General features: G+C 71.8%; 210 protein-coding genes, 1 tRNA gene and 3 riboswitches (2 of these 214 only partly in view). Of the genes, 95 read left to right on the top strand and 116 right to left on the bottom strand.

The window, feature by feature from the left end:
* Positions 1-1,983, bottom strand: the 5' portion of a protein-coding gene (locus KV394_RS11255) for an ATP-dependent DNA helicase (protein WP_247981473.1). The gene continues 1,542 nt to the left of window position 1, outside the view; only the first 1,983 of its 3,525 coding nucleotides appear in the window; its start codon is at positions 1,981-1,983; the stop codon falls past the left edge of the window.
* Positions 1,947-5,159 (bottom strand): ATP-dependent helicase, encoded by a 3,213-nt coding sequence (locus tag KV394_RS11250; protein ID WP_247981472.1) that lies wholly within the window; start codon positions 5,157-5,159, stop codon positions 1,947-1,949. Before KV394_RS11250 ends, KV394_RS11255 begins: the two co-directional genes overlap by 37 nt.
* Positions 5,160-5,310: 151 nt before the next feature.
* Between KV394_RS11250 and KV394_RS11245 the strand changes: the two genes are divergently transcribed.
* Both KV394_RS11245 and KV394_RS11240 read left to right on the top strand, forming a co-directional pair.
* Positions 5,311-5,535: a DUF3107 domain-containing protein gene (locus tag KV394_RS11245; RefSeq protein ID WP_136029971.1), complete on the top strand. Its 225-nt coding sequence runs from the start codon at positions 5,311-5,313 to the stop codon at positions 5,533-5,535.
* 6 nt (positions 5,536-5,541) lie between these two features.
* Positions 5,542-5,829 carry a hypothetical protein gene (locus KV394_RS11240; RefSeq protein WP_136029973.1) on the top strand — a complete coding sequence of 96 codons (288 nt, stop codon included), beginning with the start codon at positions 5,542-5,544 and terminating at the stop codon, positions 5,827-5,829.
* Positions 5,830-5,847: 18 nt separating this feature from the next.
* On the opposite strand, the gene KV394_RS11235 is transcribed toward KV394_RS11240, so the two are convergent.
* Positions 5,848-6,561, bottom strand: coding sequence for a ferritin-like fold-containing protein (locus KV394_RS11235; protein WP_247981471.1), 714 nt, complete (start codon positions 6,559-6,561; stop codon positions 5,848-5,850).
* Positions 6,562-6,756: 195 nt separating this feature from the next.
* On the opposite strand from KV394_RS11235, the gene KV394_RS11230 reads away from it, so the two are divergent.
* Positions 6,757-8,280 (top strand): DEAD/DEAH box helicase, encoded by a 1,524-nt coding sequence (locus tag KV394_RS11230; protein ID WP_247981470.1) that lies wholly within the window; start codon positions 6,757-6,759, stop codon positions 8,278-8,280.
* Positions 8,281-8,385: 105 nt separating this feature from the next.
* On the opposite strand, the gene KV394_RS11225 is transcribed toward KV394_RS11230, so the two are convergent.
* Positions 8,386-9,258 (bottom strand): PHP domain-containing protein, encoded by an 873-nt coding sequence (locus KV394_RS11225; protein ID WP_247981469.1) that lies wholly within the window; start codon positions 9,256-9,258, stop codon positions 8,386-8,388.
* Positions 9,259-9,356: 98 nt separating this feature from the next.
* Here KV394_RS11225 and KV394_RS11220 point away from each other — a divergent pair, with 98 nt between their 5' ends.
* From KV394_RS11220 to KV394_RS11210, 3 genes are read left to right on the top strand one after another with little or no spacing between them, the layout of a single operon-like run.
* The gene (locus KV394_RS11220; protein WP_136029982.1) at positions 9,357-10,379 is read left to right on the top strand and encodes an endonuclease/exonuclease/phosphatase family protein; all 1,023 of its coding nucleotides are present in this window, start codon (positions 9,357-9,359) and stop codon (positions 10,377-10,379) included.
* A gap of 36 nt (positions 10,380-10,415) precedes the next feature.
* On the top strand, positions 10,416-11,837 hold the full coding sequence (locus tag KV394_RS11215; RefSeq protein ID WP_247981468.1) for an aminopeptidase P family protein: 1,422 nt from the start codon (positions 10,416-10,418) through the stop codon (positions 11,835-11,837).
* Positions 11,838-11,844: 7 nt separating this feature from the next.
* A complete protein-coding gene (locus KV394_RS11210; RefSeq protein ID WP_247981467.1) occupies positions 11,845-12,747 on the top strand; it encodes a phosphotransferase in 903 nt (300 codons plus the stop codon).
* 260 nt (positions 12,748-13,007) lie between these two features.
* On the opposite strand, the gene KV394_RS11205 is transcribed toward KV394_RS11210, so the two are convergent.
* A complete protein-coding gene (locus KV394_RS11205) occupies positions 13,008-13,667 on the bottom strand; it encodes an alpha/beta hydrolase family protein (RefSeq protein WP_247981466.1) in 660 nt (219 codons plus the stop codon).
* Between the two features lie 16 nt (positions 13,668-13,683).
* A complete protein-coding gene (locus tag KV394_RS11200) occupies positions 13,684-14,490 on the bottom strand; it encodes a general stress protein (protein ID WP_407665442.1) in 807 nt (268 codons plus the stop codon).
* A 91-nt stretch (positions 14,491-14,581) separates the two neighbouring features.
* Here KV394_RS11200 and KV394_RS11195 point away from each other — a divergent pair, with 91 nt between their 5' ends.
* From KV394_RS11195 to KV394_RS11180, 4 genes are read left to right on the top strand one after another with little or no spacing between them, the layout of a single operon-like run.
* The gene (locus KV394_RS11195) at positions 14,582-15,847 is read left to right on the top strand and encodes a magnesium transporter MgtE N-terminal domain-containing protein (RefSeq protein WP_247981464.1); all 1,266 of its coding nucleotides are present in this window, start codon (positions 14,582-14,584) and stop codon (positions 15,845-15,847) included.
* Positions 15,847-16,371, top strand: a complete 525-nt coding sequence (locus KV394_RS11190) for a DUF1003 domain-containing protein (protein WP_136033189.1) — start codon at positions 15,847-15,849, stop codon at positions 16,369-16,371. The genes KV394_RS11195 and KV394_RS11190 overlap by 1 nt, the downstream gene beginning before the upstream one ends.
* Positions 16,368-17,489 (top strand): Mrp/NBP35 family ATP-binding protein, encoded by a 1,122-nt coding sequence (locus KV394_RS11185; protein ID WP_247981463.1) that lies wholly within the window; start codon positions 16,368-16,370, stop codon positions 17,487-17,489. The genes KV394_RS11190 and KV394_RS11185 overlap by 4 nt, the downstream gene beginning before the upstream one ends.
* Before the next feature lie 18 nt (positions 17,490-17,507).
* Positions 17,508-18,002, top strand: coding sequence for a YcxB family protein (locus KV394_RS11180; RefSeq protein WP_247981462.1), 495 nt, complete (start codon positions 17,508-17,510; stop codon positions 18,000-18,002).
* 9 nt (positions 18,003-18,011) lie between these two features.
* Here KV394_RS11180 and KV394_RS11175 read toward each other — a convergent pair whose 3' ends face one another.
* Positions 18,012-18,386 (bottom strand): Sec-independent protein translocase family protein, encoded by a 375-nt coding sequence (locus KV394_RS11175; RefSeq protein ID WP_247981461.1) that lies wholly within the window; start codon positions 18,384-18,386, stop codon positions 18,012-18,014.
* A 90-nt stretch (positions 18,387-18,476) separates the two neighbouring features.
* Here KV394_RS11175 and KV394_RS11170 point away from each other — a divergent pair, with 90 nt between their 5' ends.
* Entirely contained in the window at positions 18,477-19,115 is a 639-nt protein-coding gene (locus KV394_RS11170; protein ID WP_136033197.1) for an O-methyltransferase, read from the top strand.
* Between the two features lie 89 nt (positions 19,116-19,204).
* On the opposite strand, the gene KV394_RS11165 is transcribed toward KV394_RS11170, so the two are convergent.
* From KV394_RS11165 to dapE, 3 genes are all read right to left on the bottom strand, one after another.
* Entirely contained in the window at positions 19,205-19,378 is a 174-nt protein-coding gene (locus KV394_RS11165; protein WP_136033199.1) for a DUF3117 domain-containing protein, read from the bottom strand.
* A gap of 94 nt (positions 19,379-19,472) precedes the next feature.
* The gene (locus KV394_RS11160; protein ID WP_136035379.1) at positions 19,473-20,690 is read right to left on the bottom strand and encodes a hypothetical protein; all 1,218 of its coding nucleotides are present in this window, start codon (positions 20,688-20,690) and stop codon (positions 19,473-19,475) included.
* Entirely contained in the window at positions 20,672-21,745 is a 1,074-nt protein-coding gene (dapE, locus tag KV394_RS11155) for a succinyl-diaminopimelate desuccinylase (protein ID WP_247981460.1), read from the bottom strand. Before dapE ends, KV394_RS11160 begins: the two co-directional genes overlap by 19 nt.
* Before the next feature lie 66 nt (positions 21,746-21,811).
* Here dapE and dapD point away from each other — a divergent pair, with 66 nt between their 5' ends.
* Both dapD and KV394_RS11145 read left to right on the top strand, forming a co-directional pair.
* Entirely contained in the window at positions 21,812-22,765 is a 954-nt protein-coding gene (gene dapD, locus KV394_RS11150) for a 2,3,4,5-tetrahydropyridine-2,6-dicarboxylate N-succinyltransferase (protein ID WP_136033204.1), read from the top strand.
* Between the two features lie 236 nt (positions 22,766-23,001).
* Positions 23,002-24,402, top strand: coding sequence for a DEAD/DEAH box helicase (locus tag KV394_RS11145; protein WP_247981459.1), 1,401 nt, complete (start codon positions 23,002-23,004; stop codon positions 24,400-24,402).
* A gap of 115 nt (positions 24,403-24,517) precedes the next feature.
* On the opposite strand, the gene KV394_RS11140 is transcribed toward KV394_RS11145, so the two are convergent.
* From KV394_RS11140 to KV394_RS11115, 6 genes are all read right to left on the bottom strand, one after another.
* On the bottom strand, positions 24,518-25,807 hold the full coding sequence (locus KV394_RS11140) for a citrate synthase (protein ID WP_136028647.1): 1,290 nt from the start codon (positions 25,805-25,807) through the stop codon (positions 24,518-24,520).
* A gap of 189 nt (positions 25,808-25,996) precedes the next feature.
* Positions 25,997-27,109, bottom strand: a complete 1,113-nt coding sequence (gene dapC, locus KV394_RS11135) for a succinyldiaminopimelate transaminase (RefSeq protein ID WP_247981458.1) — start codon at positions 27,107-27,109, stop codon at positions 25,997-25,999.
* A gap of 9 nt (positions 27,110-27,118) precedes the next feature.
* Positions 27,119-27,439, bottom strand: a complete 321-nt coding sequence (gene fdxA / locus KV394_RS11130) for a ferredoxin (protein ID WP_017203330.1) — start codon at positions 27,437-27,439, stop codon at positions 27,119-27,121.
* A gap of 9 nt (positions 27,440-27,448) precedes the next feature.
* Complete coding sequence (locus KV394_RS11125) at positions 27,449-27,853, bottom strand: histidinol dehydrogenase (protein WP_247981457.1); 405 nt, start codon at positions 27,851-27,853, stop codon at positions 27,449-27,451.
* Positions 27,854-27,899: 46 nt separating this feature from the next.
* Complete coding sequence (locus KV394_RS11120) at positions 27,900-28,214, bottom strand: AzlD domain-containing protein (RefSeq protein ID WP_247981456.1); 315 nt, start codon at positions 28,212-28,214, stop codon at positions 27,900-27,902.
* Positions 28,211-28,927: an AzlC family ABC transporter permease gene (locus tag KV394_RS11115; RefSeq protein ID WP_136045755.1), complete on the bottom strand. Its 717-nt coding sequence runs from the start codon at positions 28,925-28,927 to the stop codon at positions 28,211-28,213. The genes KV394_RS11120 and KV394_RS11115 overlap by 4 nt, the downstream gene beginning before the upstream one ends.
* Positions 28,928-29,029: 102 nt before the next feature.
* Between KV394_RS11115 and KV394_RS11110 the strand changes: the two genes are divergently transcribed.
* Positions 29,030-29,578 (top strand): helix-turn-helix domain-containing protein, encoded by a 549-nt coding sequence (locus tag KV394_RS11110; RefSeq protein ID WP_136036699.1) that lies wholly within the window; start codon positions 29,030-29,032, stop codon positions 29,576-29,578.
* Between the two features lie 8 nt (positions 29,579-29,586).
* Here the strand turns inward: KV394_RS11110 and KV394_RS11105 are convergent, their stop codons facing one another.
* The 4 genes from KV394_RS11105 to typA all read right to left on the bottom strand — a co-directional run bounded on the left by KV394_RS11105 (position 29,587) and on the right by typA (position 35,333).
* Positions 29,587-31,212: an MFS transporter gene (locus KV394_RS11105; protein WP_136045756.1), complete on the bottom strand. Its 1,626-nt coding sequence runs from the start codon at positions 31,210-31,212 to the stop codon at positions 29,587-29,589.
* Positions 31,209-32,255 (bottom strand): glutaminase A, encoded by a 1,047-nt coding sequence (glsA, locus tag KV394_RS11100; RefSeq protein WP_247981455.1) that lies wholly within the window; start codon positions 32,253-32,255, stop codon positions 31,209-31,211. The genes KV394_RS11105 and glsA overlap by 4 nt, the downstream gene beginning before the upstream one ends.
* 108 nt (positions 32,256-32,363) lie before the next feature.
* Positions 32,364-33,248 (bottom strand): aggregation-promoting factor C-terminal-like domain-containing protein, encoded by an 885-nt coding sequence (locus KV394_RS11095; protein ID WP_247981454.1) that lies wholly within the window; start codon positions 33,246-33,248, stop codon positions 32,364-32,366.
* Between the two features lie 171 nt (positions 33,249-33,419).
* Complete coding sequence (typA, locus tag KV394_RS11090; RefSeq protein ID WP_136028639.1) at positions 33,420-35,333, bottom strand: translational GTPase TypA; 1,914 nt, start codon at positions 35,331-35,333, stop codon at positions 33,420-33,422.
* Positions 35,334-35,453: 120 nt separating this feature from the next.
* On the opposite strand from typA, the gene KV394_RS11085 reads away from it, so the two are divergent.
* Entirely contained in the window at positions 35,454-36,227 is a 774-nt protein-coding gene (locus KV394_RS11085) for a CPBP family intramembrane glutamic endopeptidase (protein ID WP_247982865.1), read from the top strand.
* 18 nt (positions 36,228-36,245) lie between these two features.
* Here the strand turns inward: KV394_RS11085 and KV394_RS11080 are convergent, their stop codons facing one another.
* The 13 genes from KV394_RS11080 to KV394_RS11020 all read right to left on the bottom strand — a co-directional run bounded on the left by KV394_RS11080 (position 36,246) and on the right by KV394_RS11020 (position 52,431).
* The gene (locus KV394_RS11080) at positions 36,246-36,809 is read right to left on the bottom strand and encodes a PH domain-containing protein (protein ID WP_136028638.1); all 564 of its coding nucleotides are present in this window, start codon (positions 36,807-36,809) and stop codon (positions 36,246-36,248) included.
* 2 nt (positions 36,810-36,811) lie between these two features.
* Entirely contained in the window at positions 36,812-38,485 is a 1,674-nt protein-coding gene (locus KV394_RS11075; protein WP_136028637.1) for a dipeptide ABC transporter ATP-binding protein, read from the bottom strand.
* Positions 38,482-39,423, bottom strand: a complete 942-nt coding sequence (locus tag KV394_RS11070) for an ABC transporter permease (protein WP_136028636.1) — start codon at positions 39,421-39,423, stop codon at positions 38,482-38,484. The genes KV394_RS11075 and KV394_RS11070 overlap by 4 nt, the downstream gene beginning before the upstream one ends.
* The gene (locus tag KV394_RS11065) at positions 39,416-40,342 is read right to left on the bottom strand and encodes an ABC transporter permease (RefSeq protein ID WP_136028635.1); all 927 of its coding nucleotides are present in this window, start codon (positions 40,340-40,342) and stop codon (positions 39,416-39,418) included. The genes KV394_RS11070 and KV394_RS11065 overlap by 8 nt, the downstream gene beginning before the upstream one ends.
* 101 nt (positions 40,343-40,443) lie before the next feature.
* A complete protein-coding gene (locus tag KV394_RS11060) occupies positions 40,444-42,096 on the bottom strand; it encodes a peptide ABC transporter substrate-binding protein (protein WP_136028634.1) in 1,653 nt (550 codons plus the stop codon).
* A 215-nt stretch (positions 42,097-42,311) separates the two neighbouring features.
* Positions 42,312-45,152, bottom strand: coding sequence for an aminomethyl-transferring glycine dehydrogenase (gene gcvP / locus KV394_RS11055; RefSeq protein ID WP_247982864.1), 2,841 nt, complete (start codon positions 45,150-45,152; stop codon positions 42,312-42,314).
* Positions 45,153-45,213: 61 nt separating this feature from the next.
* Complete coding sequence (gene gcvH / locus KV394_RS11050; RefSeq protein WP_136028632.1) at positions 45,214-45,591, bottom strand: glycine cleavage system protein GcvH; 378 nt, start codon at positions 45,589-45,591, stop codon at positions 45,214-45,216.
* On the bottom strand, positions 45,588-46,703 hold the full coding sequence (gcvT, locus tag KV394_RS11045) for a glycine cleavage system aminomethyltransferase GcvT (RefSeq protein WP_247981453.1): 1,116 nt from the start codon (positions 46,701-46,703) through the stop codon (positions 45,588-45,590). Before gcvT ends, gcvH begins: the two co-directional genes overlap by 4 nt.
* 54 nt (positions 46,704-46,757) lie before the next feature.
* Positions 46,758-46,855: riboswitch (glycine riboswitch) on the bottom strand.
* 1 nt (position 46,856) lies between these two features.
* A riboswitch (glycine riboswitch) is annotated at positions 46,857-46,951 on the bottom strand.
* A 71-nt stretch (positions 46,952-47,022) separates the two neighbouring features.
* Positions 47,023-47,883, bottom strand: a complete 861-nt coding sequence (locus tag KV394_RS11040; protein ID WP_247981452.1) for an ABC transporter ATP-binding protein — start codon at positions 47,881-47,883, stop codon at positions 47,023-47,025.
* The gene (locus tag KV394_RS11035; protein WP_247981451.1) at positions 47,880-48,731 is read right to left on the bottom strand and encodes an ABC transporter ATP-binding protein; all 852 of its coding nucleotides are present in this window, start codon (positions 48,729-48,731) and stop codon (positions 47,880-47,882) included. Before KV394_RS11035 ends, KV394_RS11040 begins: the two co-directional genes overlap by 4 nt.
* Positions 48,728-49,708, bottom strand: coding sequence for an ABC transporter permease (locus tag KV394_RS11030; protein ID WP_136045779.1), 981 nt, complete (start codon positions 49,706-49,708; stop codon positions 48,728-48,730). Before KV394_RS11030 ends, KV394_RS11035 begins: the two co-directional genes overlap by 4 nt.
* Positions 49,701-50,696, bottom strand: coding sequence for an ABC transporter permease (locus tag KV394_RS11025; RefSeq protein ID WP_136028553.1), 996 nt, complete (start codon positions 50,694-50,696; stop codon positions 49,701-49,703). Before KV394_RS11025 ends, KV394_RS11030 begins: the two co-directional genes overlap by 8 nt.
* A 43-nt stretch (positions 50,697-50,739) precedes the next feature.
* Positions 50,740-52,431, bottom strand: a complete 1,692-nt coding sequence (locus KV394_RS11020; RefSeq protein WP_247981450.1) for an ABC transporter substrate-binding protein — start codon at positions 52,429-52,431, stop codon at positions 50,740-50,742.
* A 267-nt stretch (positions 52,432-52,698) separates the two neighbouring features.
* On the opposite strand from KV394_RS11020, the gene KV394_RS11015 reads away from it, so the two are divergent.
* The 7 genes from KV394_RS11015 to KV394_RS10985 are packed head-to-tail and all read left to right on the top strand — an operon-like array spanning position 52,699 to position 60,030.
* Complete coding sequence (locus KV394_RS11015) at positions 52,699-53,415, top strand: NUDIX hydrolase (RefSeq protein ID WP_247981449.1); 717 nt, start codon at positions 52,699-52,701, stop codon at positions 53,413-53,415.
* Positions 53,412-54,746, top strand: a complete 1,335-nt coding sequence (nadA, locus tag KV394_RS11010; protein ID WP_247981448.1) for a quinolinate synthase NadA — start codon at positions 53,412-53,414, stop codon at positions 54,744-54,746. The genes KV394_RS11015 and nadA overlap by 4 nt, the downstream gene beginning before the upstream one ends.
* A complete protein-coding gene (gene nadB, locus KV394_RS11005; protein WP_247981447.1) occupies positions 54,743-56,272 on the top strand; it encodes an L-aspartate oxidase in 1,530 nt (509 codons plus the stop codon). The genes nadA and nadB overlap by 4 nt, the downstream gene beginning before the upstream one ends.
* Positions 56,272-57,123, top strand: a complete 852-nt coding sequence (gene nadC, locus KV394_RS11000) for a carboxylating nicotinate-nucleotide diphosphorylase (RefSeq protein ID WP_136044274.1) — start codon at positions 56,272-56,274, stop codon at positions 57,121-57,123. Before nadB ends, nadC begins: the two co-directional genes overlap by 1 nt.
* A gap of 4 nt (positions 57,124-57,127) precedes the next feature.
* Complete coding sequence (locus tag KV394_RS10995) at positions 57,128-58,264, top strand: cysteine desulfurase family protein (protein ID WP_247981446.1); 1,137 nt, start codon at positions 57,128-57,130, stop codon at positions 58,262-58,264.
* A gap of 22 nt (positions 58,265-58,286) precedes the next feature.
* The gene (locus tag KV394_RS10990; RefSeq protein ID WP_407665441.1) at positions 58,287-59,231 is read left to right on the top strand and encodes a glycosyltransferase family 2 protein; all 945 of its coding nucleotides are present in this window, start codon (positions 58,287-58,289) and stop codon (positions 59,229-59,231) included.
* Between the two features lie 25 nt (positions 59,232-59,256).
* Positions 59,257-60,030: an SDR family NAD(P)-dependent oxidoreductase gene (locus KV394_RS10985; RefSeq protein ID WP_247638562.1), complete on the top strand. Its 774-nt coding sequence runs from the start codon at positions 59,257-59,259 to the stop codon at positions 60,028-60,030.
* A gap of 17 nt (positions 60,031-60,047) precedes the next feature.
* On the opposite strand, the gene KV394_RS10980 is transcribed toward KV394_RS10985, so the two are convergent.
* Positions 60,048-62,144, bottom strand: a complete 2,097-nt coding sequence (locus KV394_RS10980) for an ABC transporter ATP-binding protein (RefSeq protein ID WP_247982862.1) — start codon at positions 62,142-62,144, stop codon at positions 60,048-60,050.
* Positions 62,145-62,311: 167 nt separating this feature from the next.
* Here KV394_RS10980 and KV394_RS10975 point away from each other — a divergent pair, with 167 nt between their 5' ends.
* Entirely contained in the window at positions 62,312-63,787 is a 1,476-nt protein-coding gene (locus KV394_RS10975; protein ID WP_247981445.1) for an MDR family MFS transporter, read from the top strand.
* Between the two features lie 29 nt (positions 63,788-63,816).
* Here the strand turns inward: KV394_RS10975 and KV394_RS10970 are convergent, their stop codons facing one another.
* Positions 63,817-63,963 (bottom strand): hypothetical protein, encoded by a 147-nt coding sequence (locus tag KV394_RS10970; RefSeq protein ID WP_168387113.1) that lies wholly within the window; start codon positions 63,961-63,963, stop codon positions 63,817-63,819.
* Between the two features lie 125 nt (positions 63,964-64,088).
* Between KV394_RS10970 and KV394_RS10965 the strand changes: the two genes are divergently transcribed.
* The gene (locus KV394_RS10965) at positions 64,089-64,700 is read left to right on the top strand and encodes a carboxymuconolactone decarboxylase family protein (RefSeq protein WP_247981444.1); all 612 of its coding nucleotides are present in this window, start codon (positions 64,089-64,091) and stop codon (positions 64,698-64,700) included.
* A 22-nt stretch (positions 64,701-64,722) separates the two neighbouring features.
* Complete coding sequence (locus KV394_RS10960; protein ID WP_247981443.1) at positions 64,723-65,298, top strand: 1-acyl-sn-glycerol-3-phosphate acyltransferase; 576 nt, start codon at positions 64,723-64,725, stop codon at positions 65,296-65,298.
* Between the two features lie 22 nt (positions 65,299-65,320).
* On the opposite strand, the gene KV394_RS10955 is transcribed toward KV394_RS10960, so the two are convergent.
* Positions 65,321-65,524, bottom strand: a complete 204-nt coding sequence (locus KV394_RS10955; protein WP_136033511.1) for a hypothetical protein — start codon at positions 65,522-65,524, stop codon at positions 65,321-65,323.
* An 81-nt stretch (positions 65,525-65,605) separates the two neighbouring features.
* On the opposite strand from KV394_RS10955, the gene KV394_RS10950 reads away from it, so the two are divergent.
* Positions 65,606-66,130 (top strand): DUF6328 family protein, encoded by a 525-nt coding sequence (locus KV394_RS10950; RefSeq protein WP_206251533.1) that lies wholly within the window; start codon positions 65,606-65,608, stop codon positions 66,128-66,130.
* A gap of 58 nt (positions 66,131-66,188) precedes the next feature.
* Here KV394_RS10950 and KV394_RS10945 read toward each other — a convergent pair whose 3' ends face one another.
* On the bottom strand, positions 66,189-66,740 hold the full coding sequence (locus KV394_RS10945; protein WP_247981442.1) for a Dps family protein: 552 nt from the start codon (positions 66,738-66,740) through the stop codon (positions 66,189-66,191).
* 119 nt (positions 66,741-66,859) lie between these two features.
* Here KV394_RS10945 and KV394_RS10940 point away from each other — a divergent pair, with 119 nt between their 5' ends.
* Positions 66,860-67,348, top strand: a complete 489-nt coding sequence (locus tag KV394_RS10940; RefSeq protein ID WP_205812608.1) for a GNAT family N-acetyltransferase — start codon at positions 66,860-66,862, stop codon at positions 67,346-67,348.
* Between the two features lie 106 nt (positions 67,349-67,454).
* The gene (locus KV394_RS10935) at positions 67,455-67,754 is read left to right on the top strand and encodes a Fe-S cluster assembly protein HesB (protein ID WP_247981441.1); all 300 of its coding nucleotides are present in this window, start codon (positions 67,455-67,457) and stop codon (positions 67,752-67,754) included.
* A gap of 49 nt (positions 67,755-67,803) precedes the next feature.
* Here KV394_RS10935 and KV394_RS10930 read toward each other — a convergent pair whose 3' ends face one another.
* Together KV394_RS10930 and KV394_RS10925 are read right to left on the bottom strand one after the other, a co-directional pair.
* Entirely contained in the window at positions 67,804-68,373 is a 570-nt protein-coding gene (locus KV394_RS10930) for an alpha/beta fold hydrolase (protein WP_247981440.1), read from the bottom strand.
* Between the two features lie 146 nt (positions 68,374-68,519).
* Positions 68,520-69,917 carry a M20/M25/M40 family metallo-hydrolase gene (locus KV394_RS10925; RefSeq protein ID WP_247981439.1) on the bottom strand — a complete coding sequence of 466 codons (1,398 nt, stop codon included), beginning with the start codon at positions 69,915-69,917 and terminating at the stop codon, positions 68,520-68,522.
* A 277-nt stretch (positions 69,918-70,194) separates the two neighbouring features.
* On the opposite strand from KV394_RS10925, the gene KV394_RS10920 reads away from it, so the two are divergent.
* Entirely contained in the window at positions 70,195-72,552 is a 2,358-nt protein-coding gene (locus KV394_RS10920) for a glycoside hydrolase family 65 protein (protein WP_247981438.1), read from the top strand.
* A 21-nt stretch (positions 72,553-72,573) separates the two neighbouring features.
* Here KV394_RS10920 and KV394_RS10915 read toward each other — a convergent pair whose 3' ends face one another.
* The 3 genes from KV394_RS10915 to KV394_RS10905 are packed head-to-tail and all read right to left on the bottom strand — an operon-like array spanning position 72,574 to position 74,790.
* Positions 72,574-72,885, bottom strand: coding sequence for a DUF7882 family protein (locus KV394_RS10915; RefSeq protein WP_136044587.1), 312 nt, complete (start codon positions 72,883-72,885; stop codon positions 72,574-72,576).
* 47 nt (positions 72,886-72,932) lie between these two features.
* A complete protein-coding gene (gene ychF / locus KV394_RS10910; protein WP_247981437.1) occupies positions 72,933-74,006 on the bottom strand; it encodes a redox-regulated ATPase YchF in 1,074 nt (357 codons plus the stop codon).
* A 43-nt stretch (positions 74,007-74,049) separates the two neighbouring features.
* A complete protein-coding gene (locus KV394_RS10905; RefSeq protein ID WP_206251538.1) occupies positions 74,050-74,790 on the bottom strand; it encodes a class I SAM-dependent methyltransferase in 741 nt (246 codons plus the stop codon).
* A 59-nt stretch (positions 74,791-74,849) separates the two neighbouring features.
* Here KV394_RS10905 and KV394_RS10900 point away from each other — a divergent pair, with 59 nt between their 5' ends.
* Entirely contained in the window at positions 74,850-75,443 is a 594-nt protein-coding gene (locus tag KV394_RS10900; protein ID WP_206251539.1) for a 3'-5' exonuclease, read from the top strand.
* Between the two features lie 55 nt (positions 75,444-75,498).
* Positions 75,499-76,899, top strand: coding sequence for a DNA recombination protein RmuC (locus KV394_RS10895; protein WP_247981436.1), 1,401 nt, complete (start codon positions 75,499-75,501; stop codon positions 76,897-76,899).
* Between the two features lie 26 nt (positions 76,900-76,925).
* Here the strand turns inward: KV394_RS10895 and KV394_RS10890 are convergent, their stop codons facing one another.
* Together KV394_RS10890 and glpX are read right to left on the bottom strand one after the other, a co-directional pair.
* Positions 76,926-77,210, bottom strand: coding sequence for a hypothetical protein (locus KV394_RS10890; RefSeq protein WP_136033488.1), 285 nt, complete (start codon positions 77,208-77,210; stop codon positions 76,926-76,928).
* Between the two features lie 194 nt (positions 77,211-77,404).
* Positions 77,405-78,391: a class II fructose-bisphosphatase gene (gene glpX, locus KV394_RS10885; RefSeq protein ID WP_136033486.1), complete on the bottom strand. Its 987-nt coding sequence runs from the start codon at positions 78,389-78,391 to the stop codon at positions 77,405-77,407.
* Positions 78,392-78,576: 185 nt separating this feature from the next.
* Here glpX and fbaA point away from each other — a divergent pair, with 185 nt between their 5' ends.
* Positions 78,577-79,605: a class II fructose-bisphosphate aldolase gene (gene fbaA / locus KV394_RS10880; protein ID WP_136033484.1), complete on the top strand. Its 1,029-nt coding sequence runs from the start codon at positions 78,577-78,579 to the stop codon at positions 79,603-79,605.
* Positions 79,606-79,666: 61 nt separating this feature from the next.
* On the opposite strand, the gene KV394_RS10875 is transcribed toward fbaA, so the two are convergent.
* From KV394_RS10875 to KV394_RS10865, 3 genes are all read right to left on the bottom strand, one after another.
* Positions 79,667-80,206 carry a DUF6264 family protein gene (locus KV394_RS10875; protein ID WP_247981435.1) on the bottom strand — a complete coding sequence of 180 codons (540 nt, stop codon included), beginning with the start codon at positions 80,204-80,206 and terminating at the stop codon, positions 79,667-79,669.
* Between the two features lie 235 nt (positions 80,207-80,441).
* Positions 80,442-81,230, bottom strand: coding sequence for an IclR family transcriptional regulator (locus tag KV394_RS10870; protein ID WP_136033480.1), 789 nt, complete (start codon positions 81,228-81,230; stop codon positions 80,442-80,444).
* A gap of 2 nt (positions 81,231-81,232) precedes the next feature.
* The gene (locus KV394_RS10865) at positions 81,233-82,315 is read right to left on the bottom strand and encodes a 4-hydroxy-3-methylbut-2-enyl diphosphate reductase (protein ID WP_247981434.1); all 1,083 of its coding nucleotides are present in this window, start codon (positions 82,313-82,315) and stop codon (positions 81,233-81,235) included.
* A 64-nt stretch (positions 82,316-82,379) separates the two neighbouring features.
* Here KV394_RS10865 and xseA point away from each other — a divergent pair, with 64 nt between their 5' ends.
* From xseA to KV394_RS10840, 5 genes are read left to right on the top strand one after another with little or no spacing between them, the layout of a single operon-like run.
* Positions 82,380-83,657: an exodeoxyribonuclease VII large subunit gene (xseA, locus tag KV394_RS10860; RefSeq protein WP_247981433.1), complete on the top strand. Its 1,278-nt coding sequence runs from the start codon at positions 82,380-82,382 to the stop codon at positions 83,655-83,657.
* Positions 83,658-83,693: 36 nt separating this feature from the next.
* On the top strand, positions 83,694-83,933 hold the full coding sequence (locus KV394_RS10855; protein ID WP_136033474.1) for an exodeoxyribonuclease VII small subunit: 240 nt from the start codon (positions 83,694-83,696) through the stop codon (positions 83,931-83,933).
* Complete coding sequence (locus tag KV394_RS10850) at positions 83,930-84,574, top strand: DUF4245 family protein (protein ID WP_247981432.1); 645 nt, start codon at positions 83,930-83,932, stop codon at positions 84,572-84,574. The genes KV394_RS10855 and KV394_RS10850 overlap by 4 nt, the downstream gene beginning before the upstream one ends.
* Positions 84,571-85,245 carry a carbonic anhydrase gene (locus tag KV394_RS10845; RefSeq protein WP_136033470.1) on the top strand — a complete coding sequence of 225 codons (675 nt, stop codon included), beginning with the start codon at positions 84,571-84,573 and terminating at the stop codon, positions 85,243-85,245. Before KV394_RS10850 ends, KV394_RS10845 begins: the two co-directional genes overlap by 4 nt.
* Complete coding sequence (locus KV394_RS10840) at positions 85,242-86,663, top strand: class II fumarate hydratase (RefSeq protein WP_247981431.1); 1,422 nt, start codon at positions 85,242-85,244, stop codon at positions 86,661-86,663. Before KV394_RS10845 ends, KV394_RS10840 begins: the two co-directional genes overlap by 4 nt.
* Before the next feature lie 70 nt (positions 86,664-86,733).
* Here the strand turns inward: KV394_RS10840 and KV394_RS10835 are convergent, their stop codons facing one another.
* The 3 genes from KV394_RS10835 to KV394_RS10825 form a co-directional block, all read right to left on the bottom strand.
* Positions 86,734-88,116 carry a PhoH family protein gene (locus tag KV394_RS10835; RefSeq protein WP_136033466.1) on the bottom strand — a complete coding sequence of 461 codons (1,383 nt, stop codon included), beginning with the start codon at positions 88,114-88,116 and terminating at the stop codon, positions 86,734-86,736.
* Between the two features lie 158 nt (positions 88,117-88,274).
* Positions 88,275-89,405 (bottom strand): aminotransferase class V-fold PLP-dependent enzyme, encoded by a 1,131-nt coding sequence (locus KV394_RS10830; RefSeq protein WP_247981430.1) that lies wholly within the window; start codon positions 89,403-89,405, stop codon positions 88,275-88,277.
* Between the two features lie 33 nt (positions 89,406-89,438).
* Positions 89,439-90,218 (bottom strand): isoprenyl transferase, encoded by a 780-nt coding sequence (locus KV394_RS10825; RefSeq protein WP_136033529.1) that lies wholly within the window; start codon positions 90,216-90,218, stop codon positions 89,439-89,441.
* Between the two features lie 97 nt (positions 90,219-90,315).
* Here KV394_RS10825 and trhA point away from each other — a divergent pair, with 97 nt between their 5' ends.
* Positions 90,316-91,047 (top strand): PAQR family membrane homeostasis protein TrhA, encoded by a 732-nt coding sequence (gene trhA, locus KV394_RS10820; protein WP_136044597.1) that lies wholly within the window; start codon positions 90,316-90,318, stop codon positions 91,045-91,047.
* Positions 91,048-91,062: 15 nt separating this feature from the next.
* On the opposite strand, the gene KV394_RS10815 is transcribed toward trhA, so the two are convergent.
* A complete protein-coding gene (locus tag KV394_RS10815; RefSeq protein WP_308194352.1) occupies positions 91,063-91,332 on the bottom strand; it encodes a hypothetical protein in 270 nt (89 codons plus the stop codon).
* A gap of 92 nt (positions 91,333-91,424) precedes the next feature.
* Here KV394_RS10815 and KV394_RS10810 point away from each other — a divergent pair, with 92 nt between their 5' ends.
* Both KV394_RS10810 and greA read left to right on the top strand, forming a co-directional pair.
* The gene (locus KV394_RS10810) at positions 91,425-91,811 is read left to right on the top strand and encodes a DUF4307 domain-containing protein (RefSeq protein ID WP_247981429.1); all 387 of its coding nucleotides are present in this window, start codon (positions 91,425-91,427) and stop codon (positions 91,809-91,811) included.
* A 96-nt stretch (positions 91,812-91,907) separates the two neighbouring features.
* Positions 91,908-92,396, top strand: coding sequence for a transcription elongation factor GreA (greA, locus tag KV394_RS10805; RefSeq protein ID WP_136033456.1), 489 nt, complete (start codon positions 91,908-91,910; stop codon positions 92,394-92,396).
* 67 nt (positions 92,397-92,463) lie between these two features.
* On the opposite strand, the gene ilvA is transcribed toward greA, so the two are convergent.
* Both ilvA and KV394_RS10795 read right to left on the bottom strand, forming a co-directional pair.
* Positions 92,464-93,693, bottom strand: a complete 1,230-nt coding sequence (ilvA, locus tag KV394_RS10800) for a threonine ammonia-lyase (RefSeq protein ID WP_136036902.1) — start codon at positions 93,691-93,693, stop codon at positions 92,464-92,466.
* Positions 93,690-94,886 carry an AI-2E family transporter gene (locus KV394_RS10795; RefSeq protein WP_247981428.1) on the bottom strand — a complete coding sequence of 399 codons (1,197 nt, stop codon included), beginning with the start codon at positions 94,884-94,886 and terminating at the stop codon, positions 93,690-93,692. The genes ilvA and KV394_RS10795 overlap by 4 nt, the downstream gene beginning before the upstream one ends.
* 84 nt (positions 94,887-94,970) lie before the next feature.
* Between KV394_RS10795 and KV394_RS10790 the strand changes: the two genes are divergently transcribed.
* Both KV394_RS10790 and KV394_RS10785 read left to right on the top strand, forming a co-directional pair.
* On the top strand, positions 94,971-96,230 hold the full coding sequence (locus tag KV394_RS10790; protein WP_247981427.1) for a winged helix-turn-helix domain-containing protein: 1,260 nt from the start codon (positions 94,971-94,973) through the stop codon (positions 96,228-96,230).
* The gene (locus tag KV394_RS10785; RefSeq protein WP_136044600.1) at positions 96,227-97,126 is read left to right on the top strand and encodes a hypothetical protein; all 900 of its coding nucleotides are present in this window, start codon (positions 96,227-96,229) and stop codon (positions 97,124-97,126) included. The genes KV394_RS10790 and KV394_RS10785 overlap by 4 nt, the downstream gene beginning before the upstream one ends.
* 9 nt (positions 97,127-97,135) lie before the next feature.
* Here KV394_RS10785 and KV394_RS10780 read toward each other — a convergent pair whose 3' ends face one another.
* From KV394_RS10780 to KV394_RS10770, 3 genes are all read right to left on the bottom strand, one after another.
* Positions 97,136-97,702: a LemA family protein gene (locus KV394_RS10780; RefSeq protein ID WP_136033446.1), complete on the bottom strand. Its 567-nt coding sequence runs from the start codon at positions 97,700-97,702 to the stop codon at positions 97,136-97,138.
* A gap of 82 nt (positions 97,703-97,784) precedes the next feature.
* Positions 97,785-99,098: a D-arabinono-1,4-lactone oxidase gene (locus tag KV394_RS10775; RefSeq protein WP_136044601.1), complete on the bottom strand. Its 1,314-nt coding sequence runs from the start codon at positions 99,096-99,098 to the stop codon at positions 97,785-97,787.
* Positions 99,095-100,342 (bottom strand): alanine racemase, encoded by a 1,248-nt coding sequence (locus KV394_RS10770; RefSeq protein ID WP_247981426.1) that lies wholly within the window; start codon positions 100,340-100,342, stop codon positions 99,095-99,097. Before KV394_RS10770 ends, KV394_RS10775 begins: the two co-directional genes overlap by 4 nt.
* Positions 100,343-100,444: 102 nt before the next feature.
* Between KV394_RS10770 and KV394_RS10765 the strand changes: the two genes are divergently transcribed.
* Positions 100,445-100,517, top strand: a tRNA-Leu gene (locus KV394_RS10765).
* Positions 100,518-100,530: 13 nt separating this feature from the next.
* Here KV394_RS10765 and KV394_RS10760 read toward each other — a convergent pair.
* The 11 genes from KV394_RS10760 to KV394_RS10710 form a co-directional block, all read right to left on the bottom strand.
* Positions 100,531-101,424 (bottom strand): cation-transporting ATPase, encoded by an 894-nt coding sequence (locus tag KV394_RS10760; RefSeq protein WP_247981425.1) that lies wholly within the window; start codon positions 101,422-101,424, stop codon positions 100,531-100,533.
* A gap of 224 nt (positions 101,425-101,648) precedes the next feature.
* Complete coding sequence (locus KV394_RS10755; RefSeq protein WP_247981424.1) at positions 101,649-102,707, bottom strand: hypothetical protein; 1,059 nt, start codon at positions 102,705-102,707, stop codon at positions 101,649-101,651.
* Positions 102,708-102,914: 207 nt separating this feature from the next.
* Positions 102,915-104,408 (bottom strand): NAD(P)/FAD-dependent oxidoreductase, encoded by a 1,494-nt coding sequence (locus tag KV394_RS10750; protein WP_136045139.1) that lies wholly within the window; start codon positions 104,406-104,408, stop codon positions 102,915-102,917.
* A gap of 25 nt (positions 104,409-104,433) precedes the next feature.
* On the bottom strand, positions 104,434-105,750 hold the full coding sequence (locus KV394_RS10745; protein ID WP_247981423.1) for a S8 family serine peptidase: 1,317 nt from the start codon (positions 105,748-105,750) through the stop codon (positions 104,434-104,436).
* Positions 105,747-106,286, bottom strand: coding sequence for a DUF501 domain-containing protein (locus tag KV394_RS10740; protein ID WP_136033433.1), 540 nt, complete (start codon positions 106,284-106,286; stop codon positions 105,747-105,749). The genes KV394_RS10745 and KV394_RS10740 overlap by 4 nt, the downstream gene beginning before the upstream one ends.
* A gap of 47 nt (positions 106,287-106,333) precedes the next feature.
* Positions 106,334-106,900, bottom strand: coding sequence for an FtsB family cell division protein (locus KV394_RS10735; RefSeq protein ID WP_240753287.1), 567 nt, complete (start codon positions 106,898-106,900; stop codon positions 106,334-106,336).
* 75 nt (positions 106,901-106,975) lie between these two features.
* The gene (gene eno, locus KV394_RS10730) at positions 106,976-108,256 is read right to left on the bottom strand and encodes a phosphopyruvate hydratase (protein WP_136033431.1); all 1,281 of its coding nucleotides are present in this window, start codon (positions 108,254-108,256) and stop codon (positions 106,976-106,978) included.
* A gap of 126 nt (positions 108,257-108,382) precedes the next feature.
* On the bottom strand, positions 108,383-109,042 hold the full coding sequence (locus KV394_RS10725; RefSeq protein ID WP_136046233.1) for an O-methyltransferase: 660 nt from the start codon (positions 109,040-109,042) through the stop codon (positions 108,383-108,385).
* 4 nt (positions 109,043-109,046) lie between these two features.
* Positions 109,047-110,039 carry a CPBP family intramembrane glutamic endopeptidase gene (locus KV394_RS10720; RefSeq protein WP_247981422.1) on the bottom strand — a complete coding sequence of 331 codons (993 nt, stop codon included), beginning with the start codon at positions 110,037-110,039 and terminating at the stop codon, positions 109,047-109,049.
* The gene (locus KV394_RS10715; RefSeq protein WP_247981421.1) at positions 110,036-111,106 is read right to left on the bottom strand and encodes a DUF1648 domain-containing protein; all 1,071 of its coding nucleotides are present in this window, start codon (positions 111,104-111,106) and stop codon (positions 110,036-110,038) included. Before KV394_RS10715 ends, KV394_RS10720 begins: the two co-directional genes overlap by 4 nt.
* Entirely contained in the window at positions 111,103-111,558 is a 456-nt protein-coding gene (locus tag KV394_RS10710; RefSeq protein ID WP_407665440.1) for a GntR family transcriptional regulator, read from the bottom strand. The genes KV394_RS10715 and KV394_RS10710 overlap by 4 nt, the downstream gene beginning before the upstream one ends.
* A gap of 100 nt (positions 111,559-111,658) precedes the next feature.
* On the opposite strand from KV394_RS10710, the gene KV394_RS10705 reads away from it, so the two are divergent.
* Together KV394_RS10705 and KV394_RS10700 are read left to right on the top strand one after the other, a co-directional pair.
* Positions 111,659-112,129: a PaaI family thioesterase gene (locus tag KV394_RS10705; RefSeq protein WP_247981420.1), complete on the top strand. Its 471-nt coding sequence runs from the start codon at positions 111,659-111,661 to the stop codon at positions 112,127-112,129.
* A gap of 41 nt (positions 112,130-112,170) precedes the next feature.
* On the top strand, positions 112,171-113,427 hold the full coding sequence (locus KV394_RS10700) for an APC family permease (protein WP_282187125.1): 1,257 nt from the start codon (positions 112,171-112,173) through the stop codon (positions 113,425-113,427).
* Here the strand turns inward: KV394_RS10700 and KV394_RS10695 are convergent.
* Positions 113,403-114,182: an AraC family transcriptional regulator gene (locus tag KV394_RS10695; protein ID WP_247981419.1), complete on the bottom strand. Its 780-nt coding sequence runs from the start codon at positions 114,180-114,182 to the stop codon at positions 113,403-113,405. The genes KV394_RS10700 and KV394_RS10695 overlap by 25 nt on opposite strands.
* Positions 114,183-114,277: 95 nt before the next feature.
* Here KV394_RS10695 and KV394_RS10690 point away from each other — a divergent pair, with 95 nt between their 5' ends.
* Positions 114,278-114,814: a VOC family protein gene (locus KV394_RS10690; protein WP_136033413.1), complete on the top strand. Its 537-nt coding sequence runs from the start codon at positions 114,278-114,280 to the stop codon at positions 114,812-114,814.
* Here KV394_RS10690 and KV394_RS10685 read toward each other — a convergent pair.
* The 4 genes from KV394_RS10685 to nhaA form a co-directional block, all read right to left on the bottom strand.
* On the bottom strand, positions 114,786-115,589 hold the full coding sequence (locus KV394_RS10685) for an SGNH/GDSL hydrolase family protein (RefSeq protein ID WP_247981418.1): 804 nt from the start codon (positions 115,587-115,589) through the stop codon (positions 114,786-114,788). The genes KV394_RS10690 and KV394_RS10685 overlap by 29 nt on opposite strands.
* A gap of 55 nt (positions 115,590-115,644) precedes the next feature.
* Entirely contained in the window at positions 115,645-116,907 is a 1,263-nt protein-coding gene (gene hisS / locus KV394_RS10680; protein WP_240745298.1) for a histidine--tRNA ligase, read from the bottom strand.
* Between the two features lie 69 nt (positions 116,908-116,976).
* Entirely contained in the window at positions 116,977-117,642 is a 666-nt protein-coding gene (locus tag KV394_RS10675) for a MazG family protein (protein ID WP_247981417.1), read from the bottom strand.
* Positions 117,639-118,844 (bottom strand): Na+/H+ antiporter NhaA, encoded by a 1,206-nt coding sequence (gene nhaA / locus KV394_RS10670; protein WP_136044974.1) that lies wholly within the window; start codon positions 118,842-118,844, stop codon positions 117,639-117,641. The genes KV394_RS10675 and nhaA overlap by 4 nt, the downstream gene beginning before the upstream one ends.
* A 174-nt stretch (positions 118,845-119,018) precedes the next feature.
* Here nhaA and KV394_RS10665 point away from each other — a divergent pair, with 174 nt between their 5' ends.
* Together KV394_RS10665 and gdhA are read left to right on the top strand one after the other, a co-directional pair.
* Positions 119,019-121,619 (top strand): phosphoenolpyruvate carboxylase, encoded by a 2,601-nt coding sequence (locus KV394_RS10665; RefSeq protein WP_407665468.1) that lies wholly within the window; start codon positions 119,019-119,021, stop codon positions 121,617-121,619.
* Between the two features lie 131 nt (positions 121,620-121,750).
* Positions 121,751-123,121, top strand: coding sequence for an NADP-specific glutamate dehydrogenase (gene gdhA, locus KV394_RS10660; protein WP_136029109.1), 1,371 nt, complete (start codon positions 121,751-121,753; stop codon positions 123,119-123,121).
* A gap of 63 nt (positions 123,122-123,184) precedes the next feature.
* Here the strand turns inward: gdhA and KV394_RS10655 are convergent, their stop codons facing one another.
* Both KV394_RS10655 and mfd read right to left on the bottom strand, forming a co-directional pair.
* Positions 123,185-123,787 carry a gamma carbonic anhydrase family protein gene (locus KV394_RS10655; RefSeq protein WP_136036014.1) on the bottom strand — a complete coding sequence of 201 codons (603 nt, stop codon included), beginning with the start codon at positions 123,785-123,787 and terminating at the stop codon, positions 123,185-123,187.
* A 34-nt stretch (positions 123,788-123,821) separates the two neighbouring features.
* Positions 123,822-127,388 (bottom strand): transcription-repair coupling factor, encoded by a 3,567-nt coding sequence (gene mfd / locus KV394_RS10650; RefSeq protein WP_136029105.1) that lies wholly within the window; start codon positions 127,386-127,388, stop codon positions 123,822-123,824.
* A gap of 88 nt (positions 127,389-127,476) precedes the next feature.
* Between mfd and KV394_RS10645 the strand changes: the two genes are divergently transcribed.
* The 7 genes from KV394_RS10645 (at position 127,477) to KV394_RS10615 (ending at position 133,055) form a co-directional block, all read left to right on the top strand.
* Entirely contained in the window at positions 127,477-128,040 is a 564-nt protein-coding gene (locus KV394_RS10645; protein ID WP_247981415.1) for a GNAT family N-acetyltransferase, read from the top strand.
* Between the two features lie 51 nt (positions 128,041-128,091).
* Positions 128,092-128,955, top strand: coding sequence for an Fpg/Nei family DNA glycosylase (locus KV394_RS10640; RefSeq protein WP_136029100.1), 864 nt, complete (start codon positions 128,092-128,094; stop codon positions 128,953-128,955).
* A gap of 74 nt (positions 128,956-129,029) precedes the next feature.
* Positions 129,030-129,174, top strand: a riboswitch (FMN riboswitch).
* A 66-nt stretch (positions 129,175-129,240) separates the two neighbouring features.
* Entirely contained in the window at positions 129,241-130,284 is a 1,044-nt protein-coding gene (gene ribD / locus KV394_RS10635) for a bifunctional diaminohydroxyphosphoribosylaminopyrimidine deaminase/5-amino-6-(5-phosphoribosylamino)uracil reductase RibD (protein WP_247981414.1), read from the top strand.
* The gene (locus KV394_RS10630; protein ID WP_136029096.1) at positions 130,284-130,913 is read left to right on the top strand and encodes a riboflavin synthase; all 630 of its coding nucleotides are present in this window, start codon (positions 130,284-130,286) and stop codon (positions 130,911-130,913) included. The genes ribD and KV394_RS10630 overlap by 1 nt, the downstream gene beginning before the upstream one ends.
* Complete coding sequence (gene ribA / locus KV394_RS10625) at positions 130,910-132,178, top strand: GTP cyclohydrolase II (RefSeq protein ID WP_136029095.1); 1,269 nt, start codon at positions 130,910-130,912, stop codon at positions 132,176-132,178. Before KV394_RS10630 ends, ribA begins: the two co-directional genes overlap by 4 nt.
* Positions 132,175-132,648, top strand: coding sequence for a 6,7-dimethyl-8-ribityllumazine synthase (ribH, locus tag KV394_RS10620; RefSeq protein ID WP_136044544.1), 474 nt, complete (start codon positions 132,175-132,177; stop codon positions 132,646-132,648). Before ribA ends, ribH begins: the two co-directional genes overlap by 4 nt.
* Positions 132,649-132,701: 53 nt before the next feature.
* Entirely contained in the window at positions 132,702-133,055 is a 354-nt protein-coding gene (locus tag KV394_RS10615) for a Fe-S protein (protein WP_136029091.1), read from the top strand.
* Between the two features lie 68 nt (positions 133,056-133,123).
* Here KV394_RS10615 and KV394_RS10610 read toward each other — a convergent pair whose 3' ends face one another.
* Both KV394_RS10610 and KV394_RS10605 read right to left on the bottom strand, forming a co-directional pair.
* A complete protein-coding gene (locus KV394_RS10610) occupies positions 133,124-133,651 on the bottom strand; it encodes a GAF domain-containing protein (protein ID WP_247638531.1) in 528 nt (175 codons plus the stop codon).
* The gene (locus KV394_RS10605) at positions 133,648-134,145 is read right to left on the bottom strand and encodes a metallophosphoesterase family protein (protein WP_247981413.1); all 498 of its coding nucleotides are present in this window, start codon (positions 134,143-134,145) and stop codon (positions 133,648-133,650) included. The genes KV394_RS10610 and KV394_RS10605 overlap by 4 nt, the downstream gene beginning before the upstream one ends.
* 178 nt (positions 134,146-134,323) lie before the next feature.
* Between KV394_RS10605 and KV394_RS10600 the strand changes: the two genes are divergently transcribed.
* Positions 134,324-135,784, top strand: coding sequence for an MFS transporter (locus KV394_RS10600; protein WP_136029087.1), 1,461 nt, complete (start codon positions 134,324-134,326; stop codon positions 135,782-135,784).
* Positions 135,785-135,874: 90 nt separating this feature from the next.
* Here KV394_RS10600 and KV394_RS10595 read toward each other — a convergent pair whose 3' ends face one another.
* The gene (locus KV394_RS10595; RefSeq protein ID WP_247981412.1) at positions 135,875-136,072 is read right to left on the bottom strand and encodes a PIN domain-containing protein; all 198 of its coding nucleotides are present in this window, start codon (positions 136,070-136,072) and stop codon (positions 135,875-135,877) included.
* A gap of 101 nt (positions 136,073-136,173) precedes the next feature.
* Here KV394_RS10595 and KV394_RS10590 point away from each other — a divergent pair, with 101 nt between their 5' ends.
* Both KV394_RS10590 and KV394_RS10585 read left to right on the top strand, forming a co-directional pair.
* On the top strand, positions 136,174-136,377 hold the full coding sequence (locus KV394_RS10590) for an AsnC family protein (RefSeq protein ID WP_136044963.1): 204 nt from the start codon (positions 136,174-136,176) through the stop codon (positions 136,375-136,377).
* A 79-nt stretch (positions 136,378-136,456) separates the two neighbouring features.
* Positions 136,457-138,349 carry an ABC transporter ATP-binding protein gene (locus KV394_RS10585; RefSeq protein WP_247981411.1) on the top strand — a complete coding sequence of 631 codons (1,893 nt, stop codon included), beginning with the start codon at positions 136,457-136,459 and terminating at the stop codon, positions 138,347-138,349.
* A 142-nt stretch (positions 138,350-138,491) separates the two neighbouring features.
* On the opposite strand, the gene KV394_RS10580 is transcribed toward KV394_RS10585, so the two are convergent.
* Positions 138,492-140,357: a phosphoenolpyruvate carboxykinase (GTP) gene (locus KV394_RS10580; RefSeq protein WP_407665439.1), complete on the bottom strand. Its 1,866-nt coding sequence runs from the start codon at positions 140,355-140,357 to the stop codon at positions 138,492-138,494.
* A gap of 110 nt (positions 140,358-140,467) precedes the next feature.
* Between KV394_RS10580 and KV394_RS10575 the strand changes: the two genes are divergently transcribed.
* The 3 genes from KV394_RS10575 to KV394_RS10565 are packed head-to-tail and all read left to right on the top strand — an operon-like array spanning position 140,468 to position 144,814.
* Positions 140,468-141,910, top strand: a complete 1,443-nt coding sequence (locus KV394_RS10575; protein ID WP_136029081.1) for an XRE family transcriptional regulator — start codon at positions 140,468-140,470, stop codon at positions 141,908-141,910.
* 46 nt (positions 141,911-141,956) lie between these two features.
* Positions 141,957-143,423: a S10 family peptidase gene (locus tag KV394_RS10570; RefSeq protein WP_247981410.1), complete on the top strand. Its 1,467-nt coding sequence runs from the start codon at positions 141,957-141,959 to the stop codon at positions 143,421-143,423.
* A complete protein-coding gene (locus tag KV394_RS10565) occupies positions 143,423-144,814 on the top strand; it encodes a S10 family serine carboxypeptidase-like protein (protein WP_247981409.1) in 1,392 nt (463 codons plus the stop codon). Before KV394_RS10570 ends, KV394_RS10565 begins: the two co-directional genes overlap by 1 nt.
* 8 nt (positions 144,815-144,822) lie before the next feature.
* On the opposite strand, the gene KV394_RS10560 is transcribed toward KV394_RS10565, so the two are convergent.
* The 7 genes from KV394_RS10560 to KV394_RS10530 all read right to left on the bottom strand — a co-directional run bounded on the left by KV394_RS10560 (position 144,823) and on the right by KV394_RS10530 (position 154,579).
* A complete protein-coding gene (locus tag KV394_RS10560) occupies positions 144,823-146,028 on the bottom strand; it encodes a M20 metallopeptidase family protein (RefSeq protein ID WP_247981408.1) in 1,206 nt (401 codons plus the stop codon).
* Complete coding sequence (locus KV394_RS10555; RefSeq protein WP_247981407.1) at positions 146,028-146,831, bottom strand: ABC transporter ATP-binding protein; 804 nt, start codon at positions 146,829-146,831, stop codon at positions 146,028-146,030. Before KV394_RS10555 ends, KV394_RS10560 begins: the two co-directional genes overlap by 1 nt.
* Positions 146,831-148,777: a dipeptide/oligopeptide/nickel ABC transporter permease/ATP-binding protein gene (locus KV394_RS10550; protein WP_247981406.1), complete on the bottom strand. Its 1,947-nt coding sequence runs from the start codon at positions 148,775-148,777 to the stop codon at positions 146,831-146,833. Before KV394_RS10550 ends, KV394_RS10555 begins: the two co-directional genes overlap by 1 nt.
* Positions 148,777-149,790, bottom strand: coding sequence for an ABC transporter permease (locus tag KV394_RS10545; RefSeq protein WP_136044970.1), 1,014 nt, complete (start codon positions 149,788-149,790; stop codon positions 148,777-148,779). The genes KV394_RS10550 and KV394_RS10545 overlap by 1 nt, the downstream gene beginning before the upstream one ends.
* Positions 149,791-149,797: 7 nt before the next feature.
* A complete protein-coding gene (locus KV394_RS10540; protein WP_136029067.1) occupies positions 149,798-151,366 on the bottom strand; it encodes an ABC transporter substrate-binding protein in 1,569 nt (522 codons plus the stop codon).
* Positions 151,367-151,470: 104 nt separating this feature from the next.
* Positions 151,471-152,910 carry an aldehyde dehydrogenase family protein gene (locus KV394_RS10535; protein WP_247981405.1) on the bottom strand — a complete coding sequence of 480 codons (1,440 nt, stop codon included), beginning with the start codon at positions 152,908-152,910 and terminating at the stop codon, positions 151,471-151,473.
* 1 nt (position 152,911) lies between these two features.
* Entirely contained in the window at positions 152,912-154,579 is a 1,668-nt protein-coding gene (locus KV394_RS10530; RefSeq protein WP_247981404.1) for a thiamine pyrophosphate-dependent enzyme, read from the bottom strand.
* A gap of 159 nt (positions 154,580-154,738) precedes the next feature.
* Here KV394_RS10530 and KV394_RS10525 point away from each other — a divergent pair, with 159 nt between their 5' ends.
* On the top strand, positions 154,739-155,467 hold the full coding sequence (locus KV394_RS10525) for a FadR/GntR family transcriptional regulator (protein WP_136029061.1): 729 nt from the start codon (positions 154,739-154,741) through the stop codon (positions 155,465-155,467).
* Positions 155,468-155,531: 64 nt separating this feature from the next.
* Here the strand turns inward: KV394_RS10525 and KV394_RS10520 are convergent, their stop codons facing one another.
* From KV394_RS10520 to KV394_RS10500, 5 genes are read right to left on the bottom strand one after another with little or no spacing between them, the layout of a single operon-like run.
* Positions 155,532-156,722, bottom strand: a complete 1,191-nt coding sequence (locus KV394_RS10520) for a M20 metallopeptidase family protein (protein ID WP_247981403.1) — start codon at positions 156,720-156,722, stop codon at positions 155,532-155,534.
* Positions 156,719-157,912 carry an amidohydrolase gene (locus KV394_RS10515; protein WP_247981402.1) on the bottom strand — a complete coding sequence of 398 codons (1,194 nt, stop codon included), beginning with the start codon at positions 157,910-157,912 and terminating at the stop codon, positions 156,719-156,721. The genes KV394_RS10520 and KV394_RS10515 overlap by 4 nt, the downstream gene beginning before the upstream one ends.
* Positions 157,909-158,430, bottom strand: coding sequence for a hypothetical protein (locus tag KV394_RS10510; RefSeq protein ID WP_136035537.1), 522 nt, complete (start codon positions 158,428-158,430; stop codon positions 157,909-157,911). The genes KV394_RS10515 and KV394_RS10510 overlap by 4 nt, the downstream gene beginning before the upstream one ends.
* Before the next feature lies 1 nt (position 158,431).
* Positions 158,432-159,634 carry an aromatic ring-hydroxylating dioxygenase subunit alpha gene (locus KV394_RS10505; RefSeq protein ID WP_247981401.1) on the bottom strand — a complete coding sequence of 401 codons (1,203 nt, stop codon included), beginning with the start codon at positions 159,632-159,634 and terminating at the stop codon, positions 158,432-158,434.
* Between the two features lie 21 nt (positions 159,635-159,655).
* A complete protein-coding gene (locus tag KV394_RS10500) occupies positions 159,656-160,624 on the bottom strand; it encodes a PDR/VanB family oxidoreductase (protein ID WP_247981400.1) in 969 nt (322 codons plus the stop codon).
* Positions 160,625-160,768: 144 nt separating this feature from the next.
* On the opposite strand from KV394_RS10500, the gene hisC reads away from it, so the two are divergent.
* Positions 160,769-161,869, top strand: coding sequence for a histidinol-phosphate transaminase (gene hisC, locus KV394_RS10495; RefSeq protein ID WP_247981399.1), 1,101 nt, complete (start codon positions 160,769-160,771; stop codon positions 161,867-161,869).
* Between the two features lie 21 nt (positions 161,870-161,890).
* Here the strand turns inward: hisC and KV394_RS10490 are convergent, their stop codons facing one another.
* A complete protein-coding gene (locus KV394_RS10490) occupies positions 161,891-162,937 on the bottom strand; it encodes a winged helix DNA-binding domain-containing protein (RefSeq protein ID WP_247981398.1) in 1,047 nt (348 codons plus the stop codon).
* 36 nt (positions 162,938-162,973) lie between these two features.
* Entirely contained in the window at positions 162,974-164,422 is a 1,449-nt protein-coding gene (locus KV394_RS10485) for a glyceraldehyde-3-phosphate dehydrogenase (RefSeq protein ID WP_247638518.1), read from the bottom strand.
* A gap of 163 nt (positions 164,423-164,585) precedes the next feature.
* Here KV394_RS10485 and KV394_RS10480 point away from each other — a divergent pair, with 163 nt between their 5' ends.
* Positions 164,586-165,929, top strand: a complete 1,344-nt coding sequence (locus tag KV394_RS10480) for an amidohydrolase (protein ID WP_247981397.1) — start codon at positions 164,586-164,588, stop codon at positions 165,927-165,929.
* A 186-nt stretch (positions 165,930-166,115) separates the two neighbouring features.
* On the opposite strand, the gene KV394_RS10475 is transcribed toward KV394_RS10480, so the two are convergent.
* From KV394_RS10475 to KV394_RS10440, 8 genes are all read right to left on the bottom strand, one after another.
* On the bottom strand, positions 166,116-167,105 hold the full coding sequence (locus KV394_RS10475) for a methyltransferase family protein (RefSeq protein WP_247981396.1): 990 nt from the start codon (positions 167,103-167,105) through the stop codon (positions 166,116-166,118).
* A gap of 71 nt (positions 167,106-167,176) precedes the next feature.
* Positions 167,177-167,851, bottom strand: coding sequence for an alpha/beta fold hydrolase (locus tag KV394_RS10470; protein ID WP_247638516.1), 675 nt, complete (start codon positions 167,849-167,851; stop codon positions 167,177-167,179).
* Positions 167,852-167,885: 34 nt separating this feature from the next.
* A complete protein-coding gene (locus KV394_RS10465; RefSeq protein WP_136029039.1) occupies positions 167,886-168,473 on the bottom strand; it encodes a TetR/AcrR family transcriptional regulator in 588 nt (195 codons plus the stop codon).
* A gap of 47 nt (positions 168,474-168,520) precedes the next feature.
* Positions 168,521-169,378 carry an ATP-binding cassette domain-containing protein gene (locus KV394_RS10460; RefSeq protein WP_247981395.1) on the bottom strand — a complete coding sequence of 286 codons (858 nt, stop codon included), beginning with the start codon at positions 169,376-169,378 and terminating at the stop codon, positions 168,521-168,523.
* On the bottom strand, positions 169,375-171,162 hold the full coding sequence (locus KV394_RS10455; protein ID WP_247981394.1) for a dipeptide/oligopeptide/nickel ABC transporter permease/ATP-binding protein: 1,788 nt from the start codon (positions 171,160-171,162) through the stop codon (positions 169,375-169,377). Before KV394_RS10455 ends, KV394_RS10460 begins: the two co-directional genes overlap by 4 nt.
* Positions 171,159-172,100, bottom strand: coding sequence for an ABC transporter permease (locus KV394_RS10450; protein ID WP_136029033.1), 942 nt, complete (start codon positions 172,098-172,100; stop codon positions 171,159-171,161). Before KV394_RS10450 ends, KV394_RS10455 begins: the two co-directional genes overlap by 4 nt.
* A 79-nt stretch (positions 172,101-172,179) precedes the next feature.
* Entirely contained in the window at positions 172,180-173,709 is a 1,530-nt protein-coding gene (locus tag KV394_RS10445) for an ABC transporter substrate-binding protein (RefSeq protein WP_247981393.1), read from the bottom strand.
* Between the two features lie 211 nt (positions 173,710-173,920).
* Entirely contained in the window at positions 173,921-174,883 is a 963-nt protein-coding gene (locus KV394_RS10440) for an aldo/keto reductase (protein WP_247981392.1), read from the bottom strand.
* Between the two features lie 123 nt (positions 174,884-175,006).
* Between KV394_RS10440 and KV394_RS10435 the strand changes: the two genes are divergently transcribed.
* The 6 genes from KV394_RS10435 (at position 175,007) to KV394_RS10410 (ending at position 181,183) form a co-directional block, all read left to right on the top strand.
* Positions 175,007-175,741, top strand: a complete 735-nt coding sequence (locus KV394_RS10435) for an SDR family NAD(P)-dependent oxidoreductase (RefSeq protein ID WP_247981391.1) — start codon at positions 175,007-175,009, stop codon at positions 175,739-175,741.
* Between the two features lie 94 nt (positions 175,742-175,835).
* Positions 175,836-176,951, top strand: a complete 1,116-nt coding sequence (locus tag KV394_RS10430; RefSeq protein ID WP_247981390.1) for a zinc-binding dehydrogenase — start codon at positions 175,836-175,838, stop codon at positions 176,949-176,951.
* 8 nt (positions 176,952-176,959) lie between these two features.
* Complete coding sequence (locus tag KV394_RS10425) at positions 176,960-177,919, top strand: aldo/keto reductase (RefSeq protein WP_136029025.1); 960 nt, start codon at positions 176,960-176,962, stop codon at positions 177,917-177,919.
* A 77-nt stretch (positions 177,920-177,996) separates the two neighbouring features.
* A complete protein-coding gene (locus KV394_RS10420) occupies positions 177,997-178,995 on the top strand; it encodes an alpha/beta hydrolase (RefSeq protein WP_136035479.1) in 999 nt (332 codons plus the stop codon).
* The gene (locus KV394_RS10415) at positions 178,992-179,975 is read left to right on the top strand and encodes an alpha/beta hydrolase (protein WP_136029021.1); all 984 of its coding nucleotides are present in this window, start codon (positions 178,992-178,994) and stop codon (positions 179,973-179,975) included. Before KV394_RS10420 ends, KV394_RS10415 begins: the two co-directional genes overlap by 4 nt.
* Positions 179,972-181,183, top strand: coding sequence for a multidrug effflux MFS transporter (locus KV394_RS10410; protein ID WP_247981389.1), 1,212 nt, complete (start codon positions 179,972-179,974; stop codon positions 181,181-181,183). Before KV394_RS10415 ends, KV394_RS10410 begins: the two co-directional genes overlap by 4 nt.
* A gap of 40 nt (positions 181,184-181,223) precedes the next feature.
* Here KV394_RS10410 and KV394_RS10405 read toward each other — a convergent pair whose 3' ends face one another.
* The gene (locus KV394_RS10405; protein WP_247981388.1) at positions 181,224-181,763 is read right to left on the bottom strand and encodes a hypothetical protein; all 540 of its coding nucleotides are present in this window, start codon (positions 181,761-181,763) and stop codon (positions 181,224-181,226) included.
* 65 nt (positions 181,764-181,828) lie between these two features.
* On the opposite strand from KV394_RS10405, the gene KV394_RS10400 reads away from it, so the two are divergent.
* Both KV394_RS10400 and KV394_RS10395 read left to right on the top strand, forming a co-directional pair.
* Positions 181,829-182,413, top strand: coding sequence for a TetR/AcrR family transcriptional regulator (locus KV394_RS10400; RefSeq protein ID WP_247981387.1), 585 nt, complete (start codon positions 181,829-181,831; stop codon positions 182,411-182,413).
* 94 nt (positions 182,414-182,507) lie between these two features.
* Positions 182,508-184,496: a primary-amine oxidase gene (locus KV394_RS10395; protein WP_247981386.1), complete on the top strand. Its 1,989-nt coding sequence runs from the start codon at positions 182,508-182,510 to the stop codon at positions 184,494-184,496.
* A gap of 39 nt (positions 184,497-184,535) precedes the next feature.
* Here KV394_RS10395 and murQ read toward each other — a convergent pair whose 3' ends face one another.
* Complete coding sequence (gene murQ, locus KV394_RS10390; protein WP_247981385.1) at positions 184,536-185,471, bottom strand: N-acetylmuramic acid 6-phosphate etherase; 936 nt, start codon at positions 185,469-185,471, stop codon at positions 184,536-184,538.
* Positions 185,461-186,354: an N-acetylglucosamine kinase gene (locus tag KV394_RS10385; RefSeq protein WP_247981384.1), complete on the bottom strand. Its 894-nt coding sequence runs from the start codon at positions 186,352-186,354 to the stop codon at positions 185,461-185,463. Before KV394_RS10385 ends, murQ begins: the two co-directional genes overlap by 11 nt.
* Before the next feature lie 135 nt (positions 186,355-186,489).
* On the opposite strand from KV394_RS10385, the gene KV394_RS10380 reads away from it, so the two are divergent.
* Positions 186,490-187,347: a MurR/RpiR family transcriptional regulator gene (locus KV394_RS10380; protein WP_136034182.1), complete on the top strand. Its 858-nt coding sequence runs from the start codon at positions 186,490-186,492 to the stop codon at positions 187,345-187,347.
* Positions 187,348-187,362: 15 nt separating this feature from the next.
* Here KV394_RS10380 and KV394_RS10375 read toward each other — a convergent pair whose 3' ends face one another.
* Complete coding sequence (locus tag KV394_RS10375; RefSeq protein ID WP_206251579.1) at positions 187,363-188,460, bottom strand: DUF998 domain-containing protein; 1,098 nt, start codon at positions 188,458-188,460, stop codon at positions 187,363-187,365.
* A 107-nt stretch (positions 188,461-188,567) separates the two neighbouring features.
* Between KV394_RS10375 and KV394_RS10370 the strand changes: the two genes are divergently transcribed.
* The 8 genes from KV394_RS10370 (at position 188,568) to KV394_RS10335 (ending at position 196,443) form a co-directional block, all read left to right on the top strand.
* On the top strand, positions 188,568-189,524 hold the full coding sequence (locus tag KV394_RS10370) for an AraC-like ligand-binding domain-containing protein (protein WP_136034184.1): 957 nt from the start codon (positions 188,568-188,570) through the stop codon (positions 189,522-189,524).
* A gap of 436 nt (positions 189,525-189,960) precedes the next feature.
* Positions 189,961-190,749 (top strand): MoaF C-terminal domain-containing protein, encoded by a 789-nt coding sequence (locus KV394_RS10365; protein WP_136044488.1) that lies wholly within the window; start codon positions 189,961-189,963, stop codon positions 190,747-190,749.
* 15 nt (positions 190,750-190,764) lie between these two features.
* On the top strand, positions 190,765-191,154 hold the full coding sequence (locus KV394_RS10360) for a nuclear transport factor 2 family protein (RefSeq protein WP_136034188.1): 390 nt from the start codon (positions 190,765-190,767) through the stop codon (positions 191,152-191,154).
* A 50-nt stretch (positions 191,155-191,204) separates the two neighbouring features.
* A complete protein-coding gene (locus KV394_RS10355) occupies positions 191,205-192,374 on the top strand; it encodes an ABC transporter substrate-binding protein (protein ID WP_136034190.1) in 1,170 nt (389 codons plus the stop codon).
* An 81-nt stretch (positions 192,375-192,455) separates the two neighbouring features.
* Complete coding sequence (locus tag KV394_RS10350; protein ID WP_136034191.1) at positions 192,456-193,316, top strand: ABC transporter permease subunit; 861 nt, start codon at positions 192,456-192,458, stop codon at positions 193,314-193,316.
* A complete protein-coding gene (locus KV394_RS10345) occupies positions 193,303-195,075 on the top strand; it encodes a branched-chain amino acid ABC transporter ATP-binding protein/permease (protein WP_136034193.1) in 1,773 nt (590 codons plus the stop codon). Before KV394_RS10350 ends, KV394_RS10345 begins: the two co-directional genes overlap by 14 nt.
* The gene (locus tag KV394_RS10340; RefSeq protein WP_136037087.1) at positions 195,072-195,764 is read left to right on the top strand and encodes an ABC transporter ATP-binding protein; all 693 of its coding nucleotides are present in this window, start codon (positions 195,072-195,074) and stop codon (positions 195,762-195,764) included. Before KV394_RS10345 ends, KV394_RS10340 begins: the two co-directional genes overlap by 4 nt.
* Positions 195,765-195,792: 28 nt before the next feature.
* Positions 195,793-196,443: an HAD-IA family hydrolase gene (locus KV394_RS10335; RefSeq protein WP_136034197.1), complete on the top strand. Its 651-nt coding sequence runs from the start codon at positions 195,793-195,795 to the stop codon at positions 196,441-196,443.
* A 35-nt stretch (positions 196,444-196,478) separates the two neighbouring features.
* On the opposite strand, the gene KV394_RS10330 is transcribed toward KV394_RS10335, so the two are convergent.
* The gene (locus KV394_RS10330) at positions 196,479-197,294 is read right to left on the bottom strand and encodes an SDR family NAD(P)-dependent oxidoreductase (RefSeq protein ID WP_136034199.1); all 816 of its coding nucleotides are present in this window, start codon (positions 197,292-197,294) and stop codon (positions 196,479-196,481) included.
* A gap of 58 nt (positions 197,295-197,352) precedes the next feature.
* Entirely contained in the window at positions 197,353-198,180 is an 828-nt protein-coding gene (locus KV394_RS10325; protein ID WP_247981383.1) for an SDR family NAD(P)-dependent oxidoreductase, read from the bottom strand.
* 177 nt (positions 198,181-198,357) lie between these two features.
* Between KV394_RS10325 and KV394_RS10320 the strand changes: the two genes are divergently transcribed.
* The 5 genes from KV394_RS10320 to KV394_RS10300 are packed head-to-tail and all read left to right on the top strand — an operon-like array spanning position 198,358 to position 203,111.
* A complete protein-coding gene (locus tag KV394_RS10320) occupies positions 198,358-199,812 on the top strand; it encodes an APC family permease (RefSeq protein ID WP_136029148.1) in 1,455 nt (484 codons plus the stop codon).
* Positions 199,813-199,850: 38 nt separating this feature from the next.
* Entirely contained in the window at positions 199,851-200,693 is an 843-nt protein-coding gene (locus KV394_RS10315) for a molybdenum cofactor biosynthesis F family protein (protein WP_136036980.1), read from the top strand.
* Position 200,694: 1 nt separating this feature from the next.
* Entirely contained in the window at positions 200,695-202,338 is a 1,644-nt protein-coding gene (locus KV394_RS10310) for an amidohydrolase (protein WP_136044700.1), read from the top strand.
* A 28-nt stretch (positions 202,339-202,366) separates the two neighbouring features.
* A complete protein-coding gene (locus KV394_RS10305; RefSeq protein ID WP_136029142.1) occupies positions 202,367-202,723 on the top strand; it encodes a YidH family protein in 357 nt (118 codons plus the stop codon).
* A gap of 16 nt (positions 202,724-202,739) precedes the next feature.
* A complete protein-coding gene (locus tag KV394_RS10300) occupies positions 202,740-203,111 on the top strand; it encodes a DUF202 domain-containing protein (RefSeq protein ID WP_136029140.1) in 372 nt (123 codons plus the stop codon).
* A gap of 157 nt (positions 203,112-203,268) precedes the next feature.
* Here the strand turns inward: KV394_RS10300 and KV394_RS10295 are convergent, their stop codons facing one another.
* Genes KV394_RS10295 through KV394_RS10275 form a run of 5 tightly spaced genes read right to left on the bottom strand, consistent with a single transcriptional unit; the run spans position 203,269 to position 208,995 of the window.
* A complete protein-coding gene (locus KV394_RS10295; RefSeq protein ID WP_247981382.1) occupies positions 203,269-205,581 on the bottom strand; it encodes an arylsulfatase in 2,313 nt (770 codons plus the stop codon).
* Entirely contained in the window at positions 205,582-206,367 is a 786-nt protein-coding gene (locus KV394_RS10290; RefSeq protein ID WP_136029137.1) for an ABC transporter ATP-binding protein, read from the bottom strand.
* Positions 206,364-207,200: an ABC transporter permease gene (locus tag KV394_RS10285; protein WP_136029135.1), complete on the bottom strand. Its 837-nt coding sequence runs from the start codon at positions 207,198-207,200 to the stop codon at positions 206,364-206,366. The genes KV394_RS10290 and KV394_RS10285 overlap by 4 nt, the downstream gene beginning before the upstream one ends.
* On the bottom strand, positions 207,200-207,979 hold the full coding sequence (locus KV394_RS10280) for an ABC transporter permease (RefSeq protein WP_136029132.1): 780 nt from the start codon (positions 207,977-207,979) through the stop codon (positions 207,200-207,202). Before KV394_RS10280 ends, KV394_RS10285 begins: the two co-directional genes overlap by 1 nt.
* Positions 207,980-207,984: 5 nt before the next feature.
* Complete coding sequence (locus KV394_RS10275; RefSeq protein WP_136035329.1) at positions 207,985-208,995, bottom strand: ABC transporter substrate-binding protein; 1,011 nt, start codon at positions 208,993-208,995, stop codon at positions 207,985-207,987.
* 151 nt (positions 208,996-209,146) lie between these two features.
* Between KV394_RS10275 and KV394_RS10270 the strand changes: the two genes are divergently transcribed.
* Positions 209,147-209,758: a TetR/AcrR family transcriptional regulator gene (locus KV394_RS10270; RefSeq protein ID WP_136029129.1), complete on the top strand. Its 612-nt coding sequence runs from the start codon at positions 209,147-209,149 to the stop codon at positions 209,756-209,758.
* Positions 209,759-209,778: 20 nt separating this feature from the next.
* Here the strand turns inward: KV394_RS10270 and KV394_RS10265 are convergent, their stop codons facing one another.
* From KV394_RS10265 to KV394_RS10250, 4 genes are all read right to left on the bottom strand, one after another.
* Positions 209,779-211,245, bottom strand: a complete 1,467-nt coding sequence (locus KV394_RS10265) for a GMC family oxidoreductase (RefSeq protein ID WP_136029156.1) — start codon at positions 211,243-211,245, stop codon at positions 209,779-209,781.
* A 164-nt stretch (positions 211,246-211,409) separates the two neighbouring features.
* Positions 211,410-212,888, bottom strand: coding sequence for an aldehyde dehydrogenase family protein (locus KV394_RS10260; protein ID WP_247981381.1), 1,479 nt, complete (start codon positions 212,886-212,888; stop codon positions 211,410-211,412).
* A 47-nt stretch (positions 212,889-212,935) separates the two neighbouring features.
* Positions 212,936-214,567 (bottom strand): HNH endonuclease signature motif containing protein, encoded by a 1,632-nt coding sequence (locus KV394_RS10255; RefSeq protein WP_247981380.1) that lies wholly within the window; start codon positions 214,565-214,567, stop codon positions 212,936-212,938.
* Positions 214,568-214,771: 204 nt separating this feature from the next.
* Positions 214,772-215,209: an Lrp/AsnC family transcriptional regulator gene (locus tag KV394_RS10250; protein WP_205812604.1), complete on the bottom strand. Its 438-nt coding sequence runs from the start codon at positions 215,207-215,209 to the stop codon at positions 214,772-214,774.
* Between the two features lie 150 nt (positions 215,210-215,359).
* Between KV394_RS10250 and pdhA the strand changes: the two genes are divergently transcribed.
* The 8 genes from pdhA to paaZ all read left to right on the top strand — a co-directional run bounded on the left by pdhA (position 215,360) and on the right by paaZ (position 225,694).
* Positions 215,360-216,478 (top strand): pyruvate dehydrogenase (acetyl-transferring) E1 component subunit alpha, encoded by a 1,119-nt coding sequence (gene pdhA, locus KV394_RS10245; RefSeq protein WP_136029125.1) that lies wholly within the window; start codon positions 215,360-215,362, stop codon positions 216,476-216,478.
* Positions 216,479-216,624: 146 nt separating this feature from the next.
* Complete coding sequence (locus KV394_RS10240; RefSeq protein WP_247982859.1) at positions 216,625-217,596, top strand: alpha-ketoacid dehydrogenase subunit beta; 972 nt, start codon at positions 216,625-216,627, stop codon at positions 217,594-217,596.
* Positions 217,593-219,167, top strand: a complete 1,575-nt coding sequence (locus KV394_RS10235) for a dihydrolipoamide acetyltransferase family protein (RefSeq protein WP_247981379.1) — start codon at positions 217,593-217,595, stop codon at positions 219,165-219,167. The genes KV394_RS10240 and KV394_RS10235 overlap by 4 nt, the downstream gene beginning before the upstream one ends.
* Positions 219,168-219,301: 134 nt before the next feature.
* Positions 219,302-220,621 carry an MFS transporter gene (locus KV394_RS10230; RefSeq protein WP_206251595.1) on the top strand — a complete coding sequence of 440 codons (1,320 nt, stop codon included), beginning with the start codon at positions 219,302-219,304 and terminating at the stop codon, positions 220,619-220,621.
* Between the two features lie 123 nt (positions 220,622-220,744).
* Positions 220,745-221,938, top strand: coding sequence for a thiolase family protein (locus KV394_RS10225; RefSeq protein WP_136045811.1), 1,194 nt, complete (start codon positions 220,745-220,747; stop codon positions 221,936-221,938).
* Positions 221,935-222,702: an enoyl-CoA hydratase/isomerase family protein gene (locus tag KV394_RS10220; RefSeq protein WP_206251596.1), complete on the top strand. Its 768-nt coding sequence runs from the start codon at positions 221,935-221,937 to the stop codon at positions 222,700-222,702. The genes KV394_RS10225 and KV394_RS10220 overlap by 4 nt, the downstream gene beginning before the upstream one ends.
* Positions 222,699-223,598, top strand: coding sequence for a 3-hydroxyacyl-CoA dehydrogenase family protein (locus tag KV394_RS10215; RefSeq protein ID WP_247981378.1), 900 nt, complete (start codon positions 222,699-222,701; stop codon positions 223,596-223,598). Before KV394_RS10220 ends, KV394_RS10215 begins: the two co-directional genes overlap by 4 nt.
* A gap of 14 nt (positions 223,599-223,612) precedes the next feature.
* A complete protein-coding gene (gene paaZ / locus KV394_RS10210; RefSeq protein WP_136032117.1) occupies positions 223,613-225,694 on the top strand; it encodes a phenylacetic acid degradation bifunctional protein PaaZ in 2,082 nt (693 codons plus the stop codon).
* A gap of 36 nt (positions 225,695-225,730) precedes the next feature.
* Here paaZ and KV394_RS10205 read toward each other — a convergent pair whose 3' ends face one another.
* On the bottom strand, positions 225,731-226,272 hold the 3' portion of the coding sequence (locus KV394_RS10205) for a TetR/AcrR family transcriptional regulator (protein ID WP_136035420.1). It continues 73 nt past the right edge of the window; 542 of the gene's 615 nt are visible here — the last part of the coding sequence; its start codon lies off the right edge, out of view — the gene reads right to left on this strand; it ends in the stop codon at positions 225,731-225,733.

The following is a 226,272-nucleotide window of genomic DNA, read 5'->3' as shown; positions in this document are numbered from 1 at the left end:
GGTCTCGTTCGCGGCGAGCTCGATGTCGAGGCGGAGCTCCAGCTCGATCAGACGGATCAGCTCGGGGATCGGTTGCGACGACGCGCGGCGCAACCGCTCCAGCATCTCCCCCGCGGCGCGGATCCGCGCCCTGCCCTCCGGGGTGATGGCCTCGAGCAGGCGGTAGTCGTCTCGCACCGCGCGCACCACGTCGACCGCGTCCACGATCGACACGGCCTCGTCCGCTCCGCGCGACGAACGCAGCCGCACCCGTACCTCGTCCGGGAGCGGGAGCATCGTCGTGTCGCGCTCGGCCAGCGTGCGGCCGAGGTCGTACAGCGCCGCCATGTCGGCGACTCCCACCCCGAAACGCGGTCCGGTCAGCAGCCGGATGAGGGCCGAACCGGCGGTGGGATCGTGCACGACCCGCAGTGTGGACACCACGTCGACCACCTCCGGCGTGGCGAGCAGGCCGCCCAGCCCGAGAATGCGGTGCGGCACCCCTCGGGCCGCCAGCGCCGCCGCGAACGTCTGCATGTGACGCTTCGAGCGGAACAGGATCGCGCCCGTGTGCGGGGATCCGGCCCGCGCCCCCTCCCCCGCGTCGTGTACGGCGCGGCGCTGCACGAACCAGTCCGCCACCGCCGCCGCCTCCTCATCGACCGTGAGCGGGAAGCGCACCTCCACGCCGCCGTCGCCCGCCCCGGGACGCGCCTCCAGCGGCGGCACGTCCAGTCCGGGGCGCTGCAGCGGCTCCAGCACCCGGTTCGCGATGTCGAGGATGCCCCGGTCGTTGCGCCAGCTCGTCATCAGGCTGTACGTGCGCACCGCCCCCGCGCTCGCGAACGACCGGGAGAACGCGTAGAGGTTGTCGGCGCTGGCTCCGCGCCAGCCGTAGATCGACTGATGCGGGTCGCCCACCGCCATGACGGCCGTATCGCGGAACAGCTCGGCGAGGAAGCGGGTCTGGATGACCGAGGTGTCCTGGTACTCGTCGAGGAGCACGACGCGGTGCTGCTCGCGCAGTTCGGCCCGCACATCAGGGGCCGACTCCACGATGTCGTAGGCGCCGCCGACCTGATCCGCGAAGTCCAGCACCCCCCGGCGCTGCTTCTCCGCGATGTACTCGCGCACCAGGGCGGTGAGCGTGGGCAGGCTCAGCAGGTTGATCGCCGCCTTCTCGACGTCGGCGTTGCTCCGGTACGGCTCGAACGCGCGCGCCTGCTCCACCGCGATGCGCTCGGCCAGCGCGAGGTCGACCCGATGGTCCAGCGCGTCACCGGCCAGGCGCTGCACCGCGTCGATGACCGTGCCGAGCGCGTAGTCGATCTCCTCCAGCTGCGGAAGGTCGCTGCGGAGCACCACCTCCCGCGCCAGCATCCAGGACGCCGCCTGGCTGAGCATGGCGACATCGGGATCACGGCCGATCCGGGCCGCATGCTCGCGCACGATCCCGTCCGCGAACGCGTTGTACGTCGACACGCGCGGTCGGATCATCAGGTCTTCCGCCGTCCGCGGCGCTGCCGGGTCCCAACCCGTGTCGAACCGACGGGCGAGGTCGTCGAGGACCGTGGCGCGCACCAGGTCGCGCTGCCGTCCCGACGCCGCCTCCGCCACCCGGTCGAGGGCGTCGCTGCGGACGATCGCGGGCAGGTGCGGCAGCAGTCCCCGTCGGCCGTACTCGTCGACGACCGCGAGACGCGCACCGATCCGCTCCGCCAGCTCGCCGGCGGCCTTGCGGGTGAAGGTCAGCCCGAGGATCTCGTCGCGCCGCACGCGACCCGTCGCCACGAGCCACACCACGCGCGCCGACATCGTCTCGGTCTTGCCGCTGCCCGCCCCGGCCACCACGAGTGCCGGCTCGAGCGGGGCCTCGATCACCTCCTGCTGGGCGGGAGTCGGCGTGGGCAGGCCGAGCGCCGCGGCGATGTCGGTCGCCGAGAGCACCACCTCGGGCGCCGCCACGGTCACGAGCTCACCGCCGGGACCGTGTGGATGCGGCACGGGTGCACGCGGCGCTGCGTGTCGGCGCAGTGCGACTCGACCTGGGCCGTGAACCCCGCGGCCGACATGCCCCGCGCCACCTCCGCCACGCGCTGCAGGAACTGCCGCCGCGCGTCGCCGTCGAGCGCGTGCTGATGGGCGATGCGGTAGTCGCTCTTCGCCAGGGTCTTGGAGACGATCACGAGTCGCGCGCCGCCGAGCGACCTCGGGGTCGCACCCGGCACCAGCCCCTGTTGCACGGCGATCTGGTACGCCGCGAGCTGCGCATGCTCCCGCACCGCACCGTCGGTCTCCGGGTCGGTCTTGCCCGTCTTGAGGTCGACGACCACGGTCGTGCCCTCGGCGTCGCCGGTCATGCGCTCCCATCCCCGTCCTCGCGCGTGCGGGTGGTCACCCGCACCGGTGGGATACGACTCCACCCGATCGATGTACCCGTGCACGATCGCCCGGTGTGCCCGCTCCTCGTCGACCGGATGCACGGTCGGCTCTTCCGCGCCCTCCCGGGCATCGACCGCGAACCGGAACTCGACCTCGCTGCCGAGAACCCGGCCTCCGTCGCGCGCGACATCGCCGAGATACGTGTGCAGCCGGTCGACGAAGAGGTCGGCACGACGACGCTCCTTGCGTCCGATCCACTCGGTCTCGAAGTCGAGTTCCGGCCAGTGCTCGGCGACGATCGCCCGCATGCGCTCGAGGTCGCCATCGGGCACGCGCTCCATGGCCTCGTGCACGATCGTGCCGATTCCCGCCGTCGGGGGCATGACGGTGTCGCCGCCGAGGGCCGAGACCACCCAGTTCAGGCCGCACTCCTCGAACGACTCGACCGCCGACGGCGACACGCGGGCACCCGAGGTCGCGAGGTCGCGCAGCGGAGCCCGCGTGGATGCCGGCCGCACGCCGTACCACTCGGCCGGGTCGGCTCCCGGCACGCCCTCCCGCGCCAGCACCGCCAATTGCGCTGCGGCTTCGCGCCGCAGCGGCTCGGCCGTCACCGTGGTGAGCGTGCGCCGGTGGCGCGCGACCAGGCCCCGCAGGGTGAGCGGGTGCTCCGCGGACGCATGCCTTTCCGGGGGCTCCGGGGGCGGAAGGAAGCCGAAGAACGGGCTGGGGGTGAGGTCATCGTCGTCGACCGCCGTGATCAGCAGTCGGCCGCGGGCGCGCGAGATCGCCCGCACGAACAGACGGAGCTCGTCGTGCAGGGCCGCCCGTCGGCGGTCGAGCACACCGGGCGGCTCGTCGGGCACACCGGTGCGGGCGGCGGCGAGCGCCCCGGGCAGCCGCCACGTCTGCAGGAGCCCGCCGCGCAGCCGTACGTTGGGCCAGACGCCGTCCTGCACCCCGGCGACGACGACCGCGTCGAACTCCGTGCCCAATGCGGTCGCGGGGGTGAGCAGGGTGACCGTTCCGGGACGCTCCGGCGTCGACAGCGTGTCCTCCGGGACCTCGCTGTCGAGGATGTCGCGCACGAACACTTCGGGCTTCTCGTTCGGCGTGCGCTCCACGAACCGCTTGGCCGCGTCGAACAGGGCCACCAGCGCGTCGAGCGAGCGCGCGGTCTCCGCCCCGGTCGGCAGCAGCGAGATCTCCCGCCACGCCACCGACAGCCGGCGACCGTCCACCGCCCTGGCCTGCTCCCACACGCGCCACAGCAGATCGTGGATGGTCTCGCCCTCCGCGGCGGCCCTGGCGACCGCCTCGACCGTCTCCGCGAAGCGCTCCGCCGTGCGCGACTCGGGGGCGTCGATGAGGGTGAGGGTCGCGGGCTGCGACAGAGCCTGACGCAGCAGTTCGCGCGCGGGCGTCGATCCCCCGTCGGCGAGTTCGAGATGCCGCAGCCGCGCCCTGAGTCGGCGGAGGGCGATCGCATCCATGCCCCCGAACGGCGTCCGCAGTGCGTCCTCCCACGCCTGTACCGTCCGCTCCTCGTCGGGGGTCAGCGCGAGACGGACGATCCCGACGATGTCGCGCACGATCCCCTCGCTGCCGAGCGGTCGCTGCACCCCGGCGGCTCGCGTGGGGATCTCCCGCGCCGCCAGCTCGGTCTCCAGGGCGGTGACCTGACGGGTGTCGTGGGCGATCACCGCCATCCGATCCCACGGCACTCCGTCGCTCAGATGCCAGTCGCGCATCACCCCCGCGATGCGGTCGAACTCCTCGTAGGGCGACGGCGCGAGGAAGGTGGACACGACGGCGGCCTCGTCCTCCCCCGCGAGCGGCGCGGGCGCCCGCCGATGCTCCACGCGCCCCGACACCCCGATCGCCTGCGTCACGGTGCGGGTGAGCGCGGTGAGCGCGGCGTGCTGTCGGTGCGCCCCGTCGAGCACGTGCACGTCGCCGAGCGCCCCCGCCAGCTGCGAGAAGAGCTCGGGGCTCGCGCCACGGAACGCCCCGGACGAGATGTCGGGGTCGCCGAAGGCCAGCACCGCGACCCCGCGGTCGAGCAGGGCGCGGACGACCGCGATGCCCCCGCGCGTGAGCTCCTGCGCATCGTCGATCAGCACCGCGCGCACGGGCGCGAGCGGGCCGAGGGTGGCGGCATCGGCCGTGCGCAGGATCGCGCTCGCCTCGCTGAGCAGGTCGGCCGCGTCGCGGTGGGCCGACCGCAGGGCGTCGAGCACCGTGCGGTACTCCACCAGGAACTCCGCAGCGGCCGCCCACACCTCGTTGCCCGACGACCGCAGCTCCTCGGGGTGCACGCCCAGCTCGGTACACTCGGCCAGGAACGCGCGCAGCTCCGACCGGAATCCTCTCGACGCCCGCACGGAGGCACTGAGCGACTCGGGCCAGGCGATGCGGCCGTCCTCCGTGTCTCCCGCGACCAGCTCCGCGATGATGCGATCCTGGTCGGCGCCCGTCAGCAGCGCGGGCGGCTCGGCGCCCTCGCGCACCATCGCCCCGCGGACGAGCTGGAAGGCGAACGAACCGAGCGAGCGGGCGAGCGGGCCGGGGGTCGCCTGTCCCACGCGCACGCCGATGCGATCGCGCAGCGCCGTCGCGGCCTGTCGACTCGGGGTGAGCGCGAGCACCTCTTCCGGCCGCAGCCCCTCCTCGTCGATGAGCCGCACGATGCGGTCGACCAGCACCGTCGTCTTGCCGGTGCCCGGGGCACCGATGATGACGCCGGACGCGGTCGGCGGCGCCGTGATCACGGCACGTTGAGCGGCATCCGAAGTCATGTCCTCCACGCTAACGGGAGCGGCCGACATGGGCGTCGCCCGCCCCGCGCGGGCGCGCTGTGCGCTGCTGGCGAAACCGGCGGCGACAGCCGATCCGGCCCCGCTGCCGCGCGATAGAGTTGGCGAGTCCGACGAACTTCAAGGAGCACGCGTGGAAATCCGCATCGGCATCATCAACACCGGCCGCGAGCTGAGCTTCGACACCGCCGCCTCGGCGGACGAGGTCCGCACCCAGGTCTCCGCGGCGCTGGAGCAGAGCGCGAGCCACCTGAGCTTCGCCGATGTGAAGGGCAACTCCTACATCGTGCCGACCGCGAACCTCGCCTTCATCGAGCTGGGCACCGAGGAGTCGCGCCGCGTCGGTTTCGTCGCCTGACCGCCGATGTACATCCTCCTCGCCCTGATCGCGGCGTGCGCGCTCGGCATCGCCGTGCACTACGTCGTCGGCGGCCGTGAGCTCCGGGGCGTGGCCCTGGCTCCGGCCGTCGCCACCGCCACCGCGGCGCTCCTCTACACCGTGCTCCAGTGGGCGGGCGTCGGCGAGGACAGCCCGTGGCTCTGGCTCGCGAGCATCCTCGGCTCCGTGGTGGTCTCGGCCGCGGTCGCGGTCGGGGTCACCGCCCTGCGCCGGCGCTCGGACGCCGAGACGAAGGCCGCGCTCGGGATCTGACCCGGCGGGCCCGCCCGCTCAGGAGGCGAGGCCCATCGCGTCCATGCGTCGAGCATGCGCGCCCATGAGCTCGGTGTAGACCGGCTCGATGCGCTCCTCCTCGACGGCGAGCAGTTCCGGTCGCAGCGCGGCACGGCACACGAGGATCGTGTCGCCCACGAGGCGCCGCGCCCACATCGACAGCAGCGACCGCCACTCCTCGTCGCTCTCGATCGTCTCCTGGATGATCGCGACGATCTCGTGCCTGGCGTCGTCCTCGCTCAGGATCTCGGCGACGCGCCGCCCCGGCTCTCCGTAGCTGGACGCGAGGGCGAGATAGAAGTCGTCGAGCATACCCGCGGTGATGTACACGGCGAGGAGCGTCTCCCGGGGGCGCGCGCCGATGGTCTTGCGGCGGAACGCGTCGAGGTGCTCGCGGAAGGGGAGCATCAGCTGCGTGGGGTCGTCTCCGCGCTCGGCGATCAGGTCGACGATGCCGCGGTGCTTGGTGAGGGCGGCACCCGCCGCGCGCGACAGGGCCTCCTTCTCGGACAGCTCGGGTGTCGCGCGGATGAGTCGCGTCAGCGTCTCGAAGTAGCCGAGCTGCAGGTAGGCGGCCTGACCGAGGAAGCGCGGAAGCTCGGGCGCCAGCTCGGCGAAATCGACCCGGGTCGCATCGCCCTGCTCGCCGCGACTGCGCAGTGCGAGGGCGCGCCGCGGCGCACGGTCGCGCTGCCAGAACCACTTAACCACGAGGCCGTCCTCCCGAGTCCACCACGTCGTTCACAATACTCGGGCCCGCGCTTCTTCCTGGCGGAGAGAGGGGCTCCGGTAGGCTGTCCCTGTCCCCGCCGTCGGAGCGGGGCCCCGCGCCTGTGGCACAAGAGACGGCGTGGCTCCGTTTACGTGGCGATCCCCGCGGGTCGCCGGACAGGCAATCTGAAAACAGTGACAACTTTCGCCGATCTCGGCATCGATCAGGACATCGTCGACGCACTGGCCGCGAAGGGCATCGTGGATGCCTTCCCGATCCAGGAGCAGACCATCCCCCTCGGCCTGCCTGGCCAGGACATCATCGGCCAGGCCAAGACCGGTACCGGGAAGACCTTCGGCTTCGGCATCCCCGTCGTGCAGCGGCTCGGGAAGGACCCGGAGCACGGCGTCAAGGCGCTGATCGTCGTCCCCACCCGCGAGCTCGCGGTGCAGGTGTACGAAGACATCGACCTGCTCACCAGCAACCGCTCGACCAGCGTCGTCGCCATCTACGGCGGCAAGGCCTACGAGGGTCAGATCGACCAGCTCAAGGCGGGCGCGCAGATCGTCGTCGGCACCCCCGGCCGTCTGATCGACCTGGCCGGTCAGCGCCTGCTCGACCTGTCGAACGCGACCGAGGTCGTGCTCGACGAGGCCGACAAGATGCTCGACCTGGGCTTCCTCGCCGACATCGAGAAGATCTTCCAGAAGGTCCCGGCCGTGCGCCACACCCAGCTGTTCTCGGCGACCATGCCCGGACCGATCGTGGCACTGGCCCGCCGGTTCATGACCAACCCGATCCACATCCGCGCGAACGACCCCGACGAGGGTCTCACGCAGGCCAACATCAAGCACCTCGTCTACCGCGCGCACTCGCTCGACAAGGACGAGGTCATCGCCCGCATCCTGCAGGCCGAGGGCCGCGGCAAGACCGTCATCTTCACCCGCACCAAGCGGGCCGCTCAGCGTCTCGTCGACGAGCTGGGCGACCGCGGGTTCAACGTGGGCGGCGTGCACGGCGACATGGGTCAGGACCAGCGCGAGCGGTCGATGGCGGCGTTCAAGGCGGGCAAGAAGGACGTGCTGGTCGCGACCGACGTCGCCGCCCGCGGCATCGACGTGGACGACGTCACGCACGTGATCAACCACACGATCCCCGATGAGGAGAAGACGTACCTCCACCGCGCGGGTCGCACGGGCCGGGCGGGCAAGACGGGTATCGCGGTCACGTTCGTCGACTGGGAGGACCTGCACAAGTGGGCCCTCATCAACCGAGCGCTGGAGTTCGGCCAGCCGGAGCCGATCGAGACGTACTCGTCGAGCCCGCACCTGTACACCGACCTCGACATCCCCGAGGGCACCAAGGGCCGTCTGGTCTCCGCGCCGAAGAAGGAGCCGGTCAAGACCGAGCGCACCCGTCGTCCGGAGCGCGCCGCCGATGCCGCGGCCGAGGGCACGGGCGAGGCGGGCACGCGTCGTCGTCGCCGCCGCCGCACGGGCTCGAGCCAGGTCGGTTCGACGTTCGCCGAGGGTGCCGCCGACGGCACCGCGTCCGAAGGCTCCTCCGCTGCGTCCGCTGACCGCGGCGCCGAGGGCGCCGGCACGCACGACGGTGCGGGCAAGGAGCACCACGACGGCAAGTCGGCTCCCGCCCGCCGCCGCCGTCGTCGTCGCGGGGGCTCCGGTGCCGCCGGCGCCGCGCCCGTCGCCGGCGCCTGAGCCGGCCGCATCATCGTCCGAGGGGCGCCGCATGGTCATCCGTGCGGCGCCCCTCGTCGTTCCTCACGGGTCCCGCCGCCACCGCCACTCGACGGCAGCGCGACGTCAGGGGTAGCGCGGTGTGGAGCCCGACGCCCGCTCGATGAGGCGCTGCACCATGTCCTCGGCCGTCGTGTTCTCCCCCGGGCGGTTCGGCTTGCCGCTGCCGTGGTAGTCGCTCGACCCCGTGACGATGAGGTCGTGCCGTGCCGCGAGCTCGCGCAGCATCCTCTTGCCCTGCGCGGTGTTCTCGCGGTGGTCCACCTCGAAGCCGCCGAGCCCCGCGTCGATCAGCCGTTCGATGTACGCCACGGGCATCATGCGATCGCGGCCGGTCGTGACGGGATGGGCGATGACGGCCACCCCGCCCGCGGCGGTGATGAGCCGCACGGCGGTGAGCGGATCGGGGGCGTAGTGGGGTTCGTAGTAGCCCTCGCGCGGGTGCAGGATGCCGTCGAACGCTTCGGTGCGATCCCGCACGATGCCGCGCGCGACGAGGGCGTCGGCGATATGCGGTCGGCCGACCGTGGCGTCGAGAGTGGTCTGGGCGACGACGTCGTCCCACTGCAGGTCGTAGTCGCGACCGATGTTGCGCACGATGCGCTCGGCCCGTCCGATCCGGTCGTCGCGGATGCGGTTCGTCTCGGCGCGCAGCGCGGCGTCGTCCGGGTCGAAGAGGTAGCCCAGCACGTGCACGCTGCGCCACTCGTGCTTGGCGGAGAGCTCCATTCCGGGCAGGAACGTCATGCCGAGGGCGACCGCCGCGTCGCCCGCCTCGGTCCAGCCGGTGGTGCGGTCGTGATCGGTCAGTGCGGCCGTGCGGACACCGTGCGCGTACACCTGCCGCATCACCTCGGCGGGCGACTCCGTGCCGTCGGAGTGGTTGGAGTGCAGGTGCAGGTCGGCGGGACCGGCGAACCTGTGTGACGCGGCGGGCATCCTCCGAGCGTAGCGAGCGCCGGGACCCGCGGATCCGCAGCCGCGCTGATCGGCGTCGCGGCAGGGCTTTCACAGGCGTCGCTTCTAGGCTGGAGGGGATGTTTCGTCTCCTGGGGATCCTGTTCACCGTGCTGTTCGCGATCGCGACGGCCATCGTGGTGTGGCCGCAGTTCTTCCGCCTCGAGCAGACCTACCCGTTCGCGCAGCTGGTCGCCGCCCGCGGCCTGGTGCTCGGCGCGCTCCTCGTCGTCGCGGTGCTGGCGCTCCTGCTGCTGCTGGCCCGGCCACTCCGAGGGTTCGCGGCGTCGATCCTGATCGTGGCGCTGCTGGGTGCCGGGGCCACCGGGGTGATCGGCGCGACGCGCGGCTTCACCGGCGCCACCCTCCCCGCCGCGACCGACAGCAGCCTGCGGGTGCTGACCTGGAACACGGCGGGCGAGGCCGTTCCCGCGGAGGAGATCGCACGACGGATCCTGGAGCAGGGTGCCGACGTCGTCGCTCTGCCGGAGACCACCGAGGCGGTCGGCGAGCGCATCGCGTTGATGCTGCGGGAGCAGGGGCACCCGATGTGGGTGCACCACGTGCAGTTCCGGCCCGACGTGCCGAACGGCCCGCAGTCGTGGCAGACGACCGTGCTGGTCGCTCCCGAGCTGGGCGAGTACTCCGTGATCGAGTCCGCCAGGGACGGCAGCAGCAACACCGGGTCCGTGCCGAGCGTCGTGCTGATGCCGGTGGACGGCGACGGGCCGACGATCGTGGCCGTGCATGCGGTCGCTCCGCGCATGGAGGAGATGCAGCAGTGGCAGAGCGACCTGCAGTGGATCGCCGACCAGTGCCCGGCGGGCGACTTCATCCTCGCGGGTGACTTCAACGCCACGGTCGACCACATGGCGTCGCTCGGCGTGGAGGGGGGCGACATGGGCTATTGCCGCGACGTCGCCTCTCGCACGGGCAACGGTCTGTCCGGCACGTGGCCCAGCTCCCTGCCCGCGCTGGCCGGGGCCCCCATCGACCACGTGATGGCCTCTCCGAACTGGCGCCCGACGGGGTCCGTCGTCCTGGACGACGCCGGTGGCAGCGATCACCGCGCGCTCGTGGTGCAACTGGAACCGGCCGGCTGATCCTGCGCGTGCGCCCCGGGGTGAGAGACTGGAGCGATGAGCACCGGAGAACGCGACACGATCGCTGACGAGACCGTCGAAGCCCCCGTCGAGAACAGCTCGACCAATCGCAAGCAGCCTTTCCCGCAGGGCTTCCTCGACACCATCTCGACCGGATGGGCCGAGCGTCCGGAGACGGTTCCGGCTCCGCGCGCGCAGGCACCGTTCGCGGCGAAGCGCCGCGCCGCCGTGTCGGCCGCCTTCCCCGGGCAGCGCCTCGTGATCCCGGCGGGCTCTCTCAAGCAGCGCAGCAACGACACCGACTACGTGTTCCGCGCCCACTCGGCGTTCGCGCACCTCACGGGGTGGGCGTCGGACGCCGAACCCGACTCCGTCCTGGTGTTCGAGCCGACCGACGGCGGCCACGACGTCACCCTCTACTTCCGCGAGCGCGCGGACCGCACCACCACCGAGTTCTACGCCGACGCGACGATCGGCGAGTTCTGGATCGGCCCGCGCCCCTCGCTGGCCGGCGTCGCCGCCGACCTGCAGATCGCCACGGCACACCTGCACGAGTTCCGCCCGAGCGAGGGCGAGCTCGTCCTCGACGAGGACGAGACCCTCACCCGCGTCGTCTCCGAGCTGCGCCTCATCAAGGACGAGTTCGAGATCGCCGAGATGCGGCGTGCGGTGGAGATCACCGCGAACGGCTTCGACGACATCATCCGCGAGCTTCCCGCCGCGATCGCGCACGCCCGCGGCGAACGGGTGGTCGAGGGCGTGTTCCACCGCCGCGCGCGCGAGGACGGCAACGGCGAGGGCTACGACACGATCGCCGCGTCCGGCCCGCACGCCTGCTACCTGCACTGGACGCGCAACGACGGCGTGGTCGCTCCCGGAGACCTGATCCTGGTGGATGCAGGGGTGGAGGCGGACAGCCTGTACACGGCGGACATCACGCGCACCCTGCCGGTCTCGGGCGCCTTCACCGACGTGCAGCGGCGCGTGTACGAGACGGTCAGAGAGGCCGCCGACGCCGCGTTCGCGGCAGCCCGGGTGGGCGTGCGGTTCCGCGACGTGCACGCCGCCGCGATGGCCGTGATCGCCGAGCGCACCGCCGAGTGGGGTCTGCTGCCGGTCACGGCGGAGGAGGCGCTGGACGCCGACGCCGGCGGTCAGCACCGCCGCTACATGGTGCACGGCACCTCGCACCACCTGGGTATCGACGTGCACGACTGCGCTCAGGCCCGCCGCGAGATGTACTACGACGGCATCCTCGCCCCCGGCATGGTCTTCACGATCGAGCCCGGTCTGTACTTCCAGATCGACGACCTCACGGTGCCCGCCGAGCTGCGCGGCATCGGGGTCCGGATCGAGGACGACATCCTGATGACGGAGGACGGCCCCGTGAACCTGTCGGCCGACATCCCGCGCACGGCCGACGAGGTCGAGGCGTGGATGGCCCGGCTCCGCGGCTGACCCGGCGATGCACGACGGTGAGCTGACGGTTGACGACACCCTCGCCGACCGTCTGCTCGCCCGGGATGCACCCGACCTGCACGGTCGACCGCTGCGCAGGGTCCCCGCGGCGGGCACGGTCAACACCATCGTGCGGCTCGGCGACGACCTCGTGGCGCGCTTCCCGCTGTTGCCCACCACCGAGCAGCAGCTGCGGAGGGAGGCGGCCGCCCTGCACGAGTTCGCCGAGGCCACGCCGTTCGCCACCCCGGTCCCCGTGCGCGTCGTGCCGCCGTCGACCGACTACCCGTCGGCGTGGTCGGTGCAGACGTGGGTGCCCGGACGACCGGCCGACCCGCTGGCCCACGCCGATGCCGCGGACCTCGCGCGTGACCTCGTGGCGCTGATCCGTGCGCTGCGCGCGGTCGACGTCGCAGGGCGCGGGTTCGACGGTCGGGGCCGCGGCGGAGTGCTGGCCGACCACGACGAGTGGGTCGCGGAGTGCCTCGCGCGCAGCGGGTCGCTCTTCGATGTCGCCGCGGCCACCGCCCTGTGGTCGGAGCTGCGGTCGCTGCCGTCCGCCGAGGACGTGGTCATGAGCCACCGCGACCTCACCCCGTTCAACCTGCTGATCGCCGAGGACGGCGGCACCCGCCTGGTCGGTGTGCTCGACGGGGGCGACGTCGGTCCGGCCGACCCCGCCCTCGACCTGGTGTGCGCGTGGCACCTGTTCGACGCGCCGGTGCGCGAGGTGCTGCGGGACGCGGTCGACGTGGGCACGACGACCTGGTTGCGCGGCGCGGCCTGGGCCTTCCAGCAGGCCGCGGGCCTCGGCTGGTACTACGAGCGCTCGAATCCGGCGATGAGCGCGCTCGGCCGCACCACGATGCGCCGGCTGCTCGCCGACGCGGACCTGCGCCGCCTGATCTAGCCGCTGCCTCCGGTCTGGCGGAGTGAGGGGTGGTGGGCCGCCGTTCTCCCCAGATCGGCGGCCCGTCCCCCTGCATGGAAGCGGGCCGGGCCGGGAACTCCTCCCCCGAGGCTCCCGAGCCCACCCGACCGGCGCAGAACCCCCCGCACCGGCGCCCGAACTCTGCCCCCCGGAGGAGTTCGTGTGGCGTCTCCACCTGATGAGACGGGCTCGCACGCGATTCATTACGCGAATCGGAGAAAAAGTTCTGGGGAATCTCGTCAGCGGCGTCGGGCGACGATGAAGTCGCGGATCACCGGGGCGAGCGCGGCCCCGACATCGGCCGCGGGGCGCTTGTGTCCCGCGATCTCGAAGGAGTGACCGCCGCCCTCGATCCAGTGGACCCGGGCGTCCTGGCAGGCGGCGAACGCCTCCTCGAACTGCGACAGCGGCTGGATGAACGGGTCGTTCGTCCCCTCGATGAACAGCTGCGGCACGGCGATCGCCAGAAGGTGCTCGGTGCGCGGACGGTCCGGGCGCCCCGGCGGGTGCAGGGGGTAGCCGAGGTACACGAGCCCGTCGACGGCGAGCCCCTCGGCGACCGCGAGCGACGCCATGCGCCCGCCGTACGACTTGCCCGCGGCCCAGATGCGTCGACCGGGGTGGGCGGCCCGGGTGGCCTCGACGATCGCGCGCCAGGTGGCGACGGCGTGGGCCGCCGGACCCGGCATCTTCCGCCCCTGCTCGCTGTAGGGGAAGGAGAACCGTGCCGTCGCGAGACCGAGACCGTCGAGTGCCCCGGCGAGGCCGACGAGGAACGGGTGGTCCTTGCCCGCGCCGGCGCCGTGGGCGATCAGGACGATGTCGTCACTCTCGGCGTCCGTCCGATCGATCGACACCGTGACCGTGCCGTTGGGCAGCGCGACGTCGAGGGTGCTCATCGCTCGTCGTGCCGCGTCAGCGGATCGTGCCAGCGGCGCCGGGATCGGCCGGCCGGGGCGGCACCCCGGGCTCGGGGGCGGGAGCGGGCTCCGGGGCGGGAGCGGGCTCCGGGGCGGGAGCGGGTTCGGGGGCGGGAGCGGGTTCGGGGGCGGGCTCCGGGGCGGGAGCGGGCTCGGGGGCCGGAGCGGGGGCGGGGTCGGCGCCCGGCTCAGGTTCGGGGGCCGGCGCGGCCGGCGGAGCGGGCGCGGGAGCCGGGGCAGCCGGGGGTGCGGGAGCGGGAGCGGGGGTACCGGCGCCCGGGGTGATGCGCTCCCCGTAGCGCGGCGGCTCGTCCAGGTTCACGGGCGGGCGCACCGGAGCGACCCGCGTGGCACCGAGCACCTGGCGGGCCTTGGCCAGCGACGCCGCCTGCACCGTGACCTCGTAGTGATCGGCGGCGAACTGCGTGACGCTCGCGAAGTCGCGGCGCCGGCGGACGATCGCGTACGTCACGAGGCTCAGCAGCATGCCGACCGCGACACCGATGAAGACGAATCCCACGAACAGCTGGATGGGGACCTCGGGGTTGCCGAGCACCAGGATGGCCGACAGGAAGAGCCCGATCAGCACGCCGTTGATCGCGCCCGATCGGGCAGCGGCGGCATAGCCGAGGCGCCCCGTCACCCGCTCGACCGTGCGGACGCTCTGCCCGACGATCGCGATGTCCCGCGCCGGCACCTCTCCGGCGATCAGCTTCGACACCGTCTTCTGCGCGCTCTCGTAGTCGCGCATCGAGGCGACGATCTCGCCGGTGTCCGTGCCGTTCGCTGGGCGATTAAGCATGCTCATCAAGCCATTCTTCCATGCCGTGCTCACGGCCGCCGCGGATGGCGTGCGGCCGCCGCGGGCGAGACCCCCGGGATACGCTGGACGAGTGAGCACACAACGGGTCTTCGCCGCGCGCCTCGCAGGGTGCGCCGTCTTCGATCCCGTCGGCGACCGGCTCGGCAAAGTCCGGGATGTCGTCGTCGTGTATCGAAGTACCGCGGCCCCTCGTGTGATCGGCCTCGTGGTCGAGATCCCCGGCCGCCGCCACGTGTTCCTCTCGATCGGGCGGGTCACCTCGATCCGGTCGGGGCAGGTCATCACCACGGGCCTCATCAACGTGCGCCGCTTCTCACCGCGAGCCGGTGAGGTGCGGGTGCTCGCGGAGATGCTCGGGCGCCGCGTGAGCCTCATCGACGGCAGCGGCACCGCCGTCATCGAAGACGTGGCGATCGAGCCGAACCGTCTGGGCGAATGGGCCATCAGCCAGCTCTTCCTGCGGCGACCGAAGACCGGGGCCTCCCCCTTCGCCAAGGGGCCGACGACGTTCGCCGCCTGGAACGAGGTCGCCGAGGAGCGGGCGCCGGGCGAGGCGCAGTCCGCCGAGCAGCTCGTCGCGTCGTACTCCGAACTGCACGCCGCCGACCTCGCCAACACCCTCCTCGACCTGCCGCAGCAGCGCATGATCGAGGTCGCCGAAGAGCTCTCCGACGACCGTCTCGCCGACGCCCTGGAGGAGATGCCGGAGGACGAGCAGGTGCACATCCTCGACCGGCTCGGCGACGAGCGCGCCGCGGACATCCTCGACCAGATGGAACCGGACGACGCCGCCGACCTGCTCGCGCAGCTGCCGCCCAACCGCCTGGAGCAGCTGCTCGAGCTGATGGAGCCGGAGGAGGCAGAGGACGTCCGGATGCTGCTCCGCTACGGCCCGGACACGGCGGGCGGCCTGATGACGCCGGAGCCGATCATCCTCTCCGCCGACGCGACCGTGGCCGAGGCGCTGGCGCTCATTCGCCGTCACGAGCTGCACCCCGCCCTCGCCGCCGCGGTGTTCGTCACGCTGCCCCCGTTCGAGACCCCGACCGGACGCCTGCTGGGCCTCGTGCACTTCCAGCGGATGCTGCGCTACCCGCCGCACGAGCGCCTCGGCGCCATCCTCGACGACAGCCTCGAACCCGTGCCGGTCACGGCCTCCGCGGCCGAGGTCGCCCGCATGCTCGCCAGCTACGACCTGGTGTCGCTGCCCGTGATCGACGCCGCCCACCGCCTCGTCGGCGCCATCAGCATCGACGACGTGCTGGACTACCTGCTGCCCGACGACTGGCGCACGCACGACAGCGACGACGCCTCGCCCACGACGGGGGCGCGCTGATGGCGAGGATGAGCCGCTCGACGCCGCGCCTGGACGCACCGGGGCGGGGAACCACGCGCCCCCGCACCACCTCCCGCGACCGCTTCGGACGGTTCACGGAGTGGGTCGCCCGGGCCATGGGCACGCCCGCCTTCCTCGTGATCCTCAGCCTGTTCTGCATCCTCTGGATCGGGTGGAACACGCTCATGCCGCACCACCTGCGCTTCGACGATGCGGCCCTGGGGTTCACGGCGCTCACGCTCATGCTGTCGCTGCAGGCCTCGTACGCCGCCCCGCTGATCCTGCTCGCGCAGAACCGGCAGGACGACCGCGACCGCGTGCAGATCGAGCAGGACCGCCAGCGGGCCGAGCGCAACCTCGCCGACACGGAGTACCTGGCGCGGGAGATCGTGGCGCTGCGCATGGCGCTCGAGGAGCGCAATTCGCAGGCGGTCACCCGAGACGTGCTGCGCCAGGAGCTGAAGGCGCTGCTGGCCGAGCTGAACGACGCCGAGGACGAGCCGGCGGGCGGCGCGACCCCATGACCGCGGCCGACAGCGTCCGCAGCGCCGTCTCCGCCGTCACGGACCCGGAGCTGCGACGCCCCATCGGTGAGCTCGACATGGTGCGGGACATCGAGGTCGACGGCACCGTCGCGCACGTCGGGATCGCGTTGACCATCGTCGGGTGCCCCGCCGCCGACCGCATCGAGCGGGATGTCCGCGCCGCGGCCGCCGCGGTGCCCGGCATCGAGACCGTCGAGGTGGACGTGGGGGTCATGACCCCCGCCGAGCGGAAGGCGCTGACCGAGAAGCTGCGCGCCGGTCGCCCGCCGCGCCACATGCCGTTCGGACCCGAGTCGCTCACCCGCGTGATCCTCGTGTCCAGCGGGAAGGGCGGCGTCGGCAAGTCCACCGTCACCGCGAACCTCGCGGTCGCTCTCGCCCAGCGCGGGCTCGCGGTCGGCCTCGTCGACGCCGACGTGCACGGGTTCTCGATCCCCGGTCTGCTCGGCATCCCCGCCGGCACGCAGCCCACGCGCATCGACGACCTCATGCTGCCCCCGGTCGCGCACGGCGTGAAGGCGATCTCGATCGGGATGTTCCTGCGCGACGGCGAGTCGGTCGTCGCGTGGCGCGGGCCCATGCTGCATCGGACCGTGTCGCAGTTCCTCACCGACGTCTTCTTCGGCGACCTCGACGTGCTGCTGATCGACATGCCGCCCGGCACGGGAGACATCGCGATCTCGATCGGTCAGCTGCTCCCCCACGCGGAGGTCCTCGTGGTGACGACGCCGCAGGCGGCCGCATCGGAGGTGGCGATCCGCAGCGGACTGGTGGCGCGGCAGACCGGACAGCGGGTGATCGGCGTGGTCGAGAACATGGCGGCGTACACGCTCCCGGACGGCACCGTGGTCGACCTGTTCGGCGCGGGCGGCGGGGCGGCGGTCGCCGAGGCCCTGTCGGAACCCGGCTCCCCGGTGCCGCTGTTGGCATCGATCCCGCTCAGCCCCGCGCTGCGGCGGGGCGGCGACGTCGGCGACCCCGTCGTGATCGCCGAGCCGGACGACGCGGCGGCGACCGCGATCCGCACTCTTGCCGCACAGCTCGGACGACGGGGACGCGGCCTCGCCGGTCGACCGCTGCCGATGTCGATCTCCTGACCCGTGGAGGATGCCCGGATGCCGCACCGCTCCGTGACCGTGGACGAGAGACTGCTCCGTCACATGGCGAGGGACGCCGCGATCTACACCCTCACGCGCCCGGTCGCCATCGTCATGTGGCTGGCGCTGGCCGCCGCCCTGATCATCGGCGTGCTCAACCTCACCGCGACCGCGCGCGCCGGGCAGGAGACGTCCGCCATCGTGGCCTTCACTCCGGCGGTCGCGGTCGCCCTCGGCCTCTATGCGGTGCTGCTGTCGGTGTCCAGCGCGCGCCGTGCGGTGCGGGCCGCCATGCCCGTGGAGAGCGTGGTGTGGGTGGCGCTGGAGGACGACCGGCTGCAGCTGGGCAGCGACCGGCGGCGCTCCGAGATCCCCTACTCCACGTTCCAGCACGTCCGCGTCGGACGCGACGCCGTGCTGCTCAAGGTGCGCGATGCCGCGGTCGCGACCGCGATCCCCCGCGTGCTGCTGAGCGACGACGACATCGCACGCCTGCGATCCCGCGTCTCCTGAGCCGTCGGGTCAGGTGGCCTCGGAGTCGAACGGAGGACGGTTCTGCGCGTCGAACACCGGCGGCGCGGTGCGCGGGGCCACCGGTTCCGCGATGGTGGCGGCGACCGCGGCCGGGGTCGCCGGCTGGGGCTCCTCGAACAGGGCGTCGCGGATGATGCGCCGGGGGTCGTACTGCCGCGGGTCGAGCTTGCGCCAGTCGACGTCGTCGAGCTCCGGGCCCATCTCCTCCCGCATCCGCGACTTGGTGTCGCGCAGGTACTCGCCGGCCTTGCGGACGAGTCGCGCGAAGCTCTCGGCCGCACGGGGAAGACGTTCGGGTCCGATGATCAGCACCGCGATGAGGCCGATCAGCAGCAGCTTCTCGAAGGTCAGACCGAACGTCATGTGACCAGGCTACCGCCGCGCCTGCGGAGTCTGCGCGCAGACAGCCCATACCCTGGAGGCATCACCCACGCAGGCAGGGAGAGTCAGGCCATGAGCGAGCACGACGCCAACGCGCGCTTCCTTCGAGAATCCATCGTCGAACCGGATTCCCTCGCGAGGGCGCGCGCGCACGCGGTCGAGCTCGGTGCCGCCCCGGTGAGCGCCGCGGTCGGTTCGCAGATCGCCGTGCTCGCCGCCGCTGCGGGGGCGCGGTCGATCGTCGAGATCGGCACCGGTGCCGGCGTGTCCGGCCTCTGGCTGCTGCGCGGCGCCCCGCAGGCCGTTCTGACCACGATCGACAACGAGCCGGAGCATCTCGCCGCGGCACGCCAGGCGTTCGCCGACGCCCGCGTCCCGTCCACCCGAGCCCGCCTCATCACGGGTCGCGCGAGCGACGTGCTGCCGCGCATGAACGAGTCCTCGTACGACATCGTGCTGGTCGACGCCGACCCGGAGAACGTGATCGAGTACGTCGAGCACGGTTTGCGGCTCGCACGGGTCGGCGGGCTCGTGCTCGTGCCGCGCATCCTCGCCGGCGGTCGCGTGGCCGACCCCGTGCAGCGCGACGACGTGACCTCCGCCTACCGCTCGCTGGTGCAGGCGACCCAGGAGTCCTCCGCGGTGCTGGCCACGGTGTCGCCGGCCGGTGAGGGACTGCTGCAGCTGGTGCGCCTCGACGACCAGGACTGACCGCGGGCACGGGGCCGGAACAGCGAAAGAGGGCGATGGATCCGCGGATCCATCGCCCTCCTGGTTCCGCACGAGCGGACCCGGTTCGATCAGGCCGGCGTCACGACGGCACCCAGCACGTCGTGGAGCTCCTTCGCTTCGGCGTCGTTCACGGAGACGACCAGGCGGCCGCCGCCCTCGAGCGGAACGCGCACGATGATGAGTCGTCCTTCTTTCACGGCCTCCATCGGTCCGTCTCCGGTCCTCGGCTTCATCGCTGCCATCGTGGCTCCCTTTCCTCCGGTGGTATGGAACGAGTTTATCGGGTGACACCGCGCCGTGGACGTCACGCCGACACAATCCCGTTCTCCCGCGCGATCAGGGAACCTGCCAGAACGTGCTGCCGAGCGCATACACGTGGTAGATCCACACCCACTGACCGAGCAGGCACAGCACCAGCACGCCGAGACGCCAGGCGCGCGACCGGGGCACCGCGACCGCGCCCCACGCCGGGCTGAGCGGCAGCAGCAACCGGAACGTGCTCGACTGCGGGAAGAACACCGCCAGCAGGTACAGCAGGTAGCTCGCACTCCACAGGCGCAGGTCCGCACCCAGTGCCCGCACCGGGCGGGCGAACAGCAGCGCGAGGGCCGCGGCCACCACGAGCAGCACGAGCGCGACGGGTCCCCCCGCGGCGGGAAGCCCCCACAGCGAGAACCAGAACTGCGACGCCTGCACCCACCCCTCGAACGGCACGAAGCCGTCGACGCCGCCCACGATCCAGTGCCGACGCCAGGCGAGCTCGGTCGCGAGATACGCCCCGGGGTCGCCCGTGACGACGGCGGCGATCACCTGCCACGCGAAGCCGGTCGCGACCGCGAGCGCGCCGACCGCCACGATGTGCACCACCTCGCGCAGGGCGAGCGGATCGTCGCGGCGGTGGATCCAGCGGAGGATGCCGTGGAGGCCGAGGTACAGCGCGAACGCCAGAACCCCGGGTCGCGTGAAGCCCATCACCGGGATCAGCAGGTACAGCCACGCGTACTGCCGGCGGATCGTCGCGTCCAGGGCGAGGAACAGCAGCAGCAGGAACAGCGTCTCCGCATAGCCCACCTGGAACATCGCGGCCAGCGGCCCTGCGGCGAAGAACACGACCGCCCAGAGCGCGGCCCCGCTGCCGATGCGATCGCGCAGCAGGCGGTGCAGCGCCAGGCAGGCCAGGTAGCCGGCGACGAGGGCGAGCACGAACGCTCCCGCTCCCCACGAGCCGAGCACGAAACCGAGCGCCTTCGCGGCGTATGCGAACACCGGCATGAACGCCCACGCGTTCTCGGCGACCTCGCCGGCGTCGGTCAGCGGCAGCTCGCTCGGATACCCGTGGACGGCCACCTGCCAGTACCACTGGGCGTCCCAGCCGAGCACGAAATCGATCAGGCCCGCGTCACCGCCGAAGCGCGAGAAGACGGTGGACAGCGACGCCGCCGCGATCAGGAACCCCGTCGTCACGACGCGCGCGCCGAGATAGATCAGGCCGATGCGCAGCGGAAGGGGAAGCCGGGCCCAGCGACGTGCCGTGCTCAGTGCGAGGTGAGCCATGCCCGCAGGCCCTGCTCGACCGCCGCGATCTGCGCGAGCGGCACCCGCTCCTCGTCGTGGTGGGCGAGGTGCGGGTCACCGGGGCCGTAGTTCACGGCGGGGATGCCCAGCGCCGAGAAGCGCGCCACGTCGGTCCAGCCGTACTTCGGTCGCGGCTCGGCGCCGACCGCCGTCACGAAGTCTCGCGCGATGTCGGCGTCCAGCCCGGGGCGTGCCCCCTCGGCCGCATCCGTGATCTCCACGTCGAACCCCGCGAGCACCGCGCGCACGTGGGCCTCGGCGTCGGCGGCCGACTTGCTGGGCGCGAAGCGGTAGTTGACCTCGACCTCGCACGCGTCGGGGATGACGTTGCCCGCCACCCCGCCGGCGATGCGGACGGCGCTGAGGCTCTCGCGGTACAGCAGCCCCTCGACCGGGACCTCCCGAGCGCGGTACTCGGCCAGACGGGTGAGGATGGGCGCGGCGCGATGGATGGCGTTCTCGCCGATCCACGCCCGGGCACTGTGGGCGCGGACGCCCGAGGTACGCACGATCGCCCGCAGCGTGCCGTTGCAGCCGCCCTCGACCTCGCCGTTCGACGGTTCGCCCAGGATCGCGAAGTCCGCCTGGAGCAGATCGGGACGTGCCGCCGCCAGCAGCGCGAGCCCGTTCTTGGTCGCCTCGACCTCTTCGTTGTCGTACCACATCCACGTGATGTCGACCGCGGGGTCGGTCAGCTCGGCCGCGAGCTTCAGCTGCACCGCGGTGCCCGCCTTCATGTCGACCGTGCCGCGCCCCCACAGGTAGGGCTCGCCGTCGACCTCGATGTCGCGCGTGGGAAGGTTGCCGTTCACGGGCACGGTGTCGATGTGGCCGGCGATCGCCACGCGACGGTCTCGGCCGCGGTCGGTGCGGGCGACGATCGTGTTCCCGTGCCGGATGACCTCGAGGTGCGCGAGGGGGGCGACGGACTGCTCGATGGCGTCGGCGAGCGTCTTCTCGTCGCCCGAGACGCTCGGGATGTCGCAGATCGCGCGGGTGAGGGCAGCAGAGGACGCGGTCAGATCGAGCACCATGCCCTCAGCCTACCGACCGTCGTCATGCGGGCGGAGGCCCGGGTCGGCCCGCGATACCGTGGAGGTATGAGCGACGCGAGAACTGTGTGGGGCATCGGACTGACCACGACCGCCGGCGACGGCACCGTCCTGGACGCCTGGTTCCCCGAGGTGCGCACCGTCGCCCCCTCGACCGAGGACGCCGCGGCCGCGGTCGACGCCCTGGTCCCGCTCGCCGGGCCGGACGAGCGCCGCAACGTGACGGTCGAGGTCGTCCAGCTCCAGGTCGACCTCGACGCCGCCCCCGCCTCCACCGCGGACGCGTACCTGCGGCTGCACGCGCTGTCGCACCTGGTCGCACGCCCGAACGAGCTGAACCTGGACGGCATCTTCGCCCACCTGCCGAACGTGGCCTGGACGAACGCCGGACCTGTCCTGCCGTCCGACGCGGCCCGTCTGCGCCCGCAGCTCCAGCGGGCGGGTATCCAGGTGCAGGGGCTCGACAAGTTCCCGCGCCTGACCGACTACGTCCAGCCCGCCGGTGTCCGCATCGCCGACGCGTCCCGCGTGCGCCTCGGCGCCCACCTCTCCCCCGGCACCACCGTGATGCACGAGGGCTTCGTGAACTTCAACGCCGGTACGCTCGGCGCCTCCATGGTCGAGGGCCGCATCTCGCAGGGTGTCGTCGTGGGCGACGGCAGCGACATCGGTGGCGGCGCCTCCATCATGGGCACGCTCTCCGGCGGCGGCACGCACCGTGTCTCGATCGGGTCGCGCACGCTCCTGGGCGCCAACGCAGGGATCGGCATCTCGCTGGGTGACGACTGCGTGGTCGAGGCCGGGCTCTACGTCACGGCTGGCACCAAGATCGTGCTGGCCGACGGCCCGGTCACTCCGGACGGCGGCCGTCCGACAGTGAAGGGCGCGGAGCTGTCCGGCCGCGACGGCCTCCTGTTCCGCCGCAACTCCCTCACCGGTGCAGTCGAGGCGGTCCAGCGCGCCGGCGTCGGGGTCACGCTGAACGACGCGCTGCACGCCTGACACCGGGCATGCGGCCTCCGGCATGCCGCCACTGGTAGACTGACACCGCTGCTCGCGCCGCCGGCCGGTCAGCATCGTCGTCGTCTAGGGGTCTCCGAGGACCGAAGCGAGCGCCCGGCGCTCCCATCACTAGCCCGAACTGGCCATACGTACGGCGAACGGACGCGCGATCCGCCGCGTCCTCGCCCACCTCACCCCACTACCGCGCCCCTGTCGGGCGCTGACGGAGTTTCTGCATGCCTTCCTTCCTCGATCTCGGCGTTCCCGCCGAGCTCGCCGCCGTTCTCGCCGCCTCCGGCAAGACCGAGGCGTTCGCGATCCAGCGCGACACCCTTCCCGATTCGCTCGCCGGCCGTGACCTCCTCGGTCGCGGACGCACCGGCAGCGGCAAGACCATCGCCTTCGCCCTTCCGCTCGTGGCGCGGCTCGCGGCCTCGGGCACCAAGCGCCGCGCCGGGCTCCCCCGCGGCCTGGTGCTCGCGCCGACCCGAGAGCTCGCGACGCAGATCGCCGCCACCGTGGCCCCGCTCGCCGAGGCCGTGGGCCTCCGCGTCACCACCGTGTTCGGCGGTGTCAGCCAGCGACCGCAGGAGAAGGCGCTGCAGGGCGGCGTCGACATCGTGGTGGCCTGCCCCGGTCGCCTCGAAGACCTCATGAAGCAGCAGGTCGTGCGTCTGAGCGCGATCGAGGTCGCGGTGCTCGACGAGGCCGACCACATGGCCGACCTCGGCTTCCTCCCCGGCGTCACCCGCATCCTCGCGGCGACGCCCGCCGACGGACAGCGCCTGCTGTTCAGCGCGACCCTCGACCGCGGCATCGACACCCTCGCCCGCCGGTTCCTCTCGAACCCGGTCAGCCACGAGGTCGATGAGGCGAGCGTGCCCGTGGGCGAGATGACGCACCGCGTGCTGGTGGTCGACTCCACCGAGAACAAGACCGTGCTCGTGCGCGACCTGGCGTCCGGCACCGGCCGTCGCATCCTGTTCACGCGCACGAAGCACCAGGCGAAGAAGCTCGCCAAGCAGCTCACGGCCGCCGGCATCCCCGCGGTCGACCTGCACGGCAACCTCTCGCAGAACGCGCGCGAGCGCAACCTCGGCGCGTTCTCGACCGCTCCGGAGGACGGCGGGGTGCGCGTGCTCGTGGCCACGGATGTCGCGGCGCGCGGTGTGCACGTCGACAACGTCGACCTCGTGGTGCACGTCGACCCGCCCGTCGAGCACAAGGCCTATCTGCACCGCTCCGGCCGCACCGCGCGTGCCGGCGCCGCGGGCACGGTGGTCACGGTCGTGCTCCCCGAGCAGCGCCGCGACGTGAAGGACCTGCTGCGCAAGGCCGCGATCTCGGCCCCGCTCGAAGAGCTCACCCCGGCCGCGGTGACCGAGCTGGTGCCGGAGCGCGCGCCGCACGTGCGCCCCGCACCGGTGCAGCAGGCGCCGCAGCGCCCGGCCGCCAAGCAGCGGCCCGCCGGTGGCGAACGCAGCTCCGCGGCGACCCCGCCCGCGCGACGTCGCCGCCGCCGCTCCGGCGGTCAGGGCGGCGGCCAGGGCGGCAGCTACTCCACGCAGACCGGCGGCGCTTCGCGCCAGGGCGGCCAGTCCCGCCAGGGCGGTGGCCGCGGCTCGCAGGGCCGCTGACACCCCTGCCACCCGGAACGGTGCTCCTCTTCACGGGGGGCACCGTTCTGCGTTGCGCTGCCGGACGCCGAAACGCCCCCTCCGATGTGACGGAGGGGGCGTTTCGGGTGACGGCTCAGCGCGTCGGGAAGGACCGCTCGGGCGAACCCGTGTACAGCTGCTGCGGGCGGCCGATCTTGGTCTGCGGGTCGAGCTGCAGCTCACGCCACTGCGCGAGCCAGCCCGGGAGCCGTCCGATCGCGAACAGCACCGTGAACATGCGCGTCGGGAAGCCCATCGCCTTGTAGATCACGCCGGTGTAGAAATCGACGTTCGGGTAGAGGCGACGCTCGCGGAAGTAGTCGTCGGCGAGCGCGAGCTCCTCGAGCTCCTTCGCCAGGTCGAGCAGCGGGTCTGTCACGCCCAGCGAGGCGAGCACCTCGTCGGCCGCCTCCTTGACGAGCTTGGCGCGCGGGTCGTAGTTCTTGTAGACCCGGTGCCCGAAGCCCATCAGCTTCACGCCCTCTTCCTTGTTCTTCACCCGCTCCACGAAGCGCGCGACGCTCTGCCCCGAGTCGCGGATCTGGCCGAGCATCGTCAGCACGGCCTCGTTCGCACCGCCGTGCAGCGGGCCGGAGAGCGCCTGGATGCCGGCGGACACGGAGGCGAACTGGTTCGCGCCCGTCGAGCCGACGAGGCGGACGGTCGACGTGGAGGCGTTCTGCTCGTGGTCCTCGTGCAGGATCAGCAGCAGCTCGAGCGCCTTCGCCATGACCGGGTTGATCTCGTACGGCTCGGAGTTGACGCCGAAGTTGAGCTTGAGGAAGTTCTCCACGAACCCGAGGGAGTTGTCAGGGTACAGGAACGCCTGCCCGACGCTCTTCTTGTGCGCGTAGGCCGCGATCACCGGGAGCTTGGCGAGCATGCGGATCATGTTCAGCTCGACGTGCTCGGGGTTGTGCGGGTCGGTCTGGCCCTCGTAGTACGTCGACAGGGCGGCGACCGCCGAGGACAGCACGGACATGGGGTGCGCGGTGTGCGGCAGCGCGGAGAAGAAGCGCTTGAGGTCTTCGTGCAGCAGCGTGTGGCGGCGGATCTTCTCGTCGAACTCGGCGAGCTCGGATGCCGAGGGCAGCTCGCCGTAGATGAGCAGCCACGCCACCTCGAGGTAGCTGGTGCTCCCGGCGAGCTGTTCGATCGGGTAGCCGCGGTAGCGCAGGATGCCCTTGTCGCCGTCGATGAAGGTGATCTCGGACTTGGTCGAGGCGGTGTTCACGAAGCCGTAGTCGAGTCCGGTGTACCCGGTCTGCCTGGTCAACGTCGAGAAATCGATGCTGTCGTGGCCGGCCGTGCCGCGCACCACGGGGAATTCGGCGGTGGTGTCACCGATCGTCAGCTTCGCCGTCTGGTCTGCTGCAGCGCTCACGCGCCCTCCTCCTTTGTCTGACCGCCTGCGCGTCGCGGGGGTGTCAGCACGTTCGTGATCAAGCCGGAAGTGGCGATCTCTCGGCGCCGAGCGCCTGGTCGGGTGACGACCGAATCGCTTTTACAGCCTAGTAGTCCCACCGGCCTACTGTGACAACCGCCAAACAGATCGCCGCTGAGCTGAGGGAAGCTACAGAGCGCCGTCGTGCAGGCGCTCTGCCGCCGCGCTCACCCGCTCGGTCGGCGCGGTCAGCGCGAGCCGCACGTGCTGCGCCGCGTCGGCACCGTAGAAGAGGCCGGGACCCGCGAGGATGCCCAGGTCGGCGAGCCGCCCCAGCGACTCCCACGCGTCGCGTCCCTCCGTCGCCCACAGGTAGAGACCCGCCTCCGAGCCGTCGATGCGGAAGCCGGCGGCCTCCAGGGCCGGACGGAGCAGGTCGCGCCTGGCGCGGTACAGCTCCTTCTGCGCGGCCACGTGCGCGTCGTCGCCGAGCGCCACGGCCATCGCGTGCTGCACCGGAGCGGGCGGCATGAGGCCGAGGTGCTTGCGGGCGGTGAGCAGCTCCCCCACGATGCGGGCGCACCCGGCCACGAAGGCGGCGCGATACCCCGCGAGGTTCGACTGCTTGCTGAGCGAGTACACGCTGAGCAGGTTGGCGCGGCTGCCGTCGGTCACCCGCGGGTCCAGCACGGACGGGATCGGCTCCGTCGACCACGGGCCGTCCCACCCCAGCTCCGCGTAGCACTCGTCGCTCGCCAGGACCGCGCCCAGCTCGCGCGCGCGACGCACGGCGGCCGCGAGCTCCGCGACGCTCCAGGTGCGCCCGTCGGGGTTGCCCGGGGTGTTGATCCAGATGAGCTTCGTGCCCTCGGGCCACTCCGCCGGATCGTCGGCCGCGAGCGGTGTGGCTCCGGCGACGCGGGCGCCCACGTCGTACGTCGGATAGGCCACGCGCGGGTGCACCACGATGTCGCCCGGCCCGAGACCGAGCAGCGTGGGCAGGAGCCCGACGAGCTCCTTCGAGCCGATCGTCGGCAGCACGTTGTCGATGCGCAGATCCGGCACGCCGCGGCGGCGCGCATACCAGGCGACGATGGCCTCGCGCAGCGCGGGCGTGCCGACCGTCTGCGGATAGGCGTGGGCGTCTGTCGCCTCGGCGAGCGCCCGGCGGATGATGTCGGGCGTCGGGTCGACGGGCGAGCCGACCGAGAGGTCGACCAGACCGCCCGGGTGCTGCGCTGCGCGGTCACGGAACGGGACGACCGCGTCCCACGGGTAGTCGGCGAGGTCGCGGACGCTCACGGCCGGCGCCTACTCGCCCTGCGGCGGCAGCGCGGCGATGATCGGGTGGTCGAACGGGTAGACGCCGACCTTGGCGGCGCCTCCCGGCGAGCCGATCTCGTCGAAGAACTCGACGTTGGCCTTGTAGTAGTCCTGCCACTCGTCGGGCAGGTCGTCCTCGTAGTAGATGGCCTCGACGGGGCACACCGGCTCACAGGCACCGCAGTCGACGCATTCGTCCGGGTGGATGTACAACGACCGTTCGCCCTCGTAGATGCAGTCAACGGGGCACTCGTCGATGCAGGCGCGATCCTTGACATCGACGCACGGGAGGGCGATCACATACGTCACCGCTCCAGTCTACGTCGCGCTCGGCTCCCGATCCTCCGTCGGCGCGCTCGCGGGTCGTGCGGGCGGGCGCGAGAACGACGGCCACGCGACAACGAGCAGCACGATCCCCGCCGCCAGGTAGGTCCAGATGCGACCGGCGAGGGAGTCCTGCACCACGACGGAGCCGCCGGGGCCCACACCGGAGATCATGACCAGCATGCCGAGCATCCCGAGCCCTGCGGCGACGGCCGCCCAGCGGTCGTGGGTGAGCGCGCGGATCGCCACCAGGATGGCGGCGCAGGCGATCGCCGCGACGATCAGGCCGACCGGGATCGGGCCCCACATCACGCTGTGCGCGATGGTCCCGGCCACGCCGTAGACACCGCCGACCAGGGCCGCGGCGACCCACGACAGCACCCTCGAGATCCCGTTCACGCGCACCCCTCGATCCTATCCGCGCGGCGGTCGCGGCACCCGCCGATCAGCTCGCGAGCCCGAACAGGCGCAGCAGCGCCGCCACCAGCGCCGCCGCCACGACCACCACGAGGAACGACTGCCGCAGCCACAGCAGTCCGGCCGCCACCAGCAGCGCGGGCACGCGGGCGTCGACCGTGATGGCCTGACCGTCGCCGAGGGTCTGCACTGCGACGAGTGCCGCGAGCAGGGCCACCGTGAGCAGATCGGAGATGCGGGCGGGACGCGGCGCCTCGAGCACCTTCGGCGGCACGAGGTAGCCCGCGGCCTTGAGCGCGAGGCAGATCAGGGGGGCCAGCAGGACGGCGCTCCACAGGCTCATGCGCCGGCCTCCCGCGTCTCGAGCGGCTCGCGCCCCGCGTCGTCCCGCCCGAGCCAGTTGAACCACCCGACCGCGATCGCGACGACCGCGGCGATCAGCACCGGCAACCCCGGCATGAGGAACGGGGTCAACGCCGCCGCGACCACTGCCGCCGCCACGCCGACGGCCACCGCCTGGCGCTGACGGAGGCGCGGCCACAGCAGGGCGAGGAACGCTGCCGCGGCCGCCGCGTCCAAGCCCCAGGCCTTCGGGTCGCCGAGCACGTCGCCGACGAGGGCTCCGGTGAGGGTGGTCAGGTTCCAGCCGATGAAGATGCCCACGCCCGTGACCCAGAAGCCCACCCGGCGCAGGCGAGGGTCGTTCTGGGCGATCGCGACGGCGGTGGACTCGTCGATCGTGAAGTGCGCGGCGGCCGCACGGCGCCACGGTCCTCCTCCGACGAGGGGCGACATGCGCATGCCGTAGGCGACGTTGCGCACGCCGAGCAGCGCGGCCGAGGCGATCGCCGACGGGAGGGCGGCGAGGCCGCCCGAGGCGAAGACGCCGATGAACGCGAACTGCGACCCGCCCGTGAACATCAGCAGGCTCAGCACGCAGGTCTGCCACACGTCCAGCCCGGAGGCGACGGCGAGGGCACCGAACGAGATGCCGTAGGCGCTGGTGGCGAGCACGACGCCGAGCGCCTCGCGCCACACCTCGCGTTCCGCGGTCACCGGGACACCGCGCGCTCTGTTCGTTTGAGTGAACGCATGACCATCATTCTGAACAGCTGCTGGTGGATAGTCAAGCGAACGATCGTTTGACATGATGAACGCATGGAGGATCTCCGCACCCGCCTCGCCCGCACGCTCCGCCGCGAGCGAGAGGCCGCGAGCCTGTCCGTCTCGGAGCTCGCCCGCCGCGCCGGCGTCTCCAAGGCGACCGTCTCACAGCTCGAGAGCGGCGCGGGCAACCCCAGCGTCGAGACGCTGTGGGCCCTGGGCGTCGCCCTCGGGGTGCCCTTCGCGGTGCTGGTCGACCAGCAGGCCAACGCGCCCACGCTCATCCGCGCCGACGAGCTCGCGGGCGTGCCCTCGTCCGCCGCCGCCTACAGCGCGACCCTCCTCTCGGCCAGCCCGCCCGGCGCCCGGCGCGACGTGTACCTGATCCAGGCCGAGCCCGGAGACCCCCGCCGTTCCGACCCGCACCACCCGGGCACGATCGAGCACGTGATCCTGATCGCGGGCCAGGCCCGCATCGGCCCGCCCGACGAGCCCGTCGTGCTCGACCCCGGCGACTACCTCACGTACGCCGGAGACGTGTCGCACATCTTCGAGGCCACCAAGCCCGGGACGAGCGCGGTCCTCATCTCCGAGCTGCGCTGAGCGCCGCCTCAGTCCGAGCCGCTCGACGGCGACGGATCGGGGATCTCGTGCGGCCGGTACTGCGGCAGCCGCGACGCCGGGAGGATCGCCAGGGCGCTCACCGCCGCCAGCAGCAGCAGTCCGAGCTTGAGCGTGCTCAGACGCGCCTGCTCGTTCACGGCGACCGCCGCATCCACCTGCTCCTCCGTGGCGTCCGTCGACTCCAGCACCACGCGCAGGTCGTCGTTGCTGATGAAGTTCACGTCGTCCATCGGCACCTGCGCCACCAGCGACGGCGGCAGCTCCGGATGCTCGACCACCGCGCGACCGACGTTCAGGGCGAGCAGCGACACCAGCAGCGCGCCGGCGAGAGCCGTCCCCACCGCCGACGCGAGGTTCTGCGTCGTGCCGCGCAGGGAGCCCACGTCGCCCGCCAGCTCCGCGGGGGCCGCCGTGACCAGCACGTTGAACACCAGCGTGACCAGGGCGCCCTGTCCGATGCCGAACACGATCAGCCCCGCGATCGTCGGCACGGTCTCCCAGTTGTTCGTCACGACGACCGAGAGCCACACGAGCGCGGCGGTGGTGAGGGTGAAGCCGAACACCCCGATGGTGCGCGGGGGGTAGCGCTTGTAGAAGCGCACGACCAGTGTCGCGGTCAGGAAGACCGTGAGGTTGAACGGCATCATCGCCAACGACGTGTCGAACGGGGTCCTCCCCTGCACGATCTGGATGTACAGCGGGATCGTGAAGTTCACGCACGCCTCGAGCCCCACGACGATGAACATGGCGTAGACGGCGGCACGCTCGCGCGACGACCCCAGCACACTGAGGTCGATGAGCGGTACCTTGCCCTCCGCCATGCGCCGCCGCGTCCACAGGAAGAACGCCTGCCCCAGCACGAGGCCGAGCACGATGAACAGCGGTGCCGGCGACAGCCCCAGCACACTGAACGGGGCGGCCGGCGATGCGGCCAGCGCACCCCAGCCGTTGAGGTTGTTGAACCCGAGCGTCAGCAGCACGATCGCGCCGCCGATCAGGAGCGACGCCACGAGGTCGATGCGGATGGAGGCGTCGCCGCGGTCGCCGCGCAGCGTGAAGCTCAGGGCGAAGACGGCGACCGCGATCGCCAGCACGATGAAGAACAGCGGGCGCCAGCCGACGAGCGTGCCCAGTGTGCCGCCGATGAGGAAGGCGCTGACACCCGAGATGGCGCGGGCGGAGCCGATGGCCCCGATCGCGGTGGCCTGCTGGGATCCGCGGTAGTTCTCGGCGATCAGCGCCACGATGGACGGCACGATGATGGCCGCGGCCGCCCCGGCCACCGCCTGACCGGCGATCGCCCACCAGATGCCGGGGGCGGTGAGCATCATGATCGCGGAGCCGGCGAACAGGGCGACCACCACCCGGAAGATCAGCACCCAGCCGACGCGCTGCCCGAGCTTCGCGCCCGTCATCACGAGCGCCGCGACCGCCAGGCCGTACATCACGATGGTGGTGCTGGCGAGTGTCGGCGGCACGCCGAACTCACCGACCATGCCGCCCAGGGAGATGGGCAGCGCCGCCACATTGAACGACATCAGCACCTGCGCGAGGAACAGACTCACCATCGGCAGCCACGAGGTCTTCGCTGGCGCCTGCACCGTCTCCGTCATGATCGCTCCTTCCCCGCCGGTCGGGGACCGCTCCGCGAGTCGTCCGCCTGCGCGGGTGCGGAGGCGAACAGATTGAGCCCGAGCGAGCGCGACAGATGGCCGATCGCCATCTGCGACCGCACGGAGTTGCCCGCGTCGTCCAGCCGCGGCGAGAACCCGGCAGCCGCCCCTTTGCCCGGCGAGACCGCGACGATCCCTCCCGCGACACCGGACTTCGCCGGGAGACCGATCTCGAACAACCAGTCGCCGGAGTTCTCGTAGAGGCCGCTCGCTGCGACGACCGCGAGCGTGTCGCGGCACACGTCCGCCGTCACCACGCGCTCCCCCGTGATCGGGTTCACGCCGCCGTCGGCGAGCGTCGCCCCCATGACGGCCAGGTCGTGCGCCGTCACGCTCAGCGCGCACTGCCGCGTGTACACATCGACGATCTGGTCCGGGTCGCCCGCCAGGCGTCCGTAGCTCTTGAGCAGCCAGCCGAGGGCGCGGTTGCGGTCGTTCGACGCCGCCTCCGACGCGTACACCTCGCCGTCGAGGCTCAGCGGCCGTCCGGCGAACGCCGACAGCCCCTCCCGCACCCGTTCCCACTGTTCGACCGCGGTCGCGCCCGGCATCAGCGCCGTGGTCGCGATCGCGCCGGCGTTGACCATCGGGTTGCGCGGATGGCCCTCGTTCAGCTCCAGCGCGACGACCGAGTTGAACGCGAGCCCGGTGTTGTTGACGCCGACGATGTCGCGGACGCGCTCGTGCCCGTGCTCCTGGATCGCCAGGGCGTACACGAACATCTTCGAGATCGACTGGATCGAGAACGGGTGCAGCGCGTCTCCGGCGTCGTGCACCCCGCCGCCGACCTCGATGACGGCGAGACCGAACAGCTCGGGGTCCACCTCGGCCAGCACCGGGATGTAGTCGGCCACGCGCCCTCCGCGCTCACCGGCATAGCGGGCGTGGGCCTCCCGGACGATCTCGTCCACGCGCTCCCAGCCGGGCAGCGTGCCCGTCGAGACCTCCTGCGGGACATCGAGCCAGGCGACGGGATCGAGCACCACTCCTCCTCGGATTCGCGACGCTCCCCAGCCGTCACAGTCACCGTAGCGCTCGACCGCCTCTCAGGATAGGCCCGTCACGGTGCGTGACCTCCGGCCCGCTCGGGCTCAGTACCAGTTCATCGCCTGCGAGTGGCCCCAGGCGCTGCAGGGCGTGCCGTAGGCATCAGCGATGTACTTCAGGCCCCACGCGATCTGGGTGGCCGCGTTGGTCTGCCAGTCGGCGCCGGCCGAGGCCATCTTGCTGCCGGGAAGCGCCTGCGGGATCCCGGTGGCACCGCCATCGGCGTTGTACGCCCGGTAGTTCCAGCCCGACTCCTTGTTCCACAGCGAGTTCAGGCAGGAGAACTGATCGCCGCCCCAGCCGTAGCGGTCGGCCATCATCTGCTGCGCGGTCGCCTTCGCGCCGTCCACCGTGTTGGCCGCGGCGAGCGCGGCGGCGGCCGCAGCGGCCTGCTCGGCGGCGACGCGCGCCGCCTCCTCCGCGGCCTTCTGCTCCTGCGCCGCCGTGTACGCCTGCTGCAGCGCCGCGGTCTCCGCGACGACCTTCTCGGTCTCGACGGCGGCCTGCTCGGTCGCGACCGTCACGAGGAGCAAGGGCAGGGTCGCACGGTCGTCGAGGGTCTCCAGGTCATCCTCGAGCGGCGTCGTGTCCACCGGGGCCGCAGCGCTCACGTCGAGGCCGGACGCGGAGACCTCGGCGGTCAGGGCGTCCGCCGCTGCGACCGCATCCTTCCCCTTCGACACCGTCATCACGGCCTCGTCGGCGATGCGGGTGAGCGGTTCCGCACCGAAGGCCTGGCTCGTGATCGCGGCCGACGCGGCCGGCTGCGCGGTGCCGGTGGCGGGGGCGGCCGTCACCCCGACCGTGAGGGTGATCCCCACGAGGGCGGCGGCCGCGGTGCCCAGGACGAGCAGCGGGGTACGGGTGACGGCGGCGCGCGCGGCAGCCAGCTCGGAGGCGCGCCGAAGCGCACGGGTCTTCTGAAGCATTAGGTTCGACTTTCGGGTCGTCGTGCGCCCGATGCGGGACACTCATCGGGAGATTGCCCCGGACGCAAGTGAACGAGTCTGCGTCATCGACCTAGCCCCCACCTGGCATTTTCATGAGAAGAGGGCCCCACGCCGGAGCGTGGGGCCCTCTCGGAAGGGTGCGGGGATGCCTCAGGCGTTCGCGTCCTGACGCTTCAGGCGCGAGGCCTCGCGACCGCGGACGGTCTGGTCCAGGATCACCTTGCGGATGCGCACCTTCTCGGGCGTCACCTCGACGCATTCGTCGTCACGCGCGAACTCCAGGCTCTCCTCGAGCGTGAGCAGCCGCGGCGGCGTCATCGACTCGAAGTTGTCGGCCGTGGAGGAGCGCATGTTGGTGAGCTTCTTCTCCTTGGTGATGTTCACGTCCATGTCGTCGGCGCGCGAGTTCTCGCCGATGACCATGCCCTCGTAGACCTCTTCGGTCGGCTGCACGAAGAACGACATGCGCTCCTGCAGGGCGATCATCGCGAAGGGGGTCACCACGCCGGAGCGGTCGGCCACGATCGAGCCGTTCTGGCGCGTCGTGATCTGACCGGCCCACGGCTCGTACCCGTGCGAGATCGCGTTCGCGATGCCGGTGCCGCGGGTGGTCGTGAGGAACTCGCTGCGGAAGCCGATGAGACCGCGCGAGGGCACGACGAACTCCATGCGCACCCAGCCGGTGCCGTGGTTGGTCATGTTCTCCATGCGGCCCTTGCGGTTCGCGAGGAGCTGCGTGATCGCGCCGAGGTGCTCCTCCGGCGTGTCGATGGTCAGGTGCTCGAACGGCTCGTAGACCTTGCCGTCGATCTTCTTGGTGACCACCTGCGGCTTGCCGACCGTGAGCTCGAAGCCTTCCCGACGCATGTTCTCGACGAGGATGGCGAGCGCGAGCTCACCGCGACCCTGCACCTCCCACGCGTCGGGACGGCCGATGTCGACGACCTTGAGCGAGACGTTGCCGATGAGCTCGCGGTCCAGACGATCCTTCACCATGCGGGCGGTGAGCTTGTGCCCCTTGACCTTGCCCATGAGCGGCGACGTGTTCGTGCCGATCGTCATGGAGATCGCGGGGTCGTCGACCGTGATGGCCGGCAGCGGACGGATGTCCTCGGGGTCGGCGATGGTCTCGCCGATCGTGATGTCCTCGAAGCCGGCGATCGCGACGATGTCGCCGGGGCCCGCGGAATCGGCCGGGTAGCGCTCCAGGGCGCGGGTCTTCAGCAGCTCGGTGATCCGGGCGTTGCTGGTCGTGCCGTCGGAGCGGACCCAGGCGACCGTCTGGCCCTTCTTGAGCGTGCCGTTGAACACGCGCAGCAGGGCGAGTCGGCCGAGGAACGGGCTGGAGTCGAGGTTCGTGACCCAGGCCTGCAGCGGCGCCTCGTCGTCATAGGACGGCGCGGGCACGTGCTCGAGGATCGCCTCGAACAGCGGCTCCAGGTCGTCGTTGTCGGGCAGCGACCCGTCGGCGGGACGGTTCTGCGAGGCGGCGCCGGCACGGCCGGAGGCGTACACGACCGGAACGTCGAGCAGCGCGTCGACATCGAGGTCGGGCACGTCGTCGACCAGGTCGGACGCGAGACCCAGCAGCAGGTCGTGCGCCTCCTCCTCGACCTCGGCGATGCGGGCGTCGGGGCGGTCGGTCTTGTTGACCAGCAGGATCACCGGCAGCTTGGCCTCGAGGGCCTTGCGCAGCACGAAGCGGGTCTGCGGGAGCGGGCCCTCGCTCGCGTCGACGAGCAGCACGACACCGTCGACCATGGACAGGCCGCGCTCGACCTCGCCGCCGAAGTCGGCGTGGCCGGGCGTGTCGATCACGTTGATCGTGATCTCCTTGCCGTCGGCGTGCTTGCCCTTGTAGGTGATCGCCGTGTTCTTGGCGAGGATCGTGATGCCCTTCTCGCGCTCGAGGTCGTTCGAGTCCATCGCCCGCTCCTCGACGTGCGAGTGTTCGCCGAAGGAGCCCGTCTGGCGGAGCATCGCGTCGACGAGCGTGGTCTTGCCGTGGTCGACGTGGGCGACGATTGCGACGTTGCGGAGGTCAGAGCGGAGGGCGTGCGCCATACAAGGGTCCTCAAAGAGTGTGGGGTTGCGCCGGGAAGCCGACGTTCCAGGATAACGTACGCGCCGGATCGGATCTCCGAGGCACGTCGTAGCATCGACTCCGTGACCCCCGCTCCCCCGATGTCCTCGCGCCGCGAGGGCCGTGCGCGCCTGTGGTGGGAGATCGCGATCGTGCTGGCCCTGGGGCTCGGGCAGTCGGCGGTCTACGCGATCGTGCAGCTGGCCTACCGCCTGACCGACGACGTGCCCCTGGCCGACCAGACCGCGACGCTCAACCCGTCCCGCAGCGACCGCGAGGTGTTCGACCTCGTCTATCAGCTGCTCTCGATCGGCTTCTCGCTCGTGCCCGTGCTGCTGGTGTGCTTCCTGCTGTGGCAGCGCCGACGACCGCACCTCGGGCGGCTCGGGCTCGACGGCACCCGCATCGGCGTCGACGTGGCCCGCGGCGTGCTGCTCGTGGTGGCGATCGGCGTGCCGGGCCTCGCGCTCTACCTCGGCGGCCGGGCGGCCGGCCTGTTCGTGGCCGTGAACCCCGCGGGACTCGACGCCCACTGGTGGACCGTGCCGATCCTGCTGCTCGCGGCGGCCCGCGCCTCCCTGCAGGAGGAGTTCGTGGTGCTCGGCTACCTCTTCGCGCGGCTGCGGCAGCTCGGCTGGTCGCCGTGGACGATCATCGTCGCCACCTCCGTGCTCCGCGCGACCTACCACCTGTACCAGGGGCCGGGGGCGTTCGTCGGCAACCTCGCGATGGGGCTGCTGTTCGGGTGGATGTACCAGCGGACGGGACGACTGCTGCCGTTCCTGGTGGCGCACTTCCTCATCGACGCGACCGTGTTCGTCGGCTACCCGTGGGCGGCCGCCACCTGGCCCGAGCTGTTCGGGCTGCCCGGGTGAGTCCGGTGCGCCGGGTGCTCAGCCGAGGTTGACCACGACGAGCGCGGCGGCGGCCCACAGCACGATCACCGCGAGCGCGATCAGCGCGGGGCCGTCCCACGTGCGACGGATGGGCGCGTCGGCAGCCGCCGCCTCCGACCAGCGGTCGCGGATGTCGGTGAGGGCCCGCAACCCGGAGGGCACCCGCGGCTCCGCGTCCTCGTCACGACGCTGACGGGGCGGGCGGGCGCGGGCCGGGCCACCCCAGGAGGTGAGCGTGCGGCCGTCGTCGAGCGCGAACTCGAGCTGCCAGCGCAGGTCGATGTCGCGCACGTGCCCCCAGCCGAAGCTCGTCCGGCGCAGGAGGTTCTGCACGGTCGCCCCGTGCGCGTCCACCCGCACGTGCGACACGAAGCTGATCTCGTACACGATCCACAGGGCGAGGAGCATCCACGGAGCGATCAGCAGCGCCTGCACGATGCTGCCGTTGACGACCGTGTCCCCCAGCAGGAACAGCACCAGAAGCACGCTGAGCACGAGGATGACGGTGCCCGAGGACGCACGGTAGGTCCGTGCGTCCTCGGGCTGTGCCGGCGATGCCACGCTCAGTGGCCGCCGAGAGGGATCGACGCACCCGGGATCGCCTGCAGCAGGCGCTCCGTGTACTCCTCCTGCGGATTCGCGAAGATCTCGTCGACCGTGCCCTGCTCCACCACGCGGCCCTTCTCCATCACACACACCAGGTCGCTGGAGACCCGCACGACCGCGAGGTCGTGGGTGATGAACAGGTACGTCAGGTCGAGCTCGGACTGCAGGTCGGCAAGCAGCTTCAGGATCTGGTCCTGCACCAGCACGTCGAGCGCCGACACCGCCTCGTCGAGCACGATGATGTCGGGCTTGAGCGCGAGCGCACGGGCGATCGCCACGCGCTGCCGCTGACCGCCCGACAGCTCGTTCGGGTATCGCGTGGCGAGGGACTGGGGCAGGGCGACCTGCTCCAGCAGCTCCTCCACGCGCGCCCGCTGCGAGGCGCGGTCGCCGACGCCGTGGATCTGCAGCGGCTCGGCGATCGTGTTGCCGATGTTGCGCAGCGGGTCGAGCGAGCCGTAGGGGTCCTGGAACACCGGCTGCATCCGGCGACGGAGCCCGAACGCCTGCGCGTTCGAGAGCCCCGACACGTCCTGGCCGTCGATCTCGATCGTGCCGGCGGTCGGATCCTCGAGCTTGAGCACCATCTTCGCGACCGTGGACTTGCCCGATCCGGACTCCCCGACCAGTGCGAGCGTCTTGCCGCGCGGGATCTCGAACGACACGTCGTCCACCGCCCGGAAGGCCTCGCTGCGGAAGTTGCCCTGGCGGATCTTGTAGTCCTTCGTCAGACCGGCCACCCGGACGGTCGGCGGGATGTCCGCGAGGTCCTCGAGCGTCTCGATCCCCCGATCCTCCACGACCGCCTGGATGCGCTGCGACGCCACACTGGGCGCCGCGGCCACCAGCCGCTTGGTGTACGGGTGCTGCGGGTTCTCCAGGATCTGACGGCTCGGCCCCGCCTCGACGATGTTGCCGCCGTTCATCACGATGATCTTCTCCGCGCGCTCGGCCGCGAGACCGAGGTCGTGCGTGATCAGGAGCACCGAGGTGCCCTTGTCCCGCGTGAGAGAGGCCATGTGATCGAGGATGACCCGCTGCACCGTCACGTCGAGGGCCGAGGTCGGCTCGTCGGCGATCAGGAGCTTCGGGTCGGCCGCGAGACCGATGCCGATCAGCGCGCGCTGGCGCATCCCGCCGGAGAACTGGTGCGGATACTGGTGCAGCCGTCGCTCGGCATCGGCCAGACCCGCCTGCTGCAGCACCTCGATCGTGCGTGCCTTGACAGCGGCACGCCCCTGGGCGATGCCGTTGGCGCGCACGGCCTCCTTGACCTGGAAGCCGATGCTCCACACCGGGTTGAGGCTCGACATGGGGTCCTGCGGCACGAAGCCGATGTCGCGACCGCGCACCGCCTCGATGTCGCGTCGGCTCAGGCCCGTGAGCGGACGGCCCTCGAGCGTGATCGATCCACCGGTGACCTTTCCGGTCCCCGGGAGCAGGTCGACGATGGCCGTGGCCGTGGTGGACTTGCCCGAACCGGACTCCCCCACGATCGCGACGGTCTCGCCGGGGAACACGTCGAACGTGACACCGTGCAGGACCTCGCGCATCCCCTCCTGCGAACGGAACGCGACCTTGAGGTCGCGGACACTCAGCAGCGGGATCTGGGCGGCGTTGTGGTCGCTCATCGGCGGGCCCTCGCCTTCGGGTCGAGGGCGTCTCGGATGAGCTCGCCGAGGCCGACGAACGCGAGCACCGCGAGGGTGAGCGCGATCGATGGATAGATGAGCGACATCGGGGCGATGCGCAGAGCCGCCTGTGCCTGGCTGATGTCGTTACCCCACGACACCACCGTGCCGCCGAGTCCGACACCGAGGAACGACAGGGTCGCCTCCGCCACGATCGCCGCGGCGAGTCCCAGGGTCGACACGACCAGCAGCGGCGCGATGCCGTTGGGGATCACGTGGGTCAGCAGCGTCTTGAACCGGGACTGGCCCAGCGAGCGCGACGCCATGACGAAGTCCGCCTGCCGCACCCGGAGGATCTCGGCGCGCACGACGCGTGCCGTGGACGCCCAGGAGAAGCCACCGATCGCGAGCGCGAGCGTCCAGACCGAGCGGTAGTCCGAGAGCACCGTCATCACGACCAGGGCGGCCAGGATGTAGGGGATCGCGAAGAAGATGTCGCCGATGCGGGACAGGAGCGCGTCGATCCAGCCGCCGTAGAAACCGGCCAGCGCACCCATGATGAGGCCCAGCACCGCGGAGATCACGGTGGCGATGAGACCGACCGACAGCGACGTCTGGGCGCCCCAGACGACGCGGGCGTAGATGTCGCAGCCCTGGAAGTTGAACCCGAGCGGGTGGCCTGGCGTCGGGCCCTCGTTGCTGTTCATCAGGTCGCACACGCGCGGGTTGACCTGCGTGAACAGGGTCGGCCAGAACGACATGACGATGAACAGCGCGGCGAGCAGCACCGAGAACCAGAACATCGGGCGACGGCGCAGGTCGCGCCACGCGTCGCGCCACAGGTTGCTGGGCTTCTCGGCGACGCGCACCGCATCGATGGCGATCGACTCGGTCTCGACCGGGGCGACGTAGTGCTTCTGCGTGGTGGGGTCAGACATAGCGGATCCTCGGGTCGAGCAGACCGTAGAGCAGGTCGATGACAAGGTTCACCAGCACGTACAGGATCACGAACACCGTGACGAAGGAGACCACGGTGGGCCCCTCACCGCGGATCGCCGCCTGGTAGAGCGTGTTGCCGACACCGGGGATGTTGAAGATCCCCTCGGTCACGGTCGCGCCCACGAGGAGCACGCCGAAGTTCGTGGCGGAGTTGGTGATGACCGGGAGCAGGGAGTTGCGCAGCACGTGCACCGGGATCACGCGGGTGCGCGAGAGTCCCTTGCTGTACGCCGTGCGCACCCAGTCCTGGTTGAGGGTGTCGATCACCGAGCTGCGCATCAGGCGCATGCTGACGGCGAAGAGGCTGAACCCGAGCACGAGGGCGGGCAGCCAGAGGCCGCCCCAGTCGTTGTCGGAGCCGACGGTCGGGCTGAACCAGCCCCACTGGATCGCCAGGAAGTACTGGGCCAAGAAGCACAGCACGAAGATCGGGATCGCCAGGGCGACGAGCGCGACCAGTAGGGCGGTCGTGTCGAACAGCTTGCCCTTGCGCAGCGCCGAGATCGTGCCGATCGTGATCGCGAGCGTGAACTCGATCCCGATCGCCATGACGGCGAGCCGACCGGTGACCGGAAGCGTGTCGACGAGAACCGCGGAGACCGGGCGACCGGAGAAGGTCGTGCCGAGGTCACCCTGGAAGACACCGGTGATGTAGTACCAGTACTGGACCAGGAACGGCTCGTTGAGGTGGTACTCCTCGCGCAGGGCGTTGACGAGAGCCTCATTGGGCGTGCGATCGCCGAACAGAGCCAGGATCGGGTCGCCCGGCATGGCGAACACGAGGAAGTAGATGAGCAGGGTGGCCCCGAAGAACACGGGGATCACCTGGAGAAGACGTCTGATGATATAGCTGGGCATCCGCAGTCCCTTTCGGGAGGGCGCGAACAGACCGAACGGGAGCACCCGACGAGGCGGTGACGGAAACCGTCACCGCCTCGCGGGTGCGAGCTCCGTCAGGCCTATTCGGCAGCCTTCGTGATCTCGTAGTACAGCGGGACCGAGTTCCAGCCGAACGTGACGTTGTCGACCGTGTCGGCGTAGCCACCGGTCACGTTGGAGTACCACAGCGGGATCGCGGGGAGATCGTTGAACAGGATCTCCTGCGCCTTGGTGAACTCCTCGACCTGAGCCGCGGTGTCGGTGTTGCTGATGCCCTCGGCGATCAGCGCGTCGAACTCGGGGTTCGAGTAGTCACCGTCGTTGGAGCCGGCGTTGGTCGCGTAGAGCGGGCCGAGGAAGTTGTACAGACCGGGGTAGTCGGCCTGCCAACCCGAACGGGCAGCGGTCTTGATGCTGTTGTTGTTGATCTCCTCGCGGATGACCGAGAAGGTCGGGTACGGGTCGCCCGATGCCTCGATGCCCAGCGTGTTGGAGATCGCGTTGGTCACGGCGTCGACCCACTCCTGGTGGCCACCGTCGGTGTTGTAGGCGATCTTGAACTCGCCCTCCCACGGGGAGATGGCGTCGGCCTCGGCCCACAGCTCCTTGGCCTTCTCGGGGTCGTACTTCAGGACCTCGTTGCCCTTGATCGAGTCGGACCAGCCGTCGATGACCGGCGACGTGAAGTCGGAGGCCGTGGTGCGGGTGCCGAAGAAGATCTTGTCGGTGATCTGGTCGCGGTCGAACGCCATCGAGATGGCCTGACGACGGAGGATGCCCTCCTCGCCGGAGAAGTGCGGCAGGAACTGACCGATCGTGAACGACTGGAAGACGGCCGACGGCTGGTTCACCGCGCGGTCGCCCAGGTCGTCCTGGAAGGTCGGCAGCGACACGGACGGGATGACGTCGATGACGTCGACCTTGTTGCCCTGCAGGTCGGCGTATGCCGCGTCCTGCGTCGCGTAGAAGATGATCGACAGGCCGCCGTTCTTGGCCTTGCGACCGCCGTCGTAGTCGTCGTTGCGGACCAGGTCGATCTGCACGTCGTGCTGCCAGGCGCCCTCACCGTCGAGCTTGTACGGGCCGTTGCCGATCGGGTTCTCACCGAACGCGTCGATGTCCTCGAACGCGACGTCGGGCAGCGGGTAGTACGCCGAGTAGCCGAGGCGCAGCGCGAAGTCGGCGGCCGGCTTGTTCAGCGTGATCGTGAACGTGTAGTCGTCCACCTGCTGCAGACCGGACATGTCGCCCTGCGCGCCGTACACGTCGGGGGTGTTCTGGAAGCCCTCGATGTCCTCGAAGAAGTAGCTCGAGAGGTGGGCGTTCTCCGCCTGTGCGCCGTAGTTCCACGCCTTGATGAAGTTGTCCGCCGTGACCTCTTCGCCGTTGGAGAAGGTCTGGCCCTCCTTCAGCTTCACGGTGAGGTGCTGCGGGTCCTCGGTGGTGATCTCCTCGGCCATGTCGTTGACCGGCTTGCCCTCGGCGTCGTAGTAGACGAGCCCGGCGAAGATCTCGTCCAGGATCTTGCCGCCACCGACCTCGTTCGTGTTGGTCGGGATCAGCGGGTTCTCCGGCTCCGAGCCGTTCGTCGTGATGATGGCATCCGGGTCGGCCTTGGCCCCACCGTTGCCGCCGTCACCGGTGTTGCCGGATCCGCCCGCGCAGCCCGCGAGCGCCAGAGCGCCACCCGCGAACAGCGCGACGCCCGCCAGGGCGATCTTGTTGCGCTTCACTTTGTGTCCTCCTGTGGACGTGGGAATTCTGCGTGCGCATCGTCGAGCACGCAGGGATACCTGAGCGTAACCCGCGAGTCCGCCCGCCGACGCACTCGGCTAACGAACTGTTACTGAGTGGTGACCAATCGTCACACGCGCGAAACATGCGGAAACGCGGACGGCGCCGCGCCACCCGGAGGTGACCGCGACGCCGTCCGCGGATCAGCAGGGACTCAGGCGAACGCCTCCACCGGCGGGCACGCGCACACCAGGTTGCGGTCGCCGTACGCCTGGTCGATCCGGCGCACCGGCGGCCAGTACTTGGCTGCCACGAGCGAGCGCACCGGGTAGGCAGCCTCCTCGCGCGTGTAGGCGTGCGTCCACTCCCCCGCGATGAGCGACACCGCGGTGTGCGGTGCGTGCACGAGCGGGTTGTCGTCGGCCGGCCAGCGTCCGGCGGCCACCGCGTCGGCCTCGGCCTTGATCATGATCATGGCCTCGATGAACCGCTCGATCTCGTCGAGGTCCTCCGACTCGGTCGGCTCCACCATCAGGGTGCCGGCGACCGGGAACGACATCGTCGGCGCGTGGAACCCGTAGTCGATGAGGCGCTTGGCGACGTCGTCGACCGTGATGCCCGTTGCCTCCTTGAGCGGACGCAGGTCGAGGATGCACTCGTGCGCGACCCGGCCGTTCTCGCCCGTGTAGAGCACGGGGAAGTGCGAGCCGAGCCGCTCCGCGATGTAGTTCGCCGAGAGCACGGCCGCTGCGGTCGCCCGGCGCAGCCCGTCGGCTCCCATCATGCGCACGTAGGCCCACGAGATCGGCAGGATGCCCGCCGAGCCGTAGGGGGCCGCCGAGATGACCGCACCGTCGAACGTGTAGCCGCCGAAATGCTCGGCGCGCTGTGCCAGCGGGTGCGAGGGCAGGTACGGGGCCAGGTGCGCCTTCGCCGCGACCGGGCCGATGCCGGGGCCACCCCCGCCGTGCGGGATCGCGAACGTCTTGTGCAGGTTGAGGTGCGAGACGTCGCCGCCCAGGTCGCCGAAGCGCGCGTAGCCGAGAAGCGCGTTGAGGTTCGCGCCGTCGACGTACACCTGACCGCCGGCCTCGTGCACCGCCGTCGTGATCTCGACCACCTGCTCCTCGTACACCCCGTGCGTCGAGGGGTACGTGATCATCAGCGCAGCGAGCTCATCGGCGTGCTGCGCGATCTTGGCGCGGAGGTCGTCGAGGTCGACGTTACCGAGCGCATCGCTGGCCACGACCACGACCTTCATGCCCGCCAGCACGGCCGACGCGGCGTTCGTGCCGTGCGCCGACGACGGGATGAGGCACACCGTGCGGTGCGCGTCGCCGTTCGCGTGGTGGTAGCCGCGGATCGCGAGCAGGCCGGCGAGCTCGCCCTGCGACCCCGCGTTCGGCTGCAGCGACACCGCGTCGTAGCCGGTGATCTCGGCGAGCCAGCTCTCGAGCTGATCGATCAGTTCGAGATAGCCCTGCACGTCGTCCGCCGGGGCGAACGGGTGGATGCCGGCGAACTCGGGCCACGTGATCGCCGCCATCTCGGTCGCCGCGTTCAGCTTCATGGTGCACGAGCCGAGCGGGATCATGCCGCGATCGAGCGCGTAGTCGCGGTCGGACAGGCTCTTGAGGTAGCGCATCATCGCGGTCTCGCTGCGGTGCGCGTGGAACACCGGGTGCGTGAGGTACTCGTCCGCGCGGCGGAGAGCCTCCGGCAGCGCGACCGAGACACCCGCGACGAACGCGAACGCCCGCTCCGTCGGCCCGCCGAACACCAGCGCCACGCGGTGCAGGTCGGTGAACGTCGTCGTCTCGTCCACCGCGACACCGATCGTGTCGGCGTCGGCGACCCGCAGCAGGATGCCGTGCTCCTCGCGCGCGCGGGCGGCATGCTCCGCCGCGGCGCCAGGCACCCGCACCGTGAGCGTGTCGAAGAAGTGCTCGTGCACGACCTCGGCCCCCGCCTCGACCAGCCAGTCACGCAACAGGGTGGCCTTGCCGGCGACGCCCTGGGCGATCGAGCGCAGCCCGTCGGGGCCGTGGTACACCGCGTACATCGAAGCCATGACCGCGAGCAGCACCTGCGCCGTGCAGATGTTGGACGTGGCCTTCTCCCGGCGGATGTGCTGCTCGCGCGTCTGCAGCGAGAGCCGGTACGCGGGCTTGCCGTCGGCATCGACCGACACTCCGACCAGTCGCCCCGGCAGCTGGCGCTCGAGGCCGGAGCGCACCGCCATGTAGCCGGCGTGCGGTCCGCCGAAGCCCATCGGCACGCCGAAGCGCTGCGTGGTGCCGACCGCGACGTCGGCACCCATCGTCCCCGGGGCCGTGAGCAGTGTGAGTGCCAGCAGGTCGGCCGCGGCCACGGCGAGACCACCCGCGAGGTGCGCGGCCTCGAACACCGCCGTCGGGTCCCACACGCGACCGGACGCGCCGGGGTACTGCACGAACACGCCGAACAGCTCGTCCGGCAGCTCCTCGCCCGCCGCGAGGCCGACCGTCACGAGCTCGACACCGAGGGCGTCCGCGCGGGACGCGAGCATGGCCCTGGTCTGCGGCAGCGCGTCGGCGTCGACCACGAACACGTTCGACGAGGACTTCGAGGCCCGCCGCGCGAGCAGCATCCCCTCGACCACGGCCGTGGACTCGTCGAGCATCGACGCGTTCGCGGTGCTGAGGCCGGTGAGCTCGGCGACCATCGTCTGGAAGTTGATGAGCGCCTCCAGGCGCCCCTGCGAGATCTCGGGCTGGTACGGCGTGTAAGCCGTGTACCAGGAGGGGTTCTCCAGCACGTTGCGCTGGATCACCTGGGGCGTGATGGTGCCGTAGTACCCGAGGCCGATCATCGCGCGGCGGACCGTGTTGCGCGACGCGAGCGCCCGCAGCTCGGCCAGGGCCTCGGTCTCGCTCGCGGCGGCGGGGATGCGCGACTCCGCGACCGCGGCCTCCGGCCCCGTGTAGATCGAGGCGGGGACGGCCTGGCGCATGAGCGTCTCGACCGGGCTGGTGGGCCCGTCCTCCGCGCCGCCGAGCCCGAGCGCGTCGAGCATCGTGCGCTGTGCGGCCTCGGTGGGTCCGATGTGACGATCGGCGAAAGCAACCACGTGTGTCTCAGCCCTCCGTGAGTGCGACGTAGGCGTCGCGGTCGAGCAGTCCGTCCAGGGCGCCGGCGGCGACCGAGACCTTGAGCAGCCAGCCGCCCTCGAAGGGCTCGGCGTTCACCAGCGACGGGTCGTCGACCACGGCGTCGTTGATCTCGACGACCGTGCCGGCCACCGGGGCGTAGAGCTCGCCGACCGACTTGGTCGACTCGATCTCGCCCACCACGGAGCCGGCGGTGATCTCGGTGCCGACGGCGGGGAGCTCGACGAACACCACGTCGCCCAGCTTCTCGGCGGCGTAGTCGGTGATGCCGATGGTCACGGTGTCGCCGTCACCGGCGATCCACTCGTGCTCGTCGGTGTAGCGGAGTGCGCTGAGGTCGGTCATGAGTTCCTCCGGTAGAAAGGCAGGGCGGTCACGGTCGCGGGGATACGGGTCCCCCGCACATCAAGGAATACTGCGGTTCCCTCTTCCGCGGAAGAAGGGTCGACGTAGGCCATCGCGATCGGATGACCCAGCGTCGGGCTCAGGGCGCCGCTGGTGATCTCCCCCAGCGGGGCACCGTCGGCGTCGACCACCGCGTAGCCGGCGCGGCCCGCGCGGCGACCCTCGGCGGTCAGTCCGACCAGGACGCGCGCGTCGGCCGCCGGGGCGGGGGCGTCCTTGCCGACGAAGCGCTCCTTCGCGGCGACCACCACGCGACCGAGGCCCGCCTGCGCGGGCGACGTGTCCAGGCTCAGCTCATGGCCGTACAGGGGCATCCCGGCCTCGAGCCGGAGCGTGTCGCGCGCCGCGAGGCCCGCCGGTACCAGGCCCAGGGGCGTCCCGGCGGTGAGCACGGCATCCCACAGCGCGGCCGCGTGAGCCGCCGGCACCAGAAGCTCGAAGCCGTCCTCGCCCGTGTAGCCGGTGCGGGCGAGGAGCAGCGGCTGCCCCGCGAACGTCGCGGACGCCCAGGCGTAGTAGCGCTGCTCGGCCCACGGCACGCTCACCTCGCCGATACCGGCCGTCGCGGCGAGGATCTCCTCGGCGCGCGGACCCTGCACCGCGATGAGGGCGTAGTCGTCGGACACGTCGGCGACCTCGACCTGCTCGACCCCGGAGTGCGCGACCCGGTCCGCGAGCGCACCACGGACGGCGTCACGGTTGCCTGCGTTGGAGATGATCAGGTAGTCGTCGTCGGCGAGCCGGTACACGATCACGTCGTCGACGATGCCGCCCTCGGGCGTGAGCAGCAGCGAGTACTTCGCCTTGCCGACCGCGAGAGCCGACAGCCGTCCGGCCAGTGCGTAGTCGAGGAAGGCACCCGCGTCGCCTCCGCGCACGGTGAACTCGGCCATGTGCGAGATGTCGAAGATGCCCGCCGCCTGGCGCACGGCGTGGTGCTCGGCGAGGTCGGATGTGTAGCGCACCGGCATCTGCCAGCCGCCGAAGTCGGTGAAGGATGCGCCGAGGGCCTCGTGGCGCTCGCGCAGCGGGGTGAAGCGGGGGTCGGACATGGAGTTCTCCCGGGCTGGGTCGGGCGGAACGGCGGCATCGCCGTTCCAGGGAACTCCCCCTCTGTCATGGGCCTGAGAGCTTCGCCCGCACGAGCACGCGGGCTTTCACCGTCGGCGGATCCCCGACAGCTCGGGATCGCTTTTCAGAGCGGCCGGACCCCCGCGGTACGCGTACCTGAGAGATTGGCGGGGAGGCTTGCTCCTTCGGTGCCCGGCTGCGTGCGCCGGGGCTCTCCCGCGTGGGTCGTTCGGCCTGTCTTCGATTGTGGCTTCAGTCTAGCCCGACGCACGGGCCCCACCCATACGGCTCGGACCCGGATCACCGTCCCGCGAGCTCCGCACGCACCTCATCGCGAAGACGGCCGAGGTTCTCCGGCTCGGGGGCGGCACCGAGGAGGGTGCGGGTGTAGTCGTGCTGCGGGTGGAGGATGACCTGGTCGGCGGGTCCGCGTTCGACGACGTCGCCCTTGTAGAGCACCATGATCTCATCGGAGAAGTGGCGGGCTGTGGCGAGGTCGTGGGTGATGTACAGCACGCCCAGGTTCTCTTCCCGCTGCAGCTCGGCCAGCAGGTTCAGGACCCCGAGCCGGATCGACACGTCCAACATGCTCACCGGCTCGTCGGCCACGATGAACCGCGCCCCCGGGGCCAGCGCCCTCGCGATCGCGACGCGCTGCCGCTGCCCGCCGGACAGCTCGTGCGGGCGGCGCTCGGCGAAGCTCTCCCCCGGGGTCAGCCGGACCCGTTCGAGCAGCTCGATCGCCCGCGCCCGTACCGCCGTCCCGGACAGCTTCGGGTGGTGCAGGCGGATCGGACGCTCCAGGTGATGCACGATCGTGTGGAACGGGTTCAACGACGCGAACGGGTCCTGGAACACCATCTGCACATCCGACCGGTACCGCTCCAACCCCCGACCCCGGGTGCCGGTCTCCCTGCCGTCCAACAGGATGGACCCGGAGGTGGGCGTCTCCAGCTTCATCAGCATCCGCGCGATCGTCGACTTCCCCGACCCCGACTCCCCCACCAGCGCGACCGTCCTCCCCGCCTCCAGCGTGAACGACACATCCTTCACCGCATGCAACACACTCGTGCGGAACCCGGAGCGCAGGGTGAAGTCCTTCACCAGATTCCGCGCCTCCAGGGTGCCGGTCGCGGTGGTGGTGTCGGCGATGGCACTCATCGGATGCCCTCCTGGCTCATACCCGTGCGGACGAAATCGCCCCGCTCCCCGGTCAACGACGGGAAACTCGACAGCAGCCGTTTCGTGTACTCGTGCTGCGGGGTCCGGTAGATCTCCTCCGCCGTGCCCTGCTCCACGATCCGCCCCTGCAGCATCACTGCGATCCGATCACTGATCTCGATCAGCATCGGCAGGTCATGCGTGATGAAGATCACCGCGAACCCGAGCCTCTCCCGCAACCGCATGATCTCCCGGATGATGCCCCGCTGCACCACCACATCCAACGCCGTGGTGGGCTCATCCATGATCATCACCTGCGGATCGAGCGCCAACGCCATCGCGATCATCATCCGCTGCCGCATGCCGCCCGACAGCTCGTGCGGGAAACTCGTCAGGCGGTTCGGATCCACCCCCACCAGCGTCAGCAGCTCCTCCGCCCGCTCCCGCTTCGCCCTCTTACTCATCCCCGGACGGTGCGTGTCGAAGATGTCGAAGATCTGCGCCCTCACACTGATCACCGGGTTGAGCGAGTTCATCGCCCCCTGGAACACCATCGAGATCTTGTCCCACCGGAACGCCCGCAACCCCTCCCCATCCAGGCCCACCACATCGATGTCATGACCATCCCGGTCATGGAACACGATCTCGCCCTGGGTCATCAACGCCGGAGCCTTCAACAACCGATTCATCCCATACGCGAGCGTCGTCTTCCCACACCCCGACTCCCCCGCCAACCCCAGGATCTCCCCGCGATGCAGCGTCAGCGACACATCACGGACAGCCTTGACCGGCGGATCCACCTCATACTCGATCGACACATTCCTCGCCGACAGCACCGCCTCGTTCATGCGGAGATCCCCTTCGTCTTGGCGGCCCTGCGCACACGGCGGGCCGCATCGGGCGCGTTGCGCAGCTTCGGGTTGATGACCTCGTCGATCGCGAAGTTGATGAGGGCGAGTCCGGCGCCGAGCACCGCGATCATGAGGCCCGGGGGCACGAACCACCACCACGCGCCACGCCCGAGAGCCTGCCCCGACTGCGCATCGTTCAGGATCGACCCCCAGGTGATCGAAGAGTTCGGGCCGAGACCGAGGTAGGAGAGCCCCGCCTCGCCGAGGATCGCGAAGATGATCGCGAACAGGAACTGAGCTGTCAGCAGCGGCAGCAGGTTCGGCATGATCTCGACGAGGATCACGCGGAACGAGCGCTCCCCCGCCACCTTCGAGGCGTACACGTAGTCTCTCGTCCGCAGGGATCGCGTCTGCAGCCGGAGGACGTAGGCGGCACCTGCCCAGGCCGTGATGCCGAGCACGAAGGCGACCATCTGCCAGCTGCGCTGCGGGACGAACGAGGCGATCACCATCACGAGGGGAAGGCCCGGGATCACGATCATCACATTGGTGAGCAGCGCCAGCACATCCTCGCGCCAGCCGCCGAGGTACCCGGCCAGCACACCGAAGAAGAGGGAGAGCACGATCGCGATGCCGCCCGCAGTGACGCCCACCAGCAGCGACCCCTGCGCTCCGATCGCCAGCTGCGCGAACATGTCGTTGCCCAGCTTGGTCGTGCCGAGCCAGTGCTCCGGCGAGGGCGGCTGGAGCGCCGGGTTGTCGGTGCTGCGGGGGTTCTGCGAGAAGATCGGCGCGATGATCGCGAACAGCACGATCGCGAGCACCAGGACGGCGCCGACGGTGAACTTGGGCGATGTGCGGGGAAGGATGCGGCGCCGTGGGCGATCCTGCCGCTGGGTGGCCACGGCGAGCGTGCCCTCGGGGGCGACGGCGGGCGTCTCCTCGACGAGGAGCGGGTTCTTCGTGTCAGACATTCTGGCGAGCCCTCGGGTCGATGAATCCATAGACGAGGTCCATGAGGAAGTTGGCGGCGAGCACGGTCACGGTGATCACCAGGAACAGGCCCTGCATGAGCGCGTAGTCGTTGGCGGTGACCGCCTGGAACATGAGCTTGCCGATGCCCGGATAGGTGAAGACCTGCTCCATCACGATGGCACCGGCGACGACGAAGCCGAGCGTGATCGAGAACCCGGCGATCGACGGGATCGCGGCGTTCCGGGCGGCATAGGCGGTGAGGATCCTCCGTGGACGCAGCCCCTTCGCCTCCGCGGTCAGGACGTAGTCCTCGGCGAGGGTGGACACCATCATGTTGCGCATCCCGAACATCCACCCGCCGACCGAGCTGATCACGATCGTGAGGGCGGGGAGCACCGCATGCGACAGGGCGTCCGTGAAGAAGGCCCACGTCGGCTCGGGGCCGTAAGGGAAGTCGAAGACGTCGTAGCCTCCGAAGATGGGGAACCAGCCGAGCCCGACGGCGAACACCGCGACCAGGATTAGAGCCAGCCAGAAGTACGGGATCGACTGGAGGACCGTGGTGGCGGGGATGACGTGGTCGACCCAGGTGCCGCGCTTCCACCCCGCCCACGCACCGAGGATGATGCCGAGCACGAAGGAGATCAGGGTCGACAGGCCCACCAGGATGAGCGTCCACGGCAGCGCCTCGGCGATGAGCTCGACGACCGGCTTCGGGAAGTCGGTGACCGAGGTGCCGAGATCGCCAGTGAAGATGCGACCCCAATAGTCGAGGTACTGCTCCCAGAGTGAGGAGTCGTCGCCGCCGAGCAGCAGGCGGATGTTGCGGATCGTGGTCTCGGAGACCTCGCCGCCCGCCCGCTGCATCTTGGCGATCATGATGTCGGCCGGATTCCCCGGCATGAGCCGGGGAAGCAGGAAGTTGAGGGAGATCGCGGCCCACAGCGTGAATGCGTAGAACCCGATTCTTCGTGCATAGAACTTCATGTCACAGTGCTCCTGACTTCCCGCTTCCCCTGACTCCTCTCGCCTACTTCGCCGGCTTCAGCTGCGTCAGCACGTAGCCGGCCGCAATCGCACCCCAGGACGGCGGGAAGGCGTAGAGATCCTCCTCCGTCGGCCAGCCCGTGAAGTCCTTCGTGTTGTAGAAGGTCTGGGTGGCGTTGACGACCAGCGGGATGTACGGAAGGTCGCGGACGATCTCCGTCTGGATGGTGGCGTAGAGCGCCTTCCGCTCGGCCTCGTCGTTCGTTGCGATCGCCGTCTGCACGGCCTGGTCAACGACGGGGTTGTCGTAGCGGCTGAAGTTCCAGCGGGTGGGCGGGATCTCCGCGCCGACCGGTCCCGTGGAGCCGACCGCGGTACCACCGAACCAGTCACGGTAGATCTGGAACGGATCAGCGACCGAAGTGCCGATGACACCGCCGACGATGAGCTGGAATCCGCCGCCCTGACGCGCGTCGGAGAATTCCTGCCATTGCACGGTGGAGGGCGTGATCTTGATGCCTGCCTTCTCCGCCTGCTCCGCGATGAGCTTCGCGGCATCGTTATAATCGGTCCAGCCGTCGACCGAGATCAGGTTGAGCTCGATCGGCACGCCGCCCTTCTCGTAGATGCCCGAGGATCCCTTCGTGTAGCCGGCGGCCTCCAGGATCGAGCCGGCCTCGGCGGCGTCGGCCTCCTGCGGGCTGACCTCGTTCGCCGGGTCGGCGAGCCACTTCTCGTCGCGCGGCAGCAGCGTGTACGCGGGCGAGATGTCGCCGGTGAGCCCGACGAACGCCTTGTCCTTGATGGTGGCGCGGTCGATCGCGACGTTGAGCGCCTGGCGCACGGCGACGTCGGTCTGGGGACCGGTGCAGCCGAGCTCGGCGTTCGAGCACGTGTACAGCACCGTCGGGTCCTGCGGCGTGTTGATCCACTCGATCTTGCCGTTGCCGGTCACGTCGTCCGGGTTGGGGATGAACATGCCGGCCCAGTCGAGCTCGCCGGCGGCCAGCAGGTCCTGCGCGGTCTGGTTGTTGTCGACAGCGATGTACTGGACCTTCTTCACCCCGAGCTCGTCGGCGTCGCGGAAGTTCTCGTTGGCGACCAGCGTGTACGACTCGCTTGTCGTCTTGTCGACGACGTAGGCACCGGAGCCCACGGGGTCCTCGTTCGTGAAGTTCGCGAAGTCGTCGATCTCCGACCAGATGTGAGCGGGGAGCACGTAGGTCGAGCCCATGCGCTGGAACTCGGTGGTGTACTGCGGGATCGAGTAGGTGAGCACCACGGTCGTGTTGTCGGTGGCCTCGGCCGAGGTAAGGCCGTTGCCCTCGGGGTTGTTCGCCTCGTACATGAACGAGAAGACCACGTCCTCGGCAGTGAGCGGCTCACCGTCGCTCCACTTGAGGTCGGGCTTGATCTTGACCGTGATCTGCGTGCCGTCCTCGTTGTACTCGAACGAGTCACCGATCAGGCCGACGGGCTCGGAGTCCTTCGTCTTGTTGTAGAAGAAGAGCGGCTCGTAGATCGGGCCGAGCGCGCCGTGGAGCACGGTCGGGGCGAACGGGTTGTAGTTCGCGGTGATCGGCGTCTGGCTGCCGGCCCAGACGCGGAGGGCGCGGTCGCCGTCGGCGTTGCCGCCTTCGCCTCCCCCGCCACCGCAGGCGGTGAGTCCCAGCGCGAGGACCGAGGCCCCCGCGACCGCCGTGAGCGCGATACCGCGCTTTCCCTTACGGATCATTCTTCATTTCCTCTCGGTGCTGCACTGCAGGAGGGATTCTCCGGATGGAGCCGAACCCCGGTCGGGGTTCACGGGAAACCCGGGAGGAGGAGACGGACGTCACCTCGAAGGGGTTTGTTAGGACAGTAACCTAACAAACCCCATCAGGCCGGACAAGCCCTATTCCCTCCCGCAGATAACGTTTCGGACTCGCTGGACCCACGGCGTCATGGAGTCGCCCTAAGGGTCGCTATGACACTAAGATCGTTCACGGAGGTTAAGGTGACTATGACTCGAAGCCAGCCCATCCGCGTCGCCGTCTCGACCGTGATCCTGACGCTGCGGCGCACCGACGACGGCCGCGCCGTGCTCGCCCTCCCCCTCGTGCTCCGCACGCGCGCGCCGTTCGCGCAGCAGTGGGCGCTCCCCGGCGGCTGGCTCACCGCCGAGGAATCCCCGGTCGACGCCGCCGCCCGCACGCTCGCGGAGACCACGGGCCTCGCGCCCAGCTACCTCGAGCAGCTCTACGCGTTCGGCGCCGTCGACCGCTCCCCCACGCGCGTCGTCTCGATCGTGTACTGGGCTCTGCTGCGACAGGACGACGTCGAAGCCCAGATCGCCGCCCACCGCGCCAGCGGACGCGCGCCGGAGAACGTGCAGTGGTTCGAGGTCGACGAGCTCCCCGCACTGGCGTTCGACCACGCCAAGATCATCGAGTACGCCCTGTGGCGCCTGCGCAACAAGGTCGGCTACAGCCGCGTCGCACAGGGCTTCCTGCCCGAGGAGTTCACGCTCGCCGAGCTCCGCGAGGCGTACGAGTCGATCCTCGGCCGCCAGCTCGACCCCGCGAACTTCCGCCGTCAGGTGGAGGCCGCCGGCAACCTCCTGCCCACCGACCGGTTCCGCACCGGAAGCCACCGTCCCGCCCGTCTGTACCGCGACAACACCGATGTCGAGCTGGCCGACCGCGGCCCCCTCGGCCCCGAAGAAACGAGCACCCGATGAGCATCACCGCCGTCCCGACTCCCGCCGTCCTGCCCGTGGACGCCTCGGTCGACCACGCGATCCAGGCGATCGTCACCGGCGCGTCGACCGAGGCCACCTGCACCACCGACCTCGCGGCCGGCCCCTGGGACTTCGACATCCGCCCGGGCTACGGCCCGGGGTCGTCCATGGGCGATGTGATCCCCACCGGCGCTCCCCGCCAGGGCGAACTGCCCGCCGAATACCGCGAGGCACCGGAGGCCGAGCTCCACGACCGCATCCGTGCCGCCAAGGCGACCCTGGGCGACCGCGTGGTGATCCTCGGGCACTTCTACCAGCGCGAAGAGGTCGTCACGCACGCCGACTACGTGGGCGACTCCTTCCAGCTCGCCACGGCCGCCAAGGGCCGGACCGACGCGGAGGCGATCGTGTTCTGCGGCGTGCACTTCATGGCCGAGACCGCCGACCTCCTGTCGCGCCCCGAGCAGTCCGTCATCCTGCCGAACCTCGCCGCCGGATGCTCGATGGCGGACATGGCCGACATCGACCAGGTCGAGGAGTGCTGGGAGCAGCTCGCCGACGTGCTGGGCGACCTCGACACGCCGGACGCGGAGGGCCGCGTGCCCGTGATCCCCGTCACCTACATGAACTCGTCCGCCGCGATCAAGGGCTTCGTCGGGCGACACGGCGGCATCGTCTGCACCTCCTCCAACGCGCACACCGTGCTCGAATGGGCGTTCGCGCGCGGACAGCGCGTGCTGTTCTTCCCCGACCAGCACCTCGGCCGCAACACCGCCAAGGCCATGGGCGTGCCGCTGGAGCGCATGCCGCTGTGGAACCCGCGGCGAGCGCTGGGCGGCTCCACGCCCGACGAGCTCAGCGACGCGCGCGTCATCCTGTGGCACGGCTTCTGCTCCGTGCACCGCCGCTTCACGGTCGCGCAGATCGACCAGGCCCGCGCCGAGCACCCCGGCGCGCGCGTGATCGTCCACCCGGAGTGTCCGATGGAGGTGGTGGACGCCGCCGACGAGGCCGGATCGACCGAGTACATCCGCCGCGCGATCGACGAGGCCACCACGCCGACGACGTTCGCGATCGGCACCGAGATCAACCTCGTGCGCCGCCTCGCCGCGCAGTACCCGCAGCACCGGATCTTCTGCCTCGACCCCGTGGTGTGCCCCTGCTCGACCATGTACCGCATCCACCCCGGCTACCTCGCCTGGACGCTGGAGGAGCTGGTCGCGGGACGCACGCCCAACCGGATCACGGTGGCCCAGGACGTCGCGGAACCGGCCAGGGTCGCCCTCGAGCGCATGCTTGCCGCCAAGCCCCCGGCAGCCGGAACGCGATGAACGTCGTCGTCGTCGGAGCGGGCATCGCGGGCATGACCGCGGCCCTGCACGCGCACGAGGCGGGCCACACCGTGACGCTCGTGACGAAGGGCGAGGTCGGCGAGGGCTGCACACCGCTCGCGCAGGGCGGGATCGCGGGCGGCTACGGGCCGGACGACTCCCCGGCCGCGCACGCGGACGACACCCTCACCGCCGGAGCCGGACTCGGCGACCGCCCCGCCGTCGAGACGCTCGTGGCTGCGAGTTCCGCCCGCATCGCGGAGCTCATCGCCCGGGGCGTCGCGTTCGACCGCGCCGCCGACGGCAGCCTCCAGCGCGGGAGGGAGGCGGCGCACAGCCACGCGCGCATCCTCCACGCGGGCGGAGACGCCACGGGTGCCGCCATCGCGACCGCCCTCACCGCGGCCGTGCGCCGGGCGGGGATCGCCCCGGTCGAACGGGCGATGCTCACCGGGCTCACCGTGGCGGACGGCACCGTGCGCGGCGTGGAGCTGCTCCACGACGGCCACCCCACCGTGCGGACCGCCGACGCCGTGATCCTCGCGACCGGGGGCGACGGACAGCTGTACGACCACACCACCAACCCCGCCGGGGTCACGGGCGACGGGATCGCCGTGGCCCTGGCCGCGGGGGCCGCGGTCGCCGACCTGGAGTTCGTGCAGTTCCACCCCACCGTGCTCGCGAGCGGCCCGGCGTTCCTCATCTCGGAGGCCGTGCGCGGCGAAGGGGCGGTGCTGCTCGACGCCGACGGACGGCGGTTCGTCTTCGACAGCCACCCCGACGGCGAGCTGGCGCCGCGGGACGTGGTCGCGCGGGCGATCGCCGCACAGGCCGCGCGACAGGACGTGCCGGTGCGCCTCGACGCCACGATGCTCGGAGCTGCGACCCTCGCGCGCCGCTTCCCCACGATCGACCGTGTCACCCGCGAGCGGGGCTTCGACTGGTCTCGCGATCCGCTCCCGGTGACCCCGGCCGCGCACTACCTGATGGGCGGCGTCGTGACCGACCTCGACGGACGCACCACGATCCGTGGGCTCTACGCGGTGGGCGAGGTGGCCCGCACCGGGGTGCACGGCGCCAACCGCCTCGCGTCGAACTCCCTCCTGGAGGGTGCGGTGTTCGGCGCACGGGCGGCTGCGGCCCTCGCCGCTCCCTGGCCCACCGGCGTCCACCCCGGCCCCACGACGCCGCGGGCGACCGCGACGCCCGCCCCGGAGCCGGCGGCGACCACCGGCACCCCGCCGTTCGCGCGCCGCGCCCTGCAGCAGCTGATGTGGGACGAGGTCGGACTCCACCGCACAGCGCGGGGACTCGAGCGCGCCCTCGGCACCATCCGCGGCTGGATCATCGCGCAGCAGCCGCCGCAGAGCGCGCGCGACCACGAGGACGCCCACCTGCTGCACGTCGCGGAGGCCACGGCCGCCGCTGCCCTGGCGCGCCGCATCTCGGTCGGCGCCCACCACCGCGCGGACGCGGAGCCCGCCGCCCCCGCCACCGCCCGTCCCCCGATCCTGGAGACCGTCTGATGCTCACCCGTGCCACCCTCACCCGCGTGGTCGGCGCCGCCCTCGAGGAGGACGCCCCGTGGGGCGACCTGACCAGTGCGACGCTGCTGCCCGCCGACGCCACCGCGACCGCCGACCTCGTCGCCCGCGAGCCCGGGGTGTTCAGCGGCGGAGAGGTGTTCGCCGCCGCCTTCACCCTCACCGACCCGGAGGTCACCGTGGACCTGCACGTGGGCGAGGGCGACGCGTTCGCTGCGGGTGACGTGCTCGCGACCGTGACCGGAGCCGCCCGAAGCCTGCTGACCGCCGAGCGGGTGGCGCTGAACTTCACGCAGCGCATGTCGGGCATCGCGACCCTCACCGCCGCGTACGTCGCGGCGGTCGAGGGCACGCGCGCCCGCATCGCCGACACCAGGAAGACCACCCCGGGGCTCCGGGCGTTCGAGCGCCACGCCGTCGCCTGCGGGGGTGGCCGCAACCACCGCTTCTCCCTGTCCGACGCGGTCATGGCGAAGGACAACCACCTCGCGGTGCTGCAGCGCAGCGGTCTCGACCTGGCGTCGGCGCTGCGCGAGGCCGTGGCGCGACTGCCGCACACCGCGCACGTCGTGGTCGAGGTCGACCGGCTCGACCAGATCCCCGCGGTGCTCGACGGCGGCGCGCACACGGTGCTGCTGGACAACTTCACCCCGGACGAGCTGCGCGCCGGTGTCGCGCTGATCGACGGTCGCGCGACCGCGGAGGCTTCGGGCGGCGTCGACCTCGACACCGTGGCCGCGATCGCCCGCACGGGAGTGGACGTCATCTCCGTCGGGGCGCTCACCCACTCGGCCCGCGCGCTCGATCTCGGCCTGGATCTGCGGATCGACTGACGCCGTGCTGTACCTCGACCACGCCGCCACCTCACCCGTCCGCCCGGAGGTGCTGGCCGCGATGCAGCCGTACCTCACGACGGTGTACGGCAACCCCGCCAGCCACCACACCGCGGGAGAGGCGGCGGCGGAGGCCCTCGAGGACGCCAGGGCCAGGGTCGCGCACGTGCTCGGGATGCGCCGCGGCGACGTCGTGTTCACCAGCGGCGGCACCGAGGCGAACAACCTCGCGGTGAAGGGACTGGTGCTCGGCGCGCTGAGCTCGGGGCGCCGTCACGTCGTGGTGTCGCCGATCGAGCACGAGTCGATCCTGGAGTCGGCCGCGTTCCTCGCGCGGTTCCACGACGTGGAGGTGACGGCGCTCGACGTGGGGCCGGACGGCCGCGTCACCACCGAGGCCCTCGCCGCCGCGCTCCGCGATGACACGGCACTGGTCGCGCTGGGGCACGCGAACAACGAGATCGGCACGGTGCAGGACGTCGAGGCCCTTGCCGCGGTCGCCCGTGCGCGGGGAGTGCCGCTGCACCTCGACGCCGTGCAGTCGGCGGGCTGGCTGCCGCTGCGCGACCTCGGCGCCGACGCGGTGTCGATCGCCGGGCACAAGCTGGGCGCCCCCAAGGGCACGGGCGCGCTCGCGGTGCGTGGCCGCCTGCCCCTGGAGCCGTTGCTGCACGGCGGCGGACAGGAGCGCGGGCGCCGCTCGGGCACCGCCGACGTCGCGGGCGCCGTGGGCCTGGCGACCGCGCTCGACCTCGCCGAACGGGAACGCGAGGTCGCGGGGGCGCGGATCGGCGCCGCGACCGGACGCTTCATCGCCGAGGTGCTGCGGCGGGTGCCGGAGGCGGCGCTCACGGGCGACCCCGTGCGCCGTCTGCCCGCCACGGCCAGCTTCACGATCGCGGGGGTGAGCGGCGAGGCGGTGCTGCTGGAGCTGGAGCGGCGCGGCGTCATCTCGTCCAGCGGCTCCGCGTGCGCGGCGGGCAGCGACGAGCCGTCGCACGTGCTGCTCGCGTGCGGCGTCGACCCCGCGGTCGCCCAGACCTCGGTGCGCTTCACGTTCGGGCGCGCCCCCCTCCCGGACGACGCGCCGGAGCGCCTCGCCGCCCTCGTCGCCGCCTCGGTGGACGCCGTCCGCGGGTGAGCTGCGGCTCTAGACTCGGCTGGTGACCGACGCCCCGCTCGTGACCCTGGTCGTGCCAGGACGCGACATCGCCGCCTTCGCCCCCGCCGCGCTCGACTCGCTGCGCGCGCAGACCGAGCGACGCTGGCGTGCCATCCTCATCGACGACGGCTCGACCGACGACACGGGCGCGATCTTCGACGCCGCCGCGGCCGCGGATCCGCGGTTCACGTCGATGCGTCACGCCGCCTCCCGCGGCCTCGGTGCCGCGCGCAACGTGGGCCTCTCGCTCGTGGACACCCCGTACACCGGGTTCCTCGACGCCGACGACGAACTGCGCCCCACGGCGCTCGCCCGGCTGCTCGGCACGCTCGAGGAGACCGGGAGCGACCTCGCCGCCGGCGCGTACGTGCGGTCGCGGTGGCAGGGCGACCGCTACGTCGCGGGGCGCGTGCAGCCGTGGGTCGCCGCCGCCACCGCCCCCGAGCGACGCGCCACCACGCTTGCCGAGCACCCCGCGGCCGCGTCGAACATCGTCGCGTGGTCGAAGGTGAGCAGGACGCCGCTGTGGACCGACCTCCGCTTCCCCGAGGGCGTCGCCTACGAGGACCAGGTCGTCGCGCAGACCCTGTACACCCGCGCCGGGGCGTTCGACGTCATCCCCGACGTCGTCGTCGAGTGGCGGGTCAGGGCCGACGGCACGTCGATCACGCAGAGCAAGGCCCAGCTCCCCGTGCTCCGCGACTACCTCACGGCCCTCCGCGGCGGCATCGCGGTGCTGCACGCCGCCGGGGAGCACGCCGCCGTCACCGCCCGCCTCGACCTCATCCTGGCGATGGACGTCCCTCCCCTGCTCGACATCGCCCGTACGCACCCCGACCCGGCGTACGACGCCGAGGTGCAGGCCTTCCTGGCCGAGCTGCGGGCGCTGCCGGAGTTCGCCGACGCCGCTCCCGATCCCGCGCTCGCCGACGCCCTGGACTGGTGAGCCCGACCCCTGAAAGGCCGCCCGTATGAACGCCTACCTCGACTCGCTGTTCTCGCTCGACGGTCGCACGGCCGTGGTGACCGGCGGCAGCTCCGGCATCGGCCGCGGCATCGCCACCGCACTCGCCCGCGCGGGCGCCGCGACCGTGATCGTCGCCCGTGGCGAGGAGCGCATCCGCGAGACCGTCGAGGAGCTGCGCGGTCACGGCGCCCGCGCGGCCGGGGTCGTCGGCGACCTGGGCACGCGCGACGGCATCCACGCCGCAGCCGCCGCGGCCGCGGAGCCGTTCGGCGAGCCGGACATCCTGGTGAACTCGGCGGGCATCAACCTCCGGCCGCCCTACGCCGAGATCACGCAGGACGACTGGGACGCGACCATGACGGTCAACGCGCTGGCGCCGTTCCTGCTCGGCCAGCGGTACGCGAGGGGCATGGCGTCCCGCGGCTATGGACGGCTCATCCACATCAGCTCGCAGCAGGCACACCGGGCTTTCGTGGGCAGCGGCGTGTACGGCGCGTCGAAGGGCGCGGTCGAGTCGCTCATGCGCTCCGAAGCCGAGGCCTGGGGTGGCACCGGGGTCACGAGCAACACCCTGGTGCCCGGGTTCGTGCTCACCCCGCTGAACGCCCGGCTGCAGCAGGACCCCGACACCATCGCGGCCCTCGCCGCGCGCACCATGATCGGACGCAACGGACTACCGAGCGACTTCGCGGGCGCCGCGGTGTTCCTCGCCGGTGCGGGCTCGGCCTACGTCACCGGGCACTCGCTGTTCGTCGACGGCGGCCTGTCCGTGCACTGACGCCGCCGCCCTGGCGCTCAGGCCTCGGGGAGGGCGGACTCGTCGGGGTCGGGCGTCGTGACCCCGGTGGCCGCCGCCGGTGCGGACGGCGTGATCAGCGGAGCGGCGGTCGCGAGTGCGGTGACGGCGTCCGCCGCAGCCGCGTCGTCCGGTGCGCGGTCGGCACGGCGGGCGTCGAGCGCCGCCCGCACGCCCCCGGTCGCGGGCTCCCCCGCGTCGTCTTCCTCGATCTCCGCCTCGACGGTGAGCACGCGCGAGGCCGCCACCTGCTGCGCCGCGAGCTCGGCGTAGAGCCCGCCCTGCGCCAGCAGCTCGGCGTGCGTGCCGGACTCGACGATGCGGCCCGCATCGATCACGTGGATCACGTCGGCGCCCATGACGGTGGACAGCCGGTGCGCGATCGAGAGAGTCGTGCGTCCCTTCGCCGCCTCGTCCAGCGCCTCCTGCACGACGCGTTCCGACACGGTGTCGAGCGCCGAGGTCGCCTCGTCGAGCAGCAGCACCGGCGGGTCCTTGAGCAGGACGCGCGCGATCGCGATCCGCTGCTTCTCCCCGCCGGACAACCGGTAGCCGCGTTCGCCGACCACGGTGTCGTAGCCCTTCTCGAACCCGCTGATGATGTGGTGGATGTTGGCCGCGGTGCAGGCGGCGATCAGCTCCTGCTCGGTCGCGTCCGGCTTGGCGTACAGGAGGTTCTCGCGGATGGTCGCATGGAAGAGGTAGGTCTCCTGCGACACGATGCCCACGTCGTCGATGATCGACTCCTGCCGCAGCGTGCGCACGTCGGCGCCGGCGAACAGGACGGTGCCCTCCGTGGCTTCGTACAGGCGCGGTGCGAGGTAGATGATCGTGGTCTTGCCCGCCCCGGACGGCCCGACGAACGCCACGTGCTGCCCCGGCTCCGCCACGAACGACACGCCGTGCAGCGTGGGTCGGGCGTCGGGCGCGGCATCCGGGTAGCGGAACACCACGTCGGCGAACTCCACGCGACCGCGCGGCCCCGGCGCCCGGTCGACCGTGATCGCGTCGGGCGCGTCGGTGATCTCGGGCACCAGGTCGAGGTACTCGAAGATGCGCGCGAACAGCGCGGAGGACGTCTGCAGGTCGAGCGAGACGCGCATGAGCCCCATCAGCGGCATGAGCAGCCGGGCCTGCACGGTCGTGAACGCCACGATGGTGCCGGCGGTGATGGCACCGGTGCCGCCCGCGATGAAGAATCCGGACACGAGATAGATGACGGCGGGGACGCTGGCCATGATCACCTGCACGACCGCGAAGAAGCCCTGACCGCTCATCGCGCGGCGCACCTGGAGGACCACCTGGTTGCGGTTCTCCGCCTGGTAGCGCTCCGACTCGGTGCGCTGCCGGTTGAACGCCTTGGAGAGCAGCATGCCCGACACGCTCAGCGTCTCCTGCGTGATCGACGTGAGCTCCGACAGCGACTCCTGCGTCTCCCCCGCGATGCGCGCCCGCACCTGGCCGACGCGGCGCTGGACGAGCACGAGGAACGGCATCAGCACGACCGCGATCAGGGTGAGGCGCCAGTCGATCAGGATCATCGCGACGAGCGAGGCGATCACGGTGACGGCATTGCCGAGGATGCTCGTGACGGTGTTGGTGAGCACGCCGGACACCCCGCCGACGTCGTTCTGCAGGCGCGACTGGATGACCCCGGTCTTGGTACGGGTGAAGAACCCGAGCTCCATCGCCTGCAGGTGCTCGAAAAGGCGCACCCGCAGGTCGCCCGTGACGCTGTTGCCGACGGTCGCGGTGAGCCACGTCTGCACGACGCCGAGTCCGGCCGAGAGCAGGAACAGGGCGACCATCGCGCCCACGAGCCAGGCCAGCAGCTGCAGGTGAGGGCCGCCGCCGTCGACCGGGAAGAGTGCGTCGTCGAAGATGCGCTGCACCAGCAACGGCGGGATGACCGCGATGCCCGCTCCCACGACCACCAGCACGCCCGTCACGAGGATGCGCCACCGGTAGGCGCTGAACAGCGCGACCACGCGGCTGCCCAGGCCCTCGATGCGCGGAGCCTCGGCGTTCTGGCGGCGCTGGGCCTCCTCGTCGACCCCGCGGAACCCGGCCCGTGGCCCGCCGCCCATACCGCCCATGCTCATGGCGCAAGCGTACCCACGGGCGCCGACGTCGCCGCCCGCGGATCTCCGCCCTGAGCGGATATCGCAGGGATCGGAATGAAATGTCCGCGGCACCCGTTACGCTGAGTGACTCCTGCGAACTCTCGCGCCTTCCTTCCCCCTCGATGCCCTGGAGGCCGCCCATGTCTGCCGTCGATACCGGCTCCATCTCGACGCCTCCCGCACAGAGCGGTGAGATCCCCCGCCGCGACATGCGCGTGATCTGGCTCCTGCTCGTCGCGGCCTTCGTCGCCATCCTCAACGAGACCACGATGGGGATCGCGATCCCGCACCTCAACACCGACCTGGGCATCCCGCCCGAGCTCGGGCAGTGGCTCACGAGCGCCTTCATGCTCACTATGGCGGTCGTCATCCCGACGACCGGCTTCATCCTGCAGCGCTTCACGACCCGTCAGGTCTTCATCGCCGCGATGACGGCCTTCTCGCTGGGCACCCTGGTCGCGCTGGTCGCGCCCGGCTTCTCGGTGCTGCTGGTCGGCCGGGTGATCCAGGCCGCGGGCACCGGCATCATGATGCCGCTGCTGATGACGACGATCATGAACGTCGTGCCGCCGCAGTCGCGCGGCCGCATGATGGGCCGGGTCGGCCTCGTGATCTCGCTCGCCCCCGCCATCGGCCCGACGCTCGCCGGCGCCGTGCTCGATGCGTTCAACTGGCGGGCGCTGTTCGCGATCGTGCTGCCCATCGCCCTCGTGTCGCTCGGCATGGGCGTGAAGTGGATGACGAACCTGGGCGAGACCCGCAAGGCTCCGCTCGACGTGCTGTCGATCCCGCTCGCGGCGCTCGGCTTCGGCGGCATCGTGTTCGGACTCAGCCAGTTCGGCGGCGAGGGCGGCTCGGGCGGCACGGCGGGCGTGATCGCGCTGTCGGTCGGCGCCGTGTCGCTCGCGATGTTCGTGTGGCGTCAGCTGGTGCTGCAGCGCGTGGACGACGCCCTGCTCGACCTCCGGGTGTTCCGCGTCGGCAACTTCTCGCTCGCGGTGATCATCATGACCATCCTGGCGCTGTCGATGTTCGGCACGCTCACGCTGCTCCCGCAGTACCTGCAGAACGTGGCGGGTCTCACGGCGCTGGAGTCGGGGCTGATCCTGCTCCCGGGTTCCGTCCTGATGGGCCTGCTCGGTCCGGTGATGGGCCGCGTGTACGACGCGAAGGGCACGCGCCCGCTGCTCATCCCCGGCACGATCCTGGTCTCGGCGGCGCTGTTCTTCTACTCCACCGTGGGCGAGCACACCGTGTGGTGGCTGCTCATCATCGTGCAGGCGGCCATGTCGGTCGGACTCGCGATGTCGTTCACCCCGCTGTTCTCCTCGTCGCTGGGCTCGCTGCACCGGTCGCTGTACTCGCACGGCTCGGCCGTCCTCAACACGCTGCAGCAGGTGGGCGGTGCGGCCGGAGTCGCGCTGCTCACGGTCACGTACTCGGCGATCCTGCACGCGGGAGAAGACGAGGGTCTGTCGCGGGCGGTCGCGGGGGCACCCGGTGCACGCATGGCGTTCCTCATCGCGGCGATCATCTCGCTCGCGGCGGTGGCGCTCAGCCCGTTCGTTCGCAAGCCCGCCGACGATGCCGGTGAGGGCGGCCTCGGGGGCCACTGACACCGCTCGGGTGTGACGGCGTCTGTCGCCTACCGCGTCGACGGCGCGGGGAGGTGGCAGACGCCGTTGCTGCAGAAGCCGACGGCATCCCCGTCGAGCACCTCGAGCGCGGCGGGGAGCGGCTGCAGCACGGGCGCGGTCTCCTGCTCGGCGTTGCGCGGCGTCTTCTCGGTCATCCTTCGATGGTACGCCCGCCGGAGAGGGACGGCTCCGCGGCCCTACCCGCGGTGCGCGGTCGGGCGTATCCTTCCGGGTGATGCGGGTCAACGCCCCTCCGGCGGGCCCGGACGAGGGAGTCGACATGATCATCCGCACCCCGATGGCGGCCACCGCCGAAGGTCCCGTCGCCGCCATGTACGACAGCGACATCGCCGAGGACGGCTTCGTCTTCGCCCACACCCAGGCGATGGCCGTGAACCCGGAGGCCTACGCGGCCTTCGAGGCCCTCGTCCACGCGGTGGTGCCGTCGATCGGCGTCCGCGTGTACGAGGCGGCCACGCTCGGCGCCGCCCGCGCGATCGGGTCGGCGCACTGCCTCCTGGCGCACGGACGCCGCGCGGTGCGCATCGGCCAGGTCGACGAGGCCGGGCTCGCCGCGTTCGGCGAGGGCGACGACAGCGCCTTCGACCCGGCGGAGCAGGCGGTGATCCGGTACGCCGAGCGGCTCTCCCGCGAGCCGGAGGCCATGACCGACGCCGACTCGCAGCGCCTGCGCGACGCGGGGTTCTCCGACCGGCAGATCGTCGACATCACCCTCGCCGCGGCGGCGCGCAACTACTTCAGCCGGGCGCTGCAGGCCCTCGCTGTGCCGGTGGATCCGATGCCGGGGCTGAGCGTCGCGGTCACCGAGGCCCTGACCGGTGGCACCGCGGCGAGGCGGACCGATGGCTCTGCACCGCCAGCCGATCGATAGGCCGCTCCCCTAGCGTGGACGGATGCTCAGACGACTCCTCGCCCGCGTGTTCTGGGCGTTCAGCCGCTGGACGCTCGCCGGCGGCCGCGCGCCGGACCGCCCCACCGTGCTGATCGGCGCCCCGCACACCTCCAACTGGGACTTCGTCCTGATGCTCGCCATCGCCTGGCGGCTCGGCATCGACGTGCACTGGCTGGGCAAGAAGAGCCTGTTCCACCGCTGGCGCGGCACGATCATGCGACGCCTCGGCGGCATCCCCGTGGATCGCGCCGACCCAGCGAGGGTCGTGGGCGAGGTGGTCGCGCAGGTGCACGCCGGGACCGTGTTCGGCCTGGTGGTGACGCCCGACGGCACCCGCGGCGGGAACGCGTACTGGAAGTCGGGCTTCTACCGCATCGCACGGGAGACCGGCATGCCCGTGACCCTGGGTTTCGTGGACCGCGCGACCATGACGACCGGGCTCGGCCCCACGATGGAGCTGACCGGCGACGTCTCCGCCGACATGGACCGCATCCGCGCGTTCTACGCCGACAAGCACGGCGTCCGTCCCGAGCGGCGGACCGAGCCGCGGCTGCGCGAGGAGACCGGGAGCGCCTGACCGCCCCGGGTCTCCCGCTCGCTCACTCGTCGTCCGGCGCGTGCTTCCGCGCGTACGCGAGGTCGTCCTCGGACAGCGTCTCGATCATGCCGACCACGGCGCCCGTGATCTCCCGGATCTCCTCGCGCACATCCTCGTCCAGGTGCCGGGATCCGCTGCCGATGACCGCACGGCGCGCGTCGTCGGACAACTCCGGCCACCACTCGTCGATCGGGGGAAGCGTCATTTCGAGTCCTTTCGAAAGGGGGCGGCGAGCCGGGGCGCAACCTTCTGGACACGACCGGAGCCGCGCCACGAGACTGAGGCTATGAGAGCAGATGCACGCCGTGGCCCGGACGATCGGGATGACCGCGACGACGGCCGTGACGAGACCCCGAATGAGCGCGCCGACCGCAACTGGGATGAGCTGCTGCAGGAGCTGCGGGTGATGCAGACCGGCACGCAGATCCTCACCGGGTTCCTGCTCGCCGTGGCGTTCCAGCCGCGCTTCACCGACATGGACGAGCTGCAGCGCGATCTGTACGTGGTGCTGGTGGCCCTGGCCGCGATCGCGACCATCCTCGCCCTCGCTCCTGTCGGCATGCACCGGGCGCTGTTCGGCACCCGGCAGAAGCCGGAGCTCGTCCGTATCGCGGCGCGCATCGTTAAGGTGGACCTGGTGGTGATCGGTGCGCTCACGATCGGTGTCACGACGCTCATCGTCGACTTCACCGTGAACCGCACCGCTGGACTCGTCGCGCTGATCGCGGCGCTCGTGCTGGTCACGGGACTGTGGATGGCGCTGCCGGGATTCCTGCGGCGCGCGCGTGCGAGGGCTCGCGCCGACACCTGATCGCCGCCGCCGCGCGCGGGTGCGCGACGGCGACGGCGATGGCTCTCCACTCCGGTCCTCAGCGGCCGGCGGGCCTGCGGTTCTCGGCGCTCACCATCCAGGCGAACTGCTCCAGGCGCTCGATCACGGCGTGCAGCAGATCGGCCGAGGTGGGGTCCTCCTCGTCCACGTCATCGTGCACCCCGCGCAGCGTGGCCACCGTCGCCTCGAGCCGCTCGGTCACGAGGTCGGTCGTCTCGGTGGTCGAGACCTCGCCGGTGGGGAACTCGGGCAGCGTGGTGGTCTTCGCGATGGTGGCGCTGCGACCGTCCGGCACCGCGTGCAGCGCGCGCATCCGCTCTGCGATGGTGTCGCTGAACGTGCGCGCATCCTCGATGATCTCGTCGAGCTGGCGGTGCGTGTCGCGGAAGTTCCTCCCCACGACGTTCCAGTGTGCCTGCTTGCCCTGCAGCGAGAGCTCGATCAGGTCGACGAGCACCGCCTGCAGGTTCGCGGCGAGCGTGGGCGAAGCGGTGAACCCTTTCTCCGCGTTCTGCTGCCGGGTGGTCTTGGCCCGCGTGCTCGCGCCGCTCTTCGCGCCGCCGGTCTTCTTCGTCTTGGTGTCTGCCATGATGTGACCTCCTGCCGCGACCGTAGCCGCCCGCGCCTCGCCGGATCGAGGGGGTTGACACTCGCCGGGCTCACGGTCGAACGTGGCGGAGTCCCCCGGACGCAGAGAGAGGCGGAAGCGTGACCAGCACCGAACAGAACGAGGGCCCCGAGATCGTGATCTCGCCGATCAGCGACGCCGACGCGGGCGAGGTGCTGACCGTCCAGCGCGCGGCCTTCGTGTCGGAAGCGGCGATCTACGGCAGCGTGGACATGCCGCCGCTGACCCAGACGCTCGCGGAGCTGGAGGCCGAGCTGCGGTCCGAGTCCGGTTTCACGGCTCGCGTCGACGGACGGCTGGTCGGCGCGATCCGGTACGTCGAGAAGGACGACCTGCTGCTCATCGGGCGCATCGCCATCGCGCCCGACATGCAGGGCGAGGGCATCGGCCGGCGGTTGCTGGAGGCCGCGGAGCAGGCGTCGCGGGCACCGGTCGCCGAGCTGTTCACGGGAAGCCTCAGCGAGGCGAACATCCGGCTGTACGAGTCGTGCGGCTACGTCGAGCACGAGCGCGTGCCCGACGGGGACGGCACCGCGCAGGTGTTCCTGCGCAAGCGGCTGCGAGAGTAAACGCGAGGCTCGGATGACGCAAGGGGGTGGAGGCTCGCGGCGGTGACGGGGATCGTGGAAGCACGTGTCGCGACCGCGGCACGACCCGACCGGAAAGGAGAGCTTCGTGCTCACCCTCACCGACAACGCCACCGCCATCGTCTCGACCCTCGTGAGTCGACAGAACGACGCGCCGGACGCGGGTCTGCGGATCCACTCCGCCCCGGCTCAGGATGACGCAGGGGCGGCGCACCTCGCCGTCGCCGTGACGGCCGACCCGGAACCGGCGGATCAGGTCGTGGAGGTCCAGGGAACGCGCCTGTTCCTCGACGATGCGGCCGCGGCCGCTCTCGACGACAAGATCCTGGACGCGGGAGTCGACGACGAGGGCTCCGTCTCCTTCGCGGTGCTCCCGCAGGTCGCCTGACCCACGGACTCCGGATGCCGCGGCCGACTCGGTCGCGGCATCCGTGCGTTCAGTCCCAGTCGAGGTACTCCTCGAGCACCACGGCGGTCTCGATCGGGTGTGTCATGGGGAAGAGGTGGCCTCCGCCGTCGATCCGCTTGATGCTCGCGCGCTCGGGAGCGGCGGCCTGCAGGCGCTCGGCGTTCGTCTCCGGGGTGTCCGTGTCGTCGGTCCCCTGGATCAGCAGCACCGGGATCACCGGAGCCAGCGGAACCTCCACGTCCTCCACCCCCAGCAGCGCCAGCCCGTTCACCCGGTCGGGGTGCGCGACGGCGAAGGAGCGGGCGACCGTGCCTCCGAAGCCGTGTCCGCCGATCCAGGTGTCTTCGAGGCCCACGTGGTCGATCACGGCGAGCGCGTCCGCCACGCGGTCGTCGAGCGAGGCGTCGACGCCGTCCGCGCGGTGTCCGATGCGCAGCACGTGGAATCCGGCCTCCTCGGCGAGGTAGTGCCCCACGACACCGAGCACGTCGGCGGCCAGGTCGCGCTCCTGGATGAGCACCAGCTTGACGGGTCCGTCGCCCTCGTCCACGAAGGGGATGGCGCGGCCGTCTGGCTCGAAGATCTGGGTGTCGGTCATCGGCGTCGGTCTCCTCGTGCCGTCGGTGTCAGGGACGCAGGCGGTCGTCCACGCCGGGCTCCTGCGACCCGCGCCGCGGCCGAGACCGCCTGCGTCCAGCGTAGCCCGCCGGGGGCCGCGCCTCCTCCTCGCGACCCCCGGCGGAGTCATCGTGGGCGCCCCAGTTCGCGCCACAGGTGAGCGAGCGTCGCGGCACCGCCCACGAACATCCCCAGGTCGAGACTCTCGTCGCTCGCGTGCCAGTGGTCCTCGGGAAGACCCGTGCCGAGGAAGTGCACGGGAGCGTCGAGGTGTCGCGACAGCCAGTCGGCCGGGCCTCCCCCGGCGTTGCCCATGCGACCCTGCACCGGGATGCCGAATCCGCGGCCGAGGGCCCGTTCGAGCGCGTCGGCCACCTCGCCAGGGGGCGAGACGTACGGCTCCTGGGCGATGTCCTCGTCGACCTCGAGCGTGTAGGTCGCCCCGTCGGGCATCACGGCGGCCACGTGGGAGCGGAGCAGGTCCGCGATGTCCGGGATGCGCTGGTCGGGCACGGTCCGCACACTGAGCGATGCCGTGGCCTCGCGCGGGACGACCGATCGCTCGATGCCGTCCGGATCGCCGGCGAGCAGCGAGATGACCTCGATCGCCGGACGCGTCCACAGACGCTCCAGCGGCGTGAACCCGTCCTCGCCGACGATCGCCCGGGTCTCGGTGCGCGTGATCCAGTCCTGCTCGTCGAACGGCAGGGCGGCGAACTCCGCCCTGCGCTCGGCGGAGGTCTCGGCGACGCGGTCATGGAAGCCGGGGATCGCGATGCGCCCGTCCGGGTGATGCAGTCCGCCGAGCACGCGGGACAGCACGAGCGCCGGGTTGAGCGTGACCCCGGACGCGACACCGCTGTGCACGTCGCGCTCCGGTCCCCTGATCGTGAGCGTCGCCGTCAGCGTGCCGCGCATCGAGGTCACCGGGGCGGGGACATCCACCCGCCACTGGATCGTGTCGGAGAAGACGACGAGATCGCAGGCGAAGCGCTCCGGCTCCTCGTCGAGCAGACGGCGGAGGTTCGGCGATCCGATCTCCTCCTCCCCGTCGATCAGCAGCTTGAGGTTCACGCGCGGGAGCGCGCCGTCGACAGCCGCAACGGCGCGCAGCGCCCAGACGTGCGCGAGCACCTGTCCCTTCGCGTCCGACGCCCCGCGGCCGTACAGTCGTCCGTCGCGGCGCACGGGGGTGAACGGCGCGGTCTCGCTCCACTCCTCCGGTTTGGCGTGGCGTACGTCGTGGTGGCTGTAGACCAGCACGGTGGGAGCCCCAGGGACGGGCGCGCTCTCGCCGTACACCGTCACGGACTCGCCGACCGGAAGGAGGGTCGTGCGCAGTCCCACGTCGCGCAGCTCCCCCGCGATCCATCGGGCGGAGCGCTCCACGTCCTGCCGCCTGTCAGGGTCCGCCGACACCGAGGGAATCGCGACCCAGGCGGAGAGCCGGTCGACGATCTCATCGAGGTTCGCGCGCAGGAAGCCAGCGATCGGGTCCGTGTTCTCCTGAGAATCCTCCGCCATGCGACCACCCTGGTCTGCACCACGGGGCGGGGACCAGGGGTTGACGGCGGGGGCGAGCACCGGCTATCCGCTCGCCGTCGCCCGAGGCGCGAGCGCGGGGGGCCGTCGTCTACCCGACGCGCCGGGCTCGGCGCAACTCCCTCGTCCCCGTGAGGACCCCGCGCTAGCGTCGCAGTTCCCGGTCCTCGGCAGAAGGGAACGCCATGCTCCACGTCGCCCCCGCCCCGCACTTCCCCGAACGGCCCCGCCGTCCGCGCGACGTCCGGACCGCACGGGCATGACGGCGGCGTTCCGCGTCGAACCGTGGGCGGTGAGCATCGCCGGGGTGGATGTCGAGCATCTGGCGCAGGAGGAGTCGGTGTTCGGACTCTCCAACGGGCACATCGGCTGGCGCGGCAACCTCGACGAGGGCGACCCGCGCGGGGTCGCCGGCAGCTACCTCAACGGGGTCTTCGAAGACCATCCGATGCCGTACGCCGAGGACGGCTACGGCTATCCGGAGACCGGGCAGAGCGTGATCAACGTGCCCAACGGGCAGCTCATCCGTCTGCTCGTGGACGATGAGCCGTTCGACGTGGAGCACGGCACGCTGCACCGGCACGAGCGCCGCCTCGATCTGCGGGACGGGACGCTGCACCGCGAGCTGGAGTGGGAGTCGGCGGCGGGTCGGCGCGTGCAGGTCGCGTCCACCCGGCTCGTGTCGCTGCGGCACCGCTCGCTCGCCGCTGTACGGTATCGCGTGACGGCGCTGGAGCCCGTGGCGGTCACGGTCCTGTCGGAGGTGCTGGCGAACGAGCCGCTGCCCTCGCCGCACGCCGATCCCCGTGTGCAGGAGCTGCTCTCCCGTCCGCTTCAGACCGTGGACTCCGCGGTGCTGGGGTCGCGCACCACGCTGCTGCACCGCACCAGGCGCAGCGGCATCCACGTGGCGGTGAGCGCCGATCACACGGTTTCCTCGACCGCCGCTACCGTGCCCACGGTCACGGTGGAGGCCGACCGCGACCTGGCGCGCACCCGCATCCATGTGGCTCTGGCGGCGGGCGAGGAGCTCGAGGTCGTGAAGTTCGTGGGCCACGAGTGGTCGGACTCGCTGACGCCCCAGACGCTTCGCGACCGCGCGGACGAGGCCGTCGAGGAGGCCGTGCGCCTCGGGTGGGAGGCGGTCGCGACGGGACAGCGCGAGGCGCTCGATGCGTACTGGGAGTGCGGCGACGTGCGGGTCGAGGGCGACCCCCGTCTGCAGCAGGCCGTGCGGTACGCGCTCTTCCAGGTGTTCCAGGCGGCGGCGCGTGCCGAGGTGCGCTCCGTGCCGGGCAAGGGCCTCACGGGTTCCGGCTACGAGGGGCACACGTTCTGGGACTTCGAGGCGTTCGTGCTCCCCGTGCTCACCTCGACCGCGCCCGACGTGGCCCTGCAGGCGCTGCGCTGGCGGTACGCGACGCTCGATCACGCCCGCGAACGCGCGCGCACTCTGCACCTGGACGGGGCGACCTTCGCCTGGCGCACGATCGACGGCCGCGAGAGCTCCGGCTACTGGCCGGCCAGCACGGCGGCGTTCCACATCAACGCGGCGGTGGCCGGCGCCGTGATGCAGTACGTCAGGGCCACGGGAGACCGCGACTTCGAGCGCGACGCCGGCGCGGAGATCCTGATCGAGACCGCGCGGCTGTGGCTGTCGCTCGGCCGCTGGGACGATGACGGCGGCTTCCATCTCGACGGGGTCACCGGCCCCGACGAGTACTCCGCGATCGTGGACGACAACACCTACACGAACCTGGCCGCGCGGCGGAACCTGCGCGGCGCGGTGGCCGCGGCCCGACGCCACATCGAGGTCGCGGAGCGGCTCGGGGTCGACGACGCCGAGGTCTCGCGCTGGAACGACGCCGCTGACGCGATGACGGTGCCGTTCGACGAGCGGCGCCGCGTGCACGAGCAGTTCGCGGGGTCGACGCGGCATGCCGTGTGGGACTTCGACGCCACGCGACCCGAGCAGTACCCGCTGCACAGTCACTTCCCGTACTTCGACCTGTACCGGAAGCAGGTCGCGAAGCAGGCCGACCTGGTGCTCGCGCTGTACACGGAGCACGAGGAGTTCACGCGGGAGGAGAAGGCCAGGGCGTTCGCGTACTACGAGGCCCTCACGGTGCGCGACTCCTCACTCTCGGCCATGGCGCAGGCGGTGATCGCGGCGGAGCTCTGGCACCTCGACCTCGCCGCGGCGTACCTCGCGGAGCTCGCCGCGCTCGACCTCGACGACCTCCACGGCAACACCGCCGAGGGACTCCACATCGCGGCGCTCGCGGGCATCTGGACCGGTATCACCGCGGGCTACGGGGGCATGCGCGACAGCGACGCCGGCCTCTCGTTCCACCCCCGGCTCCCCCGCAACATCACGCGGCTCGGGTTCGGCGTGCGCCTGCACGGGTGCATCCTGCACGTCGACATCACGCCCGACGACACGACCTACCGCCTGAGCGCGGGCGACCCCGTCACGGTGCGGCACGCGGGCCGAGCGGTGCAGCTCACCGCGGGCGAGCCCGTGACCCTGCCCACGCCGCCACCGGAGTCCCCGCTCACCCCCGAGCCGTCGCAGCCGCGCTGGCGGGAGCCCGGAGAAGCGCGCGAGGACGGGTGAGCCCGCACGCACGACCTCGTGTCAGGCCGAGCGATCGTCGTCGCTGAGCTCGTCGAGCACGAGCTCGCCCCGGGCGTTCAGGCGCTCCATCATGCGCTCGAGCCGCGCCGGGTCGATCTTCGGCGGCGGCTCCTCGTCGAACTCCAGGACCAGCGGGATGCTCGGGTGCATCCACGCCGAGAGGCGCCCGGGATGCTTCTTCCCCGAGGGCCACGTCATCATGAAGCTCTCCTGTCGGCGGAGCTTCGTCGAGATCACGATCTTCAGATGCACCAGGACGTCGTCGTCGACCTCGATCGGCGGCCGCGAGCTGTTGTACTCCAGCTTTCCCATGATCGAACTCTAAGCGTTCCCAGGAACACCGGCGACCACTTCCCGCATCAGTTGTTGAAGCGGAATTCGACGACGTCGCCGTCCTGCATGACGTAGTCCTTGCCCTCCAGCCGGGCCTTGCCCTTCGCGCGGGCCTCCTGCACGGAGCCGGTGGCGACGAGGTCGTCGAACGACACGATCTCGGCCTTGATGAAGCCCTTCTCGAAGTCGGTGTGGATCACGCCGGCGGCCTGCGGGGCCTTCCATCCCTTGCCGATCGTCCACGCCCGCGCTTCCTTCGGTCCGGCGGTGAGGTACGTCTGGAGCCCGAGGGTGTCGAAGCCGATGCGCGCGAGCTGGTCGAGGCCGGACTCCTCCTGGCCCGTCGAGGCGAGCAGCTCGGCCGCGTCCTCCGGGTCCAGGTCCTTCAGTTCCGACTCGATCTTGGCGTCGAGGAAGATCGCCTGCGCGGGCGCGACCAGGGCCGCGAGCTCCGCCTTGCGCGCGTCGTCGGTGAGCACGGTTTCGTCGACGTTGAACACGAAGATGACCGGCTTGACGGTCAGCAGGCCGAGCTCGCGGATCGGCGCGAGGTCGAGGCCGCTCGTGGACAGCAGCACGCCGCGCTCCAGCGCGTCCTTCGCCGCCTGCGCCGCTTCGAGGACCGACGGGTCGATCTTCTTCCCGCGTACCTCCTTCTCGTACCGGGTGATCGCCTTCTCGACGGTCTGCAGATCGGCGAGCATGAGCTCGGCGTTGATGGTCTCCATGTCGGACGCCGGGTTCACCGCGCCGTCGACGTGCACCACGTCGTCGTCGGAGAAGCCGCGCACGACCTGGGCGATCGCGTCCGCCTCACGGATGTTCGCGAGGAACTGGTTGCCGAGCCCCTCTCCCTCGCTGGCTCCGCGCACGATGCCCGCGATGTCGACGAACGACACGGCGGCGGGGAGGATGCGCTCGCTGCCGAAGATCTCGGCGAGCTTCTCGAGCCGCGGGTCGGGCAGGTTCACCACGCCGACGTTCGGCTCGATCGTCGCGAACGGGTAGTTCGCCGCGAGCACGTCGTTCTTGGTGAGAGCGTTGAAGAGGGTGGACTTGCCGACGTTGGGCAGGCCGACGATACCGATAGTGAGAGCCACGGGGTACGAGTCTACCTGGGGGCAATGATGCTGCCGCGCGGGCTCAGTCGCGCACGGCGCGGAACGCCCTCGTCACGTACGGCAGCTCGATCGTGGCGTCGTCGTACAGCCCCAGCTCGTCGAACAGGGCGTCCATGTCGCGCCGGATACGCGCCTTCTCCGCGTCGTCGGCCGTGATGACGTAGCTGCGCGACGACGCCATGCGGTGCATCACCTCGCGCGTCACCGGACGCACCCACTCCCAGCGCTCCTGCTCCAGCCCGCCGAACGGCGCGGCCACCACGGGATCGCCCGCGGCGAGCATGATCTCGGCGTTGCTGCCGTGCATGATGTCGGTCAGGCGACGCACCCAGTCCACACGCTCATCGCGCAGGTTCCAGACCAGCCCGAGCACCCCGCCGGGGCGCACGACGCGGCCGATCTCCGCGGAGGCCGCGACCGGATCGACCCAGTGCCATGCCTGGCCCAGCACCACCGCGTCGACGCTCGCGTCGGGCAGCGGGAGGCGCTCGGCCGTGCCGACGAAAGTGGGCACTCCGGGCACCGCGTCGCGCAGGGCGGCGAGCATCGCGGGATCCGGATCCACCGCGACGACCTCCGCGCCCTCCCCCGCGACGAGGGCACGGGTGAGCTTGCCGGTGCCCGCGCCGACGTCGGCGATACGGCGGGCTCCTGCCGGCGCGCGGTCGAGCATCCACGTGACCGCCTCGAACGGGTACTCGGGGCGACCGACCTCGTAGCTGCCCGCCTGGCCGCCGAAGGAGGTCGCCTGCTCGTCGCTCATGTGGCCAGCCTACGGCGAGTCTGCGACCCGACGTCGGAGGCCCGGGAGAGAGTGAAGACGTGCCACTGGACTTCACTGCGATCGACTTCGAGACCGCGAACTCCAGCCCGGCCTCCGCCTGCGCCGTCGGACTCGTCCGCGTGCGCGGCGGCGAGGTCGTCGCCACCGCGGGCTGGCTCATCCAGCCGCCGCCCGGTCACGACGAGTTCATGGAGTGGAACGTCCGCATCCACGGCATCCGGCCGGAGCACGTCGCGACGGCCTCCTCCTGGGCGGATCAGTTCGACCGTCTGTGCGCCTTCGCCGGTGCCGACGTGCTCGTGGCGCACAACGCCGGATTCGACCTCAACGTGCTGCGCCGTGCGGCGGAGGCCACGGGTCAGATCTGCCCGCCCTACCGCTCACTCTGCAGCCTGCAGGTGGCCCGCAAGACCTACCAGCTCGACTCCTACCGGCTCCCGCTCGCCGCGGCCGCCGCCGGGTACGAGGAGTTCTCCCATCACGATGCCCTCGCCGACGCCCGCGCATGCGCGCACATCGTGGTCGATGCCGCTCGGCGCGCCGCGGCCGCCGACGTCTTCGCCCTCGCCGACGCCCTGAGCCTGCGGGTGACCGAGCCCGCCCTCCCCGCCCTGGAGCGCGCGGTCGCCTGAGACCGCTCAGCGGTGCCTCCCGGCGAATGTCCGACCCCGGGGGCACGATGGGCCCATGGATGCGCTGACGATCGTTCTGCTCCTCGTGGCCGTGGCCGCGGGCGTCGCCCTGGGCTGGTTCCTGCGCGCGAGTCGGGGCGCCGCCGAGCTCGCCCGTGCCGAGGCCGAACTCGCGGCCGCCCGTGACGACCGCGACCGGCAGTACGACCTGTATCGCGACGCGGTCGAGCACGGCCGCGCGGAGCAGCGCGCCGAGGCCCTGCGTGTGCAGCAGCAGAACGCCGTGCTGCAGGCGCTCGCCCCGGTGCGCGAGAGTCTGCAGCAGATGCAGTCCAAGGTCGCGGCCATCGAGCACGAGCGGCACGAGCAGTTCGGCACCCTCGCGGAACAGCTGCGGCGTGCGCAGGAGTCCGACGAGGCCCTGCGCGCGACCACGGAGTCGCTCGCCGGAGCGCTGAAGTCGACCGCGACGCGCGGGGTGTGGGGCGAAGCACAGCTGCGCCGGGTGGTGGAGGCCGCCGGGCTCACGCGCCACGTCGACTTCGATCTGCAGACCACGATCTCCTCGGACCGCGGGCAGGGGCGCCCCGACATGGTCGTGCGGCTCGCCGGCGGCACGTCGATCGCGGTCGACGCGAAGGTTCCGCTCGACGCCTACCTCGAGGCCTCGGCGCTGCCCGTTGGCGACGCGCACGAGGCGCAGCGTCGCGCACACCTCCAGAAGCACGTGAAGGCCGTGCGCGCACACGTCGACGCCCTGGCGAAGAAGGCGTACTGGTCGGGCCTCGACGCGAGTCCCGAGTTCGTGATCTGCTTCCTGCCGAGCGAGTCGCTGCTCGCGACGGCCATCGACGAAGACCCGACGCTGCTCGACTACGCCTTCAGCCGCCATGTGGCCCTCGCCTCCCCCGTCAACCTGTGGGCCGTGCTGAAGACCGTCGCCTACACGTGGACGCAGCAGGAGGTGTCGACCGAAGCACGTCGTCTGCTGACCCTGGGCACGCAGCTCTACGAGCGCCTCGGCACGCTCGCCGGTCATGCCGACGATCTGCGCCGTGCGCTCGAGCGCACGGTCGACAGCTACAACCGGTTCGCGGGGTCCCTCGAGTCGCGTGTGCTCGTGACGGCGCGGCAGTTCCCCGGAGTGGACGCGTCCGCGCTCAGCGCTCCGCCCGTCGTCACAGCGGACGGTCGTCGCTTCACCGCGGCGGAGCTGATCGGCACCGGTGGGGCCGGGCCGACCGTCGATGCCGCGCCGACCTCCGAAGCCGCGGCGGCGGTCGAACCCGCATCCACGGCCGTGCCGGTGGACAGCGGCGTGTCACGCACGGCCTCCGGAGCAGCGGAGCCCGCGGCAGCGCCGGGCGAGACCCCGGACCTCCTGGACGGCCTCAGGGCCGACGTCGGCGAGGTGCGACGACGCCTGGATGAGGCGCAGACGTCCCGCCACGAATGAGCCGGAACGGCCAGGACGAGGACGCGTCAGGCGACGCCGGGCACGCCGCTGAGCAGCAGGATGACGAGGCCGCTTGTGGCGAGGAAGGCGCCGATCATCCACCAGGCGCTGATCTCGTGGCCCTCGTCACGTCGAACGCGGAACAGCACGTCGGCCCGACGAGCCGGGTCGACCTGCGGTTTCGCGGGGGCGGCCGGTGTGGTCACGGCGGCCTCGGCATCGGCGCTCACCCGGAGGATGCGTCCCGTGTTGGTGGTGATGATCTTGGTCGGTGCGGCGCTGGTCGAGCCACTCGTGTGCTGCGTTGTCATGCGTTCGCCCTCCTGTGCCTGCGGTGCCTGGCGGCTCCGTCGACGGCGACAAACCCAGTGACAATTGTGACACGACGCCTCGCGCGACCGGTGCCACGGGTCGCGCGCGCCGGTACCGGCTCGATAACGATGGCGTCGCCCGAGACGGGCAGCCTTCGAGCTCAGAGCAGTCGATCAGCCGCGGAAGGAAGTGGTCACAGCCACTTCGACACGAGGTGCTCCGAGGCGATGCGGCGCAGTGTTCCCGAGGCCCCGCGCAGCACGACGCTCTCCGTGTAGACGTAGCCGCGCTCCCGGCGCACCCCCGCCACGAGCTGCCCGTCGGTGACGCCCGTCGCCACGAAGATCGTGTTGTTGCCGCGCACGAGGTCGTCCGCCTCGTACACCCTGTCCATGTCGAGTCCCGCGTCGATCCCGCGCTGGCGCTCGTCGTCGTCCCGCGGCCACAGCCGCCCCTGGATGTGACCGCCGAGGGCCTTGATGGCGCACGCGGTGACGATGCCCTCGGGGCTCCCGCCCACGCCCACGCACATGTCGGTGCGCGCATCGTGGCGGGCCGCGTTGATCCCGCCGGCCACATCGCCGTCGCTCATCAGCCGGGTGCCGGCGCCCGCGTCGCGGATGTCCTGGATCAGCTGCTCGTGCCGTGGACGGTTCAGCACCGACACCACGATCTCGTCGACCGGCTTGTCGAGCGCGCCCGCGAGCCGGCGGATGTTCTCGCCGATCGGGAGCCGGATGTCGACCACGCCCACGCCCGCCGGTCCCGTCACGAGCTTGTCCATGTAGAAGACGCTGGACGCGTCGAGCATCGTGTCGCGGTCGGACACCGCGATCACGGAGAGGGCGTTCTGTCGCCCGGCGGCGGTGAGGGACGTGCCGTCGATGGGGTCGACCGCGATGTCGCACAGCGGGCCCTGCCCGGTACCGACGACCTCGCCGTTGAACAGCATCGGAGCGTTGTCCTTCTCCCCCTCGCCGATCACCACGCGGCCCTGGAAGTCGACCGTGCCGAGGAACGCGCGCATCGCGTCGACCGCGGCACCGTCGGCCGCCTCCTTCGCGCCGCGACCGATGAAGGGCACGGCGCGGATCGCTGCCGCCTCCGTCGCGCGGACGAGCTCCATCGCCAGGTTACGGTCGGGACGGAGCGGGCTCAGGTCGGCAGTCAGACTCACCATGCGGCCAGCCTAGCTACGTGGGCGCGCGAACAGCCCTCCTTTCCGCCGGTATCTCGCGAAGGAATCGCACTTCTTAACAGCACGGCAGATCGTGCGCCGCCGAATGCTCCGCTCGCCTGCACGAGCCGGACAGGCGCCCCGATAGAGTGGCACCTGTCCCGGCTTCACCTACCGCAGGAGTTCTCATGCCCGTCGCCACCCCGGATCAGTACGCCGAAATGCTCGACCGCGCGAAGGCCGGCGGCTTCGCATACCCCGCGTTCAACGTGTCCAGCTCGCAGACCATCAACGCCGTCCTGCAGGGACTCACCGAGGCCGGCTCCGACGGCATCATCCAGGTCACCACGGGCGGCGCCGACTACTTCGCCGGTCACACGGTGAAGGCCCGCGCGACCGGCGCCCTCGCCTTCGCGCGCTACGCCACCGAGGTCGCCAAGAACTACCCGGTCACCGTCGCGCTGCACACCGACCACTGCCCGAAGGACGCCCTCGCCGGCTTCGTCGAGCCGCTGATCGCCGCCTCCGAGGAAGAGGTCAAGGCCGGCCGCAACCCGATCTTCCAGTCGCACATGTGGGACGGCTCGGCCGTGCCGCTGGCGGAGAACATCGAGATCGCCAAGGAGCTCCTTCCCCGCATGAAGGCGATCAACGCGATCCTCGAGGTCGAGATCGGCGTCGTCGGCGGCGAGGAGGACGGCGTCGCGCACGAGGGCTCGAACGAGGCGCTCTACACGACGTTCGGCGATGTCGACCAGGCCGTGCAGGCGCTGGGCCTCGGCGAGCAGGGCCGCTACATCGCCGCGCTCACGTTCGGCAACGTGCACGGCGTGTACAAGCCCGGCGGCGTGAAGCTGCGCCCCGAGCTGCTGGGCGAGATCCAGGCCGAGGTCGCCGCGAAGTACAACACCGGACCCAAGCCGCTCGACCTCGTCTTCCACGGCGGATCCGGCTCGACCGACGAGGAGATCGCGCTCGCGGTCGCCAACGGCGTCGTCAAGATGAACATCGACACCGACACCCAGTACGCCTACACCCGCGCGATCGCGGACTACATGTTCAAGAACTACGACGGCGTGCTGAAGGTCGACGGCGAGGTCGGCAACAAGAAGCAGTACGACCCCCGCGCCTGGGGCAAGATCGCCGAGTCGGCGATGGCTGCTCGCGTGGTCGAGTCGACGCGTCAGCTCGGTTCGCACGGTCAGTCGAAGAGCTGATCGCAGGATCACGAACGAAGGGGCCCGGCACTGTGCCGGGCCCCTTCTCGTTCACGGGAGATCAGCGGACGGTGCCGGCCGTCTGCTCCAGGTAGGCGAGGAAGGCCGGGTCGTTCATCATCGGCACGGCGAGGCACAGCGACACCACGATCACCGTCACGATCGCGCCGACGACCGGCAGCCACCACGTCAGGCGACCACGGCGGAGGCGCCGGATCGACAGCGCCGCCGTGATGCACCAGCCCAGGACCAGCACGATCGCCGCGATCGTCCCCCAGGGACGACCCATGGCGTAGTTGGTGAACTCCCCCTCGATCCCGAGGATCGACATGGTCTCGTTCATGACGCGGCCGATATCGAGGTAGGACAGTCCGGTCACCACGACGTTCACGAGGCCGTAGGCGAGCAGCGCGATGGTCACGATCCGGTCGACGGGCCGGCGGCGCGGGGCGTCCACCGCCGGGGCCGGCGCGGGCGCCGGGGCGGGGAACGCCGGAGCCGTGGGCGCCGGCACGGCCTCGTCGATGAGCGGCAGACCGCGGGCCAGGCGCTGCTCCTCCGGCGTCGCGATCTCACCGTAGCGCGGGCGCTGATCTGTCATGCCGCCATGCTAACGCGCGTGTCTCCGACCGGCTCCCAGCCGAAGACCTCCGGAGACGGTGGCGGCCCCGGAGAAGTGGGGACTCCTCGGGGGCCGCGGGAGAGGAGCACTGGGGATGCTCCTCATCCAGGTCGGTCGCCGGCGCTGGGGACGCCTCTGGCGATCGGCAGCGCTCTGTATCGCGCTGCTCCTTCCATGGTAGGAACCCGCGGCCGGAAGAACCAGGGGTCGGAATTCAGATAGTGAACTCGTCGCCCTGCCCGCTGCCGAGCGCGTCGGCCCCGAGCTGCAGCGACAGATTGCGGGCGGAGCGCTGCAGGCGGGAGACGAGCCGGCGATCCACCACCGCCTGGTCCGCCGGCAGCGAGATCGCGAGCGAGGCCGTCACCCCGGGGGCGATCACCGGCACCGCCACGCACGTCGCGCCGATCGCGTATTCCTCCTGGTCGACAGCCCAGCCCGGCGACTGCTCCAGCTGGGTGAGCAGCGTCCGCCGGTCGCTGATGGTCCGCGGGGTGAGCTCCTCCAGGCGGTGACGCGACAGGTAGTCGCGACGCTCCTCGTCGGGCAGCTCGGCCAGAATCTGCTTGCCGAGGGCCGTGGCATGCGCGCTGGAGTGCAGCCCGACCCACAGCTCGACCCGGGGGTTGCGTTCCGCGTCGACGATGTCCACGAGATGCAGCTCACCGTCCGCGAAGCGCGAGAGATAGGCCGTCGCGCCGAGGTCCTCGGTGACTGCCCGGAGCGCCGCGCGCACGCGGGCCAGGAACACGCCGCGCGAGTCGCCCTGCTGCTGGAACGCCGGAAACCGGGTGCCGAGCACGAGGCCGTCGGGCTCCGCGCTCAGGTAGCCCTCGTGCACGAGCGTACGCACCAGGTTGTACGTGGTGCCGGGAGTGAGACCCGTGATCGCGGCGAGCATCTTGGGCGGCAGCGGTCGCGGGGAGTTCGCGACGATGTCGACGAGGCGGAGCGCGCGCTGCACCGACCCGATGAGGGTCGGCTCCGCCTCCGCCGCGCTCAACGCTACGCGCCTGCTCCGGCGGAGGCACGGCCTCCGAGGGCGCGGGCGTCGCGCTGGCCGGACGGGTCCTGGCGCAGCTCCTTCGGCAGGGAGAACATCAGGTCCTCCTCCGCGGTGCGCACCTCCTCGACGTCGCGGTACCCCGCGTCGCCGATCGCGTCGAGCACCTCACGCACCAGCACCTCCGGCACCGAGGCGCCGCTGGTGACACCGACGGTCTCGACGCCGTCGAGCCACTCCTGCTGGATCTCCTCGGCGTAGTCGACCCGGTACGCCGCCTTCGCCCCGTACTCGAGCGCGACCTCGACCAGGCGCACGCTGTTGGAGGAGTTGGCCGATCCGACCACGATCACCAGATCCGCGCCCGCCGCGACCTTCTTGATCGCGACCTGGCGGTTCTGAGTGGCGTAGCAGATGTCGTCGGACGGCGGGTTGTGCAGCTCGGGGAAGCGGGTGCGCAGACGATTGACGGTCTCCATCGTCTCGTCGACCGAGAGCGTCGTCTGCGACAGCCACACCACCTTCGACGGGTCCTTCACCTGGACGGTGTCGGCCTCCTCGGGAGAGTTGACGACCGTGACGTGGTCGGGGGCCTCGCCCGCGGTGCCCTCCACCTCCTCGTGCCCGTCGTGCCCGATCAGGAGGATCTCGAAGTCGTCGCGCGCGAACCGCACCGCCTCGCGGTGCACCTTCGTCACGAGCGGGCAGGTCGCGTCGATCGCGTGCAGTCCCCGGTCGGACGCGGCATTCACCACGGCGGGAGAGACCCCGTGCGCGCTGAAGACGACGTGGGCTCCCTCGGGCACCTCGTCGACCTCCTCGACGAAGATCGCCCCCTTCGCCTCGAGCTCGGTGACGACGTGGATGTTGTGCACGATCTGCTTGCGCACATAGACCGGGGCGCCGTAACGCTCGAGGGCCTTCTCCACCGCCACCACAGCGCGATCCACGCCGGCACAGTATCCGCGCGGCGCGGCGAGCAGCACGCGCTTGCGTCCTGGCACCGGGTTATCCTGAAGCCGCCCTGCCGCCGCACGCACGCGAGGAAGGCGGGGGACGGGAAGATGCACGGCTGTCGAGGTCACACCGGAATTCTATCGCCGTACAGCTGTGCGAGGCCGGGGAGAGCCCGGGCGGGAACGGGAGCAGATGACAGTCTTCGAAGCGACGACCGGACCGGGTGAGACCCCGCCCGCCGACGCCGTCGCCCCGCGTGACTCCACCGCACAGGCACCCACCTCCGTCGCCCGGCTCAACGCCACCATCCGCGACTTCGTCGCCCGCTGGAACACGGTGTGGGTCGAGGGCGAGATCACGTCGTGGAACCAGCGCGCCGGAAACGTGTTCGCCCGGCTGAAGGATACGCGCTCCGACGCGCAGATCTCGATCCGGATCTGGTCGAGCGTGCGCGGGCGCATCCCAGCCGATCTCGGCGTCGGCGACCACGTGGTCGCGGCGGTCAAGGCGGACTACTTCGTGAAGTCGGGCGACTTCAGCTTCGCGGTCTCGGCGATGAAGCACGTCGGCCTCGGCGATCAGCTCGAGCGCCTGGAGAAGCTGCGCGTGCAGCTGCGGCAGGAGGGGCTCTTCGACGCCGGCCGAAAGCTGCGCCTCCCCTTCCTCCCGCACGTGATCGGACTCATCACGGGCGAGCGCTCCGACGCCGAGAAGGACGTGCACCGCAACGCCGAGCTGCGGTGGCCGCAGGTGCGCTTCCGCACCGAGTACGCGGCCGTCCAGGGCGACCGCTGCGTGCCCGACACCCTGGCCGCACTCGCCCGGCTCGACGCCGACCCCGACGTGGACGTGATCATCATCGCCCGCGGCGGCGGCGACCCCCAGACGCTCCTGGGCTTCAGCGACGAGCGGCTGGTGCGCGCGGTCGCGGCCGCGCGCACCCCGGTCGTCAGCGCCATCGGGCACGAGAACGACCACCCGCTGCTCGACGACGTTGCCGACCTCCGTGCCTCCACCCCGACGGACGCCGCCAAGCGCGTGGTGCCCGACGTCGGCGAGCAGCGCGCGCTGATCGCCCAGCTCCGGTCGCGCGCGACCACGCGGGTCACGCAGCGCCTCACCCACGACATCGCTCAGCTCGAGCAGCTGCGGTCGCGACCGGTCCTGCGCTCGCCCGATCCGATCATCGACACCCGCGCGCAGGAGTCCTGGCTGCTGGTGTCGCGCGGACGCGATGCCGTGCAGCGCCAGCTCGACGATGCCAGCCGTCGCACCAGCGAGCTGCGGGCGTCGCTGCGTGCCCTCTCCCCCGCCGCGACCCTCGCCCGCGGCTATGCGATCGCGCACCTCGACGGGGGCGTGATCCTGCGGGATGCGGCGGACGCCCCGGCCGGTAGCGCCCTGACGATCACGGTCGACCGCGGGTCGGTCGCCGCGCGCTCGGAGGGCGAGATCGCGGAAGGCGCCTGAACCGGGCGCGTCCGCGCCACGACGTAGGATGGAGGAGTGAGCGCGCTGAACGACACCCCTGTGGACACGCTGTCGTTCGAGGCCGCCCGGGACGAGCTCGTCCGCGTGGTCGCCGAGCTGGAGCAGGGCGCTCCGACCCTCGAGCAGTCGCTGGCGCTGTGGGAGCGCGGAGAAGCGCTCGCCGCCCGCTGCGAGGAATGGCTGCTGGGCGCCAAGCGCCGCCTGGAAGCGGCACGCGCCGCCGCCGGTGACGCCGAGACGGACGGGGCGTCATGAGCAAGGGCCCCGCCATCAACGCCGACCTCGGCCGTCCGGAGACGGCGGAGGAGACCGCGGCCCGCAAGGCCGCATCCAGCAAGGCGTATCGATCCAGCCAGACCGTCCGCAACCTGGTCGCCGCGCTCCTGGTGACCCTCGCGGTGGTGCTCGTCATCGTGCTCGTGGTCCCGCGCGGCGAGCCGGTGGCGCAGAAGCCCATCGACGTCGCGGGCATCGCCGCCGATGTCGAGTCGTCCATGGGCGGGCCCGTGATCGTGCCGGAGACCGGGAAGTTCTGGCGCGTCAACGCCGCGGAGCTGCAGAGCGGAGCCACGGTCGTCTGGGAGGTCACGCTGGCCCCCGCGGCCCAGGACGAGCGCGGGTTCATCAAGCTCGCGCAGGCCTTCGACGCCGATGCCTCCTGGGCCCCGCAGCGCCTGAACGGCATCGCCCCCACCGAGACGATCCGCATCGGCGGGCTGGAATGGGACGTGTACAAGCCAGGAAACGCCGGCGCCGACGCCAACATCTCGTACGCCATCGGCACACAGGCCGGCGACGACTACGTGCTCCTCTACGGCTCCCGCTCGGCGGACTCGACCGCCGAGCTCGCCGAGTCGCTCGTCCCTCAGATCCGCACCGTCACGGAGGCCCGATGACCCACCCGCTCACTCCTTCCGCCGCCTGGACGCAGATGCAGGAAGGCAACCGCCGCTTCGTCCGCGACGAGCCTCAGCACCCGAACCAGAACGTCGCCCGCCGCAAAGACCTGACCGCCGCCCAGCACCCGGTCGCCACGCTCTTCGGATGCGCCGACTCCCGCCTCGCGGCGGAGATCATCTTCGACCTGGGCCTCGGCGACCTGTTCGTGGTGCGCAACGCCGGTCAGGTGATGGGCGAGTCGATCGTCGCGAGCCTGGAGTATGCGGTCGCGGTGCTGGAGGTGCCGCTCATCGTGGTGCTCGCGCACGACTCGTGCGGCGCGGTGCGAGCCGCGATCGACGGCACCGCGATCGACGCGGCACCGCTCCCCCCGCACATCTGGAAGCTGATCGCGCCGATCGTGCCCGCCGCCCGCAAGGTGCTGGCGGAGAGCGGGGGTGCCACGGTCGCCGACATCGACGCCGAGCTGGTCGGCCGCGAGCACCTGCGCAACACGGTGCACGACCTGCTGCAGTCGTCGGAGATCATCAGCAACGCCGTCGCCGAGGGCCGCCTCGGGATCGTCGGCGCCAACTACCGTCTGGCCGAGGGCGAGGCTGTGCCCGTCATCACGGTCGGGATCGACACCGAGGGGACCGTCCCCGCAACCAAGGAGGGTTCGGAATGACCGACGCCAACCAGCTCAGCGGCGCGAACGAGCAGGGCTACCGCATCGAACACGACACGATGGGTGAGGTGCGTGTGCCCGTGAACGCGCTCTACGGTGCGCAGACGCAGCGCGCCGTGGAGAACTTCCCGATCTCCGGCAAGGGCCTGGAGTCGGCGCAGATCGCCGCGCTCGCGCGCATCAAGAAGGCGGCGGCGCTGGCGAACAAGGAACTCGGCACGCTCGACGGTGCCATCGCCGACGCGATCGCCCAGGCCGCCGACCAGGTGGCGTCCGGCGCCCACGACGGCGAGTTCCCGGTCGACACGTACCAGACCGGCTCCGGCACGTCCTCGAACATGAACATGAACGAGGTGCTGGCCACTCTCGCCACGCGCATCCTCGGCGCGACGGTGCACCCGAACGACCACGTCAACGCCTCGCAGTCGTCGAACGACGTGTTCCCCACCTCCGTGCACATCGCGGTCACGCAGGCCCTGATCGACACGCTGATCCCCGCGCTCGACCACCTCGCCGTCGCGCTGGAGGCCAAGGCCGAGCTGTGGAAGGACGCGGTCAAGTCCGGCCGCACGCACCTCATGGATGCGACGCCGGTCACCCTCGGACAGGAGTTCGGCGGCTACGCCCGTCAGATCCGCCTGGGCATCGAGCGCGTGCAGTCCGCCCTCCCCCGCGTGGCCGAGGTCCCGCTGGGCGGCACGGCGGTCGGCACCGGCATCAACACGCCGCTCGGGTTCCCGCAGAAGGTCATCGAGCTGCTCGCCGCCGAGACCGAGCTGCCCATCACCGAGGCCAAGGACCACTTCGAGGCGCAGGCCAACCGCGACGGCCTGGTCGAAGCCTCCGGCGCGCTGCGCACGATCGCGGTGTCGCTCACCAAGATCAACAACGACCTCCGGTGGATGGGCTCCGGCCCCAACACGGGTCTGGGCGAGCTGCACATCCCCGATCTGCAGCCGGGCTCCTCGATCATGCCTGGCAAGGTCAACCCGGTCGTTCCCGAGGCCGTGCTGATGGTGTGCGCCCGTGTCATCGGCAACGACGCGACCGTGGCGTGGGCCGGTGCGTCCGGCGCGTTCGAGCTGAACGTGGCGATCCCGGTCATGGGCACCGCGCTGCTCGAGTCGATCCGCCTCCTTGCGAACGCCTCGCGCGTGCTGGCCGACAAGACGATCGACGGCCTGCAGGCGAACCTCGACCGTGCCGCCGCGTTCGCGGGCATGAGCCCGTCGATCGTGACGCCGCTGAACAAGCTGATCGGCTACGAGGCCGCCGCGAAGATCGCGAAGCACTCTGTCGCGAGGGGCATCACGGTGCGCGACGCGGTGATCGACCTGGGCTACGTCGAGCGCGGCGACCTGACGCTGGAGCAGCTGGACGAGAAGCTCGACCTGCTGTCGATGACGCATCCCGGATGATCACCGGTCGCTGAGACGACGGATGCCGCGAGGACCTGGTCCCCGCGGCATCCGCTTTTTCCCGGCCTCGTCAGCTGAGCTCTCCGCCCTCCAGGAGTTCGGTGACGAGGGCCGCGATCGCGGAACGCTCCGAGCGGGTGAGGGTCACATGACCGAAGAGGTCGTGTCCCTTGAGCGTCTCGATCACGCTGGCGATGCCGTCGTGGCGTCCGACGCGCAGGTTGTCGCGCTGACCGACGTCGTGCGTGAGGATGACGCGGGAGTTCTGGCCCATGCGGCTGAGCACCGTGAGCAGCACGTTGCGCTCCAGGGACTGCGCCTCGTCGACGATCACGAACGCGTCGTGCAGCGAGCGTCCGCGGATGTGGGTGAGCGGCAGCACCTCGAGCATCCCCCGCTCGACGACCTCGTCGATCACGTTGCCCGAGACGACCGACCCGAGGGTGTCGTACACCGCCTGACCCCAGGGGTTCATCTTCTCGCCCTGATCGCCGGGGAGGTACCCGAGCTCCTGGCCGCCCACGGCGAACAGCGGCCGGAAGACGATGATCTTCTTCTGCTGCTGCCGCTCCAGCACCGCTTCCAGTCCGGCGCACAGGGCGAGGGCCGACTTGCCCGTTCCGGCACGCCCGCCGAGCGACACGATGCCCACCTCGGGGTCGAGCAGCAGGTCGATGGCGATGCGCTGTTCGGCCGAGCGGCCGTGCATCCCGAAGATGTCGCGGTCGCCGCGCACCAGCCGGAACTCGCCGTCGCCGGTGACGCGTCCGAGCGCCGATCCGCGCTCCGAGTGGATGATGAGACCCGTGTTGACGGGGAGCCCGTTGACGTCTTCGCTGATCCCGACCTCGCTCTCATAGAGGTCGCTGATGTCGTCGCCGGACAGGTCGAGGCTCGCGATGCCGGTCCACCCGGAGTCCACGGCCTGCTCGGCGAGGTACTCCTCGGCGCGCAGGCCGAGCGACGCGGCCTTGACTCGCATCGGGAGATCCTTCGAGACGATCGTGACGTCCTGTCCGTCCTGTGCGAGGTGCATGGCGACGGAGAGGATGCGGCTGTCGTTGTCGCTCAGGCGGATGCCGACGGGCAGCACGGAGAGGTCGGTGTTGCCGAGGTCGACGCGGAGCGTGCCGCCCTCGCCGACCTCGACCGGGAAGTCCAGACGCCCGTGCTCGACCCGGAGGTCGTCCAGGTGACGGAGCGCCTGGCGGGCGAAGTAGCCGATCTCGGGGTCGTGCCGCTTGCCCTCGAGCTCGCTGATGACCACGACGGGCAGCACGATCGAGTGCTCCGCGAATCGGAAGAATGCCTGCGGATCGCTCAGCAGCACCGACGTGTCGAGCACGTAGGTGCGCAGGTCCTGATCGGGCTGCGCGGCCGAGGTGCTTCTCGAGGACTGACGGGTGGACTGCTGCGCGGTGCTGGCGGTGTGCTGCGCTGAACGTGTGGTCACGACCCACTCCCGACCCGGGGATTCCCGGCTATGCGAACGAGTCGACCAGGGGGTCACGAGTCGCGAACCTGGAGGCCGACCCGACCGGGCGCCTTGCCCGATGCCTTGACCGTACGACCGCTCCCCGGATTAACACGGGCTCGACACGCCAGCGAATATTAAGAGCCGATGAACGTCGTCTGGCCGAACGCCTGCAGGGTCTCGTCCAGCAGGCGGAGCGTCTCGGCGTCGGTCCCGGCGTGGGGCGCGATCCGGATCGACGATCCGCGGGCGGTCACGACGATGCCGGCGTTCGCGAGGGCGGCGGCGAGTCGCGCGGGCTCCTCGGGCGCGAGGGCCACGATGCCGGCGCGGTGCTCGCGTTCGCGCGGCGACACGACCTCGATGCCGTGTCGGTCCGCGATCTCGATCACGGTGTCGACGTGCTCCGCGAGCCGCGACTCGATCGCCGCGACCCCGGCGTCGCGCACGTCGCGTGCTCCGATCGCGAGGCGCCCTGCAGCCAGGGTGTCGGGCACGCTGACGGTGTAGGCGCGCGCGGACTCGGCGGGACCGGGGAGCGCGTCGACCACCAGCCCGGTCGCCGTCGTGCCGGTGATGCCGGAGAGGACCGGGGTGATGCGCTCTCTGGCGCGCGGGGAGAACCAGGCGAAGCCGCTCCCCCTGGCCGCTCTGAGCCACTTGTAGCCGTGGCCGATCACCACGTCGGCTGCGGTGTAGTCCACGTCGACGACGCCGAACGACTGGACCGCATCCACGATCAGCAGCCGGTCGGGCCCGAGCACGTCGCGCAGCGCCGCGAGGTCGACCCGGTACCCCGTCCGGAAGTCGACGTGGCTGACGACCAGCGCGGTGACCTCGTCGTCCAGCGCCGCGGCCGCGGCCTCCGGTGAGACCCGGCCGTCGGCGGGTGTGATCCACCGCGGCGTCAGGGCCCGGTCCGACGCGGCCGATGCGCGCTCCAGCGTGAGGCTGACGCTCGGGAACTCCGCGGTGGACGCGACGACGGTGCCGGTGAGGCCGTACAGCGCGTGCTGAAGCCCGTGCGTGGAGGATGGCTGCAGGGTGACGTCCGCGGCGTCTGCTCCCAGCAGCTCCGCGACCGTCTCCTGCGCCTGGCCGATGCGCTCCGCGACGAGCGCGAGGGACGACGGTCGCCCGCTCGCGAGGAGATCCGCGTCCGCGAACACCTCCTCGCGCACCGAGGGCGAGAGGGGTCCGAAGGCCGCCCAGTTCAGGTAGCCGGGTTCGGTGTCGAACGTGCCGACGTAGTCCTCGAGTGCGCTCACGTCGTCATTGTGGCACGGTGCGGTGCCACGGCCTCAGCGACCGAAGCGGCGGTCGCGGTCGGCATAGTCGCGAATCGCGCGGAGGAAGTCGACCTGGCGCAGATCGGGGCCGAGCGCCTCCACGAAGTAGAACTCGCTGTGCGCGCTCTGCCACAGCAGGAAGTCGCTCAGGCGCTGCTCTCCGCTGGTGCGGATCACGAGATCGGGATCGGGCTGCCCGCCCGTGTAGAGGTGCTCGCCGATCATCTCGGGCGTGAGGTGTGCGGCGAGGTCTTCCATCGTGCCGCCGGAGGCCTCGTGCTTCGTGATGATGCTGCGCACCGCGTCGACGATCTCATTACGACCGCCGTATCCGACCGCGAGGTTGACATGGAGCCCGGTGTGGTCCTTCGTACGCTCTTCCGCAGCGGCGAGGACGGCCGCGAGCTCCGCGGGAAGGATGTCGGAGCGGCCCACGTGCTGCACCCGCCAGTTGCCCTCCCGCGACAGCGCCTCCGCGAGCTCGGCGATGATCTCGATGAGATCCGCGAGCTCCGCCGAGTCGCGCTTGCGCAGGTTGTCGCTGGAGAGCAGGTAGAGGGAGACGACCCGCACGCCGAGCTCGTCGCACCAGCCGAGGAACTCGTGCATCTTGGCGGCACCGGCGCGGTGTCCCTCCGCCGGGGTGGCGAAGCCGAGCTGGCGCGCCCAACGACGGTTGCCGTCGATCATCATGGCGACGTGATGCGGAACGGAGGCCGGATCGAGGTGACGACGCAGCCGGCTGGTGTACAGCCGGTACAGCGGCCCGCGGCCCGGGCTCTCGCGTGACATCACCCACCTACGCTACCCTGCCGTGCGCCGGCGCGCGGCGTGCGGATCCCGCGGGCATGTGCCGTCGACGGCATGCGACGCGGCTTAGAGTGAGGGCGTGAGCACTTCCGACGAGCCCGGCACCGATGTCCCCAAACTGCCGCTCCTCGAGGCGGCTGCCGTTGATGCGGCGACCGAGATCAAGCCCACCTGGCGCGGGTGGATCCATGCGGGCACGTTCCCCGTGGCGATCGCGGCCGGCGTGGTGCTGATCGTCCTGTCGCACGGCGCGCCGGCCAAGTGGGCCGCGGCGGTCTTCATGGCCACGTCGCTGCTGCTGTTCGGCAACTCGGCGATGTACCACCGCTTCAACTGGCGGCCGCGGGTCAAGGTGATCCTCAAGCGCATCGATCACGCGAACATCCTGCTGCTCATCGCCGGCACGTACACGCCGATCGCGACGCTCGCCCTTCCCCCGGACAAGGGCGCGCTCCTGCTGATCCTCGTGTGGAGCGGGGCCCTCCTCGGGATCCTGTTCCGCGTCTTCTGGATCAACGCGCCCCGGTGGCTGTATGTCGCGCTCTACCTGCTGCTGGGCTGGGCGGCGGTGATGTACATCGTCGACCTGCTCAACGCGAACGTGGCGATGATGGTGCTGGTGATCGTCGGCGGCCTGCTCTACACGGGCGGGGCGATCGTCTACGCGCTGAAGAAGCCCAATCCGTGGCCCGGCCATTTCGGCTTCCACGAGATCTTCCACGTGTGCACGGTGCTGGCGTTCCTGTGCCACTGGACCGCGTGCCTGCTCATCGCGCTGGAGCCGCTCTCCCCCTCGCTCGGCGCCCCGTGACGCCGCGGTGAGGCGTCAGCGGCCGTCCGGACGCCCGTCGTCGCTCGCGTCCTCCGGCGCCGCGGTCGACGCGTCGTCCGCGTCGGGTCCGGCCTGCGCCGCCTGCGCGGCCTGCTCGGCATCCAGTTCCTCGCGCACCTCTTCGCGATACCGCACGCGGCGGATGCGGCGGTTCATGTCCCAGATGAGCAGGATGACCGCGAGGACCACCACGACGATCGCGGCGAAGCCGACGAACCCCGGGGTCACGGCCTCCGGCGCCACGGTCATGGAGGGCGTGGGCATCGGAGTCTCGGACAGAGCACGCATGAATCGGCCTTTCGTACGCAGGTCGCATAACCTGGTATCACCAGCCTAACGACCGGAAGACCCTCCCTGTGACGACCGCCACCGAGCTCGACGAACGCTACGGCCGAACCCGACGCCGCCGGCTCCCCTGGATCATCGCCGGAGCGATCGCCCTGGTCGTCGTCGGCGCCTTCGCCTGGATGACGGTCGCGCAGTCGATGAGCTCCGTCGACGCCGACGACCTGGGCTTCGACCTCGTCGACGAGCACGCGGTCGACGTGCGCTTCCAGGTGACCGGCGTGCAGGGCAAGGACGTCGTCTGCGTGCTCGAGGCGCTCGACGAGGAGTTCGGGGTGGTCGGCTGGAAGGTCGTCGAACTCCCCGCCACGGATCGTCACTCGCAGACCCGTTCGGAGCGCATCCCCACGGTCGCGGAGGCCACGACAGGTTTGGTGAACACCTGCTGGGTCGCCTAGACTGGGGGCAGACAGACGACGCCCCGGCCCGTGCCGGGGCGTCTTGGCATATCCCCCGCGGTTGCTCGGCGGGATCCCGATAGAAGGAGCTTCGTCATGTCCACGGACGCTCAGGTTCCGTTCCTCACGCAGGAAGCGTACGACCGGCTCGTCGCCGAGCTGGAGCACCTCTCCACCGTCGGCCGCGACGAGATCGCCAAGCGCATCGAGGCCGCCCGCGAGGAGGGCGACCTCAAGGAGAACGGCGGCTACCATGCCGCGAAGGACGAGCAGGGCAAGCAGGAGGCGCGCATCCGCACCCTGGAGAGCCTGCTGAAGACCGCGAAGGTCGGCGAGGCGCCCGCCAGCCGCGGCATCGTCGAGCCCGGTACGGTCGTCACCGCGGTCGTGGCCGGCGGCGAAGAGGTCTTCCTGCTGGGCAGCCGCGAGATCGCGGCGGGCAGCGACCTCGACGTCTACAGCGAGGCGAGCCCGCTCGGACAGGCCATCCTGGGCCTCAAGGTCGGCGAGAAGTCGTCGTACGAGGCGCCGAACGGTCGCGCCATCAGCGTCGAGATCGTCAACGTCGAGACCTACACGGGCTGAGCCCCCGCGAACGACACAGCGCCCCTCGTCCACACGGACGAGGGGCGCTGTCGTGTGCGCGGGTGGCTCAGTCGAGCACGACGAGGGGGGCGAAGCCCGCGCGCCGCAGCGTGTCGAGCGTGTGCTCGGAGTGCTCCGGTCCGCGCGTCTCCACGCTCAGCTCGAGGATGACGTCGCTGATCTGGAGACCGTGGCCGTGCCGGGTGTGCATGGCCTCGATGACGTTCGCTCCCGCCTCGGCGATCAGCTCCGACACGCGGGCGAGCTGGCCCGGCCGGTCCGGCAGAGGGATCCGGATCGTGAGGTAGCGCCCCGAGGCGGCGAGGCCGTGAGCCACGACGCGCTGCAGCAGGAGCGGGTCGATGTTGCCGCCGGACAGGACGGCCATGGTCGTGCCGTTCGGCGACACCTTGCCCGCGAGGATCGCCGCGACCCCCGCGGCCCCCGCCGGCTCCACGACCACCTTCGCCTGCTCCAGCAGCAGGACGATCGCGCGCGCCAGGTCGTCGTCGGACACCGTCACGACCTCGTCCACGAGATCGCGGATGATCCCGAAGGGCACGTCGCCCGGACGCGCGACCAGGATCCCGTCGGCGATGGTCGGCCGCGTGACGATGTCGACCGGCTCCCCCGCCTCCAGCGACGGCGGCACGGCAGCGGCGTTCTCGGCCTGCACCCCGATCACCCGGACGGTGCGGCCGAGCTCCGCCGCGCGCGCCTTGACCGCCGCCGCGACGCCCGCGATGAGGCCGCCGCCGCCGATGCCGAGCACGACCGTGTCGACCTCGGGCGCGTCGGCGAGCAGTTCGAGGCCGAGCGTGCCCTGACCGATCACGACGTCGCGGTGGTCGAACGGGTGGATGAGCACGGCCCCGGTGCGCTCGGAGAACTCCGCGGCCAGGCGCAGCGAGGTCGCCACCGTCTCGCCCTCCAGCACGACCTCGGCACCGTAGCCGCGCGTGGCGAGGAGCTTGGGAACCGGCACGCCCAGCGGCATGAAGATCGTGGCGGGGATGCCGAGCGCCTGGGCGGCCAGCGCGACCCCCTGCGCGTGGTTGCCCGCCGATGCCGCGACGACGCCGCGCGAGCGCTCCTCCGCGCTGAGCCGGGAGAGCCGGTACGCCGCACCGCGGATCTTGAACGACCCGGTGCGCTGCAGATTCTCCATCTTCAGCAGCACGGGAGCGCCGAGGGCGTCGGAGAGGGCCCGGGAGGGCAGGGTCGGCGTGTGCGAAATTACCTCAGCCAGACTCTGAGCGGCGTGCTCGAACTCGGTCAGGCTGGGGACTTGGCTCATCGATTCCTCCGTGTCCGCTGTCGCGGGACTGTGCTCCAGATCAGGTCTCCGCTCGGACCGACGCCGGTGCGCCACGAGCCCGAGCTGATGGTGACCGCGGCGACGTTCACGAACGCCGCCAGCGGTACGGCGAACAGGGCGCCGGGGATGCCCGCGATCATCGCGCCACCCGCGACCACGAGCACGACGGCGAGCGGGTGCACCTTGACGGCCGAGCCCATCATGATCGGCTGCAGGATGTGTCCCTCGATCTGCTGCACCGCCAGGACGACCACCAGCATCCACAGCGCGATCCACGGGCCGTTGTAGACGAGCGCGAGGAACACCGCGACGGCGCCGGTGACGACCGCACCCACGATCGGGATGAACGAGCCGAGGAAGACGAGCACGGCGACCGGAAGCGCGAGCGGCACCTGGAGCAGGAACGCGCCGAGTCCGATGCCGATCGCGTCGATCGTCGCCACGAACAGCTGCGTGCGGGCGTAGTTGACGATCGTCGCCCAGCCGTTGCGCGCGGCCCCGTCGACCGCGGGACGAGCGCGACGCGGGAAGACCTTGAGCGTCCAGCGCCAGATGCCGGCGCCGTCCGCGAGCAGGCAGATGAGGATGAACAGCGCCAGCAACGCGCCCGTGGCCACGTGACCGACGGTCGTGCCGATCGCGAGTGCGCCGGTCCACAGCAGTTGCGCCTGTTCGGAGATGAGGTCGAGACCCTGCTGGAGATAGTCGGCGATCTGGGTGTCGGAGAGGTTCAGCGGCCCGTCGTGCAGCCAGACCTGGAACTGATTGAACGCCTCGGTGGTGCGCTGCTGGACGTCGGGCAGCTGCTCCCTGACCTGCCACACCACGAGCCACATGAGACCCGTGACGATCGCGACCGTGCCGATCAGCGAGATCGCGATCGCGAGCCAGCGCGGCACGCCACGCCGCAGCATCCACGAGAAGGCCGGCCACAGCAGCGCCGTGATGAGGATCGCGACCATGAGCGGGATGACGAGGAGCTTCAGCAGCATCACGAGCCAGATGAAGACGCCGATAGCCGCCGCGATCAGCAACAGGCGCCAGGCGTAGCTCGCGGTGATGCGCAGCGGCAGAGGCACGGCCTCGTCGGCCTCGGTGGTCACGGTCCGGTCGGTGGATACGGGGCGCGGACGGAACAGATCGCGCAGCCGGGGTCGCTGGTCCTCGCTCATCGCCTCAGTCTACGGTCATGCGGTATGCCGCTCGGCGCATCTACCCGCGAGAGAGATGTCCGACACCGGCGTTACGCTGGCCGCGTGACCGACTCCCTCAGCTCCGCGCAGGCACGCCGCATGGCACTCGCCGCGCAGGGGTTCACACGCGCGCGACCCGCTGCCGTCTCCAACCGCCACCTGCACCGCGTGATGGAGCGGCTCGGAGTGCTGCAGATCGACTCGGTCAACGTGTTCGCCCGGTCGCACTACCTGCCGCTGTTCTCCCGGCTCGGCGCGTACGATCCGGCCCTGCTCGACCGGCTCTTCCTGTCGCGCACCACGCACTACGTCGAGTACCTCGCTCACGAGGCCACGTTCATCCCGGTCGAGGACTGGCCGCTCTGGCGGTTCCGCATGGACGCGTTCCGCCGTCGCTGGGCCGGCGAGGACTCGTGGCTCAGCACCAACGCCCGCACGGTCGCGTGGGTGCAGGCGGAACTGCGCGACCGTGGCCCGCTCCGCCCCGCCGACCTGCGCGCCGACGCTCCCCGCGAGCGCGGCACATGGTGGGACTGGGACGAGGTCAAGCTCGCCCTCGAGCACCTGTGGCGCACGGGAGACGTGGCCGTCAGCGGGCGGCGCGGCTTCGAGCGCACGTACGCCCTGGCGGAGCACGTCATCCCGGAGCACATCCGCGCGCGCGACGTCTCCCGCGACGACGCGATCCGCGAGCTCATCCGCCGCGCGGCCCGCTCGAGCGGCGTGGCGACCACATCCGACCTCGCGGACTACTACCGCATCCGAGACCGCGCCACCATCGGCAGGGCGATCGCCGAGCTGGAGGACGCGGGCGAAGTGCTGCCGGTGCGCGTGCGGGGATGGGAACGCGCCGGTCGCCCGCTCCCCGCGTGGCGCCACCGCGACGCCGTTCTCCCCCGCCGCGTCGAGGCGGCCGCGATCCTCACGCCGTTCGACCCCGTGGTGTGGTTCCGCGAGCGCGCGCTCCGCGCCTTCGAGCTCGACTACCGCATCGAGATCTACGTGCCGGCGGCCAAGCGCCGTTACGGCTACTACTCCCTCCCGGTCCTGGTGGGCGACCGCATCGTGGCGCGGGTCGACCTCAAGGCCGAGCGCGCCGGCTCCACGCTGCAGGTGCAGTCGGCGTGGTGGGAGCCGCAGGCACGGCCCGACGACGCGGAGGCGATCGCGCGGGAACTGCGGCTCGCCGCCGCGTGGCAGGGGCTCGAGCACGTGTCGGTGTCGGGCTGGGGAGATGCCACCTCCGCGCTGCACGACGCCCTGGCGACGAGCGACGGGGCACCGGTGCGGCGGCACGTGCACGAGCGGGAGGGCGCGGCGTGAGCAGGCGCCTCCGGTGGGCGGCGGCGATCGCCGCGGCGGTCGTGGTGGCCGCCGTTGGAGGCTGGATCGTGTTCGCGTCGCTGCGGTCGCCGTCACCGGATGAGGCGGCCCTCGCCTACCTGCACGCGGTGGAGTCGGGCGACCCGAAAGCGGTCGAGGCGACGGGCGCGGAGGTCAGCGCGACGGCGCTCGCGGCGCTCGATGGGGCGACCGAACGCATCGCCCGGCCCGCCGTGACAGGGACCCACGGGACCGGCGAGAACCGGCGCGTCGAGGTGTCTTTCCGACTCGGCGGTGAGGAGCACGACGTGACCCTGTCGATGAGCGCGGTGAACGGTCGCTGGGTCGTGGACGGCTCGTGGCTCGGTGCGGTCACACCGAGCACGACGGCCGGCACCGCGGTCGCGATCGGCGCAGCGACGCTCCCCGCCGGCGACGACACCGTCCTGCTGCCGGGCACCTACGCGGTCGCGGCGGCCCCGGCCGCTCTGCTCGACGGGACCAGCGAGGTCACGGTGCTTCCCGGCGAGACGACCGCGGTCGAGGTGGACGCCTCCCTTCGGCCCGAGGCCACGGAGGCCGCGCAACAGCACCTCGACGACCACCTGACGGCGTGCACGACTCCGGCGCCCTCTCCGCCCCCGGGCTGCGGCATCCGGCTCCCGTGGGGGCTCGAGTTCCGCGACGTGAGCGAGGTCCGGTATCGGATCGAGCAGCGGCCCACCGTCACGCTCACGACTCACGGCTTCACCGCGGCAGGCGGCGTGCTCGTCGCCACCGTGACCGGGACGGGACAGGACGGAGCGCCCCGCACCACCAGCTACCGCACCGACGACTGGAGTCTGCGCGGCGACGTCGAGTTCACCGCGGAGGGGCTGCGGCTGACGGTGTGGTGAGGGCGTGCGTCAGAACTGCACGCGCGGGGGCTCGGAGATCGCGCCGCTGTCGGCGACCTCGAAGAACTCGCGCTCGGTGAAACCCAGGCCCTTCGCGAAGAGATTGTTGGGGAAGACCTTGATCTTGGTGTTCAGCTCGCGCACGCCGCCGTTGTAGAAGCGTCGAGCCGCCTGGATCTTGTCTTCCGTGTCGACCAGCGACTGCTGCAGCTGGAGGTAGTTCTGGCTCGCCTGCAACTGCGGATAGGCCTCCGCCACGGCGAACAGGCTGCGCAGCGCCTGCTGGAGGTGTCCCTCGGCGATGCCGGCCTCACCGGGGCCGCTCGCGGTGAGGGTCTCGGCACGCGCCCGCGTGACGTTCTCGAACACGGCCTTCTCGTGCGAGGCGTAGCCCTTGACGGTCTCGATCAGGTTGGGGATGAGGTCCGCTCGGCGCTTGAGCTGAACCGTGATGCCGCTCCACGCCTCGTCCACGCGCACGTTGAGCTGCACGAGCGAGTTGTATGTGGCCCAGAGATAGATGCCGACGAGCAGGATCACCCCGACGACGATCAGTACCGGCACGAGCCATTCCATCAGAGCCCCACCCTTCCTCGTGTTTCTCTCATCCTAGACGCGCAGGCTGCGCGTGGACTGGGCGCGTCAGCCGCCGGCCGCATCACGCGCCGAGCACCCGGTCCAGGTAGCGGTTGGTGAAGCGCCGTTCGGGGTCGAGCCGGTCCCGCAGCCCCACGAAGTCGTCGAACCGCGGGTACACCGCGCGCAGCGACTCCGCGTCCTGCGTGTGCAGCTTCCCCCAGTGCGGCCGGCCGCCGTGCTCCCTCATGATCCGCTCCACGGCCTCGAAGTACGCCGTGGGATCGGCACGCCAATAGCGATGCACGGCGATGTACGCGCTGGCGCGCCCGTGTGCCGTGGAGAGCCAGCGGTCGTCCGCGGCGGCGAAACGCACCTCGATCGGGAACTCGATCCGCCAGCCGCGGTCCGCGATCAGCTGCTGCACCGCGCGGAAGGCGGGGACGACCGCGTCTGCGGGGATCGCGTACTCCATCTCGCGGAACCGCACCGTGCGGCTCTGGGTGAGCACCCGGTGCGACAGATCGGTGTACTCGCGGTCGCCCGTGAGCCGGACGGCCAGGCGGCTGAACGGCGGCGTGGCCGCCGGCACCAGCTGACCGGCCGCACACACCACGCGGTACACCCCGTTGGAGAGCAGACTCTCGTCCACCCACCGGCCCACGACGGGCAGCGGCTTGCGGACCGTCGACTCCGGAAGCCGCGTCTGCCGCTTGGTGAGGGCGACGTCGGTGTGCGGGAACCAGTAGAACTCGAAGTGGTCGGACGCGGCGACACGCTCGTGCACGGACGACAGCACGTCGTCGAGCGGCACGGGCTCGTCGACCGCGTGCAGGACGAACGACGGGACGCACTGCAGCGTCACCTCGACGATGATGCCCAGGGCCCCGAGACCCACGGCTACCGCGGGCAGAAGCTCGGGCTGGTGCTGCTCGTCGATCCGGAGGAACTCGCCCGCGGCCGTGATCAGCGTGACGCCGACGACCTGGGTCGCGAGCCCGCCGAACGTCGCACCGGTTCCGTGCGTGCCGGTCGAGATGGCCCCGGAGATCGACTGCCGGTCGATGTCGCCGAGGTTCTGCATCGCCAGGCCGTACGGCGCGAGCAGCCCGGGGATCCGGTGCAGGCGGGTACCGGCGAGGAGGCTCACACGTCCGGATGCGGCGTCTGCGGACACGAGCCCCTGCAGGTCGTCCAGTTCGAGCAGCACGCCGGGGGCGACGGCGATCCCGGTGAAGCTGTGGCCGGCGCCGACGGCCTTGATCGTCAGGCCCTGCTTCGCGGCGGCCCGCACGGCGCGCTGCACGCCCTCGGGGCTGCGCGGGCGCTCGACGCGGACGGGACGCACCGACGCCGAGCGGCCCCAGTTCTGCCAGGTGCCGCCGATGCGCGTCACAGGAACGCCTTCCCCTCGCCGCGGTACGTCGGCAGCTCGTCGATGACCTCGTCGCCCGACACCAGGTGATAGCGGTCGATCCGCTCGGCCGGCTCGCCGCTCTTCGCGTGGCGGAACCAGACCCGATCACCCACGCCGAGGGTCGCGGCGTTCGGGCCGCGGAGGGGGGTCTGCACCTCGCCCGCGGCCTCCCGAGGCAGCGTGCGGAGATCCGCCGGCCACACCGGGAGCGGCTGCCGCGAGGCCACCGCGGGCCCGGAAGCGATCCAGCCACCGCCGAGCACGGTCGCGATGTCGGCCGCCGGGCGCCGCACGACGTCGAACGCGAACGCGGCGGCCGGGGCCGGGCGGAACGAGCGGTAGCCGTCGAACAGATGCCCGCCGAGCAGCCCGCTTCCCGCGCTCGCCTCGGTCAGCGACTCGTCGCTGCCCGAGAACTCGAGCGACCCGGTGCCGCCTCCGTTGAGGAACTCCAGGGGTGCGACGGCGCTGACCGCCGCGGCGATCGCCGCCCGGCGCTCGCGCAGCTCCTCCCGCGAGCGCGACTGCACGAGACGGATGAGTGGGGCGTCCGGACCCCCGTCGTCCCCCTGACCGGCGATCTGCGCGTCGTACATCTGCAGGCCGACGAGCCGGAACCCGGGACGGGCCGCGACCTTCCTCGCGAACGCGGCCACCTCACCCGCGGAGAACAGGGCCGAACGCCGCACGCCGATGTGCCCCAGCAGCGGCGAGCGCCACGAGGCATCGACGTCGATCGCGACACGCAGCTCGGGACGAGAGCCCGGCCCGGCGACACTGTCGATGAGGTCGAGGTGCACCAGATCGTCCACCATGAGGGTGATCCGTCGGGCCGCGGCCTCATCGGCGACGAGCCGCTCCAGGGCGGCGCGGTCGACCGTCGGGTAGCCGAGGACGATGTCGTCGTGCGTCTCGGCGAGCCACAGCGCCTCCTCCAGCGTGAACGCGAGGATGCCCCGGAAGCCCGGCAGCCGCAGTACGGCATCCAGCACCTCCCGCACCCGCACCGACTTGGAGGCGACGCGGATGGGCAGACCGCCCGACCGAACGAGGAGATCCATCGCGTTGTAGCGGAGGGCCTCCCGGTCGATCACCGCGACCGGGGCGGGCAGATGGCCCGTGGCGGCCGAGAGTCGGGGCCAGTATCGGCCGGGATCCTCCCACTCGGGAGCGACCGCGGCGGCGCCCTGGACGGGGCTCAGTTCATCGGTGAGGTCGAGCACTCCCCCACCCTACGGCCTGAGCGCACTCGGGTTCACCCCTCCTGACACCGCGTCGCAGAGGGTGCGGGGGCCGCCGTTCGCCGGCGCTAGGCTGGCGACGCGGCCCCCGTAGCCCAATGGCAGAGGCAGGCGACTTAAAATCGCCTCAGTCTGGGTTCGAGTCCCAGCGGGGGCACCGGACCCGAGGGTCAGCGCCCGAACAGGTCACCGATCCCTGGGACGCCCAGATCGCCCAGGCGGTCGCCCCAGCCCGTCGCGGTCTCTCCGAGGCCGGACACCGCGTCCCCCGCCGATCCCAGGAGATCCCCGGCGCCGCCCGTCAGCGCCTCGACATCGACGCCGGATACCAGCGCCTCGACGTCCAGGCCCTCTGCGAGGGCGCCGAAGTCCACGCCGAGCGATGCGGCCTGGTCGAGCAGCGGCGCGGCGACCGCGCTGACCACCGCACCGCCGGCCACGACGCCGAGCAGACCGACGGCGGCACCACCTGCCGCGACGGCAGCCCCGCCGGCCCCGACGCCGCGCGCGCGGGACAGCAGACCGCGCATCCGTCCCGGTCGCATCGCCTCCGCCCGCCCGGCCGCCCTGGCCAGATCGTCGGGGGCGGACGACCGCGGCCGCTCACCCGCGGGGAGCTCCTGCTGCATGCGCGCCGCCACGACCTCGCGCTGCTGTGGGGTGAGCCGCGCGAACGCCTCGCGGTGGAGCTGCTCGATGCGCTGAGGATCGGCCGTCTGCATCAGGTAGTCGTACCGGGCGATCGCGGCACGATCCTGCCGGGAGAGCGCGGATCCGCCGTGGTGCGGTGCGGGCGGCGGCGCGAAGGCCCCCGCGGGTCGTGTCCGGTCCTGGTCGCGACGGACGGTCGCGTCGTGCGCGGGCGGCGGCGCGTACGGGTCGCCCGGTCGTGCGGCAGACGGCGAGGCCTCGCGGGTGCCGCGCACCTGGTCGACCGCACCGCGGATCATTCCGCCCCAATCGGTGGACTCCCGCCCCGTGTCCCCGGGCCGCCGCGAGGATGTCGCGCCGCCCGTGTCGAGCGCGTCGGAGGCGAGGCGGATGAGTCGGGAGAGCTTTCCCATGGTGATCCCTTCGTGGGGCGGGCCACCGGGAGGGTCGACGTCCAGCATCGGCAGGGGTCTCCGGGCAGCCCGCGAACGGGTGCCAAGGTCTCCTCCGCCCGGAAGGGCCAGCGGGCCGGGACACGATGTCATGTCCGTAGTGACGACGACGCTGCAGACGGGAGTACTCCCCTTGCACTTCGAAACCCTAGCGGGCAGGGCTATGGATCCTCTCCACTGCCCGCTCAGCCGAGATCGTCGAGCACCTCGAGCACGTCGTCGCGGATGGCGAGGAACGCCGCATGCACCTCGGTGCGCCCGCCGTCCTCCGAGAGCGCCGCGACCGTGCGTCCCAGCGCCCCGAGGGGGAGCGTCCCGGCGGACTCCCGAGCGCTCAGCTCCCCGAAGCCCTCCGGAGGCGACCCCGCGCGCGCCGCGAGCAGGAGCTGATCGCACAGCACCGAGGCCGCGCCCAGGAGCGACGCCGCGGCACGCAGATCGCTGCGGGCGACCTCGGTGCACAGCAGGCGGTCGCGGATGATGCGGGTGAGCCGCCGCGAATGCGGAGCGGGGATCGCCCGCCTCGACCGGATGCGCCAGCGATCATCTCCGTCCAGGGGCGCCTCGTATGACACCGGCTCGCCGTCGCTCACATGGATCGCCGGGATCTGCATCGGTGTGGGAAGCGGATCCCCTGCCCACCACGCCGCCGGTGCCTCCGCCGTCGGAAGGAACGCTGTCGCGCGCTCTGCTCGCGCCGCCCCCGCGCCATCCGGGCGGAGGTCGGCGACCTGCACGAGGCTGGGGTTGCTGGCGAAGTGGGACAGGCCGCGGGATCGGATGACTCGGAACAGCGCTTCCCCATCGTCGACGGGAGCGCTGTCGTCGGCGGCGGCGAGCTCGGCGGCGACCGCGACCGGCAAAACGGTGGCGACGACGGACACCGTCTTCCCCGGCGGGGCGACCCACGGCCGCCCGGCGAAGGCAGCGATCCGCACCGCGTGCGACGCGTAGGTGTCCCACCCCGAGAAGAAGCTCAGCACCGCGGCGGGCTGACGCCTCACCGCGTCGCGGACCTGAGCGAGAAGCGCCGGATGCGCGTCCACGTCACCCGAGAGCACGAGATGATGAGTCGCCCGGCGGCTCCAGGGCTGCCAGACGGGACGCGGGGAACCGCGACGCGCCGACCGTTCGATCCCGTCGGAGACGATCTGGACGGGAGCGCTGCGGAGCTCGTGCGCCAGGGCGACCGCCCGGTTCTCGAGCCCCGGCAGGGCGCGGATCGAGACGCTGAGCGTCGGCATCGAACCCCCACTCCGCGTCGCCACCTGGTCTCCTCGCATCGCGCACGATCCACACGGCCGCCCACACGGCCTTGTCCACGCTCCCGGAAAGCGTACAATCTGACATGTTACGTGGCCAACTCTTGCGACGTCTCCACCCTCATACGTCCGGCCCGGAACGAGAACGGCCCCGCACGCATTCGCGTCCGGGGCCGTTCGGTGTCGTCGTCACTTGACGGGCGCGGTCTCCGCTGTCGCCGAAGCCTTCGCGGCGGGCTTCTTCGCCGCCGCCTTCTTCGGAGCGGGCTTCACATCGGCCGGGGTCTCCGCGGCGGGAGCCGCCTTCGCGGCCGGAGCCGACTTCGCCGGAGCAGCCGCCGGGGCCGCGTCGGCCGGTGCCGCCGGACGCGGACGCGCCGCGAACTCCTCGAACACGTAGCGCGGGTTCTGCACGGTCTCGAGGTTGACCAGGTCGCGGCCGAGCCACAGGTTGTTCCACCAGCCCCACAGCACGCGCCACTTGCGCTCCCACGTCGGCATCGCGAGTCCGTGGTACCCGCGGTGCGCGACCCAGGCGATGAAGCCCTTGAGGGCGATCTTGCCGGACTGGAAGACGCCGTTGTACAGGCCGAGACCGGCCACGGCCCCGAGGTTCTTGTGGAAGTACTCCTTGGGCGCCTCGCCACGGAGCACCGCCACCAGGTTCTTCGCGAGGAGCTTGGCCTGACGCACCGCGTGCTGCGCGTTCGGCACGCAGAATCCGCCGACGCCACCACCCGACAGGTCGGGCACGGCCGAGACGTCACCGGCAGCCCAGGCGCCCTCGACGAAGGCCTCCGGGGTGCCAACGCGCAGGTCGGCGCGGGTCTGGATGCGACCGCGCTCCTCGATCGGCAGGTCGCCGCCGCGCACGACGGTCGGGTTGGCCATGACGCCCGCGGTCCAGACGATCACGTCGGTCGGGATGACCTCGCCCGTCGAGAGCTCGACGTTGCCGTCGATCGCACCCGTGACCTGCGTGTCGAGGTGCACGTTGGCGCCGCGCTTCGCGAGGTCCTTGAGCACCCACTCGCTGGTCTTGAGCGACACCTCGGGCATGATCCGCCCCATCGCCTCGATCAGGTGGAAGTGCGTGTCCTCGAAGTGGATCTGCGGGTACTTGCTCACGAGCGACGAGGCCAGCGAGCGCAGCTCGGCGAACACCTCGATGCCGGCGAAGCCACCACCCACGACGACCACGGTCAGCAGACGGTCGCGCTCGGGACCGGCGGGAAGCGAGGCGGCCTTGTCGAAGTTCGACATGACCTTGTCGCGGATCGCCACGGCCTCTTCGATGGTCTTGAGACCGATCGCGTTGTCGGCGATGCCCGGGATCGGGAACGTGCGCGAGACGGCACCCGCGGTGACCACGATCTGGTCGTACGCGAACTCGTACGGCTCGCCGACGGGCGGCGTGATCGTCGCGGTCTTCTGCGCGTGGTTGATGTTGGTCACCTTGGCGGTGAGCACGTGCGTGCGCTTGAGGTGGCGGCGGTGCGCGACCACCGAGTGACGTGCCTCGATCGAACCGGCGGCGACCTCGGGAAGGAACGGCTGGTACGTCATGTACGGCAGCGGGTCCACCATGGTCACGTCGGCCTCACCCTTGCGCAGGTGCTTCTCGAGCTTCCACGCGGTGTAGAAACCTGCGTAGCCCCCGCCGACGATCAGGATCTTGGGCACAGTGCTGTTCTGAGGCACAGAAGAACTACTCCTCGGAGTCGGGATTGTGGCGTACGGGAACGCGCGCCGATCGGATGCGCCGGGCAGCTGCGGTGACGCCAAGCGCTATCAGGATACCAGGCACCGTGAGTGCGACGAGCGGCAGGGTACCGTAGCGCAGTGATTCGGCGCTGGGAAGCAGCGGTGAGCCGGCCTCGCTCGGCTGATCCGCATCGGGAAGCGGAGGCACGGCGACCGGGGTCAGCTCGGGCTGCGGCGCCGGCTCGCTCTCGGCTCGGCGGAACAGCCGGATCCACTCCGCCAGGTCGCCCATCGGGTTCGTGTCGACCGCGGGAAGGGTGGCCGAGATCGCCGCGGCAGCATCGACTAGCCCGTAGCCGTAGAGCGGATCGCGGGGCTTCTGCGCATCGGGTACGGGTATCGCCGTCTTGATGATGCGGTTGATCACGTCGTTCGCGGAGATGTCGGGATGTGCCGACCGGATGAGCGCGGCGATCCCCGCCACGATCGGTGCCGCACCGCTCGTGCCGTTCCACTTGACGACTTCCCCGTCGGCCGAGACACCGAGCAGGCCCTCACTGGGCGCCGAGATCCCGATCGTGATGCCCTGCGTCGACGCCTCGATGCTCGCGGTGCCCGTCTGATCGACACCGCCCACCGTGAGCACACCGGGGATCGTGGCGGGAGCGCCGATGATGTTCGTGCCGCTCCCCCGGTTGCCCGCCGCGACGACCACGACCACGTCGTGCTCGAACGCGTAGAGGAACGCGTCGTCCCAGCTCTCGTCCCAGTCCAGGGTGTTGGTGGTGAAGGAGAGATTGATGATGTCGGCCCCGTTGTCCACCGCCCACCGCATCGCCTTCGCCACCTGCTCCGTGAAGGGCACGGCGGCCGCCGCGCCGAAGCCCACGGACACCGACAGCAGCTTGGCCTCCGGGGCGACGCCGATCATGCCGGTGCCGTCGGGGGCGCCGCGACCGGCGGCGAGGGACGCCACCCAGGACCCGTGGTTGCCGTCGATCGCGCCCAGCGGCGTCCGTCCATCCGGCGTCCCCGTGCCGGAGACGTCCGTGCCGCCGACCACCGCGTCGCCGAAGGTCTGCGGGACCTTGCCGATGCCTGTGTCGATCACCGCGATGGTCGTCCCCTCGCCGCGCGTCGTCTGCCACGCCTCGCGGATCCGCGCGCCGTCGAGCCAGTACTCCGCCGCGCGCACCGGGTCGGCGGGGTCGTCCGGGATCGGCGGCGGCGTCGCCGCCGTCGCGCTCGACCCCAGCAGCAGCACCGTCGTCGCCACCGCGGCGGCGGCGACCACGCTGCGCAGCATCCGCCGTCCGGTCATGCCGACCGCGCCGCCTCGCGCACAGCCGCACCGGGGTCCTCGCAGCGGCAGACCTCGGGCGACCACGACGAGCGCTCGAGCGCCGCGTCGCCGATCGGGTTCACACCGGGGCCGGCCGCGAGGGCGTGCCCGGCGAGAGCGTGCAGGCACTTGACGCGGGTGGGCATGCCGCCCGCCGAGATGCCGTCGATCTCCGGAACCTCACCGAACTGCGCGCGATCGGCCAGGTACGCGTCGTGCGCCGCGCGATACGCCTCGGCGACCTCCGCATCGTCGTCCAGCAGAGCGGCGAGCTCCGGCATCACATGCGTGGCCTCGAGCGTCGACATGGCCGCGGTCGCCGCGGGATGGGTCAGGTAGTAGAACGTGGGGAACGGCGTCCCGTCCGGAAGCCGCGGCGTGGTGGCGACCACCGTCGGGTTGCCGCAGCGGCACCGCGCCGCGATCCCGACCACTCCCCGCGCGGGGCGGCCGAGCTGCGCGGACACGACGGCGAGTTCGGCGGGCGTGGGGGCGGGGAACGGGGGCGTCGTCACCACACCAGCGTAGGGGAGGCTCCAGGGAGGATGCTCGGAGCGGAAGCTCAGCGGGTGACGGCCACGGTGTCGCTGAGGCCGGCGGACACGAGCGTGCGCAGCAGCTGCGGCATCCAGTCCGCGGGGCGCTCCTCCAGGGTGTCGCTCACCGGTTCCTGCTCCCGCGGCAGCGCCGACGGATCGAGGTCGTTGTCGATCAGGTACACGACCTCGCCGGGCTTGACGTAATACAGGCGCTCGCGCGCCTGGGTCGTGATGTAGGCGGGATCGTCCCACCGATCGCGCTCGGCGGAGAGCGCGGCGATCTCGGCCTCGCTGACCTGCACCGAGGCCTCCAGCGCCGCGATCTTCTGCCGCTGGTCGATGAACGTCCCGAGCGTGGGGACCAGCACCCAGGCGCCGAGCACCACGAGCGACAGCATGATCGCAGAGAACGCGGACAGTCGGATCCCCGACGCCCACTCCCGCACGTCCACCCGCGGCGCGGCGCCCTCCGCGCTCCGTGGCGCTCGACGCCCCGGCTTCGCGGACGGTGCCGGCCGTGCGGTCTTGGCCGTCGCGGGGCGCGGAGACGCGTTCGACGACGACGAAGGAGGAGCCGGTCGTCGTGCCACGGCTCCTCCTCCGTCATGCCGCTTCGGCGGCGTCGTCCTGCCGCGGCTCACGCGGCTCTGTCACTGTGTGTGCGCTCAGGCCCGGTAGCGCGGGAACGCAGAGCGGCCGGCGAAGACCGCGGCGTCGCCGAGCTCCTCCTCGATGCGCAGCAGCTGGTTGTACTTCGCGACGCGCTCGCTGCGCGCCGGGGCACCCGCCTTGATCTGACCCGCGTTCGTGGCGACCACGAGGTCGGCGATCGTGGTGTCCTCCGTCTCGCCGGAGCGGTGCGACAGCATGGCCGTGTAGCCGGAGCGCTGCGCCAGGCTGACCGCGTCGAACGTCTCGGTGAGCGTGCCGATCTGGTTGACCTTCACCAGCAGCGAGTTGGCCACGCCGCGGGCGATGCCGTCGGCGAGACGCTGCGGGTTGGTGACGAACAGGTCGTCGCCGACCAGCTGCACCTTCGAGCCGAGCGCCTCGGTGAGGTGCTTCCAGTTGTCCCAGTCGTCTTCGGCGAGTGCGTCTTCGATGGTGACGATCGGGAAGTCGTTCACCAGGCCGACGTAGTACTCGGTCAGCGCCGCGGCGTCCCAGTCCTTGTTGTCGAGGCGGTACACGCCGTCGTTGAAGAACTCGGTGGCGGCGACGTCGAGGCCCAGCGCGATGTCGGTGCCCGGGGTGAACCCGGCCTTCTCGATGGCCTTGACCAGGAAGTCGAGGCCCTCGCGGTTGCTGGGCAGGTCGGGGGCGAAGCCGCCCTCGTCGCCGAGGCCCGTGGCGTAGCCGGCGGCCTTCAGCTCGGCACGCAGCACGTGGTACGTCTCGACGCCCCAGCGCAGTGCCTCGGAGTAGGTCTCGGCGCCGATCGGAGCGAGGAAGAACTCCTGCATGTCGATGCCGTTGTCGGCGTGCTCGCCGCCGTTGATCACGTTGAACAGCGGCACGGGCAGCACGTGCGCGTTGGGGCCGCCCAGGTAGCGGAACAGCGGGAGGTCTGCGGAGTCGGCGGCGGCCTTCGCGACCGCAAGGCTGACGCCGAGGATGGCGTTCGCGCCGACGCGCTTCTTGTTCTCGGTGCCGTCGACCTCGATCAGGATCTCGTCGACGATGCGCTGCTCGCTCGCCTCCACGCCCTCGAGCGCCGGGCCGAGCTCGTCGATCACGGCCTCGACGGCCTTGCGCACGCCCTTGCCCCCGTAGCGGCTCTTGTCGCCGTCGCGCAGCTCGTACGCCTCGAAGGCGCCGGTCGACGCACCGGACGGCACGGCCGCACGCTGCACGATGCCGTCGTCGAGGAGCACCTCCACCTCGACGGTCGGGTTTCCGCGCGAGTCGAGAATCTCGCGTGCGCCTACAGCCTCGATCAGTGCCACTGATGTGCTCCTTGCTCAGGGAAAAGGTTGTGTGGAGCGTCGTCGATCCGCGCCCCAGTCTAGCCCCGGGCTCGGACGGCGCCGGGGTGACAGGCGGCGCCGGGTGGATGCCGCGCGCGGGCCGGGTCAGACCACGAGGGCCAGTGCGACGCCGTCCCAGCCCTTCAGCCCCACGGTCTGCAGCGCGGTCGCATCGAACCGCGGGTCCTCCCCCAGCATCCGCAGGCCCTCCCTGGTGCCGATGACCTTCGGATCGGTCGAGTCCTCGCGCACGATCTCACCGTCGCGGCCGATGTTGTCGAGCACGACCACGGTGCCGGGATGACCGAGCCGCGCGGCCCAGTCCAGGTACACGGTGTTGGACTCCTTGTCGGCGTCGATGAACACCAGGTCGAACCCGCCCACCAGCGTCGGGAGCACGTCGGCGCCGCGGCCGATGCGGATGTCCACCCGTTCGCCGACACCGGCCGCATCGAGGCTCGCCCTGGCCACCGCGGCGTTGTCCGCCTCGGCCTCGACCGTCACGACCCGTCCCTCCTCTCCCACGGCGCGTGCGAGCCAGATCGTGGAGTAGCCGCCGAGTGTGCCGATCTCCAGCACCCGCCGCGCCCCGCTCAACCGCACCAGCAGGTTCAGCAGCTTGCCCGCCAGGGGCGCGACCTCGATCTCGGGCAGCCCGGCGGCCCGTTGGGCGGCGAGCGCCGCGTCGAGCGCGGGATCGGGCTCCAGGAGCTGCTCGGCGAGGAAGGTGTCGGCGTCGGCCCAGGCGGCGGGGGTGGAGTCCATGCGCTCAGCCAACCCCCGGCGCACGCGGCGCGTCAAGCGTCGCCGCCGCTGCTCCGGCTCGCCGCGGCGCGAGCGGCGGCTGCACCCGGAACTGCCCGGTCAGCAGCAGCACGAGGATCACCACCGCCGCGACCAGCCAGGCCGCGACACCCAGCGGTCCCGCCAGCGCGAGGTCGGGCTGTGTCGCGGCGAACAGCACCACCATCCCGGCCGCGGCGTTCAGCGAACCGTGCGCGACGACCGCCGGCCACACCGACCCGGAGCGCAGGCGCAGCCAGCCGAACAGCACACCCCACGCGACGCACCCGCCGACCATGAACAGCACGCCGGTGACGTCGGTGCGACCGAAGTTGTAGCCGAGCAGGATCACCGGACTGTGCCAGAGACCCCAGATGACACCGCTGAGCAGCAGTGCCGGCCAGGTGCCCAGCGGACGCAGGGCGGGCAGCAGCCACCCGCGCCACCCCAGTTCCTCACCGAACGCGAACCCCGCGTTGACCAGCGCGCCGAGCGGGATCATCGCGAGCTGCGCGAACACCACGACCTCGACCGGCGGCATCGGCGTGCCGGCGGGGAGCGCCCGTGCCAGCTCGGCCGCGAACGCCCCGGACGTCGGGTCGAGCCGCACCCAGCCGAGGGCGGCGGAGACCAGGATGCCGAGCGCCACCAGCAGCGGGGGGATCAGCCACGCCGCGACCAGGAGCCACACGACGCGCTTCGCCGGGCGCAGCGGCCAGAGCCCCAGGAAGCCCAGGCGCGCACCCGGCCTGGGCACCCGCATCACGAACACCACGAGCAGCGTCGCGAGGGCGGGCGTCAGCATCATGGCCGGCAGCAGGAGCGTCGAGATCGGCTCAGCGAGCCCCGCACCCAGCCAGAGCGGCAGGGCGACCAGCCAGGCGAGCCCGCAGGCTGTCGCGATGAACACGAGCACCGCGGCCCACGGCACGCGCGTCACGGCTCCCTCCGCGTCGCGCGTCGTGTCGTCGACGGTCATCGTCCACTCCTCTCGGTCGCCCCGTCGGGCCCTCCCCCGTGGTCCGTCCGCGCGGCGGCCTGATCGACGTAGGCCTGCAGCAGTGCCGCGGCCTCCGCCGCCCCGTCGATCGTCACGATGAACGGTCCGTGGTCGCGGCGCGCCACCTCGATCGCGGAGCCCTGTCGCATCACGATGCCGCTGCGGCCGTCCGGCGAGAAGCGCCACCCCCATCCGCCGAACTCCCCGAACGGCGAGACGGTCACGGCTCGCGCGGACACGATGCGGTCGACCGGGATGCGCTGACGCGGCCAGCCGAGCGGAGCCTGCGCCGTGAGGCCCTCGGGTGTCACACGGACCCGGAACGACGCCGTCGCGGCCACGGCGAACGCCACCACCACGGTCACCAGGACCGCGATCCACGCCCCGGTGATGCCGCCCGCGAGCATCCACACCGCCAGCGCGGTCAGCCCGAGGAGGACGACCAGAAGGAAGGCCAGGGCCCCGCGGGGCATGGTCGTGGTGCCCACCCAGACCACCCGTTCCCCGTCGGCCACCCGCACGACGTGCCGCGGCTCGAGCGTGCGCCCGGGCTCGGGCCTCACCCTGGGCTGAATGAGCCAGGCGACACCTCCGGTGACGAGGAGAGCGGCGAACGCGAGCGCCGTCATGACGCCGATGCCCGGGACCTCGGCGATCGACGCGAGGTCGCGCTGGATCCACAGCGACCCGAGGCTCAGCACCGCCGCGAACCCGGACATGCCGGCCGCGAGCGCACCCATCAGCCGGGCGGCTCCGCCCCAGTGCGCAGCCACCGCGGCGAGCGTGGTCGCGGCCATCAGGAGCGGGAGGCCGAGCCCGACACCGAGGAGCAGCCAGAGGTAGACGATCGGGGCACCGAAGCGGTCGGCGCCGTCGAGACCCCAGTGCACCGCGACGGTGCCGGGGAGCGAGGGCAGCCAGGACAGCAGCACCGCGGCGGCGATGGCCGTGATGACCACGGGTACGGCGACCGCGACCAGGACGAAGAGGAGGCGCGCCCGCCGCAGCAGCGCGGGCGGCGTGCGGGTGAGGTCGTGGGTCGTCATGGCGAATCCTCCTCTGTGGTGCGCGGTGTGGTGCGCGGTGTGGTGCGCGGTGTGGTGCGCGGTGTGGTCCGCTGTGCGGCGCGGGCGCTCCGGTCGTCGACGGGAGCGCGGTGGGTGCGGACGATGCCGGCGAGCGTCTCGGCGGAGACCCCCACCGCGGCGGCACGACGGACGAGTCCGTCGATCTCGTGCGCGAGCTCGACCAGCGGGGCCGCAGAGGCCGCGATCACCGCGCCCCTGCCGCGCCGGAGGTCGACGAGACCCTCGTCGCGCAGCCGCTGGTAGGCGTGCAGCACCGTGTGCTGGTTGATGTCGAGCGCAGTCGCGACGTCGCGCGCCGCGGGCAGCCGGTCGCCCGGAGTGAGCGCGCCCGCCAGGATGTCCGCCCGGATGGACGCGGCGACCTGGTCGTACAGCGCGTGCGGACTGTCGACGTCGACGCGGATCAGCATGGCGACCTCCTATCGCTACTTATTCTATGTCAACTAGAACAACTGTGCCAACCCTCCAGACGTCTTCGCCGGTCGCCGCCGCATCCTCCACACTGACCTCATGCGCATCACCCCCCGCCGCCTCGCGGTCGGCATGAGCCTGTGGATCCCGAACCTGTTCAGCGGCATCCGCGTGCGCCGGTTCAGCGAGGACTGGACCCACGCGACCGTCGAGCTGCACGTCAACGTCTTCACCCGCAACTACGTCAAGACGGCGTTCGGCGGCTCCATGTCGGCCATGACCGACCCGTACTTCTTCATGCTCGTGATGCACCAGCTCGGGCGCGACTACGTGGTGTGGGACACCCGCGGCGAGATCGAGTTCATCAAGCCGGGACGCGGCGTGCTCACGGCCGAGTTCTCGGTGCCGCGGGAGAAGGCGGAGGAGCTGCGGCAGCGCGCCCACGGCGGCGGCAAGGTGCTCGAGTGGTTCGAGACCGTGATCACCGACCGCGACGGCGACACCGTGGCGAGGGTGCGGCGCCAGGTGTACATCCGCGAGAAGAAGCGCGTCACCGCCGCCCGCCGCTGACGCGACACCGGCCGTTCACCGGCACGTGGGACGATGGCCGCGTGCCCCTCGCCCGACGCCTGACCCTCGCCGACGCCGTCGCGATCGGCCTCGGCTCGATGATCGGCGCCGGCGTGTTCGCCGTGTGGGCCCCGGCCATCGGCGTCGCGGGCAGCGGCATCCTGATCGCCCTCGCGATCGCCGCCGTCGTGGCCTACTGCAACGCCACCGCGTCGGCACAGCTCGCCGCCGTCCACCCGGTCGCGGGCGGCACGTACGCCTACGCGCGCGCCGAGATCGGCCCGTGGTGGGGCTTCGTCGCCGGCTGGAGCTTCGTGATCGGCAAGATCGCGAGCTGCGCGGCCATGGCGATGACGTTCGCCGCCTACGCCGTCCCGCCCGCCTGGCAGACGCCGGTCGCGGTGCTCGCCGTCGCGGCGCTCGCGGTCGTCAACTGCTTCGGCGTCACCCGCACCGCGCTGCTGACCCGGATCCTCGTCGCCTGCTCCCTGCTCGGCCTCGCGGTCGTGGTGATCCTCGGGCTCGGCGCCGCTCCCACCTCGACCCCCGCCCCGCTGCCCGACGCGACCGCGTACGGCGTGCTCCAGGGAGCCGGGCTGCTGTTCTTCGCATTCGCCGGCTACGCCCGGATCGCGACGATGGGCGAGGAGGTCACCGACCCCGCGCGCACGATCCCCCGCGCGATCGCCCTGGCCCTCGGCGGCGCCGTGGTCGTCTATGCGCTGGTCGGCCTCACCGTGGTGCTGGTGCTCGGCGCCGATGTGCAGGGCGCGACCGCGCCGCTGGCGGACGTGCTCGTCGCCGCCGGCTGGTCGTGGGCGACGCCCCTGGTGCGGATCGCCGCGGCGGCCGCGTCCCTCGGGGCACTCCTGGCGCTGCTCACCGGCATCGGACGCACGGTGCTCGCGATGGCCAGGGAGGGCGACCTGCCGCGGTTCCTGTCCCGCATCGACGCCCGGCATCAGGTGCCCCAGCGCGCGGAACTCGTGCTCGCGGCGCTCGTGATCGCGCTGGTGCTGACGGCCGACCTGCGCACCGCGATCGGCTTCTCCTCGTTCGGGGTGCTGCTCTACTACCTGATCGCCAATGCCGCGGCCTTCCGTCAGCGCGGTGCCGCCCGACGGTCGCCGCGCGCGCTCCAGGTGGTCGGCGCGCTCGGCTGCCTGGTGCTCGTGAACACGCTGCCCGTGGCGGCGTCCCTCATCGGAACGGCCGTGGTCGTCGCCGGGGTGGCCTATCGACTCGTGCGGCTGCGGCTCGAACGGCGCGCCGATCACTCCCGCAGCGCGGAACGGTAGCCCCGCGGAGCGATGCCCAGCACGGCCCGGAAGTCCCGGGTCAGATGCGCGTGGTCGGCGTACCCGAGCTCGGCCGCGAGCGACGCCAGGTCGACCGCGGGCTCATCGCGCACGCGCTGCGCGGCCTCCTGCAACCGTCGGCGACGGATCATGGCCGCGGGCGACAGCCCCACGTGCCGTCGGGTGAGGCGCTGCAGGGTGCGCACCGACACCGCCAGGCGCGTCGCGGCCTCCTCGGGGGTCAGCGCCGCCCCGTCGCCGAACAGGGCGTCGAACACGGCGTTCGCGCCTCGGGCATCGTCGTCGTCCGCCGGCGCGTTCGCCACGAGCCAGCGGGAGAACGCCGCGACCGCGCGCTCCCGGTGCCCCTCCCCCGTCGACATCGCCGCCGACACCCCGTCGTGCAGCTCCGGTGCCGCGACCGCGCGGGCGGTGTCGACGAGGGCTGCCGGATCGGGCTCGAGCGCGGGCACCGCGGCCGGACGCAGGAGGGCGCCGACGGCCCAGCCGCGCCCGCTCAGGTCGCGGTGGAACAGGCGGGTGGTCGCGCCGGACAGCGTAACGGCGTCGGGCTCGACCACGAGGTTGAGCGCCGGATACGACACCACCTCCTGCCGGGAGGAGCGTCCGGGCTCGATGTCCCACTCCGGGATCCAGAACCACGCCACGAGGTGCCGGACCTCGGGCGGAGCGGGCAGGCGGTGGAACTGCGGCAATCGCGCGGGATACAGCACACCCCTGGTCGGATTCACCATGCGCTCAGCGTAGGGGGCACCGCCGACGCGACGCCGTGGCGCCCGTGTCGCGCATCTTCAAGCGCCCGGCGCGCCGCACGATCTACCGTGGCGACATGACCGATCAGACACCCGCAGACCTGCCCGTCACCGGCGTGACCGGTGCGCACACGACCGACGGCCGCCCGCACGGCGTGACCTCGCTCACCCCGTTCCTCGCGATCCCCGACGCCGCCGGTGCGCTCGCGTTCTACCGCGACGTGTTCGGAGCCCGCGTGATCGACGTGACCGAGTTCGGCGACGTCGTGGCCCACGCCGACCTCGACTTCGGCACCGGTCGACTGCAACTGGGCGAGCCCAGTCCCGACTACCACCTCGTGCCGCCGCCCGCCGGCGACGACGCCTGCTATTCCCTCGGCCTCTACGTGCCCGACGTCGATGCCGTGGTCGAGCGCGCCGTGGCCGCCGGTGCCACCGTGCGCGAGCCCGCGATGCACTTCGTGTCGGGCGACCGCTTCGCCAGCATCCGCGACCCCTTCGGCGTGCGATGGTCGATCATGACCAGGGTCGAAGACCTCTCGGACGAGGAGAGCGCGCGCCGCGTCGCCGAATGGGCGGCGTCGTTCAGCGCGGGGCAGGCCGACGCGAGCTGAGCGCGACGACGGTCGCCCGCTGCACGGCGGGGAGCAGCGCCTCCGCGGTGCGCCGGTAGCCGAGCGGGCTCGGGTGAAACCGGTCGAGGCTGAACATCGCCTCCGGCTCGTCGAAGAACAGCGGCCCCACGGCGCGGCGCAGATCGACCGGCTCGGCCCCCGCGCGGCGGGCCGCCTCCGCCTGCACGGCGGCGAGCCGACGCGACAGGCTTGAGGCGATGCGGCGCAGCGGCTGCGGCACCGCGCGGAGCGCCCCCAGATCCGGGCAGGTGCCCACCACGACCCCGGCGCCGAGGACGCGCAGCCGCCGCACCGCGTCTTCCAGGTGCCGCGCGGACTCGGCGACCGGCAGGCGATGCGTCACGTCGTTCCCGCCCACCACGACCACCGCGACGTGCGGACGGTACCCGGGCGGCAACGCGTCCAGCTGCGTCGCGAGGTCGCGCGACTCCGCGCCGACCCTCGCCACCGTACGCAGGCGCACGGGACGCCCCAGACCACGCGCGAGCGCCTTGGCGAGTCGTCCGCCCAGGGTCTGCTTGGGGCGCTGCGCCCCCAGCCCCGCCGCGAGCGAGTCTCCCACCAGCAGCAGGTCGAGCGGGGCGCCGTCGAGCCCCGGCCGCCAGAGCCGGTCGGCATCGAGCGACACCTCCCCGAGCGGCTTGCCGATGCGCCGTCGCGCGAGCGCGGCCTGACGGACCAGCACGAGGCGCAGCACCGCGGTCAGCAGGGCGACGGCGGACACGGCGGCGAACACGGGACGGAGGCGACGCACGACCCGATTCGAGTCGACCGCCGTGAACGCCCGGTGAACACCACCGAGCCCCGGATCAGCCGAGCGTCTTGACCTCGAGCTCGTCGGAGCCTGCCCGCACGCTCGCGAAGTGGGTGTAGCCGTCGGCGGCCGCACGCTCCAGCAGCGCCTTGAGGTTCTTGGTGCGCTGCTCGAGCCGCACGCGCGCCCCCCTCGCCACGAGCTCGGCCTTGTGCGCGACCAGCTCGCCCACCGGCACGTCGGCATCGTGGACCAGGACGATCGCCTGCGCCTCGGTGTCGGGGTCGGCGGAGACCAGGTCGACCAGCCGCTCGAACCCGAGCGAGAAGCCCACCGCGGGAACGTCCTGCTTCAGGAACCGGCCGATCATGCCGTCGTAGCGCCCGCCGCCGCCGAGCGAGTACCCGACGGAGGGGTGCGCGAGCTCGAAGATCGTGCCCGTGTAGTACCCCATGCCGCGCACGAGGAACGGGTCGAACACGAGCGGGATCTCGACGTGCTCCGCGACCACGGGGCGTGCGGCCGCCACGGCCTCGCCGATGCCGGTGAGGTGCGCGATGAGCTCATCAGGGACGCCCTCGGGCAGCGCCTTGCGGATCTGCCGCTCCCCGTACGGGTGGTACTCCAGCGTCTGCGGGCGGCGGAGGAACTCCTCGAACGCGGCGACGGCGGTCGCGGTGACCCCGCGCTCGCGCAGCTCGGCCGCGACCCCCTCCGGCCCGATCTTGTCGAGCTTGTCGATCGTGATCAGCACCTGCGGGCGCTCCTCGGTCGTGAAGCCCAGGTGGCCCAGCATCCAGTCGAGCAGGCGGCGGTCGTTGATGCGCACGGTGGCACCCTCGAGCCCCAGCGCGTCGACGGCGTCGAGCGATGCGACGAGCAACTCGGCCTCGGCCCGCCCCGACGCATCCCCGATGATGTCGATGTCGCACTGCACGAACTGGCGGTAGCGGCCCTTCTGCGGCCGCTCGGCCCGCCACACCGGCGCGATCTGCACGGAGCGGAACACACCGGGGAGCTGCCCGCGGTTGCTGGCGTAGAAGCGCGCCAGCGGCACCGTCAGGTCGTAGCGCAGCCCCAGGTCGGACAGCGCGGCGGGGTCGTCGGCCGCGGCGCGGATCGCGTCGGCGTCGAGACCGCGGCGCAGGATCGCGAACGACAGCTTCTCGTTGTCGCCGCCGATGCCCGCGTGCAGCCGCTCGTACTCCTCCACCACGGGCGTCTCGATCTCGTCGAACCCGTGCGCGCGGTAGCGCTCGCGGATCACGGAGAGCACGCGCTCACGGCGGGCCTTGTCGGCGGGGAGGAAGTCGCGCATGCCGCGCGGCGGGTTCACAGTAGCCACCCGTCCATCTTCCCAGGTCGTCGGCGGCACCCGCGCGTCGGGTCAGCCGGCCTCCGCCCCGCGCACCTCGTCCTCCAGCAGCCGCAGCCGCTCGCGCAGCGCCCGCTCGGCATCCCACCCCTCGGCGCGCGCGGTCGCGACCAGCGCCAGGAGCGCGTCGCCGAGCTCCGCCTCGGACGCCGGAGTGGCCGCGACGGGGCTCTGCGACACCGTGACACCGGCCCCCGCGGCCCGGCCGACCAGCTTCTGCGCCAGGGCGAGCGCCGGCATCCCCCGGGGCACGCCGTCGAGCACGCTGCGCCGCGTGCGCTTCTCCGCGGCCTTCGCCGCGTTCCAGTGGATCAGCACCTCCTCCGGCGTGGTGGCGACCTCATCGCCGAACACGTGCGGATGACGGCGCACCATCTTCTCGGTGAGCGTGGCGGCCACGTCGTCGATGTCGAACGGATCGTCGGGGTCCTGCGCGGCGATCGCGGCGTGGAACAGCACCTGCCACAGCAGGTCGCCCAGCTCCTCACGCAGATCGTCGCGGGTGCCGGACTCCACGGCGTCGATCACCTCGTGCGACTCCTCGATCAGGTACGGCACCAGGTCGCGGTGGGTGATGCGCTGCGACCACACGCAGCGCTCGCGCACGGCCCGCATGGTGTCGGCCGCGGCCCGCAGCGCATCCACGTCAGGCCGCGACTCGTCGGCAGACCCGCTCATGCGTCCTCCGCTCCTCGGTCCGATGCGACCCGCTCTCCCGACGGGGCGCCGGCGAGGCGACGGTACCAGCGGGCCCGCAGCGACACGATCACCGCCGAGAGCAGCAGTGCCAGGAGCGAGCCGACCAGCACCCCGAGGATCGCCTGGTCGCGCAGGCCCGCGTCGGCGGCGAACGCGAGGTTCGCGAGCAGCAGCGACACCGTGAAGCCGATGCCGCCGAGCGCTCCCGCCGCGACGATGTCGGCGAAGGGCAGCGCCGGATCGGCTCCCCGCGGGCGGATGCGCATCGCGAACCAGCCGAACACCGTGATGCCGACGATCTTGCCGACCGGGAGGGCCACCACGATGGCCCAGAACGCGGGCGACAGCTCCGTCGGCGCCACCGCGGGGATCACCACGAACGCCGCGACGAATGCGAACACCGGCAGGATCACCCCGTTGACCGTGGGCTCGAGCGCGTGCCGCGTACGGCCGGCGGGCACCGGCGCCATCACCAGCCCCAGCATGACCCCCGCGATCGTGGCGTGCACGCCGGACGACGCCACAAGCGCCCACGTCACCACACCGACCACGGTCATCGCGACCGCGATCAGCGGATGCCCCTTCGCGTGCAGGAGCCGGCTGAGCACCCAGAACACGGCCACACCGACCAGGGCCAGCACGAACAGCAGCCACTGCACGTCGTGCGCGAACAGCACCGCGATGAACACGATGCCGATGATGTCGTCGAGGATCGCGAGCGCCAGCAGGAACACCCGCACGCGCGACGGCAGGCCGCGGCCGAACATCGCCAGCACACCGAGCGCGAAGGCGATGTCGGTCGCGGTGGGGATCGGCCAGCCGGACGCCGTCTCCGGGCCGCCCGCGATCAGCAGGTACACCAGGATGGGGACCAGCACCCCGCCGGTCGCGGCGATCGCCGGCTGCACGGCCTTGCGCGGGGAGTCGAGCTCACCGTGGGTCAGCTCGTGGCGCAGCTCGATCGCGACCACCAGGAAGAACACCGCCAGCAGACCGTCCGAGACCCAGTGCGCGATCGACAGGTCGAGCGCCGTGCCCGGCACCGCGAGGTGCGCGTCCAGCAGCCCCGCGATCGCGTCGTGGGTGGGCAGGTTCGCGAGGAGGAGCCCCAGTCCGGCCGCGACGAGCAGGAGGACGGCGGGGAACTGCTGACCGCGGAGGGGGTTCGCTGTGATGCGCATCGCCTCCATCGTAGGCGGCGGTGTCCTCCGGCCGTCATGCGTGCAAGAGGCGTTCTCACCCCGGGATACGCTCGGAGGGTGACCCCCGATTCCCCCGCTTTCTCCGAGCCGACGCCTACCGAGGCCATCCGCGTGATCGGTCGCTTCGAAGCCGGTCGCGGCATTCCCGATGCCATGCGCTCCGACGTGCGGATGCTGGGCCAGCTGCTCGGCCAGGTGCTCCGCGAGGCCGGCGGCGACGACCTGTTCGACGACGTCGAGCGTCTGCGCCTCGCGACCATCCAGGCCTACGAGGACGAGACCTCCGACGCGTTCGAGCGGGCCGCGGCGATCGCCGAGTCGTTCACGATCGCCCGCGCCGACGAGGTCGCGCGGGCGTTCACCTGCTATTTCCACCTGGTGAATCTCGCCGAGGAGCACCAGCGCGTGCGCGTGCTGCGCGAGCGGGCCGGCCAGCCGGGGCGGGAAGACGCGAGCGACACGGTCGCCACGGCCTACGCGCGCCTGCGCGACGAGGTCGGCGAGGACGAGGCGCGCCGCCGTCTCGCCGGTCTGCGCTTCCACCCGGTGTTCACGGCGCACCCGACCGAGGCCCGCCGCCGTGCGGTGTCGTCGAGCATCCGCCGCCTGTCGGACCTGCTCACGCAGCACGACGCCGCGAGCGCGGGCGGTGCCGAGGAGCACCGCGCCCGCCGTCGCATGCTGGAGGAGATCGACACGCTGTGGCGCACCGCCCCGCTGCGCGCGCAGAAGCCCTCCCCGACCGACGAGGTCCGCACCGTCATGGGCGTGTTCGACGAGACGCTCTTCACGACGGTGCCGCACGTGTACCGCCGCATCGACGACGCACTGCGCGGCGAGGAGTCCGGAGCCAGCGCGCCCGTGGTGCCCTCCTTCGTGCGCATCGGCTCGTGGGTGGGCGGCGACCGCGACGGGAACCCGTTCGTCACCGCGGCCGTCACGCGCGAGGCCTCGCAGATCGCCTCCGACCATGTGCTGCGCGGACTCGAGCGCGCGCTGGACCGCATCGGCCGCACGCTCACGCTCTCGGCCGACGACACGCCCCCGAGCGCGGAGGTCGTCGCACTGTGGGAGGCCTTCGCGGCCGCCGAGCCCGAGGTCGCCGCCGAGCTCGCCGCCCGGTCGCCGGAGGAGCCGCACCGCCGCGTGCTGCTCGTGCTCGCGCGGCGGGTGGCCGCGACCCGGCTCGGGGACAGCGAGCACGCGTACACCCGACCGGACGAGCTGCTGGCCGACCTGCGTGCCGTGCAGTCCTCGCTCGCCGCGGCCGGCGCCCGTCGGCACGCGTTCGGCGGGGTGCAGCACCTGATCTGGCAGGTGGAGACCTACGGCTTCCACCTGACCGAGCTCGAGGTGCGCCAGCACTCCCAGGTGCACGCCACGGCCCTCGCCGAGCTCGATGCGGGCGGCCCGATCAGCGCCCAGACGGAGGAGGTGCTGGAGGTGTTCCGTGCGATCGCGGACATCCAGCGCGACCGCGGGCTGCGGGCGGCAGGGCGCTACGTCGTCTCGTTCACCCAGGCCGCGTCCGACCTCGCGAACGTGCACCGCCTCGCCCGGTACGCCCTCGGCGACGACGCCCCGGTGCTCGATGTCGTGCCGCTGTTCGAGACCTTCGCCGACCTGCAGGCCGCGCCGGCGATCCTCGCCGAGGTCGTCACGTTCCCCGAGTTCCGCGAGCGGATGGCCGCCACAGGCAACCGCCTCGAGGTGATGCTCGGCTACTCCGACTCGTCGAAGGACGTGGGCCCGGTCGCCGCGAACCTCGCGCTGTACGCGGCGCAGGCCACCATCGCCCGCTGGGCGCAGGAGTCGGGCATCGAGCTCACGCTGTTCCACGGTCGCGGCGGCGCCCTCGGGCGCGGCGGCGGCCCCGCCAACTCCGCCATCCTCGCCCAGCCGCCGCACTCCGTCGACGGCCGGTTCAAGCTCACCGAGCAGGGCGAGGTGATCTTCGCGCGCTACGGCGAGCCCGCGATCGCCATGCGGCACATCGACCAGGTCGCCGCCGCCACGCTGCTCGCCTCCTCCCCCACGGTGGAGGAGCGCACCAGCCGCGCGGCCGAGCGCTACGCCGAGGTGGCCGCCACGATGGACGCGGCCTCCCGCGAGCGCTTCTTCTCGCTCGTCAAGGCCGAGGGCTTCGCGCCGTGGTTCGCCACGGTGACCCCGATGGAGGAGATCGGGCTGCTGGCACTCGGCTCCCGCCCCGCCCGACGCGGACTGTCGGTCGAGTCGCTGGAAGACCTGCGGGCGATCCCGTGGGTGTTCGCGTGGACCCAGGCGCGCATCAACCTCGCCGGCTGGTTCGGTCTCGGCACCGCCCTGGAGGCCGTCGGCGACCAGGACCTGCTGCGTGAGGCGTACCGCGAGTGGCCGCTGCTGCACACCATGGTCGACAACGTCGCGATGAGCCTCGCCAAGACCGACGAGCGCATCGCCCGCCAGTACCTGGCCCTCGGCGACCGCGACGACCTGGCGGCGCTCGTGCTCGACGAGCTCGCGCTCACGCGCCAGTGGATCGTGCGGCTGACCGGCGGCGACGGCCTGCTCGAGAACAAGCCCGTGCTGCAGCGCGCCGTGCAGCTGCGCAGCCCCTACGTCGACGCGCTGTCGCTGCTGCAGCTGCGCGCGCTCCGGGCCCTGCGCTCGGCCGCGCCGCAGCCGGAGGGCTCGGGCGCCGACGCGGAACAGCAGCGCCTCCTGCTGCTCTCGGTGAGCGGCGTCGCGGCCGGACTGCAGAACACCGGCTGAGCCGCGGCCGCCCGTCGCGTGGCGCGGGGCCCTCGGGCGCCGACGCTAGAGTGAGAGCTCGGCCCAACCGGCACCGCCCTGACGCGACACGATCGCCAGCACCCCATCCCCCACCAGAAAGTCCTTCCCGCGTGACCGTCACGACCACTGCCGACTTCCATCCGCTCGCCGACTCCGTGCAGCCCGTGTTCGACACGGTGCTCTCCCGCAGCCCGCACGAGCCGGAGTTCCACCAGGCCGTGCACGAGGTGCTGCACTCGATCGCCCCCGTGCTGGAGCGCCACCCGGAATACGTCGACGGCGGCATCCTCGAGCGCCTGGTCGAGCCCGAGCGGCAGATCCTGTTCCGCGTGCCGTGGGTCGACGACGCGGGGAAGCTGCAGGTCAACCGCGGCTACCGCATCCAGTTCTCCTCCGTGCTCGGCCCGTACAAGGGCGGCCTGCGCTTCCACCCCTCGGTGAACCTGTCGATCATCAAGTTCCTCGGCTTCGAGCAGATCTTCAAGAACGCGCTCACCGGTCAGGGCATCGGCGGCGGCAAGGGCGGCTCCGACTTCGACCCGCACGGCAAGTCTGACGCCGAGGTCATGCGCTTCTGCCAGTCGTTCATGAACGAGCTGTACCGCCACCTCGGCGAGCACACCGACGTCCCCGCCGGCGACATCGGCGTGGGCGGCCGCGAGATCGGCTACCTGTTCGGCCAGTACCGCAAGGTCACCAACCGCCACGAGTCGGGCATGTTCACCGGCAAGGGCACCGGCTGGGGTGGGGCCGAGGTGCGCACGGAGGCCACCGGCTACGGCGCCGTGTTCTTCGCGCAGGAGATGCTCGCCGTCCGCGGCGACTCGCTGGCGGGCAAGCGCGTCGGCATCTCCGGCTCCGGCAACGTCGCCCTCTACGCGATCCAGAAGGCCGCGCAGCTCGGCGCGACCGCGGTCACCGCCTCCGACTCCTCCGGCTACGTCGTCGACGACGCCGGCATCGACCTCGACCTGCTGCGTCAGCTGAAGGAGGTCGAGCGCGCCCGCATCGTCGAGTACGCCCGCCGCCGCCCCAGCGCACGGTTCGTCGAGGGCGGCAGCGTGTGGGAGGTGCCGGTCGACATCGCCGTGCCGTCCGCTACGCAGAACGAGGTGAGCCTGGCCGACGCCGAGGCGCTGATCGCCGGTGGCGTGCAGGCGGTCTCCGAGGGCGCCAACATGCCGTGCGTGCCCGAGGCCGTCGAGGCGTTCCAGCGGGCGGGTGTGCTGTTCGCCCCCGGCAAGGCGGCCAACGCGGGCGGTGTCGCCACCTCCGCGCTGGAGATGAGCCAGAACGCCTCGCGCCAGCGGTGGACCTTCGCCGACAGCGAGAGCAAGCTCCGTGAGATCATGGCGGATATCCACGGCGCCGCGTTCGACGCCGCGGAACGGTACGGGGTTCCCGGCGACTACGTCGCGGGGGCCAACATCGCAGGATTCGAGAGGGTCGCCGCTGCCATGCTCGCGCAGGGCGTCATCTGACATCGAGCCGGCGAAGCCGGGCATCGGCGGGGTGCTCGGCTTCGTCTCTGCGCGCCCGCGCGGCTACGGACCGACGGGGCGGTCGTCGGCGTGTCGCGCGAGGGAGCTCCCGTAGCGCTCGGTGAGCTGCACCATGAGGTCGGGGGTGTCCCGGTCGACCCCGAACACGTGCCCGGGGAAGTCGAGCTCGGGCTGCGCCGCCGCGATCTCCTCCGCCCGGTCCGGCGAGAGCAGCTGCACCGGATCGCCGACCGCGACCCATCCGATCGGCACGACCGTGCCCTCGGGCAGCACCGCGCGCCGGTGCACGATCGCGTTGACGCGCACCTCGCAGCGACTGCCCACCAGAGCACCGTTGAAGATGCGGGCGCCCGAGGCGAAGAACACCTCCTCGCCCACGGTCGCGCCGGCGATGCTCGCGAGCGTGCCGACGAGGGTGTGGTCGCCGATGTGCACCGCGTTCGCCGCGGTCGCCCTGATCAGCGCGTTCTCCATCACAATCACGTGTGCGCCGAGCGTGATCGGGCCGCCCTCGGCGGTGATCACGGCGCCGTGCAGCACCTGGCAGCCCGGACCGACCTCCACATCGCCGGAGATCACGGCGGTGGGGGCGACGACGGCGGTGTCATGGATGCGGGGGCGAGCCCCGAGGTGCTCGTACAACATGCGGCCAGACTAGCCCCGGGGCCCCCGCCGTCCGCTACGGGGTCGTGGCGGGTTCCGGGAAGATCGCGGTGAACAGCTGGCCGACCCACTCCAGCAGCTGCGCGTCGGGCAGCGGCTCCACACCGACGCCGACGGCCGCGGCGACGGTGGGCATCGGCACCACCAGCGCCTCTCCCCCGGCCACGAGCTTCGCCTTCGGGTAGAGCCGCTGCAGCCGCACCTTGATGGAGTCCTCCAGCCGCGCCGGGGCGATGCGGAGGTTCGACCCCATCGCCACCACGTCGGTGAGCCCGGCGCGGGCGGCCCTGCGGCGCAGTCGCGCGATCGCGAAGAGCCCGGCGACCTCTTCCGGCGGGGTGCCGTAGCGGTCGATGAGCTCCTCCTGCACGAGGTCGATCGCATCGTCCTTGGCGGTCGCGGCCGAGGCGGCGGACAGCTTCTGGTACGCCTCCAGGCGCAGGCGCTCACTATCGATGTAGTCCTCGGGGATGCGCGCGTCCAGCGGCAGCTCCAGTCGCAGCTCCTGCCCCGTCTCGACCTCTTCGCCGCGGAACGTCGCGACGGCCTCACCGATCATGCGCAGGTACAGGTCGAAGCCGACGCCGGCGATGTGCCCCGCCTGCTCCGCGCCGAGCAGGTTGCCCGCCCCGCGCAGCTCCAGGTCCTTCAGCGCCACCTGCATGCCCGAGCCGAGGTCGTTGTTGACCGCGATGGTCTGCAAGCGGTCGGCCGCGGTCTCGCTCAGCGGCTTCATGTCGTCGTAGAGGAAGTACGCGTAGGCGCGCTCGCGTCCGCGGCCCACGCGTCCGCGGAGCTGGTGCAGCTGGCTCAGGCCGTACTTGTCGGCGCGGTCGATGATGATCGTGTTGGCGTTGGAGATGTCGAGGCCGGTCTCGATGATGGTGGTCGAGACGAGCACGTCGAACTTGCGCTCCCAGAAGTCGTCGACCACCTGCTCCAGCGCATGCTCCCCCATCTGCCCGTGCGCGACCGCGATGCGCGCCTCCGGCACGAGCTCGGCGAGCTGGGCCGCGATCCGCTGGATGGACTGCACGCGGTTGTGCACGAAGAACACCTGGCCCTCGCGCAGGATCTCGCGCCGGATGGCGGCGGCGATCTGCTTGTCGCTGCGCGGCCCGACGAACGAGAGGATCGGGTGCCGGTCCTCCGGCGGCGTCGCGAGCGTGGACATCTCCCGGATGCCGGTGACCGCCATCTCCAGGGTGCGCGGGATCGGGGTCGCGCTCATGGCGAGGATGTCGACGTTGGTCTTCATCTTCTTCAGCGCGTCCTTGTGCTCCACGCCAAAGCGCTGCTCCTCGTCGATGATCATCAGGCCGAGGTCCTTGAACATCACCTGATCGGTGAGGATGCGGTGCGTGCCGATGACCATGTCGACCGTGCCGTCGAGAAGGCCCTGCAGCGTGAGCTTCGCCTCCTTGTCGGTCTGGAAGCGCGACAGCGGCCGCACCTTCACCGGGAAGCCGGCGAAGCGCTCCGTGAACGTCTCCAGGTGCTGCTTCACCAGCAGCGTCGTCGGCACGAGCATCGCGACCTGCTTGCCGTCCTGGATGGCCTTGAACGCCGCGCGCACCGCGACCTCGGTCTTGCCGAAGCCGACGTCTCCCGACAGCAGCCGGTCCATCGGGATGGGCCGCTCCATGTCGGCCTTGATCTCGTCGATGGTCTGCAGCTGGTCATGGGTCTCGGCGAACGGGAACGCCTCCTCCAGCTCGCGCTGCCACGGGGTGTCCGGACCGAACGCGTGCCCCTTGGCGCTCATGCGCGCGGAGTAGAGCTTCACGAGCTCGACCGCGATGTCGCGCACGGCTTTGCGGGCCTTGCCCTTGGCCTGCGCCCAGTCACTGCCGCCCATCTTCGACAGCGTCGGGGCCTCACCGCCGACGTACTTGGAGAGCAGGTCGAGCTGGTCGGTGGGTACGAAGAGCTTGTCACCCGGGTAGCCGCGCTTGGACGGGGCGTACTCCAGCACGAGGTAGTCGCGCACGGACTTCGCGGCGTGGCGGCCGCCCGTCGACACCTCGCGCTGCGTCATCTCCACGAAGCGGCCGATGCCGTGCGTGGCGTGCACCACGAAGTCGCCCTGCTTGAGCTGGAGGGGGTCGACCACGTTCTTGCGGCGCGAGGCGAGCTTCTTCACCACGCGCTGGTCGCCGCCGATCGTGCGGCCGTAGAACTCGTTGTCGGTGAGGACGGCGAGCTTCGCCTCCGGCACCTGGAACCCCGCCTCGACCGCACCGGTCACGAGCGTCGCGACCCCGGGGTCGGGGGCCTCGGTCAGCGACTCCACCGCGCGGGCCGCGATGCCCCGGTCGGACAGCACGTCGCGCGCGCGGTCGACGAGCCCGTGTCCCGTCGCGATCACCACGACGCGCCACCCGTCGGCGACCTTCGCGTCGACGAAGGCGATCGCCCCGTCGACGTTGCCGTGGAACGACGGGATGACCGCCGACGCCTCGACGCTCTCCGGGTCGGCGTCGCCGATGCCGAACGGGCTGAGCCGCCACCACACGCCGCCGCGGTCGCGCACCACGTCGCGCAGGTCGGCGACCGTGAGGAAGTCGCCCGCGCCGAGGTCGATGGGAGCCGAGGCCCCGGAGGTCGCCGCGCTCCACGCGGCGTCGAGGAACTCGCGGTTCGTGTCGCCGAGGGTGATCGCCCGCGCGGTCGCCCGCTCGGGGTCGACCACCGCGGTCGCGCTGCCGGGCGGCAGGTACTCCACGAGCGACTTCAGCGGACCGGCCACGGCGGGCAGCAGCGACTCCATGCCCTCGACCGGGATGCCCTCGGCCATCTTCTCGAGCATGCCCGCGATGGCCGGGAACCCGCCGATCAGCGCGCGCGCCCTGTCGCGCACGTCGGCGGTGAGCAGCAGCTCGCGGCTGGGCGGCAGGTCGACCGCCGGGACGTCGCCGGGGAGCGAGCGCTGATCGGCCACGGAGAACGCCCGGATCTGGTCGATCTCGTCGCCGAAGAACTCCACGCGGTAGGGGTGCTCCGACGTGGGAGGGAACACGTCGAGGATGCCGCCGCGCACGGCGAACTCACCGCGCCGCGACACCATGTCCACGCGGGAGTATGCGCGTTCGACCAGCTGCTCCGCGACGTGGTCGAGCTCGTGCCCCCGGCTGCCGACGGCGAGGTCGAGCGGGGCGATCTCGCCCAGGTTGCCGGCGATCGGCTGCAGCGCGGCGCGCACGGAGGCGACGACCACGAGCGGGTGATCACCCGACCACTCGGCGATGCGGCGCAGGGTCTGCAGGCGCTGCCCGACGGTGTCGGGGCTCGGGCTCAGCCGCTCGTGCGGCAGGGTCTCCCATGCCGGGAACGTGAGCACCTCGGCATCGGGCACGTAGGCCGACATCGCCGCGGCGAGCGTCTCGGCCCGGCGCCCGGTCGGCACCACGGCGAGCAACGCGGCGGGGTGCCCGGCCGCGGCGCGCTTGGCGAGGAGCCCGGCGAGCGTGGGCGCATCGAGGCCGTCGACCAGTCCGAGGTCGGCGTCGGTATGCGCCCAGGCGAGAGCGTCACGAAACAGAGACGCCTCTTCCAAGGCGCGCAGAATCCCCGGAACAGTCACCGGACAAGCCTAATCGCGCCCACCGACACCGCGGTCGACGTCCCCCTCGCCGACCGGGCGACCGGCTCGGCCGTCCTAGGCTGGAGGGATGCCTCCGGTCACCCTCACCACCGCCCGCCTCGTCCTGCATGCCCCGACGGAGGCGGACGTCGACGCGATCACCGCGGCCTGCCAGGACCCGGAGATCCCCCGCTGGACGACCGTCCCGAACCCGTACTTCCGGCAGGACGCGGAGGACTTCGTCGCGCTCGTCGCCGACTGGTGGGCGGACGGCTCGCAGACCGTGTGGGGCATCTTCGCGGACGGCGTGCTCGTGGGCGTCATCGGCCTGCACCACATCGCGGGCCACGCCGCGGGTGGCAGTGCCGAACTGGGCTACTGGATGGTCGCGGACGCCCGCGGCCGGGGCTATCTGACCGAGGCGGCCCGCGCGGTGCTGGACTGGGGGTTCGCCGAGCTCGGGCTCGCGCGCATCCGCTGGCAGGCCGTGGTGGGCAACGTGCCGTCGGCACGGGCCGCCCGCGCCCTCGGCTTCCGGTTCGAGGGCACGCAGCGCCAGGCCCTCACGAGTCAGCGCGGCCGCGACGACGGCTGGGTCGCCGGGCTGCTCACCACCGACGACCGCACCCCGGTCGAGTGGCCCGTGCTCTGACGGCTGCCGGCGAGGCGTGACAGCGTCGGAGGCCGGTGACAGGATGGCTGCATGCCCGAGATGCCGGAGGTCGAAGGACTCGTCGCGTTCCTCGGCGAGCGCGCGGTCGGACGCACGATCACCCGCGCGTCGGTCTCGGCCATCGCGGCGCTGAAGACGTACGACCCGCCCATCACGGCGCTCCACGGCGCGGAGATCACCGCGGCCGCGCGGCTGGGCAAGTTCGTCGTGCTGTCGTGCGGTGCGGAGCTGCACCTCGTGTTCCACCTGGCGAAGGCGGGCTGGCTGCGCTGGTACGAGACCCTGCCGACCACGCTCATCAAGCCGGGGAAGACGCCCATCGCCCTGCGTGTCGCGCTCGACGACGGCAGCGGGTTCGACCTGACGGAGGCCGGTACGAAGAAGTCTCTCGCGGTGTACGTCGTGCGCGATCCGCAGGAGGTGCCCGGCATCGCCCGCCTCGGTCCCGACCCGCTCGACCCGGCCTTCACGCGGGCGGACTTCGCCGGCCTGCTGGAGGGGCGGCGCATGCAGATCAAGGGGCTGCTGCGCGACCAGGGCGTGATCGCGGGCATCGGCAACGCCTACTCCGACGAGATCCTGCACGCCGCACGCATGTCGCCCTATGCGATCGCCGCGACGCTCGACGACGCCGAGGTCGACCGGCTGTTCGCGGCGATGCAGGAGACGCTGCGCGAGGCCGTGGCCGCGGCCTCCGGGAAGCCGCCCGCCGACCTGAAAGACGCCAAGCGCCGCGGCATGCAGGTGCACGCGCGCCGCGGCGAGGCGTGCCCCGTGTGCGGAGACACCGTGCGCAGCGTGTTCTTCGCCGACCGGTCGCTCGAGTACTGCCCCACGTGCCAGACGGGCGGCAAGGTGCTCGCCGACCGCCGCCTCTCGCGCCTGCTGAAGTGAGATGGGCGCCGAACGCGCGGATCCATGCCACGGAATGAAATCGCGCCGACCGCGTTGAGTACACTCAGAGCAGCAACGTGCTCCGGGGTCGGTGGGAATCCGAACCGGCGGTGACAGTCCGCGAGCGTCTCGAGTGATCGGGATGCCGATCCGGTGGAACTCCGGGACCGACGGTGATGCGAGGGTGACCTCGCTAGTCCGGAAGGGAGGCAGCACGAGGCGCACGCGTGTGCGTCCGTTCCGCCACCCCTGCGAGAGCCCCGAGGCCCGCAGAGAGGACGACGGATGGCAGTGACCGCGATCGAGCAGCGTGCGATGGACCGCGCGCTCGAGCTCGCCGCCCGCGGCCCCCGCGGGGTCAACCCGCAGGTGGGCGCCGTGCTCCTCTCCCCCGCCGGTGAGGTGCTGGCCGAGGGGTGGCACCGCGGCTCCGGCACCGCGCACGCCGAGGTCGATGCGCTGTCGAAGCTCCCGCCGGGTGCCGCGCGCGGGGCAACCGCGGTCGTGACGCTCGAGCCGTGCAACCACACCGGCCGCACGGGTCCCTGCGCCGTGGCGCTCATCGAGGCCGGGGTCGCCCGCGTGGTCTACGCCCTCGACGATCCGGGCGAGGTGTCCGGCGGCGGGGCCGAGCGGCTCCGCGCCGCCGGGGTCGACGTGGAGTCGGGCGTGCGCGCCGCGGAGGCCGAGGCGCTGATCGCCTCCTGGCTCACCGCGAAGCGCCTGGGCCGCCCGCACGTCACGGTCAAGTGGGCGCAGAGCCTCGACGGCCGTGCCGCCGCGGACGACGGCTCCAGTCGATGGATCACCGGCCCCGAGGCGCGCGCCGACGTGCACCGCCGTCGTGCCGAGGCCGACGCGATCGTCGTGGGCACCGGCACCGTGCTGGCCGACGACCCGGCTCTGACCGCGCGCGACGGTGACGCCCTCCACCCGCGGCAGCCCGTGCCGGTCGTGATCGGCGCCCGCGCGACGCCCGCACACGCGGCGGTGCACCGGCACCCGCACGCTCCCCTCTTCTACGACACCCGCGAGCTGCCCGCGGTGCTCGCCGACCTGCACGATCGCGGCCACCACAGCGTGTTCGTGGAGGGCGGGCCGACCCTGGCCAGCGCGTTCGTCGCGGCGGGACTCGCGGATCGCGTGCTCGCGTACGTCGCACCGGTGCTGCTGGGCGGGGGCCGCCTCGCGCTCACCGACATCGGCGTCTCCCGCATCGACGAGGCGCGCCGGCTGACCGTCGAGGAGTGGGTGCCGCTCGGCGCCGACCTCCTTGCCGTCGCCCGCTTCACAGACCCCCACGCCCCCGAGCAGGAAGGTGCCTGGTGATGTTCACCGGAATCATCGAGGAGATCGGCGAGATCACGGCGATCGCAGAGTCCGGCGACGGCTGGCGGCTCACCGTGCGCGCGCCGAGGGCCGCGGCCGACGCCGTGCACGGCGAGTCGATCGCGGTGTCGGGCGTGTGCCTGACCGTGGTCGACTCGACCGCCGACACGTTCGACGCCGACGTGATGAAGCAGACGCTCGACGTCGCCGCGATCGGATCGGCCGTGGTCGGCACGCGCGTGAACATCGAGAAGGCGATGCCGGTGGGCGCGCGGCTCGGCGGGCACATCGTCCAGGGCCACGTCGACGGCACCGGCGAGGTGCGGGAGGTGCGGCCGGGTGCGCAGTGGAGCGTGCTGCGGATCGGCCTGCCCCACGATCTCGCGCCGCTCGTGGTCGACAAGGGCTCCATCTCGGTGGACGGCACCTCGCTGACCGTGAGCGCCGTGAGCGCGCCCGACGAGGCGGCGCCGTGGTTCGAGGTGTCGCTCATCCCGGAGACGCTCGCCGCCACCACGCTCGGCACCCGCGCGGTCGGTGACCGCGTGAACCTCGAGACCGACATCCTCGCGCGGCACGTCGAGCGTCTGCTCGCGTTCCGCGCCGCACCGGAAGGGGGCTCGCGATGAGCCTGTCATCCATCCCCGAGGCCCTGGAGGCGCTGCGCGCCGGACGGCCGGTCCTCGTGGCCGACGACGAGAACCGCGAGAACGAGGGCGACGTGGTGCTCTCGGCGGAGCTGGCGACGCCCGAGTGGGTCGCGTGGACCGTGCGCTGGTCGTCCGGGTTCCTGTGCGCGCCCATGCCCGCCGACCTGGCCGATCAGCTGAACCTGCCGCCCATGGTCGCGGCGAGCGAGGACGCCCGCTCCACCGCGTACACGGTGAGCGTGGACGCCGCCGACGGCGTGACCACCGGCATCAGTGCGAGCGACCGGGCCCGCACCCTCAACGTGCTCGCGAACCCCGACTCGACCGCGACGAGCATCATCCGCCCCGGGCACGTGCTGCCGCTGCGCGCGGTGGACGGCGGCGTGCGCGAGCGCAGCGGCCACACCGAGGCCGCCGTCGAGCTGATGAAGCTCGCGGGTCTGCGACCGGTCGGCGCGATCGCCGAGGTCGTGGCGGAGGACGGCAGCATGATGCGGCTGCCGGGACTGATCGAGCTGGGCGCGCGTGACGGTGTGCCCGTGATCACGATCGAGCAGCTCATCGCGCACCTCAACGAGATCGACCCCGCGGGGGCGACGCCGGCCGCGCACCGCGGTCGCCGGGTGAGCCTGCGCGCCGACGCGACCGTGCCCACCGAGCACGGCTCGTTCCGGTTCCTCGCCTACAAGGATCGCGTGACCGGCACCGACCACATCGCGGTCGTGTCGGGCGAGCTGAGCGAGACCGCCCTCGTGCGCGTGCACTCCGAGTGCCTGACGGGCGAGGCGTTCGGGTCGCTGAAATGCGAGTGCGGCCCGCAGCTCGACGCCGCGCTCGACGCGATCGAGCAGGACGGCGGGGTCGTCGTCTACATGCGCGGGCACGAGGGGCGCGGCATCGGGCTGATCAACAAGCTCCGCGCCTACAGCCTGCAGGAGGACGGCCTGGACACGGTCGATGCGAACCTCGCACTCGGGCTGCCCGCCGATGCGCGCGACTACGCCGCCGCGGCCGGCATCCTCGCCGACCTCGGCGTGTCGAAGGTGCGACTGCTGACCAACAACACCGACAAGGTGAACCAGCTGCGCGAGCTGGGGCTCGACGTGGTGGAGCAGGTGCCGCTGATCGTGGGCGTCGGCCCGAACAACCACCAGTACCTGGAGACCAAGCGTGACCGGATGGGTCACATCATCGGCGAGGCAGAGCTCGCCCAGGCCCTCGCGGCCGGGAAGGACGAGGAATGAGCGGCGCAGGAGCACCGAAGGCCGGGAGCATCGACGGGCGGGGACTGCACGTCGTCGTGATCGCCGGCACGTGGCACGAGACCATCTCGAACGGACTGATCGCGGGCGCGCAGCGGGTGCTCGACGAGGCGCAGGCGTCGCACACGCTCGTGCGGGTGCCTGGCTCGTTCGAGCTCGCGGTGGCCGCGCAGGCCGCGTTCGCCGGAGGTGCCGATGCGGTGGTCGCGCTCGGCGTGATCATCCGCGGGGGCACCCCCCACTTCGAGTACGTGTCCGCCGCGGCCACCGACGGTCTCACCCGGGTGTCGCTCGACGCGGGACGGCCCGTCGGCTTCGGCCTGCTGACCCTCGACGACGAGAAGCAGGGCCTGGATCGCGCGGGTCTCGAGGGCTCGAAGGAGGACAAGGGCGCGGAGGCGGCCGACGCTGCGCTGCGCACGGCCCTCGTGATCCGGGAGCTGCGCGGCTGAGGTCAGGGCGGCCTTGCTAGCGGCGCAGTACCCCCCTCACGTACGGTGAGGGCATGGAGATCCTGCGCCACATCGTCGTGTTCGTCCACCTCATCGGCTTCGCGGTGCTGTTCGGCGCCTGGGCGGCCCAGGCGTTCGGCGGCAAGCGGCAGATCACCCGGCTGATGGACTACGGCCTGCTGATCGCCGGTGTCGCCGGACTGGCGCTGGCCGCTCCGTGGGGCATCGAGTACGACCTGAACTACGTCAAGATCGGCGTGAAGCTCGTGGTGCTCCTCGTGATCGGTGCGCTCCTGGGCATCGGCTCCGCGCGGCAGAAGCGCGGCGAGGCGGTGCCCTCCGCCGTGTTCTGGCTCATCGGCATCCTCGCGCTGGCCAACGCCGGCATGGCCGTAATCTGGCGCTGACCCGTCATCTGGCGCTGACCCACCGGCGCTGACCCCCGACACCTCCGCGGTCTGAGCGACCGCGGGGATCATCCGCCGACGATGCGCTCCCACACCGCTGCGGTCGCCGCACCCGCTCCCGGCGTCCCGATGCGCTGACCGTTGCGACCGCCGCGCGCGAACGTCGCGGTGACGGCGGCGGGAGCCACGGCGGGGTCCACGGGGGCCGGAAGCCACACGCACGACCGCACGTGCACGAGGTCGACCGCCGCGGCCTCCGCCGAACCGTCGTACCACCACGGGCCGTCGAGCCGCCCGAGCCAGAGCAGGCCGTCTCCGTCACGGGTCCAGACGAAGGTGCCCTCCGGCAGCGCCACGAAGCGCTCGAGGCGTCGGGCGGCGCGCTCGCCCCAGCGGGCGTCCACCGCCGACAGCGCCTCGGCCGGCGACGAGGGCACCCGCTCCAGCCGTCCTCCCATCCCCACCAGGCCGCGCGTGAGACCGCGCTCGGCTCCGGCACCGTCGGGCACCGCGTCGTCGCGCGAGCGCATCGGTGCGCGGTAGGCCAGCGGCTCCGCGACGACCTCGGGGCCGGAGGCGGCGGGAGGCTCTTTCACGAGAGCGGCACGAGGGTCGCGTCGATGTCGGCGCCGTCGATCACGACCGTCATCAGGGTGCACACGGGCTGACGGCGGCGGTCGGTCGGCGACCCCGCGTTCAGCAGACGCAGGCCGCGCGGGGTCACCGTGTCCCACGGGATGTGCGAGTGCCCGAACACCAGGAGGTCGTCGTCGGGGAACGCCGCGTCCATGCGTCGCTCCCGCCCCGTCGCGCCCCCGGTCTCGTGGATCACCGCGACGGACGTGTCCTCCACCCGGAACCGGGCGACCTCGGGCAGCCGGCCGCGCAGACCGGGGCCGTCGTTGTTGCCGAACACGGCGTGCAGCACCGCGGCGCGCTCGGCGAGGAGATCGAGCGTGGCCTCGTCGACCCAGTCGCCCGCGTGCACCACCACGTCGGCCTCGTCGACGGCGCGCAGCACGGCGTCGGGCAGTCGCTTGGCGCGCTTCGGCACGTGCGTGTCGGCCAGCAGCAGCATCCGAGTCGTCATATCGGCTCCCCCGCGTCGTGTGCTCCGCGTCGTGCGTTCCGTGTCGTGTGCTCCGACTCTACGGGGGTGGCGCGCCGCCGGGACCGGGCAGCGTCATCCGCGTTCAGGCAACTCCCAGGAAGGCGTAGACTCGCCCGGGTCCTGGTATACCAGCGGCGACATCCGAGAAAGAGACCCCATGAGCAGCGCCCCCGCCCCCGCGAATCCCCGCTCGCGCGTCATCACCGCGAGCCTCGTCGGCACCACCATCGAGTTCTACGACTTCTACGTCTACGCGACGGCAGCGGTCCTGGTGTTCCCGACGCTCTTCTTCCCCAGCACCAACGACACCGCCTCGCTGCTGTCGTCGTTCGCCGTGTTCGGCGCCGCGATGGTCGCCCGCCCGATCGGCGCAGTCGTGTTCGGCCACTTCGGCGACAAGTTCGGCCGCAAGGCGACGCTCGTCGCGTCCCTGCTCACGATGGGCATCGCGACCTTCGTGATCGGCCTGCTGCCCACGTTCCAGCAGATCAGCTGGGTCGCGCCGCTGCTGCTGCTCGTGCTGCGCCTCGCCCAGGGCTTCGCGCTCGGCGGCGAGTGGTCGGGCGCGGCGCTGGTCGCGACCGAGAACGCCCCGAAGGGCAAGCGCGCCTGGTACGGGTCGTTCCCGCAGCTGGGTGCGCCCCTCGGGTTCATCATCGCGAACGGCATCTTCCTCGCCATCAACTTCGCCCTGCCCCACCCCGAGGACCCGGCGCTGAAGTCGGAGGCGTTCCTGTCGTGGGGCTGGCGGGTGCCGTTCCTGTTCTCGGCCGTCATGGTCATCATCGGCCTGTGGGTGCGCCTGCGCCTGGTCGAGTCGGACACGTTCAAGAAGGCGGAGAAGACCGGCGCCATCCGCAAGCTGCCGCTGGCCACCGTCTTCCGCCACCACTGGAAGCAGCTGATCCTCGGCACGTTCATCATGCTGGCGACCTACGTGCTGTTCTACCTGATGACGAACTTCACCCTGACGTACGGCACCAAGGCCGCCGACGTGGAGACCGCGTCGGCCGCCGCCCGCGCCGCCGCGGAGGCGACCGGCAAGGACTTCGACCCCACGGCGTTCGCGGCCCAGTTCTACCCGGGGCTCGGCTTCGGCTACACCGACTTCGTGCTGATGCAGATCATCGGCGTGGTGTTCTTCGGCATCTTCACGCTGCTGTCGGGTCCGATCGCCGACGCCATCGGCCGCCGCAAGCTGCTGCTGTGGGTCACGGGCCTCATCGTGGTGTTCGGCCTGTCGTTCAACCTCTTCCTGCTGCCCCAGGCCGACCCGAAGTTCACGGGCGCGCTCACGCAGGCGTTCCTGGTGTTCGGGTTCATGCTCATGGGCACGACGTTCGGCCCGATGGGCGCGCTGCTGCCCGAGCTGTTCCCGACGAACGTGCGCTACTCCGGCTCCGCGATCGCCTACAACGTGTCGTCGATCCTCGGCGCGGCCGTGGCCCCGTTCATCGCCGTGGCACTGTGGGCGGCGGTCGGCGGCGAGCCGTGGCTGGTCGGCGTGTACCTCTCCTCGATGGCCGTGCTCACCTTCGTGGCGCTGATCTTCACGCCGGAGACGAAGGACCACGACTACGAGGACGACCTGGGGCTGGCGGCCTCCGCCGAGCTCTGAGCGCCCGACGACGCACCCCGGAACGGCCGCCCTCCCCGCGAGGTGCGGCCGTTCCCGCGTCTCCGGGCCGCCGTCCGCGCACGGGACGGCTCAGAGGACGACGTCGCAGTACCGCGCCGCGGTCTTCGCCAGCCGGCGGTCGAGCGTGAGCAGCGGGACGCCGAGCGCCTCCGCCGGCGCGACGGAGCCGGCGTCGTATGCGGAGATCTCCTCGCGCAGCGTCCAGATGCGCGGGATCAGGCGGCGCAGCGGGTGGCGGGTGATCTGCCCATGCCCCCGTGATCGCATGTGGTGCGCATGCGCAGTGTTCGCGATCTGTGGACACCGTGCGTCAACAGAGATTGACAACGGTGGCGCGCGTCAATGATCATTGACGCAGGAGGTGTCCGATGAACACGACCACGATCGCCCAGGCCGAGGGCGGCGAGCCGCTCGCCGAGCTGCACCGCCTGGCCGGGCTCCGCATCGAGATCGCTCGCGCCGAGGAGGCGCAGGTGCGCCGCGCGCGCAACGACGGCTACTCGTGGCAGGCGATCGCCAGCGCCCTGGGCGTGACCAAGCAGGCCGCGCATCGCCGCTTCGGGCGCCACTGAGTGCATACAGCAGCCGCATAGGAAGCGACCGGCCCCCGAGTACGGTCGAAGTACCCCCCTCTCCAGATCGAGGTCCCGCATGTCCACCACGGCGACAGCACGCCGACGCCGCCGGGGCGCACAGCCCGACGGCCCTCGCGCCACCTTCCGTCAGCTCCTTCCCTTCCTGTTCGAGCACAAGCGCACCCTCATCGTCGTCGCGATCCTCAGCGTCATCGGCGCGGCGACCTCGCTCGTGCAGCCGGTGCTGGTCGGCCAGGTCATCGAGGCCGTGCAGACCGACGGCACGATCGGGGTCCTGGTGTGGCTGCTGGTCGGCTTCGTGATCGTGTCGTCGATCATCTCCGGCTTCCAGCACTACCTGCTGCAGCGCACCGGAACGGCCGTGGTCTACTCCAGCCGGCGCAAGCTCATCGCGCGCATCCTGCACCTGCCCACCGCGGAGTTCGACGCCCGCCGCACCGGCGACCTCGTCTCGCGCGTCGGCACCGACACCACCCTGCTGTACGCCGTGCTCACGCAGGGTCTCGCCGATGCGGTCGGCAGCGCGGTGCTGTTCGTGGGCGCCCTGGTCGCGATGCTGCTGATCGATCCGGTGCTGCTGCTGCTCATCGTGGTCGTGATCGGCGTCTCGGTCGTGGTCGTGGTGTCGCTCAGCGGCCGCATCCGCACCGCGTCGACCGCCCAGCAGGAGAAGGTGGGCGAACTCGCCTCCGGCGTCGAGCGTGCCGTGGGCTCGATCCGCACCATCCGCGCCTCGGGGGCGACCGAGCGCGAGACCGCAGCCGTCTCCGACCGGGCCGCCGAGGCCTACGGCATCGGTGTGCGCATCGCCAAGATCTCGTCTCTCGTGGTGCCGGTCTCGGGCATCGCCCTGCAGCTGTCACTCCTGGTGGTGCTGGGCGTGGGCGGGTTCCGTGTGGCCGCCGGCGCCATCACGATCGCCTCGCTGATCGCGTTCATCATGTTCCTGTTCCTGCTCGTGATGCCGCTCGCCACCACGTTCGGGGCGATCACCTCGGTGAACCAGGCCCTCGGCGCGCTCGGCCGCATCCAGGAGGTGCTCGACCTGCCCACCGAGTCGCAGGACGACGCCGCCACCGCCGCCTCGATCCCCCGCGAGGCCGACGACCCCACGGCGCCCGCGATCGAGTTCCGCGATGTGCGCTTCCGCTACCCCCCGAACGTCGTGGCCGCACGACAGGCCGCGGCGAAGGCGGCCAAGGATCTGCTCGCCGACGCTCACCTCGACTCCGCCGCGCCGGTGCCCGCCGACGCCGAGGCCGCCGATCACGAGGTGCTGCGCGGCGTGTCGTTCGCGGTGCCGCGCGGCGCCCGGGTGGCGCTGGTCGGTCCGAGCGGCGCGGGCAAGAGCACGATCCTGTCGCTCATCGAGCGCTTCTACGACCCCACGGGCGGCGCCATCCGCGTACACGGCCACGACGCCCGCACGTACCCGCGGGAGGAGCTGCGCGCGCAGTTCGGCTACGTCGAGCAGGACGCCCCGACCCTCGCCGGCACCCTCGCCGAGAATCTGCGCCTCGCGTCGCCCGACGCCAGCGACGCCGACTGCGAGCGGGTGCTGCGCGCCGTGAACCTCGGCGACGTGCTCGAACGCAGCCCCCTCGGCGTGGACGCCCCGGTCGGCGAGGACGGCGTGATGCTGTCGGGCGGCGAGCGTCAGCGCCTCGCCATCGCGCGCGCCCTGCTCACGGACGCCCCGATCCTGCTGCTGGACGAGTCCACGTCGTCGCTCGACGGCGTGAACGAGCAGCGCATGCGCGAGGCCATCGAGGCGGCGTCCACCGACCGCACCCTCGTCGTGATCGCCCACCGGCTGTCGACGGTCGTCGACAGCGACCTCATCGTCGTGTTGCAGGACGGCACGGTCGTCGGCCAGGGCACCCACGCGGAGCTGGTCGAGTCGACGCCGCTGTACCGCGACCTCGCGCGTCACCAGCTCCTCGCCTGACCGCACTCGCACGGGCAACGCGAAGGCGGGGTGCCGGAGACCACTCAGCCATGGGTTCGTCTCCGACGCCCCGCCTTCGCGGGTCTGGGGGCCACGGGGGCCCGAAGGTGCCGGCTCCCCCGAACCGGCACCGGTCTGGGGGCTACGACGCCTTCGCGAGCCGGTAGCGCAGCGAGGCCAGCTCGGTGCGCAGCGCCGCGGGCACGCGGTCGCCGAAGGTGTCGTAGAACTCCTCGGTCAGGTCGGCCTCGACCTTCCATGCCTCCGGGTCGACCGAGAAGAGCTCCTCCAGGTCTTCCGCCGGCAGGTCGAGCCCGTCGAGGTTGAGGTCCTCCGCACGCGGCAGCCGTCCGATGGGGCTGTCCACGGCGGGCACGGCGCCCGAGATGCGGCGGATGATCCAGTCGACCACGCGGGAGTTGTCGCCGAAGCCGGGCCACAGGAAGCGCCCGTCGGCCCCGCGGCGGAACCAGTTGACCTGGAAGATGCGCGGTGCCCGGTCGAAGCGCAGGCCGCGGCCCACCTTCAGCCAGTGCCCGAAGTAGTCGGCCATGTTGTAGCCGCAGAACGGCAGCATCGCGAACGGGTCGCGGCGCAGCTCGCCCACGGTGCCCTCGGCCGCCGCGGTGCGCTCGGACGAGATGTTCGAGCCGAGGAACACGCCGTGCGTCCAGTCGGTGGCCTCCACCACGAGCGGGACGTTGCTCGCGCGACGCCCGCCGAACAGGATCACGTCGAGCGGCACGGCCTCCTCCCAGTCCTCCGAGATCTGCGGGCACTGCGCCGCCGACACCGTGAAGCGCGAGTTGGGGTGCGCCGCCGGACGACCCGAGTCGGGCGTCCAGTCGTTGCCCTCCCAGTCGATCAGGTGCGCGGGCGCCTCGTCGGTCAGCCCCTCCCACCACACGTCGCCGTCGGGCCGGAGCGCGACGTTCGTGAAGATCGTGTTGCCCCACAGCGTCTCGACGGCCGTGACGTTGGTGGACTCGCCCGTGCCCGGCGCGACACCGAAGAAGCCGGCCTCGGGGTTGATGGCCCACAGACGCCCGTCCTCGCCCGGACGGATCCAGGCGATGTCGTCGCCGAGCGTCTCGACCCGCCATCCCGGGATCGTCGGACGCAGCATCGCGAGGTTCGTCTTGCCGCACGCCGAGGGGAACGCGGCAGCGACGTGGTAGGCCGTGCCCTGCGGATCGATCACGCGGATGAGCAGCATGTGCTCGGCGAGCCAGCCCTCGTCGCGGGCGATCACCGAGGCGATGCGCAGCGCGAAGCACTTCTTCGCGAGGATCGCGTTGCCGCCGTAGCCGGAGCCGTACGAGTAGACCTCGAGCGTCTCGGGGAAGTGCACGATGTACTTCTCGTCGTTGCACGGCCACTCGATGTCGGGCTCGCCCGCGGCCAGCGGAGCGCCCACCGAGTGGACGGTCTTGACCCACGGCGCCCCGTCCGCGATCTGGCGGGTGACGGCGTCGCCCACCCGGGTCATGATGCCGATCGAGGCGACCGCGTAGGCGCTGTCGGTGATCTGCACGCCGATGTGCGAGAGCGGTCCGCCGACGCGACCCATCGAGAACGGGACGACGTACATCGTGCGACCGCGCATCGAACCCGCGAAGATCTCGGTCATGGTGGCGCGCATCTCGGCGGGGTCCGCCCAGTTGTTGGTGGGACCGGCGTCCTCCTCGCGCTCCGAGGCGATGAAGGTGCGCCCCTCGGTGCGGGCGACGTCACTCGGGTGCGAGCGGGCGAGGTACGAGCCGGGACGCCACTCCGGGTTGAGCTTGATGAGCTTGCCCTCGTCGACCAGCCCGCGCAGCAGCCAGTCGTTCTCGGCGCGGGAGCCGTCGACCCAGTGCACGGCGTCGGGCTGGGTGAGCGCCCGGATCTCCTCGACCCACGCGAGCAGCTCGGCCATCGCGGGGGTGTCGGAGGAGGGGGCCGTGCCGAACGTGCGCATCGTCGCGACGGGAGACGTGCGGGGGGTGATGACTTCGGCCATGGCCATGACTGCTCCTTAGAAGTGTGGGGCGTTGCACCTATCTTCTTCCGCCTCCACACCGACTTTCGGACAAATCGGGCCGAAAGAATCGATGTTCTTTCGCTACACTCAAAACCATGCCGCCCTCCGGACTCCACCTCACGACGCTCGGTCACCGCATCCGCCACCACCGCCTGCAGAAGGGGTACACGCTCGACGAGCTCGGCGCCGTCGTCGGGGTCGCCGGCTCGCAGCTCAGCCTCATCGAGAACGGCAAGCGCGAACCCAAGCTCTCCCTGCTCCAGGCGATCGCGCACGCCACGGGCACCGAGGTCACCGACCTCATCTCCGGCGAGCCGCCCAACCGCCGTGCGGCGCTCGAGATCGAGCTGGAGCGCGCGCAGGAGAGCCCGGTGTTCCGCCAGCTCGGCGTCGCGCCCGTGCGCGTCACGAAGGGCATGAGCGACGAGACCATCGAGTCGATCCTCGGGCTGCACAACGAGCTGCAGCGGAGGGAGCGCGAGGCGATCGCGACCCCCGAGGAGGCCAGGCGTGCGAACACCGAGCTGCGGCTGCGGATGCGCGCACAGAACAACTACCTGCCCGAGATCGAGAAGCTCGCCGAGAAGCAGCTCAAGGCGGCCGGGCACACGCAGGGGGCCCTCACCCACCGCACCGTGAGCATCATGGCGGAGAAGCTCGGCTTCGAGCTCATCTACGTCAACGACCTGCCGCACTCCACCCGCTCGGTCACCGACCTCGAGAACGGCCGCATCTATCTGCCGCCCGCCTCCATCCCCGGCGGACACGGCCTGCGCTCGATGGCACTGCAGGCCATGGCCCACCGCCTGCTCGGGCACACCCCGCCCACCGACTACGCCGACTTCCTGCAGCAGCGCCTGGAGATCAACTACTTCGCCGCCTGCTGCCTGATGCCCGAGACCGCCGCCGTCGCTTTCCTGCAGCAGGCGAAGAAGGACCGCAACCTCGCCGTCGAGGACTTCCGCGACGGCTTCGGCGTCACGCACGAGGCCGCCGGCATGCGGATGACCAACCTGATGACGCAGCACCTGGGCATGTCGCTGCACTTCCTGCGCGTCGACTCGACCGGAGCCATCACCCGCGTCTACGAGAACGACGGGCTGCCGCTGCCGATGGACGTCACCGGCGCCGTCGAGGGCCAGCGCGTGTGCCGCAAGTTCCAGGCGCGCTCCGCCTTCACGCAGCAGAACCGCACGGTCGAGCACCACCAGTACACCGACACCCCGTCCGGGACGTTCTGGTGCTCCACCCAGACCGGCTCCTCCACCGACGGCGAGTTCTCCGTCACGGTCGGCGTGCCGTTCGACGACGCCCGCTGGTGGCGGGGCAGGGAGACGAGCGACCGCGCCGTGTCGACGTGCCCCGACGAGGCGTGCTGCCGGCGCCCCTCGACCGAGCTGACCGAGCGCTGGCAGGGGCGGGCGTGGCCGAGCGCTCGCGTGCACACGCACATGTTCTCGCCGCTCCCCCGCGGCGCCTTCCCCGGCGTTGACGACAACGAGGTGTACGACTTCCTCGCGCGGCACGCGAGCGAGTGATTAAGATATATTCAATTCACTCATTGCCAGCCTCCCAGGGAGCCCCGTGACCGAGCAGACCCCCGCCGCCGACACCGCAGCGACCGAGACGTTCACCTCGCGCCGCCACCGCATCACGGCGGGTGGACGCACGCTCGACTACACGGCGGGCGCCGGCACCGTGATCGTGCGCGACGACGAGCACACCCCGCTCGCCAGCGTCTTCTACACGTCCTACGTGGCCGACCGCGAGGAGGGCGCTGCGCCGCGACCGGTGACCTTCCTGTTCAACGGCGGACCCGGCTCCGCCAGCCTGTGGCTCAACATCGGCGGCTTCGGCGTCAAGCGCACCCCCACCAACACGCCGAAGGCGACCCCACCCGCTCCCTACGCGTGGGGCGACAACCCGCACACGCTGCTCACCGAGTCCGACCTCGTCTTCATCGACGCCCCCGGCACCGGCTACTCGCGACTGCTGGGCGACACCGCGCCCGCGCAGGTATGGGGCGTCGACCAGGACGTCGACGCGTTCGCGAAGGCGATCACCCGGTGGCTCACCGTGACGAACAACTGGAACGCCCCGCGGTTCCTGTTCGGCGAGTCGTACGGCACCACGCGCGCCGCGTCCCTCGTGCACCGCCTGCAGAACCAGGGCCTCGACTTCAACGGCGTCGTGCTGCTGTCCACCGTGCTGAACTGGGGCGAGAGCAACCTCGGGGGTCCGCGCGAGTACATCAACCTGCTGCCCTCGTTCGCCGCGACCGTCTGGTATCACGGCAGGGCGCGCGCCGAGCACACCGAGCTGGAGCCGTTCCTGGTGGAGGCCAGGGCCTTCGCGCAGGGACCCTTCGCGGCCGCCCTGCTGCAGGGCGACCTGATCCCGTCCGAGGTCGAAGACGAGGTCGCCGCGCGCATGAGCGCCCTCGTCGGTCTCGATGCCGACTACCTGAAGAAGCACCACTTCCGCATCGGCATGGAGCAGTACCGCTACGCGCTGCTCGCCGACGAGGGTCGCGTGATCGGCCGCTTCGACACCCGCTTCACCGCCGAGCACCAGTACGTGGTGGGCGGCGGCTCGCACGACCCCGCCACCGACGACGCCGCCACCGCCGGGGTGAACAGCGCGCACCTGTCGACCTACCGCGCGCACCTCGTCGACGACATCGGCTACACCAGCGACCTGCACTACCGGCACCTGCACAACATGCCCATCTCGCGGGCCTGGGACTGGAAGCACAAGGCGCCGGGCGTCGACGCACCCCAGCTCGTGCCCGACGTGTCGCTCGACCTGTCGGCGGCGGTGCGGCGCAACCCGAACCTCCGCGTGTTCGTGATGGGCGGGTACTACGACCTCGCGACCCCGTTCTTCGGGCCGGAGGTCGACGTGGCGCACCTGTACCTCGCCCCCGCGCTGCGCGACAACATCCGCTTCACGTTCTACGAGTCCGGCCACATGACGTTCGTGGACGAAGATGCCGTCGTGCGCATGAAGAGCGACCTCGACGACTTCTACCGCGACGCCACCGCGCGCTGATGAGCGCACGCGAGACGACGGGCCGACTCGGAGAGCGGGAGTACGTCGCGCGGGTGGAGGAGCTGCCGCTGCGGCGCTCCGACGGCACGCCGCAGGGCACGCTGTCGGCGTTCAGCTATACGGTCGACGCACCCGGCCGGCCGGTGCTGTTCCTCACCAACGGCGGGCCCGGCGTCTCGTCGATCTACCTGCACCTGAGCGGCATCGGACCGTGGCGGGCGCGCGTCCCGGTGCACCCGGGCGACGCCGGACAGCCGCCGTACGGCATCGAGGAGAGCCCGTCGAGCATCCTCGACGTCGCCGACCTCGTGTTCTTCGACGCACCGGGCACCGGCTTCGGCACGTTCGCGGACGACGCCGACCGCTCGCTCTTCCGCACCGTGGAGGGCGACGCCGACGCGGTCGCCGTCGCGATCGGCGACTGGCGCGACCGGCACGGCCGCTGGGACGCGCCCACGTACTTCCTCGGCGAGAGCTACGGCACGCTGCGCGCGGCGTTCCTGGCGACGAACCCGCACAGCATGGACACGGCGCCCCTGGCCGGGATCGCGCTGCTCGGTCAGGCGGTGAACATCCAGGAGACGCAGGACCGGCCGGGGAGCATCGTCGGAGCCCTCGCCAACCTGCCCTACAAGGCCGCCACCGCCTGGTACCACGGCACGGGGTCGCGCGGGCACGCCACGGTCGAGGGCGCCATCGCGGACGCCCTCGACTTCGCGCGCGGCGACCTGGCCGCGGCCATGCTGCAGGGCGACGAGCTGCCGGCGGGCGACCGGGACGCGGTCGCCGCGCGGCTGTCCGCCATGATCGGCCTCCCCGCCGACGAGCTCGTGCGCGACCGACTGTGGATCAGCAAGACCGACTTCCGCGAACGGCTGCTCGAGGGCCAGGTGCTGGGCGTCACGGACAGTCGCTACCGTGCCCCCGCCGCCGACCGCCGTGTCGGCGAGCTCGGCCACGACCCCGCCGACACCGCGCTCTCCCCGCGCTACGTCACCGGGCTGTCGCGTCTGCGGCTCGACGTGTTCGGCGACGACTCCGCGCGACCGTACCGGGTCGTCGACACGGAGGCCGGCCGTGACTGGGACTGGCAGGAGCAGGGCGGCGCCGCGTTCCCCACCTACGGCCGACCGTCGCCGTTCCACACCTACCCCTACCCGGCGCGGCTCTCTCGGTGGATGAAGCAGAACCCGCACGCGCGGCTCTTCCTCGGCACGGGCGTGTACGACGCGCTGACCACCGTGGGGGCCGCCGACCACCTGCTGCGGCACTTCGGCCTGCCCCGCGAACGCACCACCTCGCACTGGTACCGGGCCGGGCACATGATGTACAGCGACCCGGCGGTCGCGGCGCAGCTGAACGCCGACCTCCGCGCGTTCCTGACGGCCTGAGGCAGGGCTCAGGCGCTGAGGCGGCCGAGCGCGAGGGCGGCGAGCGCCGCGGCCTGATCCGCGAGCACCGCGTCGTCGAACACGACGGTCGGCGAGTGGTTCGGGGACGCCGTCTCCAGGTCGACCTCGTCGGGGGTGGCGCGCAGGAACAGGAACGCGCCCGGCACCTGCTCCAGCACGAACGAGAAGTCCTCCGACCCCATCACGGGGTGTGCGGTCTCCCACACCCGCTCCTCGCCGAACAGGCCGCTCAGGGTGCTGCGCACGTGCGCGACGGCCTGCGGGTCGTTCACGGTGGGCGCGCACAGGATGGTGACGTCGACCTCGACCGTGCAGTCGTGCGCCGCCGCGATCTCCTGCACCAGGGCGGGGATCTCGGTCTGCACGCGGGCGCTGTTCTCGTGCGAGAGCACGCGCACCGACGCCACGAGCGACGCCGTGTCGGAGATGATGTTGCGGGCGGGTCCGCCGGCGTGCAGCTGTGTGACGCTCAGCACCACCGGGTCGAACACGTCGAAGCGCCGCGTGACGAACGCCTGCAGCGCCGTCACGAGCTCCGCGGCCACCGGCACAGGGTCCCGCGTGAGGTGCGGGGCCGACGCGTGTCCCCCGGACCCGGTGATCGTGACCTCCACCTCGATCGCGCCCGCCATCAGCGCACCGGGTCGCGTGGAGAACACCCCGAACTCACCGGGGACCACGTGGATGCCGAACGCGGCCACCGGCCGCGAGCCGGTGACGTCGAGCAGTCCCTCGGCCAGCATGCGGGTGGCACCGTCGCCGAGCTCCTCGCCCGGCTGGAACATCAGGAGCACGTCGCCGTGCAGTTCGTCGCGACGGGCGGCGAGCAGCTGCGCCGCGCCGACGAGGCCCGCCACGTGCAGGTCGTGTCCGCACGCGTGCATGCGCTCCCCGGTGGCGGCATAGTCGAGACCGGTCTCCTCGGTGAGCGGCAGTGCGTCCATGTCGGCGCGCAGCAGCACGGTCGGGCCGGGATGCGCGCCGCGGATGACGGCGGCGATCGAGCTCAGTCCCGCGCCGAGGGTCACCTCGACGCCCAGCGGCTCGAGCGCATCGAGGATCCGCCGCTGCGTGCGCGGCAGTTCGAGCCCGAGCTCCGGATCGGCGTGGATCGCGCGGCGCAGGCCGACCAGACCGGGGAGCAGATCGCGGGCGTCGTCGCGCAGACCGGTGGTGGGGTGGAGCAGGGGCATCAGTGTCCGATCGCGTGCAGGAGGTGGTCGGTGCCGGCGTTCTGGATGCGCGGGATCGCGGCGACGAGGGACTGCGTGTAGGCGTGCTGCGGATTCGACACGATCTCGTCCGCGTCGCCGTGCTCGACGATCCGCCCCTTGCGCATCACGGCCGTGGTGTCGGCGATGTACCGCACGGCGGCGAGGTTGTGGGTGATGAACAGCACCGACAGCTCCAGCTCGCGCTGCAGATCGCGCACCAGGTTCAGCACGGCGCCCTGCACCGACGCATCGAGCGCCGACGTGATCTCGTCGGCGATGATGAGCCGCGGCTTCACGGCCAGACAGCGGGCGATCGCGACGCGCTGCCGCATGCCGCCGGACAGCTGAGACGGATACTGGTCGACCGTGCCCGGCTTCAGGCGCACCAGCCGCAACAGCTCCTTCACGCCGTCGGCGCGCGCCTTGGCGTTGCCGCTGCCGTGCAGCGCGAGCGCCTCGTCGAGCGTGTCGCCGACGGTCATGCGCGGATTCAGCGAGGAGTACGGGTCCTGGAAGATCATCTGCACGTCGCGGGCGCGCGCGAGGCGCTGCCGCCCGGTCGCCGGTCGCAGCTCCTCGCCGTCGAGCAGCAGGCGTCCGGCCGTGGCCGGCTGGAGACCGGCGATCACGCGCGCGATGGTGGACTTGCCCGAGCCGGACTCCCCGACCAGTCCGACGATGCTGCCGTGCGGCACCGTGAGCGACACGCCGTCCACGGCGTTGAACGACGAGTCGCCGTGCCCGAAGGTCACCACCAGATCGTCGACGACGAGCTCGGCCATCAGCGCACCTCCTGCGTGGTCTGCGTGGTCTGCGACCCGGTGAGCACGACCGGCTCCCCGAGGATGCCCTCGATCGGCACGCCGTCCTGCGGGTGCCAGCAGGCCACGCGACCGCCGTGACCGTGGGCCACCGGCTCCGGGGTGACCGCGCGGCACTGCTCGGTCGCGAACGGGCAGCGCGGAGCGAACCCGCAGCCCACGAGCGGCAGCGAGAGGTCCGGCGGCTCGCCGGGGATCGTCGCGAGCGGCTGGGTGCGATCGGTGTCGAGGTCGGGCAGCGACTCGGCGAGCGCACGCGTGTAGGGGTGCGCGAGCTTCTCGGGCGTCGCGAGCAGGCGCACGTCCACGTCCTCCACGATGCGTCCCGCGTACATCACCAGGATGCGCTGGCACAGCTCGGCGAGCACGGCGATGTCGTGCGACACCACGATCGCGGCCGCCCCGGTCTGCTCGCACTCGCGGCGGAGCAGCGCGAGCACACGCTGCTGCACCGTGACGTCGAGGGCCGTGGTGGGCTCGTCGGCGATGATGAGTCGCGGCTTGCCGATCTGCGACATCGCGATGAGCGCGCGCTGCCGCATGCCGCCCGAGTACTCGTGCGGGAACTGCCGGGAGCGCCGCTCCGGCTCGTCGATCGCGACGTCCTTCAGCGCGGCGACGGCCTTCTGATGTGCGGCGCCGCGGGCATCCCTGGCGTGGAAACGCGGGATCTCGGCGAGCTGCGTGCCCACGCGCAGCGCCGGGTTGAGCGCCGTGAGCGAATCCTGGAACACGACGCCGATCTTCGTGCCGAGCCGCTTCTTCATCACGGCGGGCGGCAGGTCGAGCACGTCGTCGCCATCGAAGCGCAGCTCCTGCGCGGTCACGGCGGCGCCCGCGGCGGACAGCTGGGCGACCGCCATCAGCGCCACCGACTTGCCGCTGCCGGACTCGCCGACGACGCCGACGATCTCCCCCGGTGCGACCGAGAACGAGACGTCCTGCACGGGACGCACCCAGCCGGACGGCGAGGGGAACGAGACCGACAGGCCGTCGACCACGAGCAGCGCGTCGTCGTCGGCCACCCGCTCGCGGGCCTCGACGCGCGGCGCGGAGCCCAGCTTGCGCCGGGAGAGCACGCTGCCCTTGCCGTGGCTGCGCAGGTGCGCGGCGAGCGACTCGCCCAGCGTGCCGAACGCCACGCCGGCGAACACGACGGCGACTCCGGGGCCGACCACCGCGGTCGGGTTGGTGTACACCTGGTCGAACGCCTCGCTGAGCATGCGGCCCCAGTCGTAGTCCGGCGGCTGCACCCCGACGCCGAGGAAGCTGAGGCTGGAGAGCGCGAGCAGGCCGCCGCCGATCGACAGGGTGACGTTGACGATGATGGGTTCGGCGATGTTCGGCAGCACGTAGCGCGTGAACTGCCGTCCGCGCGAGACGCCCATCATGCGCGCCGCCGCCAGGTACTCCGATCCGCCGACGCGCGACGACAGCGTCTGGGCGAGGCGGGCGAACGACGGCACCATCGTGAGGCCGAGCGCGATCACGGCGGACGACGAGCTGGGCCCGAGCAGGATCACGGTCAGCATCGCCACCAGCAGCACCGGGAACGCCAGCCATGTGCTGATGACGGAGCTGAACAGGCGCTGCACCCGCGGTCCGAGCACCGACGGGAGGGCACCGAGCAGCAGACCGAAGACGAGGCCGATGACGGTGGCGATCAGCGCCATCCCCAGCGACAGCCGTGCGGCGACGAGCGTGCGGAGCAGGAGGTCGCGCCCGAGGCCGTCGGTACCGAGCGGGTGCGCGGCGCTGGGTCCCTGCAGCAGCGCCGACGTGTCGGTCTGGTTCGCCTGCGCGCCCCAGATCTCCGGGGCGAACAGCGCGAGGAACACCAGCACGAGCACCATGACGGTGCTGATCGCGCCGAGCGGGTTGCGCAGGAAGGTGAGGATCGAGCGCATCAGGTCGTCTCCAGGAGGGTGGTGCGCCGGTCGAGGAGCGACAGCACGATGTCGACCGCGAGGGTGATGACGAGGATGATGGCCGCGTACACGAGCGCGAGACCCTGCACGATGCCGTAGTCCTTCGTGGCGATGGCGTCGACGAACGCCGAGCCCAGACCCGGCCAGTTGAACACCTTCTCCACGAGCACGCTGGAGGCGACCATGGTCGACAGCAGCGTGCCGCCGATCGTCAGCGTGGCGGTGAGCATGTTGGGCAGCGCGTGGCGGAAGTACACCCACGACGCGGGGATGCGCTTGGAGCGGGCTGTGCGCACGTAGTCGTCGGACAGCGTGTTCAGCGCCTCGACGCGGGCGATGCGCGACAGCGACGCCCACGAGGCGACCGTCATGGCCAGCACCGGCAGCACGTACGACGCGGGGCCCGAGCGTCCGGCCACGGGGAACCAGTGCAGCCCCACCGCGAAGATCACGACCAGTGCCACGCCCAGGAGGTACTCCGGGATCGCGGCGATCACGCCGGTGATGCCGGTGAACGTCACCTCGACGCCGCGGCGTCGGTTGCCCTGCGTGAGGATCGCGATGCCGAGGCCCACGGGCACGGCCACCAGCAGCACGATCACGAACGAGATGCCGGCGAGCTCCAGGGTGGCCGGGAGACGGTTCTGCACGAGCTCCGACACCGACCGTCCGGTGATGAGGGACGAGCCCAGATCACCCTGGAGGATGCCGGTGAGATAGTTCCAGAACTGCACGATCAGCGGGTCGTTGAGACCCAGCTGATCGCGCCGGGCCTGGACCACGGCCTCGTCGGCCGTCGCGCCGAGTGCGGCGCGCACGGGGTCGCCGCCGGATGCCCTGAGCACGAAGAACGCGACCGCGATGATCACGAACATCGCCACCAGCATGCGCAGCGCGCGGCGGAGGAGGAATCTCAGCCAGGGGTTGCCGTGGCGGCGCTTCCGAAGAAACACCGCCACGGTATCCGTCCTGGCGGACGCGTGGTCCAGCATGCGGCTCCTAGCCTCGGAGGCTCGTCGGGATCAGCAGTCCGTTGGTGGTGACCTCGAACTCCACGCCCGCTCCGTACAGCGTGCTCGTGGACTCCGCGAACGGCATCACCTCGAGGTTACCGATCGCCGAGGCCTGCGCGGCGGTCCACGCGTCGCAGCTGTCCTCGCCCGCCAGCTGCTGCGCCTCGGCCGTCAGGTCGAAGAACTCCTGGTTGGTGTTGTACGTCCAGTTGCCGCCGTCCGGGGGGAACGGACCCGAGAGGATGCCGGCCCAGGTGGAGGGCAGCGTGGTGGAGATCGGGGCCCAGATGAGGTCCCAGTCGCCGCCCTGGAAGATGACGTCGGTGTACGACGACGACGGTGCCGGAGTGACCTCGACGCCGATCTCGCCCAGCTGCTGCTGGATGAGCTCGATGCCGGCCACGACCGACTGCGCCTCGGTGGACGGGTAGACGAAGGTGAGCTCCAGCTTCGCGCCGTCCTTCTCCCGCACGCCGTCGGCGCCCACGGTCCAGCCGGCCTCGTCGAGCGATGCGGCCGCCGCGTCGGCGTCGAAGCCGATGAGCGACGTGGTGGCATCCGCCCCGACGCACACCGCGGTGAACGAGGAGACGAGCGAGGTCATCAGCTCGCCGCGACCACCGGTGGAGACCGAGGCGACCTCGTCGCGGTCGATGCCGCCGGCGATGCCCTCCCGCACCAGCAGGTCGTTGGTCGGGCGTCCCTCCGACTGGTTGAAGAACATCAGGCCGGGACGGGCGGGCACGTCGATCGTGAACAGATCGCCGCTCTCCAGCCGGTCGCGATCTGTGCCGCCGACCTCGGCGACGTTGATCTCGGAAGACAGGAGCATGTTCGCGCGCGTGGGCTCGGTGTCGACGACCTCCAGCTCGACGGTCTTCGGCAGCCCCTCGGTGTCGCTCGTGACGTCGCCGGGACCCCACGTGTAGTCGTCGCGCAGGGCGAGCGTGTAGGTCTGCCCGGGCGAGGAGTCCTCGAGCGTGTAGATGCCGGTGCCGACGGGGGTGGAGTCGAGCGACGCGGGGTCCTCGATGCCGGCCGCGCACACGACCGGCATCTGGCCGATGTTGCTGAGCAGGAAGCTCTGCGGCTGCGCGCTGGTGAACGTGACGGTGCGCGAGGCGTCGTCGGCCTCGACGGTCAGGCCCTCGGCGGGGAAGTAGACACCGGAGTAGGGCGATGCCGTCTCGGGGTCTGCGGCGTAGTCGAACGAGGCCTTGACGTCGGAGGCGGTGAGCTCGGAGCCGTCCGTGCAGACGATCCCCTCCTTCAGCACGAACGACACCTCGGTCGTCGACTCCGTCCAGCTCTCGGCGAGCAGGCCCTCGGCGTCCTTGCCGTGGGCGAACGACATGAGGGTCTCGTACAGGTAGGCCGAGACCTCCTGCCCCGCCTGCGTCGCGTTCGTGATCGGGTTGAGCGAACCCGGGTCGGCGGCGATGGCGATGGTGGCCTTCTCGACCGCTCCGCCTCCTGACCCGTCTCCCCCGCCGGCGCAGCCGGTCAGGGCGAGTGCCGTCACGCCGACGACCGCGGCTACGATGCTGCGTCTCATGGGTGTCCTCTCTTCACGGAACCCTCGGGCGGGTTCCAACTCATTGAATATTATGAATTGCTCTTTATTGCCTCGTGTCGGCGGTGTTTCGGGTTTGTTACCGGTCACGAGTGGTCGTCGAGAAGGGCGGCGGCGCCCATCACCGACTTCAGCTCGAGGAACTCCTCGAACCCGTGCACGCCGCACTCCCGGCCGACGCCCGACTGCTTGTACCCCCCGAAGGGAGCCCCCACGTCGAGCCCGGCGCCGTTGATGCCGACGGTGCCGGTGCGCATGCACAGCGCGACCTCGAGGGCGCGTCGAGGGTCGCTCGACCACACGCCGCCCGACAGGCCGTACACGCTGTCGTTCGCCAGGTCGACAGCCTCATCGACCGTGGCGTACGGAGTGATCGTGAGCACCGGACCGAAGACCTCCTCGTGGAAGATCCTCATGTCGGGTGTCACATCGGTGAAGATCGTGGGCTGCACGTAGGCGCCGCCGGCCGTCGGTTCGACGATATCGAGGCCGCCGGTCAGCACGCGCGCACCCTCGGCGATCGCCGTCTCGATGTGCGACCGCACCCGCTCGCGCTGCAGCGCCGAGGCGACCGGCCCGGTGGCCGTCCCCTCCGCGCGCGGGTCGCCGGGCGCCCAGCCCGCCGCGGCCTCGACGGCCGCGCGCTCCCACGCCTCCCGCATGCCCTCCGGCACCAGCACGCGCGTCTGCGCCGCGCAGGTCTGTCCGGCGTTCGCGAAGCACGAGGCGAGGACCCCCCGCACGGACTCGTCCAGCGGCGCGTCGTCGAGCACGATCGCCGCCGACTTGCCCCCGAGCTCCAGCGCGACCTTCTTGATGGTCGCGGCGGCGGCGCGCGCCACCTGCTCCCCCACCTGGCGCGAACCCGTGAAGGTGACCATGTCGACGCCGGGGTGCGCCACCAGCGGCGAGCCGACACCGGCGCCGTCGCCGTGCACGATGTTCACGACGCCGGCCGGCAGCCCGGTCTCGCGGAGGATGTCGCCCACGATCGCGGCGTTCAGCGGCGCGACCTCGCTGGGCTTGAGCACCACGGTGCAGCCGGCGAGGATCGCGGCGCCCACCTTGAGCATGATCTGGTGCAGGGGGAAGTTCCAGGGCGTGATCGCGGCGACCACACCGACCGGCTCCGCGACCACGAGGGAGTTCGAGACCGCCTCGCGCTCGACGTGCGCGCGGGCGGCCTCGACCAGCCGGGCGAGGTCGGCGATCGCGACCCCCACCTGGGCGGAGCGCGCGAACGCGATCGGCGACCCCATCTCCGCGCTCAACGTCGCAGCGAGCAGCTCACGGTGGCGCGCCAACCCCTCGGCGAGCGCCTCGACATGAGCGATCCGCTGCGACATCGGCGTCGTCGACCAGGTGCCGAACGCGCCCGCGGCCGCAGCCGCCGCACGATCCACATCGGCGGGGCCGCCAGCCACGACGGCACCGATCACGGTGCCGTCGGCCGGGCTGACGACATCGATCGAGGCCTGCCCTGCGGCATCCTCCCTGATGCCGGCGATGTCGTGCCCGATGACCATGTCAGACCCCCGCCTGCCGCACGAGATGCGCATCGGGGGCGAGCGGCGCCGGGCGCGGCACACCCTCGTGGATCAGGTGCCACGGCGACGGGAACTCGCCGACCGGCACGTTGATGAGGATCGGCTCGTTCGCGGGCACGGCGTCGGCCAGCACCCCCGAGAGCTCCTGCGGGGTGGTGGCCCGTGCGGAGCGGATGCCGAACGCCTCCGCGAGCGTGCCGTAGTCCGGATTGGTGAGGTCGCTGGCGAAGTAGCGTGCCCCGTACCGGTTCTTCTGGATGCGGCGCACGTTGCCGTAGAACCCGTCGTGGAACACGATCGTCACGAGGCCGAGACCGTAGCGCTTGGCCGTGGACAGCTCCTGCAGCGTCCAGGAGAAGCCGCCGTCGCCGTTCACCGACACGACGGCGCGGTCGGGGTCGGCCGCCTTGACGCCGAGGGCCGTGGCGAAGCCGTAGCCGAGCGTGCCCTGGTAACCGGGGCCGATGTAGGTGCGCGGCTGGTACGCCGGATAGCAGGCGCTGGCGGCGTAGCCCACCTGCGTGAACTCGCTCACGAAGACGCCGCCCTCGGGGAGCGCGCCGCGGATCGCGGACAGGTACTCGCGCTGCGGGGCGATGTCGGCGAACTGCGCGGCGAGCCAGGTGCGCACGCGGGCGAACTCGCTCTCCCGCGAGTCGCGCGCCGCGGTGCCGACCTCGGCGGCCAGGGCGGCGAGGGCGAGGCGGGCATCGGCGTGCAGCGTCTGCGCGGCGGCACGCGGGCCCTCGAGGTCGGCGGCCTCCGCGTTCACGAGGATCACGGGGGCGCCGTTCGTGTCGACCTGGGTGCCGAACGTCGAGACGAAGCGCGTGCCGACGGCGAGCACCAGGTCGGCGTCCTCCCGGAACGCGCGGAGGGCGAGCGCGTCGAAGGCCAGACGGTGGCGGGCGTCGAGCGCACCGCGGCCGTTCTCGGTCATGAGCACGGGGGCCTCCAGTGCCTCGGCGAGTGCCTGGAGGGCGACCGATGCGTTCGCGGCGAGCACTCCCCCGCCCACCACGATCATCGGGCGCTTGGCCGCGAGCAGGCGGGCGGCGGCATCGCGGATCTGCTGCTCCTCCGGCACGAGGGGTGCGTCGGCGACGCGCTCGGCCGCGACGGCACGTGAGGTGGCGGCCAGCACGTCCGGCGGCACCTCGAGCGCGACGGGGCGAGGGCGGCCGCTGCGCAGCTGCGTGAACGCCTCGCGCACGAGCCCGGGGATCTCATCGGCGGAGCGGGCGGTGCCCGTCCATTTCGTGAGGCGCTGCAGGATGCCCGTCTGATCGGGGATCTCGTGCAGGGCGCCGAGTCCGCGGCCGATGGCCTGCGAGTCGATCTGCCCCGCGATCAGGAGCATCGGCGAGTTGGCCGAGTAGCCGGTCGCGACGCCGGAGAGGGCGTTGAGCACGCCGGGGCCCGGCACGACCATCGCGACACCGACGTCGCCGGTGCTCCGCGCGTAGCCGTCCGCCATGTAGGTCGTGGCCTGCTCGTTGCGCGCGCAGATGAAGTCGACCTGGTCGGTGCGGGCGTGGAGGGCGTCTGCGGCGGCATCGAGCTGGACGCCCGGGATGCCGAAGATCCGTGAGACTCCCTGGTTGATGAGGGAGTCTGCGAGCAGATCGCCACCGGTGGGGTCGGTCATCTGTTTCCTCTCGTGAGCAGCATTGCGTGATTGACTGTATTAGATACATTCAATTACTGCAAATAGGAGAATCGCCCGCCGCCACCGCCCCGGCGCGGCAGGCGCTCCTTAGGATGTGAGAGATCCGCTCCACAGCCCCGCTCCGACCGAAGGATCCCCGTGGCCAGCACCCAGGAAGAAGCGCGCACGTTCCAGCGCGTCGCGCCCGCGCAGTCCGTCGCCGACCGCGTGGTCACCGAGGTCGAGGCGATGATCAAGACGGAGGGTCTCGAGCCGGGTCATCGCATCGGCACCCGCCAGGAGCTGTGCGAGCAGTTCGGTGTGGCGCCGGCCACGCTCGGCGAGGCGCTGCGGGTGCTGCGGGCGCGCGGCTCGGTCGATCTGCGCCCGGGTCCCGGTGGCGGCATCTTCGTCGCCGACCAGTCCCCGCTGATCCGCCTCGCGCACAGCGTGCTGCGGCTGCGGCAGACCGGCGCTCCGGTGAACGACGTGATCAAGGTGCTGGACGCGCTCGACGAGGCCGTCATGCAGGACGCGGTGCAGCACCGCACGGACGCCGACATCGCCGATCTCGAAGCCGTGATGGCGGAGCTGACCGAGCACTGGCACGACCCCATCGAGGGCCTGCACGGCAACTGGCGGCTGCACCGGCGGATCGCCGAGATCTCCCCCAACGCCGTGCTGCGTACGTTCTACCTCAACCTCGTCGACTACATCGAGGGTGAGACCGCGGGAGCCGCGACCGACGACGCCCTGGCCGTGCCGGGCTTCCGGCAGGACACCGACGAGCGCCTGCGCATCCACGAGGCCCTGATCGACGCGATCCGCTCCGGCGATGTGAAGGTCGGCCGCAAGGCCGTGCTGGACCACCGCACGCTCGGTCGCTGACACGCGCGCCCCTCGTCTCGCTCCGCTCACTCAGGCAGCATCCCGGCGACGAGACGACGGGCGCCTACGCGTCGCCGACTCCGACGTGGCGCCAGGCGAGCGCCGCGAGAGCCGCGGCCTGATCGCCCAGCACCGCGTCGTCGAACCGCGCATGCGGCGAGTGGTTCATCGGGATGTCGTCCTGGTCCACATCCGGCGGGGTCGCGCACAGGAACAGGAACGTGCCTGGCACCTCCCTGAGCACGAACGAGAAGTCCTCCGACGCCATCCAGGGCGCATCGATCTCCTCCACGCGGTCCTCGCCGAACTCGGCGCGGAGCACCGCTGCCGCCGCCGCCGTCTCCTCGACCGTGTTGACCGTGACCGGATAGCCGACGATCACCTCGACGTCGGCCGTGCAGCCGTGCGCCGCGGCGATGCGCTCGATCAGCGGCGGCAGCTCGGCCTGCGCCTGCGCGATCGACGCCTCGGACAGCGTGCGCAGGGTCGCCGCGAAGCCCGCGTCCTCGGGGATCACATTCGTGATCTCCCCCGCGAACAGCGTCGTGACCGACAGCACCACGGGATCGAACACGTCGATGCGGCGCGTGACCCAGGACTGCAGGGCGAGGATCAGCTCGGCCACCACGGGCACGGGATCCACGGCCTGCTGCGGCCTCGACCCGTGCCCTCCCCTCCCGTGCACGCGCACCCGCAGCACGTTGGCGCCCGCCATGATCGTGCCGGACTTCAGCTGGAACGTGCCGCGCGCGCCCGGACCCACGTGGATGCCGTAGGCGGCCTCGACCCGCGTGCCCGCGGCGTCGAGCACGCCGTCGCGGATCATGAGCGGAGCCCCGCCGCCCGCTTCCTCGCCGGGCTGGAACATGAAGACGACGGAGCCGGCGATGCGGTCGCGCCGCCCGGCGAGCAGGCGTGCGGCCCCCACGAGTCCGGCCACGTGCAGGTCGTGCCCGCACGCGTGCATCGCCCCGTTCGCCGACGCGTACTCGAGCCCGGTCTCCTCGACGATGGCGAGCGCGTCCATGTCTCCGCGCAGGAGCACGGACGGGCCGTCGGTCGCGCCGCGCAGCACGGCTGTGACCGAGCTGAGGTCCGATCCGGTCGTGATCTCCAGGCCCAGGCCGTCGATCGCGTCGAGCACGGCGCGCTGCGTCAGCGGCAGGTCGAACCCGGGCTCGGGGATGCGGTGCAGACGACGGCGCAGCTCCACCAGCTCCGGCTGCAGGCGTGCAGCGTCGTCGTGCAGCGTCATCCGTTCCCCTCCTGCACCGCGGACGGCGCCGAGTACACCGTGCGCCCGTCGATGAGCACCTCCCGCACGGTCGAGGCGACGTCGAGCGGGTCTCCGGTCCACAGAACCACATCCGCGTCGCGGCCGGGCTCCAGCGCGCCGACCCGGTCGTCGATGCCGGCGATGGCCGCGGCCGTCGAGGTCATCGCCGCGAGCGCGGTCTCCCTCGGCAGCCCGGCCCGCACGGCCACGGCCGCCTGCATCGCGAGCAGGCCGATGGGCACGACCGGGTGGTCGGTGGTGAGCGCCACGCGCACACCCGCCGCGGCGAGCGCGGCGAGGTTCGCGGGATCGGCTTCGCGTACCTCCACCTTGGAGCGGCTCGACAGGATGGGTCCGTAGATCACGGGCACGTCGCGCGCGGCGAGGATGCCGGCGAGCTTGTGCGCCTCGGTGCCGTGATTGAGGACGAGGCGCAGCCCGAACTCGTCGGCGATGCGCAGCGCCGTGGCGATGTCGTCGTGCCGGTGCGCGTGCTGCTCCCACGTGAGCGTGCCGTCGAGGGCTTCCGTGAGCGCCTGCTTTCCGAGGTCCACGGCGAACGGCGTGCCGTCGGCGCGGGCCTTGTCACGCCGGACCGCGTAGTCCTGCGCGTCGCGCAGCGCCTGACGGATGACGAGGGCGATGCCGAGCCGGGTCGACGGCAGCTGCTTGCGCTCCCCGTAGGCCTGCTTGGGGTTCTCGCCGAGCGCCGACTTCATGCCGAGCGCCGCGCGGATCACCTGCTCGTCGACCGAGCGCCCTCCCGCCGTCTTGATGGCGACGCTCTGCCCGCCGATCGGGTTGCCCGATCCCGGCTTCACGACCACGGCGGTGATGCCACCGGCGAGCGCGTCGCGGAAGGCGATGTCCTCGATGTTGACGGCGTCGATGGCCCGCACGCCGGCGGTGACCGGCGACGAGACCTCGCTGCCGTCGAACCCGGCGGGGCCGTTGGCCTCCTCGTGCGCGCCGATGTGGCTGTGCGGGTCGATGAGGCCGGGCAGCACCCAGCATCCGGCGGCGTCGATCACCCGGGCGCCCTCGGGCACGGCGAGCCCTGTGCCGACGGCCTCGATGCGCCCGTCGGACAGCAGCACGGTGCCGCTCTCGATCTCCTCGCCCAGGCCCGTGACGACCCGCCCTCCCACGATCGCGACGGCATCCGTCATGCGTTCTCCTCGTCTTCCTCGGCGCGACGCTCGACCAGCTCGCGCGTCTTCGTCAGCAGCTCGTCGACGTCCAGGCTGAGGATGCCGGCGGCCGGGTCCACGCGCACCACGATGCCGTCGTCGCACCGGGGCGGCTCGCCGCTCAGGTCGACGAGCGGATCGTCGACCCAGATCCACGGCAGACCGTCCGCGTACCGGCGGATGTGGGCGAGCTTGTCGAACTGCACGGGCAGGAACGGCCACGGCTCCTCCGGCAGCTCGAGCGGCTCGCGGAACGCGGTGTGCGCGTTGTGGCCCCACTCCGACGCCCACACGATGTCGAAGTGCTCCGCCAGCTCGTGCAGCCGCTGCGCCGCGGCGTCGGGGATGGCGACGTCGCGCACCCACCGCCCCCACGCCGACAGGTGGTGCGTGCTCACCGGCACGGCCGGCTCGCCCTCGATCACGACGACGTCGCTGATGCCCAGCACGAGGACCGGACGGTCCCCGCGGGGCGGCCGCGCCGTGTACTTGGCCATGTCAGTCGTCCACCGCGTCGGCGAGCAGCGGCGCGTCGGGCGCGCCCTCGAAGTAGTTGCCACCCTCGATGCGGATCAGCCGCTCCGACTCGTCGAAGAACACGCCCACCGGGTCGCCGCCGCCCGCCACGGCCCGGTGCTGCTTGGCCATCATGCGCCGGATCATCGCGATGCCCTGGTCGGTGGTGGTGAGGTGATCCTCGGAGTGCAGCGAGATGGCGCCCTGCGACTTCTGCGCCTCGTAGTCGCCGGGCAGCCGCTGGTGCTCCAGGTCGGTGAGCTCCTTCCACGGCTTGCCCTCGTGGGTGGAGCGCAGCTTGGTGAGGAAGTCGGGGTCGCTGTCGCGCGCGACCGTGAAGATGCGGAAGTTGGTGTCGTCCATCGGCACCACCCAGCCGATCATGTTCGTCTGTCCGGAGGCGAGCTTGGGGCTCGCCACCACGCGCAGGTTCGGGAAGATCACCTCGGTCACGCGGCGCAGCTGCCGGCCGTCGCCGAGGTCGCGCATCTGGATGCTCCGAACGCCCAGCGGCGTGTACTCGTACTCGACCTCGGGGATCAGCGCCATCTCCGGCGTGAACTGGTTGCCGCTGAACCGGGCGTGCAGGATCGGCACGTGGAACGGGTCCATCACGTTCTCCCAGTGCTGCAGCCAGTTGAAGTCGAGCTGTGCCGGGCCGCCTCCGCCCACGCCCTGGTCGTTCACGATGAGCTGCTCGTCGGCGGCCAGCTCCTCGAGCGTGTCGTAGCGCGGCAGCACCGGCTTCTTGTCGGGCGGGCCCATGTAGGCCCAGATCAGGCCGTACTGCTCCTCGACGGGGTACCACGGCTGGCGTACGCGATCGCGGTGCAGTCCCAGGTCGGGCTCGCACGGCTGCTCCAGGCAGTGCCCCTCGGTGTCGAACACCCAGCCGTGGTAGCAGCAGCGGATGCCCTCGTCCTCGACCCCGCCGTAGAACAGCGACGCGCCGCGGTGGATGCAGCGCGGGTGCAGCAGACCCGCCTTGCCCTTGCGGGTGCGGAACAGCACGAGCTCCTCGCCCAGCACGCGCAGCGAGAGGGGTCGTGTCGTCGCATCCTCGACCTTCGCGACCGGGTGCCAGTAGCGGCGCAGCACCTCCCCGTAGGGGGTGCCAGGACCCACCTGGGCGAGCTCGTTCAGCGGCTGCCCGAGGCGCAGCCCGTATGCGGTTCCGGTGTCCATGGTCGCTCCGTTCGTGGGGGGTCAGATGTCGAGGACGAGACGGTCGCCGAGCGAACGGGAGACGCAGATCATCATCGTCTCGTTGCTCTCGCGCTCGTCGGGGGTGAGGATCGAGTCGCGGTGCTCGGGCGCCCCGTCGACGACGGCGGTCTCGCACGTGCCGCACACGCCCTCCAGGCAGGAGCTGGGCACGCCGATACCGGCGTTCTCGAGCATCTCGAGGATGCTGCACCCGCGGTCCACCGTGACGACGAGGTCGGACCGGCTGGCGACCACCTCGAACGACTCGGCGCCCTGCGATTCGCCGAAGGTCTTCGCCTGGAAGCGCTCGACGTGCAGCACCCCGCGCGGCCATCCGGCGCTCAGCTCTTCCAGCGCATCGAGCATGCGCTCCGGACCGCACGCGTACACACCGGTCTCGGCGGAGGGCGCACCGATCCAAGCGGCCAGGTCGAGCCGGTCGTCGACGTCGCCGCGCACCAGCAGCAGTTCGCCGCCCGCGAGCTGGGTCGAGGAGAGGAATGCCATGCGCTCCCCCGCCGAGCCGAGGTACGCGAGCCGCCACGGAACGCCGCGGCGGGTGGCCTCCTGCAGCATCGGCAGGATGGGCGTGATGCCGATGCCGCCGGCCACGAAGACGTAGTCGTCCGCCGGCGCGAGTGCGAAGTGGTTGATGGGGGCGGAGGCCGTGACGGGGTCACCGACGCGCAGCGTCTGGTGCACGTAGCGGGAGCCGCCGCGGCTCGGGCTCTCGGCGAGCACCGCGATGCGCCAGGCGGTGCGGTCGCCGGGGTCGGAGCACAGCGAGTACTGGCGTTCGACGCCGTTCGCGAAGCGGAGGTCGATGTGCGCTCCCGGCTCCCAGTCCGGCAGTTCGGCGCCGGTGGGGTCGTCGAGCTCGAGGGACAGCACGTCCTTCGCCTCCTGGCGCATGGCGCGCACGCGCAGGGCGAGGCGCTGTTCCGGGGAATCGACCGCAGTGTGGGGCACCGTCGCTCCGCTCCTTCCGTCGCATCCGATCGTCGTGGATCGGATTGACAACATTCTTTATATTCAATTGCGATAGTATGAAGTCCGCTCGGGCCTGTCAAACGGACACGGCCGCAGGAGCGCACACGAGAGAAGGGCCATCGGATGTCGGAGCTGAGACTGCGGGGAGACCTGGACGCGATCCCCGGCTACAAGCCGGGCAAGGCGGCACCGCAGACCGAGACCACCGGTCCCGTGCACAAGATCTCGTCGAACGAGAACCCCTATCCCCCGCTCCCCTCGGTGACCGCCGCGATCGCCGACGAGCTCGCCACCATCAACCGCTACCCCGAGACCGCGGCCACCGCCCTCACCACCGAGCTGTGCGCGCGCTTCGGTGTCGAGCCCGTCAACGTGGTGCTCGGCAGCGGCTCGGTCGAGGTCGTGTCGCAGCTGATGCGGGCCACCGCCGGCGAGGGTGACGAGGTGCTGTTCGCCTGGCGCTCGTTCGAGGCGTACCCGATGCTGGCCAGGGCCGCCGGAGCCGTACCCGTGATGGTGCCGCTCACCGCCGACCACCGCCACGACCTCGACGCCATGCTCGCCGCCATCACCGACCGCACGCGCCTGATCCTCGTGTGCAACCCGAACAACCCGACCGGCACGACCGTCGGCGACGCCGAGCTCGACCGGTTCCTGTCGCAGGTGCCGGCGCACATCGTCGTGGTGATCGACGAGGCGTACGTGCAGTTCAACGACCGCGCCGACTCGCCCGTGGGCATCGAGTACTTCCGCCGCTACCCCAACGTGGCCGTCGCGCACACGTTCTCGAAGGCGTACGGGCTGGCCGGCATGCGGGTGGGCTACGCCATCGCCCCCGAGCAGCTGGGCATCGCGCTGCGCAAGGTCGCCATCCCGTTCGGCGTCACGAACCTCGCCCAGACCGCCGCGGTCGCCTCCCTCGCTGCGGAGGACGAGCTGCAGGAGCGCGTCGACGCCCTCGTGCAGGAGCGCGAGCGCATCGTCACCGCCTTCGCCGCCGCCGGGATCACCGTGCCCGAGAGCCGCGGCAACTTCGTCTGGCTGCCGCTGGGCGACACGACCGCCGCAGTCGCCGAGCTGCTGGAGCACCACGGGCTGCTCGTGCGCCCGTTCCCCGGCGAGGGTCTGCGGGCCACCGTGGCCGAGACCGAGGCGAACGATCGCCTCATCGCGCTCGCACCGCAGATCGCCGCGCTGCTCGCCCCGGTGCCGGTCGCGGGCTGACGCCGGGTCGCTCCGGGCGGGTCAGCCGTCGATGAACGCGGCGAACCGGGCGAGCGCGGCGCTCACGGCATCGGGGTCGCCCGGCTCGGTGAACAGCTCGGGATCGGCCGTGTGCGCGGCGGCCGCGTGGGTCCAGCAGCCGATGACGCGTCCGTCCTCCACGATCGTCGCGCGCACCATGCCGTTCTTGCCCGGGCCGACGCGACCCAGGTACGTCGGGTCGCACACGGGCGTGCGGTCGGCGTAGGAGATGTAGTACTCGTCGAACGCGGGCAGCGCCTGCACCGACGGGGCCGCGGGAGCCCGGCGGGGGTGCGCGCCCGCGGTGAACAGGCCCTCGGCGACCTCGGTCACGCGCCCGGCGGCGCGCGCCGCGGCCTCCCTCGACTGCCCGAGGGTGAGCCCCGACCACCACGCGAAGTCCGCGACGCCCGCGGGGCCGTGTCCGTCGATGTAGCGCACGAACAGCTCGGCCAGCGGGTCGTCCGGCCGCTCGTGCGCACGGATGTGCTCCTCGACGAGCACGAACCGCTGGTCGCGCGTGATGCCGGAGCGCGGCACGATCGGCCCCTGACACACGAGCCCATCGATGGTCAGGTCGAACAGGAGGTGGATGCCGCGCTGGCCCGACGGGTCGATGCCCGCAGCCTCCCACACCGCGAAGACCTCGGCCCGCGTGAGCCCGCCGTCGCGCAGTCGCGGGACGAGCGCCTTCACCGCGGTCGCCGTGACCTCCGCGTCGATCCCGAGCTGCCGCTGCCGGGAGGCCGCCTGCTGCCGCTGCCGCTCGGCCGTGACCTCCAGCATCCAGCCGAGGTCGCGCGCGGGCACGGTGTGCAGCGTGCCGCGCATGGTCCACGCGCGCACGAGCTCCCCGCGGGCGAACGCGGCGTCCACATCGCGCAGGCGGACGGCGCCCCTGGCGCGGCAGGCCAGGGCCCACCGGCCGGCCGTGAGGTCTTGGCTCTGCACGGCCAGCAGGTGGCGCGCGGCGTCGGCGACCGTCGGCGCCGGCGCGGTCAGACGGTGGGAGCGGAGGCGCTCGGACAGCAGGGCCGCGGGAGTCATGCCCCCATCATGGCGGGTGCCTCCCCCATTCGCGGGTCAGGCCTGCAGCGTGACCTCGCGGCGCTCCGGAAGCACGATCGGGTGCGACCCGGCCATGACCTCCAGCACCCGGATGACCTGGCACGAGTAGCCGAACTCGTTGTCGTACCAGACGTAGAGGATGAGCGTGTTGCCGTGGGCGACGGTCGCGAGCCCGTCGACGATGCCCGCCCTGTGCGATCCCACGAAGTCGGTGGAGACGACGTCGGGGCTCTCGACGTAGTCGATCTGCTGGCGCAGCTTCGAGTGCAGCGAGATGCGCCGCAGGTAGTCGTTGACCTGCTCCTTCTCCACGGGGCGCTCGCAGGTCAGGTGCAGCACCGCGAGCGACACGTCGGGCGTGGGCACGCGGATGGAGCTACCGGTGAGCTTGCCCTCCAGCTGCGGCAGCGCCTTGGCGACCGCCTTCGCGGCACCGGTCTCGGTGATGACCATGTTGAGCACGGCCGAGCGGCCGCGGCGATCGCCCTTGTGGAAGTTGTCGATGAGGTTCTGGTCGTTCGTGAACGAGTGCACGGTCTCCACATGCCCGGCGACCACGCCGTAGGCCTCGTCGATCGCGGCGAGCACCGGGGTGATCGCATTGGTGGTGCAGGACGCCGCCGAGACGATGCGGTCCTCCGGCGTGACGTCGGCGTCGTTGATGCCGTGCACGATGTTCTTCAGCGCGCCCTTGCCCGGCGCGGTCAGCAGCACGCGCGCGACCCCGGCGGACCGCAGGTGCTGCGAGAGCCCGGCCTCGTCGCGCCAGCGGCCGGTGTTGTCGACGACGATCGCGTCGTGGATGCCGTAGGCGGTGTAGTCGATCGTGGCGGGGTCGTCGGAGTAGATCACCTGGATGCGGGTGCCGTTGGCGATGATCTGCTCGGCCTCCTCGTCGACCGTGACCGAGCCGGCGAAGCGGCCGTGCACCGAGTCGCGCAGCAGCAGCGAGGCGCGCTTGACGAGGTCGTTGTCGGAGCCCCGGCGCACGACGATGGCACGCAGGCGCAGTCCGCTGCCGCCGCCGGTGTGGGCGATGAGGATGCGCGCGAGCAGACGCCCGATGCGACCGAAGCCGTACAGCACCACGTCGGTCGGGTCGGCGGGCACGGCACCGATCGCGGGGGCCAGCGCCTCTGCCAGGTACTCGTCGAGCGGGCGGCCGCTCGCCGCGTGGCCCTCCGCGAGCCGGGCCACGTCGAGCGAGGAGGCTCCTGGTCCGAGTGCGTGGATGGCCTCGAGCACGGCGAGGGTGTCGTCGATCGAGAGTCGTTCGTGGCCGAGCTGCGCGACGCGGTCGTGCACCTCGACGAGACCGGTCGCCGACAGGCCCAGCAGCCGGTGCCCGTGCAACGACGTGACCACGTCGTGCTCCCGCTTGAGCGCTCCGACGAGCGGGATCATCCGCTCCGCCAGCTCTTCGCTCGCCGTCCATTCGTCGCGGGGTGCCGCGGAATCGTTCATCTGCGTCCTTGCATGTGTGAGCGCGCGCCGAGGTCGCCGGCTCGCGCGAGGTTGCCGGTGGATTCGGGGGATGCCCCCAGCGTACAAGCCGGGCGAGGGCAGCGCCGAATCGGGTGTCCGGGGTCCCCGCTCGTCCGTTCTTTTCGTCTACACTGGTGGAATAATGAGCACTGCACTCTCCGGCGACGGCGCCGACCTGATCATCCGCGGCGGCCGCATCCACACCCTCGACCCGCGCGACACCACCACGTCGGCCCTCGCCGTGCGCGACGGGGTGATCGTCGCCACCGGTGCCGACGCCGAGGCGCTCCCCGCCCGGAGCACGCTCGAGCTCGACGGCCGCACGGTCGTGCCCGGCCTCAACGACGCCCACCTGCACGCCGCCTGGCTCGGCGCCCGCTGGCCCCACCTCTTCTTCTCCGACACCCCGCCGGAGCAGCAGCCGTCCGGCCGCCTGGTCTCCACGGCCGGGGAGCGACGCGCCACCCTGCGACGGGCATGGCGGCTGCTCGCCGAGCTCGGGATCACCAGCTACACCGAACCCGGCATCGGCCCCGGCGAGGACGACGGCGAGACGGGATGCTTCGGCAGCGACATGCTCGACGCCTACGTGGAGCTGCACCGCGAGGGCGCGCAGACCTCCCGCGTCACGCTGCTGCGCCTGTTCGGCACGATCGACGGCGAGAGCACGCTCGACGACTTCGAGCGCGGGCTCCAGACCCCGCCGCCCTCGACCGACGCGCGCTGGCTCGCGATCCCCGGGGTCAAGATCTTCGCCGACGGCATCCCGCCGATGGCCACCGCCTGGACGGACGAGCCCTACGCCGACGGCACGACCGGACACCTGCTCACGCGCGGCGGCGGCGATCCGCTGTCGGCGTTCCAGCGCATGATCGAGCTCGCCGCCGCGCGCGGCCTGCAGATCGCGGTGCACGCCACGGGCGACCGCTCGATCGCCGAGTTCCTCGCGGTGCTGGAACGGCTCGACCCGGCGCCCGCCGCGCCGGGACCGCACTACGTCGTGCACGGCGACCTCGCGACGCCCGCGCAGATCGCCCGCATGCGCGACATCGGCGCCGGGTTCGCGATCCAGCCGCTGATCGCCGCGCACACCCACTCATGGGCCGCCGTCCAGCTCGGCGAGGCACGGGTCGCCGCGGCCTGGCCGCTCGCCGAGATGTTCGGCTCGGGCGCCCTCACCACGCTGACGAGCGACGCCCCGATCGCGACCCCGGACTGGCGCCCGAGCCTCGACGCCTCACTGCGGCTCGTGACCGCGGCGGGCGGGGTGGACGACGCGGAGCTGCGGCGACGGCTCCTGCGCGCGATGACCGTGGAGGCCGCGCGGCAGGACGGCGCCGCCGAGTGGAAGGGCACGCTCGAGCCGGGTCGCGTCGCCGACCTCACGGTGCTCGACGAGGATCCGCTCGAACCAGGGCGGGCGTTCACCTCCGTCACGGTGGAGCGCACGGTCGTCGACGGCCGGACGGTCTTCGCGCGCGACTGAGGCGGCAGCGGCCCCGCCCGGCCCCCGGTGCGGATCGAGAACGTGCCGGAAACCCGCCAGGAAGGCGCGGTATCGCGCCCGCATCCCCGCACGGCACGCCACGGGGACACACGAAAACGGCGGGCGGCATGTTCACGCATGCCGCCCGCCTCTGATCCCCCTCGGACCAGTCTCAGACCACGGTTCTCACACCGCGGTGGCCACCAGCACCCGCGGGCTCCCCGGCAGGGCGATCGTGTCGCGCACCGACCAGCCGGCGTCGCTCAGCCAGCCGCGCACCTCGGACTCCGGGTACACCACGGTGCCGTCGATCACCAGGTACTCCCCCGCGTGGAGGGCGTCGAGCGCGCGCTGCTCGGCGTCGTCGTCGAGGAAGAAGTCGAGCACGGTCAGGGTCGCACCATCGGCCGCGGCCGCCCGCAGGTTGCGGAGGATCTGCGCGTTCTCCTCCGCCGAGAAGCGGTGGATCACGTGGTTGGCGAACACGGTGTCGTACGAGCCCTCGGGCGTCGCGGTCGCGGTCTCCCCCACCTCCACGGTCGTGCGGTCGGCCACGCCCGCAGACTGCACGGCCTCGGCCAGGCCGTCCTCGAACCCTGGCGCATACACGAAGGTCGTGTGCAGCTGCGGGTTGCGCGCCATGACCGACAGCGCGAACTCGGCCGAGAGCCCGCCGAAGTCGAGGGCGTTCGTGGCACCGGAGAGGTCGACGAGGCGTCCGAACTCCTGCGCGTGCAGGCGGTTGTACGTCATGACGCCCGCCATGAACGTGCCCCAGCGGGCGTCGTCCATCTGCAGGTCACCCGGCTGGGTGGTGTCGACGGTGTGCGCGAACTGCAGCCAGTGCGGGTAGCTGATCTCGTCGAGGAAGGTGAGGAACGGCGCGAGGTCGATCGCGGCGGCGTCGCCCGTGAGGTAGGCCGCGGCGTCGTCGGCGAGGGCGTAGCGTCCGTCGGTGCGCACGAGCAGCCCCTTGGCCGCCATCGCGTCGGCGAGCAGGCGCGCGATGCGCTCGCTCACCCCGCAGCGCTCGGCGATCGCGCTGACCGTGTCTGCGCCGTCGGCGACGGCGGCGAACAGGCCGATCCGGCTGGCCTGGAACAGCTGCTTGGCGGCCATGTAGCCGGTGGCGATGTCGAGGATCCGCGCGGCGTCCGGCGTGGAGGTGTCGGTCATGGGGTGCCTTTCGATTGTCTACGAACGTGGGAAATAAAGGTCAGGGTGCGGGCCGTCCGACGGGCCCCGGCTCAGTCCGCGAGGAAGTCGCGGACCGCCGCGCGGAACTCCGGCGTGTGCGGCGCCGTGAGGTGGTCCCCCGGCACCCGCTGCACACGGGCGTCGGGCAGCAGTGCGGCGAGGCCGTCGATGCCCGCCGCCATCGCGTCGTCGGCGCCGCCCAGCAGCAGCACCGGCTGCGCGGGCACGCCGCCCTCGGGCGCGAACGGCTCAGTGGCGAGCCCCTCGATCAGGTCGAGCAGCTCGCCGGCGCGGTTGCCGGGGAGGGTCGCCATGTGCACGATCATCGCGGTCAGCGGATCCGCGGGCGCCGCCCCTCCCCCGACGGCGGCACGGGCAGCCGGAAGGTCGACCAGCGCGAAGGGCTCCCCCGCGCTGAGCCCGCCGAGGACCAGGCGGCGCACCGCCACGCGCGGGTGACGAGCGAGGTCCCAGGCGAGCCGGGCGCCCAGCGAGTAGCCGACCAGATCGATCTCGTCCGGTCCGATCGTCTCGGCGAGCGCGTCGAGCACGGCCGAGGTCGGGACCACGCCGAGCGCCTCCGCCTCACCGTGCGCCGGGAGGTCGATCACGACGCGCGGGCGGTCGCCGAGCACCCCCGTCCACTCCGTCTCCGGCCAGTCCTGGGAGCCGCGCGAGGCGAGGCCGTGCAGGAACACCACGGGTCGAGCTGTCTGTGCGGTCATGCGGCGCCTCCCTGTGCGGACCGGCGCCCCGCGATCAGCGCAGCCGCGCCAGGAACCGGTCGATGTAGCTCTCGTAGTCGGCGATGCGGTCGCCGTCCGGATACATGAGGTTGATGACGGTCGCGCCCACCGCCGCCGAGATGAACTCGTCCGCGAGCGAGCCGTAGTCCTGCTCGCGGATCGACCCCTCGTCGCGGGCCGCCTCCATCCGCTCGATCAGCGAGCGCCGCCACGACGCCAGGTGCCCGCGATACAGCTCCGCGAGCGCCTCGTTCGCCATCGCGTACTCCCACAGCGCCAGCAGCACCCGCCCCGCGGCGATCTGCTCCCGGTCGCGCGGGATGGTCGCCTGCAAGAAGCCCCGCAGCGCATCGTCGGCCGCGACCGGCTCCTCGCCCGCCGCCTGCACGCCCTCCGACATCTGCTGCAGGATCGTCTCGAACGTCGCCGCGACGATGCTCTCCTTGCCGGGGAAGTAGTGCTTCAGAGCCCCGTTCGCGAACCCCGCCTCCGCGGCGATGCTGCGCATCGTCGCAGCCTCGAAGCCGCCCTTCAGGATGATGCTCTTGGCCACCTCGACGATGTCCCGTCGCCGCTGGTCGTGGTCGATGATCTTCGGCATGGCGTCCTTCCGGCCGGGTCCGGGTGAGTGCGAGTTCCGGCCTGGAGCTACCGTACCGCCGCATCGGGCACCTCCCGCAGAGCGAGCCACTGCGCCCGGCGCTCCCGCTGCGCGACCGGGTCGGCCACGGGCGAGGCGAGGCGCAGCCGCTCGGAGTAGGGGTGCCGCGGGGCGCGGGTGACCTGCTCGCCCTCGCCCACCTCCACCAGCTCGCCGCGATACATCACGGCCACCCGGTGGCACACGCGCCGCACGACGCCGAGGTCGTGCGACACGAACAGGTACGCCACGCCGGTGTCGCGCTGCAGCTCGATGAACAGGTCGAGGATGGTGGCCTGCGTGGTGAGGTCGAGCGCGCTCACGGGCTCGTCGCACACGATCAGCCGCGGTCCGCGCACCAGGGCGCGGGCGATCGCGACGCGCTGCCGCTGACCGCCGGAGAACTCGCTCGGGTAGCGGTCCATGCTGGCCGAGGGCAGCCGCACCCGGTCGAGCATCTCGCGCACCTTCGCCTCGGCGGCCTTCGCGCCGAGGCCGGTCGTGAGCAGCGGCTCGGTGAGGATGTCGCCGATCGTGAGGGCGGGGTTGAGCGAACCGTACGGGTCCTGGAACACGACCTGCACGTCGTCGGCGAGCGCGCGGCGGGCACGACCGCCCAGGCGGCTGATATCGCGGCCGTCGAAGCGGATGCTCCCCTCGGTCACCGGGGCCAGGCCGAGGATGGCCTTGCCGAGCGTGGACTTGCCCGACCCGGACTCGCCCACGAGCCCGAGGCACTCCCCCGGCGCGATGTCGAGCGAGACCCCGTGCAGCGCGCGGAACGCGGTGCGCCCGCGCCCGTACTCCACCACCAGGTCGGTCACCTCGAGCAGCGGGCGGGTCGCGGTGTCGGTCGCGGCGGTCATGCGGGCACCTCCGTACGGTGGCGGTCGAGCTCGGCGCGGCCGGCGGCGTCGTCGAGCGAGGCGGCGATCAGCTCGCGCGTGTAGGGCTCCGCGGGCGCGGCGAACAGGTCGTCGACCGGTCCGGACTCCACGATGTCGCCGCCGCGCATCACGATCACGCGGTCGCAGATGTCGGCGACGACGCCGAAGTTGTGCGTGACGATCAGCAGCGCCATGCCGTACTCGGCCTGCAGCTCGCGCAGCAGCTCGAGCACCTCGGCCTGCACGGTCACGTCGAGCGCCGTGGTGGGCTCATCGGCCACGAGCAGTGAGGGCCGCCCGGCGATCGCGCCCGCGATGAGCACGCGCTGCGCCATGCCGCCGGACACCTGATGCGGGTAGCTGCGCATGACCCGGTCGGGGTCGGTGAGACCGACCCGCACGAGCACGGCGCGCGCCCGCTCGGTCGCGGCCGCGCGGCTGAGTCCGTGCACGCGGCGCAGCGGCTCGACCAGCTGGTGCCCGATCGTGTACGAGGGGTCGAGGTTGCTCATGGGCTCCTGCGGCACGTAGCCGATCGTGCGCCCGAGCAGTGCGTGCCGCTGGGCGGGCGTCGCCGCGGTCACGTCGGTGCCGCCCACCCAGATCGCGTCGGCGGTCGCGCGGCCGGTGGAGGGCAGCAGGTCGAGCACCGAGAACACCGTCTGCGACTTGCCCGATCCGGACTCGCCCACGATGCCGACGACCTCGCCGGGGGCCACGTCGAGGGTGACCCCGTGGACGACCTCGGTCTCGCCGTTCGGCGTGGCGTGCACGACGCGCAGGTTCTCGACGCGCAGCGCCGACGAGGCGGCCTCGTGCTGCGCGGCCCCGGTCGGGGCGGGGGCGTCGGCGGCGGCGACCACCGCGGCGTCCTTCCGGCGGCGGGCCCGGGGCGTGCGCACCTGCACGAGCTCGGCGAGGGTCGAGCCCATGATCGCGAGCACCGCGATCGTGAGGCCGAGGGCGGCGGAGGGCCACAGCAGCATCAGCGGGTACGTGAGCATCAGGCGGAAGCCCTCGAGCATCATGGCGCCCCAGCTGGGGACGTTCGAGTCGCCGATGCCGAGGAACTGCAGTCCCGCCTGCATGCCCGTCGCGATGCCGGCGGTGAGCGCGGTCTGGATGATCACGGGCGGGTACACGGCGGTGATCACGTGGCGGAAGATGATGCGCCCGTCGGAGAGCCCGGAGACGCGGGCGGCATCGATGTACGGCTCGCCGCGCACCGCGAGCGTCTGCGACCGGGCGATGCGGAAGTACCCGGGCACCATGAACACGCCGACCGTGGCCATCAGCAGCTCGAAGTTGTTGCGGCTGCCGGCGGCGACCACGAGCAGGATGATCATGCCGGGGATCGACTGCAGCGCGTCGCTGATCCAGGTGGCGACCCGGTCGAACACGCCGCCGAAGTAGCCCGCAGCGACGCCGGTGGGCACACCGATCACGAGGGCCGTGACGATCGTGATGAGCGCGCCCCAGAGGGTCGTCCGGGTGCCGTAGATGAGGCGGCTGAGGATGTCGCGGCCGGTGGAGTCTCCGCCGAGGAGGTGCTCGGGCGAGGGCGGCGCCTTGGCGGCGGCGAGGTCGACGAGGTTCGGGTCCATGGGCGCCAGCAGCGGCGCGAAGACGCCGACCAGCACGATGAGCAGGAAGATCGCGAGCGGGAGGTAGCCGCCGGGGTGGCGGAGGAAGCGCCGGAACAGGCTCGACCGCCGCTTCTGGGCGGCGCGGTCGAACGCGACGCGGATGTCGGTCGTGGTCATGCGACGCGCACCTTCGGGTTGATCCAGCCCAGCACGAGGTCGAGCAGGAGGTTGATCACGACGACGAACACGATGGAGATGACCGTGATGCCCAGGAGCATCGGGATGTCGCCGTTCTGCGAGGACTGGTTCGTGAGCTGGCCGAGGCCGGGGAGGCTGAAGATCTGCTCCACCACGATCGCGCCGGACAGCAGTCCCACGAACATGAGGGCGATCACGGTGAGCGCGGCGGGCGAGGCGTTGCGGAGGATGTGCAGGTTGACCCGCGCGGCGGAGAGCCCGCGGCTGCGGAGCGTGCGCACCCAGTCCTGCCTGCTCTGCGCGATCACGGCGTTGCGCAGCTGCTCCGACACGGCGACGATGCCGCCGAGCGCGAGGGAGATCGCCGGCAGGGTGATCGAGCGCAGCCATCCCTCGACGGACTGCGTCGGCGGCACGTAGCCGACCGCGGGGAACCACTTCAGCTGCACGGCGAGCCACATGACCAGCACCAGGCTCACCCAGAATCCGGGGAGCGCGAACAGCACGACCGAGATGCCCTTGATGATCCGGTCGAACCAGGTGCCGGGGCGCAGCCCGGTGATCATGCCGAACGCGATGCCGATCACGGCCGTGATGAGCGTCGCGAACGTGACCACCGAGAGCGTCACGGGGACCTTGATCGCGAGCTGGGCGCCGACGGGCTGGAAGTTGCGCCACGACTCGCCGAAGTCGAGGAGCACGGCGTGCGAGAACCAGTCCCAGAACTGCACGATCAAGGGGCGGTCGAGGCCGATCTTCTCGGCCAGGGCCTGCTGCTGCGCGGGGCTCGCGGTGGTGCCCAGCAGCGAGGCGGTCGGATCGCTGATCGCGAGGTGCGCCAGGAAGAAGGTGCCGATCGAGACCGCGACGAGCAGCAGGATGCCGGACAGCACCCGCTTCGCCGTGAACAGGAGCATGAGGGCCTCTCGGGGTGAGGAGGGTCGGAGGGGGAAGGGTGCCGGGGCGGCCGGTGTCGGGTGGCCGCCCCGGCGGGCATCAGCCCTGGGTGATGTAGCGCAGGGTCGGGAACATCATGCCCACGACGGGCTGCAGCTGGATGCCGGGCGCCGTGTAGTAGATGTTGTTCGCCTGGTACCAGACCGACCACCACGCCTGGTCGACCAGGGCCTCGTTGAGCTCCTTGACGGCCGCGGTCTGGGCGTCGCCTCGTTCGGTCTGCACCTTCTCGACGAGCGGCGCGATGACGTCGTTCTCGGCGTAGTCGGGCTCCGGGTTGAACCACTGGACGCTCGTGACCTGGCGGGCCACCGTGGCGACGTCGTTGCCGTCCATCGCGAGGAACGAGATGAACATCGGGTAGTTCGGCGCGTTGAGCTGGTAGTCCGGCATCTGCATGTTGTCCCACGTGACGGTGATGCCGAGCTCGGTGAGCGCCTGCTCCGCCGAGGGCTTCCACATCTCGAAGATGGGCGACATGGGCATCGAGATCGCGAAGCCGTCTGGGTACCCGGCGTCAGCGAGCAGCTCCTTCGCCTTGTCCATGTCGACCGCGTAGGCGTCGTTGAGGGACGGGTCGTTGATCGGTCCTCCGTCGGGGAAGACCTGGTTGGTGGCGACACCGGCGCCGCTGCCGACCGCGGCGAGGATCGCGGCACCGTCGAACGCGTAGTTCAGCGCCTGGCGCACCTCGAGCTTGCCGAGGGGCTCGCTCTTGGCCCCCGTGTGGTCGGTGATGACCAGGCCCGCCCAGCCGGACACGCGCTGCGCGGTGTTCCAGCCCTGCTGCTCGGCCTGCTCCAGGTTGGCGACGTCGCCGTACTGCACGTTGATCTGGCCGCTGAGCATGGCGTTGTGCCGGGCGGTCGCGTCGGTGATCGGGTAGATCGCGAGCTCGGCGAAGGGGTAGGTCTTCGCGTCCCAGTGGTCCTCGGTCTTGGTGAAGTGGTACTCCGCGCCGGGGACGCTGGTGGCGCTGTCGAGCACGTAGGGACCGGAGCCGACCGGCTCGCTGCCGAGCGTTCCGGCCTCGATCGACGCGGGCGACGCGATGTAGCTGCGCCCGAGGCCCATGAAGTAGAGGATCGTGTCGTCGCGCTGCGTGAGGTTGATGCGGACGGTGTCGTCGTCGACCTTCTCGAAGCTGTCGACGTTGACGTAGGCCTCACCCGAGCGGGCGCCGGCCTTGAGGTACTCGAGGCTCGCGAGCACGGCGTCGACGTCGACCGGGGTGCCGTCGCTGAACACGGCGTCGGTGCGGAGGTCGAGGTCGATGCTCAGGTCGTCGTCGGCCACGGTCCACTCGGTGGCGAGCGACGGGATCGGGTCGCCGTCGGCGTCGAGGGCGATCAGGGCGTCGTAGACCGCGGAGAGGTACGGGCCGTCGAACCCGATGTCGGCCAGGGACGGATCCCACGACGTGATGTCGAGGAAGTTGCCGATGTTGAGCGCGTCGGGGCCTTCGGCGCCGCCGCCCTCGGAGGGCGATGGCGTTCCGCCGCCGCTGCAGCTGGTGAGCGCGAGGGTCGCGGCCACGGCTGCGGCGAGCGCGAGGGGCATTCGTTTCATGGTTCCTTCTCTCGGGTGCAGGGGTGGTGAAGAAGGTTCGAAGAGCCGCTGACCGGGAGACCGGATCGACGCCACCTCGATGTGTCGTGCTGGTTAGTCTACATGTGTGGAAAAAGAGCGCAAGCATGTTTCCCGCGGCAACGGGCACAGCTCATGCCACCGGGCGCACCCGGCTTGTCTCTGCGCGCAGCATCCCGTCTCGCCACTCCCGTCACCACACCCCATCCGCGCGCACGTCGCGGTCCACGGCGACGTCGGAGAGGGCCGCCCGCACCTCGGGGCCGTGGTCGCGGACGAGCGCGAGCGCGGCGTGGTTCTGCTCGAGCTGCTCGAGCCGTGAGGCGCCGAACAGCACGTTCGCGGTGGCGGGATTCGCGAGGCAGAAGGCGATGCCGAGCGCGGCCGGCGTCACCCCGAACTCCCCCGCCACCCGCGCGACCTCGGGGTACAGGGCCGCGATCCGCTCGCGGATGCCGCCCACGTCGGCGCCGATCTTGCGCTGCGGCGTCCGGCCCGTGGCGAGGATGCCGCCCTCGAACACGTCGGACGCCTGCAGGGTGAGGGTGCCGTCGGCGAACAGCGGCCCGTACGCGTCGCCCTCGGCCATCGACCGCCGCGCGATGCCGTACTTCAGCTGCGCGAACGCGGGGCCGGCCAGCCCGCGCGTCCGAGCCTCGGCGAGCGCGGCGCGGGTGTCGGCGATGCGCCAGTTGTTGATGCCCCACGAGCCGACGAGACCCTCGTCGATCAGGGCGTTCACGTCGGCGACGAGCCGCGGGAGGTCGGGCGCATCGAGGTAGTCGCCCACCACGAGCGTGTCGAACCGGTCGAGCCCCGCCCGCTGGAGCGACTCGACGAGCTGCGCGCGGAACCCCTGGTTCGGCCAGTCCCACAGCCACAGCTTGCCGCACAGCACGATGTCGTCGCGGTCGACACCGCTCGCCCGCAGCGCCTGCCCGAACAGGATGTCGGTCGTCGAGTTCTCGGCGTGCGGGCCCATGTTGTAGTACGCGACGTCGAAGAACCCGGCGTCGAGCTCGACCGCGCGGCGGATCAGCGCGACCGCCTCCTCCGGCGCCATGCGGTCCCACGTGTTCCAGGAGCCGAGGGCGAGGGACGGCACCGGGGCACCGCCCGTCTGCAGCGGACGGCGGGGGTGGGTCGATTCGGGCATGACGCTCCTTCGCGTGCTTCGTCTCGTCGCTGCGCTCCTCGCTCAGCAACCGGGGTTGTATTTTTCTATGGTTGTAGAATATAACGGACTCATCCCGTCAGAGCACCGTCAGTGAGGACGAACATGACCGCATCCCCGCGCCGCATCCTGGTCACCGGAGGGGCGTCCGGCCTCGGCCGCGGCATCGCCACCGCCTTCCGCTCCGCGGGCGACGAGGTGTTCCTCGGTGACGTGAACGCCGACGCCGCCGCCGCGGTCGCGGCCGAGATCGGCGCCACCGCCCTCCCCCTCGACATCGCCGACGAGGCCTCCGTCCTGGCCGCGGCCGACCGCATCACGGCCACCGGCGGGCTCGACGTGCTCGTGAACAACGCCGGGGTCGTCGCGGGCGGCGGCACGCTGCAGGAGGTCCCGGTCGATGCGGTCGATGCGGCCCTGCGCGTCAACGTGCGCGGCACGTTCCTCATGCTCCGCGTGTTCGGCGCGCTGCTCGCGGCGGCCGGACGCGGCAGCATCGTCAACATCTCGTCCATCGGCGCCCGACAGCCCACCCCGGGCCTCGGGCACTACGAGGCCACCAAGGCCGCGGTCGACGCCCTCACCCGCACCGCCGCGATCGAGCTCGCCACCGCGGGCGTGCGCGTGAACGCGGTCGCCCCCGGCCCGGTGCTCACCCCGCTCACCGCCGACTTCGCCTCGAACCCCGACGCCCGCGCGGCCTGGGAGTCGCGCATCCCGCTCGGCACGATCGCCGAGGTCGACCAGGTCACGCCGCTCGTGCTGTTCCTCGCGAGCGACGCCGCCGGCCACATCACCGGCGTCTCGGTGCCGGTCGACGGCGGCCAGCTCCTGGTCTGACCCGTCCGCCCGCATCCGTCACGGGATCGGATCCGCACCCCGCCCCTCGCGGAGCGTTCCCGATCCCCCACCCGTCCCGCGACAGGAGAACCGCATGACCCTCCCCGCCCCGACCCGCCCGACCACGACCCGCGCCGCCGTGCTCACCGCGCACGGCGAGCCGCTCACCCTGCAGGACCTCCCGCTGCCGACCGAGATCGAGCCGGGCGCCGCCCTCGTGCGCATCGCCTGCACGACCCTGTGCGGCACCGACATCGAGATCTGGGAGGGCCGGATGACCTTCCCCGGCATGCTCCCGATGGTGCTCGGCCACGAGATGGTCGGCGAGATCGTGGCCACCGGACCCGACACGCGCGACGCCCTCGGCCGCCCGCTCTCCCCCGGCGACCGCATCGGCTGGTCGGAGTCCACGTGCGGCGAGTGCCACGGCTGCGTCGTGCTGCGCGAACCCGTCGCCTGCTCGCGCCGCGGCTACGGCTTCCTGCAGCGGTCCGACGTACCGCCGTACGCCACCGCCGGGCTGTCGGAGTACGCCTACGTCACCCCCGGCGCCGCGAAGCTGCTGCTGCCCGCGGCGGTGAAGGACACCTGGGCGTCGATGGCGGGCTGCGCGGCCAAGACCGTGCTGCGCGCGTTCGAGCGCGCCGGCCGCATCCGCCCCGGCTCCCGCGTCGTGGTGCAGGGGTCGGGCGCGCTCGGCATCTTCGCCACCGCCGTCGCCACCATCGCGGGCGCCGGGCAGGTCATCACGGTCGGCGCCCCCGCCGCCCGGCTGGAGCTCGCCGCCCGCTTCGGCGCCGACGCCGTGGTCGACTTCCGCGACGGGCCCGTCGTCGACCAGGTCATGGAGCTCACGGGCGGCCACGGCGCCGACCACGTGTTCGACTTCGCGGGCGCCCCGAGCGTGGGTCCCGACGCGGTGGGCATGGCGGCGCAGCGCGGCACCATCGCGATCGTCGGCTCCACCGGCCCCGCGGGCGACGGCTTCCCCCTCAGCACGATCATGGGCAAGGAGCTCACGGTCGTCGGCTCGCTCAACGGCGACATCTCCGACTACGCCCACGCCATCGACTTCTTCACCGCGTTCGCCGACCGCTTCCCCTGGGACGACCTGTTCAGCGCCCCGGTCGGTCTCGCCGAGGCCTCCGCCAAGATCGCCCACATGCACCACCTCGATGAGGTCAAGGCCGTCATCGACCCGAGCCTCTGAGGAGCACCATGACCACCCCTCTCCCCCGTCGCGAGATCGGCCGCAGCAGCCTGCACGCCTCCCTGTTCTCGCTCGGCTCGTGGCACACCTACGACCGCATGGACTTCGCCGACGCCGTCGAGCTGCTGCGCCAGGCGACCGACCGCGGCGTGAACCTCTTCGACGTCGGCGTCTACTCCGCGCCCGGCGCCCCTCCGGTGTTCACCGACGTGATCTTCTCGGCCATGGTGCGCGCGGCGGGTCTGCGCCGCGACGAGTGGCTGCTGTCGTCGAAGCTGTGGCTGGAGGCCTTCGGTGACGACGGCTTCCGCCCGCAGCTCGAGAACGCCCTGATGCGGGTGGGCGTGGAGCACGCCGACCTCGTGATCCTGGGCGACCTGCGCCGCGACGACCTCGACCTGCGCGACCTCGTGCTCGACCTCGCGCGCCTCGCCGATGCGGGACTCATCCGCGCGTGGGGCGTGAACAACTGGTCGGCGTCGTCCATCCAGCGCCTGCTCGACCTCGCCGCGGCGGAGGGCGTGCCCGGGCCGCAGATCGCGCAGCTGAAGTACAGCGTGGCACGGCGCTCGATCCCCGACGGCGAGCCGTTCGCGCGGCTCTGGGAGCAGGGCCTCACGCTGCAGGCCTCCGACTGCCTGGAGGGCGGCGTGCTCGCGGGGAACGTGAAGGGCGACCGCCAGATCGGCCGCGACCCCGGCGACATCCGGGAGCGGATCATCGCCGACGTGCCGGCGTTCACGGCGCTCGCGGAGTCGCTCGACACGACCCCGGCCCAGCTCGGCATCGCGTTCACACTCACACACCCCGCCCTCACGACCACCCTGTTCGGCGCCTCCCGCGTGGCACAGCTGCACGCGAACCTCGACGCCGCCGACCTCGTCGACCGCATCGGCGCCGACGAGCTGCGCCGCCTGGTCGAACCCTTCTGGGCCGACCGCGGCGTGGTCGACCCCGAAGGCCCCTGACACCGTCCGCAGACCCCCACACACCCGCCCCGCCCCACGCCGCCCCCGCCCCCGCCCCCGCCCCACTGAGGAGAGACATGACCGCCACCGCCGCCGGACACCCCACCGTCCCGCCCGTCCCGTTCGACCCCGAGGTGCAGGCCGTGCTGGACGAGATCGCGAAGAACCCGCAGCCTCCCCTCACCCGCGACACGCTGCCGCGCGAGGGCGTCGACCGGATGTTCCCCGACAACGACACCGTCATCGCGGGCCGCCCGATCGTGTGGGAGGACCGCGTGATCCCCGGCCCCGCGGGCGCACCCGACATCGAGATCACGGTGTTCCGCCCCGCGGATTCCGCGACCGAGGTGCTGCCCGGGTTCGTGAACATCCACGGCGGCGGCATGATCGTCGGCCACCGCTCGTGGGAGACCGCGCGCGTGGTCGACATCGTCGCGGAGCACCGCGTGGTCGCCGTGAACGTGGAGTACCGGCTCGCCCCGGAAGACCCGTACCCCGCCGGTGTGGAGGACTGCTACGCGGCGTTCGTCTGGACGCACGAGCACGCCGCCGAGCTCGGCATCGACCCGGAGCGCCTCGTCGTCGGCGGCGGCAGCGCCGGGGGCGGGCTCACGGCCGCGGTCGCCCTGCTGGCGCGCGACCGGAAGGGCCCGGTCATGGCGGGGCAGCTGCTGCTGTGCCCCATGATCGACAACACCAACACCTCGGTCGCCAGCTTGCAGTACGACGGCATCGGCACGTGGCAGCGCGACATGAACCTGCTGGCGTGGTCGTGCGTGCTCGGCGACGACCTCGCGTTCAGCGACGAGGCCCCCGCCTACGCGGCCCCGAGCCGCGCGACCGATCTGTCCGGTCTTCCCCCCGCGTACATCGAGGTGGGCGAGGCGGAGACCTTCCGCGACGAGGACACCGCCTACGCGCTCGGCATCTGGGCCACGGGCGGCCAGGCCGAGCTGCACGTGTGGGGCGGCGGCGCGCACGGCTTCGACATGTACATGCCGGAGGCGGAGATCACCCGGGCCGCCCTCGCCGCACGGTCGTCGTGGCTGCGCCGGATCTGGCGGGCCGCCCGATGACCGCGCCCGCTCCCGTGCCGTACGACCCCGAGCTGGTCGCCGGGCTCGACGCGTTCGTGCAGCTCGTGGAGGGCATCCCGCTGCGCGCCGACACCATCCACGCCAACCGCGACCACTTCGCCACGATCATCCCGCCCATCGCGGTGCAGGCCGAGGGCAGGGCGGTGACGTGGGAGGACCGCGTGATCCCCGGCCCCGCCGGTGCGCCCGACCTGGAGGTCACGATCGTGCGGCCGTCCGCCCCCGCGACCGGGCCGGCGCCCGCCGTCCTGTCGATCCACGGCGGCGGCATGGTGCTCGGCACCCGCTTCTTCGGCACCGCCGAGCTGATCGACCTGGCCGACCGGCACGGCGTCGTCGGCGTCGCGGTGGAGTACCGCCTCGCGCCGGAGCATCCGGGCCCGGCGCAGGCGGAGGACTGCTACGCGGCGCTGGAGTGGATGGCCGCGCACGCCGACGACCTCGGCATCGACCCCGACCGCATCATCGCGTCGGGGCAGAGCGCGGGCGGCGGGCTGTCGGCCGCGGTGGCCCTGCTCTCCCGCGACCGCGGCGGACCGCGGCTGGCCGGGCAGCTGCTCGGCTGCCCGATGCTGGACGACCGCAACGAGACGCCGTCCGCCCGGCAGTACGACGGCTTCGGCGCCTGGGACCGCAACAACAACGACACCGCGTGGGACGCCATCGCCGGAGACGACCGCTTCACCGACCGGGTCTCGCCGTACACGGCCCCCGCACGCGCCACCGACCTGTCCGGACTCGCCCCCGCGTTCATCGAGGTCGGGGCTGCCGAGACCTTCCGCGACGAGGCCGTGGACTACGCGCTGCGCATCTGGGCGACCGGCGGTCAGGCCGAGCTGCACGTGTGGGCCGGCGGGTACCACGGCTTCTCCGGGTTCTCGCCGGAGGCCGAGGTGTCGCTGGCGGCGGTCGCGGCGCGGGAGAGCTGGCTGCGCCGCGTGCTGCGCCCGGGCGGATGAGCATCCCGGCGCGCCCGGAGCCCGCCCGCATGGGCACGCTCCGGGCGATGCTCGTGCTCGGGATGCTGGAGGCGTTCGGGCCGCTGTCGATGGACCTGTACCTGCCGCAGCTGCCGCAGCTCGCGGCGTCGCTCGGCACGACCGAGGCGCTCGCGCAGGTCACGATGTCGGCGTGCATGATCGGCCTGGGTCTCGGGCAGCTCATCGCCGGTCCCCTCAGCGACCGGCTGGGCCGGAAGCGTCCGCTCCTCGTCGGCGTAGCCGCGTTCGCGGTGCTGTCCGCCGTGTGCGCGGTCGCCCCGAGCATCGAGCTGCTGCTGGTGGCGCGGTTCCTGCAGGGCCTCGCCGGATCGGCGGGCATCGTCATCTGCCTCGCGGTCGCGCGCGATCAGTTCGAGGGCGTGGAGCTGTCGCGCATGCTGTCGCTGCTGTTCCTGGTCTCGGGCACGGCCCCGATCATCGCCCCCGTGGTGGGCGGCCAGCTCGCACGGGTCATGGACTGGCGCGGCATCTTCGGCGTGCTCGCGGCGGTCGGGGTCGTGCTGCTGCTCGTGGTCGTGTTCGCCCTGCCCGAGACGCTGCACCCCGACGACCGGCACGGCGGCGGCCTGCGCACGCTCGGCGGTCACGCGGGCGCCGTGCTCCACGACCGCCTGTTCGCCGCGGTGCTGTGCGCCTCGGCGGGCGGCGGGGTGGCGTTCTTCACCTACCTGTCGATGTCGTCGTTCGTGCTGCAGGACGAGTTCGGGCTGAGCCCGCAGGCGTTCAGCCTGGCGTTCGCGGCCGGGGCGCTCGCGAGCATCGTGGGCAGCCAGACGAGCCGGCTGGTGGTGCGACGGTGGGGCCCGCTCCGCGTGTACCTGGGCGGCAGCACCGCGACGCTGCTGGCGACCGCGACCTTCCTGGTGCTGGCCGTCGCCGGGACCGGGGTGACCGGGGTGATCGCGGCCCTGGTCGGCTTCATGCTGTGCTCCGGCGTCGGCGGCCCGAACGGGCAGACCCTCGCGCTCGCGCACCACGGTTCGCGCGCGGGCACCGCATCGGCCCTGCTCGGCATGTCCACCTTCCTGTTCGGGCCCGTGCTGGCCCCGGTCGCGGCGGGCGTCGGCGGCACGAACGCCATGACCATGGCCGTGACCATGACCCTCGCGGCCGCCGTCGCCGCGGTCGCCGCGTGGGCGTTCGTGCGTCCGGCCGCGCGCACCTGAGCCGCCCGGTCAGGTCGCCCGACTCCCGCCCGCCCCGCGGTCAGAAGCCGAGGCACATGACGGCGACGCCCGCGGCCATCGCCCACGACTCCGTGGCGAGCAGACGCCCGGTGCGACCGTGGTGCTGCGGAGGCACGAACCACGCCGCCGCCACGGTCCACAGCACGACCGCGGCGACCCCGATCATCACGAGCGCCGAGAGCACGCCCCCGAGGCCGTGCCCGCCGTGGCCGGTCGGCGTGACGGCGCGCTCGACCGAGGAGACCACGACGGATCCGTCGAACGCGCACACCGCCATCACGAGCGACACCAGCGCCCGGTGACAGCAGGTGGCGGCGGCCGCGGTGCCGCGCACGCCCATGGTGCCGAGCATTGCGGAGACCAGGAGCACCGCGCCGAGCGCGAGCCGCGTCAGGGCGTCGACCGCGGGGATCGCGAGCACGAGCATCCCGGCGGCCATCACCAGCGCCGACTGCCTCCCCTGCCACGGCACCGCCCGCCACGCCGCCACGCACGCGACGGCGGAGACGAGCGCGGCGGCGGCCATCAGCCACGGTGCTGCGGGGACGAGGGGTTCCACGGTCGCAGTATATTGATCGAGCGCTCAATATCGCTAGACCCGACCGTCTACGAGAGGATGGGCACGTGCCCCGCATCGTCGACCACGATGAGCGCCGCCGGCAGATCGCCGACGCGCTGCTCGCCGTCGCCGCCCGCGACGGCCACGAGAGCGTGTCCTCCCGCGCGGTCGCGAAGGAGCTCGGGGTGGCCACCGGTTCGCTGTGGCACTACTTCGACGGGTTCGACGACGTCGTCCGCGCGGCCGCCGCCGAGGTCACCCGCCGCACCGACCAGCGCATCGCCGAGGCCACCGCGGGGCTGCGCGGCCTCGCGCGCCTCGACGCCCTGATGCGCGAGGTGCTGCCGGTCGACGAGCGCACCCGCACCGAGGCGCACGTCGTGGTGGGGTTCTGGGGGCGCCTGGCCACGCTCGCCCCCGCGCCCGACGCGGCCTCCCCGACCCTCGCGACCTGGCAGGACAGCATCCGCGAGGCCCTGCAGGAGGCGGTCGACGACGGAGAGCTGCGGCCGCAGACGCCCACCGCGGCGGTCATGGCACTGCTGCGCTCCATCACGTACGGCCAGCAGATCGTCGAGGTGACCGAGCCGCAGCCCGCCGCGGCCCACCTCGCAGTGCTCGACGGCATCCTCGCCCCCTGGCGCGCCTGACCCGCGAGCCGGCGCTTGTGCACCCGCGTCCGCGCGGCCTATCATCGTGCCATCCCGTTTCTTGAGCGTTTGCTCGAAAATAGTGAGGTCGACGATGTCCCACCACGCCCCGCAGCCCGTCTCCGTCGAGAAGATCGCGGTTCCGCACCCGCTCGACCCGCTCACCGGTGCCGAGATCGCCGCCGCCCGCGCGGTGCTGGAGGCGGCCGGACTGATGACCGAGACCACCCGCGTGCCGATGCTGCTGCCCGACGAGGCCACCAAGGAGGAGCTCGCGGCGTGGAGCCCCGGCTCCCCCATCGATCGCCGCGCCGACGTGACGCTGCTCGACACCGCCACGGGCGTCGCCACCGAGGTGATCGTGTCGATCACGCGCGGGGAGATCGTGCGCAGCGAGCGCGTGCCCAACGACGCCCCGCCGTACGGTCAGCCGCAGTACCTGTTCGAGGAGTACGAGCGGGCCGAGGCCATCGCGAAGGCGTCGCCCGAGTGGCGGGCCGCCATGGAGCGGCGGGGCCTCGCGGAGCACATCGACCTCGCGTTCTGCTCCCCCCTCGCCCCCGGCTACACGGGTCGCGCCGACGAGGTGGGCCGCCGCGTCATCCGCTCGCTCACCTTCCTCAAGTACGACGAGAACGACTCGCCGTGGGCACACCCGGTCGAGGGCCTGATCGTGCACATCGACCTCACCGCGAACAGCGTGATCCGCGTGGAGGACGAGGGGGATGTGCCGGTGCCCGCGGGTCACGGCAACTACTACCCCGAGGTGCAGGGCGAGGCGCGCACGACGCTCATGCCCATCGAGATCACCCAGCCGCAGGGCACGAGCTTCCACGTGTCCGGCTCGCTCGTCGAGTGGGAGGGCTGGTCGATGCGCGTCGGCTTCAACGCCCGCGAGGGCCTCGTGCTGCACGACGTCTCGTTCCAGGGGCGCTCCGTGCTGCACCGCGCGAGCGTGCCCGAGATGGTGGTGCCCTACGGCGACACGGCCCCCGGGCGATTCTGGATCAGCTACTTCGACGCGGGCGAGTACCTGCTCGGCAAGAACGCCAACCACCTGGAACTGGGGTGCGACTGCCTCGGCGTGATCCGCTACCTCGACGGCTACGTCGCCGACGACCACGGCCACCCGGTGCGCATCCCGAACGTGATCTGCATGCACGAGGAGGACTTCGGGATCCTGTGGAAGCACACCGATCTCGCGGGCCGATCCGACGTGCGGCGCTCCCGGCGCTTCGTGGTGTCGTACTTCTCCACGATCGGCAACTACGACTACGGCTTCTACTGGAACTTCGGACTGGACGGCTCGATCGAGGTGGTCGCCAAGGCCACGGGCATCGTGTTCGCGGGCGCCGGGGAGCCGGGCGTGCGGCAGAAGCACGCCACCGAGCTCGCGCCAGGGGTGTTCGCCCCCGTGCACCAGCACCTCTTCTGCGCCCGGCTCGACGTGGCGATCGACGGCTCCGACAACCGGCTCGTCGAGGTCGACGCGCAGCGGGTGCCGATGGGACCGGAGAACCCCTTCGGCAACGCGTTCTCCTGGTCGGAGACGGTGCTGGAGACCGAGCACGCCGCACAGCGCGAGGCCGACACCTCGGTCGCCCGGGTGTGGGAGGTGCAGAGCGCCTCGCGCACGAACCACGTCGGCCGCCCCACCGCCTATCACCTGGTGCCGGAGCCGACCGCACTGCTGATGGCCGACCCCGCCTCGTCGGTGGCGGCGCGGGCGACGTTCGCGACCAAGCACCTGTGGGCGACGCGCTACGAGCACGGGCAGATCTGGCCGGCCGGCCGCTACCCCAACGCGCACCAGGGCGGCTCCGGCCTCCCCGAGTACAGCGCGGGCGACCGTCGCATCGACGGCGAAGATCTGGTGCTGTGGCACACGTTCGGCCTCACGCACTTCCCGCGCCCGGAGGACTGGCCGATCATGCCCGTCGACTATGCGGGCTTCTGGTTCAAGCCCTCCGGCTTCCTCGACCAGAACCCGGCGATGGACGTGCCCGAGTCGTCGCAGGCCCACGGCGGCGCCGCGGCCTCGTCGTGCTGCGGCGGCGGGGCGGACTGCACCTGCGGCCACTGACGAGCCGCGTCCTCCGCCCGCATCCGTCGCGGGCGGGGGTCAGGCGAGGGCGGAGATCGCGTCGCGGAGGATGCCGTCGGCACCGGCGAGCGCGGTCGCGGCGGTCTCGACGGGAGCAGCCGTGGCGAGCATGAGCAGGGCGAGCTTGACCGAGCCCTGCGCCTGCTGCAGTGCCGAGGCGGCCTCGTCGACGCCGACCCCCGACAGCTGCGACACGGTGCGGATCGACCGCGCGTGCAGCTTCTCGTTGGTGGCGAGCAGGTCGACCATGACGCCGCGGTACGTCTTGCCGAGCTTGATCATGGAGAGCGTGGTAAGCATGTTGACCACGAGCTTCTGCGCCGTGCCCGACTTCAGGCGCGTGGAGCCGGAGATGAACTCGGGCCCGGTCACGACCTCGATCGGGATGTCGGCCACCGCGCCGATCGCCGAGTTCGCGTTCGACGCGATCGCCACGGTCAGCGCGCCGACGCTGCGGGCGTACTCGAGCCCACCGACGACGTACGGCGTGCGACCGGACGCGGAGATGCCGACCACCGTGTCGCGCTCGGTGAGGTCGAGCGCGCGCAGCGAGTCTCCGGCGGCCTCCTCGTCGTCCTCGGCGTTCTCGACGGCGGAGCGGATCGCGGTCTCGCCGCCCGCGATCAGGCCGACCACCATGGAGGGGTCGGTGCCGAAGGTGGGCGGGCATTCGCTGGCGTCGAGCACGCCGATGCGCCCGGCCGTCCCCGCGCCGATGTAGATCAGGCGTCCCCCGCGGCGGAACCGCTCCGTGATGCCGTCGACCGCGGCGGCGATCTCGGCCGTCCGCTCGGCGACGGCCTCGGGCACCCGACGGTCCTCGGCGTTCATGCGGCGCACGAGCTCGGTCGTCTCGAGCAGGTCGAGGTCGCCGCGCTCGGTCGTCGACGCCTCGGTGTCGAGCGTCTCCAGGACGGAGAGGAGGGCGGCGAGGCGGGAGTCGTCATTCGGCACGGTGCACGAACCTTTCGTGAGGGAGGTCGACGCGGCGGGTCAGCAGCAGCGCGCCGGCCAGGGCATCGCCCCGCGCCGGGACGACACGACGGCCGGCCGCACGCAGGGAGGAGCTCAGGGTGTCGCGGAACCAGGCGTGATCGGCGAGCCCGCCGTGCACGGCCACGTCGGTCGTGATGGCGGAGGCGGCGACCGCGCTGGTGGTGAGCAGGCGCACGGCCTCGGTCGCGATCGCGGCGGCGACGTCGTCTCCGGCTTCGGCGGCGTCGAGCACGAGCGGGGCGAGGGTCGCCAGGCGCCGGGCGAGCGCGCCGTCGCCCGCGAGCCAGGCCTGCACGTCGGACGGGGCCCCGACGGGTCCCGCGACGGCGGCGGTGAGAGCGGTGGGGCCGGCCAGGCCGTCGGCGGCGCGGAGCACGGCCCGCAGCGTCTCGCGCCCGAGCCAGGAGCCGCTGCCGAGGTCGCCGAGCTCCGGGCCCCAGCCGTCGATCAGCCGCGCGCCGTCCGCGTCGATGCCGAGGGCCGCGGCGCCGGTGCCCGCGATGAGCAGCACGCCCGCTCCCCCGTCGAGTGCTCCGGCTTGGGCGGTCACGACGTCGGAGGCGACCGCGACGCGGGCCCCGGTGCGCGCCGCGAGCAGACCGGCGAGCTCGACGGCCGCGTCCGGCGCGAACCACGCGCCGGCCGCTCCCACGCCGATCGCATCGAGCCGCGGGAGCCCGTCGAGCAGCGGGAGGATGGCGTCGAGGGCCGCGGTCACGCCGCCGGCGGACGCCAGACCCGGGGCGCCGAGGCCCGAGCGCTCCACGCGCGGTTCCGCGTGCACGACGACGCGGCAGCGGGACTTGCCGAGATCGACGGTGGCGGTCGGCGGGGCGCTCATCGGCTCTCCTCGGGGACGCGGTGGAAGTAACGAAAAGAGACTACATGCGAAGTAGACTCACTGAAAAGAATTTACCATTCTTGTCACGACCCCCGTCACGACATACTTGAGAATCCCACATCCCCGGAGGACCGATTGAGCATCCAGTCGACGATCGAAGCGGCCGCATCGACGCTGCCGCCCTCGCTCGCCCGCATCGCGACGGTGGTCCGCGAGAACCCCTCGATCGTGATCGACAAGACCATCAACGAGCTCGCTGAGGAGTGCCAGACCTCGGTCGCCTCCGTCGTGCGGTTCTGCCGCGCCATCGGCTTCAGCGGCTACGCCCCGCTGCGCATGGCCCTCGCGACCGAGCTCGGCAAAGAGGCCGCGCAGTTCTCGGCCCGCGGCGCCTTCGGCTCGGAGATCTCCGACGAGGACACGCTGCAGGAGGCGGTGTCGAAGCTCGCGGCGCTCGAGCTCCTGGCCATCGAGGAGACCGTCGCCCAGCTCGACTTCGACGTGCTCGAGGCCGCCATCGACGCGATCGACGGCGCCGACCGCATCCTGCTGTACGGCATCGGCGCGAGCCAGTTCGTGGCGGAGGACCTCGCGCACAAGCTGCTGCGCGTCGGCCGCAACGCGCACGTGCTCGCCGACCCGCACGAGGCCGTCGCGGCGACCGTGCTGCACGCGGCCCCCACCGTCGCGATCGGCTTCTCGCACGCGGGGTCGACGATCGAGACCGTGCGGTTCCTGGAGACGGCGCGCGCGAACGGCGCCGCGACCGTCGCCGTCACCTCGGCCAAGGACTCCCCGCTCGCGCACGCCGCCGATCACGCGCTGTTCACCGAGGTGCGGGAGTCGGCCTTCCGCGCCGGAGCCATGGTCAGCCGCATCGCGCAGCTCACCCTGGTCGACTGCCTGTTCATCGGCGTGGCCAAGCGGCGCTACGCCGAGACCGTCGACGCCCTGCGCCGCACCCGCCAGGCCACGCACGCCCTGCGCGACTGATCGCGCCGTCGCGCCTCAGCCGCGTCCGATCGAGCCCGCCGTGCGCAGGAACACGATGATCCAGCTGAAGATCAGCACCGCCGCGATCAGCTCCACGGCCGTGAGGTTGTAGTACCCCACCGCGAAGAACGCGCCGAGCAGCACGATCACCAGCACGTACGCCCAGCCGAGCCCGACGAACACCCGCGGGATGGCGGGCAGGAACCACGGCAGCCCGACCACGACCACGGCGAACACCACGGCCATGCCGGTCGCGACCGTGTTGTGCAGCAGGAAGAACTCGTCCACCGGGAAGAGCCCGACGCACGCGAGGAAGATGCCCATCAGGATCAGGCCGCCGCGCACCACGAGGCGTCCGCGCCGCTCGGCCTGATCGTCGGCGGGCAGCCCGGCCGTGGCATACCGCGCGATCGTCGTGACCATCACCCCCGCGATCACCAGCGTGGCGTTGAACGCGACCGAGGCGCTGTTGCTGCTCATCCCGAGCGCCGACAGGTTGTCGCGCCACCAGTGCACGTCGCTCGACGCCAGCATGCTCGCGAACGCCCCGACCACGAGGAACACCGCCAGCACGAGCGACAGCACCATCGGCGTGAGGGCCACCGCGCTGAGGAACGACACGTACGCGGTCAGCGCGAAGGCCACCGCCATCAGGATCGCGCCGGGGAACGGGAACACCGGGGCATCCACGAAGCTGCGCTCCAGCAGTTCCGCGATGCCCAGCCAGCCCAGGTAGGCGATCGCGGCGTGGGCGAAGGCGATCGCGAGCAGGTCGTACCAGCGCAGCCGGTCGCCCGGCACGCTGAAGCCGTCGCGCACGGCGGTGGGGTCGGGCTGCTCCGGCCGCACCGCCAGGCGCCCCAGAGCGAACGCGAGCGCCGCGGTGGCCGCGCCTCCGTACGCCGCGAACACGCCGATCGACCCGGTGCCGCTGATCGACAGCTGATGGCCCCAGAACACCGGCAGCGCCACGACGAACCCGAGCACCAGGAACGCCGCGCCCACGATGAGGGCCGTCGCCTCGTACACCGCTTCCGGTGTGCCCGGTCCGCGCACCTGGCGCAGCACCCGCAGGACTCGATCCGCGAGCATCCTCATCGCCCCGTCACTCACGGTCCACATCCTAGAAGGCATCCCCTTCGCGCGGTCCCGGTGATACCATCGCGGAACGGATCGTATACAACGTCGTCGTTCCTTCCACCAGCCCGAGGTGATCAGTCATGAACGGTGCACTCGCCGCCCCCGCCGAATCGGTGTCGACTCTGGTCGCGCGCAACATCAGCGACTTCCGCGCCGCCGTCTCGGAGTCCTTCGTCCCCCTCCAGGTCACCACCGCGGGTGCCGACCAGTTCCGCGGCGTGATCCGCGGCGCCTCGGTCGACGAGGTGCACGTGAACGACATCCGTGCCACCTCCCACGTGGTCGAGCGCACGTCGGAGCTGATCGCCCGCGGTGACCGCTCGTACTTCAAGGTGAGCCTCATGCTCGCCGGCACCGGGCTGCTCATCCAAGACGACCGGGAGGCCGTGCTGCAGGCCGGCGACCTGGCCGTGTACGACACCGACCGCCCGTACTCGCTCGTGTTCGACCAGGACTTCCGCACCATGGTGGTGATGTTCCCGAAGCACCTCATCAGCCTCCCCGCCGACATGATCGGGCAGCTCACGGCCGTACGCATCTCGGGGCAGGAGGGGCTGGGCGGCATGGTCGTGCCGTACCTCACGCAGCTCGCGGGCAACCTCGACCAGCTCGCCGGCACGACCGGCGCCCGCCTCGCGCACAGCGCGCTCGACCTGGTCACGACCGTCTTCACGCGCGAGCTCGGGCTCGATCAGGCCTCGGCCGATCCGCACCGAGCTCTCATGCAGCGCATCCGCTCGCACATCGACCGGAACCTCGCCTCGACCGATCTGGGCCCGGCGACCATCGCCGCCGCGCACTTCATCTCGACGCGGCACCTGCACGGACTGTTCCAGGAGCAGGGGGTCACGGTCTCCACCTGGATCCGCACGCGCCGCCTGGAGCAGTGCCGCCGCGACCTGCTCGACCCGATGCTCGCCGACCGCCCCGTCGCCGCGATCGCCGCCCGCTGGGGCTTCGTCGACGCCGCGCACTTCAGCCGCGCGTTCAAGACCGCCTACGGCATCTCCCCCAGCGAGTACCGCACCGCCCACTGACGCCGCCCCCGCGCCGCCCGCGGTGCGCGGTGCGGTGCGCGGGGCGGTGCGGGATCACAAACGCGCCTCCCAGGCCCACCTCCGGCCCCTTTCCGACCCCGCACTCCGCGACCCCACCGCCCCGCCGCATCCGGGATCACAAACGCGCCTCCCACCCCCACCCCGGCCCCTTTCCCACCGCACACCCCGGGACGCACCTCGCACCTCGCACCCCGGGACGCACCGCACCTCGCACCCACCGCGCACCTCGCACCGCGCACCCCGGGACGCACCGCACCGGGCTTGCCCGGGAGGGCACGCCGGTTGACTCTCGGCGCGCGATGGGGAGCGCGCGCTTGAGCGGCTGCCGGGCCCGGATCGAGCATGAGGCAAGCGCACCGCGATGACGCGGTGCCCGGGGCGAGGATGCCCCGCCGCGTGCGACGTCAGGACCCCCATGACCGACATCACCGCCGACCCCGCGCTGGACGAGTGGCGCACCTACGACGAGTTCGCCGCCGGCATCGACACGTACCGGCTGCCGAACACCGGACTCGCCGGCACCGCGTTCACGCTCACCCTCGACGACGGCGGCAGCCTCGCGCTCCGCTTCGACGAGGAGTCGGCGCACTGGGACGGCCTCGGCGCCTCGGGCCGCGACCCGTACGACGCGGTCCGCGTGCGCGACGACGTCGTGTTCGTCAACCTGCCGCTCACCAGCCGCGAGCGCGAAGCCCTCACGATCGTGTTCTGCACCTCGACCCGTCGCGCGACCGTCGTCCGCTCCCGCATCGCCGCGGAGGCCGTGGAGGGCACGCCCCAGGTCGGGCAGGACTTCTGGGCCGCGACGATCGACGGGGGCGAGGCGACGGGTGAGGTGCCGGGCCCCAGCCGCGACCTGATCGGCAAGCGCAACGTCTACCGCTACAGCCCGCACCACCTGTACGAGCACGTGTACGTGTCGAGCCAGCGCTACGCCTGGCAGTGCCTGGAGGGTGTGCAGCGCGGCCACGGCGACATGGACCTGTCGACCGTGTGGAAGTTCGCCGACGGCCTGTACCTGTTCTGCTTCCGCGAGTTCCGCATCGCGGTCGCGAGCGTGTGGCTGCACGACCTCGGCTATCAGCTGATGACCACGGGCATCTTCCTGGGCCTCAACGGCGACGGCGAGTCGGAGCACTCCCGCGCCGGCGGCCACATCTACCCGCTGGGCGCCGTCGCCTACCCCGACGTGCAGCCCGTCTGACCCGAGGAGCCCCCGATGAGCGATGCAGACCTGGTCCGCGAGCACTACGCCGCCAACGACCGCGGCGACCTCGACGGCATGCTGGCCCCGTTCGCCGCCGACATCGAGTGGACGGAGGCCGCCGGCTTCCCCTACGCCGGCACCTACATCGGCCCGGAGGCGGTGGCCGAGAACGTGTTCGGCCGCATCCAGGAGGAGTGGGACGACTACACCGTCGCGATCGACGAGGTGGTCGACGGCGGCGACGTCGTGGTGGGGATCGGCACCTACTCCGGCACCTACAAGCGCACCGGGCGCTTCTTCGCCGCCCGCGTCGCCCACGTCTGGCGGGTGGCGGGCGGCGAGATCGTCGCCTTCGAGCAGTTCACCGACACCGAGCTCGTGAACCGCGCGCTGCGCGACTGACCACCCACGAACGCGACACAGCACCACCGAACACGAGAGGCAGGAAGCACATGAACAGACGAGCAACCGGCACCGCGGCAGTCCTCGCCGTGGCCGCCCTCGCTCTCGCCGGCTGCGCCGGCGGGGACGGCGCAGGCGGGGGCGACGGCGCCCCCATCGTCGTCGGATCCGTGAACACCATCAGCGGCCCGGCGACGTTCCCCGAGGCCTCGCAGGCGGCCGCGGCCGTCTTCGACGCGTTCAACGACGACGGCGGGCTCGACGGCCGGAAGATCGACTACAAGATGCTCGACGACAAGGGCGATCCGGCCACGGCAACCGCCTCGGCGCGCGAGATCGTCGGCAGCGACGGAGCCGTCGCGCTGGTCGGCTCCGCGAGCCTGATCGAGTGCGAGATCAACGCCAAGTACTACGAGCAGGAGGGCATCCTGTCTCTGCCGGGCATCGGCGTCGACACCGGCTGCTTCGACAGCGACAACATCTCGCCCGCCAACGTCGGGCCGTTCAACGACATGACCCTCACGCTGCAGTACGGCTCCGAAGTGCTCGGCCTGGACGACATCTGCATCCTGCTGGAGATCGCCGGATCCACCCGCCCCACGTATCAGGCGGCCATCGACAAGTGGACCGAGATCACCGGCAAGGAGCCGAAGTACATCGACGACACCGTGCCGTACGGCGCGTCCGACTACACGCCCTACATCGTCAAGGCGCGCGACCAGGGCTGCAAGGCCCTCGCGATCAACCCGGTCGAGCCCGACGCGATCGGGCAGGTCAAGGCCGCGAACGCGCAGGGCTGGGACGACGTGACCTGGCTGTACCTCACCAGCGTGTACAGCGAGAACTTCGCCGACGCGATCGACGACGCCGGTGCGGGCATCTACGTCCCCGCGGAGTTCTACCCGTTCACCGACGACAACGAGATCAACGCCGACTGGCGGAAGCTGATGGAGGCCAACGACATCCCGCTCACCTCGTTCAGCCAGGGCGGCTACCTCGCGGCGACGTACTTCATCGAGGTGCTCAAGAGCATCGACGGCGACATCACCCGCGAGAGCGTCTCGGAGGCCCTGAAGAGCATGGAGCCGATCGAGAATCCGATGGTGGGCACGCCCTACGCCTTCGGCACGCAGAACACCGCGGGCTGGCCGATCATCCTGAAGTCCGGCACCAACGCCTGGGAGAAGGTCGCGGACGACTGGCTGCGCATCGGCGAGTAGTCCCCGCGTCGACGGGCTCGGCGACCCGCCCGGTCGCCGAGCCCGTCGGACACCCCTCCCCCTCACCAGAAAGGACGCCTGATGCTGCAAGGCGCCATCGCCGGTCTCGCCGCCGGCGGCCTCTACGCCGTGCTCGGCGTGTGTCTCACCCTCATGTCGCGGCTCGTGCGCGTCGTGAACTTCGCGCAGGCCGCGACCGGCATGTTCGGGGCGTTCACGGCCGTCTGGTTCGTGCGCGAGCTCGGGCTGCCCATCTGGCTCGGCTCCGTGCTGGGCGTGCTGGTGGCGGGGCTGCTGTCCGCCGCGATCGGCTTCATCGCGGCCACCTGGCTCTCCGAGGCCTCCACCACCACGCGCTCCGCCATGACCGTGGGCCCGCTGCTGCTGCTCATCTCGCTGTCGTTCATCCTGTTCGGCAACAAGCCGCAGCCGTTCACGCCCATCATCGCCGGTCCCGCCTTCTCCCTCGGGGGTGTCGTGATCAGCCAGGTCACGGTCGCGACCGTGCTCATGGCGATCGTCACGGCCGTGGTCGTGCGGGTCGTCCTGCGCCGCACCAGGGTGGGCACGCAGCTGCGCGCCCTGTCGGAGCGGCCCACCACCGCCGAGCTGCTCGGCATCCGCTCGCGTCCGCTGTCGATCGCGGTGTGGTTCGTGACCGGGGTGATCAGCGCGATCGCGATCATCATCGTCGCGCCCTCGCAGTCCAACGACGCCACCAGCCTGTCGATGCTGATCGTCCCCGCGGCCGCCGCCGCGCTGCTCGGCGGTTTCCGCCGTCTCGATCTCGCCGTCGTCGGCGGCCTGGTGCTGGGCGTGCTCGGCGGGCTCGTCGCCCAGATCGACGAGGTCGCGCTCGTGCGCAACTTCCTCCCGTTCCTGTTCATCGTCGTCCTGCTGCTCTGGACGCAGCGCAAGGAGGTGTGGGATGCCGCTCGCTGACCGCCCCTGGTTCCGTACCACCTGGCCGTTCGCCGTGGCCGCCCTCGGCATCGGCGCCGGCGCGATCCTCAGCGCCGCCCTGCCCGGGTACTTCGTCTTCCTCGCGATCAGCGCGGTGACCGCCGCGATCGCGATCCTCGGACTCGGCATCGTGACCGGCTCTGCCGGCATGATCGCCCTGTGCCAGCTCACGTTCGCCGCGGTCGGCGCGTGGATCGTGTCGCTGCTGAACGTGATGCAGGCGCCGGGCGGCTTCCTCGTCTGGCTCGTGTGCGGCGGGGTCGCGGCTGGCCTCGTCGGGATCCTCGTCGGGCTGCCGGCGCTGCGCCTGCGCGGGGTGAACCTCGCGGTGGTCACGCTGGGCTTCGCGGCCGCCGCCGACGTGACGCTCGTGCAGATCCAGTTCCCCGGATCGGCCGACGGCATCGCGGTCGAGCGCCCCGGGCTGTTCTCCAACGACCGGCAGTTCTTCTTCCTCTCCATCATCGTGCTCGCGGTGTGCGCGCTCGGGGTGTTCTTCCTCCAGCGCGGCCGCTGGGGGGCGAGCTGGAAGGCCGTGGCGTTCTCCGAGCGCGGCACCGCCGCGGCCGGTCAGAGCGTCCGCTCCGCCAAGCTCACCGCGTTCGCGGTCTCGGCGGCCCTCGGCGGCATCTCCGGCGGGCTGCTCGCCGGGCAGGTGCAGCTGCCGTTCGCGTCGAGCTTCACGCCGCTGCAGTCGCTCGCGCTGTACGTGCTGGCGATCATGTCGGGGGCGCACCTGATCGACATGGCCATCTTCGGCGGGCTCCTGTGGGTGCTGGTGCCCGAGCTGCTCAAGCGCTGGGGCGTGCCGCAGGACTGGGGCTTCGTGGTGTTCGGCGTGCTGGGCGTGCAGGCCCTCACCAGCGGCACGAACCTGGGCCAGGGCATCCGCAACCTGATCTACCGCCGCGCCGACCGCCGCACGGCGAACGCCGACCTCACCGCGCTGCCCGACGACGCCGCCGCCGACGCGGCCGCCATCACCACCACGACCACCGCGACCGTCGACGAGGCGGCCCTCGACGGCGCGCCCGTGCTCACGGTCGACGGCCTCACGGTGCAGTTCGGGGCACTCAAGGCCCTCGACGACGTGTCGTTCACGGTGCCCGCCGCGTCGATCATGGGTCTCATCGGGCCGAACGGCGCGGGCAAGTCCACGTTCGTCGACGCCATCAGCGGGTTCCTGCCGCAGCACGACGGCCGGGTGCTGCTCGGCGACCGCGACCTCGCCGGGCTCTCCCCCACGCGGCGCGCCCGGCTCGGACTGCGCCGCACGTTCCAGCAGGACCGCGTGCCGCCCGCGCTCACGGTGGGCGCGTACGTGCGCTTCGTCGCGCGACGCCGGCTGGCCGCGGCCGACATCGACGAGGTGCTGGCGTTCTTCGGCTGCCCGCCCGCGCGCTCCCGCCTGTCGAGCGTGGACGTGGGGACGCGGCGGCTGGTGGAGGTCGCGGCGAACGTGGCCGCCCGTCCGCGGCTGCTCATCCTCGACGAGCCCGCCGCCGGGCTGTCGCACGAGGAGCATCTCGCGCTCGCCGCGCGGCTGCGGGAGCTGCCCGCCCGCTACGGCGTGGCGCTCATCATCATCGAACACGACCTCGACCTCGTGCGCTCCGTGTGCCCGACGCTCACGGTGCTCGACTTCGGGCGCGTGCTGGCGAGCGGTCCGCAGGCCGAGGTCCTCGCGAACCCCGACGTCGTGAAGGCGTACATGGGAGAGACGGAGCTGCTGACATGAGCGAACTCGTGCTCGACGGCGTCACGGTGAGCCGCGGCGCCGGACCGGTGATCTCCGACGTGTCGCTGCGGGTGTCCGGCGGCGAGGTGCTCGCCCTGGTCGGCCCCAACGGCGCGGGCAAGACCAGCCTGATCGAGTCGGTGTCGGGTGTGACGCCGCACTCGGCCGGGACGATCACGCTCGACGGCGACCCCATCGACCGGCTGTCGCGCGTGACCAGGGCCCGCCGTGGCATCGTGCACATCGAGCAGGGGCGGGCCGTGTTCCCGTCGCTGACCGTGCGCGAGAACCTCTCGCTCACCGCGCGCACCCCTGCCGAGGTGGACGCCGTGCTCGCCCAGTTCCCCGAGCTCGAGAAGCGCATCGACGCCCCCACCGCGCTGCTCTCCGGCGGCGAGCAGCAGATGGTCGTGCTGGCGAGGGCATTCGCCGCGAAACCGCGGATCCTGCTGATCGACGAGATGTCGCTCGGCCTCGCCCCCGTCGTGTTCCTGCGGCTCATGCCGATCGTGCAGTCCATCGCGCAGTCCGGGGTGGGCGTGCTGCTCGTGGAGCAGTTCACGCAGCTGGCCCTCGGGCTCGCGCAGGAGGCGGTGGTCGTGGCCGGCGGACGGGTGTCGTTCCAGGGCAGCCCGCAGGCGCTGCAGGACGACCCCGCCCTGCTGCACCGCGCCTACCTCGGCGGCTGAGACAGGCTGCGGGGGTTAGCCTGAGCGGATGACCGAGATCCTCCGCGCCCGCGCCGCCCTGCTCGACATGGACGGCACCCTCGTCGACTCGACCGCCGTGGTGGAGCGCCTGTGGCTGGCGTGGGCGGAACCGCACGGGCTCGACCCCGAGACGGTGCTGCGGGTGGTGCACGGACGCCAGGGCCATCAGAGCATGGCGATCCTGCTGCCCGAGCGCGACCACGCGATCAACCTGCACGAGAACGAGATCATGCTCGCCACCGAGGCCGGCGACGTGGACGGCGTGGTCGGCATCGCCGGGGCCGACCGGCTGCTGGCGGCGCTGGAGACGGTGCCGCACGCGATCGTGACCTCGGCGAACGTGGCGCTCATGACCGCCCGGATGCAGGCCGCGGGGCTGACGGTGCCCGAGCTGGCGGTGACCGCGGAGAACGTGTCGGCGTCGAAGCCCGACCCCGAGGGGTTCCTGCTGGCGGCCCGCATGCTCGGCGTCGCTCCGGCCGAGTGCGTCGTGTTCGAGGACTCCGGCGCGGGCATCCAGGCCGGGCTCGCCGCGGGCATGCGCGTGGTCGGGGTGGGCCGGCACGCGGGGGCGCACGCGCCGACCGTGCACGTCGACGACCTCACCGCCGTGACCCTGACGCACCTCGACGACGGCTTCGAGCTGCGCATCGGCTGACGACGCGGCGACGGCACCCGCCGCCGCGCCCCGGGTCACATGCCGGCGTGGTCGAACGCGATCGTGGGGACGTCGACCACGTGCGAGCCGCCGTCCGCGACGATCACGGCACCGGTGATGTACGACGACTCCCCCGAGCCGAGGAAGCGCACGACCGAGGCGATCTCCGCGGGGCGGGCCGGACGCCGCAGCGGCACGTCGGCCGTGACCGTCGCATAGGCCTCCTCGCGGGAGCCGAGACCCGCGTGCGACGCGAACTCGTCCATCTCCTCGTCGGCCATCGGCGTCTGCACCCACCCGGGGCAGATGGCGTTGACGCGCACCCCGTGCCGCCCGTAGTCGCGGGCGAGCGTGCGGGTGAGGCCGATCAGCGCGTGCTTGCCGACCGTGTACCCGGCCACGGACGGCCCCGCGAACAGTCCGGCGAGCGACGACACGACCACCACCTGGCCCTTCGCCTCGATGAGCGCCGGCAGGGCCTCGCGGGCCATCGTGAACGCGGTCGTGAGGTTCGCGCGGATCGCGGCCTCCCAGCTCGCGTCGTCGGTCTCGGCGACGGGCGAGAAGCCGTGGCCGCCGGCGTTCGCGACCAGCACGTCGATGCGGCCGAAGCGCGCGAGCACCTCGGCGACCGCGGCCTTCGCGGAGGCGGTGTCGGCCGCATCCGCCACGATCGGCAGGGCGCCGACCGCCCGCTCGACCTCCTGCAGTGGTTCGGGACGACGGCCGACCACGACCACGTGCGCGCCCTCGGCCGCGAAGCGCTCCGCGACGGCGGCGCCGATGCCCGTGCCGCCTCCGGTGATGACGACGACGCGTCCGGAGACGCTCGATCCGACCACGGTTGCCATGTGTGCTCCTGTTGTGTGTTCTGGCGCGCGGGGCGCCGCGGGGCCGGACGCGGGTGCGTCAGGCGGGGAAACCCGAACGGGCGGTGAAGCCGAAGTCGCTCAGCAGGGTGGTGCCGTTGACCGCCCTGCTGCGCGGCGACACCAGGTAGGTCACGTGCGCCGCCACCTCCTCGGCGCTCTGCACGGGGAAGGCGGGGTCGTCGAAGGCGTCCGCGCCCAGGTCGCCGCGGCTCATCGGGGTGTCGACCACGGAGGGGGCGACCGCGTTGACCCGCACCCCGGTGCCGGCCAGGTCGACCGACAGCGCCCGGCCGAACTGCACCAGCGCGGCCTTCGAGGCGCAATACGGCGCCATGCCGGGCGAGGCGACGACGGCCGAGTCGCTCGCGAGCAGCACGACCGAGGCCGAGCGGGCGGCCCTCAGCGTCGGCAGGGCGTGCTTGAGCACGAGGAACGCGCCGGTCACGTTGACGGCGAGCACGCGGTTCCAGTCGGCGAGCGCGGTGTCCTCGACCGCGGTGCCGACGGGGCCGGAGACCCCGGCGCAGCACACGACCGCGTCGAGCCCGCCGAGCGCCGCGACTCCGGCCGCGACCGCCGCGGACACCTGCTCCTCGTCGGTCACGTCGGCGGCCAGCAGCACGGGGTCGGCGCTCCCGCGCTCGACGCAGCCGCGGGCGGTGTCGCGCAGGGCGGACGCGTCGCGGTCGAGCAGGGCCGTGCGCACCCCCTCCGCGGCGAGCGCGAGCGCCACGGCCCGGCCGATGCCGCTGCCCGCGCCCGTGATGAGGGCCGTCGTCCCGTCCAGCCGCAGCTCCATGTGGTCCTCCCTGCCGCCCGGTGCCCGGCGGTGCGCGGGGAACGGCGGCGGTGTCGTCCCGGTCATCCTGCTCCCCGCGCCACGGCGTCAGCACGGGCGTGTGCGGGGTGTGCACGGTGGCACCATCGTCCTTCGCTCACGGTCAAGTGCGGCGCCGGGCCGACGAGCAGACTCGCTCTATCGACGATTCCCCTCGTCGTCGATGCCGTGTCCGCACGGCCGTCACCGAGCAAAGGAGCCGACGTGGCAGAGCAGCTGTCCGCGTCCACGACGCCGCACCACACCTCCCTCCGACCGGGCGCCCTCGGCGTCGCCGGCATCGTCTTCCTCGTCCTGGCCGCGGTCGCCCCGCTGACCGGGATCGTGGTCGTCGCGTCGCTGGCGATCGCCCTCGGCAACGGCGGAGGGACCCCGATGTCCTTCTTCCTCGTCGCGGCGATCCTGCTGCTGTTCGCGGTGGGCTACGCGCAGATGTCGAAGCAGCTGGTCAACGCCGGCGGGTTCTACGCGTTCGTCGTGAAGGGCCTCGGCCGCACCGGCGGCCTGGTCGCCGGACTCATCGCCACGCTCGGCTACAACTTCTTCGTGGTCGGCACGATCGGCACGAGCGGCTTCTTCATGCAGACGATCATCCGCGACCTCACCGGCCTCGACGTGAACTGGCTCGTGTGGGGTCTGCTGTCGATCGTGGTGTGCTTCGTGCTGGCGCGCATCGGCGTGGACTTCAGCTCGAAGATCCTCGGGGTGTGCCTCGTGCTCGAGGTGCTGATGCTCGTGATCTTCGACGTCTCGGTGCTCGTGCAGACCGGCTACGACGTGTCGGCGTTCAGCCCGGAGGCCGTGTTCTCCGGATCGCTGCCCATCGGCCTGCTGCTGGCGGCGACCGGCTTCCTCGGCTTCGAGGCGACCGCGCTGTTCAGCGAGGAGGCCAAGCAGCCGCTGCGCACGATCCCCCGCGCCACCTACACCTCGATCATCGCGATCGGCGTGATCCTCGGCGTCACCACGTGGGCCGTGGTGAGCGCGACCGGCGTGGCGCAGGCGCAGGCCACGGCGCTGGAGCACCTGCCCACCGGCGACCTGATCTTCTCGCTGTCGCAGCAGTACCTGGGCGGCCCGCTGACCACCGTCATGATGGTGCTGCTGCTGGTGAGCCTGTTCGCCGCGATGCTCGCGTTCCACAACTCCGCCACCCGCTACCTGTACTCGCTGGGCCGGGCGAAGATCCTGCCGCAGGCGCTCGCCCGCACCCGCGCGAACGGCGCCCCGCAGCTCGCGGGCATCGTGCAGGCCGGGTTCGCCGGCATCGTCGCGATCCTGTTCGCGATCGCCGGCGCCGACCCCATCCTCACGCTCGTGCCCGCGATGCTGGGCTTCGGCACCCTGAGCGTGCTGATCCTGCAGGGGCTCGCCGCGATCTCGATCGTCGTGTACTTCCGCCGCCAGGGCGACCCGCGCTGGTGGAGCACGTTCATCGCGCCGGGCATCGGCTTCCTCGGCATCGCCGCGATCTCGATCCTCGCGATCGTGAACTTCAACATCGTCGCCGGCTCCGAGGAGCTCGCGATCCGGCTGATGCCGCTGCTGCTCGTGCTCGCGCTGATCGGCGGCATCGTCTACGCCGCCTACCTCAAGCGCTCCCGGCCCGCCGTGTACGACGGGCTCGCCACCGACCTGGAGAGGGTCAGCGCCCGCTGATCCGCTCCGCTCCCCCGCCCTCCGAAGGAAGGAACCCCATGACGACGACGCTGAACCCCGCAGACACCTCCACGTGGCTGCCGCTGGAGGGACTCGCCCCCGGCTTCGACGCCAACAAGGCCCCGCACAGCACGGCGCTGAGCGGCCGCGAGATCACCGTGGTCGACGGCCGCGGCACCCGCATCGTGCACCGCTTCGACGACTCCACCGTCACGTGGGACTACCGTCCCGGCGCCGACGACAGCACCGAGGCCGCGAGCGACACCGACGACTACGAGGCGTTCGAGGTCGACGACGAGCTGTACTTCGTGCAGTTCCACCACCGCTACCTGCCGAACGAGGCCGTGTCGCTGATCCTCGACCTGCGGCACGGGCGCTCGCTGGCCGTGATCTCCGACATCCTCCCCGCCCCCGAGCAGGGCCGCACGCGCGTGCAGCACCACTTCGCGCCGGGCACCATCGAGGGCACGGAGGTGACCGGCGCCGAGGCCGCCCCGACCACGACGCTCATCGGACGTCGCGTGGAGTGGGTGTACAGCGAGGAGCACGCCTACGAGCACGTGTACCTGTCGCCGCGGTGGTACTCGTGGCAGTGCCTCGCCGGCCCGGAGCGCGGCCTGGCCGACACCGACGAGAACAGCGTGTGGGAGGTGCGACCGGGCATCTACGTGTTCGCGTGGCGCGAGAAGGTCATCCCGTGCGCGTCGGTCACCATCGCCGACCACCGTGACGTGAACGCGATCCGCTCGCACGGCGTGCTGTTCGGCCTGGACGAGTCGGGCGAGGTGCCGACGCACTTCACGTTCGGCGCCTACGGACGACTGCTGTCGACCACGCACCACACGCCCGAGCTCGAGCCCGCGACCTTCGGAGACGCCTGACATGACCGACGTCGCCGACCTCATCGTCACCGGTTCCACGATCCGCACGGCCGATCGGACGCGGCCCCGCGCCGAGGCCTTCGCCGTGCGCGACGGGCGGATCCTCGCCATCGGCGACCGCGCCGACGTGGAGGGCCTCCGCGGGCGCCGCACACGGACGCTCGAGGTCGGCGACGCCGCCGTGTATCCGGGCTTCGTCGATGTGCACAACCATCACGCGCTCGCCGGACGCACCGAGCTGTTCGAGCTGTCGCTGGCGCCGTCGCTGAGCCTCGACGAGATCCTGGACCGGGTGCGCGAGAAGGCGGCGACGCTGCCGGAGGACGCGTGGATCGTCGGCGGCGCCGTGGCCACCACCCTGCTGCCGACCCTCGCGAACACCGCGACCCGGCGGCGGCTCGACGAGGCGGCGGGCGGGCGCCCGGTCGCGCTCATGGAGGACTCCCGGCACAACCGCTGGGCGAACAGCCGGGCGCTGGAGCTGGCGGGCATCACCGCCGGCAGCATCCCGGCGGGCGGCGTCACGCTGCTCGACCCCGACGACGGCACCCCGACCGGCGTGCTGCTGGAGGCGGCGGGCATCCCGGTGCAGGAGGCGTACGACCGCAGCGGCGGACTCACCCCGGAGCAGCACGCGGCCGCCTCCCGCCGCGGCGTCGAGCTGCTGAACTCGTTCGGGATCACGGCCTTCCAGGACGCGGGGGTCTCGGTCGACATCCTGGCCGCGCTCGCCGGGCTCGACCGCGCGGACGAGCTGCACGCGTGGGTGGTGTCGTCGCTGCTCATCAACGACGAGATCTTCGGCTTCGACCCGATCGGCAGTCCCCTGCTCGACCGCGGCGAGGAGTATCGCACCGCCCACCACCGGCCGGACTTCGTGAAGATCTTCCTCGACGGCGTGCCGCCCGCGCGCACCGCCTCGTTCCTCGACCCGTACCCCGCCGACCCGGTGCACGGCGCGCACTTCCACGGCGAGACGACCATGACCCTCGACGAGCTCACCGGCTGGCTGCGCACGGTCGCCGCCCGCGGCCTGGGCGCCAAGGTGCACTGCACGGGCGACGGCTCGGCGCGGCTCGTGCTCGACGCCGCGGAGCAGCTCAGGGCGGAGGGGTTCACCACGCCCGTGCAGATCGCGCACGGACAGTTCCTCGCCGAGAGCGACATCCCGCGGCTGGCGGCACTCGACGTCTCGGCCGACATCTCGCCCTTCATCTGGTACCCGGGCGTGATCCCGCAGGCGCTGGCCGACGTGCTGGGCGCGCGGGCCGAGCACTCGCAGCCCAACCGGTCGCTGCTCGACGCGGGCGCCCTCGTCGCCGGCGGTTCGGACTGGCCGGTGAGCGAGTCGCCGAACACCCTGGAGGGACTGCAGGGTCTGGTGACTCGCGCCGATCCGCTCCGACGCGCGCCGGGCACGCTGTGGCCGGAGCAGGCGCTCACGGCCGAGGAGGCGCTGGAGGTGTTCACGATCAACGCCGCGACCGCGATGGGTCTCGGCGCCGAGACGGGCTCCCTCACGGCGGGCAAGTCCGCGGACTTCGTGGTGCTGGAGCGCGACGCGATCGCCGGGCCCGCCGAGGAGATCGTGCACACGGAGGTCGTGTCGACCTGGTTCGCCGGGCGTCCCGTGCACGAGCGCTGAGCGGCGGATGCGCCGCTACGATGAGGCCATGCGCCGCTTCCCCGCCTCCGTCTACCGCGTGGGTGAGGAGCCCGATCCGCGGTTCTCGCTCGCGAACGAGCGCACGTTCCTGGCCTGGACCCGCACCGGCCTCGCGCTGATCGCGGGCGGTGTGGCCCTGGAGGTGCTGGGGCTCGACCTGCACCCGGGATTCCGGCTCGCGGCGTCGCTGCTGCTGATGGTCGCGGGCACCGCGGTCGCTCCCCTCGCGTGGTTCGAGTGGATGCGGGCCGAGCGGGCGCTGCGCCAGTCGCGGCCGCTGCCCGGGGCGCTCTCCGCCGTGCTGCTCGCGGTGGTCGTGGTGACGGTCGGTCTGCTTGTCCTCGCGGGCGTGCTGTGGCGCTGACGGGGCGGCGGCCCTGATGCGGCGGGGGGCGGCGGAACCGGATCGCCTGTACGACCCGGGGCTGCAGCCCGAGCGCACGGAGCTCGCCTGGCGGCGCACGGCCCTGGCGATCGCGATCGGCTCGCTGCTGTCGCTGCGGGTGTTCCCTCTCGTGCTGCCCCCGGCCGCGGGGGCCTGGGGCGTCGTGCCGGGGATCCTCGGGGTGGCCACGGCCTGCGTGCTGTGGGTCGCGGCGCGGCGGCGTCAGGCGCGCACGACCGCGGTGCTGACGGAACGCGCGACCGGACCCCTGCCCGGCGGAGGGCTGCCGCTGCTGCTGACCGTGTTCGCGAGCGGCTTCGGCGTGGTGGCGCTCGTGCTCGTCGCGGTCGCGCAGCTCACGGCCTGAGCCGCGGGCACCGGTGGGGCCGGCCTGGGTCGTGCCCCTCCCGCCTGCGGTCGGTCCGGTGCGGGCCTCCCGGACGGACCGGTGCGGTCGGCGCCGGACGGACCGGTGCGGTCGGCGCCGGCGACCCCTCAGACGCCGGCGCCGACCGCGGTCCCGGTCAGTCGGCGACCGCCAGCACGGCCCGTCCGACGGCTCGCAGCTCTGTCGCGTCATGCGTCGACCGCTGTCCGGGCACGTAGCGCACCCGCCGCAGCTCACCGCCGCGGAACGGGAAGGAACGGTGCCGCTCGTGCAGCTCCCAGTCGACCGGGCCGCCGTAGTCGTAGCCGACGCTGATGCCCGTGAACGGCGCCATCCCGAGCAGCATCGGCACGTCGTCGATGCGGGCGACCTCGGCGCCGTCCACGTCGAGCGCGACCCGCCACCGCAGTCCCGGCCGCTCGTCCACGCGCAGCACCAGCTCGTGCGACCCCGGAGCGAGCCGGGGGCCGTCCGCCCGGCGCATCGCCCCGTACGCGTTGTACGCCAGCAGCGGCGCGCGGTCGTCGAGCGCGAGCAGGTAACCGCCGCCCTGGTCGCCGTGCGCCACGATCACGCCCGCCGCATCGTCGCGCACGAGCACGTCGACCTCGACCAGGAACGACCGCAGCACGGTGAGCTTGGACGACCGGAACCGCTCCAGCGGGGGGCGGAACGGGATGAGGTCGACCGGAGCCGACAGGGGCTCCTCGGTGTCGGGCCGCAGCCGGAACAGGGCGCCCTCGTCGTCGAGCGGGAACACGGTGTTGCGCCAGGCCTCCGCGTGCCACCGCGCCGCGAGGGCCCGGACGCGTTCCGGGTGCAGGGCCGCCACGTCGCGGGTCTCGGTGGGGTCGGCGGCGAGGTCGTACAGCTCCCACACCCCGCCCTCCGGCCCCTCGTCGCGCGTCGGGGGCACGGTCGACAGCGCCTTCCAGCCGCCCTCGACGATCGCCCGCCGTCCGACGCACTCGAAGTACTGCGCCTCCCGGCCGTCGGCCGCGGGGTCGGCGAGCACGGACGCGATGCTGCCGCCGTCCATCTCGAATGCCGGCCGTCCGTGCCGCTCGTCGAGCGGGGGCACGTCGCACAGCTCCAGGATCGTCGGGGCGAGGTCCGACACGAACACGAACTGATCGCGCAGGCCGCCCGTCATGGGGGCGTCGGGCCACGACACGATCAGCGGCGCGTGCACCCCGCCCTCGTAGGTCGTGGCCTTGAACGAGCGGAACGGCGTGTTCGACACGCGTGCCCATCCGGTCGGGTACTGCCCGAACAGCCGCGGGCCGCCGATGTCGTCCACGTCGCGCGGCACGTCGCGCACCCAGCCGTCGGGCATCGCCCCGGAGGCGCCGAACTGGGCGAAGTAGCTGCGGGTGCCCGTCGGGCCGCCCTCCGCGGTGCCGCCGTTGTCGCTCGCGAGCACCACGAGGGTGTTGTCCCACTCGCCGCTGCGCTCCAGGCGCGCGCGCAGCCGCCCCACGCTCTGGTCGATCTCGTCGACCGCGGCCGCGTACACCTCCATGTGCCGGGCGAACAGCCGCTGCTCCTCGGGGTCGAGCGCGTCCCACGCGGGGATGCTCGCGCCGTCGGCGAGCGGGTCGGGCGGCAGCTCGGCGTGCGGGGGCACGATGCCGCGCTCGCGCTGCCGGGCGAACCGCTGCTCGCGCATCCGGTTCCAGCCGTCCTCGTAGCGGCCGCGGTACTTCTCGATGTCGGCCTCCTTGGCCTGGATCGGCCCGTGCACGGAGGTGTGCGCGTAGTAGAGGAAGAAGGGGCGGTCGGGCTCGTTCACGCGCAGGTCGTCGATCATGCCGATCGCGCGGTCGGTCAGCTCGTCGGTGAGGAAGAACCCGTCGGGGAACTCGCGCACGTCCACCACGGAGTTGTCCTGCACGAGCCGGTGCGGGTGGTGCAGCGAGGTGAAGCCGTCCATGCTCCCGAAGTACCGGTCGAACCCGCGCTGCAGCGGCCAGGTGCGGCGGTCGGCGCCGTCGTGCAGCCGCGACTCCAGCGTCAGGTGCCACTTGCCGACCATGAAGGTCGCGTAGCCGCCGGCGCGCAGCGATTCCGCGAGGGTGGGGGCCGCCGCGGGCAGCTCGCACGAGAAGCCGGGGTAGCCGGGGTCGACGTGCGCCACGAACCCGAAGCCCGCGCGGTGCGGGTTGAGGCCGGTGAGCAGCGCCGCCCGCGCCGGGGAGCACATCGGCGCGGTGCGGTAGTTCGTGAACACCCAGCCGTCGTCGGCGAGGGCGTCGATGTGGGGCGTGTCGATCTCGCTGCCGAACGGGCCGAGGTCGCTGAAACCCAGGTCGTCGATCAGCATCACGATCACGTTCGGCGCCCCCGCCCGCGCCCGCCGCGGCTCGGGCCACCACGGCTCCGACTCCGACGTGAACTCCGCCGCCGTGCCCTCGAAGCCCTCATAGCCGCGGGCGTCTGCGGCCGCCATTCAGCCGGCCCTCCGGATCAGCTCGAAGATGCGCGTGCGCAGCTCCGCGAACGCCGGGAGCGCCCGCGTGGTCAGCTGGTCGCGCGGGCCGAGGTCGATGTCGATGATCTCGGTGACCTTGGCCGGCCGCTCGCCCAGCACCACGACCCGGTCGGACAGGTACACGGCCTCGTCGATGTCGTGGGTGACGATCACGATGGTCATGCCGAACTGCTCGCGGATCCGCAGGCACAGGTCTTCCAGCTCGAAGCGCGTCTGCGCGTCGACCGAGGCGAAGGGCTCGTCCATCACCAGCACCTCGGGCCGGTAGGCGATCGCCCGGGCGATGGCGACGCGCTGCTGCATGCCGCCCGACAGCTGCCACGGGAACTTCGCCTCGGCACCGGAGAGGCCGACCGCGGCGAGCGCGGCGCCGATCCGTTCCTCGCGCTCCGCGGCGGGCAGACGCAGGTGCTTCAGCGGCAGCCGCACGTTCTTCTCCACCGTGAGCCACGGCATGAGCGAGCGCGTGTACTCCTGGAACACGAGGGCCATCTCCTGGGGCGGCCCGTCGATGGGCACGCCGTCGATCGCGGCGCTCCCAGCGGTGATGCCCTGGAGCCCGGTGAGGCACTTCAGCAGCGTGGTCTTGCCGATACCGGACGGGCCGACGATGCAGCACACCTCGCCGGCGCGCACGTCGAACGTGAGGTCGGCGATCACCGGCACGAGGCCGTTGCGGGTCTGGTACGACTTGGCGAGTCCGTCGACGCGCAGGCGCACGGGGGCGCTCTCGATGGTGGTCATGCGTTCTTCTCCTGTTGCTGGGAGGCGATGTACCAGCGCAGCACGCGGCGCCGGAAGAGGGTGAACAGGGCGGTGGCGGCGTAGCCGATGATGCCGAGCACGAGGATGCCCGCCCACATGTCGGGGATCGCGAACGACTGCTGCGCGAGCAGGGTCGCCGCTCCCAGTCCGGTGGAAGAGCCGAGCATCTCGCTCGCGATCATCACGACGAACGCGGTGATGAGACTGACCTGCATGCCGGACAGGATGCGCGGCCCCGCGGCGGGCAGCATCACGGAGAACAGCCGCTCGGGGCCGGTCAGCCGGTAGACGCGGCTGACCATGTCGAGCGTCGGCTCCCCTGCGCGCACCCCGTCGATGGTCGAGATGAGGATCGGGAACACCGCGGCGAGGGTGATCGAGAGGATGCGGGTCTCGGTGCCGAAGCCGATCAGCGACACGAAGATCGGCACGAGCGCGACGGGCGGGATCGCGCGGAAGAAGTGCACGGTCGGCTCCACCAGCCAGCTGAGCGGACGGATGAGCCCGAGCACCAGGCCGAGCAGCACGCCGATCACGGTCGCCAGCACGAACGACAGCGCGAGGTTGCCGACCGAGGAGGCGACGTCGACCAGGAACGCCGGCGTCTGCGCGAGCTGCCACAGGCGCTGGAGGATCACCTGCAGCGGCGGGAAGAACGCGTTGGTCGAGGCTGCGGAGGCGACCCACCACAGCACGAGCAGCAGCACCGGCACGGCGATCTCCGCGCCGATCAGCACGCCCCGCGGGAGGCCGCCCTGGCCGCGCCTCCTGGACAGGCGCGAGGGGGTCTGGATCGAGGTGGTCAGGGTCATCACACGACCTGCTTCCGGTACTGGGGGTGCCAGTGCAGCAGCCGCCGCTCGCCCCACTGGCTCAGTCCCTGCACGAGCAGGCCGAGCACGCCGAGGAGGAGCACGTAGGCGAACAGCTGCGCCTGGTTGCCGCTGATCTGCGACAGCAGCAGGCTCTGGCCGAGACCGGGTCCGCCGCCGAGCAGCCCGGCCACGACCGCGACCACGAGCGAGGTGGGCGCCGCGACGCGGATCGCGGTGCCGATGTAGGGCAGGGCGCTGGGCAACACGATGCGGCCGAGGATCTCGCCGCGCCCCATGCCGTACGAACGCCCGGTCGCCCTGGCCACCGGATCGGTGTCGAAGACGCCGGCGGAGGCCTGCACGGCGATCGCGATGAAGCAGCCGAAGAACACCAGGAAGATCCCCATGCCCAGGGTGGGCCCGAGCACGAGCACCACCACGGGCAGGATCACGATCGGCGGGATCGGCTTGAGGAACTCGAGGGGCACGCGGGTGGCGTGCATCGCCAGCGGCGAGGTGCCGATCGCGACGCCCAGCACCACGCCGATCACGATGGCGAGCACGAGCCCGACGAGCGCCATGGTGAGGGTGTCGCCGAGCGCGGTCCAGGTCGCGGGGGTGCCGAGCAGGCGCACGGCCTCGCCGATCGCGGCGGTCGCGGGCGGCAGCGGGGAGTCGGCGAGGGGCCCGGCGGTCGCGGACCACTCCCAGAGGGCCAGCGCCGCGAGGACGCCGACCGCTCCGACGAGGGGTGGGACGAGGGGGGAACGGGTCATGGTGCTCACTCCGCGGCGACGACGACGCCCTCGAGGTCGACCGGGGACGGCAGGAAGCCGAGCTTCCCGAGCTTCTCGTTCACGCGCTCGAGGTCGATCGGGGCGACCTCGGCGGGCCAGAACGGGAGCTTGACCTCGTCGACCGTGAGCGTCGAGCCGGTGGCGTCGATGCCGGCCTGGATCGCGTCCTCCGGATGCTCGTTCGCGTAGGCGTTGCTCTTGGCGATGGCCCGCTGGAACGCGGCGATCGCGTCGGCCTTGCCCGAGAGGGTGCTCTCCCCCGTGGTCCACAGTCCGACGGCACCCTCCTCGAAGAAGCCGACCGACGGGGCGGAGACGAACGTCGCCCCGGCCGCGGCGGCCTCGCCGGTGAACGGGCTCACGAGGCCCGCCGCGTCGACGGTGCCGCTCTTGAGCGCCGCGACCGCGGAGGTGAAGTCGAGCACGACCCACTCGACCGAGGAGGGATCGACGCCGGCGCGGTCGAGGGCATCGGTGATCACGACCTCCAGCTGCGCCTTGCGGGCGGGGATGGCGATGGTCGCGCCCTCGAGGTCGGCGACGTCTGTGATGCCGCTCGCCGCGGAGGCGTAGAGGCCGGTGTCGTCGACCTCGGCCGGGTCCTCGGCGTCGGCCGCGCCGTCGACGTAGCCGTCGGCGGGAGCCACGACCTTGAGCGGCACCCCGCTCGCGAGCGCGTTGAGCAGCGGGATGCTGGGGGCGTAGGCGATGTCGACCTGGCCGCTCTGCGCGGCGGCGAGGCCCGCGGGCGGGTTGGCGACCACCGACGTCTCGATCGCCAGGCCCTCGTCCTCGAAGAAGCCCTGCTCCTGTCCGAGCAGCAGCGCCCCGTCGGAGACGAGTCCGATGGTGGCGACCTTGAGGGTGGTCAGCTCGCCGCCCGCGCCCGAGCCGGAGCCGGAGTCGGCCGGGGACGACGTGCACGCGGCCAGCGCGAGCACTCCCGCCGCGGCGACCACTCCGGCCGCCCGTCGTGCGAGTCGATTCATGTTCATGGAGAACTCCTCTTCGAGTTAGTCACCGGCTGGTGATTTTAAAGATCGTACCCGTGCCTTGCAGGGCTGCGGTTACGATCGGGTTACATTAGTCACCGAATGGTGACGAAAAAGGTCATGTAGATATGGGTTGATGCAGAGGGGGATATCGATGCCGAAGATCGTCGACCACGACGAGCGCCGCGACCACATCGCCGACGCCGCCACACAGGTCATCATCCGGGTGGGATTCGACAAGCTCACCATGCGGGAGATCGCGACGGAGGCGGGGTACGCGCACGGCGCGATCGCCCGGTACTTCCCCGACAAGCGCAGTGTGCTCACCGCCGCGTTCCTCCGGCTGTACACGCTCGCGAACGACCGCATCCACGCGCGCATCGAGGGCGTGCGGGGGCTGGAGGCCCTGGAGCGCATGTGCCGCGAGATCCTGCCCTACAGCCCGAACGGCCCGCTGTACGCGAAGGTCGTGATCGCTTTCTGGGACCACGCCTCGCAGGACGAGGAGGTCACGCGCATCCACCGCGTGAACAACCTGCACTGGCGCGACCTGTTCCGCCAGTGCCTGATCGAGGCGCGCGACGACGGCGAGCTGGCCGACCACGTCGACATCGAGACGGCGGTCAACGAGATCGCGTCCCGCAACGCCGGCTGGCAGATGATCTCGGTGCTGATGCCGGACTCCGCGGGGGACGGACGGCTGAACGACGCGCTCGACGCACTGCTGTCGACGCTGCGCCGCCCGGCCGCCCCGCCCTCCCGCTGATCGCACCGGACCCTCCCCCGTCAGCCCGCCAGGACGAAGCGCGCGCCGCGCTCCCCGATCATGGCGGCCGGTGCGTTCGTGTTGCCGGTGGGGACCGTGGGCATGACCGAGGCGTCGACGACGCGGAGGCCGTCGATGCCGCGCACCCGCAGCTGCGGATCCACCACGGCCTCGGCGTCGGAGCCCATGCGGCACGTGCCGACCTGGTGGTGGTAGGTGATGGCGGTGCGGCGCACCCAGTCCTCGACCGCGTCGTCGGGCACGTCCGGCCCCGGGTAGACCTCGGTCGCGCCCCACTCCTCGGCGAGCGCCGGCCGGGTGCCGATGCGGCGGCACTGGCGCACGGAGGCGGCGAGGGCGTCGGCGTCGCGCTGGTCTTCGAGGGCGGCGAGGTCGATCGCGGGCGGGTCGGCGAGTCCCGGCCCGGTGAGCCGGAGCGACCCGCGGCTGTACGGCGTGACGAGACCGGCCATGAGGGTGAAGCCGTCGCTGCCGCGCGGCTCCAGCTCGCCCCACATCGGCACGGAGAAGTGGATGGGCTGGGTGTCGGGTTCGGGCAGGCCCTCGCGGCTCCGCCAGAACAGGTGGCTCTGGGTCACGGAGACACCGGGCTGCGGCGGGCCGACGGGCTTCTTCCCGGTGGCGAAGATCACGGGCGACAGCAGGTGGTCGTGCAGGTTCCTGCCCACGCCGGGCGCGTCGAGCACCACGGGGATGCCGAGTGCGTCGAGCTCGTCGGCCGGGCCGATGCCGGAGCGCAGCAGGATCACCGGCGTGCCGATCGCGCCTGCCGCGAGGATCACCTCGTCGGCGCGCACCTCCTCCGTCTCCTCCCCCTCGCCCAGCCGCACGCCGACCGCGCGGCCGTCGTGCACGATCACGGAGTGCACCTCGCGGCCGGTGAGGATGGTGAGCTGCTCGGCGATCGGCTGCGCGTACGCGGTCCACGTGTTCACGCGGCGCCCGTCGCGCATCGTCACCTGCTCCTGCGAGACCCCGTCGAGCACACCGCCGTTGTAGTTCGGGTTGTGCGGCAGGCCCTCCTGCACGGCCGCCTCGATGATCGACGCCTGGATCGGCGAGAGCGGGTAGTCGTCGGTGACCGGGAGCAGGTCGTTCTCGATCGCGGCGAACACCGGCTCCACGTCGGCCCAGCTCCAGCCCGTGGCGCCCTCGCGGTCCCAGCGGTCGTAGTCGGACGCGGCGCCGCGCACCCAGATCATCGCGTTGAGCGCGTGCGACCCGCCCGTGACCTTGCCGCGGGGAAGGTGCAGTCGACGCCCTCCCGCATGAGGCTGCGGCACCGTGAAGAAGTCCCAGTCCTCGGCCGAGTGCCACAGCTCCCCCGCACGGGACGGGTCGTGGATGGCCGGGTTGGTGTCGTAGCCGCCCGCCTCGATCAGCGTGACCGCCACGCCCGCATCGCTGAGGCGCCGCGCGACGATCGCGCCCGACGTGCCGGCGCCCACGACGATCGCGGACCGGATCGCGGGCTGCTCCGACTCCGGGTTCACTGCCGCGCCGGGGTTCTCTGCCGCGCCCGGGTCCTCGGTCACGCCCGGGTTCACTGCCGCGCCCGGGTTCACTGCCGCGCCCGGGTTCTCGGCCGCGCCCGGGTCCTCGGTCACGCCCGGGTTCTCGGCTGCCACGGTCAGGCCTTGCGCCCGGGGCCGGACACGACCTGGGTGACCGCGACCGACTTGAGGCCCTCGACGCCGAACTCCAGACCGTAGCCGGAGCTCTTGACGCCGCCGAACGGCACCATCGGGTGCAGGCCGCCGTGCGAGTTGATCCATACGGTGCCGGACTGCATGCGCGACGCGGCCTCGCGGGCGGCCTCGGGGTCGCTCGACCACACGGACGCGCCGAGGCCGACGTCGAGCGCGTTGGCGAGGTCGAACGCCTCGTCCACGTCGCTGTAGCGGATGACGGGCAGCGCCGGGCCGAACTGCTCTTCCTGCACGAGCGCGGCGTCGTTGTCGATGTCGGCCACGATCGTCGGGCGGTAGAACAGCTCACCGAGGTCGGACGCGGGCTCGCCGCCGGTGACGATCCGGGCGCCGCGGCTCTTCGCGTCTTCCACGAGCCGGCTGACGATGTCGAACTGCGGGCGGTTCTGCAGCGGCCCGAGCACGTTGCCCTCGTCGAGACCGTTGCCCATGGGCACCTGCTCGGCGATCGCGGCGAGCGCGTTCACCACGTCGTCGTAGATCGAGTCGTGCACGTAGAGGCGCTTCATGGCGGCGCAGGTCTGGCCGGTGTTGATGAAGGCGCCCCAGAACAGGTCCTCGGCGATCGCGGCGGCGTCGGTGCCAGGGAGCACGATGCCGGCGTCGTTGCCGCCCAGCTCGAGGGTGAGGCGGGCGAGGTTGCCGGCGGAGCTCTCGATGATGCGGCGGCCGGTCGCGGTGGAGCCGGTGAACATGATCTTGTCGATGTCGGGGTGGGAGGCCAGTCGCGCACCGACCTCGCGGTCGCCGGAGATGCCGATGAGCACATCCGCGGGCAGCACCTCGTTCATGACGGCCAGCATCGCGAGGACGCTCAGCGGGGTGTACTCGCTGGGCTTCGCGACGACCGTGTTGCCCATGCGCAGCGACGGCCCGATCTGCCAGATGGTGATCATGAGGGGCCAGTTCCACGGGCCGATCGCGCCGACGACGCCCGCCGCCTTGTACACGAGCTCGGCGTGCAGGGTCTCGTCGTCGACCAGCACCTGCGGTTCGAGCACGGTGGTGGCGTTGGTGCGCAGCCACGCGGAGCAGGCCCCCAGCTCGAAGCGCGCGTTCGGGCCGTTGAGCGGCTTGCCCTGCTCGCGCGACAGCAGATAGGCGAGGCCCTCCGCGTTGGCGTCGATCGCGTCGGCCGCGGCCAGGAGGAGTTCGCTGCGCTTCTCGTGTCCGAGGGCTTCCCATGCGGGCTGCGCTGCCTTGGCGCGGGCGATCGCATCGTCGAGGTCGGCGACCGTCGCGACGGGGGCGCGGCCGATGACCTCCCGGGTCGCGGCGTCCGGGATCTCCCGGCCGGCACCCTCCGGCGCCTGGATGCGGTCGAGCAGAGCGGCGGCTGCGGACGCGGCGGAATCGGTGGATCCCGAGTCGACGGCTACGGGAACGGCGGAATCGGACATCGGTGTCTCTCCTTCGGCGGGTCACGGCGCGGACGCCGGTCTTCTTCTCATTGTCGGTCGGCCCCTCCGACGGCACTTGTCGCGGAGCGCGCCGCAGATGTCTCCGCGCGAAGGATGCGTGCGCGGCGGGCGTGCGGCGGCTTGGCACCGGCGCCCGGCCCCGTCGGCGGCGGGGTGCGCCATCGTCGCGCGGGATCCCACCAGGCCGGTCCTCGCACCTGGGGCACTCCCCCTCGCATGCGGATCTGCCAGCCGGACGTGTCGAGCGTGCGGTGATGGTGCCAGCACAGCGCGACGCCGTTGTCGGTGTGGGTCGGGCCCCCGCGGGCATGCTCCGTGACGTGGTGGATCTCGCACCAGGCGGCGGGGACGTGGCATCCGGGGATGAGGCACTCACGATCTCGGACACTGATCGCGCGCCGCTGCGCGGTCGTGAAGATCCGCTCGCTCGACCCGAGCCCGACGATCCGCCCGTCCGCCCCGAGGACGACCCGCTGCACCGTGCCGCCGCAGGCCGCGTGCGCGGCGACCCGGGTCGAGACCGGTGTGCCGACGCCCTCGACCTGCGCCCAGCCTCGTCCTCGGGCGAAGTCCTCGGCGGCGACCGTGACCACCAGGGTCGGGGCACCGCCACCCAACCGCGGCATGTCGTCGTGGCGGGCCGCGATCCCCAGGGCCGCCGCGAGCGCATCGTGCTGCTTCTGCGCGCGGCTCCGCCCATCGACCATCCCTCCGGCATCTCCGGACGGGAGCGCGTCGCCCTCCGGAGAGAGCGGCAGGTCGCCGGCGGAGGCGTCATCGAGATCTTCGGACGGCACGAAGTGGACGCCGGGAACCGGCGGTCCCTCGACCTTCGGGTTCAGGTACGCGTCCCAGATCCGCTGCAGTTGCCCCGCGACCTCGGGCAGCAGCGCGCCCCGGATCGGGATGACGCCGTCCTTGGCGCGTGCGAGCACCACGCCCCGAGCTCGCATCGCGATGTCTTCCGCGGGCTCCGCGCCATCGGGATCGAGATACTGCAGGATCACCTGTGCCCGCACCCGCAGATCCTCGGGAGTCGGCACGGGGCCCGCCTCGTGCCCGTCCGGTGGGGCGTGCGTCGCGCGCGCCCCGCCCGCCCCGTCACAGGTCTCCGCGCCCTCACCGGCCGCCGCGCCCTCACAGGTCTCCGCGCCGCGCGCGACCCCAGCCAGATACGCGTCGGCCCGCCACCGGTCTTCGAGGCGGACGCGGGCGCCGGCCTGCTCGATCGGCCCGGTCGCGGCCAGCAGCCCCGTCACGCCGATCGCCCCCTCGACGAGGGCGTCGCGCAGCGCCGGCCACCGCGCCGGGAGCCACTCCCCGGAGGAGAGGTCGACCTCGCGGCGCACCAGCCGCGCGGCCTTCAGCGTCCGTGCGGCGGTCGCCGCGTCCACCCGGAGGACGCGTTGCAGGAGCTCGTTCATCGACCGGCAGCCGAACCGCCCGCAGAACGCCGGCTCCCCCGACCCCGCAGGACGCTGATCGACGTTCGCGACCGCTTCCACGACCACGGCCTCCACCCGTCGCTGGATCTCGCCCGCCACCCGCAGCAGCTCCATCATGTCCCCCGCGGCGAGAGCACTCAGGGTGCCGGATCGCAGCACCGCATCGAGGGCGACGACCGTGTCGCCCAGAACCGCTGCCGATGTGCTCTCCATAGGACGATTCCATCGGGGGCCACCGACATTCGGAGCCGGATAACCCCAGGCCAGAGAGATATTCCGGAACACGCGAGCGAGACATCCCGTACCAGCGCGGGCTCGCGGACAGCCCTCGAAGGCAGCGCACGACGGGCGCACGATCAACCGCCCGCCCCGTCTCCACGTCGTTCACCCGGGCACCACGTCGCCGTGGCTCGAGCGTCAGGTGCGGTCGTCGTCCTCGAAGATCAGGATCGTGCGGGTCGACCGGATCGAGGGGATCGCCTGGATGTCCTCGAGCACGATGCGGCGGAGGTCGCGGGCGTCGTTCGCCCGCACGAGCAGGAGCACGTCGAAGTCTCCGCCGACCAGGGCGATGTGCTCGATCTCGGGGATCGCCCGCAGCCGAGCCCGGACGTCCTGCCACGTGGCCTGCTCGATCGCGAGGGTCACGTAGGCACTCGCGTGGTGACCCAGCAGCACGGGGTCGGTGCGCACGGTGTAGCCGGTGATGACCCCCGCGTCGGTCAGCCTCTTGATGCGCGCGTGCGCCCCGGCACGGGAGATGTGCACGGCCTCGGCGATCGCGGTCATCGACGCCCGCGCGTCCCGTCGGAGCTCGGCGAGGATCGCGCGATCCGTGTCGTCCAGGGCCGTCATGGCACCCCTCTCATCCCGGTCTGAATCCTGACATTGTGAACGCCAGATCCGCAACCATCGTGCAATCGTCCACGATCTGACCGGGGATATTGGATGACTGTCGCGACCGGGGCATGCTGTCCTCATCGAGTTCGGCGAGGGAGGCGGACGATGCTGCACACGGACCTGCTGCCGCGGGACACCGCGGTGAATCTGATCACGGCGGACGGCACGACCGTCCACGACGAGGCCTACGCGCTGCCTGACGCGGACACGCTGCTCACCGCCTACCGGGGTCTGGTCGAGGGCCGCCGCATCAACGAGCAGGCCAACGCGCTCGTGCGACAGGGGCGCCTCGCCGTGTACCCGTCCTCGCACGGGCAGGAGGCGTGCCAGGTCGCGGCGGCCATGGTGCTCGGCGACCGGGACTGGCTGTTCCCGACCTACCGCGACTCGGTCGCCGTGATCGCCCGCGGTGTCGCTCCGGCCGAGGCTCTGGTGCTTCTCAAGGGCGACTGGCACTCGGGGTATGACGTCCGCGCGCACCGGGTCGCACCGCAGGCCACTCCCCTGGCCACGCAGCTGCTGCACGCGGTGGGGTTCGCTCAGGCGGCGAAACACCGCGGGGAGGACACGGTCGTGCTGGCCCTGTGCGGCGACGGCGCGACGAGCGAGGGCGACTTCCACGAGGCGATGAACTTCGCCGCCGTGTTCCACGTGCCGGTCGTGTTCTTCGTGCAGAACAACGAGTTCGCCATCTCGGTGCCCCTGTCGCGCCAGACGGCCGCTCCCTCGCTCGCCCACAAGGCGATCGGCTACGGCATGCCGGGCCAGCGCGTCGACGGCAACGACGTCGCGGCCGTGCTGGCGGTGCTGACCGAGGCCGTGGACCGCGCGCGGGCGGGCGGCGGGCCGTCGCTCGTCGAGGCGCACACGTATCGCATGCAGGCGCACACGAACGCCGATGACGACACCCGCTACCGCGAGCGCGACGAGGTGCAGGCGTGGATCGCCCGTGACCCGCTGCTGCGACTGCGCGCACACCTGACCGCCGCTGGCGCGCTCGACGAGGACACCGAGAAGCGGTTCGCCGCCGGGGCGGAGGAGATCGCTGCCGCGATGCGCGAGGCGCTCAACACCGACGCCGACCTCGACCCGGAAGACCTGTTCCGCTTCGTGACCACGAGCCGGTCGCCTCAGCTCGAGGAACAGTGGCAGCTGCTGCACGGCGAACTCGAACGAGACGGGCTCGCCCACGCCGCAGCCGCGACGAACGGAGGACAGCGATGAGCATCGCCGAGCACGACACCCGCCCCGCGGCCGCGTCCGACACGGCCCCCGCCGACATCGCGAACACCGACACCGCGAACACCGACACCGCGAACACCGGCACCGGCGGCACCGACGCACCGGACGCCGCCCCCGCACCGGCCACGATGACGATGGCGGCCGCCCTCAACCTCGCGCTCGCCGACGCGCTGGCCGCCGACGCCGACGTGGTCGTGTTCGGCGAGGACGTCGGCGCGCTGGGCGGCGTGTTCCGCATCACCGACGGCATCACGGCCCGCTTCGGCGAGGACCGCTGCTTCGACACCCCGCTCGCGGAGTCCGGCATCATCGGCACGGCGGTCGGCATGGCCATGAACGGCCTGCGCCCCGTGGTCGAGATGCAGTTCGACGCGTTCGCCCTGCCGGCGTTCGAGCAGATCGTCAGCCACGTCGCGAAGCTCGGCAACCGCACGCGCGGCGGCATCCGGATGCCCCTCGTCATCCGCATCCCGTTCGGCGGGGGCATCGGCGGGGTCGAGCACCACTGCGACTCGTCCGAGGCCTACTACGCGCACACCCCGGGGCTCACGGTCGTCAGCCCGTCCACCCCGCAGGACGCGTACTCGCTGCTGCGCGCGGCGATCGCCTCGCCCGACCCCGTGGTGTTCCTGGAGCCGAAGAAGCTCTACTGGTCGAAGGGCGAGGTCGACACCACCGTCACGGCCGAGATCGGCTCCGCGCGCATCGCCAGGGACGGCACCGATGTCACCCTGCTGGCCTACGGCGCCTCCGTGCCGCTCGCCCTGGAGGCGGCCGAGGTCGCGGCGGCGGAGGGGCGCAGCGTGCAGGTGGTGGACGTGCGGTCGCTGTCGCCCTTCGACGACGACACCGTGACCGCCGCCGTGCGCTCCACCGGGCGGGCCGTCGTGATCGCCGAGGCCCCGGGCTACGTGAGCGTCGCCTCGGAGATCCAGGCGCGCGTGTTCGAGCGGTGCTTCGAGTACCTCGCCGCGCCCGTGCGACGCGTGACCGGCTTCGACACCCCCTACGCGCCGCCGAAGTTCGAGCACTGGTATCTGCCCGACGTCGACCGCGTGCTCGACGCGATCGACACGCTGCACTGGGACGAGGACGCATGAGCACTCCCGTGAAGACCGCCGTCCGCGTGTTCCGCCTGCCCGATCTCGGCGAGGGGCTCACCGAGGCCGGGCTCGTGCAGTGGCTGGTCGCGGTGGGCGACACGATCGTCACCGATCAGGCGATCGCCGAGGTCGAGACCGCGAAGAGCGTCGTGGAGCTGCCGTCGCCGTTCGCTGGTGTGATCACGGCGCTGCACGGCACCCCGGGCGACACGATCGACGTCGGTGCCCCGGTCCTGGAGGTCGCCGACCCCGGACACGTGCCGCACGACGCCGCGGGCACGCCAGACGCCGACCCCGCCGCGACGACCGAGCAGGAGGCGTACCGGCAGGAGGAGCGCGCCGGCTCCGGCAACGTGCTCATCGGCTACGGCACCTCGGCGTCGACCACGAAGGGCCGGCGCCGCCGCCCCGCTGCCCGACCCGCGCACGTCGGCGCGGCCGCTCCCCGCGGCGCCTCCGCCGGGTCCACCGGCCCCGCAGCCGCGCCTGCCGAACCGCAGCCCGGTGCTCCCGGCGCTCCCGGTGCTCCCGGCGCTCCCACACCCGCCACCGGCGCGGCCGCGGGCGGCTCGGGCTCCGTCGATGCTCCCCCCTCCGCGCCCCGCCGCCCCGTGGCCGTCCGTTCGCCCCTCGTGCGACGCCTCGCGCGAGACCTGGGGCTCGACGTGCACACCATCACCCCGAGCGGAGCCGACGGCGCCATCACCCGGGCCGACGTCCTGCGCGCCGCCGTGGACCATGCGGTCGACGGCGTCACCGCGCCGCATCACACGGCCTCCGACTCCGCGGCCCTCGGCACGACGGCAGGCGCCACCTCGGCCTCCGGCACCGCAGCCCCGACCTCCACGACCGGCACCGGCGAGCTCGACGGCCTCCCCGTGCGGTCCCGCGAGCGCCTGTCGCCGCTGCGGCGCGCCGTGAGCGCGAAGCTCGCGCGCAGCCGCTCCGAGATCCCCGAGGCCACGGTCTGGGTCGACGTGGATGCGACGGAACTGTGGGACCTCCGCGGGCAGATGGCCCCGGAGGGCGAGCGGCCGCCGTCGATCACGGCACTGCTGGCGCGGTTCGTGCTGCTGGCGCTGGAGGACTATCCGGTCCTCGCGTCGCGGCTGAGCGAGGACGGCGGCGAGCTGATCTCGTTCGACGGCGTGAACCTGGGCGTCGCGGCCGACACCGAGCGCGGCCTCCTGGTGCCGGTGGTCCCGCGGGCGCACGCGCTCACGGTGGCCCAGCTCGACACGGCGCTGCGCGAACTGGCCGCGACCGCCCGCTCCGGGTCCATGCCGCCCGAGCGCCTGCGCGGCTCGACCTTCACGCTCAACAACTACGGCGGCCTGGGGGTCGACGGCTCCGCGGCGATCATCAACCATCCGGATGTCGCGATCCTCGGCATCGGTCGCATCATCGAACGCCCGTGGGTCGTGGAGGGAGCGATCGTGCCGCGGCGGATCGCCCAGCTGTCGCTCGTGTTCGATCACCGGGTCTGCGACGGCGGTTATGCGGCCGGGTTCCTGCGCCGGGTGACGGAGCTGATCGAGCATCCGCTGCGTGCGTTCGGGAGGGTCTGAGGCCGCAACCTGCTGCGCGCTCTCGTGGCGCGGCGGACGATGCGCTACGCTCGGCGATTACTGACCGATCATTCGGTAAGTAATCGACGGCGCCCCCCGCGCCGCCCGACCCGACGCAGAACAACGGAGTTCGCATGACCTCAGCCACCGCTGCCGCCTCGTCCACCGGAAGGATGCCCGCCGAAGAGCGCCGGGTGCTCGCGGGCACCCTCGTGGGCACCTCGATCGAGTGGTACGACTTCTTCATCTACGCACAGGCCGCCGGCCTCGTGCTCGCGCCGCTCTTCCTCGCCCCGATCGCGGAGTCCAGCCCGGGGCTCGCCCAGGTGCTGTCGTTCGCCACGATCGGCATCTCGTTCCTGTTCCGCCCGCTCGGCGCGATCGTCGCCGGACACCTGGGCGACAAGCTCGGCCGCAAGAAGATGCTCGTCTTCACGCTCGTCATGATGGGCCTGTCCACCTCGCTGATCGGCCTGCTGCCGACGTACGCGGCGATCGGTGTCGCCGCGCCGATCCTCCTCATCCTCCTCCGCATCCTGCAAGGCTTCTCCGCGGGCGGCGAGTGGGGTGGCGCCGCCCTGATGGCCGTCGAGCACGCGCCGACGGGCCGGCGCGGCCTGTTCGGCGCCTTCCCGCAGATCGGCGTGCCGGTCGGCATGATCCTGGCGACGTTCACGCTGTGGGCGCTGACCAGCTCGATGTCGCCCGAGGCGTTCCTGGAGTGGGGCTGGCGCATCCCGTTCCTGCTGTCGATCGTGCTGATCGCGGTCGGTTACGTGATCCGCCGCGCGGTCGACGAGAGCCCCGTGTTCGAAGACCTGCGCCGCCGCCGCAAGGAGGCCTCGGCCCCGCTCGGGCAGCTGTTCCGCTCGAACACCAAGCAGGTCGTGCTGACGGCCGTCATCTTCATCGCGAACAACGCCGCCGGCTACCTGCTCATCGCGTTCTTCGCCACCTACGCGGTCACCGCGCTGGGGATGGAGCGTCCGCCCGTGCTCCTGGCGACCACGCTCGCCTCGTTCGGCTGGCTGATCTTCACGCTGTGGGGCGGGCACCTCTCCGACCGCCTCGGGCGCATCCGCACCTTCCAGATCGGGTACGTCGCCCTGGCGGTGTGGGCGATCCCGATGTGGTTCCTGATCGACACCGCGAACATCGTCTGGTACTTCGTGGCGCTGTTCGTGATGACGTTCGCCCTCGGGCTGTCGTACGGCCCGCAGGCAGCGCTGTACGCCGAGATGTTCCCGGCGAACGTGCGCTACTCGGGCGTCTCGATCGGCTACGCGCTGGGCGCGATCCTCGGCGGGGCGTTCGCGCCGATGATCGCGGAGTCGCTGCTGAACCAGTTCCACGCGGCGTGGACGATCGGCCTCTACATCGCCATCGCCTCGGTCATCTCGCTCATCGGGGTGTCGCTGGTGAAGGAGACGAAGGGCGTGGACCTCTCCGTCTGACGCGCGGGATCCGGGATCGCGGCCGGCCGTGCGCCTGTGCCATAATTACCTTACGATCGGTCAGTAATTCACGGCCGGCCGCTCCCCGGACCACCCGCAGGACGACGATGTCAGGAGATCCGCATGCCAGAGGCCTATCTCGTCGGAGGCGTGCGCACGCCGGTCGGGCGCTACGGCGGCACCCTCGCCACGGTCCGCCCCGACGATCTGGCCGCCCTCGTCGTCGGCGAGGCCGTGCGGCGCGCCGGGCTCGACCCCGCGACCGCGGAGCTCGACGAGGTCATCCTCGGCGCGGCGAACCAGGCCGGTGAGGACAACCGCAACGTCGCCCGGATGGCGGTGCTGCTCGCGGGGCTCCCCGACACCGTGCCCGGCATCACCGTCAACCGGCTCTGCGCCTCCGGCATGTCGGCCGTGACCATGGCCGCCCAGGCGATCCGCGCCGGCGACGCCGACCTCATCGTGGCGGGCGGCGTGGAGTCGATGACCCGCGCGCCCTGGGTGCAGGCGAAGCCCGAGAAGGCCTGGGCCAAGCCCGGAGCCGCGTTCGACACCTCGATCGGCTGGCGCTTCCCCAACCCGCGACTGCTCGCGCGCGACAAGGCCACGTTCACGATGCCGGAGACCGCGGAAGAGGTCGCCCGCGTCGACGGCATCACGCGCGCGGAGGCCGACGCGTTCGCCGTGCGGTCGCAGCAGCGCGCCGCCGCCGCGATCAGCGCCGGCCGCTTCGCCCCCGAGATCGTCGGCGTGCCCGTGCGCGACGGCGAGGTGCTCGTCGACGAGGGCCCCCGCCCCGACACGACCCTCGAGGTCCTGGCCCGGCTGCGCCCCGTGGTCGCGGGCGGCGAGGTCGTGACCGCGGGCAACTCCAGCGCCCTCAACGACGGCGCGTCCGCGGTGCTGGTGGCGAGCGCCGCTGCCGTGGAGCGCTACGGCCTCACGCCGCGCGCGCGCATCGTGGTGGGCACCTCGGCCGGACTCGCCCCCGAGGTCATGGGGCTCGGGCCGGTGCCCGCGACCGAGAAGGCGCTGCACCGTTCGGGGCTGTCGCTGGACGACCTGGGGTCGATCGAGCTGAACGAGGCCTTCGCATCGCAGTCGCTCGCGTGCATCCGCCGCCTCGGACTCGACGAGGACCGGGTGAACGCCGACGGCGGAGCCATCGCGCTGGGCCATCCCCTCGGCTCCTCGGGCTCGCGGCTGCTGGTCACGCTGATGGGCCGCATGGAGCGTGAGGGCTCGCAGTACGGCCTGGCGACGATGTGCGTCGGCGTCGGGCAGGGGGCGGCCACGATCCTGGAGGCCGTGCGATGACCGCGGCGCCGACCGCCGAGACCCCGCCCGCGACGCCGCTGCTGGTCGAGCACCGCGGGGACCGGGTGATCGCGACCCTGAATCGTCCGCACAAGCGCAACGCGATCGACCAGGCCACGATCGACGCGCTGCACGCCCTGTGCGCGGAGCTGGAGGAGACGCCGAAGACGCTGATCCTCACCGGGGCCGAGGGCGTGTTCGCCGCGGGTGCCGACATCGCCCAGCTGCGGGAGCGCCGCGCCGCCGACGCGCTGCGCGGCATCAACGCCCACGCGTTCGTGCGCCTCGCGGAGCTGCCGATGCCCGTGATCGCCGCGATCGACGGCTACGCCCTGGGCGGTGGGGCCGAGCTCGCCTACGCCGCGGACATCCGCCTCGCCACGCCCGCGCTCCGCATCGGCAACCCCGAGACCGGTCTCGGGATCATCGCCGCGGCTGGGGCATCGTGGCGGCTGAAGGAGATCGTGGGTGAGGCCAGGGCCGCCGAGCTGCTGCTCACCGGTCGCACGGTGCTCGCCGACGAGGCGCTGCGCCTCGGGATCGTCTCCGCTCTGCACGAGCCGGACGAGCTGCTCGACGCCGCCCACGCCGTGGCCGACCGCATCGCCCGCAACGACCCCGCGGCCACGATGGCGACCAAGCGCGTGCTGCGCGCCCCGCGCGACCGGCACCCCGCCGTCGACCTGGAGGAGCAGTCCGTGCTCTTCGAGAGCCCGGAGAAGTTCCGCCGCATGACCGCCTTCCTCGAGCGGAGAGACCGATGACGACCACCTCACCCTCCCCCTCCGCGGCCGCCGCGACGGCCCCGCCCACCGCCCCGGCGCGCGTCGGCGTGCTCGGCGGCGGGCGCATGGGCGCCGGCATCGCGCACGCCTTCCTGCTCGCGGGCTCCCGCGTGACCGTGGTGGAACGCGATGACGCGGCGGCGGATGCGGCGTCCGCGCGCGTGCTCGGCTCCGTCGACGCCTCGATCGCCCGCGGCTCCGCCACCGACACGGTCGCGTCGTATCGGGCACGCTTCGCGACCGGCACCGACGCGGCCCTCTTCGCCGACTGCGACCTCGTCGTCGAGGCCGTGCCGGAGGACCTGAGCCTGAAGATCGAGGCGCTCACCCGCGTGGAGGCGCAGCTCTCCCCCGCCGCCGCCTTGGCCTCCAACACCTCCTCCATCGCGATCGACGAGCTCGCCGCCGTGCTCGACCGCCCGGCGCGCTTCCTCGGCCTGCACTTCTTCAACCCGGTGCCCGCCTCGACCCTGGTGGAGATCGTGCGCGGCGCGGCGACCGACGCGGCCCTGACCGACGCGGCCCGCGGCTGGGTGCACGCCCTCGGCAAGACGCCGATCGTGGTCGCCGACGCGCCGGGCTTCGCCTCCTCACGACTGGGCGTCGCGCTCGGCCTGGAGGCGATCCGGATGCTGGAGGACGGCGTCGCCTCGGCGGCCGACATCGACGCCGCCATGACGCTCGGCTACAAGCATCCGGTGGGTCCGCTCCGGCTCACCGACCTCGTGGGGCTCGACGTGCGGCTCGGCATCGCCGAGTACCTGGCCGCGCACCTGGGCCCGCGCTTCGAACCCCCCGCTCTGCTGCGCCGTCTCGTCGCCGAGGGCCACCTCGGCCGCAAGAGCGGACGCGGCTTCTACGACTGGGACGACTGATGAAGGGAACCCCCATGACCGAGATCCTCCCCAGCTACGTGCAGGGCGCGTGGTGGACCCCGTCCGCCGACACCGAGGCCACCGAGGTGCGCGACGCCTCCACGGGCGAGGTGGTCACGCGCGTCTCCACGACCGGGCTCGACCTGGGCGCCGCCCTGGACCACGCGCGCACGGTCGGGCAGGCGTCTCTCGGCGCGCTCACCTTCCACCAGCGGGCCGTGCTGCTGAAGAAGCTCGCGCTCGCCCTCACCGCACGCAAGGAGGAGCTGTACGCACTGTCGAGCCGCACGGGCGCCACGGCGCAGGACTCCTGGGTCGACATCGACGGCGGCATCGGCGTGCTCTTCGCCTACTCCAGCAAGGGCCGCCGTGAGCTGCCCAACGCGAAGGTCTACGTCGACGGCGCCGTCGAGAACCTCTCGCGCGACGGCTCGTTCCTCGGCCGCCACATCTACACGCGCCTGCCCGGGGTGGCCGTGCAGATCAACGCCTTCAACTTCCCGGTGTGGGGGTCGCTGGAGAAGTTCGCGCCCGCCTTCCTCGCCGGGGTGCCCACGGTCGTGAAGCCCGCGACGCCCACCGGCTACCTCACCGAGGCGATGGTGCGCGTGATGGTCGAGTCCGGGCTGCTGCCCGACGGCTCGCTGCAGCTGGTGTCGGGCAGTGTGCCTGATCTGTTCGACCACCTGCGCCTGGGCGACCTCGTGGCGTTCACCGGCTCGGCCTCGACCGCGGAGCGCCTGCGTGCGCACGACGCGGTGCAGACCGGCGGTGTGCGCTTCACGAGCGAGACCGACTCGATCAACGCGTCGATCCTCGGCACCGACGCCGTGAGCGGCACCCCCGAGTTCGACGCCTACGTGAAGCAGCTCGTGACCGAGATGACCTCGAAGGCCGGGCAGAAGTGCACCGCGATCCGCCGCGCCATCGTGCCTGAGGACGCGGTTGACGACGTGATCGCCGCCGTGCGCGCGCGCCTGGAGCAGCGGATCGTCGTGGGCGACCCGCGGGCCGAGGGCGTCACGATGGGCCCGCTCGCCTCCCTCGCACAGCGCGACGAGGTGCGCCGCCAGGTGCGACGGCTGCAGGAGGGGGGCGGCGAGCTCGTGATCGGCTCGACCGACGACCCCGCGGTGCGTCACGCCGACGGCAGTGAGGCGACCGCCCCCGACGGCGCCTTCGTCGCCCCGATGCTGCTGCGCTTCGCCGACGCGACCAGCCCCGCCGTGAACGAGATCGAGGCGTTCGGCCCGGTGTCGAGCATCGTCGGGTACCGGTCGCTGGCCGAGGCGTCGGAACTCGTGGCCCGCGGCGGCGGCTCCCTCGTCACCAGTGTCGCGACCCACGACCCCGAGGTCGCGACGACCCTGGCGGCCGGCATCGCCGCCTACAACGGCCGGGTGCTGTTCCTCGACCGCGACGACGCGCGCAGCTCGACCGGTCACGGCTCCCCCCTGCCCAACCTCGTGCACGGCGGACCGGGCAGGGCGGGCGGCGGCGAGGAGCTGGGCGGCATCCGCGCGGTGCTGCACCACATGCAGCGGACGGCCGTGCAGGGCTCCCCCGAGATGATGACCGCGCTCACCGGCGTGTGGCATCAGGGCGCGACGGCGCGCCCGTTCGAGGCGAACGACGGCGTGCATCCGTTCCGCAAGTCGCTGTCCGAGCTGCGGATCGGCGATCAGGTCGCAAGCCCCTCGCGCACCGTGACCCTCGACGACATCGAGACGTTCGCGGCGTTCACGGGCGACACCTTCTACGCGCACATGGACGAGGCCTCCGCGGCCGCGAACCCGTTCTTCCCCGGACGGGTCGCGCACGGCTACCTGCTGGTGTCGTGGGCCGCTGGGCTGTTCGTCGACCCGGCGCCGGGACCCGTGCTGGCCAACTCCGGCCTGGAGAACCTGCGCTTCGTGACGCCCGTGTCACCCGGCGACGAGATCCGGGTCGAGCTCACCGCCAAGCAGATCACCCCGCGCGAGACCGACGAGTACGGCGAGGTGCGGTGGGATGCGGTGCTGAAGAACCAGGACGACGAGATCGTCGCGACCTACGACGTGCTCACGCTCGTCGCCAAGGAGCTCGCCGCCGTGTGAGCGCCGGGGCGCCGGGCGGGCGGGGTGTCCGGCGCCTCAGCGGCGGCGCAGGCCGTCGAGGGCGATGGCGACCACGTCGTCGGCGAGCCGGTCCGCGCCCTCACGCCCTCCGGGGCGGTACCACTCGACGATCGAGTTGATCATGCCGAACGTGAGGCGGGCCACGACGGCCGCGTCGATGTCGGAGCGCAGCGACCCCTCCGCCTGCGCCTCTCCGACGAGCGCGGTGATGCGCCGGTCGAACGCGCGACGGCGAGTGAGCGCGCGCCGCTCCACGTCGGTGTTCCCGCGCACCCGCAGCAGCAGGGTCACGGCGGGCAGCTGCGACACGAGCACGTGCACGGCGCCGCGCAGCACGTGCTCCAGGCGCGCGACGGCGTCGGGCGCCCGGCCGCCGTCCGTGAGCGGCAGCGGGTCGTCGACCACGGCCTCCAGGCCGCTGAGGGCAGCGTCGAGCGCCCGGTCGAGGATGTCGTCCTTCGAGGCGAAGTGGTGGTAGATCGCCGACTTCGACAGGCCAAGGCGCTCGGCCAGCTTGCCGATCGAGGTCGCGTCGTAGCCGTGCTCGTTGAACGCGG

The organism is Microbacterium sufflavum, from assembly GCF_023101165.1.
GTDB lineage: Bacteria > Actinomycetota > Actinomycetes > Actinomycetales > Microbacteriaceae > Microbacterium > Microbacterium sufflavum.
Note: the sequence above shows the minus strand (reverse complement) of the source record. Positions and strands in the feature narration are given on the sequence as shown.

What these genes read in the sequence shown, in the direction of transcription:
- KV394_RS11185 (WP_247981463.1), top strand. Translation starts at nt 16,368, where the DNA reads ATGACCGCGGCCGACAGCGTCCGCAGCGCCGTCTCCGCCGTCACGGAC.
- KV394_RS11070 (WP_136028636.1), bottom strand. Translation starts at nt 39,423, where the DNA reads ATGTCTGACCCCACCACGCAGAAGCACTACGTCGCCCCGGTCGAGACC.
- KV394_RS11175 (WP_247981461.1), bottom strand. Translation starts at nt 18,386, where the DNA reads ATGACGTTCGGTCTGACCTTCGAGAAGCTGCTGCTGATCGGCCTCATC.
- KV394_RS11220 (WP_136029982.1), top strand. Translation starts at nt 9,357, where the DNA reads ATGTTTCGTCTCCTGGGGATCCTGTTCACCGTGCTGTTCGCGATCGCG.
- KV394_RS10230 (WP_206251595.1), top strand. Translation starts at nt 219,302, where the DNA reads ATGACCTCAGCCACCGCTGCCGCCTCGTCCACCGGAAGGATGCCCGCC.
- KV394_RS10600 (WP_136029087.1), top strand. Translation starts at nt 134,324, where the DNA reads ATGAGCAGCGCCCCCGCCCCCGCGAATCCCCGCTCGCGCGTCATCACC.
- KV394_RS10250 (WP_205812604.1), bottom strand. Translation starts at nt 215,209, where the DNA reads ATGACGGCCCTGGACGACACGGATCGCGCGATCCTCGCCGAGCTCCGA.
- greA (WP_136033456.1), top strand. Translation starts at nt 91,908, where the DNA reads ATGTCCACGGACGCTCAGGTTCCGTTCCTCACGCAGGAAGCGTACGAC.
- KV394_RS11040 (WP_247981452.1), bottom strand. Translation starts at nt 47,883, where the DNA reads ATGAGTGCCATCGCCGACACCACCACCGCGACCGGCACCCTGGAGGCG.
- KV394_RS10330 (WP_136034199.1), bottom strand. Translation starts at nt 197,294, where the DNA reads ATGGCAACCGTGGTCGGATCGAGCGTCTCCGGACGCGTCGTCGTCATC.
- paaZ (WP_136032117.1), top strand. Translation starts at nt 223,613, where the DNA reads ATGACCGAGATCCTCCCCAGCTACGTGCAGGGCGCGTGGTGGACCCCG.
- KV394_RS10840 (WP_247981431.1), top strand. Translation starts at nt 85,242, where the DNA reads ATGACCGACGCCAACCAGCTCAGCGGCGCGAACGAGCAGGGCTACCGC.
- KV394_RS10655 (WP_136036014.1), bottom strand. Translation starts at nt 123,787, where the DNA reads ATGTTGTACGAGCACCTCGGGGCTCGCCCCCGCATCCATGACACCGCC.
- KV394_RS10965 (WP_247981444.1), top strand. Translation starts at nt 64,089, where the DNA reads ATGATCATCCGCACCCCGATGGCGGCCACCGCCGAAGGTCCCGTCGCC.
- KV394_RS10875 (WP_247981435.1), bottom strand. Translation starts at nt 80,206, where the DNA reads ATGACAGATCAGCGCCCGCGCTACGGTGAGATCGCGACGCCGGAGGAG.
- KV394_RS10985 (WP_247638562.1), top strand. Translation starts at nt 59,257, where the DNA reads ATGAACGCCTACCTCGACTCGCTGTTCTCGCTCGACGGTCGCACGGCC.
- KV394_RS10605 (WP_247981413.1), bottom strand. Translation starts at nt 134,145, where the DNA reads ATGACGACTCGGATGCTGCTGCTGGCCGACACGCACGTGCCGAAGCGC.
- gcvP (WP_247982864.1), bottom strand. Translation starts at nt 45,152, where the DNA reads ATGCTCGACGCGCTCGGGCTCGGCGGCGCGGAGGACGGGCCCACCAGC.
- KV394_RS10455 (WP_247981394.1), bottom strand. Translation starts at nt 171,162, where the DNA reads ATGACCACGACCGACATCCGCGTCGCGTTCGACCGCGCCGCCCAGAAG.
- KV394_RS10305 (WP_136029142.1), top strand. Translation starts at nt 202,367, where the DNA reads ATGCGCCGCTTCCCCGCCTCCGTCTACCGCGTGGGTGAGGAGCCCGAT.
- KV394_RS10295 (WP_247981382.1), bottom strand. Translation starts at nt 205,581, where the DNA reads ATGGCGGCCGCAGACGCCCGCGGCTATGAGGGCTTCGAGGGCACGGCG.
- KV394_RS10555 (WP_247981407.1), bottom strand. Translation starts at nt 146,831, where the DNA reads ATGGCCGAGCTCGTCGTCGACGATCTGGTGGTGACCTTCGGGCACGGC.
- KV394_RS10560 (WP_247981408.1), bottom strand. Translation starts at nt 146,028, where the DNA reads ATGCCCCTGCTCCACCCCACCACCGGTCTGCGCGACGACGCCCGCGAT.
- KV394_RS10465 (WP_136029039.1), bottom strand. Translation starts at nt 168,473, where the DNA reads ATGCCGAAGATCATCGACCACGACCAGCGGCGACGGGACATCGTCGAG.
- KV394_RS10640 (WP_136029100.1), top strand. Translation starts at nt 128,092, where the DNA reads ATGCCCGAGATGCCGGAGGTCGAAGGACTCGTCGCGTTCCTCGGCGAG.
- KV394_RS11160 (WP_136035379.1), bottom strand. Translation starts at nt 20,690, where the DNA reads ATGGCTCACCTCGCACTGAGCACGGCACGTCGCTGGGCCCGGCTTCCC.
- pdhA (WP_136029125.1), top strand. Translation starts at nt 215,360, where the DNA reads ATGCTGCACACGGACCTGCTGCCGCGGGACACCGCGGTGAATCTGATC.
- KV394_RS10905 (WP_206251538.1), bottom strand. Translation starts at nt 74,790, where the DNA reads ATGAGCGACGAGCAGGCGACCTCCTTCGGCGGCCAGGCGGGCAGCTAC.
- KV394_RS10580 (WP_407665439.1), bottom strand. Translation starts at nt 140,357, where the DNA reads ATGGCCATGGCCGAAGTCATCACCCCCCGCACGTCTCCCGTCGCGACG.
- KV394_RS11170 (WP_136033197.1), top strand. Translation starts at nt 18,477, where the DNA reads ATGAGCGAGCACGACGCCAACGCGCGCTTCCTTCGAGAATCCATCGTC.
- KV394_RS10275 (WP_136035329.1), bottom strand. Translation starts at nt 208,995, where the DNA reads ATGAACATGAATCGACTCGCACGACGGGCGGCCGGAGTGGTCGCCGCG.
- KV394_RS10980 (WP_247982862.1), bottom strand. Translation starts at nt 62,144, where the DNA reads ATGGGCGGTATGGGCGGCGGGCCACGGGCCGGGTTCCGCGGGGTCGAC.
- KV394_RS10310 (WP_136044700.1), top strand. Translation starts at nt 200,695, where the DNA reads ATGACCGACGTCGCCGACCTCATCGTCACCGGTTCCACGATCCGCACG.
- KV394_RS10370 (WP_136034184.1), top strand. Translation starts at nt 188,568, where the DNA reads ATGAACGGTGCACTCGCCGCCCCCGCCGAATCGGTGTCGACTCTGGTC.
- KV394_RS11250 (WP_247981472.1), bottom strand. Translation starts at nt 5,159, where the DNA reads ATGACTTCGGATGCCGCTCAACGTGCCGTGATCACGGCGCCGCCGACC.
- KV394_RS10920 (WP_247981438.1), top strand. Translation starts at nt 70,195, where the DNA reads ATGACGGCGGCGTTCCGCGTCGAACCGTGGGCGGTGAGCATCGCCGGG.
- xseA (WP_247981433.1), top strand. Translation starts at nt 82,380, where the DNA reads ATGACAGTCTTCGAAGCGACGACCGGACCGGGTGAGACCCCGCCCGCC.
- KV394_RS10325 (WP_247981383.1), bottom strand. Translation starts at nt 198,180, where the DNA reads ATGACCGGGACGACACCGCCGCCGTTCCCCGCGCACCGCCGGGCACCG.
- KV394_RS10535 (WP_247981405.1), bottom strand. Translation starts at nt 152,910, where the DNA reads ATGGTCATCGGGCACGACATCGCCGGCATCAGGGAGGATGCCGCAGGG.
- KV394_RS11180 (WP_247981462.1), top strand. Translation starts at nt 17,508, where the DNA reads ATGCCGCACCGCTCCGTGACCGTGGACGAGAGACTGCTCCGTCACATG.
- KV394_RS10355 (WP_136034190.1), top strand. Translation starts at nt 191,205, where the DNA reads ATGAACAGACGAGCAACCGGCACCGCGGCAGTCCTCGCCGTGGCCGCC.
- KV394_RS10425 (WP_136029025.1), top strand. Translation starts at nt 176,960, where the DNA reads ATGACCACCCCTCTCCCCCGTCGCGAGATCGGCCGCAGCAGCCTGCAC.
- glpX (WP_136033486.1), bottom strand. Translation starts at nt 78,391, where the DNA reads ATGGTGAGTCTGACTGCCGACCTGAGCCCGCTCCGTCCCGACCGTAAC.
- KV394_RS10915 (WP_136044587.1), bottom strand. Translation starts at nt 72,885, where the DNA reads ATGGGAAAGCTGGAGTACAACAGCTCGCGGCCGCCGATCGAGGTCGAC.
- KV394_RS10350 (WP_136034191.1), top strand. Translation starts at nt 192,456, where the DNA reads ATGCTGCAAGGCGCCATCGCCGGTCTCGCCGCCGGCGGCCTCTACGCC.
- KV394_RS11225 (WP_247981469.1), bottom strand. Translation starts at nt 9,258, where the DNA reads ATGCCCGCCGCGTCACACAGGTTCGCCGGTCCCGCCGACCTGCACCTG.
- KV394_RS10530 (WP_247981404.1), bottom strand. Translation starts at nt 154,579, where the DNA reads ATGACCGACCCCACCGGTGGCGATCTGCTCGCAGACTCCCTCATCAAC.
- KV394_RS10460 (WP_247981395.1), bottom strand. Translation starts at nt 169,378, where the DNA reads ATGACCGCCGCGACCGACACCGCGACCCGCCCGCTGCTCGAGGTGACC.
- KV394_RS10890 (WP_136033488.1), bottom strand. Translation starts at nt 77,210, where the DNA reads ATGACAACGCAGCACACGAGTGGCTCGACCAGCGCCGCACCGACCAAG.
- KV394_RS10615 (WP_136029091.1), top strand. Translation starts at nt 132,702, where the DNA reads ATGGAGATCCTGCGCCACATCGTCGTGTTCGTCCACCTCATCGGCTTC.
- nadC (WP_136044274.1), top strand. Translation starts at nt 56,272, where the DNA reads ATGCTCACCCGTGCCACCCTCACCCGCGTGGTCGGCGCCGCCCTCGAG.
- KV394_RS10335 (WP_136034197.1), top strand. Translation starts at nt 195,793, where the DNA reads ATGACCGAGATCCTCCGCGCCCGCGCCGCCCTGCTCGACATGGACGGC.
- ribH (WP_136044544.1), top strand. Translation starts at nt 132,175, where the DNA reads ATGAGCGGCGCAGGAGCACCGAAGGCCGGGAGCATCGACGGGCGGGGA.
- KV394_RS11075 (WP_136028637.1), bottom strand. Translation starts at nt 38,485, where the DNA reads ATGAGCGACCACAACGCCGCCCAGATCCCGCTGCTGAGTGTCCGCGAC.
- KV394_RS10715 (WP_247981421.1), bottom strand. Translation starts at nt 111,106, where the DNA reads ATGACGACCCACGACCTCACCCGCACGCCGCCCGCGCTGCTGCGGCGG.
- KV394_RS10515 (WP_247981402.1), bottom strand. Translation starts at nt 157,912, where the DNA reads ATGACGGATGCCGTCGCGATCGTGGGAGGGCGGGTCGTCACGGGCCTG.
- KV394_RS11085 (WP_247982865.1), top strand. Translation starts at nt 35,454, where the DNA reads ATGTCCTCGCGCCGCGAGGGCCGTGCGCGCCTGTGGTGGGAGATCGCG.
- KV394_RS11210 (WP_247981467.1), top strand. Translation starts at nt 11,845, where the DNA reads ATGCACGACGGTGAGCTGACGGTTGACGACACCCTCGCCGACCGTCTG.
- fbaA (WP_136033484.1), top strand. Translation starts at nt 78,577, where the DNA reads ATGCCCGTCGCCACCCCGGATCAGTACGCCGAAATGCTCGACCGCGCG.
- KV394_RS10945 (WP_247981442.1), bottom strand. Translation starts at nt 66,740, where the DNA reads ATGGCAGACACCAAGACGAAGAAGACCGGCGGCGCGAAGAGCGGCGCG.
- KV394_RS10395 (WP_247981386.1), top strand. Translation starts at nt 182,508, where the DNA reads ATGTCCCACCACGCCCCGCAGCCCGTCTCCGTCGAGAAGATCGCGGTT.
- KV394_RS10505 (WP_247981401.1), bottom strand. Translation starts at nt 159,634, where the DNA reads ATGGACACCGGAACCGCATACGGGCTGCGCCTCGGGCAGCCGCTGAAC.
- KV394_RS10260 (WP_247981381.1), bottom strand. Translation starts at nt 212,888, where the DNA reads ATGTCCGATTCCGCCGTTCCCGTAGCCGTCGACTCGGGATCCACCGAT.
- KV394_RS10430 (WP_247981390.1), top strand. Translation starts at nt 175,836, where the DNA reads ATGACCCTCCCCGCCCCGACCCGCCCGACCACGACCCGCGCCGCCGTG.
- KV394_RS10955 (WP_136033511.1), bottom strand. Translation starts at nt 65,524, where the DNA reads ATGACGCTTCCCCCGATCGACGAGTGGTGGCCGGAGTTGTCCGACGAC.
- KV394_RS10470 (WP_247638516.1), bottom strand. Translation starts at nt 167,851, where the DNA reads ATGACCGCACAGACAGCTCGACCCGTGGTGTTCCTGCACGGCCTCGCC.
- KV394_RS10410 (WP_247981389.1), top strand. Translation starts at nt 179,972, where the DNA reads ATGAGCATCCCGGCGCGCCCGGAGCCCGCCCGCATGGGCACGCTCCGG.
- KV394_RS10270 (WP_136029129.1), top strand. Translation starts at nt 209,147, where the DNA reads ATGCCGAAGATCGTCGACCACGACGAGCGCCGCGACCACATCGCCGAC.
- KV394_RS10950 (WP_206251533.1), top strand. Translation starts at nt 65,606, where the DNA reads ATGAGAGCAGATGCACGCCGTGGCCCGGACGATCGGGATGACCGCGAC.
- KV394_RS11120 (WP_247981456.1), bottom strand. Translation starts at nt 28,214, where the DNA reads ATGAGCCTGTGGAGCGCCGTCCTGCTGGCCCCCCTGATCTGCCTCGCG.
- KV394_RS10450 (WP_136029033.1), bottom strand. Translation starts at nt 172,100, where the DNA reads ATGCTCCTGTTCACGGCGAAGCGGGTGCTGTCCGGCATCCTGCTGCTC.
- KV394_RS11025 (WP_136028553.1), bottom strand. Translation starts at nt 50,696, where the DNA reads ATGAAGTTCTATGCACGAAGAATCGGGTTCTACGCATTCACGCTGTGG.
- KV394_RS10710 (WP_407665440.1), bottom strand. Translation starts at nt 111,558, where the DNA reads ATGCTGATCCGCGTCGACGTCGACAGTCCGCACGCGCTGTACGACCAG.
- KV394_RS11110 (WP_136036699.1), top strand. Translation starts at nt 29,030, where the DNA reads ATGGAGGATCTCCGCACCCGCCTCGCCCGCACGCTCCGCCGCGAGCGA.
- KV394_RS11165 (WP_136033199.1), bottom strand. Translation starts at nt 19,378, where the DNA reads ATGGCAGCGATGAAGCCGAGGACCGGAGACGGACCGATGGAGGCCGTG.
- ilvA (WP_136036902.1), bottom strand. Translation starts at nt 93,693, where the DNA reads ATGAGCCAAGTCCCCAGCCTGACCGAGTTCGAGCACGCCGCTCAGAGT.
- KV394_RS10815 (WP_308194352.1), bottom strand. Translation starts at nt 91,332, where the DNA reads ATGCCCACGCCCTCCATGACCGTGGCGCCGGAGGCCGTGACCCCGGGG.
- ribD (WP_247981414.1), top strand. Translation starts at nt 129,241, where the DNA reads ATGGCAGTGACCGCGATCGAGCAGCGTGCGATGGACCGCGCGCTCGAG.
- KV394_RS11200 (WP_407665442.1), bottom strand. Translation starts at nt 14,490, where the DNA reads ATGCTTAATCGCCCAGCGAACGGCACGGACACCGGCGAGATCGTCGCC.
- KV394_RS10340 (WP_136037087.1), top strand. Translation starts at nt 195,072, where the DNA reads ATGAGCGAACTCGTGCTCGACGGCGTCACGGTGAGCCGCGGCGCCGGA.
- KV394_RS11190 (WP_136033189.1), top strand. Translation starts at nt 15,847, where the DNA reads ATGGCGAGGATGAGCCGCTCGACGCCGCGCCTGGACGCACCGGGGCGG.
- KV394_RS11215 (WP_247981468.1), top strand. Translation starts at nt 10,416, where the DNA reads ATGAGCACCGGAGAACGCGACACGATCGCTGACGAGACCGTCGAAGCC.
- KV394_RS10315 (WP_136036980.1), top strand. Translation starts at nt 199,851, where the DNA reads ATGACGACGACGCTGAACCCCGCAGACACCTCCACGTGGCTGCCGCTG.
- KV394_RS10300 (WP_136029140.1), top strand. Translation starts at nt 202,740, where the DNA reads ATGCGGCGGGGGGCGGCGGAACCGGATCGCCTGTACGACCCGGGGCTG.
- KV394_RS11035 (WP_247981451.1), bottom strand. Translation starts at nt 48,731, where the DNA reads ATGAACGAGGCGGTGCTGTCGGCGAGGAATGTGTCGATCGAGTATGAG.
- KV394_RS10225 (WP_136045811.1), top strand. Translation starts at nt 220,745, where the DNA reads ATGCCAGAGGCCTATCTCGTCGGAGGCGTGCGCACGCCGGTCGGGCGC.
- KV394_RS11015 (WP_247981449.1), top strand. Translation starts at nt 52,699, where the DNA reads ATGACTCGAAGCCAGCCCATCCGCGTCGCCGTCTCGACCGTGATCCTG.
- KV394_RS10645 (WP_247981415.1), top strand. Translation starts at nt 127,477, where the DNA reads ATGCCTCCGGTCACCCTCACCACCGCCCGCCTCGTCCTGCATGCCCCG.
- KV394_RS10290 (WP_136029137.1), bottom strand. Translation starts at nt 206,367, where the DNA reads ATGACCACCATCGAGAGCGCCCCCGTGCGCCTGCGCGTCGACGGACTC.
- KV394_RS10485 (WP_247638518.1), bottom strand. Translation starts at nt 164,422, where the DNA reads ATGAACGATTCCGCGGCACCCCGCGACGAATGGACGGCGAGCGAAGAG.
- KV394_RS10960 (WP_247981443.1), top strand. Translation starts at nt 64,723, where the DNA reads ATGCTCAGACGACTCCTCGCCCGCGTGTTCTGGGCGTTCAGCCGCTGG.
- KV394_RS10420 (WP_136035479.1), top strand. Translation starts at nt 177,997, where the DNA reads ATGACCGCCACCGCCGCCGGACACCCCACCGTCCCGCCCGTCCCGTTC.
- KV394_RS10675 (WP_247981417.1), bottom strand. Translation starts at nt 117,642, where the DNA reads ATGAGCGGGTCTGCCGACGAGTCGCGGCCTGACGTGGATGCGCTGCGG.
- KV394_RS10970 (WP_168387113.1), bottom strand. Translation starts at nt 63,963, where the DNA reads ATGACCGAGAAGACGCCGCGCAACGCCGAGCAGGAGACCGCGCCCGTG.
- nadB (WP_247981447.1), top strand. Translation starts at nt 54,743, where the DNA reads ATGAACGTCGTCGTCGTCGGAGCGGGCATCGCGGGCATGACCGCGGCC.
- KV394_RS10565 (WP_247981409.1), top strand. Translation starts at nt 143,423, where the DNA reads ATGAGCGCACGCGAGACGACGGGCCGACTCGGAGAGCGGGAGTACGTC.
- KV394_RS10255 (WP_247981380.1), bottom strand. Translation starts at nt 214,567, where the DNA reads ATGGAGAGCACATCGGCAGCGGTTCTGGGCGACACGGTCGTCGCCCTC.
- KV394_RS10825 (WP_136033529.1), bottom strand. Translation starts at nt 90,218, where the DNA reads ATGTCACGCGAGAGCCCGGGCCGCGGGCCGCTGTACCGGCTGTACACC.
- KV394_RS10630 (WP_136029096.1), top strand. Translation starts at nt 130,284, where the DNA reads ATGTTCACCGGAATCATCGAGGAGATCGGCGAGATCACGGCGATCGCA.
- KV394_RS10215 (WP_247981378.1), top strand. Translation starts at nt 222,699, where the DNA reads ATGACGACCACCTCACCCTCCCCCTCCGCGGCCGCCGCGACGGCCCCG.
- KV394_RS10695 (WP_247981419.1), bottom strand. Translation starts at nt 114,182, where the DNA reads ATGGTGAATCCGACCAGGGGTGTGCTGTATCCCGCGCGATTGCCGCAG.
- KV394_RS10550 (WP_247981406.1), bottom strand. Translation starts at nt 148,777, where the DNA reads ATGCGCTCGATCCTCACCTTCCTGCGCAACCCGCTCGGCGCGATCAGC.
- KV394_RS10665 (WP_407665468.1), top strand. Translation starts at nt 119,019, where the DNA reads ATGCGCTCCGACGTGCGGATGCTGGGCCAGCTGCTCGGCCAGGTGCTC.
- KV394_RS11105 (WP_136045756.1), bottom strand. Translation starts at nt 31,212, where the DNA reads ATGACGGAGACGGTGCAGGCGCCAGCGAAGACCTCGTGGCTGCCGATG.
- dapE (WP_247981460.1), bottom strand. Translation starts at nt 21,745, where the DNA reads ATGGTGCTCGATCTGACCGCGTCCTCTGCTGCCCTCACCCGCGCGATC.
- KV394_RS10520 (WP_247981403.1), bottom strand. Translation starts at nt 156,722, where the DNA reads ATGACGCTGCACGACGACGCTGCACGCCTGCAGCCGGAGCTGGTGGAG.
- KV394_RS10845 (WP_136033470.1), top strand. Translation starts at nt 84,571, where the DNA reads ATGACCCACCCGCTCACTCCTTCCGCCGCCTGGACGCAGATGCAGGAA.
- KV394_RS10385 (WP_247981384.1), bottom strand. Translation starts at nt 186,354, where the DNA reads ATGAGCGCCCCGCCGACCGCCACCGTCGATCTCGGCAAGTCCCGCTGC.
- KV394_RS10545 (WP_136044970.1), bottom strand. Translation starts at nt 149,790, where the DNA reads ATGCTGGACCACGCGTCCGCCAGGACGGATACCGTGGCGGTGTTTCTT.
- KV394_RS10240 (WP_247982859.1), top strand. Translation starts at nt 216,625, where the DNA reads ATGACGATGGCGGCCGCCCTCAACCTCGCGCTCGCCGACGCGCTGGCC.
- KV394_RS11030 (WP_136045779.1), bottom strand. Translation starts at nt 49,708, where the DNA reads ATGTCTGACACGAAGAACCCGCTCCTCGTCGAGGAGACGCCCGCCGTC.
- KV394_RS10755 (WP_247981424.1), bottom strand. Translation starts at nt 102,707, where the DNA reads ATGCCGACGCTCAGCGTCTCGATCCGCGCCCTGCCGGGGCTCGAGAAC.
- KV394_RS10235 (WP_247981379.1), top strand. Translation starts at nt 217,593, where the DNA reads ATGAGCACTCCCGTGAAGACCGCCGTCCGCGTGTTCCGCCTGCCCGAT.
- KV394_RS10795 (WP_247981428.1), bottom strand. Translation starts at nt 94,886, where the DNA reads ATGAGCGAGGACCAGCGACCCCGGCTGCGCGATCTGTTCCGTCCGCGC.
- KV394_RS10760 (WP_247981425.1), bottom strand. Translation starts at nt 101,424, where the DNA reads ATGGGAAAGCTCTCCCGACTCATCCGCCTCGCCTCCGACGCGCTCGAC.
- KV394_RS10690 (WP_136033413.1), top strand. Translation starts at nt 114,278, where the DNA reads ATGACCGATCAGACACCCGCAGACCTGCCCGTCACCGGCGTGACCGGT.
- KV394_RS10925 (WP_247981439.1), bottom strand. Translation starts at nt 69,917, where the DNA reads ATGGCGGAGGATTCTCAGGAGAACACGGACCCGATCGCTGGCTTCCTG.
- KV394_RS10585 (WP_247981411.1), top strand. Translation starts at nt 136,457, where the DNA reads ATGTCCACCACGGCGACAGCACGCCGACGCCGCCGGGGCGCACAGCCC.
- KV394_RS10445 (WP_247981393.1), bottom strand. Translation starts at nt 173,709, where the DNA reads ATGAAACGAATGCCCCTCGCGCTCGCCGCAGCCGTGGCCGCGACCCTC.
- KV394_RS10720 (WP_247981422.1), bottom strand. Translation starts at nt 110,039, where the DNA reads ATGACCGTCGACGACACGACGCGCGACGCGGAGGGAGCCGTGACGCGC.
- KV394_RS11065 (WP_136028635.1), bottom strand. Translation starts at nt 40,342, where the DNA reads ATGCCCAGCTATATCATCAGACGTCTTCTCCAGGTGATCCCCGTGTTC.
- KV394_RS10575 (WP_136029081.1), top strand. Translation starts at nt 140,468, where the DNA reads ATGCCGCCCTCCGGACTCCACCTCACGACGCTCGGTCACCGCATCCGC.
- nadA (WP_247981448.1), top strand. Translation starts at nt 53,412, where the DNA reads ATGAGCATCACCGCCGTCCCGACTCCCGCCGTCCTGCCCGTGGACGCC.
- KV394_RS10285 (WP_136029135.1), bottom strand. Translation starts at nt 207,200, where the DNA reads ATGACCCTGACCACCTCGATCCAGACCCCCTCGCGCCTGTCCAGGAGG.
- KV394_RS11240 (WP_136029973.1), top strand. Translation starts at nt 5,542, where the DNA reads ATGTACATCCTCCTCGCCCTGATCGCGGCGTGCGCGCTCGGCATCGCC.
- KV394_RS10725 (WP_136046233.1), bottom strand. Translation starts at nt 109,042, where the DNA reads ATGGACTCCACCCCCGCCGCCTGGGCCGACGCCGACACCTTCCTCGCC.
- KV394_RS11205 (WP_247981466.1), bottom strand. Translation starts at nt 13,667, where the DNA reads ATGAGCACCCTCGACGTCGCGCTGCCCAACGGCACGGTCACGGTGTCG.
- KV394_RS10435 (WP_247981391.1), top strand. Translation starts at nt 175,007, where the DNA reads ATGACCGCATCCCCGCGCCGCATCCTGGTCACCGGAGGGGCGTCCGGC.
- KV394_RS10475 (WP_247981396.1), bottom strand. Translation starts at nt 167,105, where the DNA reads ATGACCGACACCTCCACGCCGGACGCCGCGCGGATCCTCGACATCGCC.
- KV394_RS10490 (WP_247981398.1), bottom strand. Translation starts at nt 162,937, where the DNA reads ATGACTCCCGCGGCCCTGCTGTCCGAGCGCCTCCGCTCCCACCGTCTG.
- KV394_RS10365 (WP_136044488.1), top strand. Translation starts at nt 189,961, where the DNA reads ATGACCGACATCACCGCCGACCCCGCGCTGGACGAGTGGCGCACCTAC.
- KV394_RS10850 (WP_247981432.1), top strand. Translation starts at nt 83,930, where the DNA reads ATGAGCAAGGGCCCCGCCATCAACGCCGACCTCGGCCGTCCGGAGACG.
- KV394_RS10780 (WP_136033446.1), bottom strand. Translation starts at nt 97,702, where the DNA reads ATGGAATGGCTCGTGCCGGTACTGATCGTCGTCGGGGTGATCCTGCTC.
- KV394_RS10220 (WP_206251596.1), top strand. Translation starts at nt 221,935, where the DNA reads ATGACCGCGGCGCCGACCGCCGAGACCCCGCCCGCGACGCCGCTGCTG.
- KV394_RS10360 (WP_136034188.1), top strand. Translation starts at nt 190,765, where the DNA reads ATGAGCGATGCAGACCTGGTCCGCGAGCACTACGCCGCCAACGACCGC.
- KV394_RS10895 (WP_247981436.1), top strand. Translation starts at nt 75,499, where the DNA reads ATGGATGCGCTGACGATCGTTCTGCTCCTCGTGGCCGTGGCCGCGGGC.
- KV394_RS11145 (WP_247981459.1), top strand. Translation starts at nt 23,002, where the DNA reads ATGCCTTCCTTCCTCGATCTCGGCGTTCCCGCCGAGCTCGCCGCCGTT.
- KV394_RS10480 (WP_247981397.1), top strand. Translation starts at nt 164,586, where the DNA reads ATGAGCACTGCACTCTCCGGCGACGGCGCCGACCTGATCATCCGCGGC.
- KV394_RS10590 (WP_136044963.1), top strand. Translation starts at nt 136,174, where the DNA reads ATGAACACGACCACGATCGCCCAGGCCGAGGGCGGCGAGCCGCTCGCC.
- KV394_RS10345 (WP_136034193.1), top strand. Translation starts at nt 193,303, where the DNA reads ATGCCGCTCGCTGACCGCCCCTGGTTCCGTACCACCTGGCCGTTCGCC.
- KV394_RS10540 (WP_136029067.1), bottom strand. Translation starts at nt 151,366, where the DNA reads ATGAGACGCAGCATCGTAGCCGCGGTCGTCGGCGTGACGGCACTCGCC.
- KV394_RS10705 (WP_247981420.1), top strand. Translation starts at nt 111,659, where the DNA reads ATGCGCATCACCCCCCGCCGCCTCGCGGTCGGCATGAGCCTGTGGATC.
- KV394_RS10930 (WP_247981440.1), bottom strand. Translation starts at nt 68,373, where the DNA reads ATGACCGACACCCAGATCTTCGAGCCAGACGGCCGCGCCATCCCCTTC.
- KV394_RS10415 (WP_136029021.1), top strand. Translation starts at nt 178,992, where the DNA reads ATGACCGCGCCCGCTCCCGTGCCGTACGACCCCGAGCTGGTCGCCGGG.
- KV394_RS10440 (WP_247981392.1), bottom strand. Translation starts at nt 174,883, where the DNA reads ATGCCCGAATCGACCCACCCCCGCCGTCCGCTGCAGACGGGCGGTGCC.
- KV394_RS10975 (WP_247981445.1), top strand. Translation starts at nt 62,312, where the DNA reads ATGTCTGCCGTCGATACCGGCTCCATCTCGACGCCTCCCGCACAGAGC.
- KV394_RS10595 (WP_247981412.1), bottom strand. Translation starts at nt 136,072, where the DNA reads ATGCGATCACGGGGGCATGGGCAGATCACCCGCCACCCGCTGCGCCGC.
- KV394_RS10510 (WP_136035537.1), bottom strand. Translation starts at nt 158,430, where the DNA reads ATGGCCAAGTACACGGCGCGGCCGCCCCGCGGGGACCGTCCGGTCCTC.
- KV394_RS11020 (WP_247981450.1), bottom strand. Translation starts at nt 52,431, where the DNA reads ATGATCCGTAAGGGAAAGCGCGGTATCGCGCTCACGGCGGTCGCGGGG.
- hisC (WP_247981399.1), top strand. Translation starts at nt 160,769, where the DNA reads ATGTCGGAGCTGAGACTGCGGGGAGACCTGGACGCGATCCCCGGCTAC.
- gcvH (WP_136028632.1), bottom strand. Translation starts at nt 45,591, where the DNA reads ATGACCGACCTCAGCGCACTCCGCTACACCGACGAGCACGAGTGGATC.
- KV394_RS10280 (WP_136029132.1), bottom strand. Translation starts at nt 207,979, where the DNA reads ATGACCCGTTCCCCCCTCGTCCCACCCCTCGTCGGAGCGGTCGGCGTC.
- gcvT (WP_247981453.1), bottom strand. Translation starts at nt 46,703, where the DNA reads ATGTCCGACCCCCGCTTCACCCCGCTGCGCGAGCGCCACGAGGCCCTC.
- KV394_RS11095 (WP_247981454.1), bottom strand. Translation starts at nt 33,248, where the DNA reads ATGCTTCAGAAGACCCGTGCGCTTCGGCGCGCCTCCGAGCTGGCTGCC.
- dapD (WP_136033204.1), top strand. Translation starts at nt 21,812, where the DNA reads ATGAGCGACGCGAGAACTGTGTGGGGCATCGGACTGACCACGACCGCC.
- hisS (WP_240745298.1), bottom strand. Translation starts at nt 116,907, where the DNA reads ATGCGCGACTTCCTCCCCGCCGACAAGGCCCGCCGTGAGCGCGTGCTC.
- ribA (WP_136029095.1), top strand. Translation starts at nt 130,910, where the DNA reads ATGAGCCTGTCATCCATCCCCGAGGCCCTGGAGGCGCTGCGCGCCGGA.
- nhaA (WP_136044974.1), bottom strand. Translation starts at nt 118,844, where the DNA reads ATGCGCATCACAGCGAACCCCCTCCGCGGTCAGCAGTTCCCCGCCGTC.
- KV394_RS10745 (WP_247981423.1), bottom strand. Translation starts at nt 105,750, where the DNA reads ATGACCGGACGGCGGATGCTGCGCAGCGTGGTCGCCGCCGCCGCGGTG.
- typA (WP_136028639.1), bottom strand. Translation starts at nt 35,333, where the DNA reads ATGGCGCACGCCCTCCGCTCTGACCTCCGCAACGTCGCAATCGTCGCC.